We start from the raw sequence: 230,686 nt of genomic DNA on the forward strand, positions 1-230,686 counted from the left end.
AAGAGGCGGTTCTTTCGACGATTAAAAGCGTTCCTTTGGAAAGGCTCGGTACGCCTGAAGAAATCGCTGGGCTTGCCTCTTTTTTGCTGTCTGAACAAGCCGGGTATATCAACGGGGAGTGTGTGACGATGGACGGCGGACAATGGCTTAACACCCGGCCGTTTTAAGATTTCAAATTTTAAGGTGTGAGCCGGTATGGTATAATCATACAAAGATGAGAAGCAGGTGATATGCCATGTTGGATCCACTCGATATTTTAACAAACATTGAAGATGTCACTCCACACTATCAGCCCATTTTCAGTGCTGAAGAGCAGAAGGTAATCGGCTATGAAGTGCTGGGGCGCATTGAGGTAGAATCCGAAGTTCAGAGTCTTGGGCCTTTTTTCTCTGATCCTTCCATTCCTGAAGAATATAAGACAGAGGTCGATCTCAGAGTGATCCGTCAGGCGCTTGATCATTTTTTAGACAGTGAACGCGACCTTTTGATCTTTATTAATCAAGATGCAAATGTGCTGATGATGGATCACGGAGAATCGTTCCTCGACCTTTTGATGGAGTATCGCGAAAAGGGGCTCGAACTGGACCGTTTCGTCATTGAAATTACCGAGCAGCATTTTGAAGGGGATATTGAGCAGCTGCATCATTTGCTGACGTACTACCGTACATACGGCATTAAAGTGGCTGTTGATAATATCGGAAAAGGAAGCAGCAATCTCGACAGAATCGCGCTTCTTTCCCCTGATCTGCTAAAGATCGACCTTCAGCCGCTCAAGATGTCTTCCCCTTCGCCTTCCTATGAATATGTGCTTTACAGCATCTCATTGCTTGCCAGAAAAATCGGCGCCGCTTTACTCTATGAAGATATCGAGGCGAACTTTCAGCTTCAGTATGCCTGGAGAAACGGAGGCCGCTTTTTTCAGGGGCAGTATCTGCAATTGCCGGGGGCACAGTTTGTCGAACGGGATTTACTGAAGGATCGGTTAAAGGCGGAGTTTCATCAATTTATCGCCCATGAGAAAAAGAAGCTTGAGATCCTCTATGATCACTCGGAACAGTTTTATAAAAGGATTCATCAGCTTGTCACTTCAATTAAAAAAACGAGTCAAACAGATGATGATTTTCTCTTAACCCTTGGTAAAGAACTGACCGACTGCAGCTTCAGAATTTACATGTGCAATGGAGACGGTGTACAGCTGACCAAAAACGTATTCAAGAATGGCGGAGCATGGGTTTTTCAGCCTGAGTACATCGGCAAAAACTGGAGCTGGCGTCCGTATTTCTTAGAGAACATTATGAGAATGCGAACGATGAGAAAAGGATTTTTCAGCGATTTGTACAGCGACATTGAAACAGGAGAAATGATCAGAACGTTTTCTTATCCGATGGATGAAGAGCTGTATCTGTTCATTGACCTGTCCTACTCTTATTTATATGAACAGGATGGTTTAATTTGAAAAGCGGCGACAAAGCCGCTTTTTCTTTTGGAAAAAATGAATCTTTGAAGGTTTATTTTGCGTATATAACGGTAATGAGGAAATATATATGCTAAAAAAGAGGTGACTCATATGAAGAACGTTTGGTTCTCCCTTATCAGCATGCTTTTAGCCGCTATGGCCTTTTTTCATCATTCAGATGCAGCACAGGCAAGTGAAAAGCCGACAAGGGAATCGCTGTTTGAGACCCTTGAATCGATATCAGCCGTTCATGAGAGGCTGACGGAAAAAGAAAGAACGAAAAAAGACATGATTTCCCTTTTAGAGCCTTATATGGAGCATGATTTTGCAGCCCGGTATGTAGACGCGAATGCCTTTAAGGAGGAGAAAGGCTGGATTTTTTACGGAACTGACGCACCGGAGCTGGCGATTCCGTTCTTCAGCTATGATGAGAAAACAAAAGTCGCAGAGGCTGATGGACATTATACGGTATATGAGTTTATCGGACATCAAAACGGAGGGCCGGTCTCCTATGATAATGATTATTTGACAGTCACCATAAAGAACAAAGAGGGAAGCTTCAAAGTCGCGAATATCGGTCAAACTGACACACGGCCGTCCGGAAACGAGATTTTGCCGGAAAAAGCTTTGGAAGAACAAAACCCAGAATTTTTTGAAAGCGGGCGGTCAGAAAAAGAACCCGCATTTCCGCTTTTTGTGATTGATTTTAACTGGTCATTGGCTGGTTTTTTGCAATAAAAAAAGAATTTGAAGAAAACAGTTGACAATGATAGTGATAATCATTATCATTTAACTGTAGAGAGATGAACCTCTCTGTTCCCCAACCCCTCTATCAGATCAAGATTTAAAAAACTTGGCGCTGCCCCCGCCAAGTTTTTTATTTGCAGAAAAGCCTTGGCCATGGCCAAGTTTTTTTGTGTAACCGGAATAAGACAATCAGCATATTCCATAAATCTAACTTATGACCGGCTGCAGCCAAAAAACGCTGTTCTCCTCTCTGCAAAAAACATTTTTCATGTATGACATTCAAAAGAAAACTCAAACTATAAAAAGCGGTTTTACTTTTTTCTGATATGAAAAGGAAAAATGTCATCGGCTGATACTTTGTGGTATGATGCGTGTAGAACTTGTATTATAATTAATACTTGTTGATCCTGAAGTTGTTTTTTTGAAAGGAGTCTTTTTTAGAATGTCACAATTAATGGGTATCATCACGAGACTGCAGAGCCTTCAAGAGACTGCGGAGGCTGCCGGCGAACCGACGCAGCGTTATTTCGAAGTGAACGGTGAAAAAGTATGCAGTGTAAAATACTTTGAAAAAAACCAAACATTTGAGCTGACAGTTTATCAAAAAGGAGATAAGCCTACGACATTTCCGTTTGACAACATCGATATGATTTCAATCGAAATCTTTGAACTGCTTCAGCAATAGGAGGATATGCAATGAAAGCTTTTCCAAGCGTTATTTGTCCGCATTGCCGGCACATGCAGGCTATTGATCAAGTCCTGACAGCCCAGTCCAATCAAAATGTCATTTATTTATGTGACAGCTGCGGATTCAGCTTGAAAAATATACCGACAAAAAAAGGGTAGCAGACGAATCGTTCATCTTCGGTGCAGATCATAAATGAAAAGGGGCATTTCAATGGCTGATTCTTTTCTTTTTTACAATCTTTCTGAAGATCAAATGACATTTTCTGAAGTGATCGGGAGGCTGAAGGCGTTCATTCTCCAAGATCCGCGCGCAAGCTATCTGCTTTCCGTCGGAACGGACTCTCAGATCCATCAGAATTGTACAAAGTTTATCACTGCTATTCATTTGCATCGCAAAGGCAAAGGTGCATGGGGCTGTTTAAAAAACACGATCGTGAAAAGACCGATACATAGCCTCAGGGAGAAAATATCGCTGGAAACAGCTTACAGCCAAGAAATTGCAGCATACCTTCTGAATGACTATTTTACCGAAATCACAGATCTGCTTCTTCCGTTTACAGACGAGGGAGCAGATTTAACCCTTGAGGTTCATTTGGATATCGGAAAAAAAGGGATGACAAAGGATTTAATCCAGGAAATGACGGGACGGATTACCTCGATGGGGATCAGTGCCAAAATTAAACCAGACTCCTATACCGCTTCCAGCTACGCAAACCGTTATACAAAATAATTGTTTGAAAGAAAATCGCACAGATGTCGAATTGTGCGGTTGACGTTTAATTTTTTATTTCATATTCTAGCCCTATAGAGACTAGAGAGAAGATATCTTCTGACTCTAGCTAAATCAATTAGGGGGCTGGTTAAGATGGAACGCTTTTCAGAAGAAGAGAGAAAACTGTTGCTGAATGTACTATTGAACCATGAATACGCCGTGGAACTATTAAGCAGTGAGATCAATGATATAGAAACGGGTACAAAAAATGTGGATAGCCACACATATAAAAAGCTGGTTACCTTATATGACCGCGTCCGGTCTGAAAATTAGGCCAGATTATATCAATTGATACTCATCAGAGTATCTTTTTTGTTTCATGGCCAGCTTTTAAATGGTAAACTGACCTTTGAAAGAAAGGAAAGTTTTCGACAAATACTGATAAAGTTTATATTATTGTCGTATAGGGAAAACATGCGTTGATGGATTAAAGTTTGAAAGGGAGTCGAAGAATCATGATTAATTTGCAATCAGATGAACTTCTTGAAACCACAGTTGGTCAATTTATGATCGATGCTGATAAAGTAGCCCATGTACAGGTCGGAAACAATCTGGAACATGCTCTCCTCGTCCTGACGAAAACCGGTTATACAGCGATCCCTGTACTTGATGCGTCTTTTCGTTTGCACGGATTGATCGGGACCAACATGATTATGGATAAAATTTTTGGGCTTGAAAGGATCGAATTTGAAAAGCTTGACCAGCTTCATGTAGAAGAAGTGATGCTGACCGACATTCCCCGCCTGAAGACAAATGACCCCATCTTAAAAGGATTCGGTCTGGTGATCAACCATGCTTTTGTATGCGTCGAAAATGAAGATCAGGTTTTTGAAGGCATTTTTACGCGGCGGGTCGCTTTAAAACAATTAAACAAACATCTCCGGACGTTGAATAAATAGGCGCAGCAGCGGCCTATTTTTCATTTGCAGCGGTTTCATTTTCCCTAAAGACCCAAGCGAGTCTTCCACTGACATTCCCCAAAGTCCGTTTTCCTGCTTGATTAAGAAATAATAGTTTGCTTAAAATGTATGATAAGAAAAACTTATTGGAATGAGGAATGCCCATGCAGCTTCAGGAGCTTTACATGCTTGTCGTTCTGGCAGAAGAGTTAAATATGCGAAAAGCGGCTGAACGTTTGTTTGTTTCACAGCCGGCCTTGTCACAGCGCCTGCAGACCATTGAGAAATCATGGGGCACGAAAATTTTTTTGCGGTCACAAAAAGGTCTTACCGTAACGAGCGCTGGAGAAAAAATCATCCAGTTTGCAAGAGACGTGACGATCGAACAGGAGAAGGTGCGGGAGAATATTGATGAACTGGAAGGAGAAATTCACGGAACGCTGAAATTGGCGGCTGCTTCGATTATCGGCCAGCACTGGCTTCCTAAGGTTTTGAAAACATATGTCAAACAATACCCAAACGTCAAGATTTCTCTCATCACAGGCTGGAGCAGCGAAATGCTGAAAAGCCTTTATGAAGACCACGTCCACATCGGCATTATAAGAGGAAACCCCGAGTGGAAAGGGCTAAAACATTATGTAATGAGAGATGAATTGTACCTCGTCGACACGGAGATTCAAAACATCGAGGATATCACAAAAACCGAACGGCCGTTTATTCAATTTAAAAGCGACAGCACCTATTACCAGGAAATCCAGCATTGGTGGCATCAAACATTCAAGACGTCGCCGAAACAGACGATCATCGTCGATCAAATCGAAACCTGCAAACAAATGGCGCTTCACGGAATCGGCTATGCGATTCTCCCCTCTATAACGCTTCACGGCAGCGGAAGCCATGTTCATAAAATCCCTTTGCTTGATGCAAAAGGAAATGCCATCGGAAGGGATACATGGCTTTTGGGATATGAACCCGCATTCCAGCTCAAACAAGTCCAGGCGTTTGCAGAGGTTGTCAAAGCATGCTCATCAATTGAATAACCATCAAAAAAGGCAGTGCTTCCAAAGAGAAGGCCGCCTTTTTTGATATCTTCTATTGACATTGATAATCATTATCACTTAAAGTGTATCTATATAATAATGAAAATCATTATCATTTACTTGAGGTGGTTCAGTTGTCTAAAGCGTTGATTGCGTTTGCCAGCATGTCTGGCAATACAGAAGATATAGCGATGATGATCAAAGATGTACTGACAGAGCATTCATTTGAAGTCAGCTGCCAGGAGATGGATGATGTGGACATCGATTCACTTTCTGAATTTGATTACATTTTAATCGGCACATACACATGGGGAGACGGTGATCTTCCTTATGAAGCGGAAGCGTTTTATGAAGAGGTTTCTTCAATGGATCTAAAAGGGAAAAAGGCGGCTTGTTTTGGTTCTGGAGACTACGCATATCCGAAGTTCTGTGAAGCGGTAAACACGTTTTACAGCATGCTTGAGCATACGGGAGCCGATCTATTTGCGGAAACCCTTAAAGTAGAGCTTGCTCCTGAAACAGATGAGGACATAGAGTGCTGCAAAGAATTTGCTGCAAGCTTTGTCGGGTGGGTACAACATCAAAACCGGCAGGCAGAGCCGCATGTTTCATAAAGGTGCAACAGCTGTCGCGTCCGCCAAACATTCGGGATACTTTGTCGCCATAAAACGGGAAGGCATTTTCCACTATTCATCTGAGAAAGGCTGGATCAAGCTTTTTCAATTGAAAAGCAAAATCTGCTCCATTACATATATCGGCCATTATTTGTTCGGAGTGGGCGAGTCAGGAACGATCATTAGATCGTCTGATCAAGGCATGACATGGTCTCTGTCCAGTTTTCCGACAAATGCAACGATATGGTCCATTACGGGCCGAAAAGACGGATTTGTATGTGCACACGGGAAACATTGCATCTACGTGTCCGACGATTTCGGAGTGTCCTGGCAAATCGTCAAGCCGTTTTCCGATTTGCTCAATCCACCTGTTATCCGTTCTCTCTGCCTTCATGAAAACCGTCTCTACATCGGAACGCAGATCCATGAAATGCACGGCGGTGTATGGGCTTATGATTTAGATCACGAAACGGCTTTTTTGGTAAAAAAAGAAACAGACCGCATGACAGCTTCCATGATAGCCTTTGGCGGGAAGTGGCTTGTGTGTGCGACGGGATCGAAAAAAGGGAAGCACGGAGCCGTCGATATCCTCAACATTCATACGAATGAAGACATACGAATCAAGCCGGACATTGAAGAAAAAGAAGAATCCTTTCTTGATGTATCGGAAGACAACGGGATTATTTATGTTACATCAGCTCAAGACCGCGACGGATTCTCGAGAATCTATCAGCTTGCTTTTTTTGAAAGGGAGCTGAAATGGTTTGACACCATTAAAGGGCACGGGTTCAGAGTGGCCAATCAAAAAGAAAATTTCTTTTGCGCAGGTCTCTATGAATGCAAATTTGTCAGGCCATATGAACAATCTGCAACAGCCCATTAATTTTAAATGCGTTTTTAGGAGGAGTCACCATGGGGAAAGTTTTACTTGTTTATGCAAGCATGTCCGGCAACACGGAAGCGATGGCGGACTTAATTGAGAAAGGCCTTTTAGAAGGAGAAGCTGAAGTAGACCGCCATGAAGCGATGGATGTTGACGCAGCGTTTTTTAACGACTATCAGCACATCGTATTTGGCGCCTATACATGGGGGGATGGTGAGCTCCCTGATGAGTTTTTGGATATTTATGAAGATATGGAAGGCATGGATTTCAAGGGCAAGACGTTTGCCGTTTTTGGTTCGGGGGATACTTCTTACGAGCACTTTTGCGGAGCTGTCGACATCCTCGAAGACAAAATCAAGGAGCTTGGCGGAAACGTAGGGCTTCCGTCGGTCAAAATCGAAATGAACCCGGAAGGCGAGGAAGAAAATATGCTGCTTGCATTTGGCAGGGAATTTGCCAAAATATGCGAGGTGCCGGCTTGATGTATACAAAGAGGAAATGGGACGGCCCTTTCCTTTTTTTCTTGTCTTTAAATCTTACCTTTGATACAGTTATGAGGAGAAAAATAGAAGGAGGACTTACATAATGAAAATGATGGATGCAAATGAAATTATTTCATTTATTCAAAATAGTAAGAAATCAACACCTGTCAAAGTGTATGTGAAAGGCGATCTTGAAGGAATTGATTTCGGCCCTTCTGCACAAACGTTTATCACGGGAAACACAGGCGTTGTTTTTGGAGAATGGGACGAGATTCAAGCTGCGCTTGAAGCGAACAAAAGCAAAATCGAAGACCATGTGATTGAAAATGACCGCCGCAATTCAGCCATACCAACGCTTGATTTGAAAAACATTAAAGCGCGGATCGAACCGGGCGCGATCATTCGCGATCAAGTTGAAATCGGCGATAACGCCGTCATTATGATGGGAGCTTCCATCAACATCGGATCTGTGATCGGTGAAGGAACGATGATCGACATGAACGTCGTGCTCGGCGGACGGGCTACCGTCGGCAAAAACTGCCACATCGGAGCCGGAGCTGTGCTTGCCGGTGTCATTGAGCCTCCTTCTGCAAAACCTGTCGTCATTGAAGATGAGGTTGTGATCGGTGCGAACGCAGTCGTTCTTGAAGGTGTGACAGTCGGAAAAGGAGCAGTTGTTGCAGCCGGCGCCATCGTTGTCGAAGATGTTGAGCCTTACACTGTAGTCGCTGGTACACCTGCGAAAAAAATCAAAGACATCGACGAAAAAACAAAAGGCAAAACTGAAATTAAACAGGAATTGCGCCAGCTTTAATCAGCGGCATCAAAGAAGTGCGTGGATGTAGCAATCCACGCCTTTTCATATAGGCGGGAGGTTGGAAAAGATGAAAATGGAGCAATTGGCAGCGATTCGAAGAGATCTGCATCAAATTCCGGAACTCGGTTTTCATGAATATAAAACCCAGGCTTATATTCTGAACCATTTGCAGCAGCATCCCGAAAACAGGCTTGAAATCGAAAAGTGGAAGACCGGCTTGTTTGTGAAGGTAAAAGGGACCGCGCCTGAAAAGATACTAGCATACAGGGCCGACATGGACGGGCTCTCGATACAGGAACAAACAGGCTATGCCTTTTCTTCCGTCCACCCGGATAAGATGCATGCGTGCGGCCACGATTTTCATATGACGATTGCCCTTGGCATCATCGATCATTTCGTCCATCATCCGGTTAAACAGGATCTTCTGTTTTTGTTTCAGCCGGCTGAAGAAGGACCGGGCGGGGCGGAACCGATGCTTGAAAGCGACATTATGAAAAAGTGGGAGCCCAGCATGATCACGGCACTGCATATCGCACCGGAGCTTCCTGTCGGCACGATCGGGACAAAAAGCGGGCTGCTCTTTGCCAATACTTCAGAGCTTGTCATTGAGCTTGAAGGAAAGGGCGGACATGCGGCATATCCGCACCTTGCCGAAGACATGGTGGTGGCGGCCAGTTCACTGGTCACCCAGATGCAGTCGATCGTGGCCAGGAACGTAGATCCGCTGGACAGCGCGGTAATCACCATCGGGACGATCACGGGGGGATCTGCTCAAAACATCATCGCCCAGGAAGCCAAACTGGAGGGAACGATCAGGACGCTCTCACCTTCATCAATGGATGAGGTGAGGAAACGGATCGAAGCGATGGTACAAGGCCTTGAAACAGCATATCACTGCAAGGGAAAAGTCAGCTATCCTGCCGCATATCATCAGGTCTACAATTCAAGCGATTTAGTCGAAGATTTTATGCAGTTTGTTTCTGAAAACGGCCTTGCTGAAGTGATCCGTTCAAAAGAAGCGATGACAGGGGAAGATTTCGGCTACATGCTGAAAAAATATCCCGGCTTTATGTTTTGGCTCGGCGTCGATTCTCCGTACGGGCTTCATCACGCCAAACTGCAGCCGAAAGAAGAAGCGCTTGAGACAGCCGTTCGCGTCATGACTGCTTATTTGTCAGCTCGCGCCCAATGAGATGCACAGACCGGTATAAAATACAGGCAAATGTGGCATCTTAAATGGTGGAGGTGTTTCTTCATGTCGAAAAAAATCGGAATTGAACAATCTCTTTCAGATGTTGAGGCTGCTTTAAAGGAAAAAGGGTATGAGGTTGTATTGATGAAAACAGAAGATGATGCAAAAGGCTGCGACTGTTGTGTTGTCACCGGCTTGGATACTGACATGCTTGGAATTTCGGATACGATGACAGGGGCGTCCGTCATTCAAGCGACAGGTATGACAGCAGATGAAATCTGTCAGCAGGTTGAGCAAAAACTTCATTAATCAGACAATAAAACCGAAGTTCATGCTTCGGTTTTAACTTGTTTACAAATGTTTTCCGAGCCCGAGCTCATAAGTTGTTTCCTTTCTTGGCAACGTGTTACACTTTAGATGTGAAGATCTCAAAGAAGAATCACTGCTAATTTAAATTTATTATCAATTAATATTGACTAAAAAAACTATTAGCATTATAATTGATTATGTGATGTTATTAACTAAATGAGAATTTAATATTTAAATTCTCATTTTGATATGGGTAGCTGAACCCAAAAATATTATTGGAGGGATACATAAAATGGCAGAACGTATGGTAGGTAAACAAGCACCTCGCTTTGAAATGGAAGCTGTACTTGCAAACAAAGAATTCGGTAAAGTAAGCCTGGAAGAAAACATGAAAAATGACAAGTGGACTGTTCTTTTCTTCTACCCAATGGACTTCACTTTCGTATGTCCGACAGAAATTACCGCGATGTCTGACCGCTATGACGAGTTCGAAGACCTTGATGCAGAAGTCATCGGTGTATCAACTGACACAATCCACACTCACCTGGCTTGGATCAACACAGACCGCAAAGAGAACGGTCTTGGCCAATTAAAATATGCACTTGCTGCAGATACTAACCATGAAATATCCCGCGAATACGGCGTATTAATCGAAGAAGAAGGTGTAGCGCTTCGCGGATTGTTCATCATCAACCCAGAAGGTGAGCTTCAATACCAAACTGTTTTCCATAACAACATCGGCCGTGACGTTGATGAAACATTGCGTGTTTTACAAGCGCTGCAAACAGGCGGACTTTGCCCTGCAAACTGGAAACCAGGTCAAAAAACACTTTAATTTCGTCTCTTATAGATGAAGCAGGATTGGAAAGGTCTAACATTTGTTAGACCTTTTTCATCGACTAAATCACAAAGGAGGAAAAAACATGAAATTACGTCAGCCTATGCCAGAGCTAACTGGCGCAAAAGAATGGTTAAACGGAGAAGTGGCAAAAGAGCAGCTTATTGGTGAAAAGCCGACACTGATCCATTTTTGGTCAATCAGCTGCCACTTATGTAAAGAGGCAATGCCGCAAGTCAACGAGTTCCGCGACCAATACAAGGATAAGCTGAACGTTGTTGCCGTGCATATGCCGCGTTCGGAAGACGATTTGGACATCAATAAAATTAAAGAGGTAGCAGCTGAACATGACATTACACAGCCGATTTTTGTTGACAGCGAGCATAAATTAACGGATGCTTTTGAGAATGAATATGTCCCTGCTTATTATGTATTCGACAAGACAGGTCAGCTTCGCCATTTTCAAGCTGGAGGCAGCGGAATGAAAATGCTCGAAAAACGTGTAAACCGCGTTCTTGCCGAAACAGAACAATCTGCTGAATAAAATAAAAAGCCCCGTTTCCTGGGGTTTTTTATTTTAGCCCGGCCTGCGCTTCAAAAAAATCAAAAAAATTTCCGCTATCCGCCCCTCTCTTTAAATGAATCTTAAGACACTGTTTATTTCGTTTAGTAAGCCTTATGTCCCATTTTTGATTAAGGAGCATTTTGGCTCGGCCGCCCGCGCAAAAGACGGCGGTTTCGACACGTGAAATCTGCCAATTTTGAATATTCTGGATTTATAAGCCGGAATGATCACCGTTTTCTCACACTTTCCATTATTGTTGATCAGATGCTTCAACTCCTAAATTATGTTCATTTAAAAAGTATTTTTCTAGGTTTCTTCATTATTTACCATATTTCGACATGGGTGATAAAGTAGGTCAAAATGCTTCAAAAACTCCTGCAAAGTCAACCTTCACGGAAATTTAGTTCTATTTTCTTAACGGGAAAATACAGTAGAAAAACGAAAAAATAGTTGATAAAATTAGTTTGGTAATCTAATATTTTTATTAGAAGGTTTATTTATTCTGATAGGAGGGCAAAAACGGTATGTTTAACGAGAGGGAAGCATTGCGTTTAAGATTAGAGCAGCTAAATGAGGCTGAGGTTAAAGTCATTAGGGAGTATCAAATTGAGCGTGACAATATCTATGCAAAGCTGCGCGAATTGGATCGTCCATCCAGCTTTAATGATACAAAAAAAGATTTTCGCCCAGAGCGGAAAAGTGAATCGCTCCCGGTTTTAGCTGAATTAGCTGCACAGGAGATGAAAAGCTACCAGCAGCAGCAGCCGCAAGCATCTCAAAAAACCCAGCAGCAGACTTCTCAGCAAGCCTCCGCACTGCCAGCTGGAATTCCAGACGGTACGACAAGGCGCAGAAGGGGTACGGCCCGTCCGGGTTCTAAGGCTGCAAAATTGCGTGAAGCAGCAATTAAAACATTGAAACGCCACAACGCGGCAATCAAAAGTTCCGAGCTTCAAAAAGAAATTGAGAAAGAAAGCGGACTCGAGATCCCTAACATGACAACTTTCATGCAGAGTCTGATTAAAATGTACCCTGAAGTCAAAAAACCGTATCGGGGTCAATATATATTAGAGGGCGAAATCTCTACTGAGACAGAGCAGCAATAGGTTTAATCCTGGCTTTTCCAGATAGCGCTTGCAATTTTATAGGGAAAGAACGGCGGCCGATTTGAATGCCGCCGGCCAGTCAAACTGCTTGAGAAAAACGGCTCAAGCAGTTTTTTGTATAAACCATTTTTTCCCTTAAAGTTGTATTTAATTTAATGGTTTTGTTTCCTTATCCGTTCGATTGATTTTATAGACCCATTTTTGAGGAGATGATTCCTCTTCTTTATTCTGTTTTTTCCATTCCTCAATTTTATGTTCCATTTTATCATCGTTCGTCTGGATAATACTCAGCTGTTTATGCAGGAGATCAACTTGTTCTGTTACCGATTGAAGAACCGTCTCAATCTGCTCTGAGCGTTCGAATATATCGTTGTCTTGCCCAAGTGTTTTCTCTGTTTGCTGATAGGTATCAATATCAGCAAAATGAGAAGCAATCCACTTATCGCTCTCATCGAGCTGCCTTTTATAGGAAAGAATCGTTTCGTAAAACAATGATTCCTTCGTTTTTTCAGCTTCCAGCAGCCGGCTTTTCGTATCTGCGACCCGCTCTTTTAGCAAAGCTACATCTGATTCAAGCTGTTTAAACTGAAGGCTTTTAGCGTGAAGCTCATCTTTCAGCTGCCCATTCTCCTCCGTTATATGTTTAAGTTCTTTTTCGGTTTTTTGCCGGGATATTTTTTCATTTTCTGTATTGAATTTCTCATTTTCTATTTGTCTATGTAAGCCCTTTTTCTCCTCTTCGGATTTTACGTTTGCCAAGTGAAGACGGTGCTTTTCTTCGATTTCTTGTTTCCTCATATAGGTTTCTTTTTGAAGAAGCTCCTGAAGCATCACGATTTTACTCAATAACTCGCTTTTAGTGCGGCTGAGCGTTTCGGCCGACTCGTCCTGATTGTTTGCCCTAATCCGCTCCAGCTCCAATGTCAGCTGATCAAGCTGCTGCCTCATGGCGGCATTTTCTTGATTGAGCTTATGGTTCTTTTGATGAAAATAACTTGCCTCAAGCTCATGAATCAATTGATGGCATCTGGCCAGCTCCGCTTTTAAAAATAGATTTTCCTGGGACAAATCGTGAAAGAAAGGCAGTGAACCTGTTGTTTTTTTCATGGTGATCCAGCCCCCCTAAAGATGTTACAACTACAATATGCAAAAATCGGACCGTTCATGTCTTCTGAAAAATCCGTTTTATGGACTTGTTCCTTTTTCGGCTGTTTTGCTATGATTTTCACAATAGGTGTTTGAATAGGAAGGTTGGGAAGGGAATGAAACCTGTACATATCGTTTTATCAGGCGGATTGTCACGCCGTTTTGGAGAGCCGAAGGCATTTGCTTTGTGGAAAAATAAACCTCTTTATCAATGGTGCAAGCAGGCTTTTGGGGGGGAGGCGCTGATATTGAGCCGTCCCGGACTGACAGATCGTTTCAAGTCTTATGGAGAAAAAAAAGTGCTGGAAGACGTTGAACCGTTTGAAGGAAAAGGCCCGCTGGCCGGAATATATACGGCTATGGTGCGTGAGGAAGGGGACGTTTACGTTATTTTGGCCTGTGACACGCCTCTTATCAGGAAATCGACCATCTCCGCTTTAAAGGAACAGATGACGCCTGCTGACGATGCCGTTGTGACGGTTGCAGACGGAAGGGCGCAGCCGCTTGTCGCCGTCTATCATAAAAGGGTGAAACACATCTTGTACGACCAGCTTCGGCGGGATGAGCTGAAGATCAGCTGCTTCCTTGAGCGAATTCGTGTGAAGTATATTGAAGCACATGTAATCGGTGCAGAGCCCTGGGAATTTATAAATGTCAATAAAAAGTCGGATTTAGATAAAATTGAAACGATTTTTTCGGAATGAAATGTTTTATCATAGATTGCAAGAGCTTTTCAGCTTATTTTCAGACATCGGGAAAAGATGTTCCTGGCTAAACATGATATGATACTAAAAAAGGGAGTAAAGGAGACCATCCTGATGCATGAAAGGTATTCAAGACAAATCAGATATCAAAACATCGGACAAGCGGGACAGGACAGAATAAGAAAAAGCCATGTTTTGATTGTCGGAGCCGGAGCGCTCGGCACAGCCGCCGCTGAAGGGCTTGTCCGCGCAGGAGTCGGTGTTTTGTCTATTATAGACCGCGACTATGTAGAATGGAGCAATCTGCAAAGGCAGCAGCTCTATACCGAAGAAGACGCAGAAAAACGGCTTCCAAAAGCGGTTGCGGCAAAAGAGCGCCTTTCAAAAATGAATCGCGATGTCAGGCTTCATACATATGTTTCAGACGGCACCGCTGAGACGCTGAAGCCGCTGATCGAAGAGGCGGATGCCGTCGTTGATGCAACAGACAATTTTGAGACCCGCATGATTATCAATGACCTGGCTCAAGCGGCTGGTACGCCATGGGTTTACGGCGCTTGTGTCAGCAGTCAGGGCATGTATATGACGATCGTTCCCGGAAGCACACCCTGCCTTGCCTGTCTGTTTGAGAACATTCCGATTGGCGGAGCAACATGTGATACTTCCGGAATTATTTCGCCTGCCGTTCAAATGGTGTCGGCTTATCAGCAGGCCGAAATATTAAAGATATTGACGGATCAAAAAGAGGCGCTTCAAACGGCTTTTGTCACGTTTGATTTATGGGCGAACACCCATTTTGAGATGCAAATAGACCGTCATAAGAACTGCCCTTCATGCGGCCAAGCGCCGGTATATCCGTTTCTCCAGAACTCAAAGCAAAAGAAAGCGGACGTGCTGTGCGGAAGGGAGACCGTTCAAATACGCAGCGATATGTTAAAACACCTTCCTAAACAAGAGCTCATCGAAAAACTTGCCGGGATCGGCAAAGTCGATGCGAATGACTACCTGCTTCATGTTGCATATGAAGCGTTTCGGATCGTCATTTTTCATGATGGAAGGGCGCTTGTTCACGGCACAAGCGATATAAAAGAAGCCAACTCAGTATTGGCAAGAGTCATCGGAATGTAAAAACAGGAGGTTTTTTGAATGCTTGAACAAAGAAAACCCATCCCCGTCTATGAAGCTGCCGAACGTGTCATACAGCTGCAGAAACAGGGAGAAACAGAGTGGACTCAGCTTGAGGAAAGTCTGCACAGGTATTTAGCTGAGGATGTAAAAGCTGATCATCATGTGCCGGCCTTTGACCGCTCGCCATATGACGGCTTTGCGGTCCGCGCGTCCGATACTGCCGGCGCTTCCAGAGAGAACCCGCTTAAATTTGAGGTTATTGATCATATCGGAGCCGGGGCTGTTTCGGAAAAAAAGCTCGGCCCTTTTCAGGCAGTCCGGATTATGACGGGAGCGCAGATTCCCGAAGGTGCGGATGCGGTTGTCATGCTCGAGCTGACGAAGACATATTCAGAAGACGAAAAAAACTATATGATGCTGAAGCGTGCTTTCCAGCCCGGAGAAAACATTTCGAAAACGGGTGAAGATGCGGAAAAAGGTTCGGTTCTTATAAGGAAAGGAACGCGGATTACGCCGGGGGTTGTTGCACTGCTTGCGACATTCGGCTATGCTGCTGTTCCCGTGGTTAAAAAGCCTGTGATCGGTATCATAGCAACCGGAACGGAGCTCTTGAATGTCAGTGACCCCCTCGTTCCGGGGAAAATCCGCAACAGCAATGCGGGCATGGTGGCAGCCCAGGTTGAAGAAGCAGGCGGCAAACCTCTTTATTTAGGGAAAATATCGGATCAATTTGAGGAGAGCTTTGAAGCGGTCGAAGGAGCATTGAAGAAGGTGGATTTTCTGATTACAACCGGCGGAGTGTCCGTTGGGGATTTTGACTTTCTGCCGGCTATTTATGAAAAGCTCGGCGCCGAGGTTCTGTTTAATAAAGTGGCGATGCGTCCGGGAAGCGTAACAACAGTCGCCCAATTAAACGGAAAATTGTTATTTGGGCTGTCAGGGAATCCGTCTGCCTGTTTCGTAGGTTTTGAGCTGTTTGTAAAACCGTCCGTCAAAGCTTGGCTGCGTGATCCAAAACCGTATCCAATGTGCGCTGAAGCGATTCTAACAAAGGATTTTCCAAAGCCTAATCCATTTACAAGGTTTGTCCGCTCATTAGTCTCGATCAAAGAAGGAACGCTTCATGCAAAACCGGTCGGCCTTGATAAATCCAGTGCTGTCACATCGCTTGCAGATGCCAATGCCCTTATGGTTTTACCTGGAGGCACAAGAGGCTATGAAGCGGGCAGACGGGTGCATGTCCTTTTATATCGGGATGAGAACGGAAGTGAGGAGCTATGGCAAGAGATTTTCCGATCCTCCAGGTCGTAGGGTATCAAAATAGCGGTAAAACGACGTTTGTTGAAATGCTTCTGGAAAAGCTCGAACATGACGGTGTGCAGGCCGGCTGTCTGAAGCATCACGGTCATGGGGGAGAGCCGGATGCTTTTACCGAAGGAAAAGATTCCGGCCGTTTTTTGCGGGCTGGTGCAGCGGCTTCCGGGGTGGAAGGCGCAGGTGTTTTCCAGCTTACCGCCCGCGGGAATTGGACGCTGGAAAAGCTGATTTCCGCATACAGCCTCCTGTCGATCGATTGCCTGCTGATTGAAGGGTTTAAACAAGCTGAATATCCAAAGGTTGTAATGGTCAGAGATGACGGGGATAACGATTTGATTGAACAATTGGACGGCATTATAGCTGTCATTTACCAGCACAATAAACCGCATATTGCTGGGAATGATATACAATGTTTTCATATGGAGGATCCAAGTGCGATTTCTTATATTGTAAAACACTTAAAGGAGGAAGGCGTTTGTCTGGACGATTTGTCATAACAGAAGAACCCATCGTAATCGACGATGTCGTCAAAAAAGTCGAGAGAAGAGAAGCCGGCGCCATTACGACATTTATCGGAACAGTGAGAGAATGGACAAATGGAAAAAAAACGCTCTATCTGGAATATGAGGCTTATGTTCCGATGGCAGTCGGCATGCTGTCTCAGATAGGCGAAGAAATCAGTGAAAAATGGCCGGGAGCCATTGCGGCTATTACTCATCGAATCGGAAGATTGGATATCTCGGATGCAGCCGTTGTCATCGCCGTTTCCTCCCCGCATCGAAAAGCGGCTTATGAAGCGAACGAATATGCGATTGATAGAATAAAGCAAATCGTTCCGATATGGAAAAAAGAGCATTGGGAAGACGGAGAATCCTGGATCGGAGACCAGCTTGAAACAACGGCATATCCCAAAGGAAAGCCAGACATAGAAGCTGTGGCTTCGAACCGTAAAAGAGGTGCTGACATTGATTAAAATTTTGTTGTTTGCCCATCTTGCAGAGCAAGCGGGTGCACAGAGCATCAATATGGAAGAAGAGAAAACAACGACAGACCGCATCAGGCAGTTTTTAAAGGAAACGTACAATCTTCAGGGAACAGACCGGGCTATGATCGCAGTCAATGAAGTGTATAAAAGAGGTAACAGTGAAGTAAAGTCCGGGGATACAGTCGCTTTCATTCCGCCGGTCAGCGGAGGGTAAAAAAACGGCAGCCGGTTATGCACAAGCTATAACCGGCTGCCGTTATTATCATAATCGTTTCCGAGATAGAGAAAACAGCCGCGCCGTTCTTTAGAAATATTTGGTTCTAATTTTTGAATAAGCTCATAAAGCTCACTAATACGGTGAACGTTAAAATTGGTTCTTTCTTTCAGTTTCATTTTCAGCTCTTTCGTTGTTACGATGTTGCCTTTTTGCTGTTTAATAATGTCTACGCAATGTGCTGCATAATACTCTTTATTGGAACGTCTATATCGCTGGATCTGCCTGTCAAGCTCACCCAGCCTTTCATAGATGCCTTCACGTTCTTTCCTGATGTCTCTCCAGACTTTTTGTTCCAATTCACCTAAGAGGAGAAGCTGTTTTTTTAAAGCCTCTCTGTTCGACATTGCAATCAACTCCGTCATTCATAATTTGATAACATTTTCTATTATTTTACATCATATTCCTCTATTCATCAAAAATTTTCCTTTATAATCGGCTTAATATTTTCAAATTGGCAAACTGAGCAGCCGTTTGATGTTCAGACGGGAGAAGTGGAAAGTCTCCATAATAAGTCTGAATTTTATAAAATTGGTGGAATTTTATTTCGGAAATCGATATATTAGATGATGTGTCCTAGTTTTACATGAATTGGAAAGGTGCTGGTGCGAATGGAGTCACTCAAAAAACTAAAGTCTTTTTATTGGCCTTATAAAAAACTGTTTATTTTGTCGCTGGTTTCAATGCTCTTGATGACGGCGATCACTGTCATTTATCCGATTATGCTGCAGATGACGATTGATGAAGTGATTATTGGCGGCCAATATCAATTGATCATGTGGATCAGCCTAGGTTTTATCGTTGTCATGACAGTAAAAGGTGCAGCTACTTTCTTCCATCAATATCTTGGCGATATGTTCGGCATTCACTCTGTCTACAGCCTGAGAAAAGAGCTGTATGCGAAGCTGCAGCGTCTTCCGTTTAAGTATTATGACAGTGCAAAAACAGGGGATTTGATGTCGCGGCTGACAGCTGATGTCGAGGGAATCAGATTCTTTTTGTCGTTCGGCTTTGCAGAGGTGGTTCGTTTTGTCCTGCTCGTTACACTGAGCCTTTCTGTCATGTTTTCTTATTCAGTACCTCTTACTCTCGTAACCATTGCGTCATTGCCGTTTTTGGGAGCGGCGGTCTATCGGTTTGATAAAAAAGTGCACCCCGCTTTTCGAAAGATAAGAAAATCCTTCGCCCGCTTAAATACAAAAGTCCAGGAAAATATCAGCGGAATGAACACCGTAAAATCCCTGTCAAAAGAAAACTTTGAAATTCAGAATTTTACTCATTCAAACGTACATTTTCGAACAAAAAATTTAAATGCTTCATATATCATGTCGAAATTTTTCCCTTTAATGGAGTTCATCGGCAATATCTGCCTTGTTGCACTCCTGTCGTATGGCGGCTGGCTCGTCATTCAAAACCGCTTAAATCCGGGGGAGCTCGTCGCTTTTTTCAGCCTTGTCAATTATATGATGTGGCCGATTATGAACCTCGGCTATGTCATCAACTTGTTTTCGCAGGCAAAAGCATCTGGGGAGCGTCTTTTAGACATTCTTGATGCTGACGAGCAAATAACCGACCGCGGCTGTCGGGCCGAAAGCGGACGGCTGAATGGAGATGTCGTGTTCAACAATGTTTCCCTTCAATATACAAAGGGAAACGCTGAAGCTTTGCATGAGGTGTCATTCCAAGCTCCCCGGGGGAAAACGATTGGATTAATCGGTGCGACGGGCTCAGGGAAAAGCAGCATCATTCAATTGTTGAGCCGTTTTTATGAACCGACATCAGGAAATATCACGATTGACGGCAAACCTCTTTCCCACTATTCATTAAAGATGCTGCGCTCAAATATCGGAATCGTTCCGCAGGAATCGTTTTTATTTTCATCTACCATTGAATCGAATATTTCTTATGGGAAGCCGGATGCATCGATGGATGACATCATGGAAAGCGCGAAAAGAGCCCAGGCCCATGATTTTATCATGGAGCTTCCGGATCAATATGAGACGATGCTCGGCGAAAGGGGACTCGGGCTGTCGGGAGGTCAAAAGCAGCGGATTGCCATAGCGAGAGCGATTTGTCTTAATCCGAGCATTCTGATTTTGGATGATTCGACAAGCGCCGTTGATATGGAGACGGAACATCGCATCCAGCTTGCCCTGCAAGAGGTGATGCGTGATCGGACGACTTTTATTATCGCTCACAGAATCTCTTCAGTGAAGCATGCTGACGAAATTCTCGTTTTAGACAGCGGCATGATAAAGGAAAGAGGAACACATGAAGAATTAATTGAGAAAAACGGTTTATACAAACGGATTTTTGATTTGCAGTACAAAGATCAAAATGTTTTGAATGAACCGCATTTTGCAGGATAGGGGGCCGTTGTTTGATGGAGCACCAAGCGAAAAAACAAACATTGATGAACCGGTTTTTTTACGCTTCAGACCAAATCATTGAAAAGCCGTTTAACTGGGCGCAAATGTGGCGGCTGCTTAAATATTTAAAACCGTACCGCAGCAATTTGCTGCCGCTGTCTTTTTTAACGGTGATCATCGCTGCGGCCATTCGGCTGACCGTGCCCGTATTGATCGGGGTCTATGCACTCGATAAAGCAATCGCAGGCAAAGATATGAATCTTCTCCTTCTATTGATTTGTGTCATCAGCATCATGTATCTGGTGAATTACGTTGCGAATGTCTTGAGAATCCGTTGGATGAACAAACTTGGACAGCATGTGATCTATGATCTTAGGCAGCATTTGTTTACACATGTCCAGCGGCTCTCACACCGCTTTTTTGACGAACGCTCGGCGGGTTCGATTCTCGTCCGCATCATGAATGATATCAATTCATTGCAGGAGCTGTTTACGAGCGGAGTCATCAATTTGCTGATGGATGTCCTGCTGCTCTTCGGAATTATTGTCATTCTGTTTTCGCTTAGTCCTGAGCTGACAATCGCGATCATGATTACCTTGCCTGTCATGTTCTTTATTTCTACCAATCTTCGGAGAAAAATCCGCCGGTCATGGCAAAAAGTCCGGTTAAAACAGTCAAAGCTGAATTCCCACTTAAACGAAAGCATCCAAGGCATCAGGGTCACTCAGGCGTTTACACAGGAAAAAGAAAATATGATGTATTTTGAAGGCGTCAATGGCGAGAACTTTGAAGCCTGGCGGGAAGCGACGAAAAAAAATGCGACATTTCGCCCGCTCGTCGAAATGACAAATGCGGTCGGAACCGCCATCCTCATCTGGTACGGCTCAAGCTTGATCATTAATGAAACGATTACGATCGGCGTTTTTGTATCTTTCGCTTTTTATCTCGGGATGTTTTGGGAGCCGATTTCAAGGCTTGGTCAAGTCTATAATCAGCTGCTGATGGGGATGGCTTCGTCTGAACGGATATTTGAATTTCTTGATGAAAAGCCGAGTGTTGCGGATAAAGAAGATGCCGTTAAAGTAAAAGAATTAAAAGGTCATATTGAATTTGACGATGTTGAATTCTCTTATGATGGGAAGCGGAAGGCGCTTCACAGAATATCGTTTGAGATTCCGGCTGGCACATCGATTGCACTTGTCGGGCATACAGGATCAGGAAAGACGACGATTGCGAGCCTGATCAGCCGGTTTTATGATGCGACAAGCGGGACGGTAAAAGCGGATGGAATTCCGATCACAGATATTTCGCTTGACGACCTGCGTTCGCAAATCAGCATCGTCCTTCAGGACACGTTCATTTTTTCAGGAACGATTATGGAAAATATCCGTTTTGGGCGGCCGAACGCAACTGATGAAGAAGTCGTTGAAGCAGCTAAAGCCGTCGGTGCCGACTCTTTCATTTCAGCGCTTCCAAATGGGTATGCCACAGAGGTCGAAGAGCGCGGCAACATCTTATCCGCGGGGGAGCGGCAATTGATTTCATTTGCAAGGGCGCTTTTGGCTGATCCGCGTATTCTCATCCTTGACGAAGCAACCGCCAGTATCGATACAGAAACCGAAGTCAAAATTCAAGCCGCCTTGAAAACCCTGCTTCACGGCCGCACTGCGATCATGATCGCCCACAGGCTGTCAACGATAAGGGATGCTGATAAAATCATGGTGCTTGACCACGGCAGAAAAATGGAAGAAGGCAGCCACCAGGAATTAATCAAACAACGCGGCATGTATTATGAGCTTGTGAAGGCACAGTACCGCATGTTTCAGGCGGATTGACTACGCAAAATCTATTTTTGCGAAAAACACCATGAAACATTTTATACTCACCTCCGTACAAATAGGTAGTCATTATGATAAGGGGGATTAAAAAGTGGAAACTCATTTAGAAATGGAAAAAGGAAAAAAGCCGTCTTTGCTGGGAATGATAACGCGTCCTGGAGAGCAGTTTGAGAGAATGAGGGAAAAGCCGGTTTTTTGGCTCCCTCTTTTCGTCGTCTTGATTTTATCCGTTACAGGCGCTTATCATCTCAATGCAAAAATCGATCTTACATCTGAATTACAGGGTGTGCCTGATGCGGAAGCATTTGCATCTGCGATGAAAGGCGTAGGTGTGGTCGGCGGGATTATTGGCTCTGTCATCGCCATTTTGATCAGCGCTTTAATTTATTGGCTGATCGTCAAGATCGGAAAAGGGGAAACCGATTATGTCCACATGTTCTCGCTGGCCGTTTTCACGTACTTTATAGCGGCTGCCGGACAATTGATCAACGGTCTTGTCATCTATTATTCAAATATTGATCCTGAAGTTGTCGTCACATCGTTAAGCAGTGTCATCACAGCAGGACAGCCGCTCAAATCGGTTTTGGGTGTATTTGACCTATTTACAATCTGGTCTCTTGCACTGGTTGCCATTGGGCTTCAAAAAGTGGGGGGCATATCTAAAAAAGCAGCTTGGACTGCGGTTATCATTTTATTTATCATTTCTCTCTTGCTTGCTTTTGCAGTCGGTTTGGCCAGTAACTTTTTTGAATCAATTGAAGGAGCAATGTAAATGAAAAAGATAGCGATCGGCATTGTTATTATTCTGGCTGCTGCGCTTTTAATCGGGCTCAACCTCTACCGCTCGGCTCAAACGAGCGGTGGAGAAAGCGCAGCGATCGATACGGTGAGACTCGAAGAAAAAGAGATCGCTTCTACTGTCATGGTTCCGGGAACGCTTCAATTTGCAAACGAACAATATGAATATTACGAACCTGAAAAAGGAGAGATCGCAGACATTAAAGTGAAAGAGGGGGACAAGGTTAAAAAAGGAGATGTGCTTTTCACATATGCGAATGAAGAAATTCGTTTAGAAACAGAGCAAAACGCCCTTTCCATTGAATCAAAGCAGCTTCAGCTTGAGCAGATTCAAAAAAAAATCAATCATTTAAGCGATAAGGAAAAGAATCTAAAGGCGGAGCTTGGCGAAAAAGATGCCAAAAGGCAGATTGATGATGAACGCACACAGCTGGAAATGGAGGAAAAAACGGCCCAGCTTGAACTCAAACAAGCCGGCTTGCAAAAGGAAGCGCTCCAGAACAAAACGGCCGCACTCCAAGTGCAAAGTGAAATCGACGGAACGGTGATTACGGCTGACAAGGAAGCGGCGGCCAACAAATCGGACATTCAAAAGCCTGTTGTACATATCGGGAATGAGGACAAGCTTATCGTCAGAGGGGTGTTATCAGAATATGACACATTGAAAGTGAAAAAAGGCCAGAATGTAACGATCACTTCAGATGTCATTCAAAACAAAGAATGGAGAGGCAGGGTATCTGCGGTCGGATTGGCGCCCGAGCAGCAGGATACTGCAATAACAGGAGCCGGAAAGGAACAAAGCGCTGTTCAATATCCGGTTGCAGTGAAGATCAAAGGCGAACGCCCGCAAGCTAAACCAGGTTTTAAAATGATTATGAATATCCAGACGGATAAGAGAACCGTTCAGGCTCTGCCTGCCGGGGCCGTCAAGCAGGAGGGTGATCAATCATACGTATTTGCTGTCAAAGACGGAAAGGCGGAGCGGATCAATGTGAAAACCGGAGAAAACACCGATGGCGTCATCGAAATTACCGACGGTCTGACAAGCGAAGATCAAGTCATTGCAAACCCTGCTGACGATTTGAAAAGCGGAACGGAAGTGAAGCTTCAATGATTGAGTTTTCCCAAGTGAAAAAGAGCTATCAAATCGGAAGGGAAACGGTCGATGTCCTTAAAGGAATCGATATGAAAATTAAGCAGGGCGAATATCTGTCCATCATGGGTCCGTCGGGTTCCGGAAAATCGACGATCATGAATATCATCGGCTGTCTTGACCGGCCGACATCCGGAGTATACAGCTTGGACGGCGAAAATGTCTCATCATATGGGGAAAAACAGCTTGCAGTGGTCAGAAATCGGGCAATCGGCTTCGTTTTTCAGCAGTTTCAGCTGCTTCCGAGGCTGAATGCGATGAAAAATGTCGAACTTCCGATGATCTACTCGGGCATTCCGAAAAAAGAACGGCGGGAGCGGGCGGAACGGGCGCTTGAAAAGGTCGGCCTGAAGGATCGAATGCACCATATGCCGAATGAGCTTTCCGGCGGCCAAAAGCAGCGTGTTGCCATAGCGAGGGCGACTGTCAATGAACCAAAACTGATCTTGGCTGATGAACCGACCGGTGCGCTCGATACGAAGACAGGCCATGCGATTATGGAGCAATTTACTGAATTGAATGAGGAGGGAACGACTGTTGTTCTTGTCACCCACGAACCCGAAATTGCCGATTATACGAGCCGCATCATCATGGTGCGGGACGGTGAAATTATCTCGGCTGAAAGAGAGCGGAGGGGGGCGGCGGAATGAATCTCGTTGAAAACTTGAGAATGGCTTTGAGTTCTATATTGTCTCATAAGCTGCGTTCGATATTAACGATGCTCGGCATCATTATCGGAGTGGGCTCTGTGATTGTCGTTGTTGCCGCAGGGCAAGGCGGAGAGCAGATGCTTAAACAGTCAATCAGCGGACCGGGAAATACGGTTGAAATCTTTTACAATCCAAGTGAGGAAGAATTATCTGTCAATCCAAACGCTTATTTGAGCGCCAGCTTTACAGAAGAGGACATCCGGAGCCTTAAATCTGTTTCAGGAGTGAAACAGGTTGTCGCGAAGACGACTGAAACCATGAATGTTCGTTTTAGGGAAGAAGAGTCTGATGCTGCAGTGAACGGAATCAATGACGGATATATCAGCATCAATTCAATGAAGCTGGAAAAAGGAAGAGAATTTAGCGAAACGGACTATCGGACAGGGAAAAGGGTCGGCATCGTGTCCTCAAAGTTTTCGGAAGAATTGTTTCCTCATCAATCCCCGCTCGATCAAGTCGTCTGGCTAAACGGACAGCCGGTGCAAATCATCGGTGTTTTGAAAAAAGAAACCGGACTGCTTGCGATGGGGATGAATGAAATATATGTTCCGTTTACGATGCTTAAGTCTTCTTTCGGCATCAGCGATTACAGTTCCGTCTCCGTTCAGGCGCGATCTGCGGATGATCTGCATGGGGTCGGAACGAAAGCCGCTGATATCATCAATGACAATCACGGCACAACAGATTCCTATGAAGTGATGAATATGGAAGAAATTGCGTCCGGGATCAGCCAAATCACGGCGATTATGACAACGTTTATCGGCTCGATCGCAGGCATTTCCCTATTGGTTGGAGGCATTGGCGTCATGAACATCATGCTTGTGTCCGTCACAGAACGAACAAGGGAAATTGGTATTCGAAAATCGCTCGGTGCGACAAGAGGCCAGATTTTGACGCAATTTCTCATTGAATCGGCATTGATTACACTGATTGGCGGTGTGCTGGGAATTGCACTCGGATATGGGGGAGCCTCTCTTGTTTCATTTTTCGCCGGCTGGCCGCCGCTCGTTTCCTGGCAGGTGGTTCTTGGCGGTGTGCTGTTCAGCATGGCGATCGGCGTCATATTTGGACTGATCCCGGCCAATAAAGCGTCCCGCCTCGATCCGATCGATGCATTGCGTTATGAATAGAATGACTCTTTCAGATCCGCGGCCGAGATATAAAAGACGAAAAGACCGTTGTGCAGACGGTCTTTTTTCTTGTCCAATTTTATATAAAATGAAACTAATTTAGAAAAATATCCGGATTATGAAGGATAGACTTGAAATTGCTGTGAATTTCATCTTGATTTCACCAAAAGGAATGTACGGGTGGAATGAGAACGTGGAAGCGAAAGTAGACGCACCAAAAGAGCTAAAGCCGTCATTGATCGGTATGATCACAAGCCCTGTCCATCAGTTTGTGCGAATGAGAGAACGACCTGTCATTTGGCTGCGATGATGATCGTGCTGGCCTTGTCCGGACGATCTATTGATATCATGTTTTGGCAAATGGACGAGTTGTATCATTTGAATCTAGGGCCGGAGAAATACAGCTATTTGGCCTTCGTAATATTTTTCAATCCGCTATTTTCTAAGTGTTGAGTGCTCTAGTATTGTGGCTGATCGCAAAAATCGGCGGAGGAAAAACCAATTTTCATGTATGGTCTCTCAGTCTGTTTATGTGAGTTTTGTCACGGTCATCAGGGATGTCGTGATCAGTTTGGGTTATTATGTTTCACATTCGCTGGACAGATACATTCCAGCCGGCGAACCTCTATTGAGTGTTTCCGAGCATGTTTGATATTTTTACGATCTGGTCATATGTTTTAATTGCTGTAGGGCTGCTTGGATCGGCGTTTCTGTATTGTTTATTCTTATGCTGCTGTTATCTTATCTCTATGATTGTTTCAAGTGTTATTGGGAAATCTTGATAAATGAATGGATAAAGCTCTTTTCGCAAAAACCTCATGCAGTCAGCATGGGGTTTATTGATGAGCCGTTGCATGAATCTTGATGGAATAGATAATAATAATGTCACATATTTTTGCGAATTTTTATAGTTTATACAGTTTACAAATGATACATATCACGTTAAGATGTTGAAATGTGAAAGATTTTGATGGTTATTGAATGAATTTGAAAGATTTTTGTTGAGTTATGTCGAAAAAGCGTTTACAATGAAATTGTAAGCTAAATGAAGGCGTTTTCAAAAAGGGGTGATAATGTGTTGACTCCCGAACGGCACCAGCTGATCATTGACGAAATTGAAGAGCATGATGTCGTGAAAATCCAATATTTAATGAATTTAACGAATGCATCTGAGTCAACGATCAGAAGAGATTTGTCGACGCTCGAAGCCCGCGGATATTTAAAGCGTGTTCATGGAGGAGCATCAAAGCTTTCGGACATTCGAATGGAACCGGATATGCTTGAAAAATCATCCAAAAACCTTCATGAAAAGAAAAAAATCGCCCAGAAAGCCGCCTCTCTTCTTGAAGAAGGCGATTGCATTTTCCTTGATGCCGGGACGACTACTTTGCAAATGATCGACTTTATCGATCAAGAGAAGGATATTATCGTAGTCACCAACGGAGTCATGCACATTGACGCATTAATCAAAAAAGGTATCACGTTTTATTTATTAGGCGGATATGTGAAGCATAAAACAGGGGCGATCGTGGGTGGCTCCGCATTGTCGGCCATCAGCCAGTACCGGTTTGACAAAAGTTTTATCGGTGTGAACGGGATTCATACAGAAGCGGGATTTACAACTCCCGATCCTGAAGAAGCCCTCATCAAAACAAAAGCTGTCAAACAGGCAAAAAAAGCTTTTATTTTAGCTGATGCTTCCAAGTTTGGAGAGATGTCTTTTTCTGCCTTTGCAAGTTTAGACGAAGCAGCTATCGTTACAGCAGGATCTGCAAAACATTCATTTGATAACTATCAAGAAAAAACTGTCGTAAAGGTAGTGAAAACATGATATACACTGTAACACTCAACCCATCGGTCGACTACATTGTTCACGTTGAAGAATTTTCATTAGGCGGGTTAAATCGTTCTGTCTATGACACGAAATATCCGGGAGGCAAAGGGATCAATGTGTCACGGGTATTAAACAGACACCATGTGCCTTCTAAAGTTCTCGGTTTTATCGGCGGTTTTACCGGGGGTTACATCAAGTCATTTCTTGAAGAAGAGAAGCTTGAGACAGCCTTTCATGAGGTAAATGGAGATACCCGAATCAATGTGAAATTGAAAACTGGGGATGAAACAGAAATTAATGGACAAGGCCCTTCAATTAGCGATGAGGATTTCGCGGCGTTTTTAGACCAATTTTCCGCCATGAAAGAAGGGGATATCGTCGTAATGGCCGGGAGCATTCCAGCTTCATTGCCTCAGGACACCTATGAAAAGATTGCTGAAACATGCAGTCAGCAGAATGTTCGAGTCGTCGTTGATATTTCAGGTGAGGCTCTCTTAAAAGCGGCTCAAATGCGTCCGCTTTTAATGAAACCAAATCATCATGAGCTTGGAGAAATGTTTGGAACAACGATCACCTCTGCTGAAGAAGCAGTGCCTTACGGAAAAAAACTGATTGAACAAGGAGCGGAAAACGCTATCGTTTCGATGGCTGGTGAAGGTGCTCTTTTATTCACGAAAGACGGCGTTTACCATGCCAATGTCCCTAAAGGAAAGCTCATTAACTCTGTTGGAGCTGGGGATTCAGTGGTTGCCGGTTTTCTCGCAGGTATTGAAAAACAGCTCGACATCAAAGAGGCTTTTCGGCTAGGGGTTGCCTCAGGCAGCGCTACCGCTTTTTCAGAGGAGCTCGGAACAGAAGAGCTGGTTCACAAACTTCTTCCGGAAGTTCAAGTCAAAACGATTTAAAGGAGGAAAGGTTATGAAAATAACAGAGCTACTTACAAAGCATACGATCAAGTTAAACCTTGAGAACAGCCAGAAAGAAAACGTGATTGAAGAGCTTGTCACCGTTTTGGATCAGGCAGGAAAATTAAATGATAAAGAAGGCTACAAAGAAGCCGTTATCAATCGCGAAAAGCAAAGCTCAACAGGAATCGGCGAAGGCATTGCCATTCCTCATGCGAAAACAGCGAGCGTTAAGGAGCCTGCGATCGCGTTTGGCCGTTCAAAAGAAGGTGTCGATTATGAATCTCTGGACGGGCAGCCGAGCCATCTCGTCTTCATGATCGCTGCCACAGATGGAGCCAATAACACGCACCTAGAAGCGCTGTCAAGGCTGTCTACCTTGCTGATGCGGGAAGAAATCCGCAAGCAGCTGCTAGAAGCGGGATCAGAAGAAGAAATCATCGATATTATCAACCAGCATGACAAAGATGAAGAAGAAGAAGAGCAGGCTGAAGAGCCTCAGGCTCCATCTGCCAAAGGAAAAATCCTTGCAGTGACAGCATGTCCGACAGGGATCGCCCATACATTTATGGCCGCTGATGCATTGAAAGAAAAAGCAAAAGAAATGGGCGTTGACATTAAAGTTGAAACAAACGGATCAGGCGGTATTAAAAGCGCCCTGACAGCCCAGGAAATTGAAGATGCGGTTGCCATCATCGTTGCTGCCGATAAGCAAGTTGAGATGGAGCGCTTTAACGGAAAGCACGTGATTGAAGTACCTGTTACAGCAGGGATCAGACGTCCGAAAGAACTGATTGAGCAGGCGCTGAACCAAGATGCGCCAATTTATCGGGGCACAGGCGGCGGCTCAGCCTCTGATGACGGCGGAGCTGCAAAAGGAAAAGGCGGCGGCTTTTACAAACACCTGATGAGCGGTGTCAGCAACATGCTTCCATTTGTTGTCGGGGGCGGAATTTTAATTGCGATTTCGTTCTTCTGGGGCATTAACTCTTCAGACCCGAATGACCCGTCTTATAATCAATTTGCGGCTGCTCTAATGGAAATCGGCAGTGCAAATGCTTTGAAATTAATGGTTGCTGTATTAGCCGGTTTTATTGCAATGAGTATTGCGGACCGTCCTGGTTTTGCGCCTGGTATGGTCGGCGGTTTTATGGCGACACAGGCTGGCGCAGGCTTCTTAGGCGGATTAATTGCCGGTTTCCTTGCCGGATACATCGTCATTCTCTTGAAAAAAGCGTTTGCCGGTCTTCCGCAAGTTCTTGATGGATTAAAACCTGTTTTAATCTATCCGTTGTTTGGTGTCTTCTTCACTGGACTCATCATGCATTATGTTGTCAACACGCCTGTCAAGATGATTATGGACGGAATGACACACTGGCTTGAAGGACTTGGTACAGGAAACCTTGTCTTAATGGGCATTATTTTAGGCGGTATGATGGCAATTGATATGGGAGGCCCGATCAACAAAGCGGCCTTTACATTCGGTATTGCAATGATTGAAGCAGGAAACTTCGGACCGCATGCGGCGATCATGGCAGGCGGTATGGTGCCTCCGCTCGGGATTGCGCTTGCAACAACGTTCTTTAAAAGCAAGTTTTCAAAACGCGACCGTGAGGCAGGGATTACATGCTACTTTATGGGGGCGTCATTTATCACGGAAGGTGCGATTCCGTTTGCGGCAGCCGATCCTGCCCGCGTCATTCTGGCTTGTGTAGTTGGTTCAGCAGTCGGCGGCGGTTTATCGCAATTTTTCGGAGTTACCCTTCCCGCTCCGCACGGAGGAGTGTTTGTCTTCCCGACAACGAGTCATCCGCTTCTCTATCTTGTGAGCGTGCTGATTGGAGCGGTGGTAACAGCTCTCATCCTCGGCTTCTTGAAAAAGCCGGTTCCAACTGAAGAATAAGTGCTAAAAAGTGCCACAAGGTTTCACACGTGGCACTTTCTTTTTTCCTGTTTTTATCACTTGCGGGCATGCTGATTATGTATTCTCTCAGAACTTGTGATAAAGTATAGGAAAGCTTTTATTTTTGAACTGTAAATTGTGACAGACTGTTTTTAGGAGGAAGCGTTTTGACTGAAGAAAAATCCACCAAAAAGAAAAATTCTCTCTTTGAATGGGTAAAAGCCATTGTGATTGCAGTCGCTCTGGCCTTGCTGATCCGGGCATTTTTATTCGAACCGTATTTGGTCGAAGGCACATCAATGGACCCGACGCTACACGACGGGGAACGTTTATTCGTTTATAAAACGGTGAAATATATTGGTGAGTTTAAACGGGGAGATATCGTCATCATCGATGGAGATGAAAAAAATGTCCACTACGTAAAACGCCTGATCGGTTTGCCGGGGGATACCGTGCAAATGAAGGATGACACGCTTTACATAAACGGGAAGAAAGTGTCCGAGCCGTATCTTAAGGCGAACAAAAAAGAGGCGGAAGCAGTCGGCGTCAAGCTGACGGGGGATTTTGGCCCTGTGAAAGTCCCAGAAGGCAAGTACTTTGTCATGGGGGACAATCGCCAGAGATCGATGGACAGCCGGAACGGACTCGGGCTGATTGATAAAAAACGAGTGGCAGGGACATCACAATTTGTGTTTTTCCCATTTAATGAAATCCGAAAAACAGACTGAAAAATGCCTGCCGTCCTTTGGGACAGTCAGGCATTTTTGCTTTTTATGACAATAATGATGCCAGCACTGCGATAAATAGTACGGTAACGAATACTGCAGCCATAATCAGAAGAACGCTGAAAAGTATTCTGATTTCCGCCGTTTCTTTTCCCCGTTTTGTCAGCATTCGCTTTGCGTAGATATGAACGAACGTGTAAATCAAGGCGATCCCGATATAAAGGCCCAAGTCGCGTGCTGTAAAGCCGGTTACTGCCAAATATACGCCGGCAAAAAAAATAAACATGCAGTATTCTGTCAGAGTGATAAGCTTCATGTTGTCCTCCGTCTAACGATCCGTGTTTTCTTCAAATATCACCTTTTTATAATATATCTTTTGAAGCCATCCTACAAGAAGACCAAAACCTATTAAAAGACAAGCAAAAATTAAAAAATCCGCAGTCCACATATTAAACCCTTTAAAAAGCCCGATAGACATCGTAGATATCACCATGGCGGCTGCTATGAAAACCGCGTGCCACGGCCTCGTGTTTACCCATCTGATGATATCGGGGTCTTCTTTCATTTTCATTTTTCCTTCCCCCAATCTTCATTAATTGTAACATATTGTCACAATGGAAATGTAAAAAAAGCTTTTTTTCGGTATATTTTTCTTTAAAACTTTATCGTAAAAAAGCAAAGCATTTCTCTTGCGGATCATTCGTGTTATACTCGTTCTAATGAAGTAAAGTTGATGGAGGATATGAAATGATAGCTGTAAATAATGTAAGCTTGCGGTTTGCAGACCGGAAGTTATTTGAAGATGTAAATATTAAATTTACGCCCGGAAATTGCTACGGGCTGATCGGGGCTAACGGAGCCGGAAAATCCACATTTTTAAAAGTTTTATCAGGTGAGATTGAGCCTCAGACGGGCGATGTTCATATGAGCCCCGGCGAGCGCCTTACCGTGCTGAAGCAAAATCACTTTGAGTACGAAGAATATGAAGTGCTGAAAGTTGTCATTATGGGTCATAAGCGCCTTTATGAAGTGATGCAGGAAAAAGATGCCGTTTATATGAAGCCGGACTTTTCGGATGAAGACGGGATCCGCGCTGCTGAGCTTGAGGGCGAGTTTGCCGAGCTGAACGGCTGGGAAGCTGAAGGAGAAGCGGCGATATTGCTGAAAGGACTCGGTATACCAGAAGAGCTTCATTCGAAAAAAATGGCCGATCTCGGCGGATCTGACAAAGTGAAAGTGCTTCTTGCACAAGCTCTGTTCGGAAAGCCTGACGTACTGCTTCTCGATGAGCCGACAAACCATTTGGATATTCAGGCGATCCAATGGCTTGAAGAGTTTTTAATCAACTTTGAGAACACGGTGATCGTCGTCTCGCATGACCGCCACTTTTTAAATAAAGTATGTACACATATTGCTGATTTGGATTTTAATAAAATCCAAATCTATGTCGGAAACTACGATTTCTGGTATGAATCAAGCCAGCTTGCCTTAAAAATGGCTCAGGAAGCCAATAAGAAAAAAGAAGAGCAGATCAAACAGCTTCAGGAGTTTGTCGCGAGATTCAGCGCAAATGCCTCCAAATCCAAGCAGGCCACATCAAGAAAAAAACTGCTCGAAAAAATTACGCTCGATGATATCAAACCATCATCACGGAAATATCCGTACGTCAATTTCACGCCTGAACGTGAAATTGGGAACGATGTGCTCGTCGTTAAAGACTTGTCCAAAACGATCGACGGCGTCAAAGTTCTTGATTCGGTAAGCTTTATGATGAACAAGGACGATAAAATCGCCTTTACGGGACGCAATGAGCTTGCTGCCACGACGCTCTTTAAAATCCTTGCCGGGGAAATGGAGCCTGACAGCGGGTCATTTAAATGGGGCGTGACGACATCCCAGGCGTTTTTCCCGAAAGACAACAGCGAGTATTTTGAGAACAGCGATTTGAACCTTGTGGACTGGCTTCGCCAATTTTCTCCCCATGATCAAAGCGAAAGCTTCCTGCGCGGATTTTTAGGAAGAATGCTGTTCTCGGGAGAAGAAGTGCTCAAAAAAGCAAGCGTCTTGTCAGGAGGAGAAAAGGTCCGCTGTATGCTTTCCAAAATGATGCTCTCCGGTGCAAACGTGCTAATGCTGGATGAGCCGACAAACCATTTGGATCTTGAATCGATTACAGCATTGAATAACGGCTTAATCAGCTTTAAAGGCGCGATGCTGTTTACATCCCATGACCATCAGTTTGTCCAAACGATTGCCAACCGGATCATCGAGATCACGCCAAACGGCATCATTGACAAACAAATGAGCTATGATGAGTTTTTGGAAGACAAAACTGTTCAGGCTAAGCTTGCTGAACTTTACGCATAATTCAAGAAAACCCGCCTTAAAAAGCGGGTTTTTTATAAAAAGGAGATGGTTGCTGTGTCATGCCGAAAGGCTCTTGAGCAATATATAAAAGCAACAAACACGCATGTGTTTGAGAATGTCAAAGAGCTCCTTGATCCTGACGCTGTGTATTGGTTCTCGGATCAAACGTGCTCGGGCTTTCAGGAGATTCAGCGTTATTTTGAAAACGCCTGGAAGCAAATCGAAAACGAAGTATACAGCGCTAGCAATGTCAGCTGGATCACGGAAACAGACGAACAGGCCGTCTGTCTTTATACATATGAATGGAAAGGGTTTTATCAAGGCGAATCGGTTCAAGGGGCAGGCCGTGCGACAAACGTATTTGTAAAGGACGAGTCAGGAAGCTGGAAGCTGAAGCATGAACATTTAAGCAGTTTGCCCAAACTATGAGAAGGCGGAGCATTGGACTGGCTTCAGCCGTTACAGCCACCTTTCATGTAAGGGTGAAGTTCATCCTTAAAGTTTGCGTCGCTTTTTTATCGGAAATCCGTCAGGAAGTGCATTGGCGGCATGCGGACACTATATAAAAGGACCTCAAAGCGTTTTGAGGTCCTTTTTAGGCGGAAGGCTGTTAAAAAGCCCAATTGCCTTTTCGGAAAATCGGCTCTCTTTTTCCGTCAGCCGTTATTCCGTCAATATCCATTTCACCTGAACCGATCATAAAATCAACATGTGTAATGCTTTCATTTAGACCTTCTTTCGAAAGCTCTTCACGCGTCATCTTTTTGCCGCCCTCAATGTTAAAGGCATATGCGCTTCCGATCGCGAGATGGTTTGATGCATTTTCATCAAATAGTGTGTTGTAAAACAGTATATTTGAATTGGAAATCGGAGAGTCATGCGCGACGAGAGCGATTTCTCCCAAATAGTGCGAGCCCTCATCCGTATCAATAAGCTCTTTTAAGATTTCTTCGCCTTCTTCTGCTTTTACATCAATGATTCTTCCATTTTCAAATGTCAGTGTAAAGCCGTCGATAATATTGCCGCCGTAGCTTAACGGTTTCGTGCTGGATACGGTTCCGTTCACCCCGTCTTTTTTCGGCGCGGTAAAGACTTCCTCCGTCGGCATGTTGGCCATGAACTCATCGCCTTGTTCATTTGTGCTTCCGGCTCCGACCCAAAGGTGTTTTTCGGGGAGCTCAATTGTCAGATCGGTGCCTTCAGCTTTGTAATGAAGGGCCTTATAGTGCTTGTCATTTAAAACACTCACTTTATCGCGGAGTGTCTGATCATGCTCTTTCCACGCCAGAACAGGGTCATCCCGGTCGACACGGGTCGTCTTAAAAATTTCATCCCAGAGCTTTTGCATCGCTGTTTCCTCACTGCTGTCAGGGAATACTTTTTTTGCCCAAGCAGGTGAAGGAGCCGCTATTACCGTCCAGCTGACTCTATCGGACTGAATCATTTGTCTGTATGTATGCAAAGCTTTTCCGGCTGCTTTCTGCTGTGCTGCAATTCGTTTGGAATCGATTCCTTTCAGCAGGTCGGGACTTGCTGAGACAACCGAAATAAATGCGGCGCCTTCCTTAGCTAGCGCTTCCATCCCTTTGGCTTCCCATTCCGGGTACTCTTCAAACGCTTCGAAAGGGGCAAGCTCATATTTCAGCCTTGTCACTTCATCATCCTGCCAGCGGACTGTCACCTGTTTTGCGCCTCTTTGATAAGCGCTTTTCACAAGCAGGCGGGCAAAATCGCGAACTTCTGTCGAAGCATTGATCACGACCTTTTGACCCTTTTGGACATTTACGCCTACTTCTGTCACAAGCTGTGCGTATGTACTGAGTTTATCGGTAAACGAATTCATTGGCAAAACCTCCTTTATTGTCCATAACATCATATCAAATATCGGCTTGAAAAGAAAAAAAGACGCAGCCTTTGGCTGCGATTTGTTTTAACGGTTTATTTTGGCCGTTTGATCAGGGGGGGTGCTTGGCATATTGCTGAGCGATACGCTCATCCCCCCGAGGATGATGCCGCTTAAAATGGCGGTAATGGCCACTCGTCTTCCCAAATCTCTGAGCATGTTCTTCCTCCTTATCGTTTATCCCTTTCTCACGATATGAAGGAAGCAAGCCAAAAAGACGTGAAAAACGAAATTATTTAGCGGCTTTTTGCAGTTTATCAATCACTTCAAGGGAACGCCCCGTTCCGATTGCGACAGATTCGAGCGGATTTGCAGCGACATGCACGGGAACGACGATTTCTTGTGAAAGCCATTCTTTAATGCCGTTCAAGAGAGCGCCGCCGCCCGTTAAGATCACGCCGCGGTCGACAATGTCCCCGCTCAGTTCAGGAGGGCAGTCCTCCAGCGTCGCTCTGATCGCTTCGATGATATGAAGAAGCGATTCGCGCATGGCCGCCTGGATTTCGTTTGATTCAAGGGTAATCGTTTTAGGCAGGCCTGTGACAAGATCGCGGCCTCTGACTTCCATCGTTTTCGTTTCGTGCTCAATCAAAGCGTAGCCGATCCCAATTTTGACTTCTTCTGCGGTCCGTTCTCCGATCAGCAGATTGTATTTTTTTCTTACAAAAGATACGATGTCTTCATCAAGCTGGTCGCCGCCGATTCGGATGGAATGGCAGGACACCACGCCTCCGAAAGAAATAATGGCCACTTCTGTCGTCCCGCCGCCGATATCGACGACGACATTTGCGACAGGTTCATCGACAGGCAGGTCGGCGCCGATCGCAGCGGCAACAGGCTCTTCAATCAAATGCACTTGTTTGGCCCCGCAGTTTTTGACGGCATCGCTGATAGCCCGCCTTTCGACAGCGGTGGAACCGGACGGCGTACAAACCACAACACTCGGCTTTCTGAACGTAAAACCGATGTTTTTTCCGGCTTTTTTCATAATCTGCTTTAAAAGGTCTGTCGTCATGTCATAATCGGCGATGACTCCGTCTTTCATCGGCCGCACCGCAACAATTTTACCCGGCGTCTTTCCGATCATGTTTTTAGCTTCTGTGCCGACCGCCAAAACGTTTTTTGTTTCCGTATCCACGGCCACAACTGAAGGCTCGTTTAAAATGATTCCTTTGTTTTTGCTGTAAACCAATATGTTTGCTGTTCCTAGATCAATTCCGATCTCGGTTGTTTGAAACATGTTTTCACCCAATCTCTATTTAAAATTTTTTCCGAAAAACGAAATGTTTTTTCTTCGTGCTGAAAAAAAGAATTTCATTTAAATTTTCTAAAGGAATCATCGATTTATGGGGGTTTGTGACGGTTTTGAAAACAACCTGTAAAATGATGACCTCATATTTACATGATGAGAAAATTATTTCATTTTTATGACTTGAATTTTTTGCTGAAGATATAGCCAAAACAGGGAAACCTTTTTTGCTTTTTGTACGTCTATCGTTATGCTAAGACAATATCTTAGAAAAATAGAAACAAAAGAGGAAGTAGGCGAAAGTTTTGAAAGCAATAGGAGTAGTAAGAAAAGTGGACGAACTCGGACGCATCGTGATGCCGATTGAATTAAGAAGGGCATTGGATATATCGATCAAGGACAGTATTGAATTTTTTGTCGACCAGGATAAAATTGTTCTGAAAAAATATAAACCGCACGGTGTCTGTTTTATGACAGGCGAGATCACGTCTGAAAACCGTGAATACGGAAACGGAAATATTACGCTGAGTCCTGAGGGAGCAGAAATGCTTTTAGAGGAAATTAAAAACGCGCTGTATCAGGCGAAAGCATAGCTATTGCCCGCCCTTTCTTACGGAAGGGCTCTTTTTTGATCGGTTTTCGAAAACATGCCCAATAAAAGACAAAAACTGCCCGTCACTGAAAGATTCGGCATTAGAGACGATAAATACTTCGAACAATCCTCTCAAAGATGGTGTAAAGAATGTTACAATTGACTGAGAAATAGAAGTGGCAGGTGGGGGCATGAAAAGATATCAAGCACGGATCATTGCGACCGTACTGGCAATGACTTTTATTATGTTTTGGAATTATTTATTTTACGGAGTATTGGGAAATAAAATCAACTGGACGGTTGATTTGCTGTTTACACTGGTGACATTGATCAGCGTATGGTGGCTCACGCTTTACATCGATGAGTCTAATCAGCTTGTCTATAAGCTGAAGGAAAGCGAGAAAAAATATAAAGAGCTTTCAGTAGAAACCAACCGTATCATGGATAACCTGCAGGAAATCGTCTTTCAGACCGACCGGAAAGGCATGATCACCTTTTTGAACCAGGCGTGGACCACCCTGACAGGCTACAGTGTCGAGACAAGCCTCGGAAAGATGTATAACGACTACTTTGACCATGAAGAACGCATTTCAAATCACCTGATTGCTCAGCTGAAGAATAAAGAGTGTGAAGGAAGAATTGAAGTTTTATATCATCGTAAAGACGGAAGCAAGTTTTGGGGCGAAGTTCACTATAAACTATATTATACAAATGGTCAATTTACGGGAAGCTTAGGGACGCTGACGGATGTCACAGAGCGAAAAAATGCGGAAATGGAGCTGTTTAAATCAAATCAGCGGCTCGCCATGCAGTCTCAAAAGCTTGCAATGGCAGGCCAGCTTGCGGCCGGCATCGCTCATGAGGTAAGAAATCCGCTGACCTCTGTAAATGGCTTTTTACAACTCATGAAAACGGAGTATCCCGACAGAACCGAGTACTTTGATATTATCTTCTCTGAAATCAAAAGAATCGATTCAGTGCTCGGAGAACTGCTTGTACTGGCTAAACCTCATCAGGTTCAATTTAAAAAAATCAAAATCAATTCAGTTCTTCAGCAGGTTGCGACGCTTCTGGAAACAAATGCCGTTCTTTCCCATATTGAAATCGAAAAATCGTTTCAAAACGGGAAAGAATGGGAAATAAACGGTGATGAAAATCAAATTAAACAAGTATTTATCAATTTAATAAAAAACGGGATTGAAGCAATGCCTGATGGAGGAAAGATCACCATTTCCTCAGAACAGGAGGGCGAATATGTCAAAGTCAGCATCAAAGATGAGGGCGGAGGCATTTCACAAGCCGATTTGGCAAAGCTTGGCGAGCCTTTCTTTTCAACGAAAGAGGAAGGAACAGGTCTTGGGCTGACGATTTGCTTGAATATCATCGGCGCCCATAATGGGGAAATGAAGATCGACAGCACATTGGGAGAAGGGAGCACTTTCCACATTCTGCTGCCGATTGATGAAGATGCACCGTTTGACAACCGGAATGTTCAAAAGACATATTGCAGTCACGCTACCTAAAATAAAAGAGGAAAAATTTCATTTCATATGATAGAATTTGTTAAAGATTGACCCATGGAGGAATAACCGATGAAAAAAGAATTTGCAGTAATTGGGCTCGGCCGGTTCGGCGGCAGCATTTGCAAGGCATTAAGTGAAGAGGGCCTTGAGGTGATGGCGATCGATATGGATGAGGACCGGGTGAACGAATACGCCAAAATCGCTTCACATGCTGTAATTGGAGATACAACAGACGAATCAGTGCTTAAAAATCTGGGACTGCGCAATTTTGATCATGTCATTGTGGCAATCGGAGAGAATATTCAGGCGAGCATTCTGACAACGTTAATTTTGAAAGAGCTCGGCGTTAAAATGATTACGGTGAAAGCCCAAAATGACTACCATGAAAAGGTTTTATCCAAAATCGGAGCCGACCGGATCGTTCATCCGGAGCGTGAAATGGGTAAACGAATCGCCCATAATATCGTATCCAACAATGTGCTAGATTATCTCGAACTGTCAGATGAACACAGTCTTGTAGAGATCGCAGCAAACGGCAAATTAGCCGGAAATACGCTGCTTGACCTTGATATTCGGGCCAGATATGGAATTAATATCGTAGCGATTAAACGCGGAAAAGAAGTGATCGTTTCTCCGCTCGCTACAGAGGAGATTCAAAAAGAGGATATATTGATCGTCATCGGATCAAACCCGGACATTGAAAGATTTGAAAAAAAGGTGTTTCAGCATGGATGATGGCAGAACCAGCCGTAAGCGTTTCTCGCTTACGGTTTTTTCATCTTTTCATTGACTGTTTGAATCGATTCGGCTACGATATTGAACCATATACATATAAAAACAGAGAGGGGTTATCTACCTTTGGACAAAGAGATGTTCATTCACCGGCTAGGCGCTGCTGCCCATCGCCAAAAAGCTGATACTGTTATCAAACACGGAAAAATCATGGATGTTTTTAATCAGGAATGGTTAGAGACGGACATTGCCATTGCAAACGGAGTCATTGTCGGTTTAGGCGATTATGAAGGGGAGAACATCATTGATGCCCAGGGACAAATGATTGTTCCCGGTTTTATTGACGGCCATGTTCATATTGAGTCTTCAATGGTGCCGCCGTCGGAATTTGCCAAAGCGGTAATTCCTCATGGGGTGACAACCGTTATTACAGACCCTCATGAAATCGCGAATGTCTCAGGTGTAAAAGGTCTGATATTTATGATGGAACAGGCTCGGCATGCCAAGCTGAACATTCATTTCATGCTCCCTTCGTGCGTGCCTGCGGCAGCGTTTGAAAAATCGGGTGCGGTTCTCCGGGCCGAAGAATTAAACCCTTTTTACAGCCGTGAAGATGTGCTCGGTCTTGCCGAAGTGATGGATTACGTTGCCGTGGAAGCGGGTGAAGCGGACATGACGCAAAAGCTGATGGATGCCCATGCTGCCGGCAAGCGGATAGACGGACACCTGGCAGGCCTGTCAGCTAAATTTGTCAACGTCTACAGGGCGGCAGGCGTCCTGACGGATCATGAGGTTACAACCCCTGACGAAGCGCTTGAAAGAGTCAGAAGGGGGATGTATGTCATGCTGAGAGAGGGGTCTGTCGCAAAGAATGTCCGCCAGGTTTTGCCTGCGGTCAATGAGAAAAATGTAAGACGTTTCTTTTTTTGTACAGATGATAAACATTTGGATGAACTGATTGATGAAGGGAGCATTAACCATCAGGTAAAACTGGCCATTCAATCCGGCCTCGATCCATTTCTTGCTTATCAGATGGGCAGCCTGAATGCAGCTGAATGCTACGGTTTAACAACAAAGGGAGCTGTTGCCCCTGGCTATGATGCAGATCTGCTTTTTGTCAGCGACTTGAGGGATGTACAAATTGCGCGGACGATGATCAATGGTGTGATATACAGTGAAACAAGAGAAGCGGACACAACCGGCTGCAATCCTGAAGCCGGCTTGCTTCAATCTGTACATCTCCCGGAGTTAGACGCAGATGACCTTCAGATTCCGATCGTTCAAGACAAAGACGTGCGGGTCATCGAAATCATTCCCAATCAGCTTGAGACAAGGCTTTTTTTGTCCAAGCCAAAAGATGAGCCGTTTTTTCAAACTGATACAGAGAGCGATCTGTTGAAAATCGCAGTGATTGAACGCCACCGAGGCATAAAGGAAATCGGTCTTGGAATTGTAAAGGGATTTGGGTTCAAAGAAGGCGCGATTGCAACAACCATTTCTCATGATTCCCACAATTTGATCGCCGTCGGGACAAATGATCAGGATCTGTTAGCAGCGATCGAGCGTCTCGGGGAAATCGGCGGAGGGCTCACCGTCGCCAAAGGGGGGGAAGCACTTCAATCTGTTCCATTGCCTATAGCCGGACTTTTATCCGACAAACCGCTGCACGAAGTGAATGAAAGTTTGATATCCCTTCACCATACTTTGAAACAAATCGGCTTTTCAGGGGATTTTAATCCTTTTTTAACCCTTTCATTTCTTGCACTTCCAGTCATCCCGGATATGAAGATGACAACCGAAGGCCTGTTCGATGTCAAAGCTTTTAAACATATCCCGATTCAACCGTGAAAAAAAGATGGTGACAAATCGATAATATAGCATTTACTAGTAAATAAACGAAGCTTAGCTTGAAGTGTGGGAACGGACTTGCACGGAACATGGAGAAGGACGTCCGCGCGCACCGAAGCTAGAAGATGTGACGTGGAATGCAGCAGCTGAAAAGATGACAAAATCCTAAAACTTTAAACCGTTTTAGGATTTTGTCAACAATCTGAAACGGATACACCAAAAGGTGTATCCGTTTTTAAATTCATTATACTTCCATAATGATAGGGAGTATCATTGGACGGCGCTTTGTCTTTTCATAGAGAAAAGGTGCGAGCGTATCCGTGATTTCATTTTTGATTTCAGACCACTGCGTCGTTTTGCGCTCCATTACTTTTTCAAGATGTCCTGCAATCAGATCTTGTGCGTCATTAATCAAGTCGCCGGATTCCCTCATGTAGACAAATCCTCTTGAAATCAAATCTGGACCGGCGGACACTTTGTATTCTTTCATATTGATGCTGACAACGACAATGACAAGTCCTTCTTCAGAAAGGATGCGGCGGTCGCGGAGCACGATGTTGCCTATATCGCCGATGCCGCTTCCGTCAATATAAACATTGCCGGACGGGATTTTCCCTGCGATCGATGCTTCATCGCTTGTTAAAGCAAGCACTTCTCCGTTATCCATGATAAAGCAGTTTTCCTCAGGAATGCCGCAGTCTGTCGCTAGTTTCACATGCATTTTTTGCATTCTGTATTCACCGTGAATCGGCATGAAGAATTTCGGCTTGATCAATCGAAGCATCAATTTTTGCTCTTCCTGGCCGCCGTGTCCAGACGTATGAATGTTAGTCACGGCTCCGTGGATGACATCTGCCCCCGCCCGGTAAAGCTGGTTGATCGTGCGGCTGACGCTGATCGTATTGCCCGGGATCGGTGATGATGAAAAGACGACTGTATCGCCCGGGTTGATCGAAATTTGCCGGTGTGTGCCGTTTGCGATCCGGGAAAGCGCGGCCATCGGTTCACCCTGGCTTCCCGTACAGAGGATCGTCACCTTGCCCGCAGGAATCCTGTTGATTTCATTTCCTTCAATGAAAGTATTTTTCGGGCATTTAATATAACCAAGCGTTTGTCCGATTTCAATGGCGGATTCCATGCTTCGCCCAAAAACGGCAACCTTTCTGTTGTTTGCCACTGCTGCTTCTATCACCTGCTGAAGACGGTGGATGTTTGATGCGAAGGTAGCGAAGATGATCCGGCCTTCGACTTTGCGGAAAATATCTTCAATGCTTTCTCCGACTTTGCGTTCTGACATGGTGAAATCGGGAATTTCACTGTTTGTGCTGTCGGAAAGCAGGCAGAGAACGCCTTCTTTTCCGATTTCAGCCATCTTGGTCAAGTTGGCTGGTTCGCCTACCGGAGTAAAATCGAATTTAAAGTCACCGGTATGTACGATGTTTCCTTGCGGCGTTTTGACGACAACTCCGTATGAGTCCGGAATGCTGTGGGTCGTCCTGAAGAAGGAAACCGACGTTTTTCTGAATTTGACAATGTCGTCTTCTTCTATAATATGAAGTTTTGTCTGGCGCAGCAGGCCGTGTTCTTCAAGTTTTTTTCTTAGGAGGCCGATCGCAAGGTGTCCGCCGTAAACCGGAATGTTCACTTGTTTCAGCAGGTATGGGATGCCTCCGATGTGGTCCTCATGTCCGTGCGTGATAAAAAGACCTTTGATCTTTTCTTCATTTTTGACTAAATACGTGTAATCAGGGATGACATAATCGATTCCGAGAAGCTCGTCCTCCGGAAACTTAATACCGGCATCGATAAGCACGATCTCGTCCTGAAATTGAACACCGTACGTATTTTTGCCGATTTCCCCCAGTCCTCCGAGGGCAAATACAGCCGTTTGATCATTTTTAACAAATTTCATTCACTCATAACTCCAATACTTTAAAATTTTCGCTTTGCTTTTCATAATCTAAAAAAGCGCCTTCAACTCGCTGTATAAACTCAATGTTGTAATTGTACTTTTTTAATTTAGATCTGACTTCACGTTCAGATTGAGCTTCCACAAAAGTTGAATCTGTCTTTTCACGAACAGGTACTTCGTCAGTGCTTGCTTGAAAAAATACCTTATAAATCATCCAAATCTCTCCTTAACTGCCGATTGTTAGACTCATCTTTCTATTATATGCGAAATTGCTTCATAAGAAAAGTGTTGAGAAAAAAAGGACCCTTCCATAAGTGTGAAGGTCCTTTTAGGCAATCGATTTTCTGCGCATCATGCCATTAAGCTGTTTTTTTAGTTTTTTTCGCAGACGGCGAAGCATTTCGATTCCTCCCTTCTCTGACTTGTCCCGTGGCGGCCTTATATCTTAGTTCTATTATATGATGAATTTGTCTATTGTTACATGGATATTATTGGCATGTGAATTTTGTTTTGATTTTAAGATGTAAAGGTTTTCTGAATGCCGCAGTTTTTGTATGATGGAACAGGAGAACTATAAATCATACGAACTAAGGGAGAAGGATTCACAATCATGGATAAAAAACTGCTTTTCTTTGATATTGACGGAACCATTTACGATCATGATAAACAGATCCCCGCGAGCGCGAAACAGGCCATTTCTGATTTGAAAGCGCACGGCCACCATGTCTTCATCGCATCCGGACGTGCTCCGTTTATGGTCAGTCCGGTTCTTGAAGAGCTGGGCATTCATTCTTTTGTCTCATATAACGGACAATATGTCGTATTTGAAGGAGAGGTCATCTATAAAAATCCTCTTTCTGAACATTCCCTGGAAGCTTTGCTCGAGCATTCAGACAGCTGCGGCCATCCCATCGTCTTCATGGGAGAAGAGGGGATGCGCTCTTCAGCCGCCGACCACCCGTTTATTCATGAAGGGGTCGGCAGCTTGAAAGTCGAGCATCCAAAGCAGGATCGTTCTTATCACAAGGGCAGAGACATATTCCAGGTTCTGTTGTTCTGCGGCGAAAACGATGAAAAACAGTACAGCCGATTTAAAGAATTTGACCTCGTCCGCTGGCATGAGCGCTCGACAGATATTCTGCCGGCCGGCGGTTCAAAAGCGGAAGGGATCAAAAAAGTCATCGAAAAGCTTCCGTTTAAAAGAGAGGATACCTACGCGTTTGGAGACGGTTTGAACGACCTGCAAATGATCGAGTTTGCGGGAACTGGAGTGGCGATGGGCAATGCTGTGCCCGAGCTGAAAAAAACAGCCGACTTTGTCACTAAGCCTGTTGATGAAGATGGAATTGCGTATGCGGTTGAAACACTTGGGCTTTTAAAATAATCAAAAAAGCGGATCAAAACATGATCCGTTTTTTTTTTTGCTATCTGCCGACAGGAATTGCGTTTTCAGGCTCTTTCAGCGGGTTTTCTTTGTTGATGTGGTCATAGAACATCTTTCCGTTCAAGTGATCGATTTCATGCTGGAATACGATCGCGGGGAATCCTTTTAAGCGGATGTCGATATCCTCGCCTTCTAGCGTTGTGCCTTTTACTCTGATCCGTGCATACCGCGGAACATAACCGGGGATCGGCTCATCGACAGACAGGCAGCCCTCACCGCTGGTCAAATAGCTTTTCTGGACGGAGTGGCTGACAATCCTCGGATTAAAAAGCGCGTAGCTGTATAATGTGCCGTCTTCGCTTTCTGCATGAACGGCTATCATTCTTTTATTGACATTAATTTGCGGCGCGGCCAGGCCGACCCCAGGACGAAGGTTGTATTTTTGCGCGATTTCAGGGTCCTGACTGTTTTTGACGAATTCGATCATTTCAGTCAGCTGCTTGATTTCCGTTTCGTTAGCTGGCAATTGAACTTCTTCGGCGACGGTTCTTAAAGCGGGATGACCGTCGCGGACAATGTTTTCCATGGTGATCAACATCTTCACTCCCATTGATTAATATGTAAAGTATAGCGGATGTCCTGCCCGCCTTGCAATGTCCGTGCATAATAAACGACCAGCCTTGAGACGGCTGGTCATGTTTTAGATCTAGCAGCCTAAATAAGCGGCACCTACAATAATCAGCAATATAAAGAGAACCACGATCAAAGCGAAAGTGCGGCCGTGGCCATAACCACCAGATCCATAGCCGCCGTACCCGTATCCAGAGCAGCAATAACCGTACATATGAAGACCTCCTCCGTAATTTTACGCAAAGCCTTTTTCTTTGGTAGGCATAGCGTCTAATATAAAATATGTAAAAGTAGGAAGGTTGTATAGTCGAATGCCCAACTTCAATGAAATTTCCCAGAAATGATTTTGTTCTAAAGCAGCTGGCCAATACATACCGATCTGGTAACAGCATGTCCAAAAGCACATCCTTTTTGTTGTCAAACAAACGAATAGACTTTATAGTGGAATTTGTCAAGATTGGGGGAAATTCAGAGTGAAATCTTCAAAAATGCGTATGCTGGCTGCTCTCGCTGTCTGTTGTACAGCGTCACTTTTATTGACGGGCTGCCTTTGGAAAGATCCGGTTGAGTCGCTGCACGGCTCCCTGGAAAAGATTGTGGAATTGGAAAAGCCCTTCAAAAAGGAACAGGCGTCTCTGAAAAACTTAGAGAAAACCGAATCTAAGCTGTATGATGAGATGATCAAGCTGAATATGGATGATTTGGATGAGATCGTCAAACTGTCTAATCAAGCGCTGAAGACTGCAGACAAACGAGAAGAGCATTTGAAATCGGAAAAAGAAAGCATAGATGAGGCAAAGAGCGAATTTGAAGCAAACAAAGCTTCTGCTGAAAAGATTGATGATCATGAGGTCAGGAAGAAAGCGGAACACGCGGCTTCTTATATGGAGAAGCGCTATGAGGCATACGGCGCCCTTTATACCTCATATGAGAACGCAATCGGCCTTGACAAAGAATTGTACAAGCTCCTCCAGAATAAAGACCTTGAACTGAAAGAACTGGAAGGGCAGCTGAAGAAAATTAACCAATCATATGATAAAGTGCTGAAGCAAAGCAATGATTTTAATGCTTATACAAAAAATTATAACAAAGCCAGAAAAGAGTTTTACAAGGCGGCTGGGTTTGATGTGAAGGAGAGCTGATATTCGGCTCTCTTTTTTTCGACAAAATCTGTATGGTTATTGTAATACAGATTTTCATCTATACTATAACAGTTTTGAAATTCGCTGAACACCGTTAAAACGGGAATTTAATAAAGCGAATACATTTATTGAAATTCAGGAATGAAATCAATTGACGAGTATGATTCACTGGTGTAAACTTAGCCTTGGTGGAACTTGTTGTATTAGTTTGTTGCAAATGATAAATGATACAGTTTTAGAATGCGGTGTGCTGTCCTTACATAAAAGTTTCGACAACAACCAAAGCGGCTAATATGAAATAAATATGAGTTGCGCCCGTCAATTTAGGACACCCTAATTTTGTATGTATAAAGGGATACACGTCTATGACTGTCAAAAGAAAGGAAGAGGTGACTTTAATATGGCTGCAAAAACGAAAAAAGCAATCGTTGATAGTAAAAAGCAATTTGATGCCATTAAAAAGCAGTTCGAAACGTTTCAAATTTTGAATGAAAAAGGCGAAGTCGTTAATGAAGCGGCAATGCCGGATTTATCAGACGATCAATTAAAAGAATTAATGCGCCGCATGGTGTATACGCGTATCTTAGATCAGCGTTCTATTTCTTTAAACAGACAAGGCCGTCTCGGATTCTATGCGCCGACTGCCGGTCAGGAAGCTTCGCAGATTGCTACGCATTTTGCGCTTGAGAAAGAAGACTTTGTTCTTCCAGGCTACCGTGATGTTCCGCAGCTGATCTGGCACGGACTTCCGCTTTATCAGGCATTCTTGTTCTCACGCGGACATTTCCGGGGAAATCAAATGCCGGAAGATGTTAATGCGCTTTCACCACAAATCATCATCGGTGCGCAGTACATTCAGACAGCCGGTGTGGCACTTGGTCTGAAAAAACGCGGCAAACAGGCTGTAGCCATCACTTATACAGGTGACGGAGGCGCTTCCCAAGGGGATTTCTACGAAGGAATCAACTTTGCGGGTGCTTATAAAGCTCCGGCGATCTTCGTTGTTCAAAACAACCGTTATGCGATCTCTACACCTGTTGAAAAACAATCAGCAGCTCAGACTATTGCTCAAAAAGCTGCAGCTGCAGGCATCGCCGGCGTTCAAGTAGACGGAATGGATGCGCTTGCTGTATACGCCGCAACACGTGAAGCACGTGAGCGCGCTGTCAGCGGTGAGGGTCCAACACTGATCGAAACGCTTTGCTTCCGCTACGGACCTCATACAATGGCGGGGGATGATCCGACGAAATACCGCACGAAAGAAATCGAGAATGAGTGGGAGCAGAAAGATCCGCTTGTACGTTTCCGCAAGTTCTTGGAAAACAAAGGTTTATGGTCTGAAGAAGACGAAAACAAGGTAATTGAAGAAGCGAAAGAAGAGATCAAACAGGCGATCAAAAAAGCAGACGAAGAGCCGAAGCAAAAAGTGACCGACCTGATCGACATCATGTATGAAGAGCTTCCTTACAACCTTGCAGAACAAAAGGAAATTTATAAAGAGAAGGAGTCGAAGTAAGCCATGGCGCAAATGACAATGATTCAAGCAATCACTGATGCGTTACGCACAGAACTGAAAAATGACGAAAATGTCTTAGTTTTCGGAGAAGACGTCGGTGTTAACGGCGGTGTGTTCCGTGCGACTGAAGGATTGCAAAAAGAGTTTGGTGAGGATCGCGTATTTGACACTCCTCTTGCTGAATCTGGTATCGGCGGTCTTGCACTCGGTATGGGCTTACAAGGTTTCCGTCCGGTAATGGAAATTCAATTTTTCGGATTCGTATATGAAGTTATGGATTCGGTTTCCGGCCAAATGGCGCGGATGCGCTACCGTTCCGGCGGCCGCTGGACTTCTCCTGTTACAATCCGTTCTCCGTTCGGCGGCGGTGTTCACACACCTGAGCTTCATGCGGACAGCCTTGAAGGACTTGTTGCACAGCAGCCTGGACTTAAAGTCGTCATTCCTTCAACTCCATATGATGCAAAAGGACTTTTGATTTCCGCGATCCGCGATAATGATCCGGTTGTCTTCCTTGAGCACATGAAGCTTTACCGTTCATTCCGTCAGGAAGTTCCTGAAGAGGAATATACAATTGAAATTGGCAAAGCCGATGTGAAGCGCGAAGGAACAGATCTTTCCATCATCACATACGGAGCAATGGTGCACGAATCATTAAAAGCAGCAGAAGAGCTTGAAAAAGAAGGCGTATCTGCCGAGGTTGTTGACCTTCGCACAGTAAGCCCGCTTGATATTGACACGATCATCGCATCTGTTGAAAAAACAGGACGCGCAATCGTCGTCCAAGAAGCGCAAAAACAAGCCGGAGTAGCGGCGAATGTCGTTGCGGAAATCAATGACCGCGCGATCCTGAGCCTTGAAGCGCCAGTGCTTCGCGTAACTGCTCCTGATACGGTGTTTGCGTTCTCCCAAGCTGAAAGCGTATGGCTTCCAAACTATAAAGACGTGCTTGAAACTGCAAAAAAAGTATTGGAATTTTAATCAAATCCGACTATTCAAAAGGGGAAAGATGACATCAGTCCTTTTCCCTTCATGCATTTCCACAGTCAGGCGGGGAATTTTAGCCGTATAACTGACAGTTGGCCGAAAACAGGCTGACGAACTATATCAACTACGTAATTATCTTAGGAGGTCGAGAACTGTGGCATTTGAATTTAAACTTCCGGATATCGGGGAAGGAATCCACGAGGGCGAAATCGTCAAATGGTTCGTCAAACCAAACGACGAGGTAAACGAAGACGACGTTTTGGCAGAGGTGCAAAACGATAAAGCTGTTGTAGAAATTCCTTCACCTGTTAAAGGAAAAGTATTAGAATTAAAAGTTGAAGAGGGAACAGTCGCAACCGTCGGGCAGACAATCATTACATTTGACGCACCAGGTTACGAAGATCTTCAGTTTAAAGGAAGCGACGAATCTAGCGAAGCTAAAACAGAAGAAGCTGATCAAAAAGAAGCTGAAGCACCTGCTCAAGAAACAGGCGCAACTCAGCAGGATCAAGAGGATGCAGATCCGAATAAACGCGTCATCGCAATGCCTTCTGTTCGTAAGTATGCCCGTGAAAAAGGCGTTGAAATCGCGAAGGTTGCCGGTTCCGGCAAAAACGGACGTGTTCTTAAAGAAGATATCGACAGCTTCTTAAACGGAGGAGCTGCGGTGGAAGCTCAACCTGAACAAGCGGAAGAAAAAGCAGCACCTGCTGCACAGCCGGCAGCTGCAGCTCAAGTGCCGGAAGGCGAACTCCCTGAAACACGCGAAAAAATGAGCGGAATCCGCAAAGCCATCGCAAAAGCTATGGTGAATTCAAAACATACTGCTCCACACGTTACATTAATGGACGAAGTCGATGTTACAAACCTTGTGGCACACCGCAAACAGTTTAAACAAGTTGCGGCTGACCAAGGCATTAAGCTGACATACTTGCCGTATGTAGTAAAAGCTTTAACATCAGCTCTTAAAAAGTACCCTGTACTGAACACATCAATCGACGATAATACAGACGAAGTGATTCAGAAGCACTACTTCAACATCGGTATTGCTGCAGACACTGAAAAAGGCCTGCTTGTGCCGGTGGTGAAAAATGCGGACCGCAAAGCTGTATTTGAGATTTCAAACGAAATTAACGAACTTGCGACAAAAGCACGCGATGGCAAGCTTGCTCCTGCTGAAATGAAAGGCGCTTCTTGCACAATTACAAACATCGGTTCTGCCGGCGGACAATGGTTCACACCGGTTATCAACCACCCTGAGGTTGCTATCCTAGGAATCGGCCGCATCGCTGAAAAAGCTATTGTACGCGACGGTGAAATTGTTGCTGCACCTGTTCTAGCTCTTTCTCTAAGCTTTGACCACCGTATGATCGACGGAGCAACTGCACAAAACGCGTTAAATCACATCAAGCGTTTACTGAACGATCCACAATTAATTTTAATGGAGGCGTAATGTAATGGTAGTAGGAGATTTCCCTATTGAAACAGATACTCTTGTCATTGGTGCGGGACCTGGCGGCTATGTAGCTGCCATCCGCGCCGCTCAGCTTGGACAAAAAGTAACAATCGTTGAGAAAGCAACTCTTGGAGGCGTATGTCTGAATGTCGGATGTATTCCTTCAAAAGCGCTGATCAATGCAGGCCACCGTTATGAGAATGCAAAGCATTCTGATGATATGGGGATCACTGCTGAGAACGTAACAGTGGACTTTACAAAAGTTCAAGAATGGAAAGCCTCTGTTGTGAATAAGCTTACTGGCGGTGTTGAAGGCCTTCTTAAAGGCAACAAAGTCGATATCGTTAAAGGTGAAGCATATTTTGTAGACAGCAATTCTGTTCGCGTTATGGATGAGAATTCAGCTCAAACTTACACGTTCAAAAATGTCATTATCGCAACTGGTTCTCGTCCTATTGAATTGCCAAACTTTAAATATAGCGACCGCGTTTTGAATTCAACTGGTGCATTGGCGCTTAAAGAAATTCCTAAAAAGCTCGTTGTTATTGGAGGCGGCTACATCGGAACAGAGCTTGGCACAGCATATGCCAACTTTGGAACGGAAGTTGTCGTTCTTGAAGGCGGAGACGAAATCCTTCCAGGCTTTGAGAAGCAAATGAGCTCTCTTGTCAAACGCAACCTTAAGAAAAAAGGCAACGTAGAAATTCATACTAAAGCGATGGCTAAAGGCGTAGAAGAAAAAGCAGACGGCGTTACTGTCACTTTTGAAGTAAAAGGTGAAGAGCAAACCATTGATGCAGACTACGTGCTTGTCACTGTCGGACGCGTTCCAAACACTGATGAACTTGGACTTGAACAAGTCGGCGTCGAAATGACGGACCGCGGCATCATCAAAACAGATAAACAATGCCGTACAAACGTTTCGAACTTCTATGCAATCGGTGATATTATCGAAGGACCGCCGCTTGCTCATAAAGCATCTTATGAAGGCAAAATCGCTGCTGAAGCGATTGCTGGAGAAGCAGCGGAAATCGACTATCTTGGAATTCCTGCTGTTGTCTTCTCTGAGCCTGAGCTTGCATCAGTCGGTTATACTGAAGCACAAGCTAAAGAGGAAGGCCTTGAAATCACTGCTGCCAAATTCCCATTTGCAGCAAACGGCCGCGCGCTGTCATTAAATGAAACCGATGGTTTCCTTAAACTTGTGACACGCAAAGAAGACGGACTTGTCATCGGTGCACAGATCGCCGGCGCAAGCGCTTCTGATATGATTTCTGAGCTGAGCTTGGCAATCGAAGCAGGAATGACTGCTGAAGACATTGCGATGACAATTCACGCTCACCCGACATTGGGAGAAATCACAATGGAAGCTGCAGAAGTAGCGATCGGAATGCCTGTTCACGTCGTAAAATAACAATCAAAAAATCCCCCGGGAAACCGGGGGATTCAGATTGTTGACAAAATCCTAAAACGGTTTAAAGTTTTAGGGTTTTGTCATCCTTTCAGCGTGATTAAAAACCTTTGCAGTCTAGGAAGGGCGAGCATCGGAGCGGAGCGAATGTTAGAATTCGTGAGCACCGACGCGCAGGCCTGACAACGAATGCGAGGGTTTGTCGACACGCTGAAATCCCCCGGAAACGGGGGATTTTTTATTGTTTTAGCTGCTTCTCGAGAAGCTTAACGATTTTTTCTTTATCTTTTATTTTTCCTTCAATTTTGACCAGTACTTTTTTATGATCGACAAGCAGCAAGCTTGGAAATGTGTTGACTTCTTTTTCCCACTTTCCCTTCTTATTTAAGATTTCCATATTTGAAACCTGTGCGGGAAATTCCTTTTTTAATTCTAAAAGCGCATCATAATAAGCCACTTCCTGTTCCATATGCTCGTCATCTGAAAAAAAGATAAGCTTGGTGTGGCGCTGATCGGCGCTTTGACTCTGGTCTGCCATGATCTGAGACAATGAACATCCACTCATTAAAAATAAGAAACAAATTGCGGTGAAAATAGCTCGAAACAACATGACGTCTCTTCACCTCTCTATAAAAATGCAAGCCGATTTTCCTGTTCTGTTATTTTCGTTCAATTAGTAAACAATTCCTATTTTATCATGATCCTAGAAAAATTCTTAGCTTGTTACCCAATTGTTACATAAATGATAACTCTTGTTTTATTCATATGACGCTTAATATTGGGTCAAAAGGCTTATTGATTGTATCGTCTCAAAAATCGTTCTGTTCAGTTTCGGGGATTGAATATGATGGAAGAGGAAGAGTCTGCGTGTTTGGCAGCACTGGTTGCTGAAAAATGCATAAAAATAATTTAAATGTGTTATACAATTTGCCGTTGACAACATTAATGTGACATCATATTATAGAGATAATCAAAGATTAAACGCTTCCATTTTGAAATGAAAAGGGGAATGAAAGATGGGCACGATCATTTGTCAAGACTGTAACGAGACCATTCAGCATTTTGAAGATGAGAAAGTGACGATCCTTTACGGAACGTGCGGACAGTGCAACTGCCATCTTGAGGAGAAAGAATAGAAAAAAAGCATGCGGCCGTTTTGCTTGTGCCGCATGCTTTTATTTTTTACAGGATTGCCTGCTGTTCCTTGATGACGCGAATCATGTGAAGCGTGTCATCTTCCGGACCCTGAACAGGAAGGCCTGCTTCAAGGTTCTTTTCAATGTAGTTTATATTTTCTTCCGTAATGATTTCACCGGGAATGAAGATCGGAATCCCAGGGGGATAGACCATGACAAATTCCGCAATGATTCTTCCAGCTGCTTTTTCGAACGGTACGATTTCCGTATTGGCATAAAAAGCATCACGGGGTGTCATGGCGAGCGCCGGTATATCAGGCAGAAGCACTTCAGGTTTTTTGCCTTCTTCAAATGAAGCGGCCTGATGAGCGATTTCTGCCAGTGCTTGAATAAGCATTTCTGCATCTTCTTTGCGGTCTCCCGGCGTAAAAATACAAAGAATGTTGTATAAGTCGGAAAGTTCTACTTCAATATGATATGACTCGCGAAGCCATTTTTCCACGTCATGTCCTGTCAAACCGAGATTTTTTACAGAAATGATCAGTTTTGTCGGGTCATAATCATAAGCCGCTTTTGAGCCGAGAATGTCCCTGCCGACACAGAAGAGGCCTTTTATGTTATTGATGCGCTTCCGCGTTTCATCGGCAAGCTTGATCGTTTGGCCGATTAATTCATGTCCTACTGTCGCTAAACGCTTTCTGGCGACATCGAGGGAAGCGAGCAATAAGTAGGACGTCGATGTCGTCGTCATCATGCTTAAAATCGATTGAACCCGCTCTTTTGAGACGAGCCCTTCTTTTAAATTAAGGACTGAGCTTTGTGTAAGAGAGCCTCCCAGCTTATGAACACTCGTTGCTGCCATATCAGCCCCAGCCTGCATCGCTGAAAGGGGAAGCTCTTCATGGAAGTGGATATGGACCCCGTGTGCTTCATCAACGAGCACAGGAACGTTGAATGAATGGGCAAGTTCCACGATGCTTCTTAAATCAGCAGCAATGCCAAAGTAAGTCGGATTGATGACAAGAAGCCCTTTAGCATCCGGATGCTCCTCAAGCGCTTTTTTCGCAGATTCAGGGGTGATGCCGTGGGAGATTCCCAGTTCATCATCGATTTCCGGATGAATGAAGATTGGTAAAGCCCCGGAAAAGACGATCGCTGACATCACCGATTTATGGACGTTTCTCGGCACAATAATTTTGTCTCCCGGTCCGCAGACAGCCATCACCATTGTCATGATGGCGCCGCTTGTTCCCTGAACGGAAAAAAACGTGTAATCGGCTCCGAATGCTTCCGCAGCCAAGTCTTGCGCCTCTTTGATGATCCCTTTTGGAGCGTGTAAATCATCAAGCGGTTCGATATTGATTAAATCTATGCTTAAAGCATTTTCACCGATAAACTGCCTGAATTCAGGGTCCATTCCAGACCCTTTTTTATGGCCCGGAATATGGAATTGAACCGGGTTTCCGCCGGCATGCTTTTTTAATCCTGTAAATAGGGGTGTTTCGTGCTGCAACAATTGTTTTCCCACCTTCATTAAAATGCCTGCTACTTCTTGATGTCTATTCTTTATCAAAAATCATTGGTTTATTTTTAAGTTTTCCTTGATGGCATAAAACAAATGAATTATATTATGTTCTTGAAAGATTGTAAAGAACAATTTATGATCTTTCTGCCAGAGGATAGACATCAAAAAGAAAACGAATACTAAACAAACAAAGCCGCTTGGGGCGAACTGTACAAGGAGATGAGTCAAATGGAAGGATATCAATATCCGATGAATGAAGACTGGACGACAGATGAAGCGATAGACGTCATTTCGTTTTTCCAAACCGTTGAACTCGCATATGAGAAAGGTGTCGAGCGCGACGTGTTATTGAGCGCCTACCGCCGATTTAAAGAGATTGTTCCGGGTAAAGCCGAGGAAAAAAAACTATGCAGCCAGTTTGAAGAAGCGAGCGATTATTCACCGTATCAGACAGTCAAAAAAGCAAAAGAACAAACGGAAGATCATAAACTCAAAATGTAAAAAAGGGATGAGCTATTACATCCCTTTTTTATCCATTCACAGCTTTCTGCGTCAGGCGGTAAAGGAAAGCTAGCTTTTCAAAAGAAGCTTCGATTTCAGACAAAAATTCCTCTTCGCTCATTTCGAGCACCTGATCTTTTGAAAGCTGGATTCCGCAGAGTGCTTCCGCCTTTTTGACCTTAACCAATCGGTCAAACAGCTTTTCCAGTTCCTCTTCATTCATATCAGAAGCTTTGTGCGCTTCCGGCTTCGTGTGATCAGCCGACCAGAAAAAGCCGTTTGGAATACGGTTCTTAATGTCTGACAAGCGGTCTTTAAAAAGTTGGCCGTATTCTTGCTTTAGCGGAGACTCATAGATTAATGCAAACCAGACGAAAACATGAGTTTTCCACAAGCCGATTTGGAAATGAGGCAGTTTTTTATAGCCGCGCTTGTTGTTTGCGAAAGCGACCCAGCTGTCATCTGGGGGATTGACTGAACGTCGCGCATGCTTTGCTACGTGAACGAACATTTCGTCTCCTGTAAGGGCGGACAGAACAGGTGCGAAATGCTCACCAAGCCCTTGGAGCTTCGGGCGTACGGTTTCTTTCAGAACGCCCATCCGCGCATCTAAACCTTCTATTGTAAATGTGTCAAAATCCTCTTCAGTAAAACGCAGATTGTTCATTTTTTTCCTCCTTGTCCAATCAGTAATGATATTTTATCACAGTTGGTTTTTTAAACAAAAAATTACGTTTCATCATGCGATTTTCCGGGAATCGTTAGGTAAACACACAATTTTGAGAATGACGTTACGAATGTTTTAGCAATTCATACGATATGAATAAGAAATTGATATAAATGCCGAAAGAGCTATGACCAGAAGGATGCTTCTTGAAAATCAATTTTCTCTGGAAGGGGCGTAGGGCAAATGAAACCAATTGTAAAACAAGGGGTTAAGGAAGAAAAAGACAATCGGGCGGCCGTTTGGAGACTTGAGGTCGATTATGAATTAGCGACGCTTTTTGAAGCCATGGAACAAAAGGATGAAACCCAGGTTGAGCTGAGCAAGCGTAAACTGGAACGGTTAAGAAAAGAATGGATTAGATTACATGGGTGAAACCATAATAAAAACGAACCGTCTGACAGGTTCGTTTTTATCTGAGCGCCCTGGCTTTTTTCGTTTTTCTTGATTTTTCCCGATTCATACCAGTATGCTATGAATAAATAATAGGTATACATAGAAAAGAGGTTGTGAGATGACAAACTGGAAGGAAATCGACCGCCTGGCCAAGAGCTGGGTGAAAGAGGCAGGTCAGAAAATTAAACAATCCATGAAAGAAAAAATGACGATTGAAACAAAATCGAATCCCAATGACCTTGTCACGAACATTGATAAAGAAACAGAACGTTTTTTCATTGAAAAAATCCAATCGGTTTTTCCGGATCATCATATTCTTGGCGAAGAAGGTCAGGGGGACAAGCTTACGTCTTTGGACGGGATCGTCTGGATTATCGATCCAATTGACGGAACGATGAATTTTATTCACCAAAAACGCAATTTTGCGATTTCAATCGGCATTTTTGAAAACGGGAAAGGCAAAATCGGCCTTATTTATGATGTCACCCATGATGAGCTGTACCATGCGATTCAAGGCGAAGGCGCTTATATGAACGATACAAAGCTTGGCAACATGAAGGAAGTCCCGCTTGAAGAAGCGATTCTTGCCATCAATGCGACTTGGATCACAGAAAACAGACGGATCGACCCAAGCGTTTTATCACCTCTCGTCAAGCGGGTCAGGGGGACGCGTTCTTACGGGTCAGCAGCTTTAGAGCTCGCTTATGTGGCGGCCGGAAGAATGGATGTTTATGTGACGATGAGGCTTGCGCCTTGGGACTATGCGGCGGGGTGTATTCTTCTTGATGAAGTCGGCGGGACATATACAACGCTTAATGGAAAACCGCTCAATTTTCTCGAAAACAACAGCATCGTAGCCGGCAACCCGGCCGCTCACCGGACGATTTTCACAGACTATCTGCCGCATGAATAGCAGACCTTTTTCTCCTTCTGATCTGGCCTTTTTTGAAAAGGTGATTGAAGTGAGCCCTGAATGGGCCGAAGAAGAGCTAAAGGAAGAAAGCGCGGAAGCTTATATGCGCTCCTATGCGATGTATAACGGAGAATGGCTGATTTGGGAAAAGGGCGGCCGTCCGGCCGCTGTCAGCTTTCACCTCGACTGGGCGCCTTCAAATGGGAAACCGTGGCTCGGAACATTGCTGATCCATCCCGATTTTCGCCAAAAGGGCCTGGCCAAAGAAGTGATCAAAACCATTGGAAAACGCTTGAATGAAAAGGGCGATAAAGCGCTCTTTGCAGCGGTGCCTTATGAAAGGGACGGATGGCTGAACATGCTGGCCCGTTCAGGATTTGAACAGCTGAAAACAGAAAAAGATGATAAGGGAAAACGATATTTGATTATGGTTTTGCCGCTTGCTTCTGTGAAATGATGCGAAAATGAGACTTGTTTTAAAACAGGTCTCATTTTTTTATGATTTGCTGAAACATTATGCCAAACCGTTTGTCTAAGATGATGAGGCCTTAATTTTATGCAAAGGAATTGTGTTTAATGATTGAATTATTCAGTGATTATGTGTTGCATTTTGAACGCTATTTTGTTTTAAGCAGACAGAGCATGCAGGTCATCCAGTGGTGTTTAACAGGGCTTGCTCTTCTTTATGCCGTTTCATTTCATCCGAAAGTCAACAGGCGGAGCCTCTTTTTTTACGCAGGCATCGGTCTCAGGCTGATTTTGATTTTGACACTTTCATTTGAACTGACCCATCAAATGAAAGCCGCTGAATTTTCCAATCTGTACATAGATGGACAGAGTGCTCTTCTCCCGTTTATGCAGTTTTTGCTGTTCGGCTATATTTTGCTTGTCTCTTTTCACTATATGATGACGCTGACGGAAAAAGGGGGCAAGGGGCTGTTCTTTGTATTTGACATTGCGGTGATGACGATGCCGTTTTTCCAAGCGTTGTTCAGCTTCTTTGTCTATTTGACAGAATACGGAGCTGAACTTGATCAATTGCTGATCGTCTTGGCGCTGATGGCCGGGGTTCCCGTGTTGATGCTCTGTTTGTTTTTTCAGCTTTATTGGAAGAGGAATCGTTATATACTTCTTTGTATTTTTTACGCGGTAACGCTCGGCGGTTTCTTCACCAAAAAATTCGGCTATGAATTTTTTCCGTTGAGCGTATTTCTGACCATGCTCGGTTTTCTTATGACTTATCACCTGCTGAATGGATCAGCAAATCCCTATCTGCTGATGAAACGCGTTTTAGCCGCAGGTACCGCTGTGTTTTTTACGCTTCTTCTCAATCCTTTTTACAATTTGGCAGATGCGGCTTTTACGGTCTCGCATCCGTACGTTTCAGACGTGTTTGATGCAAATATTCAGCCTGTTTCCGTGAAAGAGGCGCGAAAGACTGTCAGCTCGTTTTTTCCGGCGGACGGCTTTATCTATTTGACAGACACCAATCAGGATTTTCATAATGTCTATCATTTTAAAACGAAGAATTACGAGGCGGACGTCGACGGCTGGACGGGAATGGTCAGCAATTATCACAATCAGCAGGAGCCTAATGGGGATGCACTGTCTGATCAGGCATATATAAAGCGGTCGATGCAATTTCTGCAGGAACACGGCCGCGAACTTGACAAACAAAGCATCAAGACAAAGGTAAGCCGTGATGATGGTGAAGTCGCTGTCGAATTTTACCGTGATGGTCAGGACCCCGACTTCAACTTGGTGAGGCTGGCGTGGCGGAAGGAAACACTGATGGAATTTTCCGAGGACGCCTCTGTTTACAGCTTAGAAAGCATTAAACAAATTCGCGTATCTGATCAAGACATCAAGCGGAATGTTGCAGCGGTCTATCGAAAGCTGGACATGCCTGTTCCTTCGTATCAGCTGACAAACATCGATTTAAGTTTTTCATACAGCCTGAATTCGGCAGCCATCCGAGTAAAGACAAAAGACGGAACTGAAATGGATTTCCATCCTGTTACCGGAACATTAACGGGTATTTCGTTCAAGTCTGAAAACGCCTTGCCTTATCGCGGATCAGCGCTTGAAAAACGCTTGCTTTCTTTATTTGATCAAGACCTTTCACAGCTGAACAAGGTAGAGTCAGAAGAGAATGTGACAGACTTTCAAAAAAAAGAAAGCGGAACTGTGCTAAAGGCCGGCTGGATCATGACGAAACATGAAGAAGGAACTTATATTACAGTAAGAAGGTATGATGATCGGCAAGCTGATGAAAAACCGCCCTTCACTTATTCCGACGGGGAAAAAGCCTTTCAAAAAGTGTCTGAACATTATCAAAAAGGTTTGGTCTATCATAAGCGGACCAAGCTCGCGATCGTTTCGGACGGAGATCGGAAGAGCCGTTATGTATGGCTTGTCATCGTCCAGCGGTTCGGCTCAAATGAACATGACGCATACCTGGTTGATGCCGTGACATATGAGGTGAAAAGTTTTGATGACAACTGAAGAAAAAGAAGCCGTGTTTATCGATTTGTATGAGCTGTATCAAGAAGGTGAACTTGAAGAGGAAACCATGATCTGGATGAAAGTGCATGAGCGTTTCTATCAAGAAAAGGCTGGAGCAGCAGTGCGGAGCATAGACCCCCCCGGCATGCAGAATGCAGAAGATTACCAGCAAGTCCGTCATATGATGATCTTTGTTTATTCATTATATGCCGCCTTTCTGCTCCTTTCGATTTGGATGACGGTGTGGTTTTTTTTCTAAATGGCTAACAATAAAAAACAAACGATTGAAGAACTGTACAGGGAGTTTTATCATGACATTATGTACTATTTATACAGAAGAACCAATCAGCTTGAGACGGCGAAAGACCTGGCGCAGGACACCTTCTTGAAAGCATTTGCGGGCTTGGAGTCTTTCAGAGGCCATTCATCGATCAAAACCTGGCTTTATACGATTGCACATCATACATTTATCAACTGGTACAGAAAAGATAAAAAAATACAATTTTCCGATGTTGCGGCCTGCGGCGACATGGAACAGCTTACATATGAAATACCTGAGCATCATCTGGCAAACGCCGTACGGCGGGAAGAGCTGAAACAGCACATTGATCAGCTGAAGGAACATTACCAGACTGTGCTCATTTTAAGAGAGTTTCAGGATCTGTCATATGAAGAAATAGCAGAAGTGCTGAACTGGAAGCTGTCAAAGGTAAAAACCAATCTTCACCGGGCCCGCCTGGAGCTGAAAAAAAGCTTGGAAGGCAGGGAGGTTTAATTGTATGGATTGTCATCTTGTAAGAGATTTGCTGCCTTTATATATAGAAGGAGATTGCAGCCGAAAAACAGAAAGCTTGGTCAGCGCGCACTTAGATACGTGCGGTGCTTGCCGAGAAATGTATGAAATGATGGGGGAACCTGTCATGATTTACGATGACGGTGAAGTGCTGAAGGAGACAGGGGAAGAGGAAGAACAAAAGTTTAGGAAGACATACTATCAGCGGCTGATCCTCACCGGGGCAGCGCTGTTTTGCGGAGGCTACTTTCTGATGCTTTTAATTTATCTTTTCTTTTTATAAAAAAACTGACGGTTTTACCGTCAGTTTTTTTAGTCTTATGTCAGGCTGTGGTGCAACGCTTCATAAATGGACTTTAGCTGCTCCTGCGTCAGCGAGCCGAAGAACGTGTCAAGCACTTTTGTTTCTTCGTCAGAAAGGCCCGCTTCTATGGCAAGATCGGCATCAAATCCGTACTCTCCGTCTTCTTCATAAATAGAGACGGCCAAAGCGGTGATGACCTTGGAAACGGAATCCCAAACTTGTTCGACAGCAGCCGCTTCTTCTTCGGACAATCCTAATTCTTGGGCTTTTTGGCTGTCAAAGATCAGCTCCCCGTCTTTCACATAGAAAGATTGAGAGAGGATTTCAAGCTTTTCAGAAAGCAGGTCCCAAATCTTCTGAACGGCTGCAGCCTCCGTTTTGGTCAGCCCCAGCTGCTGCGCTTTTTCACTGTCAAACTGATATTCTCCATCTTCCACAATGATGGATTGAATGACAATTCCGAAAATTCTAGTTGCATCTTCATTTGCTCCAGCTTCGATTTTGTATGCCGCATCCTTGTTCTCCCCGGCGGCTTTAGCGGAGTTTGAAAAAGCCGTGCTGAATACGAGAAGCAGTGCAGCGGCAGTTAGAACGACTAACCTTACAATGTGTTTTACAATCTTTGTCATGCTTTCTCTCCTTCCTGCGATTTTTTGTAGCAGTTTTATTATAACGAGAGGAAAATTGAGAAAAAATAGGGAAAAGGAAGAGTTTTACCATAGTCCGATAGTGATTGCCGGACAGCTGGGAAAAAAGCTGAATCAGGCTTCCGTTTGTTCTTTTAAAAGAATTTAATCATCCTTCTGAAAATTGGGAATATAAACTTTAAATAAAAATCGTTGTATGATGGGTACTTTGATTTTCTTTATTAAGAACAATCTGACGGCGGGGTTTTGTTATAAAATGTAAAATGAGGGAGGCTTTTCGTCCAAGGAAAAAGCCCCTTTAGCCGTAAAGGAGCTTTGCGCTTACTCAAGTATGCCTTTTTCCCGCATTCTTTTTTTGAAGGTAAAACCAGTTCCCATAACGACGATAAGAATCGCAATGGCGATCATGACGCCGAGCATGCTTTTCTCAGCGATTGCAACCCCGATCATCATAATGCTGATGACAGCGGCCAAAGCGAGCAGTAAGAAAATCCCTTTGATTTGTTTCATTCTGTTTTACATCCCCTTTTTCAGTCTACTGTTAGTTTACAGAAAAACGGCCTGAATATAAAGGGGTCAGCCGGATGGAATATTGAAACAAATTGAAATAACTTCAATCCTCGGTTATAATATGAAAGTTATCTAAATTTTTAGGAGATGAAAACGTGAAACTTCGAGAAGACCTACGCAATATCGCTATTATCGCCCACGTTGACCACGGAAAAACGACGCTTGTAGACCAGCTTCTTCACCAGGCCGGTACATTCCGTGCGAATGAAAATGTGGCTGAGCGCGCCATGGATTCCAATGATTTGGAAAGAGAGCGCGGCATTACGATTTTGGCGAAAAATACAGCGATTAATTATAAAGAAACACGTATTAATATTTTGGATACTCCTGGACACGCAGACTTTGGCGGAGAAGTAGAACGGATTATGAAAATGGTTGACGGCGTTTTACTTGTCGTTGACGCTTATGAAGGCTGCATGCCTCAGACCCGCTTTGTGCTGAAAAAAGCGCTTGAGCAAAACTTGACGCCGATCGTGGTAGTGAATAAGATCGACCGTGATTTTGCCCGGCCTGAAGAGGTTATTGATGAAGTGCTTGATCTTTTCATTGAGCTTGATGCAAATGAAGAGCAGCTTGAATTTCCTGTTGTGTATGCTTCAGCGATCAACGGCACCGCATCAGCAGATCCAAAAAAACAGGATGAAAATATGGAAGCTCTATTTGAAGCGATTGTCGGCCATATTCCGAGTCCTGTCGACAACCATGAGGAGCCGCTTCAGTTCCAGGTGGCACTGCTTGACTACAATGATTATGTCGGCCGTATCGGGATCGGACGCGTATTCAGGGGTACGATGAAGGTCGGACAGCAGGTTGCTTTAATGAAGCTTGACGGTTCTGCTAAGCCGTTCCGCGTAACAAAAATCTTTGGCTTCCAAGGATTGAAAAGGGTTGAGATTGAAGAAGCAAAAGCCGGTGACCTTGTCGCGGTATCAGGAATGGAAGACATCAACGTCGGTGAAACCGTCTGTCCGATCGATCATCAAGAAGCACTCCCTGTGCTTCGCATTGATGAGCCGACACTTCAAATGACTTTTGCCGTCAACAACAGTCCTTTCGCAGGCCGCGAAGGCAAATATGTGACGGCAAGAAAGATCGAAGAGCGTCTTGAACAGCAGCTGCAAACAGATGTTAGCCTCCGGGTCGATCCGACACCTTCACCTGATGCCTGGGTCGTCTCTGGACGCGGTGAGCTTCATTTGTCTATTTTAATCGAAAACATGCGCCGTGAAGGCTATGAATTGCAAGTGTCAAAACCTGAGGTCATCGTAAAGGAAATTGACGGCGTACGCTGTGAACCTGTTGAGCGCGTTCAAATTGACGTGCCTGAAGAAAACACAGGCTCTGTTATGGAATCAATGGGCGCCCGCAAAGGCGAAATGATCGACATGATCAACAGCGGAAACGGTCAGGTCCGCCTGATTTTCAATGTTCCTTCACGCGGTTTAATCGGCTATTCGACCGAGTTTCTTTCTCTTACACGCGGTTTTGGGATTTTAAATCATTCGTTTGACAGCTATCAGCCGATCGAGCCAGGCCAAGTCGGAGGCCGCCGTCAAGGGGTCCTCGTCTCAATGGATACAGGGAAAGCTTCAGCTTACGGTATTCAAGGCGTTGAAGAGCGCGGCGTCATTTTTGTTGAGCCTGGGACAGAAGTGTATGAAGGCATGATCGTCGGCGAACATAATCGTGAAAACGACCTTGTCGTCAACATTAACAAAATGAAGCAGCAGACAAACGTGCGTTCAGCTACAAAAGATCAAACAGTCAGCATGAAAAAACCGCGCATCATGTCGCTTGAAGAATCGCTTGAATACTTGAATGAAGATGAATATTGCGAAGTAACACCTGAGTCCATCAGACTAAGAAAGAAAATTCTTGATAAAAACGAACGGGAAAAAGCAGCGAAAAAGAAGAAGCTGGCAGGATTGTCGTAAAGTTTGCAGAACCTAAAAAAGAGCAACCCAACTAAGCAAAGGGGAGGGGAATCTTTTTGACTGATGTAAGTGAACGGCTCTCATTTTTTGCCGCTCTTTATAAAGTGGATCAAAATCCTGAAGCAGGGATGTGGTGGCTCTATGCCACCATCTTCGTCCTGTCTGCCGTCGTCTTTAAATTGGGGTTTGCCAAACGGCTGCCGCTGTTCAAAACGGCAATCATCTATTTTTTTCTCGCTTTAGGCTGCACGTTCTTAACCTTTTTCGGCGTTTTTCTGCCGGTTGGGGAAGGGCTGATCGTAGCCGTCCTGATCCTTTCGATTTACAAAGTTCGTTTACACCGTTCTAAGAAGGAACAGGAAACAGGGACAAACCCTTAAAAAAGACATAGCCATGGGCTATGTCTCAGCGTGTCGACAAACCCTCGCATTCGTTGTCAGGCCTGCGCGTCGGTGCTCACGAATTCCAACATTCGCTCCGCTCCGATGCTCGGCCTTCCTAGACTGCAAGGGTTTTCAATCACGCTGAAAGGATGACAAAATCCTAAAACTTTAAACCGTTTTAGGATTTTGTCAACAATCGGAGACATAGCCAAGGGCTATGTCTTTTTGATGTCTTCCGCCAAAAAATCAGTTGCTAATAAATCGTGGAACAGTCTTCTGGCAAAAAGGATTTCCTCTGATGAGTAGCGGCTTAAAAAGCGTTTGAAGCGGCCCTCAATTTTCTCGTGCTCCCGCTGGTGGATGATATGCACTTGTCTTCCTTTTTGACTTAAGCGAAAGTAAATTTCTTTTTTATTGTCGCTGAGCTGTGTTTTGGTTATAAGGTCTTTTTTGATCAGCTTTGTGCTGATTCTTGATATAGTCGCCTTCGAAAATTCCATTTTCTCGGCAATCGACGTGACATTGATGGGCTCATTGTCACCAATGCAGGAGATCGTATGAATGTCAGACATGTTTAATTTCAGCTCGGATCCCAATTCGCGCTCCATCTGTTCGATCTCTTCAGAAATTCTTTCTTTCATGAGACTTTCTTGTTGTTCCTGCTGATGGATAAGTTTGATATACATGTCAAAAATCTCTTGCTTGGCGTGTGTTAAATATTCCATGCAGAAAGCCGGCTCCTTTGGTCCATTTTCTGCTATGATTATATCATTTTGTTGCGCATGAAACAAAGTGGTTATGCTGACTGAATGTGAACATTTCCGCACCAGCGCCGAATTCCGTCTGCAATCCATTGTTCAGACTCTGCTTGAGAGCGGCTGACTGCCCAGGCAACATGACCGTCGGGACGGATCAAGGCTGCTTTGACATCATCCCATTCCGGCCGGTCATCAATCGCTTTTGCTCTGATGATTCGGACGTGAGGAAGATCTGGAAGTTTGATTTGCTCTTCTCCAAACGTCACATATAAAAAGCTTCCTTTATGAAGGAATGAGTAAAGGTGTTTGGTATTGCCGCCAGCAAGCGTAAGTTCAAAATCGGGAAGCCGCTTTCCGTTTAGGTGATGTTCGGGCATCTTTTCATCAGCTTCATAATCTACGCTGAGAGCCGTAATTTGTTCTGCCAGATAACGGTTCACATTAGGGAAAGTCAGGAGGCTGGACAATAAGTCGCGGAGGTAAAGCCCTTCTCGTGTAAAATCAAACAGTTTTGTTTGAATTTGCGTATTGCGGAGAAGCTCTGCTCCAACGGGATGCCTTTCCGTGTGATAGGTGTCAAGAAGCCAGTCGGAAGACCGTCCGTTGATAACGGCGGCAAGCTTCCAGCCGAGATTCATCGCGTCTTGGAGGCCTACGTTCAGACCTTGTCCTCCAGCTGGGAAATGAATGTGTGCGGCATCTCCCGCCAAGAATAATCTTCCTGAGCGATAACATTCCGCCAGCCGGCTGGCATTTCCAAAACGGGACATCCAAACAGGATGATTGATACCGAAATTGGTCCCGCAGATGCTGGTGATATCCTTTTTTAATTCTTCCAATGTGACAGGTTCATGCAGCAATGGCTGGGGCTTGTACGATGCCATGCTGATCACGCGGTAGATGCCGGGTGACAAAGGTACGATGACGACGGCACCTTCCTGATTGATGCATGTATGAAAGTGAGATTTCGGCGGATTTTCCAGCGCGACATCCCCGAGTTTGGCGGTCACGCTTGCATCCGTTCCGAAAAAAGCGATCTTCGCCTGTTTACGGACGGTGCTTCCCGCTCCGTCTGCGCCGACGATATATGACGCCGTTAAAAACGACAGACCATCAGGGCCTTGGACGACAAGCTCAGCACTTTCTTCACGTTGACGGACAGCCAATACCTCATGACCGCGAAGAATGCAAACACCGAGATGTTGCACGTGTTCTTCAAGCACTTTCTCAGTCTCAGTTTGAGGGATAAACAGTGTATAATTTGCCCGTGTATCGAGCAAAGAGAAATCCAAAGCCTGGTTAAGCCCTGCAAAGTGACCGGCGGGAAGCGGCCTGCCTTTTTCCTTGAATCGTTCAGCGAGGCCCCTCATTTCCAATATTTCGATTGAACGCGGGTGAAGAGTCAGCGCTTTTGAATAGTGGGAAGGCGTATGACGCCGTTCAATGATACATGTGCGGACTCCGGCCAGCGCCAGTTCGGAAGCTGTCATCAAACCGACGGGGCCTCCTCCTACAATGAATACATCAAAATCCATATCAATCACTCCTTTTTGTTACGATAGAAACAATTTAAAAATAATACAAATCAAAATGTTTATCAACCATTTTGGTTCATTTTGTTTCGTTCGTAACAAAAAAGTATAAAAAAAGACATGAACGCTCGTCCATGTCTTTTTTATGACTTTACCTGCTCTTTTTCTTTTCTGTGCGGATATAATTTAAAGCGGCCGGTTTTTATCCGGTTCTCTGTTTTTCGTTTGATTCGTTCGTGGCATTCATCACACAAATAGGTATGTATAGGCCGATTTCGAAGCCGTTTGGCAATTTGTGTGTCATCATCGATTTTGTCGATTTTGTCGCATAATGAACACTTTACCCTCACTTTTTTCACCTCGCTTATGCTTCATTATATCACTAATGAAGGCGGCAAATAAATTTTCAGCAGAAAAAAGGAAAAAGCTCATGCCGTCAAGAAAGGTAAAGGCACAAGCTTTTTTGCCGTTATTGTCTGTTTTTCATATGTTTATTTGATTGATCATTCTGCTGTTTTTCAAGCTGTTTTTGCCTATTGTCATTCAGCTGGTCATTGTTTGACTTGGTCGGATTTGTTTTTTGGTCGTCTGTCGCATCATTCGGCACTTCTGGAAGAACGCGTCCAACAATCGCTGCCAGTTCATCAAGGATGCCTTTAACAGGCCGTCCTGCCTGAATTTCTCTTCCCATTGCCCTGAGGCGGTTAACGGTGTCGGGATCTGCTACGACGGCCGCGTTTGCACCGTAAGGATCATCTTGCAGGGCTTCTGCGACCGAATATTTAATCGACTCGACTTTACTGCGTTCCAAATTATCTTTTACATCAATTCCAACGACGGCAAGCCTTCCGAGGACAATGGCGGTAGCGTCATTTACACCGGGAACGTTTTCGGTTATTTTGACAAGACGCTTTGATATGGCCTGCCCGTCTTCTCTGTTTACTGGCTCTTGAGCGGTATTTTTCACATGAATCGGCCTGTTGCCCGGCAGTTCATTTGCTTCGTTTTGGGCATTGTTTTGAATGCCGCAGGCTGAAAGCAGAATAGCGGTTTGAATGAAGATCAAAAAAATGATTCGCACTTGAGCTTGCCTCCTTAAAAATGCTTTCAATATTTTTATTGTTGAATTAACCTTCTATCTTTATTCACAAAAACATATATTTTAGCGGGCGCTCCATCAGCTTTTAACCCGCTTAAGAATAAAAGGCTAAAAATCCTGATCAGGAGGCGAAAGATTGAGTAAAATTTATGTGCTAGATACGAATGTGCTATTGCAGGATCCGAATTCAATCTTTTCTTTCGAAGATAATGAGGTTGTCATTCCGGCTGTCGTATTGGAGGAAGTCGATTCAAAGAAACGCTACATGGATGAAATTGGGAGGAATGCAAGACGCGTATCTAAACTGATAGATGATTTGCGCTTAAAAGGAAGACTGTATGAAAACGTGCCCCTTCACAATGGGGGGAGTATCAGAATCGAACTCAACCACCGCTCCTTTCAGCAGCTTCAGGATATTTTTATAGAAAAAACAAACGACAACCGCATATTAGCAGTGGCGAAAAACCTGAGCCTTGAAGAAGAAACAAAAGAAGGCGGGCGTCCCGTCATACTCGTCAGCAAAGATATGCTGATCCGCGTTAAAGCCGATGCCATCGGCTTGATGTCCGAGGATTTTTTGCATGACAGGGTTGTTGACAATGATGATATATACAGCGGCTTTACCGAAATGTACATCCAAACCGATCAGATGAATTCATTTTATGAGAACCACTATTTGCCGCTTGACGGGATCAGCAGTGAACCGCTTTGTCCGAACCAGTTTATTGTCATGAAGGATGCGCTCGGCAGTTCATCCTCTGCGATCGGAATCGTTGATCAACGTGGAAAAGCCGTCAAAAAGCTGATTTTCGATCAGGAGCAGGTTTGGGGCATCCGTTCGAGAAATGTACAGCAGACGATGGCGCTGGAACTTCTTTTAAGACAAGACATTCCGCTTGTAACGTTGATCGGAAAAGCCGGCACCGGGAAAACACTGCTTGCCTTGGCTGCGGGCCTGCTGCAGACGGAGGACTTGGGTCATTTCAAAAAGCTGGTCGTCACAAGACCGATCGTCCCCGTCGGCAAGGATATCGGCTATCTTCCCGGGGAAAAAGAAGAAAAGCTTCGTCCTTGGGTGCAGCCGATTTTTGATAATCTGGAATATTTGTTTAATGCCAAAAAGCCCGGGGAGCTTGATGATATTTTAGCTGGAATGGGCTCCATTCAAGTGGAAGCCCTCACATATATTCGGGGCAGGAGCATTCCTGATCAATTCATTATCATTGATGAGGCCCAAAACCTGACCAAGCATGAGGTTAAAACGCTTCTTACACGAGTCGGGGAAGGCAGCAAAATCGTATTGATGGGGGATACAGAACAGATTGACCATCCGTATCTGGATGCGATGAATAACGGTTTGGCTTATGTTGTGGAGCGCTTTAAAGAACAAAAGATTTCCGGAAACGTGAAGCTTTTAAAAGGGGAGCGTTCAGGACTTGCAAGGCTTGCAGCCGATTTGCTGTAAAGAAAAAACCTGGAGGTCATCCAGGTTTTTCAGCCTGCCTGAGGTTTGAACGGTGAACATCCGTTTTCAGGCCGAACTGTTTTTTGATTATATCATGTGAATTTCTTTTACATGTTTAATCGGATTCGAGCGGTTTGAACCGTCTTCAAAATAGACATGTACAGGACCGTCTTCTGTCAGAGGCTTCCCCTTTTTGCTGAAACAGAGAATCGCCCGGTAAGCTTCTTCAATCGAGATTGAAAACTCATCATGCTCTGTTTTAAAGAGGCACTGAACAGCGGATTCAGACACCTCCGCGTTTTTTAAAAACGGTTCAAGCCTGATCGCAAATGTACCATCAAGCAGTTTTTCTTTTTCATATTTCTTCTCTGATTTCAGTGTCGGAGGCGCTACAGCACCCTCCCTGATTAAGCGCTCCCGGTCAATCTCCAGCTCTTCGGCCTCATGATGATCGGCTCCTTGACTTGAAAAAAACTGATCGAGATCGAATTTTCGGTCGTCAAAAATCCATACGCTTGGATCGAGTGTAATCGGATATTTTACTTTCCCTGTAATCGTCACTATCTCCATTTCTTTACCACTCCCTCACAGCGATTATAAGCGCTTTCTTTCGAATTGTCACTTCTCATAACAACGGCCTTCTTAGGGAAAGCTAAGAGAAAAGACGCTCGGATGGAGGGGAAAAATGTGAACTGCCGGCATAATGAAGAGCTCGAATATTTTGTCGCGGAAGCAAAAAAAGTAACCGACGAAGGGAAGGTCGCATCTTACATACCGGCTTTGGCCGAATTATCAGAAGATGATTTGTCAGTCGCGGTCTACTATACGGACGGGACATGTGTTTCTGCGGGAGATGTAGAAAAAGCCTTCACGCTTCAAAGTATTTCAAAGGTACTGTCGCTCGCTCTTGTTTTAATCGACCACGGCCCGGAAAAAGTGTTCCATTATGTAGGACAAGAGCCGACAGGTGATCCGTTCAACTCCATCATCAAACTTGAAACCGTCAATCCGGGCAAGCCGCTGAATCCGATGATAAACGCCGGCGCATTAGTGGTGACAAGCATGATAAAAGGAACGACGACATCTGACAAAATCACCAAGCTCCTCGATTTTGTCAGAACGCTTGCGAATAATCCGGGCATCACCTTTTGTGAAAAGGTCGCGGAATCCGAGTTTAAAACTTCGATGGTCAATCGGGCGATGTGCTATTATATGAAAGAGCATGGTATCTTTCAGGCAAAAGTCGAAGATGTCATGGATGTTTATACAAAGCAATGCGCCATTGAAATGAACAGTCTTGACCTGGCTAAAATCGGCTGTGTCTTTGCCTTGAACGGCAAGCATCCCGAAACAGGGGAGCAGATCATTCCGAAAGATATCGCCAGAATCTGCAAAACGTTTATGGTCACATGCGGCATGTACAATGCCAGCGGCGAATTTGCGATTAAAATCGGCATACCTGCAAAAAGCGGTGTCTCGGGGGGGATTATGGGGCTGGCCCCATACCGCTTTGGCATCGGAATATTCGGTCCGGCTTTGGATGAAAAAGGAAACAGCATTGCCGGAATCCGGCTGCTTGAGCTCTTATCTGCTAATTACAGTTTAAGCATTTTTTAAGAGGCCGGCGGAATGGAGAAGCCATTTATGAAATACAGCGAAAGGGCAGAAATAGCTTGCTTTTTTTTAGTATAGGCTTTATTATAAATAGAAGAATTAGGTACTCGCCTGGGGAACGGAGGGATACTTTTGGCGTCTGAGATTATAGTCGACCATCGTGAAAAAGCACTTGCCTTGTTAAAACGTGATGCTGATAAAATCTTGAAGCTGATTCAAGTGCAAATGGACAACTTAACGATGCCTCAATGTCCTCTTTATGAAGAGGTTTTAGATACACAAATGTTCGGACTCTCTAGAGAAATTGACTTCGCTGTCCGCCTTGGATTGGTAGATGAAGAAGAGGGAAAAGATTTGCTTTACAGGCTGGAGCGTGAATTGTCTGCATTGCATGATGCATTTACAAAAAAATAAATGAATCACTCAGTAGAACTACTTTAGTCTGAGTCAGCTTGTCGACGATGATGTCTGTGAAAACAGACTGCCGACAGGCTTTTTTTATTATGTTCACCAGAATGAAATCGTCCTTTTCATCGTTTATGGAGGAATGAACATTGTTTATGACGAATAAACGAAGACATATACTTTGCCGATAAAAAAACAGAACTGCAATTGTGCACCGAAAGACGGACTTTCTTTCTGAAGAATATCGAAGTTTATAAAAGGGTATCCTTCGTTCTTTTTAAGAAATTGTAGTAAAATAACGAAGGAGCTATCACAAACATTTTGAAGGCAAGTAAGGAAGAGGATAATATGTTAAAAAGAATGCTCAAATCCTATGATTATTCATTAATTTTTGCTGTATTTCTCCTGTGCGGGTTCGGTCTCGTCATGGTATACAGCTCAAGCATGATCACAGCGGTGACAAGATACGGAAAGGAGAGCGACTTCTTTTTTGACAGGCAGCTCATGTTTTTGGCGCTCGGAATGATCATCTTTTTGTTCATGGCGCTTTTTCCGTATAAGGCTTTTGCCAATCAAAAATTTCAAAAGATTTTGCTGCTCGTTTCTGTTCTCGCCTTGTTCGCGCTGTTTCTTGTCGGCCATGTGGCCGGGAACGCCCAAAGTTGGTTCAAAATCGCAAACTACGGCATCCAGCCGGGGGAGTTTGCCAAGCTGACCGTTATCTTGTATCTTTCTTCCGTTTATGCCAAAAAACAAAGCTATATTGACAACTTGGGAGCTGGAATCGCCCCCCCTGCGATCATCACGCTCTTCATTTGCGCATTGGTTGCCGTTCAGCCCGATATCGGGACGGCTTCCATTATCGGATTGATTGCTTTGTGCATTATTCTGTGCTCGGGATTCAGCGGGAAAACGCTGCTCAAACTCGTCCTTTTGACAGGTATTGTTCTTCTGCTTGTCAGTCCGCTGATTTTATTAAATTTGGACAACATCTTAACGGAAGGACGGCTGAACCGTTTTGAAAGCTATCAAAACCCTTTCAAAGACGCAAAAGGTTCAGGATTTCAGGTCGTGAATTCCTACCTTGCGATCGGTTCGGGAGGACTGTTTGGCCTAGGGCTTGGAGAGAGTGTACAAAAGTACGGATACTTGCCTGAAACGCACACCGACTTTATCATGGCGATCATCGCCGAAGAGCTTGGCATTTTTGGCGTCTTGTTTGTCGTGCTGTTGCTCGGTTTCATCGTTTTAAAAGGATTTTATATCGCCAGGAAATGCGATGATCCGTTTGGCAGCCTGCTTGCAATTGGAATATCAAGCATGATCGCCATCCAGTCGTTCATAAACTTAGGAGGCATCTCCGGTTTGATTCCTTTGACAGGGGTTACGCTCCCGTTTATCAGCTATGGCGGTTCTTCGCTCGTCGTGCTGATGGCAAGCGCGGGGATATTGGTGAATATCAGCATGTTTAATGATTATTTTGATCGGTACAAACGAAAACAGCCTGTCAATACTACAAAAATCAAAGAAAATCAATATAAAAAAAGTATAAATTTTTAAAAAACTAAGCGTGTACAGGCATGCTGGATTCATTTAGAATAGATACATACTTAAAACAGCGGATGAGGGGGAACGACATGTCACAACAGTCTATACAAAAAGTTCTTGTTGCAAACAGAGGGGAAATCGCAATTCGCGTTTTTCGCGCTTGTACAGAACTGAATATCCGTACGGTAGCCATCTATTCTAAAGAAGACAGCGGATCATATCACAGATACAAAGCGGATGAAGCATATTTGGTTGGCGAAGGGAAAAAGCCGATCGATGCTTACCTCGATATTGAAGGGATCATTGAGATTGCCAAGCGCAACCATGTGGACGCCATCCATCCCGGATACGGCTTTCTATCTGAAAACATCCAATTTGCCAAGCGATGTGAAGAGGAAGGGATCATCTTTATAGGACCGACCTCAGAACATTTGGATATGTTCGGAGACAAAGTCAAAGCCCGTGAACAGGCTGAAAAAGCTGGAATCCCTGTGATCCCGGGAAGCGACGGGCCTGTGGCCGATATAGGGGATGTAAAGCGCTTTGCGAAAGAGTACGGCTATCCGTTTATTATTAAAGCGTCTCTTGGCGGCGGAGGCCGGGGCATGCGGATTGTCAGAGAAGAGTCTGAGCTCCAGGAATCTTATGACCGTGCAAAATCAGAAGCGAAAGCCGCTTTTGGAAATGATGAAGTCTATGTGGAAAAGCTGATTGAAAAGCCGAAGCATATAGAAGTTCAAGTGATCGGAGACAAAGAAGGAAATGTGGTGCACCTTTATGATCGGGACTGTTCTGTGCAAAGGCGTCATCAAAAGGTCATCGAAGTGGCGCCGAGCGTTTCCCTCTCCGATTCACTCAGGGAAAACATTTGCGACGCAGCCGTTGCACTTGCGAAAAACGTCAACTATGTCAATGCGGGCACAGTCGAATTCTTAGTCGCAAACGATGAGTTTTTCTTTATTGAAGTCAATCCGCGCGTTCAGGTTGAGCACACCATTACAGAAATGGTGACAGGCGTCGATATCGTTCAGACGCAGATTATGATTGCCGGCGGACTCAGCCTGAAAAGCGCTGAAGTCAGCATTCCGAATCAAGACGCCATTACCCTGCACGGATACGCGATTCAGTCAAGGGTGACAACTGAGGACCCGTCAAACAACTTTATGCCTGACACAGGAAAGATTATGGCATACCGCTCAGGAGGAGGATTCGGGGTTCGCCTTGATACGGGAAACAGTTTTCAGGGGGCCGTGATTACGCCTTATTATGACTCTCTGCTCGTGAAGCTTTCAACATGGGCCCTGACGTTCGAACAGGCGGCCGCCAAAATGGTCCGAAACCTTCAGGAGTTCCGGGTCAGAGGAATCAAAACCAACATTCCTTTCCTTGAAAATGTCGCCAAGCACGAAAAATTCCTGACCGGACAATACGATACTTCTTTTATTGATTCAACGCCTGAGCTCTTTGTGTTTCCAAAACAAAGAGACCGCGGCACAAAAATGCTGACGTATATCGGCAATGTAACGGTGAACGGATTCCCTGGAATCGACAAGAAGAAGAAGCCGGAATTTGACAAGCCGCAGATCATCAAAACAAATGTGGATCAGCCGCTTGCCGACGGTACGAAACAGATCCTTGATGAACGGGGGGCAGAGGGACTCGTCAAGTGGGTGAAAGACCAGCAAGAAGTCCTTCTCACCGATACGACGTTCCGCGATGCCCATCAGTCATTGCTCGCGACAAGAATCCGCACGCATGACCTAAAGAAAATTGCCAACCCGACAGCGGCGGTCTGGCCTGAACTGTTCAGCCTTGAAATGTGGGGCGGGGCTACCTTTGATGTAGCATACCGTTTCTTAAAAGAGGACCCTTGGAAAAGGCTTGAAGAAATGCGAAAAGAGATTCCGAACACGATGTTCCAAATGCTTTTGAGGTCGTCAAATGCCGTCGGCTATAAAAACTACCCTGACAACCTGATTAAAAAGTTCGTCAGTGAATCGGCGGAAGCCGGAATCGATGTGTTCCGTATTTTTGACAGCCTGAACTGGGTTAAAGGCATGACGCTTGCGATTGATGCGGTCCGTGACACAGGAAAACTCGCCGAAGCAGCGATCTGTTATACCGGCGACATTCTTGATCCGAACAGAACGAAATATAATCTTGAGTACTATACTTCGATGGCCAAGGAGCTTGAAGCGGCTGGAGCCCACATTCTCGGCATTAAGGATATGGCAGGTCTGTTACGGCCTCAGGCAGCTTATGAGCTGGTGTCCGCATTGAAAGAGTCGATCGATATACCGATCCATCTGCACACACATGATACGAGCGGCAATGGCATTTACATGTATGCCAAGGCGATTGAAGCGGGTGTTGATATCGTCGATGTGGCGGTAAGTTCAATGGCGGGGTTAACTTCCCAGCCAAGTGCAAGCTCGCTTTATCATGCTCTTGAAGGGGATAAACGCCGTCCGCGGCTGAATGTTGATGCAGTTGAATCTTTGTCTCAATATTGGGAATCCGCCAGAAAATACTACAGTGAGTTTGAGAGCGGAATGAACGCGCCTCATACCGAAATTTACAAGCATGAAATGCCTGGTGGCCAATACAGCAATCTTCAGCAGCAGGCGAAAGGAGTCGGTCTCGGCGACCGCTGGAATGAAGTGAAAGAGATGTACAGCCGGGTCAACCATCTGTTTGGAGATATTGTAAAGGTTACGCCGTCATCCAAAGTGGTAGGGGATATGGCGCTTTACATGGTGCAAAATAAGCTGACTGAAAAAGACATCTTTGAAAGAGGAGAATCCCTTGATTTCCCTGATTCAGTCGTCGAGCTTTTTAAAGGTTATCTCGGACAGCCTCACGGCGGGTTCCCCGAGAAGCTGCAAAAGCTGATTTTGAAAGGGCAGGAGCCGATTGCCGTCCGTCCTGGAGAACTGCTTGAACCGGTTTCTTTTGCTGACTTGAAAGCTGAATTTTTAGAAAAGCATGATGCTGAGCTTACGGATCAGGATGCTGTCGCATATGCGTTATATCCAAAAGTGTTTACAGAGTATGTCAAAACGGCAGAGCTGTACGGGGATATTTCCGTACTGGATACACCGACCTTTTTCTACGGCATGACGCTCGGTGAAGAGATTGAAGTCGAGATTGAAAGAGGAAAAACGCTGATCGTTAAACTGGTCTCAATCGGAGAACCTCGTCCTGATGCGACCAGAATCGTCTATTTTGAACTGAATGGACAGCCTCGTGAAGTGGTCATTAAAGATGAGAGCATTAAATCGTCTGTTCACCAAAAAGTCAAAGCAGACCGTTCAAACCCGAACCATATCGCGGCTTCCATGCCGGGAACGGTGATTAAGCTTCTCATTGGAAAAGGCGATAAAGTCAATAAAGGCGATCATTTGATGATCAACGAAGCGATGAAAATGGAAACGACTGTCCAGGCTCCGTTTTCAGGAACGATTGAGAACATTCATGTTGCCAACGGAGAAGCCATTCAAACCGGTGATCTTCTCCTTGAAATGAAAAAAATCTAAGTAACTGTGCCGCCGGCTTTAGTCGGCGGCCTTTTCTCTAGCATAAAAAAAAGCCCCTGTTTCCATACAGGGGCTTTTGGCGTTTATTTTTGTGTTTTGGCTTGACGGCGGTAGCGGACAACCAGCAGCAGGAAGTAGCAGAGAATCCCGAACAAACAAGAAATAAAGAATGCGTGGGCAAGGGCGAATCCCAGGTCCAGGCGGCTCAGGACAACCATCACTCCTGACGCTGCCTGAAGAATGATTAGAATCAGGGATATGATCCAGCCCCAATAAATCCGTTTTTGGTTTTTATAATGTTTTGCAGCATGAATCACAGCTATGATAATCCAGGCGAAAAGAAGGAACGCGGCTGCTCTGTGGCCCATCTGCACCCATTCATGAAACTTCGTCGGCAGCCAGCCGTTTGCCGTGCTGCACATCGGAAAATCGAGGCAGGCAAGGCTTGAGGTCGTATGCCGGACATAGGCACCTGTATAAACAACGATATATGTGTATATAATGGTTCCTATTATATGAAACTGCATGGTTTTTCCTATATAAAAAGCTTCAGCTTTTTCCCGGCTGTCAGCTTCAAAGAGCAGGAGCGTCAGAAGCAGAACTGAAGCGAAGGAAATAAGCGAAATACCAAAATGCAGCGCCATGATTAAATCTGATGACCCGAACACAACGGCTGCGGCTCCCAAAAGGGCCTGAAGAATGAGAAAGATTACCGACATAATGGCGAGAAATTTTGTTTCTCTAATATGGCCGATTTTTTTCCAGGACCAAATGGCGAGGGCGAGCACGAGAATCCCGGAAGTTCCGCTGACAAACCTATGGCTCCATTCAATGATCGATTCCAACGTTAAAGCCGGGAATATGCTTCCATTGCAGAGCGGCCATGATCTGCCGCAGCCCATTCCCGAGCCTGTCTTCGTGACGAGCGCTCCGCCAATCAGCACGAAGAGCATGGCAATGGTTGTGATAATTCCCAAGCCTTTTAATGCTTTATTCATATAAACTCAATTCTCCTTTTAATGCAAACTGACTAAAAAAATGATAATCCACCTTCAAGTTTAAGCGAATTGATGTTCTGGTGCAATTCATAATCCTGATTGTTCACAAAAATGCAATAGAAGGAGTTCACATTTTTCTTGGATTTGAAGACTTGATTATTCTGGTTTCGTTTGATAGAACTATATTTGAATGACGGTGGTTTTTCGCCCTTGTTCACAATTTTTCCTTCATCTGTAATGGAAGTCATAAAAAATTCACAAATATAAACCGGTTTGTCGATTAATATTTAATAGGCTGTTTTTTTCCAACCGGTAATCTTGTATGATAGAGTTGTAGGTTTTTTATGAATATACCGCTTCTCTTGACGTGATGAAGGTTTGAGTAAGGGGGGTTAATATTATGGCTGAATCCAGAATTACAGCTGATACAGCAATGAATGGACAAATAGAAGAAACGACAGCATGGAAGGATTTCCTCGCCCTTATCAAAGTCGGGATTGTTTACTCAAACCTGATAACAACTTTTACGGGTATGTGGCTCGCTTTTTATTTATCTAATCTGAGCTTTTTAGGAAACCTGGATATCGTGCTGTTCACTTTAGCTGGATCATCGCTGATTATCGCAGGGTCATGCGTCATCAACAACTATTATGACCGCGATATTGACCAGCTTATGCAGCGGACGAAAACAAGGCCGACTGTGACTGGCAAAATCCAGCCTTCACAGGCGCTGTGGTTTGGCATTTTGCTGATTGCACTCGGTTTTATCATGCTGCTTATGACCACGGTGACTGCTGCTGTCGTAGGGTTTGTCGGCGTCTTTACGTATGTTTTTCTTTATACGATGTGGTCAAAGCGCCGCTATACCATCAATACGATTATCGGAAGCATATCGGGAGCTGTTCCTCCTCTGATCGGGTGGACCGCTGTCCAAGGCTCCATCGGTGTGGAGGCATGGGTGCTGTTTTTAATTATGTTTATTTGGCAGATCCCTCACTTTCTCGCGCTTGCGATTAAGAAAACGGAGGACTACAGAGCCGCAAACATCCCGATGCTGCCCGTTATACATGGTTTTGAAGTGACGAAAAGACAAATTATCATTTGGATTGCCTGCTTAATGCCGCTGCCGTTTTTCCTTGGCGGACTTGGCTTGCCGATCGTGATTTTGGGCACAGTATTAAATATCGGTTGGCTCATTTGCGGCCTTATCGGCTTCAGAAGTAAAAATGTCATGAAGTGGGCAACGCTCATGTTTGTATATTCATTAAATTACTTGACCATTTTCTTCGTGGCCATGGTCGTATTTACACTTTTTAAAATTGGATAGAACTCTATAATTCATCACATTGAAGGCTATCACTTAACACTTCAAGCAGACAACAATCATGTAAAAGCCGCCTTATCGATTTTTCGATTATGTTTATAGGCGGCTTTACGTTCATACATAGATGGTATTTTGAGTAAAAAACCTCATTATTTAAGAAAAGAGGAAATGTAAGTGCTTTAATTTAGGGTAGGGAGTCAGGTGGATGAATGGGGTGTCCTATAAAAGCTTAAGTAGTGAAAGTTCCAAAAGGATTGATTGAAAAGGGGTTGGGATGAAATGTTAAAAAAATGGCGTCTGATTTCGCTGTTCACTATTTTGGCGCTCGTTTTAACAGGGTGCGGAGAACCGTTTTTATCAACGCTGAAGCCTGCGGGAGAAGTGGCTGATAAGCAATATTTCTTAATGGTTCTCAGCACGCTGATCATGGTGGTCGTCGTTGTAGTGGTGAGCTTCATATTTGTGTTTGTCATCGTGAAATACAGAAGGTCTAAGCTCGGTGATGACCACATGCCGAAACAGGTAGAAGGAAACCGCAATTTAGAAATCTTATGGACTGTTATTCCGATTCTTCTTCTTCTTGTCCTTGTCGTACCTGTTGTCGCACAGACATTTGATTTGGCGGATACAAAGCCGATGGATAAGAAAAACAGAGACCCTGAGAAAGCGCTGGTCGTCAATGTCAGGGCAAACCTGTACTGGTGGGAATTCGAGTATCCTGATTACGGCGTTGTAACAAGCCAGGAACTGGTTGTGCCGACAGATGAACGCGTTTATTTTAAACTGAAAGCCTCGGATGTCAAGCATTCATTCTGGGTGCCTTCAGCCGGCGGAAAAGTTGACACGAATACAGACAACGAAAACAAATTCTTCTTGACGTTCGATTCAAAACGGGCCAAAGACGCGGGTGAATATTTTTACGGCAAGTGTGCTGAACTTTGCGGGCCATCCCACGCTTTAATGGATTTTAAAGTTAAAGCGGTTTCTAAGGATCAGTTCAATAAGTGGATGAACAAGATGGAAAACTATGATGCGAAGCCGAAAACAGACCTTGCTGTTGAAGGAGAAAAAGTCTTCAAAGAGAAGAACTGCCTAAGCTGTCATGCGACCGATTCAAAAGATCAAAGGGCAGAGGCCGCCAGAACGGCGCCGAATCTCGCGACCTTTGGAGAAAGGTCAAAAATTGCCGGTGTCAAGGAGTTTAATGATGAGAACCTAAAGGCATGGCTCAAGGATCCTGAAAGCATTAAACCGGGCAATAAGATGACCGGAACATACCCTGATTTAAATGAGAGGGAACTTGATGCATTGACTGAATATCTTAAGGGGTTAAAAACGGAAGACTAACGCTTCAAAGGGAGAATGAGGGAGGTTACATTGTGAGTACGCTTAGAAAAAAGCAAGGTTTTGGGGCTGTATTATGGGACTATTTAACAACTGTCGATCATAAAAAGATTGCTGTGCTTTATTTAGTGGCTGGCGGATTCTTCTTTGTGCTCGGAGGACTAGAAGCGATGATGATCCGGATCCAGCTGATGATACCTGAGAATGACATCGTCAGCGCGGGGGTCTACAATGAGATCATGACGATGCACGGCACAACGATGATTTTTCTGGCGGCCATGCCGCTTCTGTTTGCCTTGATGAATGCCGTAGTTCCGCTGCAAATCGGAGCGCGGGATGTCGCATTTCCATTCTTGAATTCACTCGGATTTTGGCTGTTCCTTTTCGGCGGTCTCTTTCTGAATTTAAGCTGGTTTTTGGGAGGGGCGCCTGATGCCGGCTGGACGTCATATGCTTCACTGTCCCTTGAGTCAGAGGGGCATGGAATCGACTTCTTTGTGCTCGGTCTGCAAATCTCAGGGATCGGTACACTGATTGCAGGGATCAACTTTTTGGCGACGATCATCAACATGAGAGCCCCCGGAATGACGTATATGAGACTTCCGCTGTTTACGTGGACGACGTTTGTGGCTTCCGCACTCATACTGTTCGCTTTCCCTCCTTTAACGGTCGGAATCGCGCTCTTGATGTTTGACAGATTGTTCGGCACAAGCTTTTTCAATCCTGAATTAGGCGGAAATACGGTAATCTGGGAGCATCTGTTCTGGATTTTCGGCCACCCTGAAGTTTATATTCTCATTTTGCCGGCGTTCGGAATCTTTTCAGAAATCATACCGGTTTTTGCCCGGAAAAGGCTTTTTGGCTATTCTTCGATGGTGTTCGCGACCGTACTGATCGGCTTTTTAGGATTCATGGTGTGGGCTCACCACATGTTTACGACAGGGCTCGGACCTGTGGCAAACGCCATTTTTGCGGTGGCGACAATGGCCATTGCCGTTCCGACGGGAATCAAAATCTTCAACTGGCTTCTGACGGCCTGGGGCGGGAGCATCAAGTTTACGACGCCGATGCTTTATGCGATATCTTTTATTCCGTCTTTCGTCATGGGCGGGGTGACAGGGGTCATGCTTGCTGCGGCACCCGCGGACTATCAGTTTCATGATACGTACTTTGTCGTTGCTCATTTCCATTACGTCATCATAGGCGGAGTTGTATTTGCCCTCTTGGCAGGCGCTCATTACTGGTGGCCGAAAATGTTCGGCAAAATGCTCAGCGAGCCTTTAGGAAAGATTACATTTGTGCTCTTTTTCATCGGCTTCCACCTGACATTCTTTATCCAGCATTGGCTTGGATTATGGGGGATGCCGCGGCGCGTGTTCACATTTCTGCCGAACCAGGGATTTGACATGGCGAACATGGTCAGCTCAATCGGCGCATTGTTTATGGCGGCAGCGGTCATTATACTGCTGATCAACATTATTATGACGACCGCAAAAGGGGAGAAAGTCGGCAGCGATCCTTGGGGCGACGGAAGAACGCTTGAATGGGCCGTATCTTCACCGCCTCCGGAATACAATTTCAAACAGCTGCCGCTGGTCAGAGGACTTGATGCTTTATGGATTGAGAAAAGAGCCGGCAAGCGTTCGATGACAGCGGCTGAGCCTTTGCAGGATGTTCACATGCCAAACGGCTCCATTCTTCCTTTCTTTATGTCCTTGGGGCTTTTTGTATCGGCATTTGGCTTTATGTATCGAACGGAATTTGCCTGGGGGCTACCTGTCATCCTGATCGGACTGGGAATCACGTTCCTGTCGATGCTCCTTCGGTCTGTTATTGATGACCACGGGTATCATATTCATAAAGAAGATCTGATGGATGACGATGACAAAGGGGTGAAGGCATAATGCATACAGAAGAGAAATTAACAGCTGATACCTTCCCGGCTTCTCCTGAGAAAGCAACTTTAGAAGGGAAAAATAAGTTTATCGGATTTTGGCTATTTCTCGGAGGAGAGACGGTTCTGTTCGCGTCTCTCTTTGCGACTTATCTTGCGCTGAAGGAATCGAATGCAGGGGGGCCGAAAACGAATGAAATGTTTGAAATCGGCCTTGTATTTGTGGCGACGATGCTCCTGTTGACGAGCAGTTTGACAAGCGTATATGCCATGTATCACATGAAGAATTTTGCCTTTAAAAAAATGCAGATTTGGCTTGGAATTACCGTTTTGCTCGGCGCCGGCTTCCTTGCACTGGAGATCTATGAATTCACGCATTATGTTCACGAATATGAATTTACCATTACAAGCTCTGCTCTCGGTTCTGCTTTTTATACCCTTGTCGGCACGCACGGAGCCCACGTAACCTTCGGGCTTCTCTGGATTCTCACATTAATGATCCGGAACATGAGACGCGGCCTGAGCTTGTACAACACGCCGAAATATTTTGTTGCGAGCCTTTACTGGCACTTTATCGACGTTGTCTGGGTATTTATCTTTACCGTTGTATACTTAATGGGGATGGTGGGATAGAATGGTGAATAACGAAAACAGAGGAAACCCCAAAACAGACCTCATCTACCGCAGAAAGAAAAATGCGGAGGACATGAGATATCAGGTCATTTCATTCGGTTTAATGATCGGCCTGACCATTGTTGCCTTTTTGACAGTCGCTTCAGACGCCGGAGTTTGGTTTACGGTACCGTTCATTCTTTTGCTGGCGGTCATTCAGGTTGCGTTTCAGCTTTATTATTTTATGCATATGAGTCAGCGGGGGCATGAAGCGCCATCTTTATTCCTCTATTCAGGAGTTTTGGTCGCATTCGTTACCGTTTTGGCTTTTATGACGCTTATTTGGTGGTAGTTCTACGCGATGCACAGAAAGGAGGATGCTCATGATGGGCAGCCTTGAAATATTTGGTTTTCGCGCCCTTTGGAGCCCCTATTTCCTAGGGGCTGTCCTTTTCATTATCGGCCTTTATTTTTTTCTGATCAAACGCTTCGGATCTGAAGGTGAACGGGCTTCCAGGAAAGAAATCAGCCTGTTTCTGTCGGCTATGATCCTTCTCTATGTTTCAAAGGGAAGTCCTCTTGATTTGCTCGGACATATCCTGTTCAGCGCTCATATGGCACAGATGGCGATTTTATACTTGATGGTACCGCCCCTCATCATTCTTGGGGTACCGGCCTGGCTATGGAAGAAATTGATTTTTCGGCCGATTGTCAAACCGCTGTTTCGGTTTTTCACAAAGCCTTTGATCGCGATCATTGTGTTTAACGGTTTATTTTCGATGTACCATATTCCGCTTGTCTTTGATTTTGTTAAAACAGATGCCGTTTACCACGCGGTGATCACGGTTTTGATTTTTATTGCCGGTTTTTTCATGTGGTGGCCGCTGATTCATCGAATCGAAGAGCTGCCGCAAATGAACGGCCTTTTAAAAATGGGCTACATTATGGCGGACGGCATATTGCTGACGCCTGCATGCGCTTTGATTATGTTCAGCAATACCGCCTTATATTCGACGTATTCAGACCCGTCAGCCTGGGTGGAAGCGATGAAGCTGTGTGTTCCGCTTGACATGCTGAGCGGGATGTCGCTCACAGGGCCGGAAATGTTCAGTAGCATGCCCGTTCTTGAAGACCAGCAGTTGGGCGCCATCGTGATGAAAATCATCCAGGAAATTGTGTATGGAACGTTTTTGGCGATTATTTTCTTCAGCTGGGCTAAAAAAGAAAGAGCAAAGGATGAAGAAGAGCTGGATGAGTATTCTCCATCAACAGTACATTGACACGAAAAAAAGGTACAGCCCTTAAAACCGGCTGTACCTTTTTTATGTACATCTTTTTAAACCTCAAGCGCAGAAACTTTTTCTTTAATATTTTTTAAAACAGATTGGCTTGTTTGAAGCAATTGTTTTGGAAAATGCTCTTCTTCTCCGTACTCCACCCCATGCGGATAATAATATTTTCCTAAGAGCGGCGTCATCAGCTTAATGACGGCACGTCTTGCTCCAACGTCGCCTTCCATCGTATACCCGAAGACGCGCAGATAGTATCTGCCTTCCACCATGTCAAATTTGCGGTCATATGTCACACGTTCATAATCCCATTGTCCAGCCCTGACGAATCCTTCATTTTCCATGATATCGTCCAGCCGATTAAGATCAGCGGTCAGTCCTTCAATACCGGATTTTTCAAATTTCATCCCTTAAAGCCCCCTTTTTAAAAAATTACCTTTACTGACAATCATAGTATGAAAGCGTTAAACTTTCAATCCTGGCTTAAGCCGATAAACGAAATATTTTATGAAAAGTATGAATCATGGGAGGCTTGACGACAATATGAACAAAGTCTAAAGACAAGAGGGAGGTCTTTTTGTTGACAAGCGTTAAGGATATCATGACAAAGGATATTTTATATTGTACGGTGCTGGATAATGTATACGAGGCAGCCGTGAAAATGAAAGACGGAGATGTCGGAGCGATTCCGGTTGTGCTTGACGATCATCGAGAACTGGTCGGGATCGTGACGGACAGGGATTTGGTATTGCGCGGAATAGCTGCAAAAAAACCGAATTCGCAGAAGGTGACAAATGTGATGACGACAGAGCTTGTTACATTGAATGAAGATGATTCGATTGAGAAAGCAATCGATCTCATGGGAGATTTTCAGATCAGAAGGATTCCGGTGATGAATGGAAAAACATTGACAGGCATCATCACGCTTGGTGACGTTTCAACTTATGAAAAATCAAATGAGCAGGCTGGAGACGCTCTGACGTTTATTTCAGAAAACGAAGAGAGATCCGGAGATTTTCTTCATTAAAAACATATTTGATATCAAATTCTAATAGGCTGTATTATCATTGAAAATTCACGTCAGTTCTGTTTAAATGACACTAAAGACTAAGTTTTTGGCGGAATGTGATGGTTACCGTTTTTATGGATAGATTGACCGATTAGCTGGAGGTGAAAATTTGAAAAATGTTTTTAGAGCTTTTGTGATTCTTCTGATCGTCGCGGCATCGTACGCTCTTTTTATTCAATACGGTTCAAATCCCGAAAAAATTGTCAAAGAAGACAAGCCGCAAGTCTCCAGCAATGATACGAAGAAGGAAAAATCTTTAAACATTCCTTCGTCTGGTTTGCTTTCGTTTATCGGAGAATCGGCTGAAACAGTCGAAAAGAAATTAGGAAAGCCCGACAGAGTCGATCCTTCAGCATATGATTATGAATGGTGGGTTTACAATAAAGGGAAAAAACAGTATGTGCAAATTGGCATTCTAAACAACAAGGCGGTGACGCTTTTCGCCACAGGCGATGGTGTCAACACATCTCCATTTAAAATTGGACAGCCTACGAGAGACGTTTTTAAAACAACCCAGATCGCACCGTATGTCAATGTCAAATACGACGGCAATTCATACCGGTTTGAGTTTTCAGAGGAAGACATGAACACGAGGCCCACTGTGAAAGCTGATGGTCTCTATGTTCAGCTGTATATGGATAAATTTGAAGGAACTTTATCGAGCATCAGGGCATTTGATGCGGAAACGTTGATCAAACAAAGGCCGTATGAAGTGGTATACAGAGGAACACTGATTGAAACGAAAGCTCTGACAGAATCGGATTGGAAGGAAATTGAGAAGGCAAATGAAAAGCAGATATTTGATTTGACCAATGTGATCCGCGCAAGGCATGGCCTTTCTCAGCTGAATTGGGATGACTCCGTCTCAAAGGTTGCATACGGACACAGCAGTGATATGAAAGAACATCGCTATTTCTCACATGTTTCAGAAACGGAAGGTACACTAAAAGACCGTCTTGAAAAAGGAAAAGTGAATTTTGAGCAGGCGGGAGAAAATATCGCGCTCAACTATGTTGACGGACCTGCTGCCGTTGAAGGCTGGCTGAACAGTGAAGGACATAGAAAAGCGCTGTTACATGCGGACTATACCCATCTCGGAGTAGGGGTGGATGAAAAATATTATACGCAAAACTTTATTAAGCAATGGCAATAGTGACAAAGCATGGCAAGCCCGGGGGAAAAACCCGGGCTTGTTTTTATGCAGCACCCTCGATTGACTGAGTTTTGACTGTCCATACTTGATGTGCCGCCGTATAGAGCGAAGTTTTGACATGAATCAGGCTCGTATGCTGGAGGTTTTGGAGAAAAACGGTATTGAGACGATTCCGATTGATGTTTTTCAAATCAGGAAAATGGGCGGCGGCATTCATTGCTCGACACGGCCGCTTGCAAGGGAAGAGATCTAGCGGTTCAGTCCGGCCTGTAAACGCCCGGAGCCTTGGGCGTAGCCAGCCAGTATACATTTCAAAAACAGCAAAAAACCTCCGGTATCCGAATGCAGCCTAGAAAACCGTCTAAAGTTTGCGGACGGACAACGTTTCAGCACACAAAATCAGGCGTCCTAAGGCGCAAATTAGGCGAACAAATTTGGTTCGGGCCGGATACATTATATTAGGCACTTGTTTTCGGAGGGGGTGTAGACGTTGGCAAATCAAAACGCCCAATCATCTATTGATAAGTTTAAGCAGTTTATTAAACGGCATCCTAAGCTGATTTCCGAAGTTCGAAAAGGGGAAAAGAGCTGGCAGGAAGTTTATGAAAACTGGGTTTTGCTGGGGGAAGATGACGCCATTTGGGATCCGTACAGAGAAAATGAAAAAACAAAAGAAAAGGCGTCTGGAGAGAGCGGCAAAAACGATTTTATCTCTAAAATGGTGACCGCTGTCAGAAGGATGGACGCCAACCAGATGAATGAACAAATCGATAAAATGAGCCAGTCTATTTCTTCGCTGCAAAGCTTGCTCAGCCAGTTTTCGGGCGGAAGCCAAAAGAATGAAAACCATGGCGGCGGGCAGCATCCATTTTCTTTCCGAAAAGATTAGCAAAGGGGATTATTATGCGCAAAGAGGTGCAGGAATATGTATTTGCCAATGAGGAACGGCGCCGCTTCATCCGTGAGCAGCCGCTCTGGTACCGCAAGCTTTCGCGAAGCCCGAATGATCTTCAGGCCTTTGAGCTGGATATGATGAATTTTTATGAAAAAACGATTCCCCATCGTGTTAACCAGTTTTCAAACGGCATTCAGATGGCTCAAATGATGATTCAAATGTTCCATGCCATGCGCACTCAGGATTAGCCGAACCTGAGTCTTTTTTTGGATTATAAAAACTCCGCAATTCGTAAAAGATAGGGCTATAAGGGAGTTGATCCAGATGAAGAAATGCTGGCTGATTTTATTTTTATGCTTTCTGCTGGCTGGCTGTTCGACCTATAAACCTAAGCCTAAAGGATTTTCAGAATTGAGCGGTCAGAGCGATATGTACCTAACGCTTTATTTTGGAAAAAAATAGTCCGAAACCGACATAGACATTTTGAAAACGGCTGTTTTGTGATACACTATAGCTGGAGGTGCATGTCTATGTATGCCACAATGGAATCGTTGCGGCTTCAGAATGAAGCGTATGATTTGGCCAACATGATTCTTCAATCAGAGGCGGCTGAACATTACAGAAAGTGCTACAAGCGTCTCCGTGAAGATGAAGAGGCCGGACGAATTATCGCTTCGTTTGCCAAAATAAAAGAACAGTATGAGGATGTACAGCGTTTCGGAAAGTATCATCCTGATTATAAAGAGATTTCAAAAAAAATGAGGGATATTAAACGAGAGCTTGACCTTCATCATACAGTTGCCGAATTCAAAAAAGCCGAAACCGAGCTGCAAAGCATACTTGATGAGGTCAGCGTAGAAATCGGCCAGGCGGTCTCAAAACATATTAAGGTACCGACCGGCAACCCTTATTTTGATAATCTTTCATCTTGCGGCGGAGGCTGCGGATCAGGCGGCAGCTGCGGCTGTAAAGTTTCCTGACGAGACCCTTTTTAGTCTCGTCTTTTTCATAGAACGAAAAGGTACATAGCGACAGGTAGGTGAACAATTTGGATATAAGACGTCAAGGATTAATCGTGTGGCTGCATTCTTTGAAGCAGGCGAAAATGCTCAGGAAATTCGGAAATGTTCATTACGTTTCAAAACGGCTGAAATATGTCGTGATTTATTGCAATATGGATGAGGCCGAGAAGATCATGGCCAAGGTTCGTTCTTATTCCTTTGTGAAACAGGTGGACCTATCCTATAAGCCGTTCTTAAAAATGGAATTTGAGTCCAAGCTGGACAAAGCAAAAGAATATGACTATAAAGCAGGAATATAATGTCCTTGTTTAAAAAAATCCCCGCAGCATAACCTGCGGGGTCCTTCTATTCCTTAAAGATTTAAGGAGAAGGCAAAGGGAGAGGAGAAACCGGAGGAAGAACTTATGGGGAAACGTAAGTCTTCTCCGCGGTTGGCAACAACATCAATCGATGCTGTTGCTATTATTATCACCATGAGGCCTGACAGCTATACATATGAATTTACACTTTGGGTGTTTGTGCCAAAAAACACTTTGTGATAAGATAGGGATGATTTTTTTCGAGTTTTAAGAAAAAGTGGTGGAAGTATGAGAGTGATTTCTGGGACGCATAAGGGACGCGCATTAAAAGCGGTTCCCGGCACGTCAACACGGCCGACGACCGACAAGGTCAAAGAATCCATCTTTAATATGGTCGGTCCGTATTTTGACGGAGGAAACGGCCTTGATCTGTACGCTGGAAGCGGAGGATTGGGCATTGAAGCGCTATCACGGGGCTTTGACCGTTTCGTTTTTATAGACAGGGATTTTAAAGCGATTCAAACCGTGAAAGGGAACTTGAAAACACTGGGTTTGGAAAAGCATGCAGAGGTTTATAGAAATGATGCGGAACGGGCCTTGCACGCATTGGTGAAAAGGGGTTTACGTTTTGATGCGGTATTTTTGGACCCGCCATATCGAGAACAAAAGCTGGAAGCGCTTTTATCGACGATTGACGAAGCGGATATGCTGACTGATAAAGGGTTCATCCTGGCGGAGCATGCAAAAGAAGTCGCGCTCCCGGAAGCGGTGGGCGAACTCCGGATTGTCAGACAGGAAATATACGGCTTAACAGGAGTAACCATATACAGAAAGAGAGGGAATGGGGATGGCTAGCATTGCCGTTTGTCCCGGAAGCTTTGATCCGGTGACCTTTGGACATTTGGATATTATCAGGCGCGGGGCGAAAGTGTTTGACCGCGTATATGTTTGCGTTTTGAACAATTCTTCAAAGCAGCCGCTGTTTACAGTCGAAGAACGCTGTGATTTGCTGCGCGAAGTCACGCGGGATATCTCGAATGTCCATGTTGAATCGTTTCGGGGGCTTTTGATTGATTATGCCAAATGCAAACAGGCCAACGTGATCCTTCGGGGCTTAAGGGCTGTTTCTGATTTTGAATATGAGATGCAGGGGACCTCAATGAACAAAGTGCTTGATGAGAGTATCGAGACGTTTTTTATGATGACGAACAATCAATACTCGTTTTTGAGTTCAAGCATTGTCAAGGAAGTGGCAAAATACAAAGGATCTGTAGCAGAGCTCGTTCCTGAAGCGGTTGAATCTGCACTCAAAGAAAAGTTTGCAAAAAAATGAGCGGCCTTTGAAGGCTGCTCATTTTTTCGCGGGAGCCCATGTTTTTGCGTAAAGGATGATGTAGACGAATAGGGTGCTGATCGTCAGAAGGGGTCCGACCTGCACTAAGACGTTCCACATCTGAACAAAGAGAGATTGCGCCTCCCCATCCCGAAAAAATGAGAAGACCGTTTCAGTCGGAGAATAGAAAGATGTGTAGAGAGGTTTCCAAAGGATCAGCACAAATAAAGCTGCATAAATTCCCTGCAGGAAGCGGGCGATGAAAAACGGTTTGAAGCGAATATCCGTTTCCGCAAGGATTCCGGCAACCTGGGCCTGTACGCAAAAACCGCTGAATCCTAAAATAAAGCTGACGATAACGGCTTTTTGGAGCAAAGCAGCGTCCGTTGCACTGACGAGCTTGCTGCCAAGCGTTATCTCAAACAATCCGGATAATAAAGGTTTATCAAGATCAGCGGGGAACTGAAGGGCAGTCAGGATCATTTTTGTTGCCTGAGAAAGAATATCCGTCATGTGAATAACGGAAAGAATGTTATTAAAGACAGAAAAAAGAATGATGAAACCGCCTACCATCAGCAAGGTCTGCACTGATGAGATGACAGCGTCGCTCAGCAGTTTGCCAAGCGGCCTTTTTTCTTCAAGTCTTGCTTGATGAAGCGCTTTTAATGCTTCTTTAATAGAAGGCAGGGGGAGTTTCTTTTTTCTCGCGGTGCGGATTTCTTCTTTTCTTCCGTAGGAACGCATAGTCAACCCGACAGCGAAATTGCCTAAGTAGTGGGCGGCTGCGAGTACGACGCCGAGAGATGGATTATGAAAAAAGCCAACCGCGACAGCTCCGAAAATAAACAGCGGGTTAGATGAATTGGTGAATGAAGCGAGCCGCTCTGCTTCAACCCGGGAAATCTGCCGTTCCTGCCTAAGCCTTGAGGTCAGTTTGGCGCCGGCCGGATTACCGGAAGCCATGCCCATGGCGAGCACGAACCCTCCGACACCGGGAACGCGGAACACGGGCCTCATGAAAGGTTCAAGGAGCAGCCCGACAAACCTGACAATTCCGAACCCGATCAAGAGCTCCGATAAAATAAAAAAAGGCAATAAGGAAGGGAATACGACTTCCCACCACATGGCAAGTCCGCTTTTTGAAGCGTCAAATGATTCCTGCGGGTGGGTAATGACCGCGGCAGTAAACAAAATCAGCAAAACGGCAATGATGAAAGTCTTTACCTTTGACATGTCCATTTCTAACCCCCCTTACGGCTGTGAATACACATTGGAAACTGGATCATGATAAAATATAAACTGGGGCTGGTTCGCCTTGTTTAGGAGCTTCCTCCAGAAACTTCTTTATCATTATACGAAGCTTGGTCATGATTTTAGACCACAAGATTCTGTTAAACAGACGGAACAATTTGAGCCTGAAAGTCCTTCGCATTGTAGATGCACCATTAGAAGGCATCCAGACAGCCGTGAATTTATGCAGGCATCCGGTTAAAATAAAGATGGAGGGTTACATATTCATGCAAAAAAGAAGATTTATCCGTATCTTATTATTGATCATTATCATCGGGGCCGCCCTTTCATTTGTGAAGCTGCCTTATTATATTACTGAGCCGGGTGAAGCGACAGAGCTGAATCCTTTGATTAAAGTCGATGACGGCTACTCGGAAAAAGGCAGCTTTTCTTTAATGACTGTCAAAGTCGGACCTGCAAATCCGTTGACATACATTTGGGCAAAGGTCCGCCCTTATCGTGAAATCCTTCCTGAAGACAATTTTAAACAAGAAGGGGAATCTGATCAGGAATATATGAAAAGGCAGCTGCAAATGATGAGAGACTCTCAGGAAAATGCGATGATCGCGGCATATAAGCGGGCGGGAAAAGAAGTCACCTATTCATTTGACGGCGTTTATGCAATGTCTGTCGTTCCCGGCATGCCTGCTGAAGGAAAAATTGAGGCCGGAGACAAAATCAAAAAAGCTGACGGGAAAACATTTCAGTCGGCGGAAAGCCTGGTCCGCTATATCGAGTCAAAAAAAGCCGGAAATACTGTGAAAGTCGTCATTGAAAGGGATAAAAAAGAAAAGACGTATGACATGAAGCTGAAAACCTTTAAAGATGATCCAACGAGAGCCGGACTGGGTGTATCTCTTATAACAGACCGTGATGTCAAGGTGAAGCCTGAAGTCAAAATGGACATAGACAATATCGGCGGTCCATCGGCGGGGCTGATGATGTCAATGGAAATCTATAATCAGCTGACAAAAGAGGATGAAACGAAAGGCCATCATATTGCTGGAACAGGAACGATTGATGATGAAGGAAAAGTCGGTCCGATCGGGGGAATCAGCCAAAAGATCGTTGCCGCAGATCAAGCTGGAGCCGACATCTTTTTCGCGCCGAATGAAGGCGGCAAAAAAGGTTCGAATTATGAGGAAGCGGTCGAAACAGCTAAAGACATCAAGACAGACATGAAGATCGTCCCTGTCGACACGATGGATGATGCGATTGAATATTTGGAAGAAAAAGCGAAAAACACCTGATGCTGCATCAGGTGTTTTTATTTGCGTAAAAATGTCCGGCTGCCTTCATCATATCTAATTGGAGAAAGAGAATACTCCTGTTCTGTCAGCATCGTTTGTTCAGGCTCCTTCAGCGGTGCGCTGTACACTTGCCCTGCTTTAATGTCCAAGCGAAGGGACGGATGGGAGAAGGACCCGATTTTAGTGATGAGCGGAACGCTCAAGCTTTTTTTCTTATCGGCAAGGTAAGCCTGTCCTTTTTTTGTCATGCCAAGCAGCCTGAGGTAGGGAGGGCGCCTCTCACCAAGAATGCGGCGGATGTCGGCTTTTGTCGTTTTCGTTAAAATGTGTGTATTCATCCGTTGTAATCTTGTCCATGTATAGCGTTTCGTCTTTAAGAGCTCCATATACTCCAAAAAAGAGCCGGCTTTGCGAATCGCCTTCTTCACCCTGTGTTCAAGCCCTTCTTCAACCTCGTAAATCTGTGACAGTTCGTCTGTATCCATCATATATAGACTGTATTTCAAAAATGGAAAATAGTTTTCCGGCGAGTGCCAAAGTCCGAAAATCCGCGCGTACTCGTTCAGTTCATCAGCGGATGCCTCAGGGAGAAAGCAGCGGCTGTCTCTTAGGCTTCCTTTTTCAAGCAGCGATTTGCGGATGCTTGTCGCGCTTGCGATTTGACTTGTTTTTGGAAGAAACGAATCGTGATAGTCGGAGGAGCGGCGTTTGACAGTTTCCGGCTCCATCTGAAAACGCTCACACATAATGGTTTTTACATAGTGAAATCCGAGGATGTTGTTCGGCTTGGAAAGGTCAAGCATTCGTTCGCCTTCTGCCACGGCTTGAAATGCTTTCGCCATTGCTGCCGGATAGCTCAGCCCCATTGAAATCTGTTTTTTTACTTCTTGGTTAATGGTTTCTTCATGTTTCATGGTGTATGCGGCTGTAGTGGTAAACGCCTGAATATCACCGTGCTCACTGCCGAAAAGCAATGAACGGCATCCGAGCTCATTTAAGATGGAGACGGCGCCTTTTGCGAAGGTTTCCGCCTTTTGGACGGCGAATGCGTAGGGCAGTTCAACAACGATATCGGCGCCGGACATGAGCGCCATTTTCGTTCTGGCCCATTTGGACACGATGGCGGGCTCGCCGCGCTGCAAAAAAGAACCGCTCATGACGGCAACCGCCACATCGCTTTCAGTTTGTGCCTTTGCTTCTTTCAAATGATATAAGTGTCCGTTGTGAAAAGGATTGTATTCAACAACAAGGCCGACCGCTTTCATTTTTTCACCTCTCTTGCATCTCTTGAAATAGTTGTGATACATTTACACATGGAATGTGCAGACGCCCTGAGTTACAGCGTTTTTTCTAAGTGTATGAATAGTTGTGCAGGTTGTCAACGAACGAAAGACGCGGGTGTGTGATCTGTAAAGAAAAAATATTGACAAAAAACATGATGAAAGCTATAATCATGTTTGTTGCTCTCTTAGAGGTGATACAATGAAATGGACGATACATCAGCTGAATCAAATGCCGAAGAAAGACTTTGAATTTGATGAAACAGTTGATTTAAGCGAACTCTCTCAAAACTCGGATATACGCCGCATTTCACCGGTGCGGGTGAAAGGGAAAGCGGAAATCCGTTCAAAGCAGGCCGCATTTGATTTCACGATTTCGGGCGAGATGATCTTGCCTTGTTCTAGAACGCTTGTTGATGTTCATTATCCATTCAGTATTTCAACAAAAGAACTGTTTATATTTCATAAGACCGAAGAAATGGAAGATGAAGATGTCCATATTGTAGAAGATGACTTCATCGACTTGACACCGGTCGTGAAAGAAGAAATCCTTCTTGAGATCCCTATGCAAATCTTTTGTGAAACTGTTCAAAAAGAAGAAGGTGCTCCGCAAGAGGGCAAGGATTGGCAGGTCATTACAGAAGATGACCGGAAAAATCGAATCGATCCTAGACTTGCCGGACTTGAGAAGCTCTTAAAACAAGAAGATGAATCTTAACGCTCTTTAAGGAGGTGGGAATAATGGCTGTACCTTTTAGAAGAACTTCTAAAACGAAAAAAAGACTTCGTCGTACACACTTTAAATTGCAAGTGCCTGGTATGGTAGAATGCCCAAACTGCGGTGAGATGAAACTCTCACACCGCGTCTGCAAAGCATGTGGATCATACAAAGGAAAAGACGTAAAAAGCAACTAATTGCTAAAACGAAAACACAAGACTTTTGGTCTTGTGTTTTTTTGTATGCAGATCGGCTCCCTTCATCCTTTTATTTCCTAAAAAGAAAATAGTCTATCTACTCTATTAGCCGCATATGTATGAGGTAAATTCATCAAGTCATGGAGGGGGATATCGTTGACGATTACAAGACAGGATGCATGGACACAGGATGAAGATATATTGCTGGCTGAGGTCGTATTAAGGCATATTCGGGAAGGGGGAACCCAGCTTTCAGCGTTTGAGGAAGTCGGAAAAGCGTTAAGCAGAACCGCAGCTGCCTGCGGCTTCCGCTGGAATTCTTTTGTCAGAAAGCAATATCAATCAGGCATTGAACTGGCAAAAAAACAGCGCAAAGAACGCCGTAAGAAAATCGGCATCCACTCGGCAAATCTGCCGAACTCCGTCAAAACCGTATCCGAAGACAAAACGGAAAACCTGACGCTTGAGGATGTCATTCAATTCCTCGAAAAGCTGAAAGAAGCCCCGGCTCAACAAGACTTTACTGAAGAGAAAAGACGGCTCGCTGAAGAGGTCGATGAACTAAAACGAGAGGTTGAAAAGCTCCAAAGTGAAAATAAATCGCTGAAGAAACAGCTTGAATTGACAGAGGAGGATTACAAAGCGCTGATTGAAATCATGGAGCGGGCCAGAAAAATGGTCGTTCTTCAAGAAGATGAGAGAAATAAAAAGGTCAAGTTTCAAATGGAACCGAATGGAAACCTTGAAAGAATGGAAAAATAGAGAACCGGCCATACGCTTTTCGGCCGGTTTTTCGTATTAAGCTGATTCGGAGCTTTGATTAGGCTCGCTGTCAGGGTGCCAAACGAGCGGATTTTCCCCTTTGTCTCGGGCCATATCGTATTTCACCGGTGTAAAACCCATTTTGCTCCAAAAATCGGACGATTTCACGCGAGGACTTGTGCGAATCGGCAGTCCGAATGATTTGGCAAAATCCACGAGCATTGTCCCGTAACCGTTGCGCTGATATCCGGGCAGAACTTCAAGCTTCCAAAGCTCTAGATAGTCTTCGCCTTCCTCAAAGTATTGGTTGCAATTTCCATCTACTTGATACAGGCTCATTCTGGCCACGAGCCGATTCCCGTAATAGATGCCGTAAAACGGTGAGTTGCTGTCGTTTTCAATCATGTTGCTTTCAAGATCTTCCAGCATAGAAAGCTCTTGAATCCCATACTCCCTGAACTTTTTAAATTCCTCAAGCGTTTTATAGTTGATCAGCAAACGTTCCACTTTGACCATTATGTTACCCCCTTGTTAGTGGTCTACTTATATTGTAAACGCTTTTTTAAAAAAATCCAAATGATAAAAATTTTCTATATAATGTAGTGAAATGGTTTTCTGAAAATTTGAAACAACTTACAAGTCAACCATTAAAATTTCTGCTATGATATAGAGTATATGAAAAAAATCAGGATGTGAGAATTTGAGAATCGGAGTTATCGGCGGAGGCTCGATCGGCCTTCTTTTTGCGTACTATTTTTCGTTCCGCCACCAGGTGACGGTGGTCACCAGGAGAAAAGAACAGGCGGAAGCGATTCAGAAAAACGGGATCTGTCTTTTGGCAGATGGAAAAGAACAAACCGTTAAAGTCAGGGGCAGGGCTGAACTGGATTCGGGCTATGATCTTCTTTTTGTTGCGGTAAAGGAGCACCAGCTTGCTGCTGTTTTACCTGAATTAGAAAAAGCGGCTCCTCTCGATATCATGTTTCTGCAAAATGGAATGGCCCATATTCCGGTGCTTGAGAAATGGAATGCTGGACACGGGATCTATACCGGAGCTGTTGAACACGGAGCCGTCCGGGTTGATGACCGCACACTGCGGCACACAGGGAAAGGGGCTGTGAAATGGAGCGCATTCCGAGCCGCTTCAGCCGATGGGCTGAAAAAAGAACTAGCGTCCGTTCATGAGGCTTTTCCTTTTATTTGGTGTGAAGACTGGTATGGAATGCTTGCCGGAAAATTAATTGTCAACGCCTGCATTAATCCCCTGACAGCTCTTTTGCGGGTGAAGAACGGAAAGCTTATTGAGGAGCCGATGTATTTGTCATTTATGAAATTGGTGTTTGAAGAGGCAAGCCGGATTTTGGCGATTGACGATCCGGAAGCAGCGTGGGAAAACGTTCTTTCAGTCTGCCGGAAGACAGAGTTGAACACTTCTTCCATGCTGGCGGATGTCCTCGCGGAAAGACAAACGGAAGCAGATGCCATTATGGGCTATTTGCTGAAAAGGGCAAAAGAATCTGGGAGCGATGCCCCTCATCTCGCCTTTCTATATCACAGCATAAAGGCTGTGACAGAGCGGTGAAGCTAAATCTTTTGACCGAATCGCCGAACGTGCTATACTCGTTTCGGAAAGCTAACTATTTATTGGAGAAAGGAAGTTCGAGAGATGCAGCTTACTGAACTTTCCATACAAAGTCAAAACCCTTTTGTACGAGACTACATAAATGGAAACAAATTGATCGGGCCGTTTTTTGATTACGGCTTAAATAAAGAAGATTGGGAAATCCGTCTGAATGATCTTACATCCCGGACATATAACCGCGGCGCCTTGGCCGATTATTTGCTCGATTACCACCGCAAATTTCGATCGAAAAGGATGAACGAAGCCATTGAACGCCTTCGCGACCCCGCAAGCGTCGCCGTTGTCGGCGGCCAGCAGGCCGGCCTTTTGACAGGTCCTCTTTATACGATACATAAAATCATTTCGATCCTTGTTTTTGCAAAACAAAAAGAAAAAGAACTGAACGTTCCGGTCATTCCGGTATTCTGGGTGGCGGGAGAAGACCATGATTTAGAAGAGATCAACCATCTGTATATTTCGGACAGCGGACATGTGAAAAAATATAAGCTGGCTCAGCCCCATTGGAAAAAAAGCCAGGCGGCAAAAACAGAGCTGGATGCCGACAAAGCTGAAAAATGGCTGCACGGTGTTTTCGCTTCTTTTGAAGAGACGGAATATACGAATGACCTTCTCGCTCATTTGCAGCGATGTTTGCGCAAATCATCCACCTTCTCGGAATTTTTTGAATACATTGCAGCCGATATGTTTGAAAAAGACGGCCTGATCCTGCTGAATTCCGGCGATCCGGGGCTGAGAGCTCTTGAAGCTGAATTTTTTCAGCAAATATTAAAGAAAAGCGATGAACTGGCGGAGTCTGTTAAACAACAGCAGGAATTCATGAAGGAAATGGACTATTCTCCGATCATTGAAGGGGCATCACAGCATGCGAACCTTTTCTATGAACATGACGGGGAGCGGTTTTTAATCGAAAAAGGAGACGGCGCGTTTTTCGTGAAAGAGCTAGATCTGAAATGGACGCGTGTTGAGCTTCATGACCTGATCGGCGAAAACCCCGAAGCCTTCAGCAATAATGTTGTGACAAGACCGTTAATGCAGGAATTTCTCCTTCCGACGTTGGCTTTTATTGCAGGCCCGGGAGAAATCAATTATTGGGGAGAGCTGAGGAGCGCTTTCAAAGCGATGGGCTTTAAAATGCCGCCCGTTGTCCCGAGGCTGTCGATTACATTTTTGGAGCGCCATATTGAAAAAAAGCTGACAGAGCGCAATGTTGAACTTCAGGAATCGCTTGAAAAAGGAGCAACTTCCAAAAAAGAACGGTTTTTTGCAAGCAGAGTGCCGAGTGAATTTACAAACTCGGTCAAACGCGCAAAAGAAAAGATTGAAAGCATTCATTCTTCGGTAAGGTCAGAAGCGCTGGAAATCGACCGGAGCCTGGAGCCCCTTTTAATGAAGAATGCAGGCTTTATTCAAGACCAGCTTGAATTTTTAGAGAAAGCAGCCGTGAGAAAGGTTGAAGAGCGGGAAAACAACATTCTCCGCGATTTTGACAAGATTCAAACGAGTTTGCGACCTTTAGGCGCACCTCAAGAAAGAATTTGGAATATCATGTATTATTTGAACAAATACGGTCCAGATTTCTTGGAAAAATACAAAGAATTGCCATATTCATTTCAAAACATGCATCAAGTTGTCAAACTTTGAAATAATTTTTTAAAAAACCCTGAGTAGTTCAGGGTTTTTTTTTGTTCTAAAACAGTGTAAAATGAACTTGTGGAGAGAAGTGGTGGATTGTGGTGAGTTGAGGAAGGGAAGTGGGGCCGAGATCATGTTTATGGGAGAATACCAGCATACGATTGATTCAAAAGGCCGCATGATCGTTCCGGCAAAATTCAGAGAAGGCCTCGGCGAACAGTTCGTACTGACGCGCGGGCTTGATCAGTGCCTGTTTGGCTACCCCATGTCCGAATGGAAACTCATCGAAGAAAAACTGAAGGCTCTTCCTCTCACAAAGAAAGACGCACGCGCTTTTACCCGCTTTTTTTTCTCCGGAGCCACGGAATGCGAATTGGACAAGCAAGGCCGAATCAACATTGCGTCACCGCTGTTAAACTATGCAAAGCTTGAGAAGGAATGCGTGGTCATCGGAGTTTCAAATCGAATTGAATTGTGGAGTAAAGAAATTTGGGAACAATATGTAGAAGAGCAGGAAGATTCATTTGCCGAAATAGCTGAAAATATGATCGGATTTGATATATAATGAATCATTGCGTGAGTCAGCGCTTCTGCAATCAGTTCATTTGAAAAAAGGTGGGACTAGAAAAGAAAATGTTTCAGCATAAAACAGTATTATTAAAAGAAACAGTTGATGGTTTAAATGTAAAAGAAGACGGTACATATGTAGACTGTACATTAGGCGGTGCGGGTCACAGCGCATACTTGCTTTCACAGCTGTCAAAGGACGGCAGATTAATCGCTTTCGACCAGGATGAAACAGCACTCCGTCATGCAAAGGAAAAACTGGCGGATCAAGAAGGAACAGTCGTTTTTATAAAAAGTAATTTTCGGTATTTAAAAGACCGTCTAAATGAAATCGGTATTGACAAGGTGGACGGTGTTTTATTTGATTTAGGCGTCTCATCTCCTCAACTGGATACACCTGAGAGAGGATTCAGCTACCACCATGATGCCCCGCTTGATATGCGGATGGATCAATCAGCGGGACTTTCAGCGAAAGAAGTCGTCAATGAGTGGCGTTATGAAGATCTCGTGAAAATTTTCTTTAAATATGGAGAAGAAAAGTTCAGCAAACAAATTGCCAGGAAAATTGAAGAGGCCAGAGAAAAATTCCCTGTTGAAACGACAGGCCAGCTTGTCGATATCATCAAAGAGGCGATTCCCGCGCCGGCGAGAAGAAGCGGCGGGCATCCGGCTAAACGGGTTTTTCAGGCGATTCGAATTGCGGTAAATGATGAGTTGAAAGTATTTGAAGAGGCACTTTTACAGGCGATCGAGGTGCTGAAGCCAGGGGGAAGGGTGTCGGTCATCACATTCCATTCGCTGGAAGACCGGATTTGCAAAACGACATTTAAAGAAATGGCTTCACTTCCTGAATTGCCTCACGGTTTACCCGTGATTCCCGAGGAGTTTGAACCGAAATTAAAGCTGATTAACAAGAAGCCGATCACAGCTTCAACAGAGGAGCTTGAAAACAATAACCGTGCGCGGTCAGCGAAGCTGCGCGTCGCGGAAAAAGCACGAGAATGAGCTGTACGAATAAAAAGGAGGTCATCAGTCTATGAGTAATTTAGCTTATAAAGTGGAAAAACAACAAAGACAAACGAAAAGTGCAGAGCAATCCGTTATCATCCGAAGAAGAGCATCCATTACATTAGGGGAAAAGGTGCTGATCGTCCTTTTTGCCCTGGCGGTACTCAGTGCTTCACTCTTTATGATTTCAAAGGCTTTTGCCGCCTATCAGACAAATATTGAAATTCAAAAGCTCGAAACAAAGGTTGAAACGGCAAAAAATAGAGTTGATGACCTCGAAAAGACGGCAGATGAGCTGAAAGAACCTGACCGGATTATGGAAATTGCGCGTAAAAAAGGCCTTAACCTAACCGACAAAAAAGTGAAAAATATACAGGAATGATGCAAAATGCCGAAAAAAAATAAATTTATGAACAGAGGAGCGGCAATACTCAGTATTTGTTTTGCCCTCTTTTTCTTTGTCATTTTAGGACGATACGCATTTATTCAAGCAACGGGAAAAGTAAACGGAGAAGTCCTTGCACAAAAGGCAAATGAACAATACGAGAAAAAACGGACGATTGAAGCCCAAAGAGGGTCGATTCTGGATCAAAACGGGAAGGTGCTTGCCGAAGACACCTCAACGTATAAGCTTGTTGCGATTTTGAATAAAAAGATGAAGCCGAATTATGTCCAAGATAAGCAAAAGACGGCTGAAAAGCTCGCGCCGATCATCGGCATGGATGAGGGAGACATACTTGACATCCTCAATAAAGAAAAACCGTTTCAAGTCGAGTTCGGGTCAGCGGGACGTGACCTGACTTTCGCTCAGAAAGAAAAAATCGAAAATCTCAAGCTGCCCGGAATCGTTTTTACCCGTGACACAAAGCGTTATTATCCAAACGGAGTATTCGCTTCCAACCTGCTCGGCTACGCACAGGTAAACGGAAAAACGGGCGAAATGGAAGGCATGATGGGCCTTGAAAAAACACTGGACAAATATTTGAAAGAAACGGATGGATACATGTCGTATGATACCGACAGATCAGGCTGGCGCCTGCCGAACAGCAATGAAAAAATAACAGCGCCGCATAATGGAGACAAGGTGTATCTGACAATCGATCAAAAAATTCAGGCTTTCTTGGAAGACAGCATGACAACGGTTCAAAAAGAATACGAGCCGAAGAAAATCATGGCGGCTGTCGTTGATCCGAAAACGGGCAAAGTGCTGGCGATGGGGCAAAGGCCAAGCTTTAACCCGAACAAACGAAATGTGACCAACTATTACAATGACCTGATCTCCTACAGCTTTGAGCCGGGATCGACGATGAAGATCTTCACGCTCGCTGCGGCGATTGAAGAAGGCGTCTATAATGGCGGCGAGCAATACAAATCAGGGAGCTACTCAGTTTCCAAAAAAGATAAACCGATTCAAGACCACAATAACGGAAACGGCTGGGGAACGATCACATTTAATGAAGGTGTTGAACGCTCCTCAAACGTCGCCTTTGCCATCCTTGCCAATGACAAACTAGGCACAGACCGCTTCAATCAATATTTGCGAAAATTCAATTTTTACGACAAAACAGGCATTGACCTGCCTGGGGAAGCATCAAGCAAAATCAATTTCCAATATCAGCGCGATAAAGTATCGACAGCATACGGACAGGCATCAGCCGTTACACCGATCCAGCAGCTTCAGGCGGCGACAGCCATCGCCAATAACGGGAAGATGATGAAGCCATATGTCATCGATCATGTCGTTGATTCGGACAACAAGAAAACGGTTCTGCAAAATAAACCTGAAAAAGCCGGCCAGCCGATTTCTGCGGAAACGTCAAAAGAAGTGCGCGACCTTTTAGGAAAAGTCGTTACTTCAGAAAAAGGAACAGGGCGGCCTTACCAGATCGAAGGGTTTGACGTCGCCGGCAAAACCGGTACGGCGCAAATCGCCGGTTCTGACGGCAGATATTTGACCGGACGGGAAAACTACGTTTTCTCCTTCATGGGCATGGCGCCGAAGGATGATCCGGAGCTTCTCGTCTATGTAGCTGTTCAACAGCCGAAATTGAAAGATACCGAGACTGGTTCTGCACCCGTGTCTAAAATTTTCAACCCGGTGATGAAAAACAGTCTTCACTATTTAAACATCACACCGAATGAAAGCAAAACTAAAGACGAAAAAGCAGAAGAAAAACAGATGGAAATGCCTGATTTAACAGAGAAACGCAAAGAATCAGCGGTGAAAGAGGCGGAAGAAAAAAGCCTTGTTCCCGTCACGATCGGCGACGGGTTGGCCGTCAAAGAACAGTATCCGAAAGCGGGCGAAGAAGTGCTGCCGAATGAACGGGTCTTCCTGAAAACGGACGGCAAAATTAAAATGCCCGATATGACGGGCTGGTCCAAGCGAGACGCTCTCCGCTTCGGCTCGATGGCCGGCATTCATATCGAAACAAGCGGACAAGGCTATGTGACAAGCCAAAGCGTGAAAAAAGGCAAAGAACTGAAAACCAACAAGGTCGTTAAAATAAGCTTGAAAAATGAATGAGACCAAACAGAAGGCTATCGGCAAAAGTCGATAGCCTTCTGTTTAAGCGAAAGAAGGTTTTTCACCCTCAAGCAGAATGGAGCCGTTCTATCAAAACACTCCAAGGCATAAAATGAAACAAGCCTAAATAAGGAGTGAACGGTCTCTTGCGCGTTTCCAATGTAACAGTCAGAAAACGTTTAATCTTTGTTCTGTTTTTTGGTGTGATCATCTTTCTGATTATCGATACAAGACTCGGATACGTTCAGTTCGTGCTGGGGGATAAGCTGACTACCTTAGCAAAGGACTCCTGGAGCCGGAATCTCCCCTTTGAGCCGGAAAGAGGGGAGATCCTTGACCGGAATGGGGTCAAGCTTGCGACAAATCAAAGTGCGCCATCCGTTTTGGTCGTTCCAAAGCAGGTGGAAAACCCCATCAAAACGAGCAAACAGCTGGCCAGTGTTTTAAATATGTCCGAAGAAAAAGCGTATCAACATGTGACGAAAAAAACTTCTATTGAAAGAATTAATCCTGAAGGCCGGAAAATTTCTCACGAAAAAGCAAAGGAGGTCAGAGATTTAAATTTAAAGGGCGTCTATATCGCAGAAGACAGCATACGCCACTATCCGTTCGGAAGTTATCTGTCCCATGTGCTTGGCTTTGCCGGTATTGACAACCAGGGGCTGCTCGGACTTGAAGCCTTTTATGATGAGGAGCTGAGCGGCGAAAAAGGGTATGTGAAATTTTACTCCGATGCAAAAGGAAAGAGGATGCCTGGAGAGGCAGATGACTATACCCCGCCAAAAGACGGCCTCGATATGAAGCTGACGATCGATTCAAAGGTACAAACGATCATGGAGCGGGAATTTGATATCGCCGAAGCGAAGTATCATCCTGACGGGATGGTCGGTGTGGCGATGAATCCGAAAAACGGAGAAATCCTTGCCATGGTGAGCAGACCGGATTTTGATCCGGCAAACTATAAATCAATCGATTCGAAAGTCTATAATCGCAATTTACCTGTCTGGAGCACCTATGAGCCCGGCTCCACCTTTAAAATCATTACGCTGGCCGCAGCTTTGGAGGAGAATAAAGTCAATCTCCAAAAAGATCAATTCTATGATAAAGGCTCCGTTGAAGTAGACGGCGCAAGGCTGAAATGCTGGAAACGGGGCGGACACGGCTCACAGTCATTTCTTGAAGTTGTTCAAAATTCGTGCAACCCGGGTTTCGTCGAGCTTGGCCAGCGGCTTGGCAAAGAAAACCTGTTCAGCTACATTAAAGATTTCGGGTTTGGACAAAAAACGGGAATCGACCTTCAAGGCGAAGGAGCCGGCATTTTATTTCCGCTCGACCGCGTCGGCCCCGTAGAGCAAGCGACAACCGCTTTTGGACAGGGGGTATCGGTGACGCCGATACAGCAGGTGGCTGCCGTTTCTGCAGCGGTCAATGGAGGAACGCTGTACACACCGTATATTGGCAAAGAGTGGATTGATCCCGTCACAAAGCAAACGGTCAAAAAACAGACCCCGATGGCCAAAAAGAAGGTGATTTCTGAAGAAACGTCCAAGCAGATCCGCTATGCCCTCGAGAGCGTCGTCGCTCAAGGGACGGGCCGCAACGCGTTTGTCGAAGGCTACCGGGTAGGAGGAAAAACAGGAACAGCCCAAAAAGTAAAAGACGGAAAATACTTAAAGAACAACCATATCGTCTCGTTTATCGGCACAGCACCTTCCGATGATCCGAGCATCGTCGTCTACGTCGCCGTTGATAATCCGAAAGGAACGATTCAATTCGGCGGTACGGTAGCGGCGCCGATCGTTGGGAATATTATGCGGGACAGCCTTCCGCAGCTCGGAGTCGAAAAGCGAAAAAACCAAATCGAGCGCAAGTATCAATGGCTGGACAAAAAAATGATCGAGGTTCCGAACCTTATAGGGTTGTCTGTGACCGAACTTGAGTCATTGCTCGTTAACTTTAAGCTGAAAGCTTCCGGAGAAGGCGATGTCGTCGTCCAGCAATCTCCAAAGCCAGGGGAAAAGGTAACAGAAGGTTCAACCATCCGCATCTATCTTGATCAGGAAGATCAAAAAGAGGATTGATGCGGCTATAGCGAAACGGCAGCCGGCATGAATCAGGCTGCCTGTTTCACACTAAAAAATATTTAGATTTTACAGGATTAACTGGATGTATCCTCTTTTTTACGCTAAAATATGAACTGTATGCCTGCAAAGTCAATGCAGAAAATAAACAGCAATCAATATGAAACGAATTTAGAACGAATAGAACTCGGAGAGGTTTGATACGATGAAACTAACAAAGCTTCTTACATATTTAAAAAACGAACCTTCCTTTATCAGCCAAGAAGACCCTGACATAACTTCAATTGAGATGGACTCCAGGGAAGTCAAAACAGGGAGTCTTTTTGTTTGTATAAAAGGATATACAGTCGATGGGCATGATTATGCGCGGCAGGCGGCTGAAAAAGGAGCGGCAGCGATTGTGGCGGAAAGAAAAGTGGACGCCGACATTCCCGTCATCATCGTCCGCCATTCGAAGAGAGCGCTTGCTGTTTTATCTGATGCTTTTTACGGCCAGCCGACCAAGCAGCTGAAACTGATCGGCATCACAGGCACAAACGGAAAGACATCGACATCACATATGGCAGAAGAGATTTTCAGAAAAGCGGGCAGCCGGACGGGCTTAATCGGCACGATGTATACAAAAATCAATGATGAGACATTCGATGCAAAAAATACGACCCCGGAAAGTGTAACACTGCAAAAAACATTCAGAAAAATGGTTGACCGCAATGTGGACACAGCCATCATGGAAGTTTCTTCACACGCTCTCCATTTGGGCCGGGTGCACGGCTGTGATTACGATATCGCCGCGTTTACAAACCTGACGCAGGATCACCTCGATTATCATCAGACAATGGAAGAATACAAACATGCGAAAAGCCTTCTTTTCTCCCAGCTTGGCGGATCCTTTAACCATGAAAAACCAAAGTGGGCCGTTTTAAATGCGGATGACCCCGCTTCAGTGTATTTTGCCCAGGTAACGTCGGCACACCTTCTGACATATGGCATTCAAAATGCCGCCGATATTAAGGCCGAAAATATCAAAATGGCTGCAAAAGGGACAACCTTTGACCTTGTGACGCCAAAAGGAACAAAGCAGATTGCGATTCCGCTTGTCGGCCGGTTTAATGTCTATAATGTTTTAGCTGCGGCAGCGATCGCAATTGCTGCGGACATTCCGTTTGATACGATGACAGAAGCAATTGAAGGGCTCAAAGGGGTCAGAGGCAGATTCGAGCTGGTTGACGCCGGCCAGGACTTTCCGGTGATCGTCGATTACGCCCATACACCCGACAGCCTTGAAAATGTGCTGAATACGTGCAGAGGGATGACGGAAGGCAAGCTCTTTGTCGTCGTCGGCTGCGGGGGAGACCGCGATAAGACAAAGCGGCCGAAGATGGCGAAAATCGCCGCTGAATTGGCAGATGAACCGGTCTTTACTGCGGATAACCCGAGAAGCGAAAACCCTGTCGCAATTTTGAACGATATGGAAGAAGGCGTTAAAGGAGCATATTATCACAGCATCGTCAACCGGGAGCAGGCGATCTTTTTTGCGATTGCCAACGCCAAAAAAGGCGATGTTGTCCTGATCGCCGGCAAAGGGCATGAAACCTATCAGCAGATCGGCGGCCAAACATTTGATTTTGATGATGCTGAAGTGGCAAAAAGAGCCATTCTTGAGCTGAAATAAAGAAAAAGAACTACAGGAAAGAGTTGTTAAAGTGATGGATGCGTTCAAAATAAATCAACATATGAAAAAAAACAATGAATATGATAAATGCGTATGCTGCTTCTTAAAAGCAGACGATGATGCGGAAAGGAGAGAAGAACCATGCTGGAGCAAGTGATTCTGTTTACGATCATCATGGGCTTTCTCATTAGTGTTCTTTTATCTCCGGTCTTCATCCCGTTTTTAAGAAGGCTTAAATTTGGGCAGAGCATTCGTGAGGAAGGCCCGAAATCCCACCAAAAAAAATCGGGCACACCGACAATGGGCGGTGTGATGATCATTTTATCAATTATCGTCACAACGATTGCTATGACAATGAAATTTTCAGAAGTCAGCATAAACATGTTCATGCTGCTGTTTGTCACGGTTGGCTACGGTCTTCTCGGATTTTTGGACGATTATATTAAAGTTGTGATGAAGCGGAACCTCGGCCTTACATCAAAACAAAAACTGTTCGGCCAAATCATCATCGCTGCGGTGTTTTACGTCGTCTACCATGTTCAGGGATTGCCGACCGATATCCGCATTCCGGGCACGGATGTATCGTTTGATTTTGGCTGGGCTTACCTGATCCTCGTCATCTTTATGCTTGTGGGCGGCTCAAACGCTGTCAACTTGACAGACGGGCTTGACGGGCTTTTATCGGGAACAGCGGCGATCGCATTCGGCGCTTTTGCGATTTTGGCGTGGAACCAGTCACAATATGATGTTGCGATATTCTCTGTTGCCGTTGTCGGCGCTGTACTTGGATTTCTTGTATTTAATGCTCATCCCGCAAAGGTCTTTATGGGGGATACGGGCTCTCTTGCTCTCGGGGGGGCAATCGTTACAATCGCGATCCTGACGAAATTGGAAATTCTCTTGGTCATCATCGGCGGTGTATTCGTCATTGAAACCCTTTCTGTCATTTTACAAGTCATTTCATTTAAAACGACCGGCAAAAGAATTTTCAAAATGAGCCCTCTTCATCATCATTACGAGCTTGTGGGCTGGTCAGAGTGGAGAGTCGTCGTTACTTTTTGGACAGCGGGACTTCTGCTTGCCGTCTTAGGAATTTACATCGAGGTGTGGTTATAAGTGGATACTCAAGATCTATTAAGAAATCAAAATGTGCTTGTATTGGGGCTGGCGAAAAGCGGATATGCTGCTGCTTCGATCCTGCATGAAAAAGGCGTCAGCGTTGTCGTCAACGATCAAAAGCCTTTTGAAGAAAACGAACCTGCACAGATTCTCGCTGAAAAAGGAGTAGAAGTCATCTGCGGTACGCACCCGACAGAGCTGTTCGACCTGCATTCGATTGACATTCTGATTAAAAATCCGGGAATCCGCTATGAAAATGTGATGGTCGAAGAGGCCCTGAAAAGAGGCATCCCTGTCTGGACGGAGGTTGAACTCGCCTATCATCTGACAGATGCGCCGTTTATCGGCATTACCGGTTCAAATGGAAAAACGACAACGACAACGCTTGTTTATGAAATGCTGAAAGCCGATTCGAAAAAGGCAGTCGTCGCGGGCAATATCGGCACTGCGGCAAGCGAGGTGGCGACTCAGACCAGCGGGGACGAGTGGATCGTCACAGAGCTTTCATCTTTTCAGCTGATGGGGACTTATCAATTCAGGCCGAAAATCGGTTTATTATTAAACGTATTTGACGCCCATCTTGATTATCACCATTCACGGGAGAATTATGAGCATGCCAAACAGCAGGTCTATCGAAACCAATCGGAAACAGACGTTGCCGTTGTCAATTTGGACGACGAAACAGTCGTCCGGCTCGCCGAGTGTTCAAAAGCGGAGAAAGTCTATTTTTCAGTCTGCCAGGTGCTGGAGCGCGGCGCCTGCGTCAAAGACGGCATGATCATGTTTAATGATAAACAAATCATGCCGCTGGAAGACGTCGTTTTGCCTGGAGAGCATAATCTTGAGAACATTCTGGCTGCGCTTTGCGTCGTCAAGACAGCAGGGGTATCCGATCAGGCTGTCCGCCAAGTGCTGACGAGCTTTACAGGGGTTAAGCACAGAATGCAATACGTAACAACGATCAAAAACCGATTGTTTTACAATGACAGCAAAGCGACAAACATCCTGGCGACAAAAAAAGCGCTGTCTGCTTTTCAAAAACCGGTGATTCTGCTAGCCGGGGGACTGGATCGCGGGAATGAATTTGATGAATTAAAACCGCATATGGCGCTTGTCAAAGCGATCATCACATTCGGCGAAACGGCCCCTAAGTTCGAGAAGCTTGCGGAAGAAATGGGAATACAACAGGTTAAACGTGTCGATAATGTTGAACAAGCAGCATCTGCGGCGTTCAGCCTGTCAGACGAAGGAGATGTCATCCTTCTGTCCCCGGCGTGTGCAAGCTGGGATCAGTACAAAACATTTGAAGAACGTGGTGACATGTTTGTAAACGCCGTGCATATGCTTAAATAAGGGCTTGTCTTGATCACTGGCCCTAAGAAATAAAGCTTGGGGTGTTCGGCTTTGCAAACAAATAAAACGTCACCGGATTTTTTATTGGTTATCATTACGTTATTACTGCTAACAATCGGACTGATCATGGTATACAGCGCCAGTGCGGTATGGGCGACATACAAATATGATGACTCCTTTTTCTTCGCGAAGCGGCAGCTCTTGTTTGCCGGAATTGGGGTCATCGCCATGTTTTTTATCATGAACGTCGACTACTGGACATGGAGGACTTATGCGAAGATTCTCATCATCGTCTGTTTCTTTCTTCTGGCGATCGTTCTGATTCCCGGAATCGGAATGGAACGGAACGGATCGCGAAGCTGGATCGGCGTCGGCGCATTCAGCATTCAGCCGTCCGAGTTTATGAAGCTTGCGATGATTGCGTTTTTAGCCAAATTTCTATCAGAAAAGCAAAAAAATATAACATCGTTCAGAAAAGGCTTTATGCCGGCTCTAGGCATTGTCTTTTCCGCTTTTTTAATCATTATGATGCAGCCTGATCTCGGGACAGGGACAGTCATGGTCGGCACTTGCATTATCATGATATTTGTGGCGGGAGCGAGAATTTCGCACTTTGTGTTTCTCGGTCTGATCGGTCTCAGCGGATTTATCGGCCTTGTCTTGTCGGCCCCATACCGGATCAAAAGAATCACATCCTATTTGAATCCTTGGGAAGACCCTTTAGGAAGCGGCTTTCAAATCATCCAGTCGCTTTACGCCGTCGGTCCCGGTGGACTTTTCGGCCTCGGCCTCGGCCAAAGCAGGCAAAAGTTTTTTTATCTGCCTGAGCCGCAGACAGACTTTATTTTTGCCATTTTATCGGAAGAACTCGGATTTATCGGAGGATCGCTGATTCTTTTGCTCTTCAGCTTCCTTTTATGGAGAGGCATCAGAATTGCACTTGGTGCGCCTGACTTGTATGGCAGCTTTGTCGCCGTCGGCGTCATTTCAATGATAGCGATACAGGTGATGATCAATATTGGAGTCGTGACCGGACTGATTCCTGTAACAGGCATTACCCTGCCGTTCTTAAGCTACGGAGGTTCATCACTTACCTTGATGCTGATGGCGGTCGGTGTGCTGCTGAATGTCAGCAGGTATTCAAGATATTAGTCACATGAAGCAATTTGCCGATAACCCTGTTGCCAAAAGCAGGGTTATCGGCATGTACATAAGAAATAAGGGGGAAAACAGATGCGGATCGTTGTAAGCGGAGGCGGTACGGGCGGGCATATTTATCCCGCTCTTGCGTTTATTAAAGAAGTCAAACAGCATCATCCAGATGTGGAGTTTTTATATATCGGAACGGAAAAAGGACTTGAGAAAAAAATCGTCGAGCGGGAAAGCATTCCCTTCAAAGCGATTGAAATTACAGGCTTTAAAAGAAAGCTCTCATTTGAAAATGTCAAAACCGTCATGCGTTTTTTAAAGGGAGTGAAAGAGTGCAAGAACGAATTAAAACGATTTAAGCCGGATGCTGTAATCGGAACCGGCGGCTATGTGTGCGGACCTGTCGTATATGCCGCCTCTAAACTGGGGATCCCGACGATCATCCACGAACAAAACAGCCTTCCTGGACTCACCAATAAGTTTTTATCCAAATATGTTGATAAGGTAGCGATTTGTTTCGAAGAAGCAAAATCTCATTTTCCTGCAGAAAAAGTTGTGTTTACAGGAAACCCAAGGGCGTCTGAAGTCGTCTCTATAAAAGGAGGGCAGTCTCTGGCCGCTCTCGGGCTCTGCGAGGACAAAAAAGCGGTCCTGATTTTTGGAGGCAGCCGCGGTGCAGCGCCGATCAACGAAGCAGTCATCGCGATGCAAAGCGAGCTGAAAAAACGGGATTATCAAGTTCTTTATGTCACGGGAGAAGTTCACTATGATAAAGTAACAGCAGCGCTTGAAAAAGAAGGAGCTGCTGACAATATGGTCGTTAAGCCGTTTTTGCATCAAATGCCTGAGTATTTAAAAGCGCTCGATGTCGTGGTGGCGCGGGCCGGTGCAACGACAATAGCGGAAATTACGGCGCTCGGCATTCCAAGCGTATTGATTCCGAGCCCGTATGTCACGGCCAATCATCAGGAAGTCAATGCAAGCTCGCTCGGCGCGCGGAACGCCGCAGTCGTTTTAAAAGAATCAGAGCTTAATGGAGACCGCTTAATTCAAGCGATCGATCATATTTTACAATATGAAAAGACGTTCAAAGAGATGAGTGAGCGCACAAAATCTCTCGGTGTGCCAGATGCAGCACAGCGGTTGTACAATGTGCTGAAAGAACTGAAAGCGAAAAAATGATAAGACAGAAGGATGTTGGAGGTTTTCGATGGATAAGGTGATACAAGAATTAAAAGAGCTTGAAGTCGGCAAAGTTCTGGAAAACGAACCGCTTGCAAATCATACAACGATCAAAATCGGAGGGCCTGCGGATGTGCTGGTGGTTCCGAAAAACCTTCAGGCGGTTCAGGATACAATGAAGGTGGTCAAGAAGCACAGCGTAAAATGGACGGCGATTGGCAGAGGCTCCAACCTCCTTGTTCTTGATGAAGGAATAAGAGGCGTCGTCATCAAGCTTGGCGCAGGCCTTGATCATATGGAAATCGACGGCGAGCAAGTGACAGTAGGCGGCGGCTATTCTGTCGTAAGGCTTGCAACGGGCATCAGCAAAAAAGGGCTTTCAGGCCTCGAATTTGCTTCAGGCATTCCGGGCTCTGTCGGCGGAGCCGTTTACATGAACGCCGGAGCCCACGGCTCTGATATCAGCCGGATTTTGGTCAAAGCATTGATTCTCTTTGAAGACGGGGAGATGGAGTGGCTGACGAACGAAGAGATGGCATTCAGCTACCGTACGTCCATCCTGCAGAACAAGCGGCCGGGAATCTGCCTTGAAGCCGTCCTTCGGCTTGAACAGAAAGAACGCGATGCGATCGTCGCACAGATGCAAAAAAATAAAGACTACCGAAAAGAAACACAGCCAGTTTCCAATCCGTGCGCAGGCAGCATTTTCAGAAATCCGCTCCCGGATCATGCGGGCCGGCTAGTTGAACAAGCCGGATTGAAAGGCCATCAGATCGGGGGAGCAAAGGTCTCCGAGATGCACGGCAATTTCATTGTTAACGCGGGCGGCGCCACGGCAAAAGACGTTCTTGATTTAATTGCATTTATTCAAAAAACGATTAAAGAACAATATGATATCGATATGCACACTGAGGTTGAAATCATCGGAGAAAAACGATAAACAGCCTCTAAAATCAGATTGTCTTATGATATAATAAACAAAAAGCAAACGGCATCCTTGTATGTCGTTTGTTTCGCTAATGGAAGTTTTTCCTTTTTTAGCTGATACCGTGTTTCCCGATTGGGGAAGCGCGTCTTTTTTCGAAAAAAAAAGAGCAAATAAAAGTCTTTTTGTCTGCTTTATTTAATCTGAGGTGAGCCATTAGTGAAACCCGGTATTGATAAAGAAAAAGTAGTGAATATAGAAGAACGGATTCCCAAAATTAAAGAACAGAGAAAGCAAAAGGCAAACCGCCGGCTGATCACATTTATTCTGCTCTTTTTCACGATGATGCTGATCATCATCTATCTGCAGACGCCGATCAGTAAAGTGTCGACGGTTGAGATTAAAGGCAATCAAAACGTTTCAAAAGATGAAATCATGTCCCTGTCTTCGATCTATGAAGGACAAACGGAATTCTGGAGCCTCAATAAGCAAAAAACCGAAGACAAGATCGAGCAGAATAAATTAGTAAAAAAAGCCGAAGTCTCTAAAAAACTGCCCAATAAAATTGCGATCTCTATCGAAGAGTATAAAAGCATTGCTTTTTTGCAAAAAAATAATGTGTACTACTCCGTCCTGGAAAACGGAACGGTTCTTCCCGATGAAGTGACACCGACTGATAACGGGCCGATCCTGAACCATTGGACGGACGATGATAAGCTCGTTCAAATGGCAAAACAGCTGAACAGCCTTCCGGACTCTGTAAAAAAATCGATTTCCGAGATCAACTATACACCTGAAAAATCAAACCCTTGGCTGATCAGGCTGTATATGAATGACGGCTATATTGTGACCGCTTCGATAAAATCTTTTGCCAAGAAAATGGACAGCTATCCAGCCATCGTAAAGGAGCTGCCAAAAGGAGAAAAGGGAATCATTCATTTGGAAGTTGCGACTTACTTTGAACCACTGAAAAAAGCGAAAGACAGCAAAAAGGAAGACGAACGTTGAAAAGACATACAGTCAATCTCTCATTGGCCATGCTCGTCCTCGGTTTTCTTTTGTCTTTTTCATATCAATTTGCAAAAGAGAACAAAGACCGCGATGAAACCGCCGAGGACTGGAAAGAGGAGTATTCGCTGCGCGACCGGCTGATCTCACAGGAAAAGCAAAACAAGAAGCTGGAGCAATACTTATATGAGAAGCAGCAGGAAGTTCAGAAAACGGAAGCATCGCTCAAAAAGGAAAAAAAGGAATATTACAACATATTGGAAGACGTTGAGAGGTACAGAATGTTTATCGGCGAAATCGGTGTTCAGGGCGAAGGAATTGAAGTCACGCTGAAGGATGCTTCATATATTCCTGAAGGGGAGAATGTCAACAACTATATCGTCCATGAAAGCCACATATTCCATTTACTGAATGAACTTTGGATCTCCGGCGCGGCGGCCGTATCGATCAACGGACAGCGTGTGACGCATCATTCCTACATATCCTGCAACGGCCCTGTTATCACAGTTGACGGCAATCAGCACCCTGCTCCTTTTGTCATTTCAGCCATCGGTGAAGCTGATGTGCTGATGCCCGCGCTGAACATTGCAGGAGGACTTGTAGATCAGCTAAATCATGATCATGTATCAGTCAGCATTGAAAAAAAAGATAAGATCGAGATGGAGCCTCTTTTAAAACAGGGGGAATGAAAGATGAAAAGTTGGTGGGCTGATCTTGAAGAAAAACAATCGTTTCATCAGTTTAAGCGTGCTGATGCTCATATTCGGAATCATGCTGTCCGTGCAGTTTAATTCCCTGAAGGAGCCTGAAGTACGGGATACGAGGGATGTCTGGGAGCTCAGGGAAGACTTGAAAGAAGAGCAAAAAAAACAGCTGAATCTGATCGGCGAAATTGATAAATATGAAAAAATGCTCAGCACTTACCAGCATCAAGAAGAAAACTCACGGACAAAAGCATTGAATGAGACGCTTCAAAACCTAAAAAAACAGGCCGGCTTCACAGACGTCGACGGCAGCGGAATCACAATTAAAATTTCTCAGCTGTTCTCAGATGAATTGACGGGAGAACCGATTGAAAATCCGCCCCCTGATCTTCTGAAAAAACTGATCAATGAATTAAATATGTATGAGGCGGAGGAAATATCGATCAATGACAGAAGGGTTATCAATACGACAGTGATCAGAGATATCAACGGAACGACGAAAATTGACGGATATCCTTTGGACAACTATCCGATAACAGTAAAAGTCATCGGCAAAAACGCCGATAAACTATATAGCCGAATGAATGCTTCAACCCTTCAAGATCTGTTTGCGGGAGAAAACCTGGATTTACAAATCGAGAGGCCTGAGGAACAAATCAAAATCAAAGCTTACGAAGGTTCAATGCATACCTCGCCATTGAAACCGCTCGAAAAATCAAAAGGAGAGAATTCCTAATGTGGCTTCCGGTTCTAGGCCTTTTGCTCGGAATTGCAATCGGGTTCAGCTCGAATTTTACAATTCCGGAAGAGTACTCTAATTATTTGTCCTTAGCGATTCTCGCATCACTCGATACACTGATCGGAGGCATAAGGGCTCATTTGGAAAGTGCATATGATGAACTAGTTTTTGTGACCGGCTTTTTTTTCAACATTATTCTCGCGATAAGTTTGGCTTTTCTGGGCGTTCATCTTGGTGTAGACTTGTATTTAGTCGGCATGTTTGCATTTGGCGTCAGACTTTTTCAAAACATCGCAGTGATCAGAAGAATACTGCTTGCCAAATGGACGGCTTCCAGAAGAAAAAAATAAAAAAAATCGGATTTAAAAGAGGATATACATAGGATATAACGAATATTCACAGTAATCCTAAAACTAAAAAGAAGCGTATTGGTTTTTTATTGATTGTTACACACTTGTAAAACCAGATTCATTGTATTGTTGTTCGGCAAATAATAGAATAGAATTGACTGAAATGTGAGGAGGTGCCATAGAATGAACAACAATGAACTTTACGTCAGTCTAGACATCGGTACGTCCAATATTAAAGTGATCGTCGGTGAAATGTCAGACGAATCTCTTAACATTATCGGAGTCGGAAATGTTCCCTCAGAGGGGCTGAAAAAAGGGTCAATCGTTGATATAGATAAAACGGTTCATTCTATAAAAAAAGCGTTTGAACAAGCTGAAAGAATGATAGGTTTTCCGCTGACCCATGCAATTGTCGGCGTTAATGGGAACTACATCCATATTCAAGAAACGAGCGGTGTAGTGGCGGTTTCCAGTGAAAATAAAGAAATACAAGTTGAAGATGTGCGCAGGGTCATGGAGGCGGCTCAAGTTGTTTCCATCCCGCCGGAACAGCTGATCGTTGATGTGATTCCGAGGCAGTTTATCGTTGACGGAAGAGGCGATATAACAGATCCGAAAAAGATGCTCGGTGTCCGGCTTGAAGTAGAGGGATCGCTCATTACCGGATCAAAAACGATTTTACATAACCTGCTCCGCTGTGTGGAACGGGCAGGCATTGAAATTACGGATATATGCCTGCAGCCGCTGGCGACCGGATCTGTTGCCTTATCAAAAGATGAAAAGAACCTCGGAGTGGCTTTGATCGACATTGGGGGAGGATCGACGACCGTTGCTGTATTTGAGGACGGCGATCTTCTTGCAACCCGAGTCGTTCCCTTGGGAGGAGAGAACATTACCAAGGACATTTCAATCGGCCTCCGAACTTCCACTGACGAGGCTGAGAGGGTCAAAAAACAGTTTGGATATGCTTTCTATGAAGAAGCGTCAGAAGAGGAAGCATTTGAAGTCGCCGTGATCGGGACAGACCAAAAGCAAACCTTTACTCAGCGGGAAGTGGCTGACATCATTGAAGCCAGGCTCGAGGAGATCTTTGTATTCGTGGCAGAAGAACTGCAGAACATGGGTATTAAAGAATTGCCGGGCGGGTTTGTGCTCACGGGAGGACAGGTGGGAATGCCTGGTGTCCTCAGTCTTGCACAGGATGTTCTTCAAAATAACGTCAGAGTGGCTAGCCCGAATTATATCGGTGTGAGAGAACCTCAATACATGACAGGGGTGGGTCTCATCCAATTCGCTTACCGCAACGCAAAAATCCAAGGCAGAAAAGTAGGGTTTAAAATGCCGACGGAAGCGGTTCAGGAAGTCGCGGCTTCCCATCAGAAAGAAGTGCAGCAGCGTCCGAAACCAAAATCTAAGCAGCAGGCTCAAGCTGAGAAAAAGCCGAGCAAAATGAAGAAAATATTTAACTTCTTTTGGGAATAGAGATTAGTCATTCGACGGATTAGGAGGATTTAGCATGTTAGAGTTTGAAACAAATATAGACGGCTTAGCATCGATTAAAGTAATTGGAGTAGGTGGCGGAGGAAACAACGCCGTCAATCGGATGATTGAAAATGGCGTTCAGGGAGTCGAGTTTATTGCGGTCAACACGGATGCGCAGGCTCTAAACCTTTCAAAAGCGGAAACGAAAATGCAAATCGGTGCGAAGCTGACGCGCGGGCTTGGCGCTGGAGCCAATCCGGAAGTCGGCAAAAAAGCGGCAGAAGAAAGCAAGGAACAAATTGAAGAGGCGCTGAAAGGCGCTGACATGGTGTTCGTTACGGCCGGAATGGGCGGCGGAACAGGTACGGGAGCTGCTCCTGTTATCGCACAGATCGCAAAGGATTTGGGCGCCTTGACTGTGGGTGTTGTGACAAGACCGTTTACTTTTGAAGGCAGAAAAAGACAGCTTCAGGCAGCCGGCGGCATTACAGCAATGAAGGAAGCCGTCGACACCCTGATCGTGATTCCGAATGACCGTCTTCTCGAAATCGTTGATAAGAATACACCGATGCTTGAAGCGTTCCGTGAAGCGGACAACGTTCTCCGCCAAGGTGTACAGGGAATTTCAGACCTGATTGCGACACCGGGGCTGATCAACCTTGATTTCGCGGATGTGAAAACCATCATGTCCAATAAAGGGTCTGCATTGATGGGTATCGGTGTGGCAACAGGTGAAAACCGCGCTGCCGAAGCTGCCAAAAAAGCTGTTTCCAGCCCGTTGCTTGAAACGGCGATTGACGGTGCACAAGGCGTTCTCATGAACATTACAGGCGGTACAAACCTAAGCCTGTATGAAGTTCAGGAAGCGGCTGATATCGTTGCTGCAGCGTCTGACCAAGACGTCAACATGATCTTCGGATCTGTCATCAATGAAAATTTAAAAGATGAGATTGTCGTCACAGTAATCGCGACCGGCTTTATCGAACAGGACCAAGATGTCGCAAAGACGCAAAGACCTTTAAATCAAGGCTTAAAACAGCATCATCAGCCAGCTCCGAAACGGGAGCCGAAGCGCGAGGAACCAAGCATGCCGCACCGCAGCACATCACAGCCTGCCGAGGACACGCTTGATATCCCGACATTCTTAAGAAATCGGAATAAACGCTGATTTACATCATATGTGAGGCTGCTGACATCAAGTCGGCAGCCTTTTTTTATCCGCCAGCTCCTTCAAAAGCCTTAATTATCATGTCTTCTGAAGCCAACCACTCCGAAAGACTTGTACCAAACCTCTCTCTTTCCTCCTGAATGTACCGGTTTTCTTTTTTATCCGTCATCAGACCGAACTATTTATAAAAACAGGTCATATGTAAAAAGAACGAATTTACAAATCAATACAGAAAACATGACAAAAAACGACAGAATCTATAAGCTTTTTCTTTTACAGTATAAATATCTTCTTTTTCCAGTCAAAGAAATGCAAGAAGCGTCAAAGAACGACCTCATTTGCAGGTCAATTAAAGGAGGATGTCGTTTGAAGAAAAAGCCATTATACCGGACATTCATATGTGCAGCACTCATCGGTTCGCTTCTCGCCCCGGGGGCTGTCAAAGCCGAGGCGGGCACAGAAGCAAAGGCCAAAGTTCAAAACAAAATATCAAACTCTCTTTACAAAAACTTCGAAAAAAAAGAGAAAGTCACATTCTTAATTAAAATGAAAGGCCAGGCCAACTTGCAGCAATCGGCTAAAGCCGCTGAGAAAAGGGCCAAAGCAAGTATTATGACGGTGAAAAGGGTAAAACAGCTCAAGCGCTCAGCTGTCTTGGCATCATTGCGGGCAAAAGCCGATAGAACGCAGAAAGATGTCAAAACCTATTTGGAAAAAGAAGAGAAAAAAGGTGCGGCAAAACAACTGGAATCTTTTTATATCGTAAATGGCATTGCCGTGACAGCCACTAAAGACGTCATGGAAAAAGCGGCATCATTTCCAGAAGTGGATAAGGTGCTTCCGAACAAAAAGATCAACCTGAATAAAGCTGAAAAAGCGACAATCGACGCCAACACATCTGCAACTGCACGTCCTGCTTCCAACATTCAGCAAGTGCATGCACCAGATGTTTGGAAAAAACACTATAAAGGCAAAGGAGCGGTCGTGGCTTCAATTGACACAGGCGTCGAGTGGGATCACCCTGCTTTGAAAAAAAAGTACCGCGGATATAATCCGTCCAAACCGAATAGCCCGGACAACGAATACAACTGGTTTGACGCCACAAGCAAAAAGAAAACGCCGTACGATGATTTAGGCCACGGCACACATGTCACCGGCACGATGGTCGGTTCTGAGGCGGGCGGAAAAAACCAGATCGGTGTTGCTCCCACTGCGAAATGGATCGCTGTTAAAGCTTTCTCAAAGGACGGCGGCAGTGAAAAAGACCTGTTGGCGGCGGGCGAATGGATTTTGGCGCCGAAAGATGCAAAAGGAAAAGCGCACCCTGAAAAGGCTCCGGATGTCGTCAACAATTCTTGGGCAGGCGAACGGGGGCTCAATGAATGGTATCGCGACATTGTGAAGGCATGGCGGGCCGCTGACATTTTTCCTGCATTTGCAGCAGGTAATGTCAGTGAATTTGAGCCAGGCGGACCGGGTTCAGTTGAGAATCCTTCCAACTATCCCGAATCATTTGCGATCGGTGCAGTTGACAGCACGAACGCGCTAGCAGACTTTTCTTTGCAAGGACCTTCTCCATATGATGAAGTAAAGCCTGACCTATCCGCGCCGGGTGTCAGCATCCGCTCCGCATATCCGGGACACCGATATGCAACAATGGACGGCACGTCAATGGCGACTCCGCATGTATCCGGTATCGTCGCCTTAATGAGGGAAGCCAATCCGAATATCACCGTTGATGAAATCGAACGCATTCTGTTGAAAACGGCCAAGCCTTTGACAGACAAAACGTTTGAAAAATCGCCAAACAACGGATATGGATCCGGATTAGTCAATGCCTTAAAAGCATTTACTGAAGCGAAAAAATAAAGATGTCATGAAAAGACAAAACCGATGAAAAGGTTTTGTCTTTTTTTAACTAAATTTAAACATTTCCTTGACAAATAACGACAAAAAACTTAACCAATATTTACTATATTGAAGAGACATCAAAGTTGAGACTACATATTCAGTCAAAAGAAAGGGGGATCGAATAGACAGCCATTCAATTAAAAAGGGGGATATTCATTTGAAAAGCAAGCTGAAAAAAAAGGCGTTCTGCACGATCTTAAGCGGATTTTTAATCGGTTCAATGTTCATGCCCGCCGCTTCCGAAGCAGCACAAAAACCAGCGCTCACCTCTTTGAAAGAACAAGTGAAACATCATGCTTCCGCTGGAAAAAAGATCTCGACATCACTTGTCAAACGTTTCAAAAAAGAAGATAAAGTCACTTTTTTGATTAAGATGAAAGATCAAGTCGACACGCAAAAAGTAGCGAAACAAGCGGAAAAGAAAGCAAAAGCAAAATCGCTCAGTTCGGCTAAAACGGAGTACCAAAAGCGTTCGGCAGTGGTGTCATCACTAAGAATCAAAGCGGATGAGACGCAAAGTCAGCTGAAAACCTACTTGAAAAAGCAAGTCAAAAAGGGAAATGCCAAAGATATCCACTCGTTTTATATTGTCAACGGTATGGCTGTTCATGCGACAAAAGAGGTGATGGAGCAGGTAGCGGCCTTTCCTGAGGTCGAAAAAGTGCTTCCAAATGAAAAAAGGCAGCTCATTAAACCGGACAAACAATCAGGCAAACAAAAATCGACTCCGTCTCAAGATGGAATTGGATGGAACATTGATCAAATCGGCGCCCCGAAAGCGTGGGAATTAGGGTATGACGGCACAGGAACAGTCGTTGCATCAATCGATACAGGCGTACAATGGGATCATCCGGCGCTTAAAGAGAAATACCGCGGATATGACCCTGAGCATCCGGACAATCCTGATCACGAATTTAATTGGTTTGACGCGATATCAGGCGAGGACGAGCCTTTTGATGATCTCGAACATGGAACACATGTGACAGGCACGATGGTCGGCTCGGAGCCTGACGGTCAAAACCAAATCGGAGTGGCGCCTGGAGCGAAGTGGATCGCGGTCAAAGCCTTTTCTGAAGATGGCGGAACAGATGAAGACCTCCTTGAGGCAGGAGAATGGATTTTAGCGCCAAAAGATCAGGACGGCAATCCGCATCCCGAAATGGCTCCTGATGTCGTCAATAATTCATGGTCAGGGGGCGCAGGTCTTGATGAGTGGTACAGAGATATGGTGAAAGCTTGGCGCGCTGCCGATATTTTCCCGGAATTTTCTGCGGGCAATGCCGATCTCTTTAATCCTGGCGGGCCTGCTTCAATTGCAAATCCGGCAAACTATCCCGAAGCATTTGCAACCGGTGCGACCGACATCGATAATCAATTGGGAGATTTTTCGCTGCAAGGCCCGTCTCCTTATGATGAGACCAAGCCGGAAATCTCTGCACCGGGGGTAAACATTCGTTCCTCTGTGCCTGGAAGCGGGTATCAAGACGGCTGGGATGGCACATCGATGGCAGGACCGCATGTTGCAGCTGTTGCAGCCCTTTTAAAACAAGCAGACTCATCGCTTACCGTTGATGACCTCGAAAATATATTAATGGATACGGCAACACCGCTCACTGACAGCACATTTTCCGAATCGCCAAATAACGGATACGGCCACGGGCTTGTCAACGCGTTTGATGCGGTGGCCGCTGTCACAGACGGATTGGGCAAAGCGGAGGGACGGATCGGCAAAGAAGGCGAAGACCAAGAGCCGCCGTCTATCAAACATGAAGACTTACATGAAGTTTTTTCAGGTTCAGACATTCCGTTCACAGTTGAAGTGGAAGACGACATCAGCGTTGTATCAGTCAAACTGAGCTATAAAACGGATTCTTCCGACTGGCAGACCGTCACGGCCAAACAAACCGGAGGCGATTATAAAAAAGGAACATATGAAGCGGTCATTCCTTCTCTGAAAGGCAAAACACTTTCTTATAAATGGACTGTCACAGACTACGGCGGAAACAAAACGGAGTCAGAGGGGTATGAAGTGCCGATTTCTCCGGCTGTGACGACCGGTTATAAACAAGATTTTGAGGCTGCTGCACACGGCTGGAGAAGCTCTGGTGCCAAAAATTCCTGGCAGCTGGGAGTCGCTCAGTCAGGACCGGGATCTGCTGCATCAGGAAAACAAGTCTACGCCACGAATCTGGCAGGACAATATGAGAATTCGGCCAATATGAATCTTCTTATGCCTCCTGTACAGGTACCGAAGAATGAGAAACTTTTTCTGAAATTCAAATATTGGCATGAAATTGAAGAGGATTTTGATTTTGGCTTCGTGTATGTTCAGCCTGAAGGGGAAAAAGATTGGGTTCAGGCTGCCGAATACAGCGGCACAACTTCAGAGTGGAAGGACGAAGAAATTGATTTATCAGCTTATGAAGGCCAGAACATTAAGGTCATGTTTAATCTTCAATCAGATGGCAGCGTTGGAGCAGACGGGCTTTATATCGATGATGTAGAGCTTGTGAACGAATCGAAAAAAGCAGGGAAGAAAATGCGTCTGGGCGTTGAAAAACGAACTGGAAAAATGAAAGGGAAACATACGAAAAAACAAACGATTGACCCGAAAAAAGCTCAGCCGGCTGACACCCTCCAGCAAAACATCCAGACCGGAAAAGCATCACCGGCCGTCCTTCCGCTCAGAGCGCAGGTGAGCGTTCTTGAAACGGGAAAATCGACTTACTCAAGCGAGGCAACCGGTGCATACAGCTTGGCTCATTTGCCGGGGACCTATACGATGAAAGCCGAAGCGTACGGCTATGAATCAAGCACACAAACCGTAACCATCGAGGCCGATCAGACAACCTCTGCCGACTTTGTCTTGAAAGAATTGAAAAAGGGCACACTCACGGGAGCTGTCAAAAATAAAAAGACCGGAGAGCCTGTTCAAAATGCGAAGCTCTATGTTGTTGAAGATGCAGCCGTTCAACCTGTACAAACAGACAAAGACGGCCAATATTCATTAACAGCCTACGAAAATTCGTACACCGTAAAAGTAACCGCAAATGGGTACTACAGCAGCGAATTTACGGTTGATTTAAAAGGCAATGTCTCGAAAAATATTGAACTTGAGCCTTTCATCGGCTATCCGGGCGAAATAGGCTATGATGACGGAACCGGTGAGAACGCATGGGCATTTTATGAATCAGGCTACGGATTGGCTGTTAAAATGTCGCTTGAAAAAGGGCAGGAAAAAGCGATGCTGAAAGGCGGCTTATTCAAATTCTGGGATGCTGGATTTCCAGATCCGGGCGGCACTGATTTTGCAGTTGAAGTCTATGATGCTTCAGGTGAAAAAGGCGCTCCGGGCAAAAAAATCGCTGGTCCGTTCAAAGGGGAAGCCCTCCGCAACGGAGAATGGACAAATGTGGATCTGAGCGATGAGGGCATTTTGGTTGGAAAAGATTTTTACCTTGTCTATGTCCAAACAAATGATATGGATCACTCGCCAGGCCTTGCGGCAGATGAAGACGGGGAATACTCCGGCCGGAACTGGCAGTATACGGAAGGCGCCTGGTCAAAAACCCCTTCAGACCAGGGCAATTTCATGATTCGCGCATTGGTCGACTATGAAGTTTCAGTGCCTGTGATCACGTCGCCTAAAGACGGGCTGATCACCAATCAGGAGAAAACCGTCATCGAAGGGACATCTTCTCCGACAACGACCGTTCATCTTTTTAACGGCGGGGAAAAAATCGGCACGGCAGAAACCGCAGAAGACGGCACCTTTTCAAAAGAAATTCAATTGAATAAAGGGGAAAATGTCGTGACTGCTAAATCATCTGCTGCCTCCGGGACAACGGATGCATCTGATCCGGTCCGGATTGTGCTTGATCAAACAAAGCCAAAGCTTTCTATTGATACACCTGAAAGCGGATCAAAGCTCAATCAAGAGACAGTCACTGTGAAAGGCACGGTGTCGGATGATCATTTGGAATCGGTCAAAGTGAACGGAAAGAAAGCAGCTGTTAAAAATGGCGAATACTCGGCCCGCATTATGCTTGATAACGGGAAAAACGAAATCAAAGTGACAGCGGCTGACGCGGCCGGCAACAAGACAACCAAAAAAGCGACCGTCGACGTCAATTTTGAAGCACCGCAAATCACCAGTTTGAAGCCGGCTGAGGATCTTGAGCTCAAAACGGGGGAAACCGTAAAAATCGAGTTTGAAAGCGCTGCTGATTTGGATGCCGTTTTTGTGATCAGAATGCCTTTGACCAATTTCAAAACAGCTTCGCAAAACGTGACCGAACTGCCGATCAGAGAAGTATCAAAAGGCAAGTATGAAGGATATTGGACGGCAACCTCCGCTGCAAAAGCTAAAGGAGCGGAAATCGAAGTCATCGTCCGCGATGATTACGGCAATGAAACGAGAAAAACGGCAAAAGGTAAACTGTATATCAATGAAAAACTAAAATAAGAAAAAAGCGCTGTCTTTAAAAGGCAGCGTTTTTTTTCGTCCGGACATCGACAAATTCAGTATGAATTTCTCAAAAAATGTACCATTTGCGCAACAATAATTGACAGACTTTACCTTTGGGCTTGATTTATACTTATGGAAACAAACGCTAGGCCGCCAAACGAGAGAAGGAATATGTAAAGAAAGGGGACGGACGTGGAAATTTATTTAGATGCGATATGGCTGCTAAACTTTTGTTTTGACTTGCTGCTTTTAATGATGACCGCCTTTATTTTAAAGCGAAGGGTAAAAAAGCGGAGGTTTATCTTAGGGGCGCTGGTCGCCTCAAGCATCGTCCTGTTTATGTTCACCCCTGTCTCGCCATATGTCCTTCACCCTGCGGGCAAGCTGTCTTTTTCGGTTGTGATCGTTCTTGTGACATTTGGTTTTAAACGATTTCGGTTTTTTCTGCAAAATTTGTTTTCTTTTTATTTTGCCACTTTTTTAATGGGAGGAGGGATCATTGGGGCTCATTCATTGCTGGAGACGGATTCGATCATGGAAAACGGAGTCTTTATGACGAATTGGTCCGGCTTCGGAGACCCCGTCAGCTGGCTGTTTGTCGGAGCGGGATTTCCCGCTGTATGGCTGTTTTCAAAAAAGCGCTTTGAAGACGCCGAAGCGAAAAAGATTCAATATGAAGAGCGGGTTCGACTTCAAGCCGATATAGGTGAGCATACGCTTCATATGAATGGATTGATTGATTCCGGAAACCAGCTTTATGATCCAATTTCAAAAACGCCTGTCATGATCGTCAACATTGAAAAGTTGAAAAGTGTATTGGGGGAAGAGGCGAGCGGGGTCATGATGGAAAAAAGCCCTCTTGATGCCATCGGCCTGCTCGACGATGCACTGCCATATATCGGGCGGCTCCGTCTGATCCCATATCGGGGCGTCGGTCATCAGCACCAGTTTTTATTGTGCTTAAAACCGGATCATGTGCTGATATATACGAAAACAGAGATCATTGAAGCGCCTAAATGTCTGATCGGAATCAGCACATCGCCGCTGTCTGCTGACGGCGAATTTAATGCCATTGTTCATCCGAAAATGCTCTCGGGAAACCCGGTCAAACACGTTTCCTAAAAACTTGGGAGCTGTTACATTATCATACTCCTGAGGACGTTTATTTAGAAGGGGGAGGAAGATGAAAAAACTAAAATTAAGATTAACCTATCTCTGGTACAAACTTTTAATGAAATTGGGTTTAAAAAGCGATGAAATTTATTATATTGGTGGGAGCGAAGCATTGCCGCCGCCTTTATCAAAAGATGAAGAACAGGTGCTTCTTCACAAGCTGCCTGACGGCGATCAGGCGGCGCGTGCCATATTAATCGAACGAAATCTGCGGCTTGTTGTATACATTGCCAGAAAGTTTGAAAATACAGGCATCAACATCGAGGATTTAATCTCTATCGGCACAATCGGTCTTATTAAAGCGGTGAACACCTTTAATCCGGAGAAAAAAATCAAGCTTGCTACATATGCTTCCAGATGTATTGAAAATGAGATTTTAATGTATTTAAGGCGCAACAATAAAATCCGTTCTGAAGTATCGTTTGACGAACCATTAAACATCGACTGGGATGGAAATGAGCTTCTGCTCTCAGACGTCCTCGGAACAGACAATGACATCATCACGAAAGATATCGAAGCAAATGTGGATAAAAAGCTATTGAAAAAAGCGCTTGAGCAACTGAACGACAGAGAAAAACAAATCATGGAGCTTCGCTTCGGACTTGTCGGAGGAGAAGAAAAAACGCAAAAAGACGTTGCCGATATGCTCGGTATATCGCAGTCATATATTTCCCGGCTTGAAAAAAGAATCATCAAAAGGCTGAGAAAAGAGTTCAACAAAATGGTTTAATTTTTTTATGAAATTTAAAGCGTTGGCAGCCAAGGGTTCAACCCTCAATCTTCTTATTTTTGGAAATTGAAGATGCATATTTTTCCCACCCAAGGAGATACTGAACTTTGTACAGCAGCTCCTGTAGGGAGGGAAAAAAGTGTCGAGAAATAAAGTTGAAATCTGCGGGGTTGATACATCAAAACTGCCCGTGCTCAAGAATGAAGAGATGAGAAAGTTATTCAAGCAAATGCAGGATGAAGGAGACCGCTCAGCAAGAGAAAAGCTTGTTAACGGCAATTTGCGCCTTGTCTTAAGCGTCATTCAAAGGTTTAACAACAGAGGAGAATATGTTGATGACTTATTCCAAGTCGGCTGCATCGGACTAATGAAATCAATTGATAATTTTGACCTGAGCCACAATGTTAAGTTTTCAACATATGCTGTACCGATGATCATCGGAGAAATCCGCAGATATTTGCGCGACAACAACCCGATTCGCGTATCGCGGTCACTCAGAGATATCGCGTACAAGGCGCTGCAAGTGAGAGAACGTCTCATCAGTGAGACAAGCAGGGAGCCGACGGCGGAGGAAATCGCCAAAGTGCTCGAAGTGTCCCACGAAGAGATTGTCTTTGCACTTGATGCCATTCAAGATCCTGTATCACTGTTTGAGCCGATTTACAATGACGGAGGCGATCCGATTTATGTCATGGATCAAATCAGTGATGAGCGGAATAAAGATTCGCAATGGATTGAAGAGCTCGCCTTAAAAGAAGGGATGAGACGACTGAATGAACGGGAAAAAATGATTCTCAGAAAACGCTTCTTTCAAGGCAAGACGCAGATGGAAGTCGCCGATGAGATCGGGATCTCCCAAGCCCAGGTATCACGGCTGGAAAAGGCCGCAATTAAACAAATGAATAAAAATATACATTAAAGCCGCAGAAACCCTGCGGCTTTTACATGTTAAAAATGGAAATTCTCTCATTCACATTGCCACACAAATAAGCTATAATAAAAGAATTATATTTTTATTTATCAGAATATTTACATAAAAGTGAAAGGGGATCAAACATGGTGTTGCAGCTTGAACAAGCTTCATTAAAACGAAATGGAAAGTGGATACTCAAAGGTATAGACTGGACGGTGAAAAACGGGGAGCACTGGGCATTATACGGTTTAAACGGAGCCGGAAAAACCGCATTGCTCAACATGCTGTGCGCTTACTATTTTCCCACAAAAGGAAGAGTGAATGTGCTGGGCCATGAATTCGGCAAGACAGAGCTTGGTGAAAAGCTCCGCCGCAAAATCGGCCTCGTGTCCTCCGCTTTACAGCAAAAATTTTACCCTGAGGACAGCGCCTTTGAAATTGTGCTGAGCGGCGCTTTCGCCTCAATCGGCTTATATGAATCACCGTCACAGACCATCAGGGAGAAAGCCATCTCCCTATTGGAGGAATTCGGCTCAATCGGCTATGCGGACAGGAGATATGAGACGCTTTCCCAGGGAGAAAAGCAAAAGGTGCTGATCTCAAGAGCCTTAATGGCGGACCCTGAACTGCTGATTCTTGATGAACCTGTTACAGGCCTTGATTTCATCGCGAGGGAGCAGGTGCTGGATATGATTGAACTCGTTGCAAACAAAGCGGAAGCGCCATCCATGCTGTATGTTACACATCATGCCGAGGAAATTCTCCCGGTTTTCGGCAAAACGCTGCTGCTGAAAAAAGGAGAGGTATTTGCACAGGGAAAGACGAGGGATATGATGTCGGGCGACGTTCTGTCCGCTTTTTTTGATATACCGGTTCATGCCGTCTGGACGGATGACAGGCCCTATTTGTCTAAGAAAAAGGCGGCCTCTGTTAACGGTTAGGATCAGACAGGCGGCTATCAAACCGCCTGTTCTGTCCGGTTTCAGTTTTAAATTCCCCCAAATCGCTTCCCAACAAATCAATACCTTGCTAATATAAAATAGATCTCTTCATAAAGGAGTTCATCGTCATGATCATCCAATTCATTCGCTATAGATAATGTAAGGTATAGACAAACTGAGCAAATCCACACGGCTTTGAAAAATGCTGATGGGGCGGGTTTATTTGTCTATGCCTTTTTCATTTATCTAAATTGTGAATGAATGAGGTGTACATCATGTTGAATAAAAAAATGAGAAGTGCAGCGCTGATGACGAGGTTTGAAACGGTGTTTCAATGCCCGCTCTGCGCCCGGGAAATGAAAGTTGACAGCCCCCAAAGCTTGGTTTGTCCAAATGATCACACATTTGATCTTGCGAAACAGGGGTATGTGAATGTCGCGACACATTCTTCCTCTGGGAAATATGATAAAGATTTGTTTGAAGCCCGGAAAGCGTTAGCTGAGAGCGGATTTTTCGAGCCTTTATGTGAAATGCTAAGCGGCTAAATCAAGGATGGCTTGCCGCTTGCTAAAAAAGGCGCCAAAATCCTTGATGCGGGCTGCGGGGAAGGATCGCATTTGATCCGGATCACAGAAAAACTCAAACCCAGCTTCGGCAGCCGGCTCTTTGGAGCGGGGATCGATTTGTCGAAAGCGGGCGTTTTGTCAGCTGCAAGGCATGATGCGGAGCTGGTCTGGCTTGTCGCCGATCTGGCGAAAGCTCCTTTTCAGGGCGGTACATTTGATGTCATTCTTAACATATTGTCGCCTTCCAATTATGAGGAGTTCACAAGGCTTTTATCAGATGAAGGCGCGGTCATCAAAGTGATCCCAAAGAGCGGCTATCTGAAAGAGCTAAGGGAAGCTTTCTATGATGAACCAGAAAAGCGCGCCTATTCCAATCAACTGACGGTGGACCGCTTCAGCGCCCATTTTGATGTGGTGAAAAGGAGGGAGCTGTCATACCGCAGCGTGCTGGACCGTCGGCAGCTGGCGCAGCTGATACGGATGACGCCTTTATCCTGGCGTACGGACGAAGAACGGATCAAGAGCTATTTAATGAAGAAAAAAGCAGCTACAATGAGCGTTCATCTCGATATTTTAATTGGCAGGAAAAAAGCGAAATAAAGTGATGGCAAGGCAGTCTAAATGAAAGACTGCCTTTCATATAATCTTAAAAGGACACTTGATTTAGGGAGGCGTGCGGCGCACATGATGAACATTTCCGATTTCCAGGTTAAGGATGTTGTGAATGTATCAAATGGTAAAAAGCTCGGCAGCATCGGCGATATTGACATTAATGTAACGACGGGAAAGATACAGGCGATCATCATCGGAGGAACGGGGAAAGTTTTTGGATTTTTCGGAAAAGAAGAGGAAATCGTCATCCCGTGGCGAAATATAGTTAAAATTGGGGAAGATGTGATCCTCGTTCGCTTAAGCTGACTTACACGGCGGCAATTAGCCTTTGTATTGGATGGGGGCCGATCTGCATCTTTAGATAAGCCGGCTTTTCATCGATTTAAAGAAACAAGAATGGGATTTATGTTTCAAAAAATACATTTCGTTTAGTTTTTTGAAACGAAGCTAAACGAATGCATCAAGATGTGTTAAAATAGGAGCGATATGATGAAAGACTACGATGTTTGTCGAAAGGCTGATCACCATGAGTACATATAAACCCTTTCGTCTTGATGCTCCGTCAATGCTCTTGATTGAGGATTGGAATCAGACGGCGGAAACCGGCGGAGCAATTACAGCCGGATTTACGACAAAAAACGGCGGAGAAAGCAAACCGCCTTTTCAATCATTAAATACAGGGCTGCACGTTCAGGATGATGAGCAGCACGTCACTCATAACAGAGAAGAGATTGCCGACATTCTTCAAACAGATCTAAACGACTGGGTATTTGCCGATCAAACGCATGAAGACCGCATTCAAAAAGTGACAGATGAGCACCGCGGAAAAGGCGCTTTACAATACGGCACGGCTTTAGCTGCAACAGACGGACTTTATACGGACAGATACAATATATTTTTGGCGCTCTGTTTCGCGGACTGTGTCCCCGTGTATTTTTATGACCCCGTCCGTTCGCTTGTCGGGATCGCCCATGCCGGGTGGAAAGGAACCGTCAAAGGGATCGCCGGCAAAATGGTTGATACATGGATCAGCCGGGAAGGATCGAATCCCGCCGACATCCATGCCGTAATCGGGCCTTCGATCGGCGCATGCTGCTACATTGTCGATGATCATGTGATAAACAAAGTCAGAAATCTTCCTCTTCAGCAAGAAGACAAAGCCTTTTTGCCGATAAAAGAAGGGGAGTACCGTCTGGAATTAAAAGAAGTGAACAGGCAGCTTCTCTTGCACGCGGGAATTCCGAATGATCAGATCAAGGTGAGTTCACTGTGTACGAGCTGTGAGCATTCACTGTTTTTCTCCCATCGCAGAGATCAGGGAAAGACGGGAAGAATGATGTCATTCATCGGGGTAAAGGAGGTATAGTTTACAGGTGGATGTAAAAAGCAATTTACGACATATAAATGACAGAATAAACGAAGCGTGTAAAGAAAAGGGCAGAACGCCTGACGAGATATCTGTCATCGCTGTCACAAAATATGTTTCACCCGAAAGAGCGCAGGAAGCGCTTGACGCGGGGGTTAAACATTTGGGAGAAAACCGGGATTCCGGCCTGCTGCATAAGCTCGACATATTAATAGACAGCAGGCCGGTCTGGCATTTTATCGGCACGCTGCAAACGAGAAAAGTAAAAGCGATCATCGATCATGTTTCATATATTCATTCTTTAGACAGGCTGTCATTAGCCGATGAAATTCAAAAGAGGGCGAAAAAGCCTGTTGACTGTTTTGTACAGGTCAATACATCGCTTGAATCTTCAAAACACGGCATGACAAAAGAAGAGGTTATTCCTTTTGTGAGAAAGCTGTCTGCTTATGAAAACATTAGAATCGCCGGATTAATGACAATGGCGCCTTTTACGGATGACGAGGAGGAAATCAGAAGCTGTTTCCGCTCGTTGAGAGAGCTGCGCGGCGAGGTGCAGCGGCTGAACCAATGGAACGCGCCGTGCAGCGAACTTTCAATGGGAATGTCAAACGACTTTACGATCGCTGTAGAGGAAGGCGCAACATTCATCAGAATCGGATCTTCCTTAGTCGGAAATGAAACTGGAGGTGGACAATCATGAGTCTGAAAAACAAATTCAAAAACTTTTTTGCCATGGATGATGAGGAATATGAATACGAATATATTGAAACGGACAGGGAAGAAATCCCTGAAGAGCAGGAGACCAATGACAGAACCGCCTACCAGTCGAAATCGGCTGGGAAGCAGAATGTGGTAAGTTTGCAAAGCGTTCAAAAATCTTCTAAAGTAGTGTTAAGTGAGCCTCGGGTGTACGCGGAAGCCCAGGAAATCGCAGATCATATCAAAAACCGCCGCGCCGTTGTCGTCAACTTGCAGCGCATCCAGCATGATCAGGCGAAAAGAATCGTCGATTTCTTGAGCGGTACGGTCTATGCCCTCGGCGGCGATATTCAGCGGATCGGAGCCGACATCTTTTTATGCACGCCGGAAAACGTAGATGTCTCCGGGACGATTTCCGAGCTCATTGAAGAAGAACATCAGAGGTGGTAAATCGCAGATGAACTTTATATATCAAATTTTAAGCACACTTTTAACAGTCTATTCCTTTGCGCTCATTATCTACATTTTTATGTCTTGGGTGCCCAATGCGAGAGAATCATCGATCGGCAGAATGCTGGCATCTGTTTGCGAACCTTATCTGGAGCCGTTCAGAAGGTTCATTCCGCCCCTCGGCATGATTGATATTTCTCCACTCGTGGCCATTTTCGTACTGCGGTTTGCGGATATGGGTTTACTGCAGGTCTTCCGGTTCATTTCCTCTATTTAATGAGGGTGTTTTGCGGAATTCGGCTGCAAAGGGTCGGCTGAAAGAGCCGAGCTTTGCGGCTTTTGGCCTTGTCTTACAAAAGGGAGGGCATTGCCCTTGCTATAACCGCCGAAGCACAGCCGTGAAGACGAATCAACGTTTTCGGGCAAGCTTTTGGGCTTGGCTGAAAGCCAAGCCTCTTTACATAGAAAGGAAAGACAATGAGCGATATTTACCAGCATTTTAGAAAAGACGAAGAGCCGTTCATTGACCAGGCTCTTGAATGGAAAAGAATTGTGGCGGAACAATATCGGCTGAAGCTGACCGATTTTTTGGATCCGCGGGAACAAGTGATATTAACCTCTGTCATCGGCCAGTCAGATGAAGTGAAACTTGATTTTTTCGGCGGTTTTCCTGAAGCCGAGCGGAAGAGAGCTGTCCTTTATCCGGAATATGCCGAGCCGTCTGCGGAAGATTATCAGCTTCAGGCTTATGAAGTCCTGTACCCGGAAAAGTTCGCCTCGATTGAACATCGTGAGCTCCTCGGCTCTTTAATGGGGATCGGACTAAAGCGGCAGAAGTTCGGCGACCTGATCTTTGCCGGCGGGACATGGCAGTTTATTTGTTCGGAAGAGGTTGCTGACTTCGTGTTTTCGCAGCTGACCCATATCGGCAGAGTGAAGGTGTCTCTTGAAAAAATTCCGCTTTTAAAGCTTAAAGTACCAGAGCAGGATGTCGAAATAAGAGATGACACAGTTTCATCTCTGAGGCTTGATACGATTTGCTCGGCAGTGAGCAGACAATCCCGGCAAAAAGCACACGTTCTCGTTAAAAACGGGCTTGTGAAAGTCAATTGGAAGGTCATTGAAGACCCCTCATATTCACTCGCAGAAGGAGATATGCTGTCTGTGCGCGGCTTTGGCCGTTTCAAGCTGAAAAACATTGACGGCAAAACAAAAAAGGGCAAATGGAGATTGTCATTCGAAAAACAAAAGTGAGACGTTTTCACAGTTTTTTCTCCGCCCGGTCGAATTTTGCTTTATAATGTTGACTAGGACAATTGTACATAAAGAAAATAATGGAGGTGGGCAGCATGCCTTTGACGCCAAATGATATTCATAATAAAACATTTACGAAAGCGTTCCGCGGCTATGATGAAGATGAAGTGAACGAATTTCTGACCCAGGTGAGAAAAGATTATGAAATCGTTCTGCGCAAAAAAAATGAGCTTGAAGCAAAGGTGAATGAGCTGGACGATCGTCTCGGACATTTCTCGACGATCGAAGAAACCCTGAATAAATCGATTCTTGTCGCACAGGAAGCGGCAGAGGACGTAAAACGCAACTCTGAGAAAGAAGCGAAGCTCATCGTTCGCGAGGCTGAGAAAAACGCCGACCGGATCATTAATGAATCTCTCTCTAAATCAAGAAAAATCGCGATGGAAATTGAAGAGCTGAAAAAACAGTCAAAAGTGTTCAGAACCCGCTTCCAAATGCTGATTGAAGCACAGCTTGACCTGCTGAAAAATGATGATTGGGACCACTTGCTTGAATATGAAGTGGATGCGGTTTTTGATGAAAAGGAATAGTTTTTCTTTTCAATCTTGACATGATATCACCTGTTCGCATATAATACGTTCATAATTGCGATGAAAAACGTTTGAGAGGGACAGACATCGATTCCGAACAGCAATCGAAGCGACCCAGGGGTGGTGCAAGCCTGGGATTGTTGGAATTCATGTGGATCAGCCCTCAAGTTTCCTTTCTGAACCGTACAGTAGGAAAGGACGTTCCATCACGTTACGATGTTTGAGCGGATAAGCTGAAATTGGCTTATCTAAAAGGGTGGTACCGCGAGATCAAAGCCTTCTCGTCCCTTATGGGATGAAAAGGCTTTTTTTGTTTTAGAAAAGAATGTTTTGGAGGAATGATGATGGATTACAAAGACACGCTCTTAATGCCGAAAACAGATTTTCCGATGAGAGGAAACCTGCCAAACCGGGAGCCTGAAATTCAGGGGAAATGGGAGGACATGGACATTTACCGGCTCGTTCAGAAACGGACGGAAGGCAGACCGATGTTTGTTTTGCACGACGGACCTCCATATGCGAACGGTGACATCCATATGGGGCATGCGCTTAACAAAGTTTTGAAGGACTTTATCGTCCGTTCGAGATCGATGAGCGGCTACCATGCACCTTATGTGCCCGGCTGGGATACTCACGGACTGCCGATTGAAACGGCGCTTACAAAAAACAAAAAAGTAAAGCGCAAAGAAATGACGGTAGCCGAATTCCGCAAGCTTTGCGAAGAATATGCATGGCAGCAGATCGAAGGCCAAAAAGCACAGTTTAAACGCCTGGGCGTCAGAGGAGACTGGGAAAACCCATATGTCACGCTAAAGCCTGAATTTGAAGCCCAGCAAATTAAAGTGTTTGGCGAGATGGCGAAAAAAGGCTACATCTACAAAGGGCTGAAGCCGGTTTACTGGTCTCCTTCAAGCGAATCCGCTTTAGCTGAAGCGGAAATCGAATATCATGATAAACGTTCACCATCTATCTATGTTGCTTTTGATGTGAAGGACGGACAAGGCGTTTTGACAAACGGCGAAAAGTTCATCATCTGGACAACAACGCCATGGACGATCCCGGCAAACCTCGGAATCGCCGTACACCCTGAGTTGGAATACAGTGTGGTGGCTGCGGGCGGCTCGCGTTATGTGATCGCAAGCGCATTGGTTGAAAGTGTTGCAAATGTGCTCGGTTTTGAAAATCCGGAAGTCGTGCAAACTGTCAAAGGAAAAGATTTGGAGCACATTGTGGCCGCTCATCCTTTATACGGCAGAGATTCTCTCGTCATGCTCGGTGAACACGTTACAACTGAGGCAGGTACAGGCTGCGTTCATACCGCTCCGGGACACGGGGAAGACGACTTTATCATCGGCCAGAAATACGGACTTGACGTCCTTTGCCCTGTAGATGAAAAAGGAACGATGACAAGTGAAGCGCCTGGCTTTGAAGGGCTGTTTTACGATCAGGCCAACAAGCCGATTACAGAAAAGCTCGAAGAAAACGGCGCTCTTATGAAGCTGGAGTTTATCACCCATTCTTATCCGCATGACTGGAGAACGAAAAAGCCGACGATTTTCCGTGCGACAGCCCAATGGTTCGCATCTATTAAAGACTTTAGAAACGAGCTGCTTGAGGCGGTTCAGGAAACAAAATGGGTGCCTGAATGGGGCGAAACCCGCCTTTACAATATGATCCGCGACCGCGGTGACTGGTGTATCTCAAGACAGCGCGCATGGGGCGTGCCAATTCCGGTATTTTACGCGGAAAACGGCGAACCGATCATCACCGATGAGACGATTGAACATGTTTCCGCTTTGTTCAGGGAGCACGGATCAAATATTTGGTTTGAAAAAGAAGCGAATGAACTGCTTCCTGAAGGTTTTACACACCCTGAAAGCCCGAACGGCAAGTTTACAAAAGAGCAGGACATCATGGATGTCTGGTTTGATTCCGGTTCATCCCATCAGGCTGTATTGGAAGAGCGTGATGACTTAGTCAGACCTGCTGATTTATATTTGGAAGGGTCTGACCAATATCGCGGCTGGTTTAACTCATCCATTTCAACCGCTGTCGCCGTGACGGGAAAAGCACCTTATAAAGGCGTTTTATCACACGGATTTGCACTTGACGGAGAAGGCCGAAAAATGAGTAAATCGCTTGGCAATGTCGTTATTCCGGCAAAAATCATGAACCAATTTGGAGCGGATATTCTGCGGCTGTGGGTTGCATCTGTCGACTATCAAGCAGATGTCCGTGTATCTGACGCGATTTTAAAACAAGTCGCTGAAGTATATCGGAAAATCCGCAATACGTTCCGCTTCCTGCACGGCAATATTGCCGATTTTGATCCGGCAAAAGATGCGGTCGCTGTAGAAGAGCTTCGCGAAGTGGATCAATATATCCTGATCAAGCTGAACAGCCTTATTGAAAAAGTCAAAAAAGCGTATGAGGAATATGATTTTGCGGTGATTTATCATGCCGTTCATAACTTCTGTGCAATCGAGCTCAGCTCATTCTATATGGATTTTGCAAAAGACGTCGTCTATATTGAGCATGCAGATCATCAAGACCGCCGCAGCATGCAGACCGTGTTTTACGAAACATTGCTTGCGCTCGTTAAACTGATTGCGCCGATCCTGCCGCATACAGCTGATGAAATGTGGACCCATTTCACATTTGTAACGGAAAAAAGCGTTCAGCTCAGCGATATGCCGGAAACGCAGGAGATTCCGAATGCGAAAGAGACGGAGGAGACATTCGACCGTTTCATGAAGCTTCGTGATGATGTCTTAAAAGCGCTGGAAACGGCCCGTAATGAAAAGATCATCGGAAAGTCTTCAGTGGCAAGCCTGACGCTTTATCCGAACGAACAATCAAAGGCTTTGCTCTCTTCAATTAAGGAGGATGTCAAACAGCTCTTTATCGTTTCAGAACTTGCAATCGGCGGAACGGAAGCAGAAGCTCCAAAAGAGGCGCAGTCGTTTGAAACAGGCAAAATCGTCGTCACACAGGCTGAAGGTGAGACTTGTGAGCGGTGCCGCATGGTCTCAAAAGAAATCGGCCAGGATGCTGACCATCCTGAACTTTGCCCTCGCTGTGCAGGGATTGTGAAAACATATTATCAAAATTAACCAACAAGCGGTTCGGTTTTCCGAACTGCTTTTTTTATTGCTTTAAAAACCGCTTTTTTAAAGCATTTTAAGAAAGCATCATCCCAAAGCTGACATCGTTTTGAACGTCAGGAAAAATCTTATCAGCTTGGAGATTCGATTTGTCGGCAACACTAAAGGCACAACGCGAAGAGCAGGAGTTGATTCAGGTGGATCATCAGCTGTCAAAGATTCATACAGAGCTTCTTCAAACGAAGGAAGAACTGGAATCAAGACTATTTGAGTATTCCTTTTTTCAACAACATTCTCAAAACATCAATGCATATCAGCAGGCGACTCTCATGTATCATGTAAAAGAAGAGCTACAGGATGTGCTTTTGGCCCTTTCTAAAATAGAAAATGGAACATATGGTATTTGTGAGGAAACAGGCCAGGAGATCCCTCTTTCAAAGCTTGCCGTTCTGCCAACAGCAAGAACGGCGAACGATTTTCTGTACCATATTCAGTTTGAAAAAAAGACGCTGCCCATCTGGGCTGAAACCGATGAGGGATACAGTCATGCACTGTATTCGTGATAATGGGACAACGGTTCTTAAAGAGGGCGTGATGTGCAGCCCTCTTTAAGGATGTCAACGAATATTCCTTTACTCCTATTCTTTTTCTTGATAAAATGCTTAAATGAAGAGAAACAGAAACTGGAGGAACAGTCTGTGCCCTATTACATAATTGCACTGATTATGATCGGTATCGATCAATTAACCAAATGGTTTGTCGTCAGCAAGATGGAGTATGGAGAAAGCATTCCTGTCCTAGACGGCTTCTTTCAGATCACCTCGCATCGGAATACAGGTGCCGCATGGGGCATTCTTGAAGGGCAGATGTGGTTTTTTTACATTATAACAACGGTTGTCATTATCGGTATCGTCTACTACATCCAAAAGCATGCAAAGGGGCAGGTTCTGCTTGGAACGGCGCTCGGATTGATGCTTGGCGGAGCCATCGGCAATTTTATCGACCGTGTAGTCAGACAAGAAGTTGTCGACTTTATCCATGTAACGATCGTCAACTATCATTACCCGATTTTCAACATCGCTGATTCGTCTTTATGCATCGGTGTCCTGCTCTTATTTATACAAATGCTGTTAGACGGAAAGAAGAAGAAGGAGCTGTAAAATGGAGCATTATGAAATGACCGTTCATGAAGATCATAAAAGTGAACGGCTTGATAAATACTTGACCGTGATAGAAACGGACTGGTCGCGGACTCAAGTTCAGCAGTGGATCAAGGAAGAACGCGTCCAAGTCAACGAAAAGGCAGTCAAAGCCAATTATAAAGTTCAGCCGGGAGATGTGGTCAAAGTCGATGTTCCCGATCCAGAGCCGCTTGATGTCGAAGCTGAACCGATGGATCTTGATATTTATTATGAAGATGAGGATGTCCTTGTCGTCAACAAACCGCGCGGAATGGTGGTTCATCCGGCTCCCGGCCATTTGGCCGGAACGCTTGTCAACGGTTTGATGGCGCATTGTGATGACTTATCCGGCATCAACGGCGTTATGCGGCCAGGAATTGTCCATCGGATCGATAAAGATACATCAGGCCTGTTGATGGTTGCTAAAAACGACATGGCCCATGAATCGCTAGTGAACCAGCTTGTCAACAAGACGGTGACAAGAAAATATACGGCGCTCGTCCACGGCATCATTCCTCATGACCACGGAACAATCGACGCGCCAATCGGCAGGGATAAAAAGGACAGGCAAAGTATGACGGTAACGAGAGAAAACGGAAAACACGCCGTGACTCATTTTGAAGTCAAAGAACGGTTCGAAGATTTTACGGTCGTTGAGTGCCAGCTGGAAACAGGGAGAACCCATCAAATTCGTGTGCATATGAAATACATCGGTTTCCCTCTGGCAGGGGACCCTAAGTACGGTCCTAAGAAAACGATCGATTTCAACGGGCAGGCTCTGCATGCCGGGGTTTTGGGATTTGATCACCCGCGCACAGGGGAATATGTTGAATTTAAGGCTCCTTTGCCCGAGGATATGAAAAATCTTCTCGACAATCTTCGAAATAATCATTGACAGACGATTTCTTTTTTGAAATAATAAATGAAGTTAAATCAGATTCTTTAACACAGTCCAGAGAGGCTGAGAAGGATATCGGACAAGTGAAGATTTGATTCGCTTACAGAACCCCTCTCTGCCTTTTTAGCAGAAGGGGTTTTTGTTTTATCCTTATCAAGAGACGGGGTGCTAAAGTCATGGAGGAACAAGAAAAGGCTGTTGTACTTGACGAACAGGCGATCAGAAGGGCGCTGACAAGAATCGCCCATGAGATGATTGAGCGAAACAAGGGAATGAACAACTGTATTCTTGTCGGCATTAAGACGAGAGGCATCTACTTGGCGAAGCGTCTTGCCGAGCGAATCGAACAAATTGAAGGAAACAGTGTGACGGTAGGAGAGCTCGATATTACGCTGTACAGAGACGATCTGTCCAAAAAAACGTCCAATGAAGAACCGCTAGTCAAAGGCGCTGATATCCCGGTGGACATCACCGACCAAAAGGTGATTGTCGTCGATGATGTCCTTTATACGGGACGGACGGTCAGGGCAGCGATGGATGCGCTCGTCGATGTCGGACGCCCTTCATCCATCCAGCTTGCGGTACTGGTTGACCGCGGACATAGAGAGCTGCCGATCCGAGCAGACTTTATCGGGAAAAACATCCCGACTTCAAAGGCCGAAAAGGTCATGGTTCAGCTCGAGGAAGTCGACGGCCGCGACCTTGCGGCGATCTACAAAAAATGAATGATTGTATCCTTTTTTAAATGCATTCCAGTGAGTTTGCAAAGAGGGAAGAAACGAAAGTCACCAGCAGTGTGACGATCTTTGTCTGCCTCTTTGCACCCAGCAAAGAGGTTTTTTTAATGGACGTTTTCTTTTCAGGTATTAAGACATCATAGACAGTGAGTCGATCATCAGGAGGAAAAAATATGAGTCGGAAAAAAGTTAACTTAGGTGTCAGAGAAGTACCAAAGCCGTTAAATTGGCTATCCTTCAGCCTTCAGCATCTGTTTGCCATGTTCGGAGCGACGATCCTCGTGCCGAAGCTGGTAGGCTTGAGCCCGGGGGTTGCGCTGATAACGAGCGGTCTTGGAACGCTGGCGTATCTGCTGATTACAAAAGGCCAGATCCCTGCTTACTTAGGTTCTTCCTTCGCTTTTATCGCCCCGATTATCGCGGCAAAAGCCGCCGGAGGGCCTGGGGCTGCCATGATCGGCGCCTTTATGGCGGGGATTGCCTACGGGCTGATCGCCCTTCTCATCCAGCAGCTTGGTACGGAGTGGCTGATGAAACTGCTGCCTCCAATTGTTGTCGGACCGGTCATTATCGTGATCGGACTCGGTCTTGCCAGTACGGCGGTCAATATGGCAATGTACGAAAACCCTGGGGCAGAGACGCTTGTATACAGCGCCAAACACTTCGGTGTAGCCGGATTTACGCTTGCTCTGACAGTGATCTGTGCGATTTTCTTAAGAGGCTTTTTCAGCCTGATCCCTGTATTGATCGGGATTATCGGAGGGTACTTGTTCGCTCTTACCCAGGGAATCGTAGACTTCCAGATGGTTGTTGACGCCAAATGGTTTGCAGTACCGGATTTCGTTGTCCCGTTTGTTGATTATACGCCGACTGCAGCGGCTCTCGGCATCGGACTAGCCATGGTGCCTGTTGCCTTTGTGACGATGTCTGAACATATCGGACATCAAATGGTGTTAAGCAAAGTTGTCGGCCAGGATTTCATTCAAAAGCCGGGGCTTCACCGTTCAATCTTTGGCGACAGCGTCGCAACGATACTGGCATCATGTTTAGGCGGACCGCCGACAACGACTTACGGCGAAAATATCGGCGTCCTGGCGATAACAAGAGTATTCAGCGTATTTGTCATCGGAGGAGCCGCTGTCATAGCACTGTGCTTCGGCTTTATCGGCAAAATATCGGCGCTGATCAGCTCGGTTCCTTCCGCAGTCATGGGCGGCGTTTCGTTCCTGCTGTTCGGCATCATCGCTTCAAGCGGGCTGCGCATGCTGATCGATCATAAAATTGATTTGGAAAACAAACGAAACTTAATCATTTCATCTGTCATTCTCGTCATCGGCGTCGGCGGCGCATTTATCAAAATTTCGGGATTTGAGCTGTCCAGCATGGCGCTAGCGGCGATCGTCGGTGTGGTGTTAAACCTTGTCCTGCCGGAATCAAGAGAAGATCAGGATGGGATTGAAATAGAAGAACATATATAGAAGACCTTTTAAATGAAGTCCAGAGAGGCTTGAAAGGGTTGCTGAAAGAGAAGTGCTGTCACATTCTCTGATTCACTGTACCCCAAGCCTCCATGGTTTGGGGTTTTTTTGCAAAAAAGATCGATAAAAGCAGAGGGGGAGAAAAATGAAACATCTGACTGCAATGAACGAGCTTAGTCTTGAGGAGATTTACGGGCTGATTGAAGAGGCGAGAGAGCTGAAGAAAGGAAAGCCTGATTCCGTCCTCTCCGGGAAGTTTGCTGCCAATCTGTTTTTTGAACCGAGTACAAGGACGCACTTCAGCTTTGAAGTCGCAGAGAAAAAACTCGGTATGAATATTTTAAATCTGGACGGTGTTTCCACAAGCGTCCAAAAAGGAGAGACTTTGTACGATACGGTGCGGACGCTTGAATCCATCGGCGCTGATGTGTGTGTGATCAGACACTCCCAGGATCACTACTATGAGGAATTGGTTGGACATGTCGGCATTCCGGTGATCAATGCCGGAGACGGCTGCGGCCAGCATCCAACACAATCTTTGCTCGACTTAATGACGATTCACGAGGAATTTAACAGATTTGACGGACTGACCGTATCGATCCACGGCGATATCAAACACAGCCGAGTGGCCAGATCAAATGCCGAAGTATTGACAAGACTCGGCGCGACTGTCCTTTTTTCCGGGCCTGACGAATGGCGGGATGAGGATAATGCGTACGGGACATATGTATCGGCAGATGAAGCGGTGGCAAACTCAGATGTCGTCATGCTGCTTCGGATTCAGCATGAGCGTCATACGAGGAAAACGGCAGACCGCGATTATCTGCAAACATTCGGATTGTCGCTGGAGCGGGCGGAACGGATGAAAAAGCATGCAGTCATTATGCATCCGGCACCGGTCAACCGCGGTGTTGAGATTGACAGCACACTGGTGGAATCCTCCCGGTCAAGGATTTTTAAACAGATGGAAAACGGTGTTTATATCAGAATGGCGGTTTTAAAAAGAGCGCTTGAAGAAGGCGAAAATGAAAAAAGGGGAGATCAAGCTTATGTCTTATTTAATTAAAAACGGAATCATGTTGGATGAATACGGCGAAAATGTACAGCGCGACATCCGGATTGACGGAGAAGCCATAAGCGAAATCGGCAGCCTTGAGGCTGTACCAGGGGAAACGGTTATTGATGCAGAGGGACTTTTTGTTTCCCCGGGGTTTGTCGATCTTCATGTCCACTTCAGAGAGCCGGGCGGAGAGAAAAAAGAGACGATTGAAACAGGTGCAAAAGCTGCGGCAAGAGGCGGATTTACAACGGTCGCCGCGATGCCGAATACACGTCCTGTGCCAGATACGAAAGAACAAATGGAATGGCTGATGAACCGCATTGAAGAAACGGCGTCTGTAAGAGTTCTTCCTTACGCCTCGATTACCATCAGACAGATCGGCGAAGAAATGACTGATTTCGATGGACTGAAAGAAGCCGGTGCATTCGCCTTTACCGATGACGGCGTCGGCATTCAGAGCGCGGGAATGATGTTCGAGGCGATGAAAAAAGCGGCCTCTTTAAATCAAGCAATTGTTGCCCATTGTGAAGACAATACACTGATCTACGGCGGGAGCGTCCATGACGGAGCATTTGCGAAAACTCACGGCTTAAACGCCATTCCTTCCGTATGTGAAGCGGTTCATATTGCAAGGGACGTCCTGCTGGCGGAAGCGGCAGACTGCCATTACCACGTCTGTCATATCAGCACGAAGGAATCAGTCAGAGTCGTCCGTGACGCCAAAAAAGCGGGAATCCGTGTGACAGCAGAGGTGACACCGCATCATTTGCTGCTTTCTGACAGCGACATCCCCGGTCTTGATACAAATTACAAAATGAATCCGCCGCTCAGAAGCACAGAAGACAGAGAAGCGCTTCTGGAAGGTTTGCTTGACGGTACGATTGATTTCATCGCAACAGACCATGCGCCGCATACAGAAGCGGAAAAACAGCAGTCGATGAGCCTTGCGCCATTTGGCATCGTCGGTTTGGAAACGGCTTTTCCTCTTCTTTACACGCACTTTGTCAAAAATGGCTCATGGACTTTGAAACAGCTGCTTGATTATATGACAATCAAGCCTTGTGAAGCGTTCGGACTGCCTTATGGGAAACTTGAAGCAGGGCGGTCAGCTGATATCACGCTGATTGATCTTGAACGAGAAAACAAAATTGATAAAAACACCTTTCTTTCTAAAGGAAAAAATACACCGTTTGACGGCATCAGCTGCTTTGGCTGGCCGGCCATGACAATGGCGAAGGGAAAACTCGTTTACCAAGAGGGGAGACTTGTAAAATGAAAAGACGTCTTGTATTAGAAAACGGCACGATATTTGAAGGGGAAGCATTCGGCAGTCTGGAAAACAGCATGGGAGAAGTCGTTTTTAACACAGGGATGACAGGCTACCAGGAAATCCTTTCAGATCCGTCGTACTGCGGACAGATCGTCACCCTAACGTACCCATTGATCGGAAACTACGGTATCAACAGAGACGATTTTGAATCGATCACACCTTATGTCAAAGGGTTTATTGTAAAAGAGTTATGTCAACTTCCGTCAAACTGGCGTTCAGCTTATACGCTTGATGAATATTTGAAAATGAAGAATATCCCGGGGCTCTCAGGGATTGACACGAGAAAGCTGACGAGGATGATCAGAACGGCGGGTACGCTGAAAGGAGTATTTGCCGGCCCTGACGAAGATGCGGACGCTTTGATTCAAAAGCTGAAAGAAACAAGCCTTCCGACCGACCAGGTCAGCCAAGTTTCAACAAAGACGGCATACCCGAGCCCTGGAAGAGGGAAACGGATCGTACTCGTAGATTTCGGAATGAAACACGGCATCTTAAGGGAACTGAACAAACGCAAGTGCGATGTGATCGTCGTTCCCCACAATACAACGGCAGAAGAAGTGATGCAGCTCAAGCCTGACGGCGTGATGCTGTCAAACGGACCTGGAGATCCAACAGACGTACCGGAAGCGATTGAAATGATTCAAAACATTCTCGGCAAGGTTCCTTTATTCGGCATCTGCCTCGGCCACCAGCTGTTTGCACTCGCCTGCGGAGCAAAGACAGCGAAAATGAAATTCGGCCACCGCGGCTCCAACCACCCGGTCAAAGAGCTTGAAACCGGAAGAGTATCAATAACGGCGCAAAACCACGGCTACACGGTATCATCTGTTGAAAACACGCCGCTTGAGGTGACGCATGTGGCGATTAACGACGACACAATCGAAGGGCTCAAGCATAAACACGAACCGGCGTTCACGGTTCAGTACCATCCGGAAGCTTCACCGGGTCCTGAAGATGCAAACCATTTATTTGATCAATTTTTAGACATGATTGAAACCACAGAGAAAGAAGGGGAAGCGGTATGCCTAAACGCGTAGATATCAAAAAGATTATGGTGATCGGATCAGGGCCGATTATTATCGGCCAGGCGGCGGAATTTGATTATGCGGGCACCCAAGCCTGCCTCGCTTTAAAAGAAGAAGGCTATGAAGTCATTCTCGTCAACTCAAATCCGGCAACGATCATGACGGATACGGAAATGGCCGACCGTGTTTATATCGAACCGCTGACGCTCGAATTCTTAACACGGATCATCCGCAAAGAACGACCGGACGCGATTTTGCCGACATTGGGCGGACAGACGGGCCTCAACTTGGCGGTCGAACTGTCAGAGCACGGAATCTTGGCTGAGTGCGGCGTCGAAGTGCTCGGCACGAAACTGTCAGCGATCCAAAAAGCGGAGGACCGCGATTTATTCAGAAGCTTGATGAATGAACTGAATGAGCCTGTTCCGGAGAGCGAGATCATCCACTCGCTCGATGAAGCGCACGAGTTTGTCGAGCGCATCGGTTTTCCCGTCATCGTTAGACCGGCATACACGCTTGGCGGAACAGGCGGAGGCATCTGCTCAAACGAGGACGAGCTGAAGGAAATCGTTGAGAACGGCTTGAAAATGAGCCCGGTTCATCAATGCCTGCTCGAAAAGAGCATCGCCGGCTACAAAGAAATCGAGTATGAAGTCATGAGAGACTCGAGCGACCACGCGATCGTCGTCTGCAATATGGAAAACATCGATCCGGTCGGGATTCATACCGGGGACAGCATCGTTGTCGCGCCGAGCCAGACGTTAAGCGACCGCGAATACCAAATGCTTCGCAATGTGTCCTTGAAAATCATCCGCGCGCTTGAAATCGAAGGCGGATGCAATGTGCAGCTGGCGCTTGATCCGGACAGTTTTCAATACTACATCATCGAGGTCAACCCGCGGGTCAGCCGTTCATCAGCGCTTGCTTCAAAAGCGACGGGCTATCCGATCGCAAAGCTGGCGGCCAAAATCGCCGTCGGACTGTCTCTTGACGAAATGATGAATCCTGTTACAGGAAAAACGTACGCATCTTTTGAACCTGCACTCGACTATGTCGTCTCAAAAATTCCGCGCTGGCCGTTTGACAAGTTTGAATCGGCCAACCGTAAGCTCGGCACACAGATGAAAGCGACGGGCGAGGTGATGGCGATCGGAAGAACGTGGGAGGAATCACTCCTTAAAGCGGTCCGTTCTCTTGAAGCGGATGTCTACCACCTTGAGCTGAAAGATACGGCTAAGATTACGAATGAAGTGCTCGAAAAACGGATTAAAAAAGCGGGAGACGAACGACTCTTTTACTTGGCCGAAGCGTTCAGAAGAGGCTACACAGTCAACGATCTCCACGAATTTTCAGCGATTGACCTGTTTTTCCTGCACAAGCTGGAGGGGATCATTCGCTTTGAAGAGAAGCTGAAAGCCGGGCGCGGCGACCTCGGCCTCTTAAAAGAAGCGAAAGAACTTGGTTTTTCAGACCGCTTCATCAGTCTTTTCTGGGAGATGCCTGAAAAGAAACTGTATGAGAAAAGAAAAGAAGCCGGCATCACGCCTGTTTATAAAATGGTCGATACATGCGCGGCCGAATTTGAATCGGAAACACCGTATTTCTACAGTACGTATGAAGAAGAAAACGAATCAGTCAGAACGGAGAAAAACAGCGTCATCGTTCTTGGTTCAGGGCCGATCCGGATCGGCCAGGGAGTCGAATTTGACTATGCGACCGTTCATTCGGTCTGGGCCATTAAAGAAGCCGGCTATGAAGCGATCATTATCAACAACAACCCTGAGACGGTTTCAACAGACTTCAGCATTTCTGACAAGCTTTATTTTGAGCCGCTCACTGTTGAAGATGTCATGCATATCATCGATTTAGAGCAGCCGAAAGGTGTCGTCGTCCAGTTTGGCGGGCAGACAGCGATCAACCTCGCCGATGAACTGGCGGAGCGGGGAGTTGAAATCCTTGGAACGTCGCTTGAAGATTTGGATCGTGCAGAAGACCGCGACAAGTTCGAACAGGCGCTTGAAACGCTGAACGTACCGCAGCCGCTCGGAAAAACCGCTACATCTGTAGAAGGCGCCGTTGAAATCGCCGCTCATATCGGGTATCCGGTCCTTGTCCGCCCATCGTATGTTCTCGGGGGACGGGCGATGGAGATCGTTTACCATGAAGCAGAGCTTCTTCATTACATGGAGAACGCGGTAAAGATTAATCCGCAGCACCCTGTATTAATCGATAAATATTTGATCGGAAAAGAAATCGAAGTGGATGCGATCTCTGACGGTGAAACGGTCGTCATTCCGGGCATTATGGAACATATCGAACGCGCCGGCGTCCATTCGGGAGACTCGATTGCCGTGTACCCGCCGCAATCTCTTTCAGATGAAATTAAGAGAAAGATTGAACAATACACGATTGAACTTGCGAAAGGCTTAAACATTATCGGACTGCTCAACATTCAATTTGTTTTATCAAAAGATGAAGTTTACGTCCTTGAAGTGAATCCGAGATCGAGCCGCACGGTGCCGTTCCTCAGCAAAATCACAGGAATTCCGATGGCGAATCTCGCGACTAAAGTCATTCTTGGCCGGAAGCTGGGTGACATGGGCTATACAGAAGGCTTGCAAAAAGAACAGGAAGGCGTATATGTCAAAGTGCCGGTCTTCTCGTTCGCGAAGCTGAGAAGAGTAGATATTACTCTCGGACCGGAAATGAAATCGACCGGAGAAGTCATGGGCAAAGACAGCACATTGGAAAAGGCGCTTTACAAAGGACTGATTGCATCAGGCATCCAGATTCCGAATTACGGGTCAGTGCTTCTGACCGTTGCTGATAAAGATAAAGAGGAAGGGCTTTTGATCGCCAAACGGTTCCATGCCATCGGCTACAAGATTTTGGCTACAGAAGGAACGGCCGGCTATTTGCGGGAAGCATCCGTCCCGGTTAAAACCGTCGGTAAAATCGGTGAAGAAGGCACAAATCTGCTTGACGTCATCCGAAACGGAGAAGCACAGTTCGTCGTCAACACGCTCACAAAAGGAAAGCAGCCGGCAAGAGACGGCTTCAGAATCAGACGTGAATCTGTTGAAAACGGAGTGGCCTGCCTGACATCCCTCGATACCGCCGAAGCGATTTTGCGGGTGCTTGAAAGCATGAGCTTCCGCGCAGATCATATGCCTGCGGCCAAGATCGAGCAAGAGGCGGCTATTGTCAGATGAAAAAAGAATATATGACGGTTCGTTCAAACGAGTGTATAGCCGACGACATTTATCAAATGGTGCTTGGGGGAGAGCTTGCCGACGCGTGCAGCACCCCCGGCCAGTTCCTTCACTTAAAAGTCTCAGATTCTGTGACCCCGCTGTTGAGAAGGCCGATCAGCATCGCAAATGTTGACAAGGCCAAGCAGGAGATCACGATGATCTATCGCAAGGAAGGGGAAGGAACAAGCCTTCTTTCTTCAAAACAAAAAGGTGATCAGGTCGATGTCCTTGGCCCGCTCGGAAACGGATTTCCGGCCGATTCGCTCGACCCCGGAAAAACGGCATTGCTTGTCGGAGGAGGCATCGGTGTGCCGCCCCTTTACGAGCTTTCTAAACAGCTGACAAAGAAAGGGATCAGCGTTATCCACGTGCTGGGATTTGCTTCGGCAAAAGATGTCTTTTATGAGCGGGAATTCAGTGAGTACGGACAAGTGTATATCGCGACTGCCGACGGCACACACGGATCAAAAGGGTTTGTTACGGACGTCATCGAAGTCGAGGGGCTTCAGTTTGACTACCTTCTTGCCTGCGGACCGACGCCGATGTTGAAAGCTTTGAAACATCGCTATCCGGACAAAGACGTTTATCTTTCAATGGAAGAGCGGATGGGCTGCGGAATCGGCGCCTGTTTTGCCTGTGTATGCCATACGGAGCAAAGTGAAACATCGTATGTGAAAGTTTGTCTCGACGGCCCTGTTTTTAAAGCGCAGGAGGTGCTTTTGTAATGCTAGAAGTGAATTTGCCAGGCCTTAAATTGAAAAATCCGATCATGCCGGCCTCAGGCTGCTTTGGCTTCGGAAAAGAGTTTGCCAACTTTTACGACCTTTCCTGTCTTGGCGCAATCATGATTAAAGCGACGACGAGCGAGCCACGCTTCGGAAATCCGACACCGAGAGTCGCTGAGACGCAGGCAGGCATGCTCAATGCGATCGGCCTGCAAAATCCGGGTCTTCAGGCTGTCATGGAGAGAGAGCTGCCATGGCTTGAACAATTCGACACGCCGATTATAGCCAATGTCGCCGGCTCGCAGCTTGAGGATTATGTGGAGGTTGCCGAAGAAATCAGCAAGGCTCCGAACGTTCACGCACTTGAGCTCAATATTTCCTGCCCGAACGTAAAAACCGGAGGAATCGCCTTCGGGACGAGTCCCGAAATGGCGAGTGAGCTGACGAAGGCGGTTAAAGAGGTTTCGAGTGTGCCCGTCTATGTGAAGCTGTCGCCGAATGTCGCCGACATTGCCGAAATCGCTCTTGCGATTGAAGAAGCGGGAGCGGACGGCTTGACAATGATTAACACTTTGGTCGGCATGAGGCTGGATTTAAAAACGGGAAAACCGATCTTGGCCAATAAAACCGGAGGATTATCAGGCCCTGCCGTAAAACCGGTGGCGATCCGGATGGTATATGAAGTCAGCCAGAAAGTCAGCATTCCGATTATCGGCATGGGCGGCGTTCAGTCTGCTGAAGATGCACTCGAATTTTTGCTGGCTGGAGCAAGCGCTGTCGCCGTCGGCACGGCCAACTTCGTCAACCCGTTTGCCTGCCCGGAGATCATTAAAGATCTGCCGCGCGTTTTAGAAAAATACGGATACAAATCTTTGAACGAGTGTATCGGAAGGAGCTGGAAGGATGAAACATACGCCGCCCATCATCGCGCTTGATTTTGCATCAGCACAGGAATCATTGGCATTTTTAGATCGTTTTCAAGGAGAAAAACTGTTTGTGAAGGTGGGGATGGAGCTTTTTTATCAAGAAGGCCCTTCCGTCCTTGAAGAACTCAACATGAGGGACTGCCGTATTTTCTTGGATTTAAAATGCCATGACATTCCGACGACCGTATATAAAGCAATGAAAAGGCTGGCGGGATTTGGTGTCAATTTAGTCAACGTCCACGCAGCTGGAGGGAAGCAAATGATGGAAGCAGCGCTGGAAGGTCTTGAAGCAGGAACAGCAGCAGGACAAAAGCGGCCGTCCTTAATCGCGGTGACACAGCTGACAAGTACGTCGCAAGACATGCTTAAACATGAACTGCTGATAGAAACGCCGCTGAATGACACCGTTCTTCACTACAGCAGACTGGCGGAAGAAAGCGGACTTGACGGTGTTGTCTGTTCCGCTCATGAAGCCGAACACATCTATCAGGCTGTGGCGCCTACTTTTCTGACCGTCACACCGGGAATTCGCTTAGAGGAGGACAAAAACAATGATCAGGTCAGAGTGGCGACGCCGTCTTATGCAAGGGAAAATGGCGTTTCAGCGATCGTCGTCGGCCGTTCGATCACACAAGCTGAAGACCCTGTATCAGCCTATCAGAAAATAGCACTTCAGTGGGAGGGAACGAAGGCATGAAAACAGATATAGCAAACCATCTACTAAAGATCAAGGCGGTTTTCCTGCGGCCGAATGAGCCGTTTACATGGGCGAGCGGCATCTTATCGCCGATCTACTGCGACAATCGTCTGACACTTTCATATCCAGAAGTGAGGGATGACATCGCTTCAGGTCTGGCCGAACTGATAAAAGACAAGTTTCCGGAAGCGGACATGATCGCCGGTACGGCGACCGCGGGTATTCCGCATGCCGCACTCGCCGCTGACAGACTCCGTCTGCCGATGTGCTATGTCAGAAGCAAGCCGAAGGCGCACGGAAAAGGAAACCAAATTGAAGGGGCAGTCAAAGCAGGGCAGAAAGTCGTTGTGATTGAAGATTTAATTTCAACCGGCGGAAGCGTTCTTGAAGCCGCAGCCGCGTTAAAAGCGGCCGGATGTGATGTGCTGGGCGTCACCGCCATTTTCACATACGGCCTCCCCCAAGCAGCTAGCGCTTTCAGTGAAGCAAATGTCGACTATGATACACTGACTGACTATGACACCTTGACAGAAGCCGCTCTTGCCGGCGGCTATATTAGTGAAGCGGATGCCGACAAGCTGAAAGAATGGAAAGTCAATCCCGAGTCCAAAACTTGGATGAAAAAGTGATAAAAGCCGTGTTCCCTTTAAAGGGGAGCGGCTTTTTTGCGTCTTTTTTCAGGCTGGATACTAGTAAAATAGCATCATTTTTATTTTTTATTAATCCTATAAAAAAAGTCGGGTTGACTTTTATTCGAATTGTGCTAAAATTTTAAAATAACAAAAGCAAACTTATCAAGAGTGGTGGAGGGACTGGCCCGATGAAACCCGGCAACCTGCGTATAACGTAAGGTGCTACTTCCAGCAAAATGCCCTCATTTTGAGAGATAAGGAATATCAGAAGTTCCTCATCTTTCTTTCAAATTTGGAAGAAAGATTTTAATTTTTACGGGGCAGAGGAGGAGCTAGAAGTGAAAACAGATGAGCAGCTCGAAAAAGTGATCATCACAATGAAAGACATGCTGAAAGACATGAATTACGGATCTATCACATTCGTTGTTCAAGACGGCAAAGTCATTCAAATCGAAAAAAATGAAAAAATAAGATTGAAATAGCTGACTAGACAAACTAGAGGCGGTTTTCACAGTTTTTTTCTGTTGGAAGCCGTCTTTTTTGTTGGCGAAAAAAGGGGGAACCGAAAATTTTTACTTACAGTACATGGGAGGAACCGAACATCTCTTTTCAAGAGGATGACTTATACAAAGGAGCGCTTTCCGTTCTGAAATGGGCGTACGGCCATTACGGAGACCAGCTCGTATATGCATGCAGTTTCGGGATTGAAGGGATCGTCCTGATCGATTTGATTTACAAAGTAAAAAAAGATGCCGTCATCGTTTTTCTTGATACAGGGCTTCATTTTAAAGAAACGTATGAAACGATCAACGCTGTCAAAGAACGATATCCGGGCCTTCAGATTATCATGAAAAAGCCGGAGCTCACCGTCGAACAGCAAGCGTGGGAATACGGAGACGAACTTTGGAAGACCGCTCCGAATTCCTGCTGTGAAATGAGGAAGGTCATTCCTCTCCGGGAGACGCTTTCAGGTTATCCGGCATGGCTGTCAGGCCTGCGCCGCGAGCAATCCGAAGGACGCAGAAATACGAACTTCTTAAATAAAGACGAAAAATTCAAGTCCATTAAAGTTTGTCCGCTCATCCATTGGACGTGGAAGGATATATGGAGATATGTGACAAAACACGACCTGCCGTACAATCCGCTTCACGACCAAGGATATCCGAGCATCGGCTGTGCGCCGTGCACCTCTCCGGCCTTTACGATGGAAGATCTTCGTTCCGGACGCTGGAACGGATCAAATAAAACAGAATGCGGACTACACGAGTAAGGAGATGAGTCATGGAACTTGCCGCCATTATATTTAGCATGTTTTTTGCGGTGAACATCGGAGCGAGCGGTGCAGCGGCTTCTATGGGCATCGCCTACGGATCGGAAGCGGTGAAAAAAAAGCTCCACGCGCTCTTGATCTGTGCGGCCGGCGTTCTCTCGGGAGCCGTCATCGGCGGAGGAAATGTCGTGAAAACGATCAGCTCAGGCATCATTCCAGAACGGGTGATTACGCTTGAAATCGTCTGCATTATCATCGGCTCAGCCGCGTTGTCGCTTTTTATCGCAAATGTTCTCGGCATTCCACTTTCGACAAGTGAAGTGACAGTCGGATCTGTCGTCGGAGTCGGTGTCGCATACCAAGTTTTGTTTGTCAAATCTTTGCTTGTTATCGTCTCATTTTGGGTGATTGTTCCGATCGTTGCTTTTTCTTTTACATTTTTTATGGCGAAGGTCATCAAAAAAACGATAAAACGTCCAGCCTCAGGAAAAAAAGCAAAGGTTTTGACGGTTCTTCTTTTAATGACCGGATTTTTCGAGGCCTTCTCAGCGGGTATGAACAATGTGGCAAATGCTGTGGGTCCTTTGGTGGCGGCGCATGTTTTGACAGTCGGAGAAGGAACGCTGTACGGCGGACTGTTTGTCGCGCTCGGCGCCCTTTTATTGGGGCGGCGCGTTCTTGAAACGAACGGCAAAAAGATTACGAGATTCTCAAAAGGAGAGGGGATCCTTCTGTCGGGAACAGGAGCGGGGCTTGTGATGATCAGCTCAATTTTCGGCCTCCCTGTTCCGCTTGCGCAAGTAACTTCATCTTCTATTATAGGAATGGGGATGGCAAAAAACGGCGGCAATGTTTTTCATAAACAGGTGGTCAAAACGATGCTGAAAGTGTGGATCGTATCGCCGTTCCTTTCGTTAAGCCTATCGTACATGCTGGTCAGCCTTTTATTAAAAGGAGACTATTACGCTCTCATCGTCGTCACGAGCGTTCTTTTGGCATCTGTCGGAACGATCAGCCTGATGAGGGCGGTAAGAAAAGAACACAGCTCTGTCCATGAACAGGGCGGAGGAATTTAAACATCGAGCAGGAGGAAAAAGTCTTATGAGTTTAGCACCACATGGCGGTGTATTGGTCAACCGCGTAAATGAAACATACGATTATCAACATATTGCACAGGAAATTGAGCTTGATCTGATCGCTTTTGCCGATTTGGAACTGATCGGAATCGGAGCATACAGCCCGATTCAAGGCTTTCTGACAGAGAAAGACTATCTCTCAGTAGTAGAGAATATGAGACTGGCCGGCGGTGAGGTATGGACGCTCCCGATCACTCTTCCGGTAGATGAACAAAAAGCGGTTCAATTAAAAACAGGCGATACCGTCCGCCTCACTTACAACGGAGAAACATACGGCGTCATTGACATCGAAGATATCTATACACCGGATAAGAAAACGGAAGCCGTACGAATCTATAAAACTGACGAACTTGAGCATCCGGGCGTCAAAAAATTATTTGAACGGGGAGACGTCTATGTCGGCGGCCCGATCACCCTCATTAAACGGAGCGAAAAGCAATTTCCAGCGCACACGTTTGAACCTGCGGCAACGAGACAAAAATTTGCTGAGCTGGGCTGGAAAACGATTGTCGGATTCCAAACGAGAAACCCGGTTCACAGAGCACACGAATACATTCAAAAGACGGCGCTCGAAACGGTTGACGGTCTTTTCCTCAATCCGCTGGTCGGAGAAACGAAATCAGATGATATCCCGGCAGACGTCCGCATGGAAAGCTATCAGGTGCTGCTTGACGGGTATTACCCGAAAGACCGTGTCTTCCTCGGCGTTTTCCCGGCGGCCATGCGCTATGCTGGTCCGAAAGAGGCGATCTTCCATGCCCTCGTCAGAAAAAATTACGGCTGCACACACTTTATCGTCGGAAGAGACCATGCAGGAGTCGGCGATTACTATGGAACATATGAAGCACAGGAGCTGTTTGATCAATTCAAACCTGAAGAGATCGGCATTACCCCGCTCAAGTTTGAACACAGCTTTTACTGCAATATCTGCGGATCAATGGCAACGGCGAAAACATGCCCGCACGATAAAGAACACCATGTTATTTTATCAGGCACAAAGGTAAGGGGAATGCTGAGAAACGGCGAATTTCCGCCGAGCACATTCAGCCGCCCGGAAGTCATTCAAACATTAATCAAAGGCTTAGCAGCCGGAGTTTCTTAAGGAGGAGCAGCTTTGGTGAATAAAGATATCGTCTGGCATGAAGCATCCATTACTAAGCATGAATATCATGCAAAAAATAAACATAAAAGCTCGATCATTTGGCTGACGGGCCTAAGCGGTTCTGGAAAATCTACGATCGCCAATGCCGCTGCCCGCGAGTTGTTTGAAGAAGGATACCAGGTGACAGTGCTTGACGGCGATAATGTCAGGCACGGGTTGAACAAAGACCTCGGATTTTCTGACGAGGACAGAAAAGAAAATATCCGCCGGATCGGCGAGGTCGCAAAACTGTTTGTCGAACAAGGCACCATCGTCATTACGGCATTTATTTCTCCTTTTAAAGAAGACCGCGATGTCATCAGGCAGCTGGTTGAGGAAGATGAGTTTCATGAAGTCTATGTCAATTGCGACTTAGAAACGTGCGAACAGCGGGATCCGAAAGGCTTATACAAAAAAGCGAGAAACGGGGAGATTCCATTTTTCACCGGAATCGATTCGCCTTATGAAGAACCCGAAGCACCGGAGCTTGTGCTTGATACGAGTCAAAACGACCGAAACGCATGCAAAAACCAGCTCGTCGAATACGTGAAAACACATGCAAAATCATTCGGAAAATAAAAAGCGCGATCAATAGGAAAGTGCAGCTGATGCACTTTCCTATTTCATAAAGAAAACGTTTGGTTTTTGTGATATTTTCGGGCGCCAAACGCTTTCTTTATGATTTATAATGAGTTGAGGAAGATGCTGATCAGATCGGGGGGAGATCTAAGATGGGGAAAGTATATATCGTTGGGGCAGGTCCAGGAGACCCCGATTTACTGACGATCAAAGCTTTAAAAGCCATCCAAAAAGCCGACGTCATTTTGTATGACAGGCTTGTGAATAAACAGATTTTACAGCATGCCAAAGCGGAAGCAGATTTGATTTACTGCGGAAAGCTTCCAGACTACCACATGATGAAGCAGGAGACGATCAACCATTTTCTCGTCAAGTATGCGAAGAAGGGGAAAACCGTTGTCAGGCTGAAAGGGGGAGACCCTTTCGTATTCGGCAGGGGCGGAGAGGAAGCAGAAACCCTTGCTGAGAACGGGATTTCTTTTGAAATCATTCCCGGGATCACCTCTGGGATAGCCGCAGCCGCATATGCCGGCATTCCCGTGACTCATCGGGAGGCAAGCTCAAACGTCGCTTTCGTGACAGGCCATTACAAAAAAGAAGAAGAATTTGAAGAGAAATGGAAAGCGCTCGCCACAGGGATTGATACCCTTGTGATTTATATGGGGATGAAAAACATTCACCAAATCGAAAGGCTGTTAATTGACAATGGCAGAGACCGGTCAACTCCTGCCGCTTTCATTCATTGGGGCACGACCGAAAAGCAAAAAACGGTGCTTTGCACGGTAGAAACGCTGGCTGAAACCGTCGAAAATGAGAATATTACGAATCCGAGCCTGATTGTCATCGGCGATGTGGTTCATTTCCGCTCGAAATTAAACTGGTTTGAAACCGAGCTGAAAAATACGGCATTAAGCGAGGCGTTATAGGATGAAACAAGCTATATTGTATATCGGCCACGGCAGCCGTCTGAAAAAAGCCCAAAAAGAGGCGGCCGCTTTTCTGGAAGGCTGCAAAGGAAACATGTCCGAACCGATTCAGGAAGTCTCTTTTTTGGAACTGGCAGCGCCGGATATCGAAACGGGCTTTAAAACATGCGCGGAAAAGGGAGCGACACATATTGCGGCCGTTCCGCTTCTGCTTTTGACCGCCGCGCATGCCAAAAAAGACATCCCCGAGGAGCTCGCCGATGTTTCTTCCCGGTATCCTTCCATCCGCGTCACGTACGGTAAACCGATCGGGGTCGACCAGGAAGTTGTCAAAGCCGTTTTAACGCGGATTGAAGAAACGGGAACACCTTATGAAAATGCAAGGGTCGTGTTGATCGGAAGAGGAAGTTCAGATCCCGATGTCAAGCGGGATGTCAATGAAATATGTGTCCGCCTTAAAGAGCTCGCTCCAGTTGAAACGGTCATTCCCTGTTTTATGACAGCTTGCAAGCCGTATTACCGGGATGTTTTTGCAGAGCTTGAGGAGGCCCGCGGAAAAACGACTTTCATCGTTCCGTATCTGCTGTTTACCGGAATGCTGATGAATGAGATCGAAAGAGAAGTCGAAAAACTGAAAGAAACCAATCCTGATGTTGTGCTCACTGAATATCTCGGCTTTCACCCCCATATTCAACAAGCCTTTTTAAACCGCGTTGAAGAGGCCGTTTTAAATAAAGACAGCCGCTTTGATTTCAAAGGAGTATCCGATGCTGCCTCTGCACATTAATATAAGCGGAAAAAGGGTGGCCATTGCCGGGGGAGGGCGGATTGCGGCAAGACGGCTGCAAACGGTCATCAGTGAAGGTGCAGCCGTTACCGTGATCAGCCCTGAAGCATCTGCTGAAATGCTTGAATTGATTGAGACATACCGTGTACATTGGAAGAAAAAGAAAGCGGAGCCAGCCGATTTCAAAGGAGCGTTTCTGATCATTCTCGCAACCGATGATCCTGAAGTGAACAAGCGGATTGCCCAATCAGTCTCAGATCATCAGCTAGTGAATGTTGCAAGTGAAGCGGAACGCGGCAATGTATACGTTCCAAAAATCATAAATAAAGGAAACATTACAATCTCTGTCTCGACAAACGGAGCAAGTCCGCGCCACACGATCGAACTGGCCGGACAGATCGAAGAGCTGGTCGATGATCAGCTTGTCCGTGAAATCGGAGAGCTTTTCAACAAAAGAAGAGGCCCGAACCATTGATGGTTCAGGCCTTTTTTGTATTTAGCGCGATTTTTTCAGCTTGATGACAAGGTCTTCATCAGGAGTCACAAACACGGTTTGCTGGCGGTCATAGGTGACAAACCCCGGTTTTGCGCCATTCGGCTTTTTGACATAGCGTATTTTTGTATAGTCAACAGGCACTGATGCTGAATTTTTGGCTTTGCTGTAGTAGGCTGCGATCTGAGCCGCTTCAAGAATGGTTTTCTCATCAGGCTCACTCGTTTTAATGACGACATGTGAACCGGGAATATCTTTCGTATGAAGCCAGATGTCGTCGCGGGCGGCATGCTTCATCGTTAAATACTCATTTTGCTTGTTGTTTTTTCCGACCAGAATCGTTTCTCCAGTCGAAGATTCATATGTTTCAAGGGAAGGCGCCTGTTTTTTTGGCTTTTTCTGGCCCTGCGGCTGTTTGGCGCGTAAATATTTTCCTTCGGCAAGCTCTTCGCGAATTTCATTTAAATCCTTTGGCGAGGCTGATGACAGCTGCTGAATCAGCTGATCGAAATAAGCAATTTCCTCTTCAGCCAGTCTGATCTGCTCTTGAACGACTTTCACGGAATTTTTAGCCTTCTGATATTTTGTAAAATAGCTTTGTGCGTTTTCTGACGGCGTTTTGTTCGGATTGAGCGGAATGGTGATCTCTCCGCCGTTTTCATCATAATAGTTGATCACTTTCGCCGATTTATCGCCTTTTTTCAGCTGGTAGAGGTTCGCTGTCAAAAGCTCTCCGTAAAGCTGATACTCTTTTGCATGTTCAGAATGTGCCAGCGTTTTTTCAAGCTTCTTGATTTTATTTTCGTTCTTTTTCTTTTCATTGATGACGAACCGTTCTAAATCATGGGCCTGCTGTTTAACGCGATCCCGTTCCGCTTTGCCGAAATAAAAGCGGTCCAGGAGTCCGCTCAGCGTCTCAAACATTCGTTTATCGCCTTTTAAATGGGTCAAATCAAGCAGATAAAAATATTCTTTTCCGCCTTGTGACACAAGCTGAGGGGCAAAACGCCGCTGTTTGACAGCAGCAAACATCTCCATCAGCCCATTCGGAAGCGTCGCCCTGTTGGCGAGCCCTGCGCGGTGCAGGGCTTCTTTTGCAAACAGAGGAGAGACGCCGGAAAAGGTATCAACAATCTGTCTGTCCAATTTTCCTTCCTGAAAATTCAGGTGGCGGAGAATGTCCTCTTGTTCAGCCTCAAGCGGTGAAATTTTGTTCTGTGCGGGAGGCAGAATGTAATCGTAGCCGGGAAGGACGGTCCGGTAGCTGTTCACGGAAGGAGAAAGGTGTTTCAAACTGTCAATAATCACGTCTTTTTCCCCGTCAGTCAAGACAATGTTGCTGTGTCTTCCCATAATCTCAACGAAAAGCTTTCTGATGAGCGTATCGCCGATTTCATTGCGGCTTCGAATGTGAAAAACCATCATTCTGTCCATTCCGATTTGTTCAATGTGTTCGATAAATCCGCCTTCCAGATGCTTGCGAAGCAGCATGCAAAACATCGGCGGAGTGCTCGGATTATCATATGTTTCGTTTGTGAGGTGAACCCGTGCATAGCTTGGATGGGCGGAGAGCAGCAATTTAACATTCCGCCCGTTCGCCCTGATGTGGAAAACAAGCTCGTGCTTAAACGGCTGGTGGATCTTTGCAATCCGCCCGCCCTGAATCGTTTTGTTTAATTCTTCTATCATTCCATATGTAAAAATGCCGTCGAAAGACATATTCAAAACACCCTTTTCTCATTATTCCTCTAACGTCAAATGACCATTCAATAATTATAGCATGATTTGGGACGAGTCTGAATAAATTGACTTATAAGAGACGGGGTTCTCAGAAAGCTTTAAGGGCAGGAGGAGTGGACGATTCAATGAAATGGCACGAGATGGGACAAACCGAATTGTTAAACATAACAAAAACGTCCATTAACAAAGGTTTGACAGAAACAGAGGCCGAAAAGCGGCTTGAAAGACACGGGGCAAACGAACTTCAAGAAGGGGAAAAAACCTCGGCGCTCGCATTGTTTTTTTCTCAATTTAAAGATTTTATGGTTCTTGTGCTGCTGGCGGCGACACTGATTTCGGGTTTTCTAGGAGAATATATTGATGCGATCGCCATCATTGCGATCATCTTTGTGAATGGTATTCTCGGGTTTTTTCAGGAAAGGCGGGCGGAAAGATCCCTTGAGGCACTGAAGGAGCTTTCTGCCCCTCAAGTGACCGTTCTTCGGGAGGGAAGCTGGGTTAAAGTCCCTTCAAAAGAGCTTGTGCCGGGCGATGTGGTGCGCTTTTCAAGCGGCGACAGAATCGGCGCCGATCTCAGGCTCGTCGAGACGAAAAGCCTTGAAATTGAAGAATCGGCACTTACCGGTGAATCGCTTCCTGTATCGAAACATTCGGACGTGTTTCAGGCTTCCGACGTTTCTTTGGGCGATTTAACGAATATGGCCTTTATGGGAACCCTTGTCACAAGGGGAAGCGGCACCGGTGTTGTGATAGGCACTGGAATGAACTCAGCGATGGGGAAAATCGCCGATATGCTTGAATCGGCCGGAAACACAGCGACTCCGCTGCAAAGAAGGCTGGAAGAGCTCGGCAAGATTCTGATTGTGGCCGCCCTTCTGCTAACGCTTCTTGTTGTCGTGGCAGGAGTGGTCCAAGGTCATGACCTGTACAGTATGTTTTTAGCCGGTGTTTCACTCGCCGTCGCCGCTATACCTGAAGGGCTGCCTGCGATCGTCACGGTCGCCCTGTCCCTCGGCGTACAGCGGATGATCAAGCAGAAATCGATCGTCAGAAAGCTGCCTGCTGTCGAGACGCTAGGGTGTGCCTCCATTATTTGTTCTGATAAAACGGGGACGATGACGCAAAACAAAATGACGGTCACACATGTCTGGTCTGGGGGAAATACGTGGAACGTGTCAGGCATCGGGTATGATCCTGAAGGCTCTTTCAGCATAAACGGGCGCGGCATTCAAATCAAAAATCACAAATCGCTGCAGCAGGTGCTGCTGTTCGGTGCGCTATGCAATTCATCTTCAATCATCGAAGAAGACGGCGAATTCCGCTTGGACGGAGATCCGACAGAGGGCGCCTTGCTGACGGCGGCCAAAAAAGCGGGTTTTACAGATCGGTATGTTGACGAACATTTTAAAGTGATCGAAGAGTATCCGTTTGATTCCTCGCGGAAAATGATGTCGGTCATTGTTGAAGACAGAAGCGGCAAGCGGTTTGTCGTTACAAAGGGCGCCCCTGATGTCTTGATGAAAAGGTCATCACACACGCTGAAAGAGGGGAAACGAGAGGCGTTTACAAAAGAAAGGCATGCCGAAACAAGCGCAGCACTGGAGCGGCTCGCCTCACAGGCCCTGAGGACCATCGCTGTCGCTTATAAACCGATAAAGGAAACAGAGACCCTTGCGCTTGAAAAAGCGGAATCCGGTTTAACATTTATCGGCCTTTTAGGTATGATTGATCCGCCGCGGCCGGAAGTGAAAAAAGCCATCAAAGAATGCCGGGAAGCGGGCATCAAAACCGTGATGATCACCGGAGATCATGTAACGACAGCGACCGCGATCGCCAAAGACCTGAGCCTCTTGCCGAAAAGCGGAAAAGTCATGGACGGGCAGATGCTGAACGAGCTCTCACAGGAAGAGCTGACTGATATCGTTGACGATGTCTACGTGTTTGCGAGAGTATCCCCCGAACACAAGCTGAAAATCGTTACCGCTTATCAGGAAAAAGGCCATATCGTCGCCATGACGGGAGACGGCGTCAATGATGCGCCGGCCATCAAGCAGGCCGATATCGGGGTCGCCATGGGGATCACCGGGACAGATGTCGCCAAAGAAGCTTCGTCACTGATTCTCTTAGATGATAACTTTGCTACAATCAAAGCGGCGATCAAGGAAGGACGGAACATCTATGAAAATATCAGAAAGTTCATCAGATATCTGCTCGCATCCAATGTAGGAGAAATTCTTGTCATGCTGTTTGCGATGCTGCTGGCCCTGCCGCTGCCGCTGGTGCCGATTCAAATTCTCTGGGTCAACCTTGTGACAGACGGGCTTCCTGCCATGGCACTTGGAATGGATCAGCCTGAGGGCGATGTCATGCAGAGAAAACCGCGGAACCCGAAAGAGGGCGTGTTTGCGAGGGGGCTCGGCTGGAAAGTTGTCTCGCGCGGGTTTTTAATCGGGACTGCAACGCTTGGAGCGTTCATGTTTATTTACAACCGCAATCCGCAAGCGCTTGAATACGCTCAAACTGTCGCTTTTGCAACACTTGTGCTTGCCCAGCTGATTCATGTGTTTGACTGTCGGAGTGAGCGGTCCATTTTTGACCGAAATCCGTTTGAGAACCTGTATTTGCTCGGTGCTGTGCTGTCTTCCGTTTTATTGCTGCTGGTTGTGATTTATTATCCGCCGCTTCAGCCGATCTTCCACACTGTTCCAATTTTAATGGCAGACTGGCTTTTGATTATCGGCATGTCGGCCATTCCAACTTTTTTGCTTGCCGGGTCACTTTTGACAAGAAAAAAATAGGCTTGTATGATATAATCTTAAAGGTAATAGAGGTTTCTATTGCCTTTTCATCTTGCGTAAATTTAAATTGAAGTCTTTTTCACTTATACAGAATTGGGTGTGTTTTATGATACGCAGTATGACCGGTTTCGGCAGTGCGAGCAAAACGAAGAATGGGCTGACAGCAGCTGTTGAGCTGAAATCTGTCAACTATCGGTTTAAAGAAGTGAACGCCCGCATGCCAAGAACTTTGCTCTATTTAGAAGACAAAATAAAGCAAACGATTTTTAAACATATACAAAGAGGAAGGCTGGAGCTGTTCGTTTCGGTTGATGACGAGGCTTTGGTCAGCCGGAAAATCCAGGTTGACTGGCCGCTGCTTGATGAGTACCTGAAAGCCGCAGGCGAAATGAAAGACCGCTGCCGGCTTTCAGGCGAGGTTACGCTACATGACGCCTTTCAGTTTGAACACGTCATCCAAATCGAAGAGGAGCCCGTTCACAATGAACAGCTTGAACAGGTGCTGCTTGAAGCGGTTGAGGCGGCTGTTCTTGAATTGTGCACCATGCGCGAAGCAGAAGGGCTGAGGCTTAAAGAAGATTGTCTTTTGCACATTGCTAAGCTTGAAAAGCTGACAGACGACATCGCAAAGCTCGCTCCCCGGGTTGTCGACCATTATCGGGAGCGCCTTGAGGCGCGGCTTGAAGAATGGTCGACAGACCGTCTCGATGAGAGCCGCCTGCTGACTGAAGTGGCCTTGTTTGCTGACCGTTCCGACATCACGGAAGAAGTGACAAGGCTGAAAAGCCATTTCCGCCAGTTCCGCGATATTTGCGAGACGGGCGGCGCGGCAGGGCGAAAACTCGATTTTCTCGTTCAGGAGCTCAACCGCGAAGCCAACACGATCGGCTCAAAAGCAAATGATCACCAAATCACAAAACATGTGGTCGAAATGAAAAGCTCTATTGAAAAAATAAAAGAACAAGTGCAAAATATAGAATAGCGATTGTGCGTATTGTTTACGGACGATCTCAACAGGTTAAACTAGAGACGTCCAAGTACAGGGGGAACGTATAAGATGACGATTAAACTGATTAATATCGGCTTTGGAAATATCATATCCGCGAATCGGCTCATCTCGATTGTGAGTCCGGAGTCCGCGCCGATCAAACGGATGATCCAGGACGCGAGAGACCGCGGCATGCTTATAGATGCTACATATGGAAGAAGAACCCGTGCGGTTGTTATAATGGATAGTGACCATATCATCTTATCTGCCGTCCAGCCTGAGACAGTAGCACAAAGGCTTTCCGTTAAAGAAGAAATTATGGATGAAGGGCAGGGATAGGAGCTATATGAAAGAAAGAGGATTATTAATCGTTCTCTCCGGCCCTTCAGGCGTCGGAAAAGGAACAGTCAGACAGGCGCTGTTTGCTCAGGAGGACACGAAATTTGAATATTCGATTTCGGTGACGACCAGAAAGCCGAGGCAAGGCGAGAGAGACGGCATCGATTACTTTTTTAAAACACGTGAAGAGTTTGAAAACATGATCGAGAATAACAAGCTGCTCGAATGGGCCGAATATGTCGGCAACTATTACGGAACGCCGGTCGATTACGTTGAACAGACCTTAGAGGACGGAAAGGATGTTTTTCTTGAAATCGAGGTGCAGGGTGCGCTTCAGGTCAGGAAGGCTTTTCCTGAAGGCTTGTTTATCTTTTTGGCGCCGCCGAGCCTTTCCGAGCTGAAAAACCGGATCGTGACAAGAGGGACGGAAACAGAAGCCCTGATTGAAAACCGGATGAACGCGGCGAAGGAAGAAATCGAATTGATGGACGCCTATGACTATGTTGTCGAAAATGACAATATCGAACTTGCATGCGAAAGAATCAAAGCAATCGTTCTCGCCGAACATTTAAGGCGCGACCGCGTTGCCCCAAGATATAAGAAAATGCTGGAGGTTGAATAACTTATGCTAGATCCGTCAATTGACTCTTTAATGAATAAACTGGATTCGAAATATACACTTGTGACTGTGTCAGCAAGACGCGCCCGCGAAATGCAGATAAACAAAAATCAGCATATCGAAAATCCGAAGTCGCATAAATATGTCGGCAAAGCATTGGAAGAAATTGATGCCGGCCTGCTTACTTTTGAAAAAGAAAATCGCTAATAGCTGTAAAAATAGCAACCTATACATTAGGTTGTTATTTTTTTCAGGGCCATCCAACAGAACATAAGGGGGAGAAAACGATGCTGAAAGATCGAAACATCCTGCTCTGTGTAAGCGGAGGAATTGCTGTATACAAAGCAGCCGCATTGACAAGCAAGCTTGTGCAGGCAGGTGCCAATGTAAAAGTTATCATGACAAAATCCGCCTGCGAATTTGTTTCCCCGCTCACCTTCCAGGCGCTCTCGCGTCATGACGTATATACAGATACATTTGAAGAGCGGAATCCTCGCGTGATTGCCCATATCGACGCTGCGGACTGGGCTGATCTGGTGATTGTTGCACCTGCAACAGCCAATATCATTGGCAAGCTTGCCTCAGGGATTGCTGATGACATGCTGACGACGACGCTATTAGCGACAACAGCACCTGTGTGGATCGCTCCAGCCATGAACGTTCATATGTATGACCACCCGGCCGTGAAACGGAATATCAGCGTTCTCTACAATGACGGCTGCCGGTTTATCGAACCGAGTGAAGGCTATCTTGCGTGCGGCTATGTCGGCAAAGGCAGACTGGAGGAGCCGGAACGGATCGTCCAATTGGCTGAAGAGCATTTTGCAGTCGCTAAAACCGCCTCATTAGCCGGGAAACATGTTGTGGTCACAGCAGGTCCGACAAGGGAGCAAGTCGACCCTGTCCGCTTTTTCTCAAACCGTTCGACGGGGAAAATGGGCTATGCCTTTGCTGAAGAAGCGGCTAAACAAGGCGCGCGCGTGACGCTGGTTAGCGGGCCGACATCGCTTGAAGCTCCGGCAGGGGTTGACGTTGTACAAGTCCAATCGGCAGAAGAGATGTATCATGCGGTCTTATCCGTATTCGAAGACAGCGACATTGTCATTAAAACCGCGGCTGTCGCGGATTATAAGCCGAAATATGTCCACGACCACAAAATGAAGAAAAAAGACGGCAATCTGGTGATTGAACTTGAAAGGACAAAGGATATTTTAAAAGAGCTGGGCCAGCGGAAAACAAAGCAAATTCTGATCGGTTTTGCTGCCGAAACGCAACGTGTTGAAGACTATGCCAAAAAAAAGCTGACAGCAAAAAACGCCGATATGATTATCGCCAATAATGTCACAGCAGAAGGCGCCGGTTTTGGAACGGAGACCAACGTTGTAACGGTTTATCATCAAGACGGGAGAAAGACAGCACACCCTCTGATGACGAAACAAGAGGTTGCCGCTGAAATCTTAAAGGAAGCCGCTGAGCTTACCGGACGGAGCGGGAAATCTTCATGAATTTCGCAGAAGTGATCGTCGATGTCACCACAAAAAATATCGACAGACCGTTTGACTACCGCATCCCCGAGAAATGGAGGGGGATGATCAAAAAAGGGATGCGGGTGATCGTTCCTTTTGGCGCCCGTAAAATACAAGGATTTGTCATTCGTGTAAAAGAAGCTTCAGATCTCGCCGGGCGTTCGGTCAAAGAGATCGAGGAAATCCTTGACTTGACACCTGTTTTAACGGAAGAGCTGCTTGAATTGTCTGACTGGCTGACCGAAAAAACGCTGTCTTATAAAATTACGGCGCTGCAGGCGATGCTGCCTGCGGCAATGAAAGCGAAGTACGGCAAAGAAATCAAGGTGATCGGAGACCTTCCGCTCCCTGAACCGCTCAAGAGCCTATTTTCGGAAAAAAAAGCACTTTCCTATTCTGATATAGAAGATCACCGGCTGTTAAAACTTATCCAGCGTCAAGTTCAAGAGGGCAACCTTGAAGTGGCATACAAGGTAAAGCAAAAAACAAACAAGAAAATGCGCAGAACGATAACGCCCCTCTGTTCGAAAACAGAATTAAAAGAAGCGCTGACTGAACTTTCCCCGCAGGCTGTTAAACAAAAAGTGATTCTTGAGTTTTTCATCGGGAGTGATGAGGGGATGGCAGTGCCGGCACAGGATCTTTTGGGCAAAACCGGAGGGTCTTCGGCATCCTTAAAAGCGCTGATCCAGAAAGGCCTGCTGAAGGAAAGCGAGCAGGAGGTTTACAGAGATCCTTATCAGGACAGAATGTTCAAAAAAACCGAACCGCTTGCTTTAACAGAAGAGCAGGCGCACGCATACAAAGCGATTTCAGAAGCGATCGAAAAACAGGCTCATGACGTGTTTCTCCTTCACGGTGTCACCGGAAGCGGCAAAACGGAAATCTATCTGCAATCGATTGAAAAAGTGCTGAAAGCCGGTAAGGAAGCGATTGTCCTCGTTCCTGAAATTTCTCTGACGCCGCAGATGGTCAACCGCTTTAAAGGCCGCTTCGGCTCACAGGTGGCGGTTTTGCACAGCGGACTTTCAACAGGGGAAAAATACGATGAATGGCGGAAAATCCACCGCAAAGAGGTCCGTCTTGTCGTTGGTGCAAGGTCGGCCATTTTTGCCCCGTTTGAAAACCTCGGCATGATCATTATCGATGAAGAGCATGAAACATCATACAAACAGGAGGAAATGCCGAGATACCATGCGAAAGAAGCGGCGATTAAACGGGCCGAATACCACCGGTGTCCGGTCGTCCTCGGCAGTGCGACACCGACGCTTGAATCATTTGCTCGGGCCAAAAAAGGCGTGTACAAGCTCCTTTCTCTCAAGTACCGCGTCAACCATCAGGTTATGCCTGACGTTTCTCTCGTCGATATGAGAGAGGAATTGAGAAGCGGAAACCGCTCCATGTTTTCCAAAGACTTAATGGCAGAGCTTGAAGCAACGCTGGAAAAAGGTGAACAGGCCGTCCTGTTTTTAAATAAAAGAGGTTATTCCTCGTTTGTCATGTGCAGGGACTGCGGCTATGTCATTCAGTGTCCGCATTGCGAAATTTCCCTGACATACCACAGGTTTGGACAACGTCTTAAATGCCACTACTGCGGCTATGAAACCGGGATGCCGTCAAGCTGCCCTGAATGCGGCAGCGAGCACATCCGTTATTTTGGAACAGGAACACAGCGGGTTGAAGAAGAATTGACGAAAATACTGCCGGCAGCCAGAGTGATTCGCATGGATGTCGATACAACCTCAAGAAAAGGAGCCCATGAAAAACTGCTTTCATCCTTTGGAAGAGGGGAAGCCGATATATTGCTCGGCACGCAAATGATCGCCAAAGGGCTTGATTTTGAAAACGTCACGCTCGTCGGGGTGCTGAGCGCCGATACGATGCTTCACATCCCCGATTTCAGGGCAGCTGAAAAAACGTTTCAGCTGATGACACAGGTCAGCGGAAGAGCGGGGCGCCACGAAAAACCGGGCAGAGTCATTATTCAAACTTATACTCCGTCACATTACAGCATTCAGCTGACGAAAACGCATGACTATGAAACGTTTTTCCAGCAGGAAATGCTGCACAGGAAGGAACAGGCTTATCCGCCGTATTATTATTTGGCGCTTGTCAGCGTTTCACACGAGGAAGTGACGAAGGCGGCGCTTGTCACGGAAAAAATCGCCCACTACTTAAAAGCGAACATTACCGGCGATGCGAAAATCCTCGGACCTGTCGCCTCGCCGATCGCCAGGATCAAAGATAGATATCGCTATCAATGCGTGATAAAATACAAACAGGAAAACCAGCTTGCATCTTTGTTTAAAACCATTATGGATCATTACAAACGCGATATTGAACAAAAACAGCTGACGATTTCGATTGATATGAATCCTTATATGATGATGTAAGAAATAACAGCGTGATGGAGGGCTTTTAGATTGGCAGTAAAACCGATCGTGACGTACCCGGCAGAAGTTTTGGAAACCCCTGCCGAGCCCGTTGCGGCTTTTGATAAATCATTAAAAAAACTACTCGATAATATGTACGATACGATGCTTGAACTCGATGGAGTCGGACTTGCCGCCCCGCAAATCGGCGTCTCAAAGAGAGCGGCGGTCGTCGATATCGGCGATGAAACAGGAAAAATCGAGCTGATTAATCCGGAGGTCATCGAGCAAAGCGGCGAACAAACGGGGCCTGAAGGCTGCTTGAGCTTTCCTGATCTCTACGGTGAAGTGAAGCGGTCCGATTATGTAAAGGTGAAGGCTTTCGACCGCCGCGGAAAATCGTTCACAATAGAAGCGGAAGGTTTTTTGGCGCGAGCGCTGCTGCACGAAATCGACCATTTAGACGGCATTTTGTTTACATCAAAGGTAACGCGCTATTATGATGTGAAAGAACTTGAGGAAATGGAAGGATGATTGGATGACAAGGATCGTTTTTATGGGGACGCCGGATTTTTCAGTTCCGGTGCTCAATACGCTGATTAAAGACGGCTATGATGTGGTGGGTGTTGTCACTCAGCCCGACCGTCCGAAAGGCAGAAAAAAAATCATGACACCGCCTCCGGTCAAGGAAGAAGCGCTGCGACACGGCATCCCTGTGCTTCAGCCTGAAAAAGTGAGAATAGAGGAGGAGACGGACAGGATTCTTCAGCTTGAGCCGGATTTAATCGTAACGGCAGCTTTTGGCCAAATCCTGCCGAAGAAGCTTTTGGATTATCCAAAATACGGCTGCATCAATGTCCATGCGTCCCTTCTGCCGGAGCTGCGCGGAGGAGCGCCAATCCATTACTCCATTCTCGAGGGCAAAACTAAGACAGGCGTGACGATCATGTACATGGTCGAAAAATTGGATGCCGGCGATATGCTCGCCAAAGTCGAGGTTGAAATCGAGGAAGAAGATAATGTCGGCACGCTTCATGATAAATTGAGCAAAGCGGGAGCCGCGCTTCTTTCTGAAACGGTTCCGAAAGTCATTGACGGCTCAGTGACTCCTGAAAAACAAGATGAAGAAAAAGCGACATATGCGCCAAACATTAAACGGGAGCAAGAGCAGATCGACTGGTCAAAGCCCGGCGAAATTCTATACAACCAAGTCAGGGGCTTAAACCCTTGGCCTGTCGCCTACACGCTGCTCGGCGGCCAGACATTGAAAGTCTGGGCGGCTCAAAAGGCTGCGGGTGCAAAACAGGCAAAGCCGGGAGAGATTATCAGCATTGAAAAAGACGGCATTGTCGTCGCTTCGGGAAATGAAACGGCATTAAAATTGACGGAAGTGCAGCCTGCAGGCAAAAAAAGAATGAAAGGCGAAGATTTTGTAAGGGGTGCGGCCCTTCAGCCCGGAATGAAATTAGGTCATAACGATGAAGAAAAGTAATGTCAGAGAAGTTGCTCTCGATGCGCTGATCAAGCTCGACCAAAATCAGGCATACAGCAACCTTTTGCTCCAGTCCGTCATGAAAGCGAACGATTTAAACGATAAGGACAGAGGTTTGCTGACAGAACTCGTTTACGGAACCCTTCAAAACAAGCTTGCTCTCGATTATATGCTGAAGCCGTTTATGAAAAAGCCGGAAAAGGTGACACTATGGGTGATTCACCTTTTAAGAATGTCGCTGTACCAAATGGAATACTTGGAGAAAATACCTGACCGCGCCGCACTTTTTGAAGCGGTTGAAATCGCGAAAAAACGCGGACATAAAGGCATTTCTTCGTTCGTTAACGGGGTGTTGCGCTCCGTTCAGAGGGAGGGTGTTCCTTCTTTTGATGAGATTGCCGACCCGATTGAGCGATTGGCGGTTGAAACAAGCCATCCGGAATGGCTGGTCAGAGAATGGACCGATGCTTACGGATTTGAAGCGGCCGAGCAAATTTGCCGGGTCCATATGATTCCGCCGAAGCAGACGCTTCGGGTCAACACCTTGAAAAACGACAGAGACGGACTGCTCAAACGCCTCAGTGAAGCAGGATTCGAGGCGGAAGCAGGCGACTTGTCCAAAGACGCCGTAAAACTGCTAAAAGGAACCATTGCCGCGAGTCCTTTTTTCAAAGAAGGCGATGTAACTATTCAGGATGAAAGTTCGATGCTCGTTGCAAGAGCCCTCGGGCCTGAACCGGGAGAAACCGTGCTTGACGCGTGTGCAGCTCCGGGCGGAAAATCGACCCATATCAGCGAGCTCCTTCAGAATACAGGGAAGGTCGTTTCCCTTGATCTTCATCAGCATAAAGTCAAGCTGATCAGGGAAGCTGCGGGGCGGCTCGGGCTTTCAAACATCGAAACAAAGGCGATGGATGCCAGAAAAGCGGGGGAAGCTTTTCAGCGGCAGCAGTTTGACCGGATTCTCGTTGATGCGCCATGCTCAGGCTTTGGCGTTATTCGCAGAAAACCGGATCTCAAATACAGCAAAACACCCGAAGACAGCGCCCGTCTTGCCGGGATTCAGCTTGCGATTTTAAACGAAATCGCACCGTTGCTGAAAAAAGGCGGAACACTGGTCTACAGTACGTGTACGATGGACCGGACAGAAAACGAACAAGTCATGCATGCTTTTTTAGAAGAACACGATGAATTTGAGCCTGACCATAGCCTTTCAGAACGGCTGCCGGAAAAAGCGGCGCCTTATGTGCAAAGCGGGAGCGTTCAAATTCTTCCCCATTATTTCGGTACAGACGGCTTCTTTATTTGCAGCATGAGAAAGAAGGGATCACAATGATGGAATCAAAACAAAAAGTGAGAAAAGAATTGCGGACAGAGAAACCGTCCATTTATTCTTTTGAAATAGATGAAATAAAAAACTGGCTTGCGGAAAACGGCGAAAAGCCTTTCCGCGCCTCGCAGGTTTTCGAATGGCTCTATGAGAAAAGAGTCACTTCGTTTGATGAGATGACAAATCTTTCAAAGGAGCTTCGCGCCAAGCTGAAGGAGCATTTTGTATTAACAACGCTGAAAACGGCCGTCAAGCAGACATCTCAGGATGGAACGATGAAGTTTTTATTTGAGCTGCATGATGGATACACGATCGAAACCGTATTAATGAGGCATGATTATGGCAATTCTGTTTGTGTCACAACACAGGTGGGCTGCCGAATTGGCTGTACATTTTGCGCGTCGACACTCGGGGGGCTGAAGCGGAATCTGGAAGCAGGCGAGATCGTCGCACAGGTTGTCAAGGTGCAGCAGGCGCTTGATGAAACAGATGAACGCGTCAGCTCAATCGTCATCATGGGGATCGGTGAACCGTTCGATAATTTTCAGGAAATGCTTGCGTTTTTAAAAATCGTCAACCATGATAAAGGGCTGAATATCGGAGCCCGTCACATCACAGTATCAACGAGCGGCATCATTCCGAAAATCTATGAGTTCGCTGATGAAAAACTGCAAATCAACTTTGCGATTTCACTGCACGCGCCAAACACCGAGATCAGAAGCAGGCTGATGCCGATCAATAGAGCATACAAGCTTCCAGACCTGATGAAGGCGATCGATTACTACATTAAGAAAACAGGCAGAAGGGTTTCCTTTGAATACGGCCTTTTCGGCGGTGTCAACGATCAGGTCGAACACGCGGAAGAACTGGCTGAACTGTTAAAAGGAATCAAATGCCATGTCAATTTGATTCCCGTTAATTATGTACCTGAACGAGACTATGTCAGAACACCTAAAGAACAGATTTTCGCCTTTGAAAAAACATTAAAGTCTCATGGAGTAAATGTCACGATCAGAAGAGAGCAAGGCCATGATATTGACGCTGCCTGCGGACAGCTGCGTGCGAAGGAGCGACAAGAAGAGACGAGGTGAAAAAGGTTGAAGACAGCCTTAAAGACGGACAGGGGAAAAATACGCCAGCACAATGAAGATGATGCGGGCATTTTTACAAAAAAAGAGGAGTTTGTTTTGGCCGTTGTCTGCGACGGAATGGGAGGTCATCTTGCCGGCGATGTGGCGAGCAGGATGGCGGTCTCATCCCTTCAAGACATCTGGGAGCAGACCGAGGATATTCCGGCGGCACCGGCTGAGAGCGAAGCATGGCTGAAAGAGCAGATTACGGCCGTCAATCAAAAAATCTATGACCATTCAAGGGCGCATGAAGAATGCCAGGGAATGGGGACGACTGTCGTCTGCGCTTTTTATACGGGGAAAACGCTGACGATCGCCCATATCGGAGACAGCCGCTGCTATCTCCTGCATGAAGAAAGCTTGACTCAGCTGACCGAAGACCATTCACTTGTCAATGAACTTGTGCGGACAGGGGGGATTTCGAAAGAAGACGCTGAACACCATCCGCGGAAAAACGTGCTGACAAAAGCGCTCGGTACAGATCCGGAAGTGCAGGTCGAGACACACTCCTTTGAAATCGAACCTGGTGACCAAGTGCTTTTATGCTCTGACGGTCTGACGAACAAAGTCGATGATGTGAAACTGAAAGAGCTGCTTCAAGCTTCTTCCTCTCTTGAGGAAAAAGCTGAGCAGCTTGTTCAGATGGCTAATGACAACGGCGGTGAAGATAACATAACCGTTGCGTTATTGGAACTTCCTTCACAAAATGAAGAAGGTGAAGACAAGTGCTAATCGGCAAAAGGATCAGCGGACGCTACCAAATCCTGCGCGCAATCGGCGGCGGAGGAATGGCTAACGTCTACTTAGCTGAGGACATCATACTCGATCGGGAAGTCGCGATTAAAGTTCTGCGGTTTGACTTCGTTCATGACACCGATTTTATCAGGCGGTTCAGAAGGGAAGCACAATCCGCTGCGAGCCTCGATCACCCTAATATCGTCAGCATTTATGATGTCGGGGAAGAAGATGACATCTATTATATCGTGATGGAGCATGTAGAGGGGATGACCCTGAAGGAATACATAAACCGAACCGGCCCCCTTCATCCAAAAGAAGCGGTCCAAATCACGGAGCAGATCGTGTCCGCCATCGCGCACGCCCACGAGAATCAAATCGTTCACCGGGATATTAAGCCCCACAACATTCTGATTGACCATATGGGGCACATTAAAGTGACCGATTTCGGCATTGCCATGGCATTAAGCTCAACGACCATCACGCACACCAACTCCGTTTTAGGCTCTGTCCATTATCTGTCGCCTGAACAGGCAAGGGGCGGACTGTCTACGAAAAAATCAGATATTTATTCGCTTGGCATTGTGCTGTTCGAGCTTTTGACGGCGCGCACCCCGTTTGAAGGAGAATCAGCGGTCAGCATCGCACTCAAGCATCTGCAATCGGAAACGCCTTCAGTGAAAAGGTGGAATCCGGCCGTGCCGCAAAGCATAGAAAACATCGTGCTCAAGGCCATGGCCAAAGATCCGTTCCACAGGTATGATGCAGCCGAAGAAATGGAAAGCGACTTGAAGGCGGCTTTTGATCCGGACAGAATCAATCAAAAAAAATTCGCCATTCCGTCTGATGATGAGATGACTAAAGCTATCCCGGTCATCAAAGATCTGCCTCAAGACACGGATGGACAAGCCGGCGCCCCGGATGATGCGGAGGAGGCTCCGGCTTTATCAAAAAAAGAAAAAAAGAAACAGGCAAAAGCAAACAAGAAGAAAAAAAGAAAGAAATGGCCTCTTGTTTTGCTGACGCTGTTTTTCATTCTGATCACCTCAGCCATCCTGGCTCTGACGGTATTTCCATCGCTGTTCATGCCTAAAGATGTAGAGGTTCCGAATGTTGCGGGACTTGATTATGAAGAGGCCGTCACAACGCTTGAAGGGGAAGGGTTTGAAGTTGATCCGAATGCCGAAGATGTAGCCGACGAAAAAATTGAAGAAGGGCTGATCGTCAAATCAGACCCGGCAGCCGGCGATGTCGTGAAGGAAGGCTCGACAGTCAAGCTTTATAAAAGCTCAGGGAAAGAGAAAAAAGAAGTGGACGATGTCGTCGGCCAAAAAGCCGATGCCGCCCAAAAGCTTCTTGAGCAAAAAGGCTTTAAACATATAAAGACAGAAGAGGTGCATGATGAGGAGGAAGCAGGCACCATCATTGAACAGCAGCCGTCGGCAGGAACGGAGATCATCCCTGGCGACGATGAGATCAAATTAACGGTCAGCCTCGGACCGGAAGATATTACATTAAGAGATTTAAAAACATACAGCAAACAAGCGGCTTCAGGCTATTTGGAAGATCATCAGCTCGTCCTCGTTGAAAAGGAAGCACACTCTGAAGACGTTCCCGAAGGCCAAGTCATCAAACAAAAGCCGGAAGCCGGATCGACTGTCAAACCCGGAGATAAAGTAGAGGTTACATTTTCTCTAGGCCCTGAAAAAAAACCGGTCAAAACGGTGACTGAAAAAATCGATATCCCCTATGAGCCGGATACGGAGGGGGAGGAGCTGACGGTCCAGATCTCGATCGATGATGAAGAGCACAGCATTTCTGATGTCTATGAAAATTTCAAAATCACGGCGCCGGCCGAGCGCACGATCAAATTCAGGATTGCACCAGGCCAAAAAGGGTATTATCAAGTAACCGTCAATAATAAAGTAGTCAGGACAAAAACGATTGAATATCCTGATGAAGAATAAAGGAGGTGCAGTATGCCTGAGGGCAAAATCATTAAAGCATTAAGCGGCTTTTACTATGTATTGGATGGCGAAAAAGTGATTCAGTGCAGAGGAAGAGGCGTTTTCAGAAAGAACAAAATAACCCCTCTTGTCGGTGACGATGTCGTGTATCAAGCGGATCATGATAAGGAAGGCTATCTTCTTGAAATCAAGACAAGAGTCAATGAATTGGTCAGGCCCCCGATCAGCAATGTGGATCAGGCTGTTCTCGTATTTTCAGCGAAAGAGCCGACTTTCAGCACGTCGCTTTTGGATCGTTTTTTAGTGCTTGTTGAGGCCAATGATATTCAACCGATTATTTGTATTACAAAGATGGATTTGGCAGAGAATTCGAGAGAGCAGATTCATCAGTATGCGGAAGACTATCGAAATATCGGGTATCCTGTTTATTTGACGTCAACCGAAAGCGGGAGCGGCATGGAAGAGGTTATACCTCACTTTCAAGACCGGATCACCGTTTTTGCAGGCCAGTCCGGCGTAGGAAAATCTTCGCTTTTAAATGCAATCAGTCCGGACCTTAAACTGAAAACCGACGGTATTTCCGCCCATTTGGGAAGAGGAAAGCATACAACGCGCCATGTCGAGCTGATTCATATAAACGGAGGGCTTGTCGCTGACACACCGGGGTTCAGTTCGCTTGAGTTCACAGGCATTGAAGCAGAAAACCTAGGATATACGTTTTTGGAGATCGGCGAAAAGAGCGCAGAATGCAAATTTCGCGGATGTCTGCATATAAAAGAGCCTAATTGTGCCGTTAAAAAAGCGGTGGAAAACGGGGAAATCGCTTCATACCGATATGATCATTACGTTGAATTTTTAACAGAGATAAAAGATAGAAAGCCGAGGTATTAAGATATGGTATATGTTGCTCCTTCGATTCTTTCAGCCGATTTTGCCCGTTTAGGGGAAGAGATCAAAGATGTTGAACAAGGCGGTGCCGATTTCATCCACATTGATGTGATGGACGGGCATTTCGTTCCAAACCTGACCATCGGACCGCTTGTTGTTGAAGCCGTCCGCCCGATTACGGAACTTCCGCTTGACGTTCATTTGATGATCGAGCATCCGGATCGCTATATCCCTGCATTTGCAAAAGCGGGAGCGGACATTCTTTCCGTTCATGCCGAAGCTTGTCCGCACCTTCATCGGACAATCCAGCTGATCAAGGAACAAGGAATCAAAGCGGGTGTCGTATTAAATCCGCATACCCCTGTTCAGCTGATCGAACACGTGCTGGAAGACCTTGATCTCGTGCTGCTGATGACCGTGAATCCAGGATTTGGCGGACAGTCGTTTATTTCTTCAGTCGTTCCGAAAATCAGGCAGGTCAAAGAGCTTGCTGAACAAAAAGGGCTTTCCGGCCTGCTGATCGAAGTTGACGGAGGCGTCAACAGAGAGACTGCGGCCCAGTGTATAGAGGCGGGGGCAAACCTGCTTGTCGCGGGCTCTGCCATCTATAATGAAAAAGACCGTAAAAAAGCGATTTCCGACATAAAAGGAGCGCTCTGAATAGAAACGTTCAGGCGTATTCCGCTCTAAAAAAAGAGCCGGCTCCCTGAGCTGCGCTCTTTTTTAGAGCGGGTACAGAAAGGATAAAGCGATGAAGAATATCAATATTGTAGCTGGAGGACCCAGCCATCTCATTCCTGATTTGTCATTGTATCAAGAAAAAAATACACTTTGGATCGGCGTCGACAGAGGCGCGGCGGCGCTTCTTGAAGCAGGAATCGTGCCCGATGAAGCGTTTGGAGACTTTGACAGCATTACAGAAGAGCAGAAAAAAGCGCTTGAAAAAGCCGCCCCCCGCCTTCATATCTATCAAGCAGAAAAAGATAAGACCGATTTGGACCTCGCACTCAGCTGGTCGATCGAGCAGCAGCCTTCTTCCATCAGGATGTTTGGCATTTCGGGAGGAAGAGCAGATCATTTTCTCGGAAATCTGCAGCTTCTTTATCAAACGCTCCCAAAAAAAGTCACTACTGTGATGATCGACCGGCAGAATGAGATCAGCATGTTTTCCCCGGGCTCCTATACCGTCAAGCAGGATGAAACAAAGCCGTATGTCTCATTCCTGCCGTTTGCAGAAACGGTTAAAAACCTTTCTCTCGAAGGATTTAAGTATTCTTTAAATAAGTGTCATATTGCTCTCGGTTCCACACTATGTATTAGTAACGAACTCATCCATTCACAAGGTGCTTTTTCGTTTACAGAAGGCATATTAATAATGATAAGAAGCACTGATTAAAATATCCTGGCTACCCGCTCGGCGGATGTTTGGAGATCCGGTTGTCAGAAAAGACTGGCGATACATGCGGTTACGGGACTCTTGAGGAGGGAACGCAATGAAATTTTATACCATTAAATTACCGAAGTTTTTAGGGGGGATCGTCCGGGCGATGCTTGGCTCGTTTCGGAAAGATTAGAAGCGCCCGTGCGCTTTTTTTGAGTGTTTTTTTAAAATCGGCTGCTCCTTCCCGGTCTAAAAAAGAACGTAAAAACGCCTGCCTTAGGATACAGTCGCTTAGGCAGGCGTTTATTTTTTCTTATACACGCTCAACTTTTCCAGATTTCAAAGCTCGAGCAGATACATATACTTTTTTAGGCTTGCCGTTCACAAGGATACGCACTTTTTGAACGTTAGCGCCCCATGTGCGTTTAGAAGCGTTCATTGCGTGAGAACGAGAATTGCCAGAACGTGCTTTTCTGCCTGTAACAACGCATTTACGTGCCATTTGTTTCCCTCCTAACTCTCAAAAAAACATCATCATTCTTTATCAATTTGATCATTGTGATGCTTCAGATACTTTAATAATTTACCACAGCTGAAAACCGTTTGCAACTATTGATTACGATACTTTCAAGAATAATCACTTGACATCTTGAAAAAATGAACGGGCTGTAGTATAAGTAGGGTTAGGTTAGACAGAAGCTTGCCTGTTCTTTTAAAAAGAAGGTCCTTATAGTAGAATGATGATAACTCGGTCTTGCAGACTCAAAAAGGAGGAACCGACGTGTCCATTGAATTTCGAACAAAATACGGACAGATTGATATATCAAATGAAGTCATCGCCATGGTTGCCGGAGGTGCGGCGATCGACTGCTACGGGATCGTAGGTATGGCATCTAAAAACCAAATCAAAGACGGACTGACTGAAATCCTCAGAAAAGAAAACTTCAGCCGGGGTGTTATTGTCCGTCAGGAAGAAGATCGTATTCATATTGACATGTACATCATTGTCAGCTACGGAACGAAAATTTCAGAAGTGGCACACAATGTTCAAACAAAAGTCAAATACACGCTGGACCACACAGTAGGTCTTGCAGTTGATTCTGTAAATATTTACGTTCAAGGAGTACGAGTGACGAACCCGTAGTTAGGAGGAAAACAAGAGTGTCTATGCGAACTTTAGATGGGAAAGCTTTTGCAGGCATGGTTCTGTACGGTGCGCACCATCTGTCTCAAAACGCAAATGTAGTTGATGCGTTAAATGTATTTCCGGTTCCAGATGGAGATACGGGAACAAACATGAATTTATCGATGACTTCAGGTGCGAAAGAAGTGGAGCAAATCGATACTGAAAATATCGGAAAAGTGGCGGCGAGCCTTTCAAGAGGGCTCTTGATGGGAGCGCGCGGCAACTCAGGGGTTATTCTGTCCCAGCTGTTCCGAGGCTTTGGAAAGTCGATTGAACAAAAGAGCGAAATCAACGCAAAGGAATTTGCCGCTGCGTTTCAGGCAGGGGTTGACACCGCCTATAAAGCGGTCATGAAACCTGTTGAAGGCACGATTTTGACGGTTGCCAAAGATGCGGCCAAAAAAGCCGTCCACACCGGGCAAACTGAAACCGATATCATCAGTGTTATGGAAGCCGTGGTAAGTGAAGCGTCCGCCTCATTGAAGCGGACCCCCGAACTGCTCCCTGTTTTAAAGGAAGTCGGTGTTGTGGACAGCGGCGGAAAAGGGCTTCTCTACGTATATGAAGGATTTCTTGCTTCCTTAAAAGGAGAAAAGCTTTCTGATAAGGGGGCCGCTCTTCCGTCATTGGACGATCTTGTCAGCGCTGAACATCACAAAAATGCGCAAAGCCAAATGAACACCGAAGACATCGAATTCGGCTATTGTACGGAGTTCATGGTTAAGCTTGATCAAGGTAAAAGAAGCTTTAATGAAGACACATTCCGTCAGGATTTAAGCCGCTTCGGGGATTCTCTGCTTGTCGTGTCAGACGAAAACCTTTCCAAGGTGCATATTCATGCCGAATATCCCGGAGAGGTCATGACCTATGCTCAAAAGTACGGCAGCTTGATCAATATGAAAATTGAAAATATGAGAGAACAGCACAGCGCGATCCTCAGCCAAAATCAAATCGAGACCGCTGCTCCGGCGCCAAAGACTGCCGCTGCAAAACAGCCGTACGGCATTGTCACGGTGGCGATGGGAGAAGGAATTGCTGAGCTTTTCGAAAGCATCGGGGCTACAGCTGTGATAGAAGGCGGCCAAACGATGAATCCAAGCACAGAAGACATCGTGCAGGCGATACAAGATGCCAATGCGGAAACCGTCGTGATTCTGCCGAATAACTCAAACATCGTCATGGCGGCAAACCAGGCAGCAGACGTCGCTGAACAAAACGTCATCGTCATTCCGACAAAGACCGTTCCTCAGGGGATGGCTGCATTGCTCGCATTCAATCCTGCTCTGGATGCCGAAGAGAACGAGGCGAACATGCTTGAAGCGAAAGATGATGTCAAAAGCGGACAAATCACCTACGCTGTCAGAGATACAAACATAGACGGCATCGACATCAAAAAAGGCGACTTTATGGGCATATTAAATGGAAAAATCGTTGAAACCGCACCTGAGCAGTTAACGGCGGCCAAAAAACTGATGGCGAAAATGATCGATGAAGACAGTGAAATCGTCACGATCATCAAAGGCGAAGACGCTTCAGAGGAAGAGGCGGAAGAGCTTGCCAAATTCATCAGTGAAACTTATGAAGAGGTTGAAGTTGAAGTTCACAACGGAAAACAGCCGCTGTATTCTTATATTTTGGCTGCGGAATAATGATTGAAGCAGAAGGGCATTTTTCCGAGGCCCTTCTCTTCTTTTGGCTTTTTTTAAAGCCTTAAAAGTCTAAAGGGCGATTGTCTGCTTGCCAATTGCTGTGTGATCGATTAGTCTAAAAAAAACGGCTTTTTTCCTCCGTGAAGCGGGGGAATCTCTGTGTAAAGGGGGATAAGGATGAAGTATAGAAGTGTGTTTGATATTATCGGGCCCGTCATGATCGGTCCGTCAAGCTCCCATACGGCCGGCGCAGCCAGAATCGGCAGAGTCGCCAGAAGCGTGTTTGGGAGAGAACCGAAAAAAATCGTAGTTTCCTTCTACGGCTCTTTTGCCGAGACCTATAAAGGACATGGAACAGATGTGGCGATCATCGGCGGCGTTTTAGATTTTGATACATTTGATGAAAGAATCAAAGATTCGATCCGCCTTGCCGAAGAAAAGGGAATTGACTTAGAGTTCCGGGAAGAAGAAGCGGTGCCCAAACATCCGAATACAGCCCGCCTCCTCATCTCAGATGATGAAGGCTCCCTAGAGCTTGCAGGCATATCAATCGGCGGGGGGAAAATCGAAATCATCGAGCTGAACGGCTTTAAACTGAGATTGTCGGGAAACCACCCCGCCATTTTAGTCGTCCATAACGATCGGTATGGAACGATCGCAGGCGTTGCCAATGTACTGGCGAAATTTGCGATCAACATCGGCCATATGGAAGTGGCCCGCAAAGACATCGGCCAGGAAGCGCTCATGACCATTGAAATTGATCAAATGATCGATCCGTCCGTATTTGAAGAATTGAGAGCGCTGCCGAATATCATTGAGGTGACACAGATCGCAGACTAAAAGGACATGGAAGGGGGAGATTAGATGTTTCGAAATGTGAAAGAATTAATTCAGCTGACAAAAGAGAAGAACGTCTCCATATCCGAAATCATGATCACCCAGGAGATCGCGGTGTCAGGCCGGACGCGGGAAGAAATCTTCAAGCAGATGGAAGCCAACTTAACCGTCATGGAAGACGCTGTCCAAAAAGGAATCAACGGTGTTGTCTCACACTCCGGACTGACGGGAGGAGACGCTGTAAAGCTTCACGCTTATCTCAAATCGGGAAAAGGACTTTCTGGAGATGTCATCCTTGATGCTGTCAGCAAAGCGGTCGCGACCAATGAAGTCAATGCCGCGATGGGAACGATCTGTGCAACCCCGACAGCGGGTTCGGCAGGCGTTGTTCCCGGAACTTTGTTCGCGGTTAAAGACAAACTTCATCCGACAAAAGAGCAGATGGTCCGTTTTTTATTCACATCAGGGGCGTTCGGATTTGTCGTCGCCAACAATGCAAGCATCTCAGGAGCTGCAGGAGGGTGTCAGGCTGAAGTCGGCTCAGCCTCCGGAATGGCGGCAGCGGCTATCGTGGAAATGGCGGAAGGAACACCTGAACAGTGTGCCGAAGCGATGGCAATCGCCTTGAAGAACGTGCTCGGCCTCGTTTGCGACCCTGTCGCAGGCCTTGTCGAGGTTCCTTGTGTCAAACGAAATGCGATGGGCGCCGCAAATGCAATGGTTGCGGCAGATATGGCGCTTGCCGGCATTACAAGCCGCATTCCGTGTGATGAAGTGATTGATGCGATGTATAAAATCGGCCAGACGATGCCGACGGCATTGAGAGAAACAGGCCGGGGCGGCCTCGCCGCAACGCCGACCGGGAAAGAACTGGAGAAAAAAATATTCGGAGGGGCGTCAGCTGCACGTGAAAAACAATCTGCAAAATAGTATATCTGTTATAAAAGGAGTCGGGACGGAAACGGAAAAAACATTAAACGAGCTTGGCATCTATGACATTTCCGATCTTTTGAACTACTTCCCGTACCGATATGACGATTATGAATTGCGCGATTTGGAAGAAGTGGCACACGAGGAAAGAGTGACGGTTGAAGGGAAGGTTCACAGCGAACCTTCTCTTACCTATTACGGAAAAAAGCGAAGCCGCCTCACGTTTCGGCTCCTGGTCGGAAACTATCTGATCACGGCGGTCTGCTTTAACCGTCCGTATTTGAAAAAGAAACTGGCCATCGGGTCGGTTGCCACCATTTCGGGAAAATGGGACAAGCATCGGCAGTCGGTGATGGTCCAGGAGCTTAAAAACGGGCCGCATCAAGGTGACCAGGCGATTGAACCCGTCTATTCTGTAAAAGAAAATATCACGGTGAAGACGATGAGGAAATTGATTCAGGAAGCCGTCCAGAGCTATTTACAGTTTGCCGAAGATCCCCTGCCTGAAAAGCTTCGTCTCTCCTATAAGCTTCTTTCTTACCAGGATGCGTTAAAAGCGATTCACAAGCCTGAGTCAAGGGAAGCTTTAAAACAAGCGCGGCGCCGTTTTGTTTACGAAGAATTTTTGCTGTTTCAGCTCAAAATGCAGGCTCTGCGAAAATTTGAGCGGGAACAGTCTGACGGGATCAGACACACCTTTAAACAAGGTGATGTGGATGCGTTTGTCAAAAGCCTTCCGTTCACATTGACAAACGCTCAGGCGAAAGCGCTCGGCGACATTTTAAGAGATATGGTTTCCGAGTATAAAATGAACAGGCTGCTTCAGGGGGATGTAGGATCAGGCAAAACGGCCGTCGCCGCGATCGCGTTATATGCCTCCCTTCTGTCTGGTTTTCAGGGCGCGATGATGGTGCCGACTGAAATTTTGGCCGAACAGCACGCAGATTCATTGGTTTCCCTGTTTGAAAAGCACAATGTCAATGTTGCGCTATTAACAAGCTCTGTTAAAGGGAAGAGAAGAAGAGAGCTTTTAGAAAGATTAAAAGAAGGGGAAATTGATATATTAGTCGGCACACATGCTCTGATTCAGGATGATGTCCACTTTAAACAGCTGGGGCTTGTGATCACTGATGAACAGCACCGGTTTGGCGTTGAGCAGAGAAAAAAATTAAGAAGCAAGGGGAAAGACCCCGATGTTCTGTTTATGACAGCGACGCCGATTCCGAGAACGCTTGCGATCACGGTGTTTGGAGAAATGGATGTTTCAGTCATCGATGAAATGCCGGCGGGGCGAAAGCGGATCGAGACATACTGGGTCAAGCACGATATGCTGGAACGGATTCTCGCCTTTATTGAAAAAGAACTGAAAAAAGGCAGACAGGCGTATGTCATATGTCCGTTGATTGAAGAATCAGACAAGCTTGATGTACAGAATGCAATCGATGTGCACAGCATGCTGACTCATGCTCTGGGGGGAAGATGGCAGGTCGGCTTGATGCACGGAAAACTGTCCAATGATGAAAAAGAACAGGTGATGAGGCAGTTCAGCAGCAACGAGTGCCAAATACTCGTCTCAACAACTGTTGTTGAAGTCGGTGTGAACGTTCCGAATGCGACCGTCATGCTGATCTATGATGCCGACCGGTTCGGCCTTTCACAGCTTCACCAGCTTCGCGGCCGTGTCGGACGGGGCGATCATCAGTCGTATTGCATTCTGATGGCAGACCCTAAATCTGAAACGGGCAAAGAACGGATGAGCATCATGTCGGAGACGACGGATGGCTTTGAGCTTTCGGAAAAGGATTTGGAATTAAGAGGGCCCGGCGATTTCTTCGGCAAGAAGCAAAGCGGAATGCCGGAATTTAAAGTCGCAGATATGGTTCACGATTACCGCGCGCTGGAGACGGCAAGAAGAGACGCCGCAGAACTCGTTTCGTCAAATGCGTTCTGGACGGATGCCGAATATGCGGTTTTAAGAGAGCATTTGCAAAAAAGCGGAATCATGGACGGCGAAAAGCTGAGCTGACCGGTGTTCGGGAAAAATGATCTTTTAGCGGATAAAGAAAGATTGCATTCCAATCTATGAAATTATATACTACTATTAGTACCTAGTCACAATTGTGCGGATGGTGTTTAAAAAAATGAGAAAAAGTAAAAGAGAACGCCAAGAATTGCTGCAGCAGACGATCAAAACAACCCCGTTCATTACAGACGAGGAGTTGGCGGAGAAATTTAAAGTCAGCATTCAGACGATTCGTTTAGACCGTTTAGAACTTTCCATACCTGAACTCAGAGAAAGAATTAAAAGTGTTGCCGAAAAATCTCTTGAAGATGAAGTCAAATCCCTTCCGCTTGATGAGGTCATTGGAGAGATCATTGACCTTGAGCTGGATGAGCAGGCGATTTCAATTCTTGAAATCAGAAGGGAGCACGTTTTCAGCCGCAATCAAATTGCCAGGGGGCACCATTTGTTTGCCCAGGCCAACTCGCTCGCAGTAGCCGTCATTGATGATGAGCTTGCATTAACCGCCAAAGCGGACATCCGCTTTACAAGGCAGGTCAAACAAGGCGAACGGGTCGTTGCCAAAGCGAAGGTCGATAGACTTGATAAAGAAAAAGGCAGAACGGTTGTTGAAGTCAACAGCTATGTTGGCGAAGAGCCTGTTTTTTCAGGTGAATTTGTGATGTATCGTTCAAAACAATCATAGAAGGTGGCGCGTAAGTCATGAGAATTGCTGTAGATGCCATGGGAGGCGACAATGCCCCCAAAGCGGTCATCGACGGAGTGATGAAAGCGGTCGAAGACTTCGGAGACCTTGAAGTCACACTCATCGGAGATCAAGAAAAAATTGCCGCCCATTTAAAAGAACACGGGCGGATCACCGTCAAACACGCGGAAGAAGTGATCGAAGCGACTGACGAACCTGTCCGAGCCGTGAGAAGAAAGAAAAATTCATCGATGGTTCTGATGGCCGGAGAAGTTGCAGAAGGCAGGGCGGACGCCTGCATCTCCGCAGGCAATACCGGGGCTTTAATGACAGCCGGATTATTTATCGTCGGCAGAATTGAAGGAATCGAAAGACCGGCATTGGCGCCGACTTTGCCGACAGTATCAGGAGACGGTTTTCTCCTTCTTGATGTCGGAGCGAATGTGGATGCAAAGCCTGAGCACCTCGTCCAATATGCGATTATGGGTTCTGTTTACGGAGAGCAGGTTCTCGGTGTCAAAAATCCGAGGATCGGACTTTTAAATGTCGGCACAGAAGACAAAAAAGGCAATGAGCTTGCCAAGCAGACCTTTCAAAAATTGAAGGAAACCGATTTGAATTTCATCGGCAATGTGGAGGCGCGCGACATGCTGGACGGAGTCGCAGATGTCATCGTGACAGACGGCTTTACCGGAAACGTCGCCTTAAAAACGGTCGAGGGAGCGGCTCTGTCCATTTTTAAAATGCTGAGAAGCACGCTGACATCGAGCTTTACAGCGAAATTGGCGGCTTCCGCGCTCAAGCCGAAGCTGAAAGAAATGAAAACGAAAATGGACTACTCCGAATACGGCGGTGCCGGGCTTTTCGGCTTAAAGGCGCCAGTCATCAAAGCGCACGGCTCTTCCGATGGCCGGGCCGTTTACCATGCCATCCGCCAGGCGAGAGAGATGGTCAGCCAAAATGTTGCGGCATTTATTGAAGAAAAAATTCAACAAAAAGCAGATGAATAGTCTGGAGGTTTATAATATGGGTAAGATTGCTTTTCTATTCCCAGGCCAAGGTTCACAGCATATCGGCATGGGACATGAATTGTATCAGAAAGAGCCGAAAGCAAAGCAGATTTTTGAAGAAGCGGATCAGACGCTTGAAACCAGCTTAAGCTCTCTTATGTTTGAAGGAGATGCAAAAGAATTAACGCTTACATACAATGCGCAGCCGAGTCTTTTGACAGCGAGCATCGCAGCGCTTGAGAAATTAAAGGAATACGGCATTAAAGCCGATTTTGCGGCGGGACACAGCCTTGGCGAATACACCGCTCTAGTGGCCGCCGGCGCCATGTCATTTAAAGACGCCGTCTACGCCGTCAGAAAACGCGGCGAATTCATGAATGAAGCAGTTCCGGCCGGAGAAGGCGCAATGGCTGCGATTCTGGGCATGGACAGTGAAGCGTTGAAAAAAGTGACGGACAAGGTGACTGAAGAAGGAAACCTCGTTCAGCTGGCTAATTTGAACTGCCCTGGACAAATCGTCATCTCAGGTACAGCCAAAGGGGTGGAGCTCGCTTCAGAGCTTGCCAAAGAAAACGGCGCGAAACGCGCGATTCCTCTTGAAGTCAGCGGACCGTTCCACTCTGAACTGATGAAGCCGGCAGCCGAAAAACTTCGCGAAGTCCTTGATGCGTGCACCATCAACAATGCATCGATTCCCGTGATCTCAAACGTAACGGCCGACATTGTAACAGACAAAGCCGAGATTAAGGACAAGCTGATCGAGCAATTGTACTCGCCTGTACGGTTTGAAGAGACGATCAGCAGGCTGATTGACGAAGGTGTCACAACATTCATCGAGATTGGTCCGGGAAAGGTTTTATCGGGGCTTGTGAAGAAAGTAAACCGCAGAGTCAAAACGATTGCTGTATCAGACCCGCACACAATCGAACTTGCTGTTCAAACGCTGAAGGAGGAAAATGAAAATGCTTGAAAATAAAACAGCCGTCGTCACCGGCGCTTCAAGAGGAATCGGCCGTGCGATCGCCCTTGATCTCGCTAAAAACGGAGCGAATGTCGTCGTCAATTATGCAGGAAATGAAGCGAAAGCAAATGAAGTCGTCGATGAAATTAAAGCGCTCGGCCGCGATGCGTTTGCTGTCAAAGCCGACGTCTCAAATGCGGATGAGGTTCAGGCGATGATGAAAGAGGCAATTGAGCGCTTCGGTTCAATTGACATTCTTGTGAACAACGCCGGCATAACAAAAGACAACCTTTTCATGAGAATGAAGGAAAATGAATGGGACGATGTCATTAACATAAACTTAAAAGGTGTCTTTAACTGTTCCAAAGCCGTCACAAGGCAGATGATGAAGCAAAGAAGCGGCCGGATCATCAATGTGGCCTCAGTTGTAGGCGTGATTGGAAATGCCGGACAGGCCAACTATGTCGCTGCCAAATCAGGTGTCATCGGCTTAACGAAAACGCTGGCAAAGGAACTCGCTTCACGAAACATTACCGTCAATGCGATTGCTCCGGGATTTATTTCGACGGAAATGACGGACAAGCTGACAAAAGACGTTCAGGATGAAATGCTGAAGCAGATTCCTCTTGCCCGATTCGGCGAGCCATCGGACATCAGCAATGTCGTTGTTTTCCTTGCTTCTGACCAATCGCGCTACATGACCGGCCAGACGCTGACGATCGACGGCGGAATGGTCATGGTATAAACATAGCCAAAATTTTAATTATCGCTGGTTTTTTAAAAACGAATCAACTATAATACTTGAGGGGAGGTGAATAGCTATGGCAGACGCATTAGAGCGTGTAACAAAAATCATCGTAGACCGCCTTGGCGTAGACGAAGCTGACGTCACTCTTGAAGCTTCTTTTAAAGAGGATTTAGGTGCTGATTCCCTGGATGTAGTTGAACTTGTCATGGAACTTGAAGACGAGTTTGATATGGAGATTTCTGACGAAGATGCTGAAAAGATTGCAACAGTCGGTGACGCTGTGAACTACATAAATAGTAAGCAGTAAGCTAACTTAAAGTCCCGTTTAAAGACGGGGCTTTATCCCTTTATAAATGCGGCTTTCATTTTTAATGTTTTGCCGAATGATACAAAGAACCTGCCTTTTTTTACGGGAGGTGAGGTGAACTTGATGTGCCCATACGGAGGTTGCTATGTCAAAAAATTCACATTTCAGAGACAGAAAAATGTTTCAAAAGAAAGCGGAGCAGTTTAAAAAATTTCAAGAACGAATTTCGGTTCAATTTCAAAATGAGAAGCTTTTACATCAAGCATTTACACATTCATCTTATGTGAATGAGCATCGGAAGAAGCCGTATGAAGATAATGAAAGGCTTGAATTTTTAGGAGACGCTGTTTTGGAACTGACGATTTCTCAATTTTTATATGCCAAATACCCGGCGATGAGCGAGGGCGATTTGACAAAATTGAGAGCGGCGATCGTTTGCGAGCCTTCTTTAGTTTCTCTCGCCCATGAGCTTTCTTTCGGAGAGCTTGTTCTTCTTGGAAAAGGAGAAGAAATGACAGGCGGCAGAAAGCGGCCGGCGCTTTTAGCCGACGTGTTTGAAGCCTTTATCGGCGCGCTTTATCTGGATCAAGGGCTTGATTCTGCTGTTGACTTCCTGAAAGCATACGTTTTCCCTAAAATCGACGATGGTGCTTTTTCTCATGTGATGGATTTTAAAAGCCAGCTGCAGGAATTTGTACAGCGCGATGGACGCGGCACTTTAGAATACAAGATTCTTCACGAAAAAGGTCCGGCGCACAACCGTGAATTTGAAGCAAACGTATCGCTAAAAGGAGAAGTGCTTGGGGTGGGAACCGGCCGTTCCAAAAAAGAAGCTGAACAGCATGCCGCTCAGGAAGCACTTGCAAAGCTGCAAAAACACCATATGAAACAATAAATCCCCCTTGCTAAAAATCAGGGGGATTTCGGTATATTTGAAGCCCTTTGCCTTAGGGTATGATAGAATTGGAATACTTTAATACATAAGGAGGATCACGATGTTCCTCAAACGTTTAGACGTAATAGGATTTAAGTCATTTGCAGAACGAATTTCTGTAGATTTTGTTAAAGGAGTGACAGCCGTCGTCGGCCCAAATGGAAGCGGAAAAAGCAATATCACCGATGCGATCCGCTGGGTGCTGGGGGAACAATCTGCCAAATCACTCAGGGGCGGCAAAATGGAAGACATCATTTTTGCCGGAAGCGACTCGCGCAAAAAACTGAACCTCGCCGAAGTGACGCTGACGCTTGATAATGACGACCGCTTCCTGCCGATCGACTTTCACGAAGTAAGCGTGACGAGACGGGTGTACAGATCGGGAGAAAGCGAATTTCTCATCAACAATCAATCCTGCCGCCTGAAAGATATCATCGATCTCTTTATGGATTCAGGCCTCGGAAAAGAAGCGTTTTCGATTATCAGCCAGGGGAAAGTCGAAGAGATTTTAAGCAGCAAGGCTGAAGAGCGAAGAAGCATCTTTGAAGAAGCGGCCGGCGTATTAAAATATAAAACAAGAAAGAAAAAAGCCGAAAACAAGCTGTTTGAAACCCAGGATAATCTGAACCGGGTGGAAGACATCCTCCATGAGCTTGAAGGCCAGGTGGAGCCGTTAAAGATCCAGGCATCGATCGCCAAAGATTACCTTGAGAAAAAGGACGAGCTCGAAAAAATTGAAATCGCTTTGACGGCGTTTGATATAGAAGAGCTTCACCAAAAATGGGAGTCGCTCCATAAAAAAGTCGAAAAGGCAAAAGACGAGGAAATGTCCTCTTCTTCAGCTATACAGACAAAGGAAGCGAAAATTGAAGAAGCGAGAGATAAAATTCATGCGCTTGACGAATCGGTCGACGAGCTTCAGCAGGTGCTGCTCCTGACAAGCGAGGAGCTGGAAAAGCTTGAAGGCAGAAAAGAAGTTCTGAAAGAACGGAAAAAGAACGCGACCCAAAACAGAGCCCAGCTTGAAGAAACGATCGTTCAGCGCGGGGAAAAAGAACGCAGCTTACAGGAAAAAATAGCCGGGCAGAAGCTTGTGTTCGACAAACTGCAAGCCGAAGTAAAAGAGCTGACAAAGCAGGTGAAGGAAAAAAATCAGTCTCTTTCTGTATACAGCGAAAACGTCGAGGAAGAAATCGAACAGCTGAAAAGCGATTATTTCGAACTGTTGAATGAACAGGCATCTATCCGCAACGAGCTTCAGTTTTTAGAAGACCAAATGTCCCAGTCCGCCAGCCAGCAAAAACGGCTCGCGGAAAACAACGAGAAGTATTTAATCGAACGCCGGGAGCTTGCCAAACAAAAAGAAAAAACCGAGCATGAATTCAGCCTGCTTGATGAGCGCCTGCACAGCCAGATCCAGGCATATCGGGACGCGCAAAAAAAATATGAACAGAAAAAAAGCGAGTATGAAAAGAAGGAATCCGCGCTTTACCAGGCGTATCAATATGTACAGCAGGCGCGCTCGAAAAAAGAGATGCTTGAGGCGATGCAGGAGGATTTTTCCGGCTTTTACCAAGGCGTAAAAGAAGTATTGAAGGCCCGCGGCGAACTGCCGGGCATCCACGGGGCAATCGCTGAGCTTATCAAGACGGATCAAAGATACGAAACGGCCGTCGAAATCGCTTTGGGCGCATCAGCCCAGCACGTTGTAACAGAAAACGAAGATGCCGCGAGACGCGCGATTCAATACTTGAAAAAACATTCATTCGGCCGGGCGACCTTTCTCCCGCTGACGGTTATCAAAGAGCGCCGCATTCAGCCCAAGGACATTGAGGCGGCAAAAGAAAACCCGTCCTTTATCGGAATTGCGAGCGAACTTGTTTCGTTTAACCCTGCGTATCAAACGGTCCTGCAAAATCTGCTCGGCACCGTTTTGATCACCGAACATTTAAAAGGAGCCAATGAGCTTGCCAAACGGCTCGGCCACAGATACCGCATCGTTACGCTTGAAGGGGATGTCGTCAATCCCGGCGGTTCCATGACAGGTGGAGCCGTCAAGAAGAAAAACAGCTCGCTGTTGGGCCGCGGCAGAGAGCTGGAAGATTTAACAAAGCGCCTTGGCGAGATGGAAGAAAAAACGGAAACGCTTGAAAGCGAAGTAAAAGGCTTAAAGCAGACGATCCAGAAGGTCGATTCTGAGCTTCAATCCCTGCGCGAAGACGGAGAACATTTGAGGGCTGAACAGCAGGAGATCAAAGGCCGTCTGTATGAGCTTGAAATCGCCGAGAAAAACGTCAACAGCCATTTGGAGCTTTATGACCAGGAAAAATCGGCGCTTTTGGAAGAGGACGGAGAGAAGAAGCAGCGGAAAAAAAAGCTCGAAGAAAAACTTGCAGCCATTTCTGAACATCTGAAGCAGCTCGACGCAGAAATCGAGAGACTGACGGAAAGAAAACAGACGCAGACCTCGACGAAAGAATCGCTCCAAAGCGAGCTGACCGATCTGAAAGTGGTGCTCGCAAAAACGGAGCAATCGTGTGCAAATGAGCGGGAAAAGCTCAGCAGATTGGAAGAAGAGTATGCTGAGAATGACGAAGCATTACAAATGGCAAAAGAAGATCTTTCATTCCTGACAACCGAAATGTCATCCAATTCATCAGGTGAGGAAAAGCTGGAAGAAGCGGCGAAAAAGAAACTAAACGATAAAAATAAAACAGCCGAGCTTATCGCTTCAAGAAGAGAACAGCGAATGAAGCTGCAAAAAGGACTTGAAACAGAAGAGCTCGAGCTGAAAGAAATGAAACGCCAGTATAAACAGATGGCAGGGCTTCTCAAAGATGAAGAAGTCAAGCTCGGCCGCATGGAAGTGGAACTGGACAACCTGCTTTCATTCCTGCGCGAGGAGTATGGCCTGTCATTTGAAGGAGCTAAAGAAAAATATCCTTTGGAGCTTTCTTCTGAAGAAGCGAGAAAGCGCGTCAAACTGATCAAGCTTGCGATTGAAGAGCTGGGAACAGTCAACCTCGGAAGCATTGAAGAATATGAAAGAGTCAATGAACGCTACGTCTTCCTGACAGAGCAGAAAGATGATCTGATTGAAGCGAAAAATACGCTCTTTCAAGTGATTGAAGAAATGGATGAGGAAATGACGAAGCGGTTTGCAGAGACATTTTCGCAAATCCGCTCCCATTTCGAAGACGTCTTTCGGGCGCTGTTCGGCGGAGGAAAAGCCGAGCTGAAACTGACAGATCCGAATGATCTCCTTCAATCCGGCGTCGATATTATCGCACAGCCGCCGGGGAAAAAACTGCAAAATTTAAGCCTGCTTTCGGGAGGAGAACGGGCTCTGACGGCGATCGCACTATTGTTTTCGATCCTCAAAGTCAGACCGGTCCCGTTCTGCGTGCTGGATGAAGTCGAGGCTGCGCTTGATGAAGCGAATGTGTTCCGCTTTGCACAATACTTGAAAAAATACAGCCATGAAACCCAGTTTATCGTCATCACGCACAGAAAAGGGACAATGGAGGAAGCCGATGTTCTCTATGGCGTGACGATGCAGGAATCAGGCGTTTCCAAGCTTGTCTCAGTCAAGCTTGAAGAAACAAAAGAATTAGTTCAATAAAGCGAGGTTACCAGTCATGAGCTTTTTTAAAAAACTGAAAGAAAAAATCACACAGCAGACCGATTCGGTCTCAGGCAAATTTAAAGAAGGTCTGGCCAAAACGAGAAATTCCTTTCAGGAGCGGGTCAATGAGCTGATCTCGCGCTACCGAAAAGTGGATGAAGACTTTTTTGAAGAGCTTGAAGAAGTTCTAATCTCAGCAGACGTCGGCGTTGCAACTGTGATGGAGCTGATTGATGAACTGAAGCGGGAGGTCAAATTAAAAAATATCCAGGATCCGAAAGAGGTTCAGTCCGTCATTTCTGAAAAGCTTGTCGACATTTATGAAGGCGGGGAGCATGAAGCATCAGAGCTCCGCGTTGAAGACGGCCGCTTAAACATCATTTTGTTTGTCGGAGTCAACGGTGTCGGAAAAACAACGACGATCGGCAAGCTTGCCCATAAGTTTATAAAAGAAGGCAAAAACGTTGTGCTTGCGGCCGGAGACACATTCCGAGCCGGAGCAATCGATCAGCTTGAAGTATGGGGGGAGCGCGTCGGGGCTCATGTTGTCAAACAGGCGGAAGGCTCAGATCCCGCAGCCGTCATTTATGATGCCGTTCAAGCTGCAAAAGCGCGCGGTGCCGATGTTCTGCTTTGCGATACAGCAGGCCGTCTGCAAAACAAGGTGAATTTGATGAAAGAACTTGAAAAAGTAAAGCGCGTCATTCAGCGCGAAGTCCCTGAAGGGCCTCATGAAGTGTTGCTCGTATTGGATGCGACAACAGGCCAAAATGCGATGACACAGGCGAGAGAGTTTGCTAAAGCGACAGATGTATCAGGGATCGTTTTGACGAAGCTCGACGGAACGGCAAAAGGCGGAATCGTCCTCGCCATCCGCCACGAACTGAAGATTCCGGTCAAGTTTGTCGGCCTCGGAGAAAAAATGGACGACTTGCAGCCGTTTGAAGCTGAATCTTATGTGTACGGCTTGTTTTCCGATCTGATCGAGAACGAAGAATAGGCGTGGAGAACCTCCTTTTTCCGGGGGGTTCTTTTTCAATCAAAACAAACATCATCATGACAAGATAAAAACTTGACAGATGAAAAATTTCAGCGTAAACTAATGTATCGTAAAGGGATTTGACTTAACAAAGGGGAGAGTCTCATGACGCTTGAAAAAACAACGAGAATGAATTATTTATTTGATTTCTATCAGTCGTTGTTGACATCAAAACAAAAAAGCTACATGTCGCTTTACTACCTAGACGATTTCTCCCTTGGCGAAATAGCTGAAGAATATCATGTCTCAAGGCAGGCTGTCTATGATAACATTAAACGGACCGAAGCAATGCTTGAGCAATATGAAGAAAAGCTACTTTTGTTTAAAAAATTTCAAGAGCGCAAACAGATTTTCGAGCAGCTGAGAGAGCTGGCTGACGGTCAGCCTGAAGCAGCTTCCTTGATTGATGCGCTTGAGAAATTAGATTAGGAGGCGGCACTTAATATGGCATTCGAAGGATTAGCCGACCGACTGCAGCAAACGATTTCCAAAATCCGCGGAAAAGGAAAAGTAACGGAACAAGACGTCAAAGAGATGATGCGCGAAGTCCGTTTAGCGCTTCTTGAAGCGGATGTCAACTTTAAAGTTGTCAAAGACTTTGTGAAAAAGGTAAGCGAACGCGCTGTCGGACAGGACGTCATGCAAAGCCTGACACCGGGACAGCAGGTCATTAAAGTCGTCAAAGAAGAACTGACGGAGCTGATGGGCGGCGAAGAAAGCAAAATCGCGGCTGCAAAACGTCCGCCAACCGTCATCATGATGGTCGGTCTGCAAGGGGCCGGTAAAACGACGACGACAGGAAAGCTTGCCAACCTGCTTCGCAAAAAACATAACCGCAGCCCGCTGCTCGTCGCAGCAGATATTTACCGCCCGGCTGCAATCAAACAGCTGGAAACGCTTGGGAAGCAGCTTGATATGCCTGTATTTTCACTGGGGGATCAGGTCAGCCCTGTCGATATTGCCAAACAGGCGATCGAAAAGGCGAAAGAAGACCACCACGACTATGTCATCATCGATACGGCCGGACGCCTTCATATCGATGAAGAGCTGATGGATGAGCTTGAAAAGGTAAAAGAAACCGCTCAGCCGGAAGAGATTTTCCTTGTCGTTGACTCCATGACAGGTCAAGATGCTGTCAACGTTGCCAAAAGCTTTAATGAACAGCTCGGTGTGACGGGCGTCATCCTGACAAAGCTCGACGGCGACACAAGAGGCGGTGCGGCCTTGTCGATCCGCGCCGTGACCAACACGCCGATCAAATTCGCCGGAATGGGCGAAAAGCTTGATGCGCTTGAGCCGTTTCATCCTGAGCGTATGGCTTCGCGGATTCTCGGCATGGGCGACGTGCTGACCCTGATCGAAAAAGCCCAGGCCAACGTAGATGAAGAAAAGGCAAAAGAGCTCGAGCAGAAAATGAAAAATATGAGCTTTACGCTTGATGACTTTTTAGAACAGCTCGGACAGGTCCGCAATATGGGACCGCTTGATGAGCTGATTCAAATGATGCCCGGGGCAGGCAAGATGAAAGGCTTGAAAAACGTGCAAGTTGACGAAAAGCAGCTCAGCCATGTGGAAGCCATCATCAGGTCGATGACCGGGAAAGAAAAAGAGCAGCCTGAGGTCATCAATGCCAGCAGGCGCAAACGAATTGCAAAAGGAAGCGGAACATCCGTCCAGGAAGTCAACCGTCTTTTAAAGCAGTTTGAAGAAATGAAAAAAATGATGAAACAGATGACAAACATGTCAAAAGGGAAGAAAAAAGGGTTTAAACTGCCCTTTATGTAACCTGTTTTCAAATGATAAAAACGTTGTTAAGAAAAAACACTTTACAAACACTTTTATCATTGTTAATATACTATCTTGTTGAAATATTTTCGGAGGTGCTAGTAAAATGGCAGTAAAAATTCGTTTAAAACGTATGGGAGCTAAAAAATCTCCTTTCTATCGTATTGTTGTAGCAGATTCTCGTTCACCGCGTGACGGCCGTTTCATCGAAACAGTCGGAACTTACAACCCGGTGGTAAAACCAGCGGAAGTCAAAATTGACGAAGAGCTTGCGCTTAAATGGCTTCAAACAGGAGCTAAACCGTCTGATACGGTTCGCAACCTTTTCTCTAAAGAAGGCATTATGGAAAAATTCCACAACGCTAAACAAAGCAAGTAATGAGTGATCTTCACTTGGAAGAGCTGATTGTATCATTGGTCAAACCGCTTGTGGATCACCCGGATGATATTCAGGTATTCAAAGAGGAAAATCCTCAACGGATGATCTTCCGCCTTTCTGTCAACAAAGAGGATACCGGCAAGATCATCGGAAAAAAAGGGCGGACTGCAAGAGCGATACGTTCTGTCGTATTTGCGGCCGGCGCACAGTCTTCTAAGAAAGTTCAACTTGAGATCGCAGACTAAGGGGAGAGGGTGAAAACCTCCCCCTTTTTTATCATGAGAGAAAAATAGAAAAAGATGAACGATTCCAATTGCCAGCATGCCAGGCTGCCAGATTTCAGAGGAAGTAAAAATCACGGGACAGTAGGTGATGATGCCATGCAAATTATCCAACGTGTTACCGTCATGCAAGTTTTAACTGAAAACAGCAAGAAAAAGCTGCTGTCTTCTTTTGAAGAACGAAAAGAAATTCTTGAGCGCGAATGCAACCAGCTTTATTTTCAGCTCAGAAAACACGAAAAGGAACACCACAACCCGGCAGCAACTGAATCATTTAAAAAAGAAATTGAAAAACGCCAGGACAAAATCAAAATGATCGTTTTTCAAATCAATCAAATTCAGACACTTCCATTAGGCAGTGAAGTGAAAGAGAAAGAAATTGATGCTTTGTTGAACATTGAAGTCGGTGACAATTGGCATGATATGACGGCTGGAAAAACAATCGTGATTGAAGACGGAATCGTCATTGAAATTCGTCCGAGGTGAAGAAATGCTGAAACAATGGTTTAATGTAGGGAAAATTGTAAATACTCATGGAGTAAAAGGTGAGGTCCGCGTGATTTCTAGAACCGATTTTCCCGAAGAACGGTACAAGCCTGGAAACACGCTGTACTTGTTCATGGAGGGAAAAGAGGAGCCTGTTCAGGCAACCGTCAGCACACACAGGCTTCATAAACAATTTCATCTCTTGCAATTTGAAGAGGTCCCAACGCTTACGGAAGCCGAAAAACTAAAAAATGCCTTGATTAAAGTTCCCGAAGATCAATTAAGCCAATTGGCAGAAGACGAATACTACTTTCATGAAATTATCGGCTGTGACGTTTTCACAGAAGACGGGGATTTAATCGGCAAGGTAAAAGAAATTTTAACGCCAGGCGCTAATGATGTCTGGGTGGTGGCCAGGCCTGGAAAGAAAGACGCGCTCATCCCTTATATCGATGCCGTCGTCAAAGACATCAGCATCGAAGACAAAACAATCAAGATTCATATCATGGAAGGGTTACTTGACGAATGAGAATTGATTTTTTAACGCTTTTTCCGGAAATGTTTGAAGGTGTGCTTGGCTCGTCCATTCTGCAGAAGGCACAGGAAAAGAACGCCGTCGATTTTCATGTGGTGAATTTCCGCGCCTATTCCGACAATAAGCATCAGACAGTGGATGATTATCCGTACGGCGGGGGTGCAGGTATGGTATTGAAGCCGCAGCCTGTCTTTGATGCGGTCGAAAAGCTGACCGATGAAGCCGGAGGATCTCCAAGAATCATTCTTGTCTGCCCCCAAGGGGAGCGCTATACACAAAGGAAAGCGGAAGAGCTTGCGAAAGAAAAGCATTTAATGTTCATTTGCGGCCATTATGAAGGGTATGATGAACGGATCAGAGAGCACCTTTCAACAGACGAGATTTCAATCGGGGATTTTGTGCTGACAGGCGGAGAGCTACCGGCGATGATGATTGCCGACAGCGTCGTCAGGCTTTTACCGGGTGTGCTCGGCAAGGAAGAGTCACACCTTGAAGATTCCTTCAGCACCGGGTTGCTCGAACACCCTCACTACACACGGCCGGCAGATTATAATGGCTTAAAGGTGCCAGATGTACTCACATCCGGAAACCATGCGAAAATCAAAGAATGGAGACGGAAAGAGTCGCTCAGACGAACCTTTTTAAGACGGCCCGACCTTCTCGAAAACTATCCTTTATCAGATGAAGAAAGAAAATGGGTTTCTGAGTGGGAAAACCGCTAGATTCTATTGCACCTTGTGAAAAGGTATGATATGATACTACTTGTGACTTGAACGGGCGAGCTCGTTCAAGTTTGAAAACGATGTTCCGCTGTGGCGGCTATTCGCTCATGAGCATCTGTTGGAAGGAGTTGAAGACGATGCAAAAATTGATTCAAGATATCACAAAAGAACAATTGCGCACTGATTTGCCTGCGTTCCGTCCTGGTGATACTTTACGTGTACACGTTAAAGTTGTCGAGGGTAACCGTGAGCGTATTCAGGTATTTGAAGGTGTTGTGATTAAGCGTCGTGGTGGCGGAATCAGCGAAACTTTCACAGTTCGTAAGATTTCTTACGGTGTCGGAGTTGAGCGTACATTCCCATTGCACACACCGAAAATCGCGAAAATCGAAGTTGTCCGTCATGGTAAAGTACGCCGTGCGAAACTTTATTACTTGCGCGACCTTCGTGGAAAAGCGGCTCGTATTAAAGAAATCAGACGATAATGATAACGAACGAAAAGAGCTTGTTAACCATAACAAGCTCTTTTTTTGTAAAAGAAGTATAAATGCACCGCACCATTAAAAGAATAGCAATAACAGAAAGAAGGTGTCCATCATATGGCAATCCAGTGGTTTCCCGGGCATATGGCCAAAGCCAGGCGGGAAGTAACGGAAAAACTAAAGCTGATCGACATTGTGTATGAATTGGTCGACGCCAGACTTCCGATGTCTTCAAGAAATCCGATGATCGAAGACATTTTGAAAAACAAACCGAGAATCATGCTGCTCAATAAAGCCGATAAAGCAGATTCGGCCGTGACAAACCAGTGGAAAAAGCATTTTGAAGCAGACGGGATTCCCTCGCTCGCCATTAACTCGGTCAACGGACAGGGACTGAATCAAATTCTTCCGGCTTCCAAAGAGCTGCTCAAAGAAAAATTTGATAAAATGAAAGCGAAAGGTGTGAAGCCGCGGGCGATCCGGGCGCTGATCGTCGGCATTCCAAACGTCGGTAAATCGACCTTGATCAACCGTCTCGCGAAAAAAAATATCGCCAAAACAGGTGACAGACCGGGCGTCACGACTGCCCAGCAATGGGTGAAAGTCGGAAAAGAGCTTGAGCTTCTCGATACGCCGGGGATTTTATGGCCGAAGTTTGAGGACGAGCTTGTCGGGTTAAAGCTGGCGGCAACAGGCGCCATTAAAGATTCCATTATCAACTTGCAGGATGTCGCTGTTTTCGGTCTGCGCTTTTTGGAAGAACACTATCCCGATCGTTTAAAAAAACGTTATGACTTAGCTGAAATTCCTCAAGAAATCGCAGAGCTGTTTGATGAGATCGGAAAAAAACGCGGCTGTCTCATGGCGGGAGGCGCCATTAATTATGACAAGACGACAGAAGTGATCATTCGGGATATCCGTACGGAAAAGTTCGGCCCGCTCTCTTTTGAAAAACCGGAAAACATGTAAAAAAGGCGCGCTTTTAAAAAAGGCGGGCCTTTATTTTTAGGAGAGGAGCGCCGATAAGAAAACTAGGGGAGAAGAGAAAGTGAAAACATTAACCGTAAAAGAAATTAAAGAACATCTTCAATCGGTGAAGGATGAAAAAGACCCTTTTATAGCACAGTGCAAAAAAGATGAACGAAAGAGCGTTCAAACGCTCATAAACGCGTGGCTGAAGAAAAATGAAAGGCTTTTGGCCATGCAGGAAGATTGGCGGATGATGATGTCTTTTGAAAACTCGCTGAGTGAACGCGGCTATCAATACATCGCCGGAATCGATGAAGCCGGAAGGGGCCCTTTGGCAGGTCCGGTCGTTGCCGCAGCCGTCATCTTAAAAAAAGACTGTGAAATATTAGGGCTCACGGATTCGAAAAAGCTTTCAAAACAAAAAAGAGAAGACTACTATTCATACCTTATGGAAGAAGCGCTCGCTATCGGCGTCGGAATTGCGGACGCAGCAGAGATCGATGAACTGAATATTTATGAAGCGTCAAAATCGGCGATGATGAAAGCGGTCCAAGCGCTGAATACCGATCCGGATTATCTATTAATCGACGCGATGTCACTTCCTCTACATATACAGCAGTCCTCGATCATAAAAGGGGATGCCAAAAGCGCGTCTATCGCTGCCGGTGCATGCATTGCAAAAGTGACGAGAGACAGGCTGATGGATGAATATGCTGAAAAGTATCCGCTCTACGGGTTTGATAAGCATAAAGGCTACGGAACAAAGGAGCATCTCGAAGCCCTTGCCAAAAACGGACCGTCGCCGATTCACCGAAGATCGTTCGCCCCTGTTAAAGCTTATGAATAACTTGCCGGAGGGAGACGGACTTTGATGATGCTGAACGATATACATAACAGCTTAACAAAACAACTTGAACATGCCGATTCTCTCCAACGGATCAGCGGGACAGAGACGGACCAGAAAAGACTGGTGCTCGGCAAAGTGCTTCGCTTCATCAGTGAGCAGTTTGCCGAAATTCAGATCGGCAATACAAAATGGCAAGGAAAGCTTGAAGCGCCTCTTAAAGCAGGCGCGCACTATTGGTTTTCATATGAAAAACAGCTTGATGAACAGATGGGCCGCCTTCAGGTCGTTGAAGCGTTCGACAAAAACCCAAAGACGGTGCAGGATGCCGCCCACAAGCTGTTAAACGGGCTCTCGCTGAAAAGAACGAAGGAAGCCGTATTTTTAGTCGGGGCTTTGCTGAAAGAGCAGCAGCCCATCAGAGAAAATGATTTAAAGGCAGCCATCAAATGGCTTGAAAACCTGCCGAAGGCTGACGCTCAAAAAGGAGCGGATGCCGTTATGTTCGCCATCAAGCGCGAGCTTCCCGTCCATCCGGGCGTGCTTGATTCCATTCTGGCCGTGAAAGATCCTGTGCCGCTCAACCGGCAGATCGCCCGGACTTATGAAATGGCGAGCCGGGAGCCGCAGCATACGGCAGGCTTGGAAAAATTAAAAAATGCGCTGCTGCCGATTTTGGAAGCGGAGACTGAAGTGCATGCCGAAAAGCTGATTCAAACGCTCAGAGAGCAAATCAGTCCGGCAGGCAAAGAGCAGCAGACCGTTCAGCCGCTTCAGCCGGCGCATACAGCTGAACGGGGACTTTCCCAGCCAAAAACGGCAGCCGAAATCCCGGCGAGCTTTGCCGGACAAGAAGCAAAAGGTGTTCTTCCGAAGTCGCAGAGCCTGGAAGGAGAGGCTGCAAAAGAGCTGCTCGCAAAATTGACCGCACTCGCCGAGCGAAACGGAACAATTCCGGTCAAAGAAGCGGCAAACTGGATCAAATCGCTGGAAGCGAGGGAATCGGCAGCGGCTCAAACCGGCTTGGAAGGTTTAACGAACAAAGAAAAGGAAGTATTGCAGAATATCATCAAAGAAACAGCGCCCGCATTGACGAATAAAGCGGATGCACTAGCTGTTCTTGCCAAAATGAAAACCCTTTTGGGCGTCAAAGATGAACTCTCTTTTCTGAAAGCGATTGAAAACGGAGGCACACTCAAAGATCAAGGGCTTCAGTCTTTAAAGCTAGTGCTCAATGAAATCAGGCATTCATCCGATCTTCCCGCACCTGTCAAGCAGGAAGCCGACCAAATTTTTCACCGCTTAAACGGACAGCTGTTTTTGCAGAATGACCAGTCGGCCCAAAACCAGCTGTTTCTTTCATACCCCCTGTTTTCAAAGAATGGGGTGCAAGATTTAACGGTTTTCTTGAAAGGACAAAAGAAAGAGGACGGAAAAATTGATCCTTCCCAATGCCGTCTCATGTTTTATCTTCAATTGGAGGCGCTGGAAGAGACGGTGGTCGATTGCTTGATCCAGCAAAACGTCATGACCGTCACGCTTGAGACCGGCTATGATGTGGGGCCGCTCATCGAACCGCTGATCCCCCCTTTAAAGGAAAACCTGAAAAAATTAGGCTACAGTCTATCGGGCGTCACCGCAAAAAAACGGGAGAACATTGAAATCGCCCCGTTTATGGAAAGCCAGTTTGAACAGGTCACAGAAAGTGCCTTGGATGTGAAAATATGAAGGAATCTTCTCCATTAAGAAAAGCCGTTGCACTGCATTATAATGAGATGAAAGACAAAGCGCCCAAAGTGGTGGCCAAAGGCTCTGGATACACGGCCGAAAAGATCATTGAAGAGGCGCAAAAAGCAGGGGTTCCGATTCAGGAAGATCCGACTCTTGTCGAATTAATGCGCCATTTGGAGCTTGACGATCATATTCCGGAAGCGCTCTATGAGATCGTCGCTGAGATTTTTTCATTTATCTATACGCTTGACGAAAAGATGAAAAAGAGGGAATGACCTTGTGAAAAAGGACATTCCCCTTATTAATTTTATATTTTTAATAAAATAAAAGTTTGAATGTTTAGAAGGATTTTACGATTTCTCATCGAAACCTAGACAATCTTTCTATGATTATATAAAATGAAAGCGCAGTCTATTTTTATTTTTGCTACATAAGTTAGGAGGATGGGAAATGAATATCCATGAGTACCAAGGGAAAGAGGTCCTCAGAAAATACGGAGTGGCTGTTCCGGAAGGTAAAGTGGCCTTTACAGCAGATGAAGCGGTCAAGGCGGCAGAAGCGCTGACCAGCTCGGTTTATGTCGTGAAAGCTCAGATTCACGCAGGCGGCCGAGGCAAAGCAGGCGGGGTAAAAATTGCAAAATCAAAAGACGAAGTAAAGGCCTATGCGGATGAATTGCTGGGCAAAACGCTTGTCACACACCAGACAGGTCCGGCGGGCCAAGAAATAAAACGCTTACTTATTGAAGAAGGCTGCGACATTAAAAAGGAATACTATGTCGGTCTTGTCCTTGACAGGGCGACTTCGAGAATCGTCCTGATGGCTTCTGAAGAAGGCGGAACAGAAATTGAGGAAGTCGCTGAAAAAACGCCGGAAAAAATCGTCAAAACAGTAATCGATCCGGCTGTCGGACTGCAAAGTTATCAAGCGAGAAAAATCGCTTTCGCCATCAATATTCCAAAAGAACTTGTCGGCCAGGCCGTTAAGTTTATGATGGGCTTGTACAAAGCATTTATTGAAAAGGACTGTTCCATTGCTGAAATCAACCCGCTCGTCGTGACGGGGGACGGAAAAGTGATGGCGCTCGACGCCAAGCTTAACTTTGACAGCAATGCATTATACAGGCAAAAAGACATATTGGAGTACAGAGATCTAGATGAAGAAGATCCTAAAGAAATTGAAGCGTCAAAATATGATTTAAGCTACATTTCACTCGATGGAAACATCGGCTGCATGGTTAACGGAGCGGGACTTGCGATGTCAACCATGGACATTATTAAACATTACGGAGGGGAACCGGCCAACTTTCTTGACGTCGGAGGCGGCGCAACAGCAGAAAAGGTAACGGAAGCGTTCAAGATCATTTTATCAGATCAAAATGTCAAAGGGATCTTTGTCAATATTTTCGGCGGCATCATGAAATGTGACATCATTGCCGAAGGTGTTGTTGAAGCGACGAAGCAGGTGGGGCTGACATTGCCTCTTGTCGTTCGTTTGGAAGGAACAAATGTAGATCTCGGCAAAAAGATTCTCGATGATTCAGGACTCAATATTACGTCTGCGGAATCAATGGCTGACGGCGCGCAGAAAATCGTATCCTTAGTGAAGTAAGAAAGGCAGGGGACCAAAATGAGTGTATTTGTTAATAAAGACACAAAAGTCATTGTTCAGGGGATAACAGGTTCAACCGCTTTGTTTCATACAAAGCAGATGCTTGAATACGGCACGAAAATTGTCGGCGGTGTGACACCGGGAAAAGGCGGTACAGAGGTTGAAGGAGTACCTGTGTTCAACACGGTGGAAGACGCTGTAAAAGAGACAGGAGCGAACGCGTCTGTCATTTATGTTCCGGCAGCTTTTGCAGCAGACGCGATTATGGAAGCGACAGATGCAGAGCTTGATCTCGTCATCTGCATTACCGAGCATATTCCGGTGCTTGACATGGTGAAAGTGAAAAGGTATATGGAAGGCAAGAAAACGCGTCTTGTCGGTCCGAACTGCCCTGGAGTCATTACGCCGGAGGAATGCAAAATCGGGATCATGCCCGGCTACATTCATAAAAAAGGTCACGTCGGTGTCGTATCGCGTTCAGGAACCCTTACATATGAAGCGGTTCATCAGCTTTCTGAAGCTGGGGTCGGTCAGTCGACGGCAGTCGGCATCGGCGGAGATCCGGTGAACGGCACGAACTTCATCGATGTGTTGAAAGCATTTAATGAAGATCCTGATACACATGCCGTGATCATGATCGGAGAGATCGGCGGAACGGCTGAAGAGGAAGCGGCTGAATGGGTCAAAGCAAATATGACCAAACCTGTTGTCGGCTTCATCGGCGGAAAAACGGCTCCTCCAGGAAAACGGATGGGGCATGCCGGCGCCATCATTTCCGGAGGAAAGGGAACGGCAGATGAAAAAGTTAAAACGATGAACGCCTGTGGAATCGAAGTCGCGGAAACGCCTTCTGTCATGGGTGAAACACTCATCAACGTTTTAAAAGAAAAAGGTCTTTACGAAAAATGCAAGACCCACTAAACTTCAGGTGATGAGGGAATAGGCCGGATGGTCTATTCCCGATTTTTGATCTTGATGATGTTTGTATGGTACTTTCCGAATGTTTTCGTGATCAATCTTTATGGAGGTTTTTGAATGAATGAAAAAAGCGAACTTTTGATTTTGCTCCGCCTTCACGGCATTCTCCCCCCTGCTCAGCTTTCTAAATGGTGGAAAGCAGACCCTTCTTTATCACTTGCAGGCAAACACACACACCCTTTAACAAAGCTTTCGGCCAATCGATCTGATCTATCCGCCATTCGAAAGCTTGCCGAAAAAGAGCTCTCAAATGTCAAGCGCCTCATCAGAGCCTATCAGGCAGACGGAGTGGACATGATTGCGATTTCCTCTCCTGATTACCCGCCCTCATTGAAAATGATCCATGACCCGCCCCCTGTACTTTTTCTAAAAGGCCATAAAAAACTTCTTGATCAGCATAGACTGATCGGCATCGTGGGAACGAGAAATCCTTCTTCATATGGGAAAAGAGCCGCAGCCTACCTGGCGAGGGAGCTTAGTAAAAAAGACTGGACGATCGTCAGCGGGCTTGCAAAAGGAATCGACGGCCTCTCCCATCAAGAGAGCATCCGTTCAAATGGAACGACAATCGGAGTCATCGCCGGCGGATTCAACCACTTATATCCCCGTGAAAACCGCCAGCTTGCCGAACAGATGGCTGAAGACCATCTCCTGGTATCTGAGCACCTTCCCCGCACAAAACCTCAAAAATGGCACTTTCCAATGCGAAATCGGCTGATCAGCGGTTTGACAGAAGGAATTATTGTCATCCAAGGAAAGGAAAAAAGCGGTTCGCTCATCACAGCTTATCAGGCGCTTGAACAAGGGCGGGAAGTGTTTGCAGTGCCGGGTTCAATCTTTGACAGAAACTCGCTGGGACCCGCAAGGCTGATTCAGGAAGGGGCGAAACTTGTATGTGATATCAATGATATTCTCAGCGAACTTCCGCCTTCCAATGTTCAATATACGGAACCTGTTTAGAATTATCGTTTGACAAACTGTATTCGAATATTTAATAATAGTGAGGATTTCAAGTTTAAACGCTTTAATCGGCGTTCATCATATAGGAAGATTACATTCAGACGCTTTTTATTAAAATAATGACTATATAAACGACGATTATGATGAATACAATAAAAAGGCTAAATTGAAAAGAGAGAGAAGACCTCTTGAGGGGGATAATGTTATGTCCGAATACTTAGTCATCGTGGAATCGCCTGCGAAGGCCAAAACGATTGAACGATACTTAGGAAAAAAATACAAAGTCAAAGCATCGATGGGCCATGTCAGAGACTTGCCGAAAAGCCAAATGGGAGTTGACATCGAGCAGAATTTTGAACCAAAATACATTACGATCCGCGGGAAGGGCCCCGTGTTGAAGGAATTAAAAACAGCCGCAAAAAAAGCTAAAAAAGTCTTTCTTGCAGCCGACCCCGACAGAGAAGGGGAGGCCATTGCGTGGCATCTTGCCCACAGTCTTGATTTGGACTTGGATTCTGACTGCCGAGTGGTGTTTAATGAAATCACAAAAGAAGCGATCAAAGATTCATTTAAACATCCGCGCATGATCAACATGGATCTTGTCGACGCCCAGCAGGCGAGAAGGATTCTTGACCGGCTTGTCGGCTATAAGATCAGTCCGATATTATGGAAAAAAGTCAAAAAAGGGCTGAGCGCCGGACGCGTACAATCGGTTGCACTCCGCCTGATCATTGACCGCGAGAAAGAGATCAACGAATTTAAACCGGAAGAATACTGGACGATTGAAGGCACATTTTTAAAAGGAAAAGAATCGTTTGAAGCCAGCTTCTTCGGAATGAACGGCAAAAAGCATCCGCTGAAAAGCGAAGATGATGTCAAAAAAATTCTTTCACAGATCAAAGGCAATGCGTTTGATGTCAAAAAAGTCACGAAAAAAGAACGTAAACGAAACCCGGCTTTGCCGTTTACAACTTCTACGCTTCAGCAGGAAGCGGCGCGAAAACTGAATTTCCGGGCGAAGAAAACGATGATGATCGCCCAGCAGCTATATGAAGGGATCGACCTTGGAAAAGAAGGAACAGTCGGGCTGATTACTTATATGAGAACGGATTCAACCCGGATCTCAAACTCTGCTCAGGAAGAGGCATCATCATATATCGGCGACAATTACGGCAAAGAATTTTTGGGGAACAAAAGAAAGCCGGCCAAAAAAAATGAAAATGCACAGGATGCGCACGAAGCGATCAGGCCGACTTCTGTCATGAGAAAGCCTGCTGATCTGAAGGCTTTATTGGGAAGAGACCAGCTGCGCCTTTACAAGCTGATCTGGGAGCGCTTTGTGGCAAGCCAAATGGCTCCGGCTATCCTTGATACGATGAGCGTTGACCTTGAAAACAACGGGTTGACATTTCGCGCAAACGGGAGTAAAGTCAAGTTTTCAGGTTTTATGAAAGTCTATGTTGAAGGCAGAGACGACCAGATGGAAGAGAAGAATAAAATGCTTCCTAACTTGGCTGAAGGTGACACTGTTCTTTCGAAGGATATCGAACCTGAACAGCACTTCACCCAGCCGCCTCCGCGCTATACGGAGGCAAGGCTCGTCAAAACCCTTGAAGAGCTGGGCATCGGGCGTCCTTCCACATACGCTCCGACGCTTGACACCATTCAAAAACGGGGATATGTAGCCCTTGATAATAAACGCTTTTTACCGACAGAGCTCGGACAAATTGTGCTTGACTTGATTATGGAATTTTTCCCTGAAATCATTAACGTCGAGTTTACGGCCAAAATGGAAAAAGAACTGGATGGCGTTGAAGACGGGAACATTCAGTGGGTGCAGATCATCGATTCCTTCTATAAGGACTTTGAAAAGCGCGTTGAAAAAGCGGAAGCCGAGATGCAGGAAGTCGAAATCGAACCTGAGTATGCCGGGGTCGATTGTGAAGAATGCAGCAACCCGATGGTATATAAAATGGGCCGCTACGGAAAATTCATGGCGTGCTCCAATTTTCCAGACTGCCGAAACACAAAACCGATCGTAAAGGAGATCGGGGTTAAATGTCCATCCTGCAAAACCGGCAACATTGTCGAGCGCAAATCGAAAAAACGCCGTATTTTTTACGGATGTGACCGCTATCCTGAATGCGAATTTGTATCCTGGGATAAACCGCTTGAACGAAAATGTCCGAAATGCGAGGACATGCTTGTAGAGAAAAAGCTTAAAAAAGGCGTTCAGGTGCAATGCGTGAATTGCGATTATAAGGAAGAACAACAAAAGTAGCGGTGAGCAGGACTTTGCTCACCTTCTTTGTTGTGTTAAAAGGACAATTCAATTCATAATATTAGGAGATGTAAATATGAATCAAACAGTTAATGTGATCGGTGCAGGACTTGCCGGAAGTGAAGCGGCATGGCAGCTGGCCAAACGCGGAATCAATGTCCGCTTATATGAAATGAGGCCTGTCAAACAGACACCGGCGCACCATACGGATAAATTCGCAGAGCTTGTCTGCAGCAACTCGCTTCGCGCCAATTCTTTAACGAATGCTGTAGGTGTATTAAAGGAAGAGATGCGGATTTTGGACTCTGCGATTATCGATGCCGCTGATCAATGTTCAGTTCCTGCCGGCGGAGCGCTTGCCGTTGACAGGCATGAATTCGCTGCAAATGTAACCGAAAAGGTCAAAAATCACCCGAATGTCACAGTCCTCAACGAAGAGGTGAAGGGCATTCCGGAAGGGCCGACAATCATCGCGACAGGCCCGCTTACTTCTGAATCTCTTTCTGAACAGCTGCGGCAGCTGACAGGCGAAGATTACCTGTATTTTTATGACGCCGCCGCACCGATTGTTGAAAAAGACAGCCTTGATATGAACAAAGTATATTTAAAATCCCGCTATGACAAAGGAGAGGCCGCCTATCTGAACTGTCCAATGACAGAAGAAGAGTTTGACAGGTTCTATGACGCCCTTGTGTCGGCGGAAACCGTTCCATTGAAAGAGTTTGAAAAAGAGATCTTTTTTGAAGGATGCATGCCGATCGAAGTCATGGCCAAACGGGGCAAAAAAACGATGCTGTTCGGCCCGATGAAGCCGGTGGGGCTTGAAGATCCTAAAACGGGTAAACGCCCTTATGCCGTCGTTCAGCTGAGACAGGACGACGCTGCAGGGACGCTTTACAATATTGTCGGCTTTCAAACCCACCTCAAATGGGGCGATCAAAAAGAAGTGCTCCGTCTCATTCCCGGATTGGAACAGGCTGAAATCGTCCGCTACGGAGTGATGCACAGAAATACGTTCATCAATTCGCCGAGTCTGTTAAACGCAACCTATCAGTTTAAAAAGCGTGACGATCTGTTTTTCGCCGGACAGATGACAGGGGTTGAAGGCTATGTGGAATCAGCGGCTTCAGGGCTTGCCGCCGGCATCAATGCAGCTCGCCTTGTCCTGGGAAAAGAACCGGTCACATTCTCAAATGAGACGGCGATCGGCAGCATGGCCCATTACATTACGGAAACGAACAAGAAAAACTTTCAGCCGATGAATGCGAATTTTGGGCTTTTCAAGGAATTGGGGGTTAAAATCAAAAATAAGCAGGAGCGAAATGAACAGTACGCTTCGCGCGCATTAGAGACAATTCGAAATATTGCGAAAACGCTATAGTTATTCATTGCCAGATCAACTTGTTATGTGATAACATTTAAAAGCCTTTTCGAAGAGGTGGAGTCATGGCAAATGTTAAGAATTTTTTAACTTTATTCATTGAATATTTACAAATAGAAAAGAATTATTCAAAATATACAATTGTGGGTTACATTTCTTCTATTGAGGAGTTTGAACTGTTTTTAAGCGTTCAGGGAATCAAGGGCTTTGAGGACGTGACCTATACGGACGTGAGAATTTTCTTGACGGAAGCTCATCAAAAAGGCCTCACTCGCAGAACGATCAGTAAAAAGCTTTCAGCTCTGCGAAGCTTCTATAAGTTTTTGTTAAGGGAAAACTTAGTAAAAGAAAACCCGTTTCTGCTTGTCAGTCTCCCGAAACAGGATAAAAGGATTCCGAAGTTTTTATATGAAAAGGAGCTTGAAGAACTGTTCGGGATGTCTGATCTGAACACTCCGCTGGGGCAAAGAAATCAGGCGCTGTTAGAGCTTCTTTATGCTACGGGCATGCGGGTGAGCGAACTTTGCAGTTTGAAGGAATCTGAGGTGGATCTGTTTTTAGATACGGCGCTGGTTCACGGGAAAGGCAAAAAGCAAAGATATGTTCCGTTTGGTTCTTTCGCCCGAGATTCTTTGGATCTATATTTTCAAAATGGAAGACGCATCCTTCTGGCAAAAGCAAAAGAGCCTGGGCCCTTTGTCTTTTTGAATCAAAGGGGCGGGCCTTTAACCCCGAGGGGGGTCCGTTATATTTTAGGAGAACTGGTCAAGAAGACTTCGGGTACATTACATATACATCCGCACATGCTTCGCCATACATTTGCCACCCATTTATTAAATGAGGGGGCGGATCTCAGAAGCGTTCAGGAACTGCTTGGACATTCAAATCTTTCATCAACCCAAGTGTATACGCATGTATCTAAAGATATGCTCAGAAAGACATATATGTCTCATCACCCTCGGGCACATAAAGGGAAATAAAGGAGGTTCATTTATGTCATCTTTTCACGCAACAACGATATTTGCCGTCCGGCATAACGGAAAAAGCGCGATGGCGGGAGACGGCCAGGTCACCTTCGGCCAGGCTGTCGTCATGAAACATACGGCAAGAAAAGTCAGGAAGCTGTTTAACGGAAAAGTGATGGCCGGGTTTGCGGGCTCTGTTGCAGACGCTTTCACGCTTTTTGAAAAGTTCGAAGCAAAGCTGGAGGAGTACAACGGCAATTTGCAGCGGGCGGCTGTCGAGCTTGCGAAAGAGTGGCGCAGCGATAAAATTCTCCGAAAGCTTGAAGCGATGCTGATCGTCATGAATGCCGACAATCTTCTGCTCGTTTCAGGAACAGGGGAAGTGATTGAACCTGATGACGGCATATTGGCGATCGGCTCCGGAGGAAATTACGCCCTCGCTGCGGGAAGGGCGCTGAAACGTCATGCCGGTGAACAGCTTGAGGCTAAACAAATTGCAAGAGCTGCTCTTGAAACTGCGGGTGAAATCTGTGTGTATACGAACGATCAAATCATTGTAGAAGAACTTGAGTAGAAAGGATATGAGGCATATGGAAAAAAAGCCGCTGACTCCGAAGCAGATTGTCGAACGGCTTGATCAGTACATCATCGGCCAGATCGAAGCGAAAAAAGCGGTTGCCGTTGCTTTAAGAAACCGCTATAGAAGAAGTCTTCTTGATGAAAAGCTGCGCGAAGAAATCGTTCCGAAAAACATACTCATGATGGGCCCGACGGGAGTGGGGAAAACCGAGATTGCAAGACGGATCGCAAAGCTCGTCGGCGCTCCGTTCGTGAAAATCGAAGCGACGAAATTCACGGAAGTCGGCTATGTAGGCAGAGATGTTGAATCAATGGTCAGAGATCTTGTTGAAACCTCTGTCCGCCTCGTCAAAGAAGAAAAAATGAACGAAGTAAAAGGCATCGCCGAAGAAAATGCAAATAAACGGCTTGTCCGCCTGCTCGTACCGGGAAGAAAAAAACAGTCGGGCACAAAAAATCCCTTTGAAATGCTGTTTGGCGGAAATCAGGACCAGCAAAATGATGATGCGGAAAAACAAGAAGAAGCAGACATTGAAAATAACCGGAAACGGATCGCCCATCAGCTTGCCCTCGGCGAACTTGAAGACCATTATGTCACAGTCGAGGTTGAGGAACAGCAGCCATCGATGTTTGATATGCTTCAAGGCTCGGGTATGGAACAGATGGGCATGAACATGCAAGATGCGCTCAGCAGCCTGATGCCGAAAAAGAAAAAACCCCGCAAGCTTACTGTCAGAGAAGCGAGAAAGGTGCTGACAAATGAAGAAGCGGCAAAGCTGATCGATATGGATGAAGCCGCTCAGGAAGCTGTGCTGAGAGCTGAACAATCAGGCATCATCTTCATTGATGAAATCGATAAAATCGCCAAAAAAAGCGGGGCATCTTCTTCAGCGGACGTCTCAAGAGAAGGCGTGCAGCGCGATATCCTGCCGATTGTCGAAGGCTCGACCGTTATGACGAAGTATGGCGCAGTCAAAACAGATCACATGCTTTTTATTGCGGCAGGCGCATTCCATATGGCAAAGCCGTCTGATTTAATTCCTGAGCTTCAGGGCCGTTTTCCGATCAGGGTTGAATTGAAAAAGCTGAGCATCGAAGACTTTGTGAAAATCTTAATTGAACCGGACAATGCTCTTCTTAAGCAGTACAAAGCTTTATTGAAGACTGAAGGTATATCTCTTGAATTTTCTGACGATGCTATTCGTAAGATTGCAGAAGTGGCTTATCATGTGAACCAGGACACAGACAACATCGGGGCGAGAAGGCTTCATACCATTCTGGAACGGCTTTTGGAAGAACTGTCATTCGAGGCTCCGGACGTGATGATGGAACAAGTCGTCATCACACCGCAGTATGTGGAAGAAAAGCTAGGTTCGATCGCCAAGAATAAGGATTTAAGCCAGTTTATTTTATAAACAATTAAATATGAGTAATTTAGGAGGATCATTTATTATGGCTTTATTACAAAAAACAAGAAAGATTAATGCAATGCTGCAAAACGCGGCAGGGAAGCCGGTTAACTTCAAAGAAATGGCTGAAACGCTTCGCGATGTAATTGATTCGAACATTTTCGTCGTCAGCCGCAGAGGAAAGCTTCTCGGTTTCTCTATTAATCAGCAGATTGAAAATGACCGGATGAAGAAAATGCTTGAAGAACGCCAATTTCCCGAAGATTATACGAAAAGCCTGTTCAACATTCCGGAAACATCATCTAACCTTGATATCAACAGCGAATATACGGCATTTCCTGTAGAAAACCGCGACCTTTTCCAAGCGGGGCTGACAACGGTTGTTCCGATTATTGGCGGTGGTGAGAGACTGGGAACTTTAATTCTTTCCCGTCTTCAAGCAAAATTTGAAGACGATGACCTCATTCTTGCTGAATATGGAGCAACAGTCGTCGGAATGGAGATTCTGAGGGAGAAAGCTGAGGAAATTGAAGAGGAAGCGCGGAGCAAAGCAGTCGTCCAAATGGCGATCAGCTCATTGTCATACAGTGAGCTTGAAGCGATCGAGCACATTTTTGAAGAGCTGGACGGAAACGAAGGTCTCCTCGTCGCAAGTAAAATTGCAGACCGCGTCGGCATTACGCGCTCGGTGATCGTTAACGCTCTGCGTAAATTGGAGAGCGCCGGTGTCATCGAATCAAGATCATTAGGGATGAAAGGCACGTATATCAAAGTCCTAAACAACAAATTCCTGATGGAATTAGAAAAGTTGAAATCTCATTAAAGAAAGACGCTGCAGAACGATATGTTCTGCAGCTTTTTTTTATTTCATTTTTTAATTATACTATAGTAATTTTTTTCGCAGATAAAACGCTATTAATGCTTATTCGAATCGATGAATTACCGAAATAAAACTTTGTTAATATAATTTTCAAGAAGTTTAACATCTGTAACATTACATAGTCCTTATAATCTAGTACAAAAGACCTATTCGTAAAATAGATATATATTACGATTTTTTTTTACGCTCAGATCATAGACTTTAAGCCTATTATTCCTTACAATAGGCTTATGGTTTTTACAATTCTCGACAAGATTTTAAGACAGCTGGAAAAAGATTGGAGGTATTTGGTGGTGGATATATTTTCAGGAACAATACATAGACTAGAGGGAGCCTTGGAACAAGCGAATGTTAAGCAAAAAGTCATAACCAATAATCTCGCTAATGTAGATACACCGAACTATAAGGCGAAAAGAGTATCTTTCAAAAACGTGCTGAATGAGGAGTCCTCTCGGCTTAATGCTATAAAAACAGACTATAGACACATTGACTTTAAAAGCAATGAGTCAAATTATTCAGTCGTGTCGAGTAATCAGACATCATATCAGGAAAACGGAAATAATGTCGACATTGACAAGGAAATGAGCGACATGGCGAAAAACCAGATCCAATACCAAGCATTAGTCGAAAGAATGAGCGGAAAACTCAATTCACTCAAGAGTGCGATTACGGGAGGTAAATAATGGGGGTATTCAATAGCATCAACATTTCAGCTTCAGCTCTGACTGCACAGCGGGTCAGAATGGATACCGTTTCTTCCAACTTGGCAAACATGGATACAACAAGAGCGAAACGAGTGGACGGAGAATGGCAGCCTTACAGAAGAAAGCTCGTATCGACAGCTCCAAAAGGCGAATCCTTTTCATCCGTCCTTCAATCATCAATGAATGCCTCAAGCAGAATCGGTGAAGGGGTAAAGGTGACAAATATCAGCGAAGACGAAACACCGTTTAAACTCGTATATGATCCAACACATCCGGACGCCAACGAAGATGGCTATGTTCAGATGCCAAATGTCGATCCTCTCAAAGAGATGGTGGACTTAATGAGCAGCACAAGGTCTTATGAAGCGAACGTCACTGCGATGAACGCAACGAAAGGAATGCTCATGAAAGCTTTAGAAATCGGAAAGTAGGGTGATGACACTGATGATCAACGGAATCTCTCCGTTTCAAGTACAATCCGTACAAGCGGGAACAAACGTAACAAGCCAAATCCATAACAAGCCGACCGGTTCTGAAAACCAAGTCAGCTTTTCAAACGTGCTGAAAGATTCTATCAATGCTTTAAACCAATCTCAAAATGAATCTGATAAACTGACAAACGCGCTTGCACTCGGTCAGGATGTCAATCTGGACGAAGTCATGATCGCGTCTCAGAAGGCTAGTGTTACACTAACCGCAGCGACAGAGTTCCGCAACAAGGCGGTCGAAGCTTATCAGGAAATCATGAGAATGCAAATGTAGGAAAGGAGTCTGAAAGCGAAGAGAATTAGTGTAACTACCGGGGGAGTAAGATGAATCGTACTTTATTGCAAATTAAAACGAAAATAACTGATTTTTGGAAAAATCGATCTAAACTGCAGAAAACACTGATTGTCGGCGTTTTTGCTGCAGCGGTCATCCTGTCGATCATCATAGGTATTTTTGCCTCGTCAAATAAGATGGCGCCGCTATATAAGGATTTGTCAGCTGAAGAAACCGGCCAAATTAAACAAGTCCTCGATGAAAAAGGAATTCCTTCAGAAGTTGCAACCGACGGTTCTGTCATCAAAGTTCCTGAAGAAAAAGTCGATACACTGAAAGTTGATCTGGCGGCAGAGGGCCTTCCGAAAAGCGGAAGCATCGATTACTCGTTCTTTGGCGAAAACGCCGGTTTTGGTATGACGGACAACGAATTTGATGTTTTGAAAGTGAAAGCGACCCAAACCGAGCTTTCAAATCTCATAAAGGGCATCGAGGGCATTAAAGATTCAAAAGTCATGATCAACCTTCCGAAAGACTCCGTTTTTGTCGGGGAGGAAAAGCCGGAAGCTTCGGCTTCGATCGTACTTCAAGTGAAGCCGGGCTATACGCTTGATCAGAATGAAATCAACGGCCTTTATCATCTCGTATCGAAAAGTGTGCCAAACCTTGATCCGAAAAACATCGTCATTATGGACCAAAACTCCACATACTACGATCAAACTGGCAAAGAATCAGGCTCTTATGCGGACAGCTACTCTTCCCAGAGGGAAGTCAAGGCTCAAATCGAAAAGGACCTTCAAAGACAAGTTCAATCGATGCTGGGCACCATGATGGGACAGGATAAAGTGGTTGTATCCGTTACATCTGACATCGATTTTACAAAAGAAAACAGGACGGAAGACCTGGTCGAGCCCGTTGACAAAGAAAACATGGAAGGGATCACCGTCAGTGCAGAACGCGTCAGTGAAACCTATTCCGGACAGGGAGCACAAGCCGGAGGCGTCAACGGAACAGGCGAAAATGATGTGACCAACTATGCCGAAGCAGAAGGCGAAAACGGCAACGGAGACTACGAAAAAAGCGAAGAAAGAATTAATAACGAAGTCAACAGAATTCACAAAGAAATCGCTGAGAGCCCTTATAAAATCAGAGATTTGGGTGTTCAGGTCATGGTTGAACCGCCTGATGCCGACAATCCGCAGTCACTCCCTGCCGAAAGGGAAGATGACATTAAGAAAATCCTCTCTACGATTGTTAAAACATCAATTGATAAAAACTATGAGGAAGAGCCTCTGACAGACGAAGATGTTGAAAACAAAATCGTTGTATCTGTTCAATCGTTTGACGGCAAGCAGACAATGGATCAAGAGGAAGAAACAGGCGGCATTCCGCTTTGGGCTTATATTGCAGGCGGAGCTCTACTGATTGCGCTGATCGGTTTCATCATCTGGCTGGCAAGAAGACGCAAAAATGCAGATGAAGAGTATGAGGAAGAATGGTATGAGGTGCCGCAGGAACCAATAAGGGTTGAAGATGTAAACAATGAAAAAGAGACGGAAGAAACTGTCAGACGAAAACAGCTTGAAAAAATGGCGAAAGATAAGCCTGAAGAATTCGCTAAATTACTGCGCAGCTGGCTGACCGAGGATTAGGAGGAGTATTGAAATGGCAAAATCGAAACAAGACAGGCTTACAGGCAAACAAAAAGCGGCCATTCTCATGATATCCTTAGGGCTCGATGTGTCAGCTTCGGTTTACAAGCATTTAACAGATGAAGAAATTGAAAGACTGACCCTTGAAATATCAAATGTCAGATCTGTATCACCTGAGAAAAAAGATGATATCATCCAGGAATTTCATGAAACGGCTGTCGCTCAGGAATATATTTCACAAGGCGGGATTCACTATGCAAAGCAGGTGCTTGATAAAGCGCTCGGTGAAGACAAAGCCGCCAACATTATCAACCGGCTTACATCATCACTTCAAGTCAGGCCGTTTGATTTTGCCAGAAAAGCAGACCCTGAGCAGATCCTGAACTTTATCCAGCACGAGCATCCGCAAACCATTGCTCTGATTTTATCCTACTTAGACCCTGTGCAGTCCGGGCAGATCTTATCTGAACTGAACCAGGACGTACAGGCTGAGGTTGCAAGGCGGATCGCTGTCATGGACAGGACATCACCGGAAATCATCAATGAAGTCGAACAGATTTTAGAGCAGAAGCTCTCATCTACCTTCACTCAGGATTATACACAGACCGGCGGCATCGAAGCCGTTGTGGAAGTGTTAAACGGAGTTGACAGAGGAACGGAGAAAACGATCCTTGATGCCCTTGAGATTCAGGATCCAGAGCTGGCCGATGAGATCAAGAAACGGATGTTTGTCTTTGAAGATATCGTGACACTTGACAACCGAGCCATTCAAAGGGTTATCCGCGACGTTGAAAACGATGACCTGCTGCTGTCCCTGAAGGTGGCCAGCGAAGAGGTCAAAGACATTGTCTTCAGCAACATGTCGCAGCGTATGGCTGAGACATTTAAGGAAGAAATGGAGTTTATGGGGCCTGTGCGTCTGCGTGATGTAGAAGAAGCTCAGTCAAGAATCGTCAGCGTCATCCGGAGACTTGAAGAAGCAGGTGAGATCGTCATCGCCAGAGGCGGAGGAGATGATATCATTGTCTAATATTATTAAACAGCGATCATCATCAATGCCGGAAAAGAAACGGCGGACGATTTCATTAAGGGAAATCAAACTTCCCGAAAGCGAGGCTGACTTTTCCGCTGAGCAGGATCCGGAATTTCTTCTCAAATCTGCTCAGCAAGAGGCAGGCAAAATATATGAAAAGGCCAATGCTGAACTTGAACAAAGCCGCCGGCAAATCGAAGAGGAAAAATCGAGCTGGGAAACAGAACGCGAGGCATTGATTGAACAGGCAAAAAAAGAAGGATTTGAAGCAGGGTTTGAACTGGGAAAGAATGAGGCTCGAAAAACCTATGAATCTTATTTGGAAGATGCCAATACCATCGTCAGAACAGCAAGGCGGGACTACGAAGAAAAAATTGAGCAATCTGCCGAAGAAATCGTCACACTTGCCGTTTCCCTGGCCAAAAAGGTATGGGGTCAAAAGTCTGATGACAACGCAGCTTTCATGACCCTTGTGAAACAGGTGCTGTCTGAAATGAAAGAGTTTGATGACATTTCGATTTATGTGGACCCGGACTACTATACAGAAGTTCAAAGCCATAAAAACGAACTCGAAGCGCTTCTCCAATACGGTTCCCATATAGCGATTTATGCCGATGACAAAGCGGCAAAAGGAACGTGTTATGTTGAAACGGCCTTCGGAAGAATCGATGCAGGGATCGATACACAATTGCAGCAGCTGAAACAAAAACTTATCAGTCTGCTGGAAACGGCAGGTGAAGGACGTTGATGCTCAGCCAGCTGCTTGAATGTATCGAAACGGCGGATTCTTATAAGCGATACGGCAAAGTCAAACAGGCCGTCGGTTTAATGATCGAATCAAAAGGACCCGAATGCTCGATCGGTGACGTCTGCAAGATTTATACAAAAGGAGACAGTCCGAAAGCAATCAACGCGGAAGTCGTTGGTTTCAAAGACCAAAATATTCTTCTCATGCCTTATCTTGAAGCATCAAACATCGCTCCTGGCAGCATTGTTGAAGCAACTGGCGAATCATTGCGGATCAAGGTCGGTTCCGGATTGATCGGGCAGGTAGTCGATGCATTCGGCACCCCGCTTGACGGCAGTATACTGCCCAAAGGCCTGGCTCCTGTTTCAACAGATCAGGCGCCGCCCAATCCGATGAAAAGGCCGCCGATCAGAGAAAAAATGGCGGTTGGCGTCAGATCGATTGACAGTTTGTTAACCGTCGGAAAAGGACAGCGCGTCGGAATATTCGCAGGAAGCGGTGTCGGGAAAAGCACGCTGATGGGAATGATTGCGAGGCAAACGGCAGCAGATCTGAATGTTATCGCCCTAGTCGGAGAGCGGGGACGGGAAGTCAGGGAATTTATTGAGAAAGATCTTGGCGAAGAAGGGTTAAAGCGCTCGATCATCGTTGTGGCGACTTCTGACCAGCCCGCGTTGATGAGACTGAAAGCGGCTTATACCGCAACGGCAATCGCCGAATATTTCCGCGACAAAGGCCAAAATGTCATGTTTATGATGGATTCGGTGACAAGGGTTGCCATGGCTCAGAGAGAAATCGGTTTAGCGACGGGAGAACCGCCGACAACAAAGGGTTATACACCCTCGGTGTTCGCTATTTTACCTAAGCTTTTAGAACGAACGGGGACAACCGAAAGCGGATCGATTACGGCTTTTTACACGGTTCTTGTCGATGGTGATGATATGAATGAACCGATTGCCGATACTGTCAGAGGGATTTTGGACGGTCATATCGTCCTTGACCGGAGTCTGGCGAATAAAGGCCAGTTTCCCGCAGTCAATATCTTAAAAAGCATCAGCAGGGTCATGGCCAATATTGCTGATAAAGACCATATAAGAGCGGCGAACCGGTTCAGAGAGATGCTGTCAACCTATCAAAATTCAGAGGATCTTATCAACATCGGAGCCTATAAAAAAGGATCTTCCCGAGAAATTGATGAAGCCATACAGTTTCATCCCAAGCTGATCAGCTTTCTGAAGCAGGAAGTCGATGAAGCGGCAGTTCTGGAAGACAGCATTTCCTTATTAAAGAGTCTTATAGGAAGAGAGGATTAAGAATGGCTTATTCATTTAAATTTCAAAAGCTGTTAGAGCTTAAAGAAAATGAAAAAGACCAATCATTCGCTGAATATCAACATTCAGTCTCCGAATTTGAAAAGGTTGCCGAAAAGCTCTATGAAAGCATGCATCAAAAAGAAACGCTTGAGAAAAACAAAGAAAGCAAGCTCCAGACGGGGATGAGCGTTCAGGAAATGAGACATTATCAGCAGTTTGTCACAAACCTTGAGACGACCATTTTCCATTATCAAAAGCTTGTCATGATGAAAAGAAACGAAATGAATGAAAAGCAAAACGACCTGACAGAAAAAAATATTGAACTCAAAAAATTTGAAAAAATGAGAGAGAAGCAGTTTGAAATGTACGCATTACAAAACAAAGCAAATGAATTGAAAGAAATGGACGACATCTCCATGACCCAATTCATGACTCAAGGAAACTAGGAGTAGAAAAACGATGGCCGAAGAAAAAAAAACCGGTAAATTTCAGACATTTTTGTTTGTGGTCGTCATTCCGCTGATCTTTATAGTCATTATAGGGTTCGTCGGCATGTGGCTTTTAGGTGTTAACGTTCAGGATGCAGCCTCCAAAATTCCCGTCGTAAAGGATTTTGTTCAAAACAAGGACGAGAATCAGGAGAAAGATCGTGCAGCGAAGCAGCAGGAAAACACAGCGGATAAGCTTCAAAAAACAATCGATGAACAAAAAAGTGAAATCGAAACGCTGACGAGTGACTTAAAAACGAGCGATACCGAGATTAAAAGGCTCAAACAAAAAATCAGCTCACTGGAAAAAACGGAAAAAGACGAAAAAGAGCAGGATGGCGAAAACGCAGAAGATCAGAAGGTCGGAAAAGTCGTCAAAATTTATGAAAGCATGCAAAGCAATAAAGCTGCAAAGATATTAAGCGAATTAAAAGAGCAAGAGGCAATCAAGATTTTAGATTCATTAAGCAAAAAGAAAGTGACGGAAATCCTCTCAAAAATGTCTCCTGATAAAGCGGCTCTCTTCACTGAGAAGCTGGCAAAAAATGAAGAGGAAAAAGAAGGGGGGGAATAGGTTGAGGCTTCTTGACACGATCTCTTTTGATGCTTTACCGCCGGCGGAAAATGCATCTGCAAAAACAACAAGCCGGACATTTGCAGGCTCCTTATTTCAGAACGTGCTGCAACAAGAAAACGGGATGCTCTCCGTCAGTGAAAAAGGTGGAGAGGACCCTTCAGAAAGCCAGCTGGAACAGCTGCTTAAGGAGCTTGAAAATTTCCTCTCCGGAAAGAACGGAGCTGAATTGGACGAAGACTGGCTGAGCGCCTTTCAATCGCTTGATGATGTGTCCGCTTCTCAAGAAGAACTGGCACTGGCCGAACAACTCTTACATAAATTAAGGGCGCTCCTTGGGGATGCCGTTGAAATGCAGCCATCTGAAGAAACGGAAACGTTTAACGAAGAGGCATCCCTTGGCGAAGAACCTGAAACAAAAGAGCCGAAGCTGCCGGATAGCAACGCTCTTAGTCAAATACAGCAGCTGCTTTCTCTGATGATCCATGAGAATCAGCCATCACAAAAAGCTTCTCAGATTGCCGAATTATTCGAGAAGGCGCCTGCATTTCTCGCTGCACTGCAGACAAAAGCAGGTTCCGAGGGGCTGGCAGAGGAGCTCAAACGCCAATTTTTCACAAAAGATCCGAGCCAGTCTCAGCTTTTGGCCATGTCAACTGCTGAACTGAAAAGCCTGAAAAGTGTAATGGAGCAGATGATGAATGACAGCTCCGAAACGGGGCAAAAAGAGTGGAAGCTGGCGGAAAGCGAACTGAAAGCCATGCTGATGAACAAGAAAACCGATATCCCGATTTCTGATAAACCTCTGTCATTTATTCTGAAAAACAGAGACATTCAAGAGAACGGGAAGCCGGTTCTTCACGAACAGCCGATTCAATCCAATGGACTGATGAACCAGCATCGGACAGGCACAGCTCTGCTTCAGGGCCTTCAAGCGGGGACCGCAGATGAAGCTTCAGCTCAGCCCAAAAACTTCCCGGAACAAATTCTGAGCTCCTGGAAACAGATGAAGTTCACACCGTTCGGGAGATCGACAGGCAGTTTTACGATCCGTCTGAATCCTGAAAATCTTGGGTTTATTACGATTAAATTGGTCAAACAGCACGGGATGTTTTCCAGCAAAATCATTGCCTCGACCGAGTCGGCAAAAGAGCTTTTGGAACACAATCTGACACATCTCAAACAGGCCCTGCCAAACATGGCTGTGCAAATAGACCGCTTTGGCGTGCCGGTTCAAAATGGAGATCAAACCTTAGGCCAATCGAGTGATGATCAAAAAAATCACCAGCAGCAGAAGCAGGATCAGGAAAAAGACCAAGAAAACGACGATTTTCGAGAATTTTTGGATGAACTGATCGAGACCCGAGTCCAGGATAGCGAGGAGGAGATCTAATGTCTGATACATCAGTTGACACAAGGACCCAAATAGGAAATACAAAAACGCAGTCGACAACGTCCAATTATTTGTCTGATGCAAAAAAAACGGAGAAATCAAGCGGGTCAAATTTGGGGAAGGATGAATTTTTGCAATTGCTTATGAAACAACTGCAATATCAAGATCCTTTAAACCCGATGGATGACCGCGAATACATCTCGCAAATGGCGACTTTTTCAAGCCTTGAGCAATTAACCAACTTAAATACAACGATGTCGTCGTTTGTCGGGCTTCAAGACCCGATGTCAATGTATGTCGGCTGGATTGGAAAAGAAGTCACATTTGAGGATGCCAACGAAGAGGAAAAAACAGCGCTTATCAAATCAGTCAAAAGCGCAGAGGGCCAATACTTGCTTGTCCTTGATGACGGAACCGAAGTCAGTCCATGGAATGTGACCGCGGTCGGCGATTCTGACAAATAAAAACAGAGAATACAGGGAGGACTAATCATGTTACGTTCACTATACTCAGGAATTAGCGGAATGAAAAACTTTCAAACAAAGCTTGATGTCATCGCTAACAATATTTCAAACGTCAATACTGCCGGATATAAGAAAAGCCGGGTTACCTTTAAAGATATTGTCAGCCAGCAGCTTGCAGGTGCATCTGCTTCAACTGCTGACAGGGGCTCGGTCAACGGCCAGCAAGTAGGGCTTGGTGGCACAATCGGCTCAATCGATATCATTCATACAAATTCTGCTCCGTCCACAACAGGCCGCCAGCTTGACATGACGATTACAGGAGACGGGTATTTTCGCGTCGGGACAGGGGATGAGACATACTATACACGGTCAGGTAACTTCTATCTTTCCGACGAAGGTGATTTAGTCACTGTTGACGGGCTGTTCGTATTAACGGCAGACGATCAGAGAATTAATATTCCGGCAGATGCCCAAAGCTTCAGCATCGCAACAGATGGAACGGTGACATATGTAGATCAGAATAACGTGAACCAGCCGGCAGGCCAAATTTCTCTTGCGACATTCAGCAATACAGCCGGATTAACAAAAGCGGGCGACAACCTTTACCGCGATTCATTGAGCTCTGGAAATCCGCAAGTCGTTACACCTGGAGAAGGTTCATCAGGCAAGCTGCAAACAAGTGCTTTAGAAATGTCAAACGTTGACCTTTCCGAAGAATTTTCCGAAATGATTATTTCACAGCGCGGTTTCCAAGCGAATGCGAAAATCATTACAACCTCTGATGAAATTCTTCAGGAGCTCGTTAATCTGAAGCGATAAGGAGGGAGGGGGCGTCCCCTTAGGTCGCCCCTCGATAAACCATGATTAAAGTTACGCGATTAAACGGACAGCCCTTTATTCTGAATGCAATATTGATTGAACAAATTGAATGTTTTCCGGATACGACGATCACATTGTCAAACGGAAAGAAATTTGTTGTCAGAGAAGATGAAGATACAGTTGTAGACCATATTGTGTCCTTCTATCAAAAAATCCAAATACTTTCTTGTGACCAGAGAATTGAGGAATCTGAATGAATAAAAAACTTCTAGGAATCATGATGACTATTATTTTGGCAATTGCTGTGCTGGGAACCGCTGCGTTCTTTGTCATCAAAGGAAGCGCAAGCGAAAAGGATGAACATCAAGAACCGTCGATCGATGAAGTGGTGGAATCTTCAGTTGAAGTCGACGAAATCACGACAAACTTAAAATCCGATCATGTTGTCCGCCTGTCAATCAAGCTTGAAACCGATTCTAAAGAAGCGAAAGAAGAGCTTGAAAAACGGGATTTCCAAATCAAAGATACGGTGATCTCCCTTTTGGCAAATACAAATGCTGATGATCTTGAAGGAAACAAGGGAAAAGAGCATTTCAAAGAAAAGCTGAAAGAAAAGCTGAACTCGCACTACATGAAAGAGGGCAAAGTAAAAACAGTATACATTACCTCCTTTAATCTGCAGTAGGAAAGATATTCGACAGAACCATGGAGGTGAAAAACAGATGGCAGGAGAAGTGCTCTCCCAAAATGAAATCGATGCATTACTTTCAGCGATATCGACCGGTGAAATGGATGCCGATGAGCTGAAAAAAGAAGAGGCCGTTAAAAAAGTCAAGGTATATGACTTTAAACGGGCGCTCCGCTTTTCAAAAGATCAGATCCGCAGTCTGACGAGGATTCACGATAACTTTGCGAGGCTGTTGACGACCTATTTCTCAGCGCAGCTGAGAACCTATATCCAGATCTCTGTCAGCTCGGTTGATCAGGTTCCGTATGAGGAATTTATCAGATCGATTCCGAACATGACGATCCTCAATCTTTTTGAGGTTCGCCCCCTTGAAGGAAGAATCATGATGGAGATCAACCCGACCATCGCCTATACGATGATGGACAGGGTGATGGGCGGGATCGGCGCAAGCCATAACAAAATTGACAGCATGACGGAAATCGAGACGAAGATCATGTCCAATTTATTTGAAAGCTGCCTCACGAATTATAAAGATGCGTGGGAGTCCATCACAGAAATCGAGCCGGAAATGTCCGATTTTGAAGTGAATCCGCAGTTTGTGCAAATGGTCTCGCCTAATGAGACGGTCGTTGTCATTTCATTGAACACACAAATTGGAGATATCAGCGGGGTCATCAACCTGTGTATCCCGCATGTCGTGCTTGAACCGATTATTCCGAAGCTTTCCGTCCATTATTGGATGCAGTCAGACAGAATTGAACCAAAACCGGAGGAAACAAAGTCGATAGAAAAGCGGATTATGACGGCGCGCATTCCAATTGTCGCAGAACTCGGATCATCAGAATTGACCATTGAAGAGTTTTTAAATTTAGAAATTGGAGATTGTATCACTTTGGACAAATCAGTAGCAGAACCTCTTACTGTTTTGGTCGGAGATAAACCGAAATTTCTAGGACAAGCCGGCCGAATGAATCGAAAAACTGCGATTCAAATTCTAGATCACGACATAAGAGGTGAAGAATATGGAGAATAACAATAGGTTATCACAGGATGAAATTGATGCGCTGCTTAAAGGCGGCGATGACAATAATGGGGAGCAGCCAGAATCAGGATTGTCCCCGATGGAACAGGATACGATCGGGGAAATCGGAAATATTTCCTTTGGGAGCTCTGCAACAGCTTTGTCCACTTTGTTAAATCAAAAGGTAGAAATTACAACACCGACCGTGACGGTTGTTGAAAGAAGTCAGTTGAACGAAGAATTTCCTCATCCTTACGTATCGATCGGTGTGAGCTATACAGAAGGTTTTTCAGGAAACAACCTTCTCGTCATCAAACAAGATGACGCCGCGATTATCGCTGATTTGATGATGGGGGGAGACGGGACGAATGCCGATCCGTCGCTTGGCGAAATCCACTTAAGCGCGGTTCAGGAAGCGATGAACCAGATGATGGGCTCAGCGGCCACATCCATGTCCACCGTCTTCAGCAAAAAGATTGATATTTCTCCGCCTGAGGTTGATCTTCTCGATGTGAAAGAAGGAGAAGGGACAGATCATATCCCAGAGGAAGATCCGCTTGTCAAAGTTTCCTTTAGATTGAAAGTCGGAAAACTGATCGACTCTCATATTATGCAGCTTTATCCGCTCACCTTTGCGAAAGATCTGATCGATGAACTAACGAATCAGGACAGCGGGGAACAGCCGGTCCAGACTGAGGAAGCACCGCCTGTTCAGGAAAAAGCGGCCGCTTCAGCGGCACCAACGCCAACGCCGAGTCCGAAAAAAGAGCCTGCTCCTAAGCGGCAGGGAACAACAAAGGTGTCTGAGCCTGTTCAGGTCACACCTGCTGAGTTTGCCTCATTTGATTCTCAGGCAGAAGCACAGCCGCATCTCAATAATCTTGACATGCTCATGGACATTCCTTTATCGGTGACAGTCGAGCTTGGCAGGACTAACCGCAGTGTGAAAGAGGTGCTTGAACTGTCCTCCGGCAGCATTATTGAGCTTGACAAATTAGCTGGTGAACCCGTAGACATCCTCGTCAACCAGCGTGTTGTCGCAAAAGGAGAAGTCGTCGTGATTGATGAAAACTTCGGTGTCAGGGTAACGGACATTTTAAGTCAGGCGGAGCGAATCAATAAATTAAGATAACAACAGATTTGATTAAGGAGAGATTAATAATGGCTTATAAGATTTTAGTAGTTGATGATGCAGCATTTATGAGAATGATGATCAAAGATATTTTGGTGAAAAACGGTTTTGAAGTGGTTGCAGAAGCGCAAGACGGAGCTCAGGCTGTTGAAAAATTTAAAGAGCATTCACCTGACCTGGTCACGATGGATATCACGATGCCGGAAAAAGACGGAATCACCGCTCTTAAAGAAATCAAGGAAATCGATCCGCAGGCAAAAATCATCATGTGTTCTGCAATGGGTCAGCAGTCCATGGTAATCGACGCCATCCAGGCGGGAGCAAAAGACTTTATCGTCAAACCGTTCCAAGCTGACCGCGTCATGGAAGCGATCAACAAAACGCTAAGCTAAAGGGTGTACAACTTGTTTAAGAAATCTCTTATTTTCATAGCCGGCATTTGCCTTCTTCTCTTTCTCGCCATGCCCCATTCCTCCGCTTCTGCTGAGGAATCCGCCGATCAGACGGTAGATCAGCTGTTTGATAAGGATACCGGCAAAAGCAAGGAGAAAAAAGAAGACAAAACCGAGAATAAAAGCAGCCATTCTATTAAGGAAGAGACGGAGAGCGATCCCCCGTCTCCTTCCGTTTCCATATTCGATTTTGTGAAAATGATCGGCGCCTTGCTGTTCGTGATTTTTCTGATTTACGCTTTGGTTAAATTTATGAACAAACGGAACCGCCTGTTAAAACCCTTTCAGTATGTCGAAAATATCGGCGGAACTTCGCTCGGCCAGAACAAGTCCGTGCAGCTGATTAAAGTGGGGAACAGGGTGCTTGTCGTCGGTGTCGGCGAAAACATCCAGCTGTTGAAAGAGATTGATGATGAAAAAGAATATGAAGACATTCTCGCACAGCATGAAGCAGCTGTGCGCAGCAAGATCGAATGGCAGAAATGGGTGGATCAAGTCAAAGTTCCGGGTGCGCAAAAACAAGGCGTTAAAGCTTCTTTTTCTGAATCATTAAAAGCACAGCTTTCGGAACTGAAACAAAATCATGCAAAAGGCAGAAAGAAAGGCCAAAATCAACATGAATGAGTTTATTGATTTATTTAATTCAAGCGATGCGGGAAATGTCAGCGCCAGCGTCCGGCTCTTGCTGCTTTTAACTGTATTTTCGATCGCGCCGGGAATCTTGATCCTGATGACGTGTTTTACAAGGGTTGTCATTGTGTTGTCTTTTGTCCGGACATCTTTGGCAACGCAGTCAATGCCGCCAAACCAGGTGCTGATCGGACTGGCTTTATTTTTAACGTTTTTCATTATGGGACCGACGTTTTCAGAGATTAATAAAGACGCTCTGACCCCTTTAATGAACAACAAGATCACTTTAGATGAAGCATATACGAAAGCTGAAGCTCCGATCAAAGAGTTTATGAGCAAGCATACAAGGCAGAAGGATTTAGCTTTATTTATGAATTACGCAAAGATGGAAACGCCTGAAGCGGTTGAGGATATTCCTCTTTCAACAATGGTTCCCGCGTTTGTCATCTCAGAGTTGAAAACCGCATTTCAAATGGGATTTATGATTTTTATTCCGTTCCTGATTATCGATATGGTCGTGGCGAGTGTTTTGATGTCGATGGGGATGATGATGCTTCCGCCCGTCATGATTTCACTGCCGTTTAAAATTTTGCTTTTTGTCCTTGTAGACGGCTGGTATTTAATCGTTAAATCTTTGCTGCAAAGCTTTTAGAGTAGGTGCTAAACATGAATTCAGAATTTGTTATATCGATGGCTGAAAGAGCGGTGTACGTGACTTTGCTCATCAGCGGGCCCCTGTTGGCGCTCGCTCTTGCGGTTGGGCTGATCGTCAGCGTTTTTCAGGCAACGACCCAAATCCAGGAACAGACTCTCGCATTTATACCGAAAATTGTCGCCGTTTTGGTGGGACTGATCATTTTTGGACCGTGGATGCTGTCGACAATTTTGTCTTTTGCGACTGAGCTGTTCTCCAATTTAAATCGTTTTGCAGGGTAGTTTTAACATGATGTCAATTATTGAATCATTTCCAGCCTTTTTGCTTGTGTTTGTCAGAATTACGGCATTTTATGTCACGGTGCCTCTATTTTCTTATCGGTCAATTCCAGCCGTTCATAAAATAGGTTTTGCATTTTTTCTTGCGATTGTCAGTTTCAGCACGATTGAAAAGCCTCCTCAGCTTGATGTTGACGGACTTTATATGCTTTTGATCATGAAGGAGGCGCTGGTCGGACTTCTTCTCGGGCTGATTGCCTACATGATGATTTCAGCCGTCCAAATCGCCGGATCATTCATTGATTTTCAAATGGGATTTGCTGTGGCGAATGTGATTGATCCTCAAACAGGCGCGCAAAGCCCTCTGGTCGGACAATTTTTGTACACGATGGCTCTGCTTCTCATGCTGAGCTTGAATGCGCACCATTTGCTGCTTGACGGAATTTACTACAGCTATCAATACATCCCAGTCGACCGTCTGGCGCTGTCGTTTGGCAGTGAAGAGTTTGCAGAGTTTATCGCGAAAAGCTTCAACACGATGTTCATTACGGCTTTTCAACTGTCTGTACCTGTTGTGGCCTGTCTGTTTTTAGTCGATCTGGCACTGGGAATTGTGGCGAGAACGGTACCGCAGCTGAACGTGTTTGTCGTCGGGCTTCCTCTGAAAATCGCGGTCACCTTTATCATGCTCATCATCTGTATGGCAGTGATGTTCAGCATGATGCAGAATGTGTTCGAATTAGCCATTCGGACAATGAGAGATCTATTAAGTTTGCTTGGGGTGGCAGGATGAAGCTGACGTTGGATTTGCAATTTTTCGCAGGTGAAAAAACAGAAAAAGCGACGCCGAAAAAACGGCGCGAGACGCGGAAAAAAGGACAGGTTGCCAAAAGCGCCGATGTCAATACAGCGGTCACGCTTCTCATCATCTTTATGGCCTTATTGTTTATCGGGCCATTGATGAGGGATCGTTTGATCGGCTTGATCGAGAGGTTTTATAAAGATTCGATCACGATGAAGGTGACGGTGGCGAATATTCCCGGGCTGTTTCGCGACTTGGTGCTGGAATGCGGCCTGCTCATGGGCCCGATATTGCTGACGGCGCTCATTTCAGGTATTTTAAGCAACTATTTGCAAGTCGGATTTTTATTTGCTCCTGAAGCGGTTAAACCCGATTTAAAAAAGCTCGATCCGATCAAGGGATTCAAGCGGATCTACAGTATCAGGGCGATCGTTGAACTGTTAAAATCCATTTTGAAAATCGTCATCGTCGGCGGAGTGACATTCGCCGTTTTATGGCTGAACTTCGGCAAGATTCTCAGAACCCCGCTTTTGTCTCCGGGGGAGGCATTATCATTTGTCGGCTGGCTCACCTTTTTAATGGGGGTTTCGGCAGCGGTGGCATTGATTTTTCTTGCAGTTCTCGATTATCTCTATCAGAAGTTCGATTATGAAAAAAATATTCGAATGTCTAAACAGGACATTAAAGATGAGTATAAAAAGACTGAAGGCGATCCGCTGATTAAGTCCAAAATCAAGCAAAAACAAAAAGAAATGGCGATGCGCCGCATGATGCAGGAAGTTCCGAAGGCGGACGTCATCATCACGAACCCGACCCATTATGCCGTCGCTCTTAAATATGACGAAAACAAAATGGATGCGCCGTTTATCCTGGCTAAAGGGGTCGATCTCATGGCGCTGAAGATCAGGCAGATCGCCAAAGAGCATGATGTCATGACGGTCGAGAACAGACCGTTGGCTAGAGCGCTTTATGATCAGGTTGAGATTGACCAGGCCGTTCCGGAAGAATTTTTTAAGGCCATTGCCGAAATCTTAGCCTACGTGTATAAAACAAAGCAAAAAATCTAGTGAATTTTTTAGTTTTAAAAGGAGAGAAACAGCATGTCTGCAAGAGATTTATCTATTTTATCCGGCGTTGTCCTCATTGTGTCAATGCTAATCATTCCTTTTCCAACATGGATGTTGAGCATCTTAATTATCGTTAATATTTCTCTTGCGTTGATCGTGCTTCTCACCACAATGAACATGCAAGAACCGCTGCAATTTTCGATTTTCCCTTCTTTATTGCTGCTGCTTACGCTGTTTCGTTTAGGGCTCAATGTATCGACAACACGTTCGATTCTGTCAAACGGAGATGCGGGAAAAGTAGTCGAGACTTTCGGATCTTTCGTTGTCGGCGGCAACGTTTTGGTTGGTCTCGTCGTCTTCATCATATTAATTATCATCCAGTTTATCGTCATTACCAAAGGGGCGGAACGGGTTTCAGAAGTTGCTGCGAGATTTACGCTGGATGCCATGCCGGGAAAACAGATGAGCATCGACGCCGATCTCAATGCCGGGATGGTGACCGAGCAGGAAGCGAAAGTCCGTCGTGAAAAAGTGGCGCGTGAAGCAGACTTTTATGGAGCGATGGACGGTGCCAGCAAATTTGTTAAAGGAGATGCGATCGCCGGCATCATTATTGTTCTCATCAACGTCATTTTCGGAATTGTCATTGGCATGCTGCAAAAGCAGATGAGCATTCAGGATGCCGCATCGCACTTTACGCTGCTGTCTGTAGGGGACGGGATCGTATCACAGCTGCCTGCACTCCTGATCTCAACGGCGACGGGGATTGTCGTGACAAGAGCCGCCTCAGAAGGAAATCTCGGCCACGATATTACCGGCCAGCTGTTTGCCTATCCTAAGCTCCTATATGTGACAGCCGGAACGATTTGTTTACTCGGAATCTTCACGCCGATCGGTATTCTGCTGACAGGACCTTTGGCGTTCCTGCTCGCTTTTGGCGGCTACATGCTTTCCAAAGCTGGAGAAGAAAAGGAAAAAGTGGAAGATATCTTAGAGGAAGAAGCGGAAGTGGACGAGTTAAAAAGTCCGGAAAGCGTTGTGCATCTGCTTGATATTGATCCGATTGAATTCGAATTCGGCTACGGGCTGATCCCTCTTGCTGATACGAATCAAGGCGGTGACCTGCTGGACAGAATCGTCATGATCAGACGGCAGCTTGCCATTGAGCTCGGCCTTGTCATTCCGGTCGTCAGGATCAGGGATAACATCGCTCTTCAGCCGAATGAGTACCGGCTGAAAATCAAAGGAAATGAAGCGGCTAAAGGCGAGCTTCTCCTTGATCACTTTTTGGCGATGTCACCGACTGGCGAAGATGATCAGATCGAAGGGATTGACACGGTCGAACCATCCTTTGGCCTCCCGGCTAAATGGATTTCTGAATCTCAAAAAGATCAGGCCGAAATGCTCGGGTATACGGTCGTCGATCCAGCTTCCGTCGTTTCGACCCATATTACGGAACAAGTGAAAAAGCACGCTCATGAACTGATTGGCAGACAGGAAACAAAACAGCTGATCGACCATTTGAAAGAATCGTATCCTGTCCTGGTCGAAGAAGTAACACCGAATCCGCTGTCTGTCGGTGATATTCAAAAAGTGCTGGCAAAACTGCTGAAAGAAAAAGTGTCCATCCGGAACTTGGTGACGATTTTTGAAACCTTGGCTGACTACGGAAAACTGACGACGGATTCAGACATGCTGACAGAGTATGCAAGACAGGCTCTCGCTAAGCAGATTACAGCCCAATATGCAAGGGAACATGAGACGCTGAAAGTGGTGACCTGCTCTGGACGCGTTGAGAAGGCTGTTGCCGAAGGCATCCAGCAGACTGAACACGGCAACTATTTATCTCTTGAACCGGTCATTTCTGAAAATATCATTCAGTCTGTAGCAAGGGAAATCGAGCAGCTTTCATTGAGGCAGGAAGTGCCGATTCTGCTCTGCTCACCGCCTGTGAGGATGTACGTCAAACAGCTTTTGGAACGCTATTTCCCTGATCTTCCGGTTCTTTCATATAACGAACTGGAGGCCAATGTAGAAGTTCAAAGTATCGGAGTGGTGGATATTCAATGAAAATCAAAAAATTTGTAGCTGGTTCGATGCAGGAAGCCACAAAGCAAATTAGACATGAGCTTGGGAATGACGCCGTTATCTTAAACTCCAAAAAGATTGAGAAGAGAAAATGTTTCGGCTTGATCAAAAAACAAGGTGTTGAAGTGATAGCTGTGTTGGATCAGGACTTCTCCGATGCGAAAAAACCAAAGCAGCCAAAGGCTGCATTGCCTGAACAAAGCCCTTTACCTGTAAAGTCTGATCAGCTTGATTTGGCCAATCAGGTAAAAGAGCTGAAAGAACTGCTGGAAAAGCGCGATCATGAACAGCCTGTCGATGTGCTGCCAGAGCCGCTGAAAAAAGCAGACCAGCTCCTGGCTAAACAAGGGGTATCGCCAGCCATCCGAACGAAAGCATTGGGCCGTTTGATCAGTACTTCTTTAAGAAACGGAGAAGAATGGACGGAAGAAAAGGCGCTTCAACGCTTAACAGACGCTTTAGCCGAGCTCCTTCCCGAAAATCTCGATGAAGGCTTGGCGATTCGTTCTCAATATGTCGTGCTTTTCGGCTCGACCGGAGTCGGCAAAACAACGACATTAGCCAAACTTGCCGCTTCATCTGTTTTGGAAGAGCAAAAAAGGATCGCCTTTATTACGACGGACACGTACCGGATAGCGGCGGTCGACCAGCTGAAAACATACGCAGAGCTGCTGAACGCTCCGCTTGAAGTGTGCTATACGAAAGAGGAATTTAAAGCTGCACAGCAAAAATTCGCTGATTTCGACCATGTCTTTATCGATACGGCGGGCCGCAATTTTAAAGACGGACAATATGTCAAGGAACTGAAGGACATGATTCCGTTTGAGCGGCGGATTCAGGCATTTCTCGTTTTGTCCGCAACAAGCAAATACGAAGATATGAAAGAGCTTATCAGGCAGTTTTCAAGCATCCCGATCGATCAATTGATTTTCACGAAAGTGGATGAAACCGATTCATTGGGGAGCGTCATGAACCTGCTTGCTGAATCGAAAATCGGCCTCGGCTATATGACAAACGGCCAGAACGTCCCTGAAGATATCCGCTACTTGTCGAATGCATCATTTGCCA

At 45.7% G+C, this 230,686-nt stretch carries 241 protein-coding genes, 1 riboswitch and 1 other annotated feature (2 of these 243 running past the window's edge); of the genes, 213 read left to right on the forward strand and 28 right to left on the reverse strand.

The features are described from left to right. The 18 genes from fadH to rok form a co-directional block, all read left to right on the forward strand. Positions 1–167, forward strand: the end of a protein-coding gene (gene fadH, locus RBH91_RS08510; RefSeq protein ID WP_076762198.1) for a 2,4-dienoyl-CoA reductase. It extends 598 nt beyond the left edge of the window; 167 of the gene's 765 nt are visible here — the last part of the coding sequence; the start codon falls outside the window, past its left edge; the stop codon is at positions 165–167. Positions 168–235: 68 nt separating this feature from the next. Beyond that, positions 236–1,456, forward strand: a complete 1,221-nt coding sequence (locus RBH91_RS08515) for an EAL domain-containing protein (RefSeq protein ID WP_307894182.1) — start codon at positions 236–238, stop codon at positions 1,454–1,456. 111 nt (positions 1,457–1,567) lie between these two features. Then, positions 1,568–2,194: a DUF3993 domain-containing protein gene (locus tag RBH91_RS08520; protein ID WP_307894183.1), complete on the forward strand. Its 627-nt coding sequence runs from the start codon at positions 1,568–1,570 to the stop codon at positions 2,192–2,194. A gap of 451 nt (positions 2,195–2,645) precedes the next feature. Further along, the gene (locus RBH91_RS08525; protein ID WP_076762200.1) at positions 2,646–2,888 is read left to right on the forward strand and encodes a YkuJ family protein; all 243 of its coding nucleotides are present in this window, start codon (positions 2,646–2,648) and stop codon (positions 2,886–2,888) included. Between the two features lie 11 nt (positions 2,889–2,899). Continuing rightward, a complete protein-coding gene (locus RBH91_RS08530; RefSeq protein WP_094777343.1) occupies positions 2,900–3,049 on the forward strand; it encodes a hypothetical protein in 150 nt (49 codons plus the stop codon). Between the two features lie 52 nt (positions 3,050–3,101). Then, the gene (locus RBH91_RS08535) at positions 3,102–3,620 is read left to right on the forward strand and encodes a ribonuclease H-like YkuK family protein (protein ID WP_307894185.1); all 519 of its coding nucleotides are present in this window, start codon (positions 3,102–3,104) and stop codon (positions 3,618–3,620) included. Positions 3,621–3,755: 135 nt separating this feature from the next. After that, entirely contained in the window at positions 3,756–3,935 is a 180-nt protein-coding gene (gene abbA / locus RBH91_RS08540) for an antirepressor AbbA (RefSeq protein WP_076762202.1), read from the forward strand. A 182-nt stretch (positions 3,936–4,117) separates the two neighbouring features. Then, complete coding sequence (gene cbpB / locus RBH91_RS08545) at positions 4,118–4,561, forward strand: cyclic-di-AMP-binding protein CbpB (protein WP_076762203.1); 444 nt, start codon at positions 4,118–4,120, stop codon at positions 4,559–4,561. A 164-nt stretch (positions 4,562–4,725) separates the two neighbouring features. After that, the gene (locus tag RBH91_RS08550) at positions 4,726–5,601 is read left to right on the forward strand and encodes a transcriptional regulator CcpC (protein WP_307894186.1); all 876 of its coding nucleotides are present in this window, start codon (positions 4,726–4,728) and stop codon (positions 5,599–5,601) included. A 134-nt stretch (positions 5,602–5,735) separates the two neighbouring features. Next, positions 5,736–6,215 carry a flavodoxin gene (locus tag RBH91_RS08555; RefSeq protein WP_307894188.1) on the forward strand — a complete coding sequence of 160 codons (480 nt, stop codon included), beginning with the start codon at positions 5,736–5,738 and terminating at the stop codon, positions 6,213–6,215. Beyond that, entirely contained in the window at positions 6,205–7,098 is an 894-nt protein-coding gene (locus tag RBH91_RS08560; RefSeq protein WP_076762206.1) for a WD40/YVTN/BNR-like repeat-containing protein, read from the forward strand. Before RBH91_RS08555 ends, RBH91_RS08560 begins: the two co-directional genes overlap by 11 nt. A gap of 29 nt (positions 7,099–7,127) precedes the next feature. After that, positions 7,128–7,580, forward strand: coding sequence for a flavodoxin (locus tag RBH91_RS08565; RefSeq protein WP_307894190.1), 453 nt, complete (start codon positions 7,128–7,130; stop codon positions 7,578–7,580). Between the two features lie 103 nt (positions 7,581–7,683). Beyond that, positions 7,684–8,394, forward strand: a complete 711-nt coding sequence (gene dapD / locus RBH91_RS08570) for a 2,3,4,5-tetrahydropyridine-2,6-dicarboxylate N-acetyltransferase (RefSeq protein WP_076762208.1) — start codon at positions 7,684–7,686, stop codon at positions 8,392–8,394. A 70-nt stretch (positions 8,395–8,464) separates the two neighbouring features. Then, entirely contained in the window at positions 8,465–9,589 is a 1,125-nt protein-coding gene (locus RBH91_RS08575) for an N-acetyldiaminopimelate deacetylase (RefSeq protein ID WP_307894191.1), read from the forward strand. Between the two features lie 63 nt (positions 9,590–9,652). Beyond that, entirely contained in the window at positions 9,653–9,898 is a 246-nt protein-coding gene (locus RBH91_RS08580) for a YkuS family protein (RefSeq protein ID WP_076762210.1), read from the forward strand. A gap of 292 nt (positions 9,899–10,190) precedes the next feature. Continuing rightward, a complete protein-coding gene (gene ahpA / locus RBH91_RS08585) occupies positions 10,191–10,733 on the forward strand; it encodes a biofilm-specific peroxidase AhpA (RefSeq protein ID WP_076762211.1) in 543 nt (180 codons plus the stop codon). A gap of 88 nt (positions 10,734–10,821) precedes the next feature. Next, a complete protein-coding gene (locus RBH91_RS08590) occupies positions 10,822–11,280 on the forward strand; it encodes a TlpA family protein disulfide reductase (protein WP_076762212.1) in 459 nt (152 codons plus the stop codon). A 545-nt stretch (positions 11,281–11,825) separates the two neighbouring features. Beyond that, positions 11,826–12,407, forward strand: coding sequence for a transcriptional regulator Rok (gene rok / locus RBH91_RS08595; protein ID WP_307894192.1), 582 nt, complete (start codon positions 11,826–11,828; stop codon positions 12,405–12,407). A 147-nt stretch (positions 12,408–12,554) separates the two neighbouring features. Here rok and RBH91_RS08600 read toward each other — a convergent pair whose 3' ends face one another. Then, entirely contained in the window at positions 12,555–13,514 is a 960-nt protein-coding gene (locus RBH91_RS08600) for a coiled-coil domain-containing protein (RefSeq protein WP_307894193.1), read from the reverse strand. A gap of 155 nt (positions 13,515–13,669) precedes the next feature. On the opposite strand from RBH91_RS08600, the gene mobA reads away from it, so the two are divergent. The 6 genes from mobA (at position 13,670) to moaD (ending at position 17,901) form a co-directional block, all read left to right on the forward strand. Beyond that, on the forward strand, positions 13,670–14,257 hold the full coding sequence (gene mobA, locus RBH91_RS08605; protein WP_307894194.1) for a molybdenum cofactor guanylyltransferase: 588 nt from the start codon (positions 13,670–13,672) through the stop codon (positions 14,255–14,257). A gap of 114 nt (positions 14,258–14,371) precedes the next feature. Beyond that, the gene (locus tag RBH91_RS08610) at positions 14,372–15,385 is read left to right on the forward strand and encodes a MoeB/ThiF family adenylyltransferase (RefSeq protein WP_307894195.1); all 1,014 of its coding nucleotides are present in this window, start codon (positions 14,372–14,374) and stop codon (positions 15,383–15,385) included. 18 nt (positions 15,386–15,403) lie between these two features. After that, positions 15,404–16,696: a molybdopterin molybdotransferase MoeA gene (locus RBH91_RS08615; RefSeq protein WP_307894197.1), complete on the forward strand. Its 1,293-nt coding sequence runs from the start codon at positions 15,404–15,406 to the stop codon at positions 16,694–16,696. Then, a complete protein-coding gene (gene mobB, locus RBH91_RS08620) occupies positions 16,663–17,199 on the forward strand; it encodes a molybdopterin-guanine dinucleotide biosynthesis protein B (RefSeq protein ID WP_307894198.1) in 537 nt (178 codons plus the stop codon). The genes RBH91_RS08615 and mobB overlap by 34 nt, the downstream gene beginning before the upstream one ends. Further along, the gene (locus RBH91_RS08625) at positions 17,178–17,675 is read left to right on the forward strand and encodes a molybdenum cofactor biosynthesis protein MoaE (RefSeq protein ID WP_307894200.1); all 498 of its coding nucleotides are present in this window, start codon (positions 17,178–17,180) and stop codon (positions 17,673–17,675) included. Before mobB ends, RBH91_RS08625 begins: the two co-directional genes overlap by 22 nt. Further along, positions 17,668–17,901, forward strand: a complete 234-nt coding sequence (gene moaD, locus RBH91_RS08630; protein ID WP_307894202.1) for a molybdopterin converting factor subunit 1 — start codon at positions 17,668–17,670, stop codon at positions 17,899–17,901. The genes RBH91_RS08625 and moaD overlap by 8 nt, the downstream gene beginning before the upstream one ends. Before the next feature lie 26 nt (positions 17,902–17,927). Here the strand turns inward: moaD and RBH91_RS08635 are convergent, their stop codons facing one another. Continuing rightward, a complete protein-coding gene (locus RBH91_RS08635) occupies positions 17,928–18,308 on the reverse strand; it encodes a Rok-like winged helix domain-containing protein (protein WP_076762221.1) in 381 nt (126 codons plus the stop codon). A 264-nt stretch (positions 18,309–18,572) separates the two neighbouring features. On the opposite strand from RBH91_RS08635, the gene RBH91_RS08640 reads away from it, so the two are divergent. From RBH91_RS08640 to lepB, 10 genes are all read left to right on the forward strand, one after another. Then, positions 18,573–20,330 (forward strand): ABC transporter ATP-binding protein, encoded by a 1,758-nt coding sequence (locus RBH91_RS08640; protein ID WP_307894205.1) that lies wholly within the window; start codon positions 18,573–18,575, stop codon positions 20,328–20,330. Positions 20,331–20,344: 14 nt separating this feature from the next. Next, positions 20,345–22,165 (forward strand): ABC transporter ATP-binding protein, encoded by a 1,821-nt coding sequence (locus RBH91_RS08645; protein WP_307894702.1) that lies wholly within the window; start codon positions 20,345–20,347, stop codon positions 22,163–22,165. A gap of 94 nt (positions 22,166–22,259) precedes the next feature. Further along, on the forward strand, positions 22,260–22,940 hold the full coding sequence (locus tag RBH91_RS08650) for a YknW family membrane protein (protein WP_307894207.1): 681 nt from the start codon (positions 22,260–22,262) through the stop codon (positions 22,938–22,940). Then, positions 22,941–24,080: an efflux RND transporter periplasmic adaptor subunit gene (locus RBH91_RS08655; RefSeq protein ID WP_307894209.1), complete on the forward strand. Its 1,140-nt coding sequence runs from the start codon at positions 22,941–22,943 to the stop codon at positions 24,078–24,080. After that, positions 24,077–24,769 carry an ABC transporter ATP-binding protein gene (locus tag RBH91_RS08660; RefSeq protein ID WP_307894210.1) on the forward strand — a complete coding sequence of 231 codons (693 nt, stop codon included), beginning with the start codon at positions 24,077–24,079 and terminating at the stop codon, positions 24,767–24,769. The genes RBH91_RS08655 and RBH91_RS08660 overlap by 4 nt, the downstream gene beginning before the upstream one ends. Continuing rightward, a complete protein-coding gene (locus RBH91_RS08665) occupies positions 24,766–25,959 on the forward strand; it encodes an ABC transporter permease (protein ID WP_076762227.1) in 1,194 nt (397 codons plus the stop codon). Before RBH91_RS08660 ends, RBH91_RS08665 begins: the two co-directional genes overlap by 4 nt. Before the next feature lie 1,075 nt (positions 25,960–27,034). Beyond that, a complete protein-coding gene (locus RBH91_RS08670; protein ID WP_076762228.1) occupies positions 27,035–27,790 on the forward strand; it encodes a DeoR/GlpR family DNA-binding transcription regulator in 756 nt (251 codons plus the stop codon). Next, entirely contained in the window at positions 27,787–28,698 is a 912-nt protein-coding gene (pfkB, locus tag RBH91_RS08675) for a 1-phosphofructokinase (RefSeq protein WP_076762229.1), read from the forward strand. Before RBH91_RS08670 ends, pfkB begins: the two co-directional genes overlap by 4 nt. 13 nt (positions 28,699–28,711) lie before the next feature. Beyond that, the gene (locus tag RBH91_RS08680) at positions 28,712–30,601 is read left to right on the forward strand and encodes a PTS fructose transporter subunit IIABC (RefSeq protein ID WP_307894212.1); all 1,890 of its coding nucleotides are present in this window, start codon (positions 28,712–28,714) and stop codon (positions 30,599–30,601) included. Between the two features lie 167 nt (positions 30,602–30,768). Then, positions 30,769–31,329 carry a signal peptidase I gene (lepB, locus tag RBH91_RS08685; RefSeq protein WP_307894213.1) on the forward strand — a complete coding sequence of 187 codons (561 nt, stop codon included), beginning with the start codon at positions 30,769–30,771 and terminating at the stop codon, positions 31,327–31,329. Between the two features lie 43 nt (positions 31,330–31,372). Here lepB and RBH91_RS08690 read toward each other — a convergent pair whose 3' ends face one another. Next, positions 31,373–31,642 carry a hypothetical protein gene (locus tag RBH91_RS08690; protein WP_307894215.1) on the reverse strand — a complete coding sequence of 90 codons (270 nt, stop codon included), beginning with the start codon at positions 31,640–31,642 and terminating at the stop codon, positions 31,373–31,375. A gap of 12 nt (positions 31,643–31,654) precedes the next feature. After that, positions 31,655–31,897, reverse strand: coding sequence for a hypothetical protein (locus RBH91_RS08695; protein ID WP_307894216.1), 243 nt, complete (start codon positions 31,895–31,897; stop codon positions 31,655–31,657). Between the two features lie 176 nt (positions 31,898–32,073). On the opposite strand from RBH91_RS08695, the gene RBH91_RS08700 reads away from it, so the two are divergent. Together RBH91_RS08700 and RBH91_RS08705 are read left to right on the forward strand one after the other, a co-directional pair. Beyond that, complete coding sequence (locus tag RBH91_RS08700) at positions 32,074–33,693, forward strand: ABC-F family ATP-binding cassette domain-containing protein (RefSeq protein WP_307894218.1); 1,620 nt, start codon at positions 32,074–32,076, stop codon at positions 33,691–33,693. Between the two features lie 54 nt (positions 33,694–33,747). Further along, a complete protein-coding gene (locus RBH91_RS08705) occupies positions 33,748–34,122 on the forward strand; it encodes a YybH family protein (protein WP_307894220.1) in 375 nt (124 codons plus the stop codon). A gap of 181 nt (positions 34,123–34,303) precedes the next feature. Here RBH91_RS08705 and RBH91_RS08710 read toward each other — a convergent pair whose 3' ends face one another. From RBH91_RS08710 to mreBH, 3 genes are all read right to left on the reverse strand, one after another. Continuing rightward, positions 34,304–35,536: an aminopeptidase gene (locus tag RBH91_RS08710; protein WP_307894222.1), complete on the reverse strand. Its 1,233-nt coding sequence runs from the start codon at positions 35,534–35,536 to the stop codon at positions 34,304–34,306. 87 nt (positions 35,537–35,623) lie between these two features. Next, positions 35,624–35,755, reverse strand: coding sequence for a protein YkpC (locus RBH91_RS08715; RefSeq protein ID WP_307894223.1), 132 nt, complete (start codon positions 35,753–35,755; stop codon positions 35,624–35,626). A 73-nt stretch (positions 35,756–35,828) separates the two neighbouring features. After that, complete coding sequence (mreBH, locus tag RBH91_RS08720) at positions 35,829–36,836, reverse strand: rod-share determining protein MreBH (protein WP_076764179.1); 1,008 nt, start codon at positions 36,834–36,836, stop codon at positions 35,829–35,831. A 314-nt stretch (positions 36,837–37,150) separates the two neighbouring features. On the opposite strand from mreBH, the gene RBH91_RS08725 reads away from it, so the two are divergent. The 4 genes from RBH91_RS08725 (at position 37,151) to ade (ending at position 41,540) form a co-directional block, all read left to right on the forward strand. Then, a complete protein-coding gene (locus tag RBH91_RS08725) occupies positions 37,151–37,438 on the forward strand; it encodes a transcriptional regulator AbhA (protein ID WP_307894225.1) in 288 nt (95 codons plus the stop codon). A 190-nt stretch (positions 37,439–37,628) separates the two neighbouring features. Continuing rightward, positions 37,629–38,960, forward strand: coding sequence for an ATP-binding protein (locus RBH91_RS08730; protein WP_307894226.1), 1,332 nt, complete (start codon positions 37,629–37,631; stop codon positions 38,958–38,960). A 69-nt stretch (positions 38,961–39,029) separates the two neighbouring features. Continuing rightward, on the forward strand, positions 39,030–39,695 hold the full coding sequence (locus RBH91_RS08735) for a potassium channel family protein (RefSeq protein WP_076764187.1): 666 nt from the start codon (positions 39,030–39,032) through the stop codon (positions 39,693–39,695). A 123-nt stretch (positions 39,696–39,818) separates the two neighbouring features. Next, positions 39,819–41,540, forward strand: a complete 1,722-nt coding sequence (gene ade / locus RBH91_RS08740) for an adenine deaminase (RefSeq protein ID WP_307894228.1) — start codon at positions 39,819–39,821, stop codon at positions 41,538–41,540. 244 nt (positions 41,541–41,784) lie between these two features. Here ade and rnjA read toward each other — a convergent pair whose 3' ends face one another. Both rnjA and RBH91_RS08750 read right to left on the reverse strand, forming a co-directional pair. Continuing rightward, positions 41,785–43,452, reverse strand: coding sequence for a ribonuclease J1 (gene rnjA, locus RBH91_RS08745; protein WP_307894229.1), 1,668 nt, complete (start codon positions 43,450–43,452; stop codon positions 41,785–41,787). A 4-nt stretch (positions 43,453–43,456) separates the two neighbouring features. Beyond that, the gene (locus tag RBH91_RS08750; RefSeq protein ID WP_307894231.1) at positions 43,457–43,666 is read right to left on the reverse strand and encodes a DNA-dependent RNA polymerase subunit epsilon; all 210 of its coding nucleotides are present in this window, start codon (positions 43,664–43,666) and stop codon (positions 43,457–43,459) included. A gap of 396 nt (positions 43,667–44,062) precedes the next feature. On the opposite strand from RBH91_RS08750, the gene RBH91_RS08755 reads away from it, so the two are divergent. Next, positions 44,063–44,836: a Cof-type HAD-IIB family hydrolase gene (locus tag RBH91_RS08755; protein WP_307894234.1), complete on the forward strand. Its 774-nt coding sequence runs from the start codon at positions 44,063–44,065 to the stop codon at positions 44,834–44,836. Positions 44,837–44,876: 40 nt separating this feature from the next. On the opposite strand, the gene def (RBH91_RS08760) is transcribed toward RBH91_RS08755, so the two are convergent. Beyond that, positions 44,877–45,431, reverse strand: a complete 555-nt coding sequence (def, locus tag RBH91_RS08760) for a peptide deformylase (protein WP_148955750.1) — start codon at positions 45,429–45,431, stop codon at positions 44,877–44,879. Positions 45,432–45,542: 111 nt separating this feature from the next. Continuing rightward, on the reverse strand, positions 45,543–45,680 hold the full coding sequence (locus tag RBH91_RS08765) for a YjcZ family sporulation protein (protein ID WP_076763968.1): 138 nt from the start codon (positions 45,678–45,680) through the stop codon (positions 45,543–45,545). Positions 45,681–45,939: 259 nt separating this feature from the next. On the opposite strand from RBH91_RS08765, the gene RBH91_RS08770 reads away from it, so the two are divergent. The 5 genes from RBH91_RS08770 (at position 45,940) to lpdA (ending at position 51,981) form a co-directional block, all read left to right on the forward strand. After that, the gene (locus RBH91_RS08770; RefSeq protein WP_076763970.1) at positions 45,940–46,608 is read left to right on the forward strand and encodes a YkyA family protein; all 669 of its coding nucleotides are present in this window, start codon (positions 45,940–45,942) and stop codon (positions 46,606–46,608) included. A 400-nt stretch (positions 46,609–47,008) separates the two neighbouring features. Further along, positions 47,009–48,124, forward strand: a complete 1,116-nt coding sequence (gene pdhA / locus RBH91_RS08775; RefSeq protein WP_076763854.1) for a pyruvate dehydrogenase (acetyl-transferring) E1 component subunit alpha — start codon at positions 47,009–47,011, stop codon at positions 48,122–48,124. Between the two features lie 3 nt (positions 48,125–48,127). Next, positions 48,128–49,105, forward strand: coding sequence for a pyruvate dehydrogenase complex E1 component subunit beta (pdhB, locus tag RBH91_RS08780; protein WP_307894236.1), 978 nt, complete (start codon positions 48,128–48,130; stop codon positions 49,103–49,105). Between the two features lie 160 nt (positions 49,106–49,265). After that, complete coding sequence (locus tag RBH91_RS08785) at positions 49,266–50,564, forward strand: dihydrolipoamide acetyltransferase family protein (RefSeq protein WP_307894237.1); 1,299 nt, start codon at positions 49,266–49,268, stop codon at positions 50,562–50,564. A 4-nt stretch (positions 50,565–50,568) separates the two neighbouring features. Then, entirely contained in the window at positions 50,569–51,981 is a 1,413-nt protein-coding gene (gene lpdA, locus RBH91_RS08790) for a dihydrolipoyl dehydrogenase (RefSeq protein WP_307894238.1), read from the forward strand. 235 nt (positions 51,982–52,216) lie between these two features. On the opposite strand, the gene RBH91_RS08795 is transcribed toward lpdA, so the two are convergent. Continuing rightward, on the reverse strand, positions 52,217–52,528 hold the full coding sequence (locus RBH91_RS08795; protein ID WP_307894239.1) for a hypothetical protein: 312 nt from the start codon (positions 52,526–52,528) through the stop codon (positions 52,217–52,219). Positions 52,529–52,994: 466 nt separating this feature from the next. Between RBH91_RS08795 and RBH91_RS08800 the strand changes: the two genes are divergently transcribed. Then, complete coding sequence (locus tag RBH91_RS08800; RefSeq protein ID WP_076763845.1) at positions 52,995–53,114, forward strand: GapA-binding peptide SR1P; 120 nt, start codon at positions 52,995–52,997, stop codon at positions 53,112–53,114. Between the two features lie 46 nt (positions 53,115–53,160). Here the strand turns inward: RBH91_RS08800 and RBH91_RS08805 are convergent, their stop codons facing one another. Then, positions 53,161–54,630 carry an aminotransferase class I/II-fold pyridoxal phosphate-dependent enzyme gene (locus tag RBH91_RS08805; protein ID WP_094777370.1) on the reverse strand — a complete coding sequence of 490 codons (1,470 nt, stop codon included), beginning with the start codon at positions 54,628–54,630 and terminating at the stop codon, positions 53,161–53,163. A 237-nt stretch (positions 54,631–54,867) separates the two neighbouring features. On the opposite strand from RBH91_RS08805, the gene RBH91_RS08810 reads away from it, so the two are divergent. After that, positions 54,868–55,140, forward strand: coding sequence for a UPF0223 family protein (locus RBH91_RS08810; protein ID WP_307894240.1), 273 nt, complete (start codon positions 54,868–54,870; stop codon positions 55,138–55,140). 28 nt (positions 55,141–55,168) lie between these two features. Here the strand turns inward: RBH91_RS08810 and RBH91_RS08815 are convergent, their stop codons facing one another. Next, positions 55,169–55,807: a YktB family protein gene (locus RBH91_RS08815; protein WP_307894241.1), complete on the reverse strand. Its 639-nt coding sequence runs from the start codon at positions 55,805–55,807 to the stop codon at positions 55,169–55,171. Positions 55,808–56,050: 243 nt separating this feature from the next. Here RBH91_RS08815 and RBH91_RS08820 point away from each other — a divergent pair, with 243 nt between their 5' ends. From RBH91_RS08820 to RBH91_RS08850, 7 genes are all read left to right on the forward strand, one after another. Continuing rightward, positions 56,051–56,239: a YkzI domain-containing protein gene (locus tag RBH91_RS08820; protein ID WP_076763838.1), complete on the forward strand. Its 189-nt coding sequence runs from the start codon at positions 56,051–56,053 to the stop codon at positions 56,237–56,239. A 139-nt stretch (positions 56,240–56,378) separates the two neighbouring features. Continuing rightward, positions 56,379–57,173 (forward strand): inositol monophosphatase family protein, encoded by a 795-nt coding sequence (locus RBH91_RS08825; RefSeq protein ID WP_307894243.1) that lies wholly within the window; start codon positions 56,379–56,381, stop codon positions 57,171–57,173. Continuing rightward, positions 57,166–57,630, forward strand: coding sequence for a GNAT family N-acetyltransferase (locus RBH91_RS08830; RefSeq protein ID WP_307894244.1), 465 nt, complete (start codon positions 57,166–57,168; stop codon positions 57,628–57,630). Before RBH91_RS08825 ends, RBH91_RS08830 begins: the two co-directional genes overlap by 8 nt. 119 nt (positions 57,631–57,749) lie before the next feature. Beyond that, the gene (locus RBH91_RS08835) at positions 57,750–59,678 is read left to right on the forward strand and encodes a hypothetical protein (protein WP_307894246.1); all 1,929 of its coding nucleotides are present in this window, start codon (positions 57,750–57,752) and stop codon (positions 59,676–59,678) included. Further along, positions 59,668–59,937 carry a hypothetical protein gene (locus RBH91_RS08840; RefSeq protein ID WP_307894247.1) on the forward strand — a complete coding sequence of 90 codons (270 nt, stop codon included), beginning with the start codon at positions 59,668–59,670 and terminating at the stop codon, positions 59,935–59,937. Before RBH91_RS08835 ends, RBH91_RS08840 begins: the two co-directional genes overlap by 11 nt. Continuing rightward, positions 59,938–60,453: a sigma-70 family RNA polymerase sigma factor gene (locus RBH91_RS08845; protein ID WP_307894249.1), complete on the forward strand. Its 516-nt coding sequence runs from the start codon at positions 59,938–59,940 to the stop codon at positions 60,451–60,453. Between the two features lie 4 nt (positions 60,454–60,457). After that, positions 60,458–60,754 (forward strand): anti-sigma factor family protein, encoded by a 297-nt coding sequence (locus tag RBH91_RS08850; protein ID WP_076763826.1) that lies wholly within the window; start codon positions 60,458–60,460, stop codon positions 60,752–60,754. A 35-nt stretch (positions 60,755–60,789) separates the two neighbouring features. Here the strand turns inward: RBH91_RS08850 and RBH91_RS08855 are convergent, their stop codons facing one another. Beyond that, a complete protein-coding gene (locus tag RBH91_RS08855) occupies positions 60,790–61,404 on the reverse strand; it encodes a hypothetical protein (protein ID WP_307894251.1) in 615 nt (204 codons plus the stop codon). Between the two features lie 339 nt (positions 61,405–61,743). Beyond that, the gene (locus tag RBH91_RS08860) at positions 61,744–61,932 is read right to left on the reverse strand and encodes a YlaF family protein (protein WP_307894252.1); all 189 of its coding nucleotides are present in this window, start codon (positions 61,930–61,932) and stop codon (positions 61,744–61,746) included. Between the two features lie 155 nt (positions 61,933–62,087). Here RBH91_RS08860 and typA point away from each other — a divergent pair, with 155 nt between their 5' ends. Next, entirely contained in the window at positions 62,088–63,926 is a 1,839-nt protein-coding gene (gene typA / locus RBH91_RS08865) for a translational GTPase TypA (protein WP_076760381.1), read from the forward strand. A 56-nt stretch (positions 63,927–63,982) separates the two neighbouring features. After that, positions 63,983–64,306 (forward strand): YlaH-like family protein, encoded by a 324-nt coding sequence (locus tag RBH91_RS08870; RefSeq protein WP_076760382.1) that lies wholly within the window; start codon positions 63,983–63,985, stop codon positions 64,304–64,306. A gap of 218 nt (positions 64,307–64,524) precedes the next feature. On the opposite strand, the gene RBH91_RS08875 is transcribed toward RBH91_RS08870, so the two are convergent. The 4 genes from RBH91_RS08875 to RBH91_RS08890 all read right to left on the reverse strand — a co-directional run bounded on the left by RBH91_RS08875 (position 64,525) and on the right by RBH91_RS08890 (position 67,680). Further along, on the reverse strand, positions 64,525–65,034 hold the full coding sequence (locus RBH91_RS08875; protein WP_307894253.1) for a MarR family transcriptional regulator: 510 nt from the start codon (positions 65,032–65,034) through the stop codon (positions 64,525–64,527). A gap of 71 nt (positions 65,035–65,105) precedes the next feature. After that, entirely contained in the window at positions 65,106–66,602 is a 1,497-nt protein-coding gene (locus RBH91_RS08880; protein ID WP_307894254.1) for a monooxygenase, read from the reverse strand. Between the two features lie 140 nt (positions 66,603–66,742). Beyond that, on the reverse strand, positions 66,743–66,949 hold the full coding sequence (locus RBH91_RS08885; RefSeq protein WP_076760385.1) for a YlaI family protein: 207 nt from the start codon (positions 66,947–66,949) through the stop codon (positions 66,743–66,745). Positions 66,950–67,068: 119 nt separating this feature from the next. Continuing rightward, positions 67,069–67,680 (reverse strand): YhcN/YlaJ family sporulation lipoprotein, encoded by a 612-nt coding sequence (locus RBH91_RS08890; RefSeq protein ID WP_307894255.1) that lies wholly within the window; start codon positions 67,678–67,680, stop codon positions 67,069–67,071. A gap of 154 nt (positions 67,681–67,834) precedes the next feature. On the opposite strand from RBH91_RS08890, the gene RBH91_RS08895 reads away from it, so the two are divergent. Next, positions 67,835–69,163: a PhoH family protein gene (locus tag RBH91_RS08895; protein WP_076760387.1), complete on the forward strand. Its 1,329-nt coding sequence runs from the start codon at positions 67,835–67,837 to the stop codon at positions 69,161–69,163. A gap of 87 nt (positions 69,164–69,250) precedes the next feature. On the opposite strand, the gene RBH91_RS08900 is transcribed toward RBH91_RS08895, so the two are convergent. Continuing rightward, positions 69,251–69,733, reverse strand: a complete 483-nt coding sequence (locus tag RBH91_RS08900) for a peptidyl-prolyl cis-trans isomerase (RefSeq protein ID WP_307894256.1) — start codon at positions 69,731–69,733, stop codon at positions 69,251–69,253. Between the two features lie 117 nt (positions 69,734–69,850). Between RBH91_RS08900 and glsA the strand changes: the two genes are divergently transcribed. The 4 genes from glsA (at position 69,851) to pyc (ending at position 76,266) form a co-directional block, all read left to right on the forward strand. Then, a complete protein-coding gene (glsA, locus tag RBH91_RS08905; protein ID WP_307894257.1) occupies positions 69,851–70,780 on the forward strand; it encodes a glutaminase A in 930 nt (309 codons plus the stop codon). A gap of 129 nt (positions 70,781–70,909) precedes the next feature. Beyond that, positions 70,910–71,191, forward strand: coding sequence for an Fpa/YlaN family protein (locus tag RBH91_RS08910; RefSeq protein ID WP_076760390.1), 282 nt, complete (start codon positions 70,910–70,912; stop codon positions 71,189–71,191). Between the two features lie 339 nt (positions 71,192–71,530). Next, positions 71,531–72,742: an FtsW/RodA/SpoVE family cell cycle protein gene (locus tag RBH91_RS08915; protein WP_307894259.1), complete on the forward strand. Its 1,212-nt coding sequence runs from the start codon at positions 71,531–71,533 to the stop codon at positions 72,740–72,742. Between the two features lie 77 nt (positions 72,743–72,819). Continuing rightward, complete coding sequence (gene pyc / locus RBH91_RS08920; RefSeq protein ID WP_307894260.1) at positions 72,820–76,266, forward strand: pyruvate carboxylase; 3,447 nt, start codon at positions 72,820–72,822, stop codon at positions 76,264–76,266. 83 nt (positions 76,267–76,349) lie between these two features. On the opposite strand, the gene RBH91_RS08925 is transcribed toward pyc, so the two are convergent. Next, the gene (locus RBH91_RS08925) at positions 76,350–77,264 is read right to left on the reverse strand and encodes a COX15/CtaA family protein (protein ID WP_307894261.1); all 915 of its coding nucleotides are present in this window, start codon (positions 77,262–77,264) and stop codon (positions 76,350–76,352) included. Between the two features lie 400 nt (positions 77,265–77,664). On the opposite strand from RBH91_RS08925, the gene cyoE reads away from it, so the two are divergent. The 6 genes from cyoE (at position 77,665) to ctaG (ending at position 83,718) form a co-directional block, all read left to right on the forward strand. Next, a complete protein-coding gene (cyoE, locus tag RBH91_RS08930) occupies positions 77,665–78,591 on the forward strand; it encodes a heme o synthase (protein ID WP_076760395.1) in 927 nt (308 codons plus the stop codon). A gap of 276 nt (positions 78,592–78,867) precedes the next feature. Continuing rightward, positions 78,868–79,935, forward strand: coding sequence for a cytochrome c oxidase subunit II (gene coxB, locus RBH91_RS08935; RefSeq protein WP_076760396.1), 1,068 nt, complete (start codon positions 78,868–78,870; stop codon positions 79,933–79,935). Positions 79,936–79,967: 32 nt separating this feature from the next. Further along, the gene (gene ctaD, locus RBH91_RS08940; RefSeq protein WP_083696856.1) at positions 79,968–81,836 is read left to right on the forward strand and encodes a cytochrome c oxidase subunit I; all 1,869 of its coding nucleotides are present in this window, start codon (positions 79,968–79,970) and stop codon (positions 81,834–81,836) included. Beyond that, positions 81,836–82,459: a cytochrome c oxidase subunit III gene (ctaE, locus tag RBH91_RS08945; protein ID WP_307894262.1), complete on the forward strand. Its 624-nt coding sequence runs from the start codon at positions 81,836–81,838 to the stop codon at positions 82,457–82,459. The genes ctaD and ctaE overlap by 1 nt, the downstream gene beginning before the upstream one ends. A 1-nt stretch (position 82,460) precedes the next feature. After that, positions 82,461–82,790, forward strand: a complete 330-nt coding sequence (gene ctaF / locus RBH91_RS08950; RefSeq protein ID WP_076760399.1) for a cytochrome c oxidase subunit IVB — start codon at positions 82,461–82,463, stop codon at positions 82,788–82,790. Positions 82,791–82,824: 34 nt separating this feature from the next. Next, the gene (gene ctaG / locus RBH91_RS08955; protein ID WP_307894263.1) at positions 82,825–83,718 is read left to right on the forward strand and encodes a cytochrome c oxidase assembly factor CtaG; all 894 of its coding nucleotides are present in this window, start codon (positions 82,825–82,827) and stop codon (positions 83,716–83,718) included. Positions 83,719–83,774: 56 nt separating this feature from the next. On the opposite strand, the gene RBH91_RS08960 is transcribed toward ctaG, so the two are convergent. Beyond that, entirely contained in the window at positions 83,775–84,134 is a 360-nt protein-coding gene (locus RBH91_RS08960) for a YugN family protein (protein WP_076760401.1), read from the reverse strand. 173 nt (positions 84,135–84,307) lie between these two features. Between RBH91_RS08960 and RBH91_RS08965 the strand changes: the two genes are divergently transcribed. From RBH91_RS08965 to coaD, 10 genes are all read left to right on the forward strand, one after another. Beyond that, positions 84,308–84,754: a CBS domain-containing protein gene (locus RBH91_RS08965; protein ID WP_076760402.1), complete on the forward strand. Its 447-nt coding sequence runs from the start codon at positions 84,308–84,310 to the stop codon at positions 84,752–84,754. Positions 84,755–84,905: 151 nt separating this feature from the next. Then, positions 84,906–85,949 carry a CAP domain-containing protein gene (locus tag RBH91_RS08970; protein WP_307894265.1) on the forward strand — a complete coding sequence of 348 codons (1,044 nt, stop codon included), beginning with the start codon at positions 84,906–84,908 and terminating at the stop codon, positions 85,947–85,949. A gap of 118 nt (positions 85,950–86,067) precedes the next feature. Next, on the forward strand, positions 86,068–86,202 hold the full coding sequence (locus tag RBH91_RS08975) for a hypothetical protein (protein ID WP_307894266.1): 135 nt from the start codon (positions 86,068–86,070) through the stop codon (positions 86,200–86,202). A gap of 237 nt (positions 86,203–86,439) precedes the next feature. Further along, entirely contained in the window at positions 86,440–86,838 is a 399-nt protein-coding gene (gene ylbD, locus RBH91_RS08980) for a YlbD family protein (RefSeq protein WP_307894268.1), read from the forward strand. A gap of 14 nt (positions 86,839–86,852) precedes the next feature. Further along, positions 86,853–87,092, forward strand: a complete 240-nt coding sequence (locus tag RBH91_RS08985; RefSeq protein ID WP_076760405.1) for a YlbE-like family protein — start codon at positions 86,853–86,855, stop codon at positions 87,090–87,092. 282 nt (positions 87,093–87,374) lie between these two features. Next, on the forward strand, positions 87,375–87,824 hold the full coding sequence (locus tag RBH91_RS08990) for a regulatory iron-sulfur-containing complex subunit RicF (protein WP_076760406.1): 450 nt from the start codon (positions 87,375–87,377) through the stop codon (positions 87,822–87,824). A 68-nt stretch (positions 87,825–87,892) separates the two neighbouring features. Further along, positions 87,893–88,165, forward strand: coding sequence for a YlbG family protein (locus RBH91_RS08995; RefSeq protein WP_076760407.1), 273 nt, complete (start codon positions 87,893–87,895; stop codon positions 88,163–88,165). A 105-nt stretch (positions 88,166–88,270) separates the two neighbouring features. After that, positions 88,271–88,405 (forward strand): hypothetical protein, encoded by a 135-nt coding sequence (locus RBH91_RS09000; RefSeq protein WP_263315903.1) that lies wholly within the window; start codon positions 88,271–88,273, stop codon positions 88,403–88,405. 48 nt (positions 88,406–88,453) lie between these two features. Continuing rightward, the gene (gene rsmD / locus RBH91_RS09005; RefSeq protein ID WP_148955714.1) at positions 88,454–89,020 is read left to right on the forward strand and encodes a 16S rRNA (guanine(966)-N(2))-methyltransferase RsmD; all 567 of its coding nucleotides are present in this window, start codon (positions 88,454–88,456) and stop codon (positions 89,018–89,020) included. Continuing rightward, positions 89,013–89,498, forward strand: coding sequence for a pantetheine-phosphate adenylyltransferase (gene coaD / locus RBH91_RS09010; protein ID WP_307894271.1), 486 nt, complete (start codon positions 89,013–89,015; stop codon positions 89,496–89,498). The genes rsmD and coaD overlap by 8 nt, the downstream gene beginning before the upstream one ends. A gap of 18 nt (positions 89,499–89,516) precedes the next feature. Here the strand turns inward: coaD and ylbJ are convergent, their stop codons facing one another. Next, positions 89,517–90,737: a sporulation integral membrane protein YlbJ gene (gene ylbJ, locus RBH91_RS09015; protein WP_307894273.1), complete on the reverse strand. Its 1,221-nt coding sequence runs from the start codon at positions 90,735–90,737 to the stop codon at positions 89,517–89,519. A gap of 278 nt (positions 90,738–91,015) precedes the next feature. Between ylbJ and RBH91_RS09020 the strand changes: the two genes are divergently transcribed. Continuing rightward, positions 91,016–92,038 (forward strand): SepM family pheromone-processing serine protease, encoded by a 1,023-nt coding sequence (locus tag RBH91_RS09020; protein ID WP_307894275.1) that lies wholly within the window; start codon positions 91,016–91,018, stop codon positions 92,036–92,038. A gap of 17 nt (positions 92,039–92,055) precedes the next feature. Here RBH91_RS09020 and RBH91_RS09025 read toward each other — a convergent pair whose 3' ends face one another. Continuing rightward, positions 92,056–93,303 (reverse strand): nucleotidyltransferase, encoded by a 1,248-nt coding sequence (locus tag RBH91_RS09025; protein WP_307894276.1) that lies wholly within the window; start codon positions 93,301–93,303, stop codon positions 92,056–92,058. Between the two features lie 217 nt (positions 93,304–93,520). On the opposite strand from RBH91_RS09025, the gene RBH91_RS09030 reads away from it, so the two are divergent. The 3 genes from RBH91_RS09030 to gerR all read left to right on the forward strand — a co-directional run bounded on the left by RBH91_RS09030 (position 93,521) and on the right by gerR (position 94,995). Continuing rightward, on the forward strand, positions 93,521–94,036 hold the full coding sequence (locus tag RBH91_RS09030) for a YceD family protein (RefSeq protein ID WP_307894277.1): 516 nt from the start codon (positions 93,521–93,523) through the stop codon (positions 94,034–94,036). Positions 94,037–94,059: 23 nt separating this feature from the next. Further along, positions 94,060–94,233, forward strand: coding sequence for a 50S ribosomal protein L32 (gene rpmF / locus RBH91_RS09035; protein ID WP_003181522.1), 174 nt, complete (start codon positions 94,060–94,062; stop codon positions 94,231–94,233). 156 nt (positions 94,234–94,389) lie between these two features. Then, a complete protein-coding gene (gene gerR, locus RBH91_RS09040) occupies positions 94,390–94,995 on the forward strand; it encodes a sporulation-specific transcriptional regulator GerR (RefSeq protein WP_307894279.1) in 606 nt (201 codons plus the stop codon). A gap of 36 nt (positions 94,996–95,031) precedes the next feature. Here gerR and RBH91_RS09045 read toward each other — a convergent pair whose 3' ends face one another. Continuing rightward, positions 95,032–95,511 carry an N-acetyltransferase gene (locus RBH91_RS09045; protein ID WP_307894280.1) on the reverse strand — a complete coding sequence of 160 codons (480 nt, stop codon included), beginning with the start codon at positions 95,509–95,511 and terminating at the stop codon, positions 95,032–95,034. Between the two features lie 184 nt (positions 95,512–95,695). Here RBH91_RS09045 and RBH91_RS09050 point away from each other — a divergent pair, with 184 nt between their 5' ends. The 56 genes from RBH91_RS09050 to RBH91_RS09325 all read left to right on the forward strand — a co-directional run bounded on the left by RBH91_RS09050 (position 95,696) and on the right by RBH91_RS09325 (position 156,340). Beyond that, positions 95,696–96,577: a 2-dehydropantoate 2-reductase gene (locus tag RBH91_RS09050; RefSeq protein ID WP_307894281.1), complete on the forward strand. Its 882-nt coding sequence runs from the start codon at positions 95,696–95,698 to the stop codon at positions 96,575–96,577. Positions 96,578–96,661: 84 nt separating this feature from the next. Then, entirely contained in the window at positions 96,662–98,278 is a 1,617-nt protein-coding gene (gene bshC, locus RBH91_RS09055) for a bacillithiol biosynthesis cysteine-adding enzyme BshC (protein ID WP_307894283.1), read from the forward strand. A gap of 124 nt (positions 98,279–98,402) precedes the next feature. Continuing rightward, positions 98,403–98,834, forward strand: coding sequence for a division/cell wall cluster transcriptional repressor MraZ (gene mraZ / locus RBH91_RS09060; protein ID WP_009328555.1), 432 nt, complete (start codon positions 98,403–98,405; stop codon positions 98,832–98,834). 68 nt (positions 98,835–98,902) lie between these two features. Then, on the forward strand, positions 98,903–99,841 hold the full coding sequence (gene rsmH / locus RBH91_RS09065) for a 16S rRNA (cytosine(1402)-N(4))-methyltransferase RsmH (RefSeq protein ID WP_307894286.1): 939 nt from the start codon (positions 98,903–98,905) through the stop codon (positions 99,839–99,841). A gap of 31 nt (positions 99,842–99,872) precedes the next feature. Then, a complete protein-coding gene (ftsL, locus tag RBH91_RS09070; protein WP_307894287.1) occupies positions 99,873–100,226 on the forward strand; it encodes a cell division protein FtsL in 354 nt (117 codons plus the stop codon). A 6-nt stretch (positions 100,227–100,232) separates the two neighbouring features. Then, a complete protein-coding gene (locus tag RBH91_RS09075) occupies positions 100,233–102,371 on the forward strand; it encodes a penicillin-binding protein (protein WP_307894288.1) in 2,139 nt (712 codons plus the stop codon). A gap of 146 nt (positions 102,372–102,517) precedes the next feature. Then, the gene (locus tag RBH91_RS09080) at positions 102,518–104,452 is read left to right on the forward strand and encodes a stage V sporulation protein D (protein WP_307894290.1); all 1,935 of its coding nucleotides are present in this window, start codon (positions 102,518–102,520) and stop codon (positions 104,450–104,452) included. Between the two features lie 205 nt (positions 104,453–104,657). After that, positions 104,658–106,124, forward strand: a complete 1,467-nt coding sequence (locus RBH91_RS09085; RefSeq protein WP_307894291.1) for a UDP-N-acetylmuramoyl-L-alanyl-D-glutamate--2,6-diaminopimelate ligase — start codon at positions 104,658–104,660, stop codon at positions 106,122–106,124. A 141-nt stretch (positions 106,125–106,265) separates the two neighbouring features. Continuing rightward, positions 106,266–107,240, forward strand: a complete 975-nt coding sequence (gene mraY, locus RBH91_RS09090; RefSeq protein ID WP_076760422.1) for a phospho-N-acetylmuramoyl-pentapeptide-transferase — start codon at positions 106,266–106,268, stop codon at positions 107,238–107,240. Continuing rightward, the gene (gene murD / locus RBH91_RS09095; RefSeq protein ID WP_307894293.1) at positions 107,241–108,596 is read left to right on the forward strand and encodes a UDP-N-acetylmuramoyl-L-alanine--D-glutamate ligase; all 1,356 of its coding nucleotides are present in this window, start codon (positions 107,241–107,243) and stop codon (positions 108,594–108,596) included. A 51-nt stretch (positions 108,597–108,647) separates the two neighbouring features. Then, the gene (gene spoVE / locus RBH91_RS09100) at positions 108,648–109,748 is read left to right on the forward strand and encodes a stage V sporulation protein E (protein ID WP_076760424.1); all 1,101 of its coding nucleotides are present in this window, start codon (positions 108,648–108,650) and stop codon (positions 109,746–109,748) included. An 81-nt stretch (positions 109,749–109,829) separates the two neighbouring features. Then, complete coding sequence (gene murG / locus RBH91_RS09105; RefSeq protein WP_307894294.1) at positions 109,830–110,927, forward strand: undecaprenyldiphospho-muramoylpentapeptide beta-N-acetylglucosaminyltransferase; 1,098 nt, start codon at positions 109,830–109,832, stop codon at positions 110,925–110,927. Positions 110,928–110,955: 28 nt separating this feature from the next. Then, positions 110,956–111,867, forward strand: a complete 912-nt coding sequence (gene murB / locus RBH91_RS09110) for a UDP-N-acetylmuramate dehydrogenase (protein ID WP_307894296.1) — start codon at positions 110,956–110,958, stop codon at positions 111,865–111,867. A 204-nt stretch (positions 111,868–112,071) separates the two neighbouring features. Then, positions 112,072–112,860 carry a cell division protein FtsQ/DivIB gene (locus RBH91_RS09115; protein WP_307894298.1) on the forward strand — a complete coding sequence of 263 codons (789 nt, stop codon included), beginning with the start codon at positions 112,072–112,074 and terminating at the stop codon, positions 112,858–112,860. Beyond that, positions 112,857–113,549: a DUF881 domain-containing protein gene (locus RBH91_RS09120; protein ID WP_307894300.1), complete on the forward strand. Its 693-nt coding sequence runs from the start codon at positions 112,857–112,859 to the stop codon at positions 113,547–113,549. The genes RBH91_RS09115 and RBH91_RS09120 overlap by 4 nt, the downstream gene beginning before the upstream one ends. Before the next feature lie 25 nt (positions 113,550–113,574). Next, positions 113,575–114,300 carry a DUF881 domain-containing protein gene (locus RBH91_RS09125; protein ID WP_076760429.1) on the forward strand — a complete coding sequence of 242 codons (726 nt, stop codon included), beginning with the start codon at positions 113,575–113,577 and terminating at the stop codon, positions 114,298–114,300. Next, a complete protein-coding gene (locus RBH91_RS09130; RefSeq protein WP_076760430.1) occupies positions 114,300–114,653 on the forward strand; it encodes a small basic family protein in 354 nt (117 codons plus the stop codon). The genes RBH91_RS09125 and RBH91_RS09130 overlap by 1 nt, the downstream gene beginning before the upstream one ends. A 183-nt stretch (positions 114,654–114,836) precedes the next feature. Beyond that, positions 114,837–116,135, forward strand: coding sequence for a cell division protein FtsA (ftsA, locus tag RBH91_RS09135; RefSeq protein ID WP_076760431.1), 1,299 nt, complete (start codon positions 114,837–114,839; stop codon positions 116,133–116,135). A gap of 34 nt (positions 116,136–116,169) precedes the next feature. After that, positions 116,170–117,303, forward strand: a complete 1,134-nt coding sequence (gene ftsZ, locus RBH91_RS09140) for a cell division protein FtsZ (RefSeq protein WP_076760432.1) — start codon at positions 116,170–116,172, stop codon at positions 117,301–117,303. A gap of 366 nt (positions 117,304–117,669) precedes the next feature. Continuing rightward, positions 117,670–119,172 (forward strand): S8 family serine peptidase, encoded by a 1,503-nt coding sequence (locus tag RBH91_RS09145; protein ID WP_307894303.1) that lies wholly within the window; start codon positions 117,670–117,672, stop codon positions 119,170–119,172. A 199-nt stretch (positions 119,173–119,371) separates the two neighbouring features. Continuing rightward, positions 119,372–123,679: a S8 family serine peptidase gene (locus RBH91_RS09150; RefSeq protein ID WP_307894304.1), complete on the forward strand. Its 4,308-nt coding sequence runs from the start codon at positions 119,372–119,374 to the stop codon at positions 123,677–123,679. Between the two features lie 195 nt (positions 123,680–123,874). Continuing rightward, entirely contained in the window at positions 123,875–124,804 is a 930-nt protein-coding gene (spoIIGA, locus tag RBH91_RS09155) for a sigma-E processing peptidase SpoIIGA (protein WP_307894306.1), read from the forward strand. A 61-nt stretch (positions 124,805–124,865) separates the two neighbouring features. Continuing rightward, complete coding sequence (gene sigE / locus RBH91_RS09160) at positions 124,866–125,585, forward strand: RNA polymerase sporulation sigma factor SigE (protein WP_148955688.1); 720 nt, start codon at positions 124,866–124,868, stop codon at positions 125,583–125,585. A 139-nt stretch (positions 125,586–125,724) separates the two neighbouring features. Next, positions 125,725–126,504 carry an RNA polymerase sporulation sigma factor SigG gene (sigG, locus tag RBH91_RS09165; protein ID WP_076760437.1) on the forward strand — a complete coding sequence of 260 codons (780 nt, stop codon included), beginning with the start codon at positions 125,725–125,727 and terminating at the stop codon, positions 126,502–126,504. A gap of 137 nt (positions 126,505–126,641) precedes the next feature. Further along, positions 126,642–127,439: an ABC transporter ATP-binding protein gene (locus RBH91_RS09170; protein ID WP_307894307.1), complete on the forward strand. Its 798-nt coding sequence runs from the start codon at positions 126,642–126,644 to the stop codon at positions 127,437–127,439. Positions 127,440–127,714: 275 nt separating this feature from the next. Next, entirely contained in the window at positions 127,715–127,984 is a 270-nt protein-coding gene (locus tag RBH91_RS09175; RefSeq protein ID WP_307894309.1) for a putative RNA methyltransferase, read from the forward strand. A gap of 12 nt (positions 127,985–127,996) precedes the next feature. Further along, on the forward strand, positions 127,997–128,605 hold the full coding sequence (locus RBH91_RS09180; protein ID WP_307894310.1) for a methyltransferase domain-containing protein: 609 nt from the start codon (positions 127,997–127,999) through the stop codon (positions 128,603–128,605). A gap of 84 nt (positions 128,606–128,689) precedes the next feature. After that, the gene (locus RBH91_RS09185; protein WP_076760440.1) at positions 128,690–128,923 is read left to right on the forward strand and encodes a YlmC/YmxH family sporulation protein; all 234 of its coding nucleotides are present in this window, start codon (positions 128,690–128,692) and stop codon (positions 128,921–128,923) included. A gap of 220 nt (positions 128,924–129,143) precedes the next feature. Next, positions 129,144–129,983: a peptidoglycan editing factor PgeF gene (gene pgeF / locus RBH91_RS09190; RefSeq protein ID WP_307894311.1), complete on the forward strand. Its 840-nt coding sequence runs from the start codon at positions 129,144–129,146 to the stop codon at positions 129,981–129,983. Between the two features lie 7 nt (positions 129,984–129,990). Beyond that, on the forward strand, positions 129,991–130,686 hold the full coding sequence (locus RBH91_RS09195) for a YggS family pyridoxal phosphate-dependent enzyme (RefSeq protein ID WP_307894312.1): 696 nt from the start codon (positions 129,991–129,993) through the stop codon (positions 130,684–130,686). Continuing rightward, positions 130,683–131,135 carry a cell division protein SepF gene (gene sepF / locus RBH91_RS09200; RefSeq protein WP_307894314.1) on the forward strand — a complete coding sequence of 151 codons (453 nt, stop codon included), beginning with the start codon at positions 130,683–130,685 and terminating at the stop codon, positions 131,133–131,135. The genes RBH91_RS09195 and sepF overlap by 4 nt, the downstream gene beginning before the upstream one ends. Positions 131,136–131,142: 7 nt before the next feature. Next, positions 131,143–131,412 carry a YggT family protein gene (locus RBH91_RS09205; protein ID WP_076760443.1) on the forward strand — a complete coding sequence of 90 codons (270 nt, stop codon included), beginning with the start codon at positions 131,143–131,145 and terminating at the stop codon, positions 131,410–131,412. A 200-nt stretch (positions 131,413–131,612) separates the two neighbouring features. Beyond that, positions 131,613–132,389 carry a YlmH family RNA-binding protein gene (locus RBH91_RS09210; RefSeq protein WP_307894315.1) on the forward strand — a complete coding sequence of 259 codons (777 nt, stop codon included), beginning with the start codon at positions 131,613–131,615 and terminating at the stop codon, positions 132,387–132,389. A 95-nt stretch (positions 132,390–132,484) separates the two neighbouring features. Continuing rightward, positions 132,485–132,979 carry a septum site-determining protein DivIVA gene (divIVA, locus tag RBH91_RS09215; protein ID WP_076760446.1) on the forward strand — a complete coding sequence of 165 codons (495 nt, stop codon included), beginning with the start codon at positions 132,485–132,487 and terminating at the stop codon, positions 132,977–132,979. Positions 132,980–133,040: 61 nt separating this feature from the next. Beyond that, positions 133,041–133,271 (forward strand) — a binding site (T-box leader). A gap of 52 nt (positions 133,272–133,323) precedes the next feature. Further along, complete coding sequence (ileS, locus tag RBH91_RS09220; RefSeq protein ID WP_307894316.1) at positions 133,324–136,092, forward strand: isoleucine--tRNA ligase; 2,769 nt, start codon at positions 133,324–133,326, stop codon at positions 136,090–136,092. A gap of 188 nt (positions 136,093–136,280) precedes the next feature. After that, on the forward strand, positions 136,281–136,646 hold the full coding sequence (locus tag RBH91_RS09225; RefSeq protein WP_076760919.1) for a TraR/DksA family transcriptional regulator: 366 nt from the start codon (positions 136,281–136,283) through the stop codon (positions 136,644–136,646). A 51-nt stretch (positions 136,647–136,697) separates the two neighbouring features. After that, the gene (gene lspA, locus RBH91_RS09230) at positions 136,698–137,243 is read left to right on the forward strand and encodes a signal peptidase II (protein WP_307894704.1); all 546 of its coding nucleotides are present in this window, start codon (positions 136,698–136,700) and stop codon (positions 137,241–137,243) included. Position 137,244: 1 nt separating this feature from the next. After that, positions 137,245–138,159, forward strand: coding sequence for an RluA family pseudouridine synthase (locus RBH91_RS09235; protein ID WP_307894317.1), 915 nt, complete (start codon positions 137,245–137,247; stop codon positions 138,157–138,159). Positions 138,160–138,338: 179 nt separating this feature from the next. Then, positions 138,339–138,887: a bifunctional pyr operon transcriptional regulator/uracil phosphoribosyltransferase PyrR gene (gene pyrR / locus RBH91_RS09240; RefSeq protein ID WP_076760449.1), complete on the forward strand. Its 549-nt coding sequence runs from the start codon at positions 138,339–138,341 to the stop codon at positions 138,885–138,887. 185 nt (positions 138,888–139,072) lie between these two features. After that, positions 139,073–140,377: a uracil permease PyrP gene (gene pyrP / locus RBH91_RS09245; RefSeq protein WP_307894318.1), complete on the forward strand. Its 1,305-nt coding sequence runs from the start codon at positions 139,073–139,075 to the stop codon at positions 140,375–140,377. A gap of 145 nt (positions 140,378–140,522) precedes the next feature. Then, on the forward strand, positions 140,523–141,443 hold the full coding sequence (locus tag RBH91_RS09250; protein ID WP_076760451.1) for an aspartate carbamoyltransferase catalytic subunit: 921 nt from the start codon (positions 140,523–140,525) through the stop codon (positions 141,441–141,443). Beyond that, positions 141,427–142,713: a dihydroorotase gene (locus tag RBH91_RS09255; protein ID WP_307894320.1), complete on the forward strand. Its 1,287-nt coding sequence runs from the start codon at positions 141,427–141,429 to the stop codon at positions 142,711–142,713. The genes RBH91_RS09250 and RBH91_RS09255 overlap by 17 nt, the downstream gene beginning before the upstream one ends. Next, on the forward strand, positions 142,710–143,804 hold the full coding sequence (locus tag RBH91_RS09260) for a carbamoyl phosphate synthase small subunit (protein WP_307894321.1): 1,095 nt from the start codon (positions 142,710–142,712) through the stop codon (positions 143,802–143,804). Before RBH91_RS09255 ends, RBH91_RS09260 begins: the two co-directional genes overlap by 4 nt. Further along, entirely contained in the window at positions 143,789–147,004 is a 3,216-nt protein-coding gene (gene carB, locus RBH91_RS09265) for a carbamoyl-phosphate synthase large subunit (protein ID WP_307894322.1), read from the forward strand. Before RBH91_RS09260 ends, carB begins: the two co-directional genes overlap by 16 nt. Next, positions 147,001–147,771, forward strand: a complete 771-nt coding sequence (locus RBH91_RS09270) for a dihydroorotate dehydrogenase electron transfer subunit (RefSeq protein ID WP_307894324.1) — start codon at positions 147,001–147,003, stop codon at positions 147,769–147,771. Before carB ends, RBH91_RS09270 begins: the two co-directional genes overlap by 4 nt. Continuing rightward, positions 147,771–148,706: a dihydroorotate dehydrogenase gene (locus RBH91_RS09275; protein WP_307894325.1), complete on the forward strand. Its 936-nt coding sequence runs from the start codon at positions 147,771–147,773 to the stop codon at positions 148,704–148,706. The genes RBH91_RS09270 and RBH91_RS09275 overlap by 1 nt, the downstream gene beginning before the upstream one ends. Next, on the forward strand, positions 148,675–149,394 hold the full coding sequence (pyrF, locus tag RBH91_RS09280; protein ID WP_307894327.1) for an orotidine-5'-phosphate decarboxylase: 720 nt from the start codon (positions 148,675–148,677) through the stop codon (positions 149,392–149,394). Before RBH91_RS09275 ends, pyrF begins: the two co-directional genes overlap by 32 nt. Further along, positions 149,391–150,023 carry an orotate phosphoribosyltransferase gene (pyrE, locus tag RBH91_RS09285; RefSeq protein WP_307894328.1) on the forward strand — a complete coding sequence of 211 codons (633 nt, stop codon included), beginning with the start codon at positions 149,391–149,393 and terminating at the stop codon, positions 150,021–150,023. The genes pyrF and pyrE overlap by 4 nt, the downstream gene beginning before the upstream one ends. 159 nt (positions 150,024–150,182) lie before the next feature. After that, positions 150,183–150,287, forward strand: a riboswitch (SAM riboswitch). 104 nt (positions 150,288–150,391) lie between these two features. After that, a complete protein-coding gene (locus RBH91_RS09290) occupies positions 150,392–150,508 on the forward strand; it encodes a YezD family protein (RefSeq protein WP_395948150.1) in 117 nt (38 codons plus the stop codon). 86 nt (positions 150,509–150,594) lie between these two features. After that, positions 150,595–151,296 carry a phosphoadenylyl-sulfate reductase gene (locus RBH91_RS09295; protein ID WP_307894705.1) on the forward strand — a complete coding sequence of 234 codons (702 nt, stop codon included), beginning with the start codon at positions 150,595–150,597 and terminating at the stop codon, positions 151,294–151,296. 11 nt (positions 151,297–151,307) lie between these two features. Then, positions 151,308–152,372 (forward strand): sulfate permease, encoded by a 1,065-nt coding sequence (locus RBH91_RS09300; RefSeq protein ID WP_307894330.1) that lies wholly within the window; start codon positions 151,308–151,310, stop codon positions 152,370–152,372. A gap of 25 nt (positions 152,373–152,397) precedes the next feature. Continuing rightward, positions 152,398–153,534, forward strand: coding sequence for a sulfate adenylyltransferase (sat, locus tag RBH91_RS09305; RefSeq protein WP_307894331.1), 1,137 nt, complete (start codon positions 152,398–152,400; stop codon positions 153,532–153,534). A gap of 12 nt (positions 153,535–153,546) precedes the next feature. Further along, positions 153,547–154,152: an adenylyl-sulfate kinase gene (cysC, locus tag RBH91_RS09310; RefSeq protein ID WP_307894333.1), complete on the forward strand. Its 606-nt coding sequence runs from the start codon at positions 153,547–153,549 to the stop codon at positions 154,150–154,152. A gap of 152 nt (positions 154,153–154,304) precedes the next feature. Further along, positions 154,305–155,078: a uroporphyrinogen-III C-methyltransferase gene (gene cobA / locus RBH91_RS09315; protein ID WP_307894334.1), complete on the forward strand. Its 774-nt coding sequence runs from the start codon at positions 154,305–154,307 to the stop codon at positions 155,076–155,078. Between the two features lies 1 nt (position 155,079). Beyond that, positions 155,080–155,865 (forward strand): sirohydrochlorin chelatase, encoded by a 786-nt coding sequence (locus tag RBH91_RS09320; protein WP_307894335.1) that lies wholly within the window; start codon positions 155,080–155,082, stop codon positions 155,863–155,865. Further along, the gene (locus RBH91_RS09325) at positions 155,846–156,340 is read left to right on the forward strand and encodes an NAD(P)-dependent oxidoreductase (protein ID WP_307894336.1); all 495 of its coding nucleotides are present in this window, start codon (positions 155,846–155,848) and stop codon (positions 156,338–156,340) included. Before RBH91_RS09320 ends, RBH91_RS09325 begins: the two co-directional genes overlap by 20 nt. A gap of 21 nt (positions 156,341–156,361) precedes the next feature. Here the strand turns inward: RBH91_RS09325 and RBH91_RS09330 are convergent, their stop codons facing one another. Next, positions 156,362–158,077: an Rqc2 family fibronectin-binding protein gene (locus tag RBH91_RS09330; RefSeq protein WP_307894338.1), complete on the reverse strand. Its 1,716-nt coding sequence runs from the start codon at positions 158,075–158,077 to the stop codon at positions 156,362–156,364. A 146-nt stretch (positions 158,078–158,223) separates the two neighbouring features. Between RBH91_RS09330 and RBH91_RS09335 the strand changes: the two genes are divergently transcribed. The 17 genes from RBH91_RS09335 (at position 158,224) to spoVM (ending at position 175,856) form a co-directional block, all read left to right on the forward strand. Continuing rightward, a complete protein-coding gene (locus RBH91_RS09335; RefSeq protein WP_307894340.1) occupies positions 158,224–160,896 on the forward strand; it encodes a calcium-translocating P-type ATPase, SERCA-type in 2,673 nt (890 codons plus the stop codon). Positions 160,897–161,002: 106 nt separating this feature from the next. Further along, the gene (locus RBH91_RS09340) at positions 161,003–161,878 is read left to right on the forward strand and encodes a YicC/YloC family endoribonuclease (RefSeq protein WP_307894342.1); all 876 of its coding nucleotides are present in this window, start codon (positions 161,003–161,005) and stop codon (positions 161,876–161,878) included. Positions 161,879–161,953: 75 nt separating this feature from the next. After that, positions 161,954–162,223, forward strand: a complete 270-nt coding sequence (remA, locus tag RBH91_RS09345; protein ID WP_003181657.1) for an extracellular matrix/biofilm regulator RemA — start codon at positions 161,954–161,956, stop codon at positions 162,221–162,223. A 7-nt stretch (positions 162,224–162,230) separates the two neighbouring features. After that, positions 162,231–162,845, forward strand: coding sequence for a guanylate kinase (gmk, locus tag RBH91_RS09350; protein WP_076760922.1), 615 nt, complete (start codon positions 162,231–162,233; stop codon positions 162,843–162,845). Positions 162,846–162,848: 3 nt separating this feature from the next. Beyond that, positions 162,849–163,049, forward strand: coding sequence for a DNA-directed RNA polymerase subunit omega (gene rpoZ, locus RBH91_RS09355; RefSeq protein WP_076760468.1), 201 nt, complete (start codon positions 162,849–162,851; stop codon positions 163,047–163,049). Positions 163,050–163,129: 80 nt separating this feature from the next. Beyond that, the gene (gene coaBC, locus RBH91_RS09360; protein WP_307894345.1) at positions 163,130–164,347 is read left to right on the forward strand and encodes a bifunctional phosphopantothenoylcysteine decarboxylase/phosphopantothenate--cysteine ligase CoaBC; all 1,218 of its coding nucleotides are present in this window, start codon (positions 163,130–163,132) and stop codon (positions 164,345–164,347) included. After that, positions 164,344–166,761: a primosomal protein N' gene (gene priA / locus RBH91_RS09365; protein ID WP_076760470.1), complete on the forward strand. Its 2,418-nt coding sequence runs from the start codon at positions 164,344–164,346 to the stop codon at positions 166,759–166,761. The genes coaBC and priA overlap by 4 nt, the downstream gene beginning before the upstream one ends. A gap of 30 nt (positions 166,762–166,791) precedes the next feature. Next, positions 166,792–167,274: a peptide deformylase gene (gene def / locus RBH91_RS09370; RefSeq protein WP_307894346.1), complete on the forward strand. Its 483-nt coding sequence runs from the start codon at positions 166,792–166,794 to the stop codon at positions 167,272–167,274. A 4-nt stretch (positions 167,275–167,278) separates the two neighbouring features. Continuing rightward, positions 167,279–168,232, forward strand: a complete 954-nt coding sequence (fmt, locus tag RBH91_RS09375; protein WP_307894347.1) for a methionyl-tRNA formyltransferase — start codon at positions 167,279–167,281, stop codon at positions 168,230–168,232. Beyond that, positions 168,219–169,568, forward strand: coding sequence for a 16S rRNA (cytosine(967)-C(5))-methyltransferase RsmB (rsmB, locus tag RBH91_RS09380; RefSeq protein ID WP_307894348.1), 1,350 nt, complete (start codon positions 168,219–168,221; stop codon positions 169,566–169,568). The genes fmt and rsmB overlap by 14 nt, the downstream gene beginning before the upstream one ends. Next, positions 169,565–170,653: a dual-specificity RNA methyltransferase RlmN gene (rlmN, locus tag RBH91_RS09385; RefSeq protein WP_307894349.1), complete on the forward strand. Its 1,089-nt coding sequence runs from the start codon at positions 169,565–169,567 to the stop codon at positions 170,651–170,653. The genes rsmB and rlmN overlap by 4 nt, the downstream gene beginning before the upstream one ends. A gap of 6 nt (positions 170,654–170,659) precedes the next feature. Beyond that, positions 170,660–171,424, forward strand: a complete 765-nt coding sequence (locus RBH91_RS09390; protein WP_307894350.1) for a Stp1/IreP family PP2C-type Ser/Thr phosphatase — start codon at positions 170,660–170,662, stop codon at positions 171,422–171,424. Further along, positions 171,418–173,394, forward strand: a complete 1,977-nt coding sequence (pknB, locus tag RBH91_RS09395; RefSeq protein ID WP_307894351.1) for a Stk1 family PASTA domain-containing Ser/Thr kinase — start codon at positions 171,418–171,420, stop codon at positions 173,392–173,394. Before RBH91_RS09390 ends, pknB begins: the two co-directional genes overlap by 7 nt. 12 nt (positions 173,395–173,406) lie before the next feature. After that, positions 173,407–174,285: a ribosome small subunit-dependent GTPase A gene (rsgA, locus tag RBH91_RS09400; protein WP_307894353.1), complete on the forward strand. Its 879-nt coding sequence runs from the start codon at positions 173,407–173,409 to the stop codon at positions 174,283–174,285. A gap of 3 nt (positions 174,286–174,288) precedes the next feature. Further along, positions 174,289–174,942, forward strand: a complete 654-nt coding sequence (rpe, locus tag RBH91_RS09405; protein WP_076760478.1) for a ribulose-phosphate 3-epimerase — start codon at positions 174,289–174,291, stop codon at positions 174,940–174,942. A gap of 91 nt (positions 174,943–175,033) precedes the next feature. After that, positions 175,034–175,678 (forward strand): thiamine diphosphokinase, encoded by a 645-nt coding sequence (locus RBH91_RS09410; RefSeq protein WP_076760479.1) that lies wholly within the window; start codon positions 175,034–175,036, stop codon positions 175,676–175,678. A 97-nt stretch (positions 175,679–175,775) separates the two neighbouring features. Next, positions 175,776–175,856 carry a stage V sporulation protein SpoVM gene (gene spoVM, locus RBH91_RS09415; RefSeq protein WP_003221545.1) on the forward strand — a complete coding sequence of 27 codons (81 nt, stop codon included), beginning with the start codon at positions 175,776–175,778 and terminating at the stop codon, positions 175,854–175,856. A 120-nt stretch (positions 175,857–175,976) separates the two neighbouring features. Here spoVM and rpmB read toward each other — a convergent pair whose 3' ends face one another. Beyond that, complete coding sequence (rpmB, locus tag RBH91_RS09420) at positions 175,977–176,165, reverse strand: 50S ribosomal protein L28 (protein ID WP_307894355.1); 189 nt, start codon at positions 176,163–176,165, stop codon at positions 175,977–175,979. A 279-nt stretch (positions 176,166–176,444) separates the two neighbouring features. On the opposite strand from rpmB, the gene RBH91_RS09425 reads away from it, so the two are divergent. From RBH91_RS09425 to flhF, 58 genes are all read left to right on the forward strand, one after another. Further along, positions 176,445–176,807, forward strand: coding sequence for an Asp23/Gls24 family envelope stress response protein (locus RBH91_RS09425; RefSeq protein WP_076760481.1), 363 nt, complete (start codon positions 176,445–176,447; stop codon positions 176,805–176,807). 17 nt (positions 176,808–176,824) lie between these two features. After that, the gene (locus RBH91_RS09430; RefSeq protein ID WP_307894356.1) at positions 176,825–178,498 is read left to right on the forward strand and encodes a DAK2 domain-containing protein; all 1,674 of its coding nucleotides are present in this window, start codon (positions 176,825–176,827) and stop codon (positions 178,496–178,498) included. Between the two features lie 177 nt (positions 178,499–178,675). Then, on the forward strand, positions 178,676–179,338 hold the full coding sequence (gene sdaAB, locus RBH91_RS09435; protein ID WP_076760483.1) for an L-serine ammonia-lyase, iron-sulfur-dependent subunit beta: 663 nt from the start codon (positions 178,676–178,678) through the stop codon (positions 179,336–179,338). A gap of 24 nt (positions 179,339–179,362) precedes the next feature. Continuing rightward, positions 179,363–180,265: an L-serine ammonia-lyase, iron-sulfur-dependent, subunit alpha gene (gene sdaAA, locus RBH91_RS09440; RefSeq protein WP_307894357.1), complete on the forward strand. Its 903-nt coding sequence runs from the start codon at positions 179,363–179,365 to the stop codon at positions 180,263–180,265. Then, positions 180,243–182,291: an ATP-dependent DNA helicase RecG gene (recG, locus tag RBH91_RS09445; protein WP_307894358.1), complete on the forward strand. Its 2,049-nt coding sequence runs from the start codon at positions 180,243–180,245 to the stop codon at positions 182,289–182,291. Before sdaAA ends, recG begins: the two co-directional genes overlap by 23 nt. 115 nt (positions 182,292–182,406) lie before the next feature. After that, the gene (fapR, locus tag RBH91_RS09450) at positions 182,407–182,973 is read left to right on the forward strand and encodes a transcription factor FapR (RefSeq protein ID WP_307894359.1); all 567 of its coding nucleotides are present in this window, start codon (positions 182,407–182,409) and stop codon (positions 182,971–182,973) included. 17 nt (positions 182,974–182,990) lie between these two features. Continuing rightward, positions 182,991–183,983 (forward strand): phosphate acyltransferase PlsX, encoded by a 993-nt coding sequence (gene plsX / locus RBH91_RS09455; protein ID WP_076760487.1) that lies wholly within the window; start codon positions 182,991–182,993, stop codon positions 183,981–183,983. 16 nt (positions 183,984–183,999) lie between these two features. Continuing rightward, on the forward strand, positions 184,000–184,953 hold the full coding sequence (gene fabD / locus RBH91_RS09460) for an ACP S-malonyltransferase (RefSeq protein ID WP_307894361.1): 954 nt from the start codon (positions 184,000–184,002) through the stop codon (positions 184,951–184,953). After that, complete coding sequence (gene fabG, locus RBH91_RS09465) at positions 184,946–185,689, forward strand: 3-oxoacyl-[acyl-carrier-protein] reductase (protein WP_307894362.1); 744 nt, start codon at positions 184,946–184,948, stop codon at positions 185,687–185,689. The genes fabD and fabG overlap by 8 nt, the downstream gene beginning before the upstream one ends. A 76-nt stretch (positions 185,690–185,765) precedes the next feature. Further along, a complete protein-coding gene (acpP, locus tag RBH91_RS09470; RefSeq protein WP_003181706.1) occupies positions 185,766–185,999 on the forward strand; it encodes an acyl carrier protein in 234 nt (77 codons plus the stop codon). Between the two features lie 145 nt (positions 186,000–186,144). Beyond that, complete coding sequence (gene rnc / locus RBH91_RS09475; protein WP_076760490.1) at positions 186,145–186,894, forward strand: ribonuclease III; 750 nt, start codon at positions 186,145–186,147, stop codon at positions 186,892–186,894. Positions 186,895–186,994: 100 nt separating this feature from the next. Then, positions 186,995–190,555: a chromosome segregation protein SMC gene (gene smc, locus RBH91_RS09480; protein WP_307894363.1), complete on the forward strand. Its 3,561-nt coding sequence runs from the start codon at positions 186,995–186,997 to the stop codon at positions 190,553–190,555. 16 nt (positions 190,556–190,571) lie between these two features. Further along, the gene (ftsY, locus tag RBH91_RS09485) at positions 190,572–191,558 is read left to right on the forward strand and encodes a signal recognition particle-docking protein FtsY (RefSeq protein ID WP_076760492.1); all 987 of its coding nucleotides are present in this window, start codon (positions 190,572–190,574) and stop codon (positions 191,556–191,558) included. A 144-nt stretch (positions 191,559–191,702) separates the two neighbouring features. Next, the gene (locus tag RBH91_RS09490; protein WP_076760493.1) at positions 191,703–192,026 is read left to right on the forward strand and encodes a putative DNA-binding protein; all 324 of its coding nucleotides are present in this window, start codon (positions 191,703–191,705) and stop codon (positions 192,024–192,026) included. A gap of 15 nt (positions 192,027–192,041) precedes the next feature. Then, the gene (ffh, locus tag RBH91_RS09495) at positions 192,042–193,382 is read left to right on the forward strand and encodes a signal recognition particle protein (RefSeq protein WP_076760494.1); all 1,341 of its coding nucleotides are present in this window, start codon (positions 192,042–192,044) and stop codon (positions 193,380–193,382) included. Positions 193,383–193,488: 106 nt separating this feature from the next. After that, positions 193,489–193,761 carry a 30S ribosomal protein S16 gene (gene rpsP / locus RBH91_RS09500; RefSeq protein ID WP_076760495.1) on the forward strand — a complete coding sequence of 91 codons (273 nt, stop codon included), beginning with the start codon at positions 193,489–193,491 and terminating at the stop codon, positions 193,759–193,761. Next, complete coding sequence (locus RBH91_RS09505; RefSeq protein WP_076760496.1) at positions 193,761–194,006, forward strand: KH domain-containing protein; 246 nt, start codon at positions 193,761–193,763, stop codon at positions 194,004–194,006. The genes rpsP and RBH91_RS09505 overlap by 1 nt, the downstream gene beginning before the upstream one ends. A 135-nt stretch (positions 194,007–194,141) precedes the next feature. Further along, positions 194,142–194,528: a YlqD family protein gene (locus tag RBH91_RS09510; protein ID WP_307894364.1), complete on the forward strand. Its 387-nt coding sequence runs from the start codon at positions 194,142–194,144 to the stop codon at positions 194,526–194,528. Between the two features lie 4 nt (positions 194,529–194,532). Then, on the forward strand, positions 194,533–195,057 hold the full coding sequence (rimM, locus tag RBH91_RS09515; RefSeq protein ID WP_076760923.1) for a ribosome maturation factor RimM: 525 nt from the start codon (positions 194,533–194,535) through the stop codon (positions 195,055–195,057). Further along, a complete protein-coding gene (gene trmD / locus RBH91_RS09520) occupies positions 195,054–195,785 on the forward strand; it encodes a tRNA (guanosine(37)-N1)-methyltransferase TrmD (protein WP_076760498.1) in 732 nt (243 codons plus the stop codon). The genes rimM and trmD overlap by 4 nt, the downstream gene beginning before the upstream one ends. A gap of 137 nt (positions 195,786–195,922) precedes the next feature. After that, the gene (gene rplS, locus RBH91_RS09525; protein ID WP_076760499.1) at positions 195,923–196,270 is read left to right on the forward strand and encodes a 50S ribosomal protein L19; all 348 of its coding nucleotides are present in this window, start codon (positions 195,923–195,925) and stop codon (positions 196,268–196,270) included. Between the two features lie 114 nt (positions 196,271–196,384). After that, complete coding sequence (gene ylqF / locus RBH91_RS09530; RefSeq protein WP_076760500.1) at positions 196,385–197,236, forward strand: ribosome biogenesis GTPase YlqF; 852 nt, start codon at positions 196,385–196,387, stop codon at positions 197,234–197,236. Positions 197,237–197,315: 79 nt separating this feature from the next. Next, positions 197,316–198,083, forward strand: a complete 768-nt coding sequence (locus RBH91_RS09535) for a ribonuclease HII (RefSeq protein WP_307894366.1) — start codon at positions 197,316–197,318, stop codon at positions 198,081–198,083. Positions 198,084–198,107: 24 nt separating this feature from the next. Further along, the gene (locus RBH91_RS09540; RefSeq protein ID WP_307894367.1) at positions 198,108–199,808 is read left to right on the forward strand and encodes a hypothetical protein; all 1,701 of its coding nucleotides are present in this window, start codon (positions 198,108–198,110) and stop codon (positions 199,806–199,808) included. Further along, positions 199,805–200,086, forward strand: coding sequence for a FlhB-like flagellar biosynthesis protein (locus RBH91_RS09545; protein WP_076760502.1), 282 nt, complete (start codon positions 199,805–199,807; stop codon positions 200,084–200,086). The genes RBH91_RS09540 and RBH91_RS09545 overlap by 4 nt, the downstream gene beginning before the upstream one ends. A 175-nt stretch (positions 200,087–200,261) precedes the next feature. Further along, positions 200,262–201,422: an ADP-forming succinate--CoA ligase subunit beta gene (gene sucC / locus RBH91_RS09550; RefSeq protein WP_307894369.1), complete on the forward strand. Its 1,161-nt coding sequence runs from the start codon at positions 200,262–200,264 to the stop codon at positions 201,420–201,422. Positions 201,423–201,440: 18 nt separating this feature from the next. Beyond that, entirely contained in the window at positions 201,441–202,343 is a 903-nt protein-coding gene (sucD, locus tag RBH91_RS09555) for a succinate--CoA ligase subunit alpha (RefSeq protein WP_076760504.1), read from the forward strand. 114 nt (positions 202,344–202,457) lie between these two features. After that, positions 202,458–203,360: a DNA-processing protein DprA gene (dprA, locus tag RBH91_RS09560; protein WP_307894371.1), complete on the forward strand. Its 903-nt coding sequence runs from the start codon at positions 202,458–202,460 to the stop codon at positions 203,358–203,360. Positions 203,361–203,565: 205 nt separating this feature from the next. After that, a complete protein-coding gene (gene topA, locus RBH91_RS09565) occupies positions 203,566–205,641 on the forward strand; it encodes a type I DNA topoisomerase (protein ID WP_076760506.1) in 2,076 nt (691 codons plus the stop codon). Positions 205,642–205,717: 76 nt separating this feature from the next. Continuing rightward, entirely contained in the window at positions 205,718–207,022 is a 1,305-nt protein-coding gene (gene trmFO, locus RBH91_RS09570; protein WP_307894373.1) for an FADH(2)-oxidizing methylenetetrahydrofolate--tRNA-(uracil(54)-C(5))-methyltransferase TrmFO, read from the forward strand. A 65-nt stretch (positions 207,023–207,087) separates the two neighbouring features. Further along, positions 207,088–208,002 carry a tyrosine recombinase XerC gene (gene xerC, locus RBH91_RS09575; RefSeq protein WP_307894375.1) on the forward strand — a complete coding sequence of 305 codons (915 nt, stop codon included), beginning with the start codon at positions 207,088–207,090 and terminating at the stop codon, positions 208,000–208,002. 13 nt (positions 208,003–208,015) lie between these two features. Then, on the forward strand, positions 208,016–208,561 hold the full coding sequence (gene hslV / locus RBH91_RS09580; RefSeq protein WP_076760509.1) for an ATP-dependent protease subunit HslV: 546 nt from the start codon (positions 208,016–208,018) through the stop codon (positions 208,559–208,561). Between the two features lie 7 nt (positions 208,562–208,568). Continuing rightward, positions 208,569–209,981, forward strand: a complete 1,413-nt coding sequence (gene hslU / locus RBH91_RS09585; protein WP_307894377.1) for an ATP-dependent protease ATPase subunit HslU — start codon at positions 208,569–208,571, stop codon at positions 209,979–209,981. Positions 209,982–210,018: 37 nt separating this feature from the next. After that, complete coding sequence (codY, locus tag RBH91_RS09590; protein ID WP_076760511.1) at positions 210,019–210,798, forward strand: GTP-sensing pleiotropic transcriptional regulator CodY; 780 nt, start codon at positions 210,019–210,021, stop codon at positions 210,796–210,798. 350 nt (positions 210,799–211,148) lie between these two features. Beyond that, positions 211,149–211,538 (forward strand): flagellar basal body rod protein FlgB, encoded by a 390-nt coding sequence (gene flgB / locus RBH91_RS09595; RefSeq protein ID WP_307894379.1) that lies wholly within the window; start codon positions 211,149–211,151, stop codon positions 211,536–211,538. Further along, a complete protein-coding gene (gene flgC / locus RBH91_RS09600) occupies positions 211,538–211,990 on the forward strand; it encodes a flagellar basal body rod protein FlgC (protein WP_076760512.1) in 453 nt (150 codons plus the stop codon). Before flgB ends, flgC begins: the two co-directional genes overlap by 1 nt. A 13-nt stretch (positions 211,991–212,003) precedes the next feature. Next, on the forward strand, positions 212,004–212,321 hold the full coding sequence (fliE, locus tag RBH91_RS09605; protein WP_307894380.1) for a flagellar hook-basal body complex protein FliE: 318 nt from the start codon (positions 212,004–212,006) through the stop codon (positions 212,319–212,321). A 50-nt stretch (positions 212,322–212,371) separates the two neighbouring features. Then, a complete protein-coding gene (fliF, locus tag RBH91_RS09610) occupies positions 212,372–213,973 on the forward strand; it encodes a flagellar basal-body MS-ring/collar protein FliF (RefSeq protein ID WP_307894381.1) in 1,602 nt (533 codons plus the stop codon). Between the two features lie 13 nt (positions 213,974–213,986). Next, positions 213,987–215,003, forward strand: coding sequence for a flagellar motor switch protein FliG (gene fliG, locus RBH91_RS09615; RefSeq protein WP_076760515.1), 1,017 nt, complete (start codon positions 213,987–213,989; stop codon positions 215,001–215,003). Next, complete coding sequence (gene fliH / locus RBH91_RS09620; protein ID WP_307894382.1) at positions 214,987–215,754, forward strand: flagellar assembly protein FliH; 768 nt, start codon at positions 214,987–214,989, stop codon at positions 215,752–215,754. The genes fliG and fliH overlap by 17 nt, the downstream gene beginning before the upstream one ends. Next, positions 215,754–217,067 carry a flagellar protein export ATPase FliI gene (fliI, locus tag RBH91_RS09625; protein ID WP_307894383.1) on the forward strand — a complete coding sequence of 438 codons (1,314 nt, stop codon included), beginning with the start codon at positions 215,754–215,756 and terminating at the stop codon, positions 217,065–217,067. The genes fliH and fliI overlap by 1 nt, the downstream gene beginning before the upstream one ends. 2 nt (positions 217,068–217,069) lie before the next feature. Then, the gene (fliJ, locus tag RBH91_RS09630; RefSeq protein ID WP_076760518.1) at positions 217,070–217,513 is read left to right on the forward strand and encodes a flagellar export protein FliJ; all 444 of its coding nucleotides are present in this window, start codon (positions 217,070–217,072) and stop codon (positions 217,511–217,513) included. A gap of 13 nt (positions 217,514–217,526) precedes the next feature. After that, on the forward strand, positions 217,527–218,129 hold the full coding sequence (locus tag RBH91_RS09635; RefSeq protein ID WP_076760519.1) for a MotE family protein: 603 nt from the start codon (positions 217,527–217,529) through the stop codon (positions 218,127–218,129). Between the two features lies 1 nt (position 218,130). After that, positions 218,131–219,522 carry a flagellar hook-length control protein FliK gene (locus tag RBH91_RS09640; RefSeq protein WP_307894384.1) on the forward strand — a complete coding sequence of 464 codons (1,392 nt, stop codon included), beginning with the start codon at positions 218,131–218,133 and terminating at the stop codon, positions 219,520–219,522. Further along, the gene (gene flgD / locus RBH91_RS09645; protein WP_307894385.1) at positions 219,522–219,986 is read left to right on the forward strand and encodes a flagellar hook assembly protein FlgD; all 465 of its coding nucleotides are present in this window, start codon (positions 219,522–219,524) and stop codon (positions 219,984–219,986) included. The genes RBH91_RS09640 and flgD overlap by 1 nt, the downstream gene beginning before the upstream one ends. A gap of 27 nt (positions 219,987–220,013) precedes the next feature. Next, complete coding sequence (flgG, locus tag RBH91_RS09650; RefSeq protein ID WP_076760522.1) at positions 220,014–220,805, forward strand: flagellar basal body rod protein FlgG; 792 nt, start codon at positions 220,014–220,016, stop codon at positions 220,803–220,805. 41 nt (positions 220,806–220,846) lie between these two features. Continuing rightward, positions 220,847–221,062 carry a swarming motility protein SwrD gene (locus RBH91_RS09655; RefSeq protein ID WP_076760523.1) on the forward strand — a complete coding sequence of 72 codons (216 nt, stop codon included), beginning with the start codon at positions 220,847–220,849 and terminating at the stop codon, positions 221,060–221,062. Continuing rightward, positions 221,059–221,490 (forward strand): flagellar basal body-associated protein FliL, encoded by a 432-nt coding sequence (gene fliL / locus RBH91_RS09660; RefSeq protein WP_076760524.1) that lies wholly within the window; start codon positions 221,059–221,061, stop codon positions 221,488–221,490. Before RBH91_RS09655 ends, fliL begins: the two co-directional genes overlap by 4 nt. A 37-nt stretch (positions 221,491–221,527) precedes the next feature. Next, complete coding sequence (gene fliM / locus RBH91_RS09665) at positions 221,528–222,526, forward strand: flagellar motor switch protein FliM (protein ID WP_076760525.1); 999 nt, start codon at positions 221,528–221,530, stop codon at positions 222,524–222,526. Next, the gene (gene fliY, locus RBH91_RS09670) at positions 222,516–223,646 is read left to right on the forward strand and encodes a flagellar motor switch phosphatase FliY (protein WP_076760526.1); all 1,131 of its coding nucleotides are present in this window, start codon (positions 222,516–222,518) and stop codon (positions 223,644–223,646) included. The genes fliM and fliY overlap by 11 nt, the downstream gene beginning before the upstream one ends. Positions 223,647–223,675: 29 nt before the next feature. Next, entirely contained in the window at positions 223,676–224,038 is a 363-nt protein-coding gene (locus tag RBH91_RS09675; protein ID WP_076760527.1) for a chemotaxis protein CheY, read from the forward strand. A 69-nt stretch (positions 224,039–224,107) separates the two neighbouring features. Next, a complete protein-coding gene (gene fliZ / locus RBH91_RS09680) occupies positions 224,108–224,722 on the forward strand; it encodes a flagella biosynthesis regulatory protein FliZ (protein ID WP_307894706.1) in 615 nt (204 codons plus the stop codon). Further along, complete coding sequence (gene fliP / locus RBH91_RS09685) at positions 224,715–225,380, forward strand: flagellar type III secretion system pore protein FliP (RefSeq protein WP_076760926.1); 666 nt, start codon at positions 224,715–224,717, stop codon at positions 225,378–225,380. The genes fliZ and fliP overlap by 8 nt, the downstream gene beginning before the upstream one ends. A gap of 14 nt (positions 225,381–225,394) precedes the next feature. Next, complete coding sequence (fliQ, locus tag RBH91_RS09690) at positions 225,395–225,664, forward strand: flagellar biosynthesis protein FliQ (protein WP_076760529.1); 270 nt, start codon at positions 225,395–225,397, stop codon at positions 225,662–225,664. A 7-nt stretch (positions 225,665–225,671) separates the two neighbouring features. Then, positions 225,672–226,454, forward strand: a complete 783-nt coding sequence (gene fliR, locus RBH91_RS09695; RefSeq protein WP_307894388.1) for a flagellar biosynthetic protein FliR — start codon at positions 225,672–225,674, stop codon at positions 226,452–226,454. Then, a complete protein-coding gene (gene flhB / locus RBH91_RS09700) occupies positions 226,451–227,530 on the forward strand; it encodes a flagellar biosynthesis protein FlhB (RefSeq protein WP_076760531.1) in 1,080 nt (359 codons plus the stop codon). The genes fliR and flhB overlap by 4 nt, the downstream gene beginning before the upstream one ends. 33 nt (positions 227,531–227,563) lie before the next feature. Further along, on the forward strand, positions 227,564–229,600 hold the full coding sequence (flhA, locus tag RBH91_RS09705; RefSeq protein ID WP_076760532.1) for a flagellar biosynthesis protein FlhA: 2,037 nt from the start codon (positions 227,564–227,566) through the stop codon (positions 229,598–229,600). After that, positions 229,597–230,686 carry the 5' portion of a flagellar biosynthesis GTPase FlhF gene (gene flhF, locus RBH91_RS09710; RefSeq protein ID WP_076760533.1) on the forward strand. It continues 20 nt past the right edge of the window, so the window shows 1,090 of its 1,110 coding nt (coding positions 1–1,090); its start codon is at positions 229,597–229,599; its stop codon lies off the right edge, out of view. The genes flhA and flhF overlap by 4 nt, the downstream gene beginning before the upstream one ends.

Source organism: Bacillus swezeyi, from assembly GCF_030908325.1.
Taxonomy (GTDB): Bacteria; Bacillota; Bacilli; order Bacillales; family Bacillaceae; genus Bacillus; species Bacillus swezeyi.

Bases quoted from the DNA above. Each gene is read 5' to 3' on its own strand.
- RBH91_RS08515 (WP_307894182.1), top strand. From the start codon at position 236: ATGTTGGATCCACTCGATATTTTAACAAACATTGAAGATGTCACTCCA.
- RBH91_RS08520 (WP_307894183.1), top strand. From the start codon at position 1,568: ATGAAGAACGTTTGGTTCTCCCTTATCAGCATGCTTTTAGCCGCTATG.
- RBH91_RS08525 (WP_076762200.1), top strand. From the start codon at position 2,646: ATGTCACAATTAATGGGTATCATCACGAGACTGCAGAGCCTTCAAGAG.
- RBH91_RS08530 (WP_094777343.1), top strand. From the start codon at position 2,900: ATGAAAGCTTTTCCAAGCGTTATTTGTCCGCATTGCCGGCACATGCAG.
- RBH91_RS08535 (WP_307894185.1), top strand. From the start codon at position 3,102: ATGGCTGATTCTTTTCTTTTTTACAATCTTTCTGAAGATCAAATGACA.
- abbA (WP_076762202.1), top strand. From the start codon at position 3,756: ATGGAACGCTTTTCAGAAGAAGAGAGAAAACTGTTGCTGAATGTACTA.
- cbpB (WP_076762203.1), top strand. From the start codon at position 4,118: ATGATTAATTTGCAATCAGATGAACTTCTTGAAACCACAGTTGGTCAA.
- RBH91_RS08550 (WP_307894186.1), top strand. From the start codon at position 4,726: ATGCAGCTTCAGGAGCTTTACATGCTTGTCGTTCTGGCAGAAGAGTTA.
- RBH91_RS08560 (WP_076762206.1), top strand. From the start codon at position 6,205: ATGTTTCATAAAGGTGCAACAGCTGTCGCGTCCGCCAAACATTCGGGA.
- RBH91_RS08565 (WP_307894190.1), top strand. From the start codon at position 7,128: ATGGGGAAAGTTTTACTTGTTTATGCAAGCATGTCCGGCAACACGGAA.
- dapD (WP_076762208.1), top strand. From the start codon at position 7,684: ATGAAAATGATGGATGCAAATGAAATTATTTCATTTATTCAAAATAGT.
- RBH91_RS08575 (WP_307894191.1), top strand. From the start codon at position 8,465: ATGAAAATGGAGCAATTGGCAGCGATTCGAAGAGATCTGCATCAAATT.
- RBH91_RS08580 (WP_076762210.1), top strand. From the start codon at position 9,653: ATGTCGAAAAAAATCGGAATTGAACAATCTCTTTCAGATGTTGAGGCT.
- ahpA (WP_076762211.1), top strand. From the start codon at position 10,191: ATGGCAGAACGTATGGTAGGTAAACAAGCACCTCGCTTTGAAATGGAA.
- RBH91_RS08590 (WP_076762212.1), top strand. From the start codon at position 10,822: ATGAAATTACGTCAGCCTATGCCAGAGCTAACTGGCGCAAAAGAATGG.
- rok (WP_307894192.1), top strand. From the start codon at position 11,826: ATGTTTAACGAGAGGGAAGCATTGCGTTTAAGATTAGAGCAGCTAAAT.
- RBH91_RS08600 (WP_307894193.1), bottom strand. From the start codon at position 13,514: ATGAAAAAAACAACAGGTTCACTGCCTTTCTTTCACGATTTGTCCCAG.
- mobA (WP_307894194.1), top strand. From the start codon at position 13,670: ATGAAACCTGTACATATCGTTTTATCAGGCGGATTGTCACGCCGTTTT.
- RBH91_RS08610 (WP_307894195.1), top strand. From the start codon at position 14,372: ATGCATGAAAGGTATTCAAGACAAATCAGATATCAAAACATCGGACAA.
- RBH91_RS08615 (WP_307894197.1), top strand. From the start codon at position 15,404: ATGCTTGAACAAAGAAAACCCATCCCCGTCTATGAAGCTGCCGAACGT.
- mobB (WP_307894198.1), top strand. From the start codon at position 16,663: ATGGCAAGAGATTTTCCGATCCTCCAGGTCGTAGGGTATCAAAATAGC.
- RBH91_RS08635 (WP_076762221.1), bottom strand. From the start codon at position 18,308: ATGTCGAACAGAGAGGCTTTAAAAAAACAGCTTCTCCTCTTAGGTGAA.
- RBH91_RS08640 (WP_307894205.1), top strand. From the start codon at position 18,573: ATGGAGTCACTCAAAAAACTAAAGTCTTTTTATTGGCCTTATAAAAAA.
- RBH91_RS08645 (WP_307894702.1), top strand. From the start codon at position 20,345: ATGGAGCACCAAGCGAAAAAACAAACATTGATGAACCGGTTTTTTTAC.
- RBH91_RS08655 (WP_307894209.1), top strand. From the start codon at position 22,941: ATGAAAAAGATAGCGATCGGCATTGTTATTATTCTGGCTGCTGCGCTT.
- RBH91_RS08660 (WP_307894210.1), top strand. From the start codon at position 24,077: ATGATTGAGTTTTCCCAAGTGAAAAAGAGCTATCAAATCGGAAGGGAA.
- RBH91_RS08665 (WP_076762227.1), top strand. From the start codon at position 24,766: ATGAATCTCGTTGAAAACTTGAGAATGGCTTTGAGTTCTATATTGTCT.
- pfkB (WP_076762229.1), top strand. From the start codon at position 27,787: ATGATATACACTGTAACACTCAACCCATCGGTCGACTACATTGTTCAC.
- RBH91_RS08680 (WP_307894212.1), top strand. From the start codon at position 28,712: ATGAAAATAACAGAGCTACTTACAAAGCATACGATCAAGTTAAACCTT.
- RBH91_RS08690 (WP_307894215.1), bottom strand. From the start codon at position 31,642: ATGAAGCTTATCACTCTGACAGAATACTGCATGTTTATTTTTTTTGCC.
- RBH91_RS08695 (WP_307894216.1), bottom strand. From the start codon at position 31,897: ATGAAAATGAAAGAAGACCCCGATATCATCAGATGGGTAAACACGAGG.
- RBH91_RS08700 (WP_307894218.1), top strand. From the start codon at position 32,074: ATGATAGCTGTAAATAATGTAAGCTTGCGGTTTGCAGACCGGAAGTTA.
- RBH91_RS08710 (WP_307894222.1), bottom strand. From the start codon at position 35,536: ATGAATTCGTTTACCGATAAACTCAGTACATACGCACAGCTTGTGACA.
- RBH91_RS08715 (WP_307894223.1), bottom strand. From the start codon at position 35,755: ATGCTCAGAGATTTGGGAAGACGAGTGGCCATTACCGCCATTTTAAGC.
- mreBH (WP_076764179.1), bottom strand. From the start codon at position 36,836: ATGTTTCAAACAACCGAGATCGGAATTGATCTAGGAACAGCAAACATA.
- RBH91_RS08730 (WP_307894226.1), top strand. From the start codon at position 37,629: ATGAAAAGATATCAAGCACGGATCATTGCGACCGTACTGGCAATGACT.
- RBH91_RS08735 (WP_076764187.1), top strand. From the start codon at position 39,030: ATGAAAAAAGAATTTGCAGTAATTGGGCTCGGCCGGTTCGGCGGCAGC.
- rnjA (WP_307894229.1), bottom strand. From the start codon at position 43,452: ATGAAATTTGTTAAAAATGATCAAACGGCTGTATTTGCCCTCGGAGGA.
- RBH91_RS08750 (WP_307894231.1), bottom strand. From the start codon at position 43,666: ATGATTTATAAGGTATTTTTTCAAGCAAGCACTGACGAAGTACCTGTT.
- RBH91_RS08755 (WP_307894234.1), top strand. From the start codon at position 44,063: ATGGATAAAAAACTGCTTTTCTTTGATATTGACGGAACCATTTACGAT.
- RBH91_RS08765 (WP_076763968.1), bottom strand. From the start codon at position 45,680: ATGTACGGTTATTGCTGCTCTGGATACGGGTACGGCGGCTATGGATCT.
- pdhA (WP_076763854.1), top strand. From the start codon at position 47,009: ATGGCTGCAAAAACGAAAAAAGCAATCGTTGATAGTAAAAAGCAATTT.
- pdhB (WP_307894236.1), top strand. From the start codon at position 48,128: ATGGCGCAAATGACAATGATTCAAGCAATCACTGATGCGTTACGCACA.
- lpdA (WP_307894238.1), top strand. From the start codon at position 50,569: ATGGTAGTAGGAGATTTCCCTATTGAAACAGATACTCTTGTCATTGGT.
- RBH91_RS08800 (WP_076763845.1), top strand. From the start codon at position 52,995: ATGGGCACGATCATTTGTCAAGACTGTAACGAGACCATTCAGCATTTT.
- RBH91_RS08810 (WP_307894240.1), top strand. From the start codon at position 54,868: ATGGAAGGATATCAATATCCGATGAATGAAGACTGGACGACAGATGAA.
- RBH91_RS08815 (WP_307894241.1), bottom strand. From the start codon at position 55,807: ATGAACAATCTGCGTTTTACTGAAGAGGATTTTGACACATTTACAATA.
- RBH91_RS08820 (WP_076763838.1), top strand. From the start codon at position 56,051: ATGAAACCAATTGTAAAACAAGGGGTTAAGGAAGAAAAAGACAATCGG.
- RBH91_RS08825 (WP_307894243.1), top strand. From the start codon at position 56,379: ATGACAAACTGGAAGGAAATCGACCGCCTGGCCAAGAGCTGGGTGAAA.
- RBH91_RS08830 (WP_307894244.1), top strand. From the start codon at position 57,166: ATGAATAGCAGACCTTTTTCTCCTTCTGATCTGGCCTTTTTTGAAAAG.
- RBH91_RS08835 (WP_307894246.1), top strand. From the start codon at position 57,750: ATGATTGAATTATTCAGTGATTATGTGTTGCATTTTGAACGCTATTTT.
- RBH91_RS08840 (WP_307894247.1), top strand. From the start codon at position 59,668: ATGACAACTGAAGAAAAAGAAGCCGTGTTTATCGATTTGTATGAGCTG.
- RBH91_RS08845 (WP_307894249.1), top strand. From the start codon at position 59,938: ATGGCTAACAATAAAAAACAAACGATTGAAGAACTGTACAGGGAGTTT.
- RBH91_RS08850 (WP_076763826.1), top strand. From the start codon at position 60,458: ATGGATTGTCATCTTGTAAGAGATTTGCTGCCTTTATATATAGAAGGA.
- RBH91_RS08855 (WP_307894251.1), bottom strand. From the start codon at position 61,404: ATGACAAAGATTGTAAAACACATTGTAAGGTTAGTCGTTCTAACTGCC.
- RBH91_RS08860 (WP_307894252.1), bottom strand. From the start codon at position 61,932: ATGAAACAAATCAAAGGGATTTTCTTACTGCTCGCTTTGGCCGCTGTC.
- RBH91_RS08875 (WP_307894253.1), bottom strand. From the start codon at position 65,034: ATGGAATATTTAACACACGCCAAGCAAGAGATTTTTGACATGTATATC.
- RBH91_RS08880 (WP_307894254.1), bottom strand. From the start codon at position 66,602: ATGGATTTTGATGTATTCATTGTAGGAGGAGGCCCCGTCGGTTTGATG.
- RBH91_RS08900 (WP_307894256.1), bottom strand. From the start codon at position 69,733: ATGGAGATAGTGACGATTACAGGGAAAGTAAAATATCCGATTACACTC.
- RBH91_RS08915 (WP_307894259.1), top strand. From the start codon at position 71,531: ATGTTAAAAAGAATGCTCAAATCCTATGATTATTCATTAATTTTTGCT.
- pyc (WP_307894260.1), top strand. From the start codon at position 72,820: ATGTCACAACAGTCTATACAAAAAGTTCTTGTTGCAAACAGAGGGGAA.
- RBH91_RS08925 (WP_307894261.1), bottom strand. From the start codon at position 77,264: ATGAATAAAGCATTAAAAGGCTTGGGAATTATCACAACCATTGCCATG.
- cyoE (WP_076760395.1), top strand. From the start codon at position 77,665: ATGGCTGAATCCAGAATTACAGCTGATACAGCAATGAATGGACAAATA.
- coxB (WP_076760396.1), top strand. From the start codon at position 78,868: ATGTTAAAAAAATGGCGTCTGATTTCGCTGTTCACTATTTTGGCGCTC.
- ctaE (WP_307894262.1), top strand. From the start codon at position 81,836: ATGCATACAGAAGAGAAATTAACAGCTGATACCTTCCCGGCTTCTCCT.
- ctaF (WP_076760399.1), top strand. From the start codon at position 82,461: ATGGTGAATAACGAAAACAGAGGAAACCCCAAAACAGACCTCATCTAC.
- ctaG (WP_307894263.1), top strand. From the start codon at position 82,825: ATGGGCAGCCTTGAAATATTTGGTTTTCGCGCCCTTTGGAGCCCCTAT.
- RBH91_RS08960 (WP_076760401.1), bottom strand. From the start codon at position 84,134: ATGAAATTTGAAAAATCCGGTATTGAAGGACTGACCGCTGATCTTAAT.
- RBH91_RS08975 (WP_307894266.1), top strand. From the start codon at position 86,068: ATGAATCAGGCTCGTATGCTGGAGGTTTTGGAGAAAAACGGTATTGAG.
- RBH91_RS08985 (WP_076760405.1), top strand. From the start codon at position 86,853: ATGCGCAAAGAGGTGCAGGAATATGTATTTGCCAATGAGGAACGGCGC.
- RBH91_RS08990 (WP_076760406.1), top strand. From the start codon at position 87,375: ATGTATGCCACAATGGAATCGTTGCGGCTTCAGAATGAAGCGTATGAT.
- RBH91_RS09000 (WP_263315903.1), top strand. From the start codon at position 88,271: ATGGGGAAACGTAAGTCTTCTCCGCGGTTGGCAACAACATCAATCGAT.
- rsmD (WP_148955714.1), top strand. From the start codon at position 88,454: ATGAGAGTGATTTCTGGGACGCATAAGGGACGCGCATTAAAAGCGGTT.
- coaD (WP_307894271.1), top strand. From the start codon at position 89,013: ATGGCTAGCATTGCCGTTTGTCCCGGAAGCTTTGATCCGGTGACCTTT.
- ylbJ (WP_307894273.1), bottom strand. From the start codon at position 90,737: ATGGACATGTCAAAGGTAAAGACTTTCATCATTGCCGTTTTGCTGATT.
- RBH91_RS09020 (WP_307894275.1), top strand. From the start codon at position 91,016: ATGCAAAAAAGAAGATTTATCCGTATCTTATTATTGATCATTATCATC.
- RBH91_RS09025 (WP_307894276.1), bottom strand. From the start codon at position 93,303: ATGAAAGCGGTCGGCCTTGTTGTTGAATACAATCCTTTTCACAACGGA.
- RBH91_RS09030 (WP_307894277.1), top strand. From the start codon at position 93,521: ATGAAATGGACGATACATCAGCTGAATCAAATGCCGAAGAAAGACTTT.
- rpmF (WP_003181522.1), top strand. From the start codon at position 94,060: ATGGCTGTACCTTTTAGAAGAACTTCTAAAACGAAAAAAAGACTTCGT.
- RBH91_RS09045 (WP_307894280.1), bottom strand. From the start codon at position 95,511: ATGGTCAAAGTGGAACGTTTGCTGATCAACTATAAAACGCTTGAGGAA.
- bshC (WP_307894283.1), top strand. From the start codon at position 96,662: ATGCAGCTTACTGAACTTTCCATACAAAGTCAAAACCCTTTTGTACGA.
- mraZ (WP_009328555.1), top strand. From the start codon at position 98,403: ATGTTTATGGGAGAATACCAGCATACGATTGATTCAAAAGGCCGCATG.
- rsmH (WP_307894286.1), top strand. From the start codon at position 98,903: ATGTTTCAGCATAAAACAGTATTATTAAAAGAAACAGTTGATGGTTTA.
- ftsL (WP_307894287.1), top strand. From the start codon at position 99,873: ATGAGTAATTTAGCTTATAAAGTGGAAAAACAACAAAGACAAACGAAA.
- RBH91_RS09075 (WP_307894288.1), top strand. From the start codon at position 100,233: ATGCCGAAAAAAAATAAATTTATGAACAGAGGAGCGGCAATACTCAGT.
- RBH91_RS09085 (WP_307894291.1), top strand. From the start codon at position 104,658: ATGAAACTAACAAAGCTTCTTACATATTTAAAAAACGAACCTTCCTTT.
- mraY (WP_076760422.1), top strand. From the start codon at position 106,266: ATGCTGGAGCAAGTGATTCTGTTTACGATCATCATGGGCTTTCTCATT.
- murG (WP_307894294.1), top strand. From the start codon at position 109,830: ATGCGGATCGTTGTAAGCGGAGGCGGTACGGGCGGGCATATTTATCCC.
- murB (WP_307894296.1), top strand. From the start codon at position 110,956: ATGGATAAGGTGATACAAGAATTAAAAGAGCTTGAAGTCGGCAAAGTT.
- RBH91_RS09130 (WP_076760430.1), top strand. From the start codon at position 114,300: ATGTGGCTTCCGGTTCTAGGCCTTTTGCTCGGAATTGCAATCGGGTTC.
- ftsA (WP_076760431.1), top strand. From the start codon at position 114,837: ATGAACAACAATGAACTTTACGTCAGTCTAGACATCGGTACGTCCAAT.
- ftsZ (WP_076760432.1), top strand. From the start codon at position 116,170: ATGTTAGAGTTTGAAACAAATATAGACGGCTTAGCATCGATTAAAGTA.
- sigE (WP_148955688.1), top strand. From the start codon at position 124,866: ATGAAAAAACTAAAATTAAGATTAACCTATCTCTGGTACAAACTTTTA.
- RBH91_RS09170 (WP_307894307.1), top strand. From the start codon at position 126,642: ATGGTGTTGCAGCTTGAACAAGCTTCATTAAAACGAAATGGAAAGTGG.
- RBH91_RS09175 (WP_307894309.1), top strand. From the start codon at position 127,715: ATGTTGAATAAAAAAATGAGAAGTGCAGCGCTGATGACGAGGTTTGAA.
- RBH91_RS09185 (WP_076760440.1), top strand. From the start codon at position 128,690: ATGATGAACATTTCCGATTTCCAGGTTAAGGATGTTGTGAATGTATCA.
- pgeF (WP_307894311.1), top strand. From the start codon at position 129,144: ATGAGTACATATAAACCCTTTCGTCTTGATGCTCCGTCAATGCTCTTG.
- sepF (WP_307894314.1), top strand. From the start codon at position 130,683: ATGAGTCTGAAAAACAAATTCAAAAACTTTTTTGCCATGGATGATGAG.
- RBH91_RS09205 (WP_076760443.1), top strand. From the start codon at position 131,143: ATGAACTTTATATATCAAATTTTAAGCACACTTTTAACAGTCTATTCC.
- RBH91_RS09210 (WP_307894315.1), top strand. From the start codon at position 131,613: ATGAGCGATATTTACCAGCATTTTAGAAAAGACGAAGAGCCGTTCATT.
- divIVA (WP_076760446.1), top strand. From the start codon at position 132,485: ATGCCTTTGACGCCAAATGATATTCATAATAAAACATTTACGAAAGCG.
- ileS (WP_307894316.1), top strand. From the start codon at position 133,324: ATGGATTACAAAGACACGCTCTTAATGCCGAAAACAGATTTTCCGATG.
- lspA (WP_307894704.1), top strand. From the start codon at position 136,698: ATGTCAACGAATATTCCTTTACTCCTATTCTTTTTCTTGATAAAATGC.
- RBH91_RS09235 (WP_307894317.1), top strand. From the start codon at position 137,245: ATGGAGCATTATGAAATGACCGTTCATGAAGATCATAAAAGTGAACGG.
- pyrR (WP_076760449.1), top strand. From the start codon at position 138,339: ATGGAGGAACAAGAAAAGGCTGTTGTACTTGACGAACAGGCGATCAGA.
- pyrP (WP_307894318.1), top strand. From the start codon at position 139,073: ATGAGTCGGAAAAAAGTTAACTTAGGTGTCAGAGAAGTACCAAAGCCG.
- RBH91_RS09250 (WP_076760451.1), top strand. From the start codon at position 140,523: ATGAAACATCTGACTGCAATGAACGAGCTTAGTCTTGAGGAGATTTAC.
- RBH91_RS09255 (WP_307894320.1), top strand. From the start codon at position 141,427: ATGTCTTATTTAATTAAAAACGGAATCATGTTGGATGAATACGGCGAA.
- RBH91_RS09260 (WP_307894321.1), top strand. From the start codon at position 142,710: ATGAAAAGACGTCTTGTATTAGAAAACGGCACGATATTTGAAGGGGAA.
- carB (WP_307894322.1), top strand. From the start codon at position 143,789: ATGCCTAAACGCGTAGATATCAAAAAGATTATGGTGATCGGATCAGGG.
- RBH91_RS09270 (WP_307894324.1), top strand. From the start codon at position 147,001: ATGAAAAAAGAATATATGACGGTTCGTTCAAACGAGTGTATAGCCGAC.
- RBH91_RS09275 (WP_307894325.1), top strand. From the start codon at position 147,771: ATGCTAGAAGTGAATTTGCCAGGCCTTAAATTGAAAAATCCGATCATG.
- pyrF (WP_307894327.1), top strand. From the start codon at position 148,675: ATGAAACATACGCCGCCCATCATCGCGCTTGATTTTGCATCAGCACAG.
- pyrE (WP_307894328.1), top strand. From the start codon at position 149,391: ATGAAAACAGATATAGCAAACCATCTACTAAAGATCAAGGCGGTTTTC.
- RBH91_RS09300 (WP_307894330.1), top strand. From the start codon at position 151,308: ATGGAACTTGCCGCCATTATATTTAGCATGTTTTTTGCGGTGAACATC.
- sat (WP_307894331.1), top strand. From the start codon at position 152,398: ATGAGTTTAGCACCACATGGCGGTGTATTGGTCAACCGCGTAAATGAA.
- cobA (WP_307894334.1), top strand. From the start codon at position 154,305: ATGGGGAAAGTATATATCGTTGGGGCAGGTCCAGGAGACCCCGATTTA.
- RBH91_RS09320 (WP_307894335.1), top strand. From the start codon at position 155,080: ATGAAACAAGCTATATTGTATATCGGCCACGGCAGCCGTCTGAAAAAA.
- RBH91_RS09325 (WP_307894336.1), top strand. From the start codon at position 155,846: ATGCTGCCTCTGCACATTAATATAAGCGGAAAAAGGGTGGCCATTGCC.
- RBH91_RS09330 (WP_307894338.1), bottom strand. From the start codon at position 158,077: ATGTCTTTCGACGGCATTTTTACATATGGAATGATAGAAGAATTAAAC.
- RBH91_RS09335 (WP_307894340.1), top strand. From the start codon at position 158,224: ATGAAATGGCACGAGATGGGACAAACCGAATTGTTAAACATAACAAAA.
- RBH91_RS09340 (WP_307894342.1), top strand. From the start codon at position 161,003: ATGATACGCAGTATGACCGGTTTCGGCAGTGCGAGCAAAACGAAGAAT.
- remA (WP_003181657.1), top strand. From the start codon at position 161,954: ATGACGATTAAACTGATTAATATCGGCTTTGGAAATATCATATCCGCG.
- gmk (WP_076760922.1), top strand. From the start codon at position 162,231: ATGAAAGAAAGAGGATTATTAATCGTTCTCTCCGGCCCTTCAGGCGTC.
- rpoZ (WP_076760468.1), top strand. From the start codon at position 162,849: ATGCTAGATCCGTCAATTGACTCTTTAATGAATAAACTGGATTCGAAA.
- coaBC (WP_307894345.1), top strand. From the start codon at position 163,130: ATGCTGAAAGATCGAAACATCCTGCTCTGTGTAAGCGGAGGAATTGCT.
- priA (WP_076760470.1), top strand. From the start codon at position 164,344: ATGAATTTCGCAGAAGTGATCGTCGATGTCACCACAAAAAATATCGAC.
- fmt (WP_307894347.1), top strand. From the start codon at position 167,279: ATGACAAGGATCGTTTTTATGGGGACGCCGGATTTTTCAGTTCCGGTG.
- rsmB (WP_307894348.1), top strand. From the start codon at position 168,219: ATGAAGAAAAGTAATGTCAGAGAAGTTGCTCTCGATGCGCTGATCAAG.
- rlmN (WP_307894349.1), top strand. From the start codon at position 169,565: ATGATGGAATCAAAACAAAAAGTGAGAAAAGAATTGCGGACAGAGAAA.
- rsgA (WP_307894353.1), top strand. From the start codon at position 173,407: ATGCCTGAGGGCAAAATCATTAAAGCATTAAGCGGCTTTTACTATGTA.
- rpe (WP_076760478.1), top strand. From the start codon at position 174,289: ATGGTATATGTTGCTCCTTCGATTCTTTCAGCCGATTTTGCCCGTTTA.
- RBH91_RS09410 (WP_076760479.1), top strand. From the start codon at position 175,034: ATGAAGAATATCAATATTGTAGCTGGAGGACCCAGCCATCTCATTCCT.
- spoVM (WP_003221545.1), top strand. From the start codon at position 175,776: ATGAAATTTTATACCATTAAATTACCGAAGTTTTTAGGGGGGATCGTC.
- rpmB (WP_307894355.1), bottom strand. From the start codon at position 176,165: ATGGCACGTAAATGCGTTGTTACAGGCAGAAAAGCACGTTCTGGCAAT.
- sdaAB (WP_076760483.1), top strand. From the start codon at position 178,676: ATGAAGTATAGAAGTGTGTTTGATATTATCGGGCCCGTCATGATCGGT.
- sdaAA (WP_307894357.1), top strand. From the start codon at position 179,363: ATGTTTCGAAATGTGAAAGAATTAATTCAGCTGACAAAAGAGAAGAAC.
- fapR (WP_307894359.1), top strand. From the start codon at position 182,407: ATGAGAAAAAGTAAAAGAGAACGCCAAGAATTGCTGCAGCAGACGATC.
- plsX (WP_076760487.1), top strand. From the start codon at position 182,991: ATGAGAATTGCTGTAGATGCCATGGGAGGCGACAATGCCCCCAAAGCG.
- fabD (WP_307894361.1), top strand. From the start codon at position 184,000: ATGGGTAAGATTGCTTTTCTATTCCCAGGCCAAGGTTCACAGCATATC.
- fabG (WP_307894362.1), top strand. From the start codon at position 184,946: ATGCTTGAAAATAAAACAGCCGTCGTCACCGGCGCTTCAAGAGGAATC.
- acpP (WP_003181706.1), top strand. From the start codon at position 185,766: ATGGCAGACGCATTAGAGCGTGTAACAAAAATCATCGTAGACCGCCTT.
- rnc (WP_076760490.1), top strand. From the start codon at position 186,145: ATGTCAAAAAATTCACATTTCAGAGACAGAAAAATGTTTCAAAAGAAA.
- smc (WP_307894363.1), top strand. From the start codon at position 186,995: ATGTTCCTCAAACGTTTAGACGTAATAGGATTTAAGTCATTTGCAGAA.
- ftsY (WP_076760492.1), top strand. From the start codon at position 190,572: ATGAGCTTTTTTAAAAAACTGAAAGAAAAAATCACACAGCAGACCGAT.
- RBH91_RS09490 (WP_076760493.1), top strand. From the start codon at position 191,703: ATGACGCTTGAAAAAACAACGAGAATGAATTATTTATTTGATTTCTAT.
- ffh (WP_076760494.1), top strand. From the start codon at position 192,042: ATGGCATTCGAAGGATTAGCCGACCGACTGCAGCAAACGATTTCCAAA.
- rpsP (WP_076760495.1), top strand. From the start codon at position 193,489: ATGGCAGTAAAAATTCGTTTAAAACGTATGGGAGCTAAAAAATCTCCT.
- RBH91_RS09505 (WP_076760496.1), top strand. From the start codon at position 193,761: ATGAGTGATCTTCACTTGGAAGAGCTGATTGTATCATTGGTCAAACCG.
- RBH91_RS09510 (WP_307894364.1), top strand. From the start codon at position 194,142: ATGCAAATTATCCAACGTGTTACCGTCATGCAAGTTTTAACTGAAAAC.
- rimM (WP_076760923.1), top strand. From the start codon at position 194,533: ATGCTGAAACAATGGTTTAATGTAGGGAAAATTGTAAATACTCATGGA.
- trmD (WP_076760498.1), top strand. From the start codon at position 195,054: ATGAGAATTGATTTTTTAACGCTTTTTCCGGAAATGTTTGAAGGTGTG.
- rplS (WP_076760499.1), top strand. From the start codon at position 195,923: ATGCAAAAATTGATTCAAGATATCACAAAAGAACAATTGCGCACTGAT.
- ylqF (WP_076760500.1), top strand. From the start codon at position 196,385: ATGGCAATCCAGTGGTTTCCCGGGCATATGGCCAAAGCCAGGCGGGAA.
- RBH91_RS09540 (WP_307894367.1), top strand. From the start codon at position 198,108: ATGATGCTGAACGATATACATAACAGCTTAACAAAACAACTTGAACAT.
- RBH91_RS09545 (WP_076760502.1), top strand. From the start codon at position 199,805: ATGAAGGAATCTTCTCCATTAAGAAAAGCCGTTGCACTGCATTATAAT.
- sucC (WP_307894369.1), top strand. From the start codon at position 200,262: ATGAATATCCATGAGTACCAAGGGAAAGAGGTCCTCAGAAAATACGGA.
- sucD (WP_076760504.1), top strand. From the start codon at position 201,441: ATGAGTGTATTTGTTAATAAAGACACAAAAGTCATTGTTCAGGGGATA.
- dprA (WP_307894371.1), top strand. From the start codon at position 202,458: ATGAATGAAAAAAGCGAACTTTTGATTTTGCTCCGCCTTCACGGCATT.
- topA (WP_076760506.1), top strand. From the start codon at position 203,566: ATGTCCGAATACTTAGTCATCGTGGAATCGCCTGCGAAGGCCAAAACG.
- trmFO (WP_307894373.1), top strand. From the start codon at position 205,718: ATGAATCAAACAGTTAATGTGATCGGTGCAGGACTTGCCGGAAGTGAA.
- xerC (WP_307894375.1), top strand. From the start codon at position 207,088: ATGGCAAATGTTAAGAATTTTTTAACTTTATTCATTGAATATTTACAA.
- hslV (WP_076760509.1), top strand. From the start codon at position 208,016: ATGTCATCTTTTCACGCAACAACGATATTTGCCGTCCGGCATAACGGA.
- hslU (WP_307894377.1), top strand. From the start codon at position 208,569: ATGAGGCATATGGAAAAAAAGCCGCTGACTCCGAAGCAGATTGTCGAA.
- codY (WP_076760511.1), top strand. From the start codon at position 210,019: ATGGCTTTATTACAAAAAACAAGAAAGATTAATGCAATGCTGCAAAAC.
- flgC (WP_076760512.1), top strand. From the start codon at position 211,538: ATGGGGGTATTCAATAGCATCAACATTTCAGCTTCAGCTCTGACTGCA.
- fliE (WP_307894380.1), top strand. From the start codon at position 212,004: ATGATCAACGGAATCTCTCCGTTTCAAGTACAATCCGTACAAGCGGGA.
- fliF (WP_307894381.1), top strand. From the start codon at position 212,372: ATGAATCGTACTTTATTGCAAATTAAAACGAAAATAACTGATTTTTGG.
- fliG (WP_076760515.1), top strand. From the start codon at position 213,987: ATGGCAAAATCGAAACAAGACAGGCTTACAGGCAAACAAAAAGCGGCC.
- fliH (WP_307894382.1), top strand. From the start codon at position 214,987: ATGATATCATTGTCTAATATTATTAAACAGCGATCATCATCAATGCCG.
- fliI (WP_307894383.1), top strand. From the start codon at position 215,754: ATGCTCAGCCAGCTGCTTGAATGTATCGAAACGGCGGATTCTTATAAG.
- fliJ (WP_076760518.1), top strand. From the start codon at position 217,070: ATGGCTTATTCATTTAAATTTCAAAAGCTGTTAGAGCTTAAAGAAAAT.
- RBH91_RS09635 (WP_076760519.1), top strand. From the start codon at position 217,527: ATGGCCGAAGAAAAAAAAACCGGTAAATTTCAGACATTTTTGTTTGTG.
- flgD (WP_307894385.1), top strand. From the start codon at position 219,522: ATGTCTGATACATCAGTTGACACAAGGACCCAAATAGGAAATACAAAA.
- flgG (WP_076760522.1), top strand. From the start codon at position 220,014: ATGTTACGTTCACTATACTCAGGAATTAGCGGAATGAAAAACTTTCAA.
- RBH91_RS09655 (WP_076760523.1), top strand. From the start codon at position 220,847: ATGATTAAAGTTACGCGATTAAACGGACAGCCCTTTATTCTGAATGCA.
- fliL (WP_076760524.1), top strand. From the start codon at position 221,059: ATGAATAAAAAACTTCTAGGAATCATGATGACTATTATTTTGGCAATT.
- fliM (WP_076760525.1), top strand. From the start codon at position 221,528: ATGGCAGGAGAAGTGCTCTCCCAAAATGAAATCGATGCATTACTTTCA.
- fliY (WP_076760526.1), top strand. From the start codon at position 222,516: ATGGAGAATAACAATAGGTTATCACAGGATGAAATTGATGCGCTGCTT.
- RBH91_RS09675 (WP_076760527.1), top strand. From the start codon at position 223,676: ATGGCTTATAAGATTTTAGTAGTTGATGATGCAGCATTTATGAGAATG.
- fliZ (WP_307894706.1), top strand. From the start codon at position 224,108: ATGCCCCATTCCTCCGCTTCTGCTGAGGAATCCGCCGATCAGACGGTA.
- fliP (WP_076760926.1), top strand. From the start codon at position 224,715: ATGAATGAGTTTATTGATTTATTTAATTCAAGCGATGCGGGAAATGTC.
- fliQ (WP_076760529.1), top strand. From the start codon at position 225,395: ATGAATTCAGAATTTGTTATATCGATGGCTGAAAGAGCGGTGTACGTG.
- fliR (WP_307894388.1), top strand. From the start codon at position 225,672: ATGATGTCAATTATTGAATCATTTCCAGCCTTTTTGCTTGTGTTTGTC.
- flhB (WP_076760531.1), top strand. From the start codon at position 226,451: ATGAAGCTGACGTTGGATTTGCAATTTTTCGCAGGTGAAAAAACAGAA.
- flhA (WP_076760532.1), top strand. From the start codon at position 227,564: ATGTCTGCAAGAGATTTATCTATTTTATCCGGCGTTGTCCTCATTGTG.